The sequence below is a fragment of the Streptomyces sp. NBC_00425 genome (assembly GCF_036030735.1).
Taxonomy (GTDB): domain Bacteria; phylum Actinomycetota; class Actinomycetes; order Streptomycetales; family Streptomycetaceae; genus Streptomyces.
In genome coordinates this window covers 6,173,451-6,404,136 of record NZ_CP107928.1, presented here as the reverse complement: position 1 = coordinate 6,404,136, position 230,686 = coordinate 6,173,451, and the positions used below count along the sequence as shown (strand labels likewise).

Sequence of the window (230,686 nt, the reverse complement as noted above, 5' to 3'; positions counted from 1 at the left end):
GCGATGAGGTCGAGCCCGAACTCGCGCTCCAGCCGCTCACGGATCACGTCGAGGTGCAGCAGGCCGAGGAAGCCGACGCGGAAGCCGAAGCCGAGGGCTGCGGACGTCTCCGGCTCGTAGACCAGGGCGGCGTCGTTGAGCTGGAGCTTGTCGAGCGCGTCGCGCAGCTCCGGGTAGTCCGAGCCGTCGAGGGGGTACAGGCCCGAGAACACCATCGGCTTGGGGTCCTTGTACCCGCCGAGAGCCTCGGTCGCGCCCTTGTGCAGGGTGGTGATGGTGTCACCGACCTTGGACTGACGGACGTCCTTCACACCGGTGATCAGATAGCCGACCTCACCGACGCCGAGGCCGTCGGCCGACTTCATCTCCGGCGCCGAGACGCCGATCTCGAGCAGCTCGTGCGTGGCGCCGGTGGACATCATCCGGATCCGCTCGCGCTTGTTGAGCTGGCCGTCGATGACACGCACGTACGTCACGACACCGCGGTAGGAGTCGTAGACCGAGTCGAAGATCATCGCGCGGGCGGGGGCGTCCTGGACGCCGACCGGAGCCGGGACGTCGGCGACGACCCGGTCGAGCAGCGCCTCGACGCCCAGACCGGTCTTGGCGGAGACCTTGAGCACGTCCTCGGGGTCGCAGCCGATGAGGTTGGCGAGCTCCTCGGAGAACTTCTCGGGCTGGGCGGCCGGCAGGTCGATCTTGTTCAGCACCGGGATGATCTTGAGGTCGTTCTCCATCGCCAGGTAGAGGTTGGCGAGAGTCTGGGCCTCGATGCCCTGGGCGGCGTCGACGAGGAGGACGGTGCCCTCGCACGCGGCCAGCGACCGGGACACCTCGTACGTGAAGTCCACGTGCCCGGGGGTGTCGATCATGTTCAGGATGTGGGTGTTGCCCGGATCCTGTGTCGGGGCCCAGGGCAGGCGCACGGCCTGGGACTTGATCGTGATGCCGCGCTCGCGCTCGATGTCCATGCGGTCGAGGTACTGAGCACGCATCTGCCGCTGATCGACGACTCCGGTCAGCTGGAGCATGCGGTCGGCGAGCGTGGACTTGCCGTGGTCGATGTGCGCGATGATGCAGAAGTTGCGGATCAGAGCCGGGTCGGTACGGCTCGGCTCGGGCACATTGTTAGGGGTCGCGGGCACGCAGGGTCCTGTCTCTTGAGGCGCCTTGTGCCTCGGGTCGGATCGATACGTAGGCTCCATGGTCCCACGGGCGGCGACCGGAGACCGGTTTGGGCCACTCGGGCAGCCGCTGGTAGTCTGGGCAGCTGTGTCTCATGCCCTCTCAGCGCGAGACACGCCCAAGAAATCACCTGGCACGAGCCCGTGCGGCTCCGTGCCTGAACCTGAAAAGGCTCATTCGTGGCGAACATCAAGTCCCAGATCAAGCGGAACAAGACCAACGAGAAGGCTCGGCTGCGCAACAAGGCCGTCAAGTCCTCCCTGAAGACCGCGATCCGCAAGGCCCGCGAGGCCGCTGCCGCGGGTGACGCCGAGAAGGCCACCGAGTACCAGCGCGCTGCCGCGCGTCAGCTCGACAAGGCCGTCTCCAAGGGCGTCATCCACAAGAACCAGGCCGCCAACAAGAAGTCGGCGCTTGCTTCCAAGGTCGAGTCCCTCAAGGGCTGAACCGCTTCACTGATCTGATCGCCGGAAGGGACCACAGCGGGCCCTCTCATCCGCTCCCGTCCGGCACCCCCGAGCCTGTACGCGGCCTGCGTTCGCCACGCGGGTACGGGCTCACCAGCTTGATCAGCTTTTCCGGAGGCCTCGGTGCTCCGCCCTTCCCCAGGGCGGGAGCCGGGGCCTTCGGCTTGGCCCTCACGACCAGAAGTCGTTGCTCGTGTCGATGTCCGAGACGCACTCGTCGAGGTCTGTGATCTTGTCGCCGACGATCCGGAAGACGATGCACCCGTCGTCCTCGATGTGCTTGCCGTTGCGGTCGGCGATGAAACGGTGCACGGAGACGGCGTGCCCACGACCGTCGACCATCACGTTGCGCAACTCGACGCGCATCGATCCGGCCGTCTCCGAGAACAGCCTGCCGTACATGTCCGTGATCGCGTCGAGGCCCTTGAAGTCCCCGGAGAGCGGGTGGGAACCGGGCACGTGATGCGTGCAGTCCCCCGTCATCAACCCGCGCAGGGTGTCCATGTCTCCGCGACTGAAGGCCCCGTATCCCTGACGGACGAGTGTCGCGTGCGGGTGTTCGGCCATGTCGATCGCCACCTTTCGCATGCGTCGGCGATGTGCGGCTGGTACGTCCGATTCTCCTCCCCGGCAGGGGAACGGCGACTGGATCACACCGAGGACGACCACACCCGGGACGACCACCCCCGGGGGACGATCACCCCGGGCGCCCGACCGGCCTGAGGCACGCGCAAGGGACGGTCATCCGCGGCCCCCGGACCGCGCCGCACGCGCGATGGCCACGACGGCCTTCTCCAGGGCGTACTCGGGATCGTCGCCGCCGCCCTTCACTCCCGCATCCGCCTCGGCCACCGCTCGCAGGGCGACGGCCACCCCGTCCGGCGTCCAGCCGCGCATCTGCTGCCGTACCCGGTCGATCTTCCAGGGCGGCATCCCGAGCTCCCGCGCGAGGTCCGCCGGACGGCCGCCGCGCGCCGAGGACAGCTTGCCGATGGCCCGCACACCCTGGGCCAGCGCGCTGGTGATCAGGACGGGCGCCACGCCGGTGGCCAGCGACCAGCGCAGCGCCTCCAGCGCCTCGGCGGCCCGCCCCTCCACCGCCCGGTCGGCGACGGTGAAGCTCGACGCCTCGGCCCGCCCGGTGTAGTACCGGCCGACGACGGCCTCGTCGATGGTGCCCTCGACATCGGCGACCAGCTGGGACACGGCCGACGCCAGTTCCCGCAGATCGCTGCCGATGGCGTCCACCAGCGCCTGGCAGGCCTCGGACGTGGCCGATCTGCCGGTCGCGCGGAACTCCTGTCTGACGAAGGTCAGCCGGTCCGCCGGCTTGGTCATCTTCGGACAGGCCACCTCGCGGGCGCCCGCCTTGCGCGCGGCGTCCAGCAGCGCCTTGCCCTTGGCGCCGCCGGCGTGCAGCAGGACGAGCGTGATCTCCTCGGCGGGCGAACCGAGGTACCCCTTGACGTCCTTCACCGTGTCCGCGGACAGGTCCTGCGCATTGCGGACGACCACCACCTTGCGCTCCGCGAAGAGCGACGGGCTGGTCAGCTCGGCGAGCGTGCCGGGCTGCAGCTGGTCCGGGTTCAGGTCGCGTACGTCCGTGTCGGCGTCGGCGGCCCGGGCGGCGGCCACCACCTCCTGCACGGCGCGGTCGAGCAGGAGGTCCTCCTGGCCCACGGCGAGCGTCAGCGGGGCGAGAGGGTCGTCATTCGCAGTCTTCCTGGCCATCACCGACAGCATCCCACGAGCCGCTGACAACGCGGCCGACGCACCTAGGGCTCCTCCCGCCAGCCCTCCCACTCCGCCGCGAACCCGTCCAGCTCCGCCGCGTCGAGCCGTCCGTCCTCGTCGTGCAGCAGGACGAGCCACTGCGCGTCCTCCGCGTCGTCCTCCCCGGCCAGGGCGTCGCGGACGATCCTCGGCTCCTCGCCGACGCCGAACCGCTCCCCGAGCGCCTGAGCCACCTCCTCCGCCGCGTCGCGGTCCGGCAGTACCAGCACATGTCTCACATCGCTCACGGCGCCATTTTCCGGCACGCGCACACGCCCGTGCACCCTGTCCCCCCTCCCCCCGCCCAAGGTCGGCACTCAACGTCCGTCCGCGATGTCCGCCCGGCGCGGACTACCCGTACGCGCGAACCGTCGGCACCCGCTCCAGCTCGATCCCGAACCGCTCCCGGTACACCCCCAACACCTCGTCGTCGGACTCCAGTTCGTGTTCCCCGCTCGCTCCGTCCACGGACGTCGTCTTCAGCCGGCGTCCGCTGAGCGTGATCCGCCCGCCGTCCTGCGTGAGCCGCGAGCAGATCAGCGACCGCGTGAAGTGCGACCGCGGTGAGGTGCTGTGCCACCAGGCTCCCGCCGCGAAGTCCCCCAGGACCCGGGGCCGTACCTCCAGCCGGTACACCGGCGCTCCGTCCCGCACGACGTCCACGTCCCGCGCCGGCGCCGCCCCATCGGCTCCCGCCTCCGCTCCGGCCGGGTCCGGACCCGCCTCGGCGATCCTGAACGTCCCGCCGGGGTCGGCCTGTTCACCCTCGTGCCCCCATCGGAGCGGGTGGTGACTGTGCGCCCCGAACCCGACGTCGGCCAGCCGATGCCCGCCGTCCACCGTCCCGACCAGCAGCGCGAGATGGTCGTACGGGATACCGAGCCGGCCCTCCTCGCCGTACACCCGTGCCGCCAGCAGGGCGACCTCGAAGCCCAGCGCCGTCAACAGCGCCCCGAACGCCCCGTTCAGCTCGTAACAGAACCCTCCCCTCCGCGCCTCGACGACCTTCTCGACCAGCCGCTTCTCCTCCAGCACGATCTCCTCCCCGAGATGCACCGACAGGTTCTCGAAGGGCACGGCCCGCAGATGCCTCAGATGCAGCTCCCGAAGAAGGCCGACGGTCGGGGCCGGAAGCGGCAGCTCGAGCCCGAGACCGAGACGGCGGAGATAGGCCTCGACCAGCGGAACGTCGAGGAAGCGGACGTCCTGGTGCCGAGCCTCGGAGAGCCGTGCGGCGGCCTGGCCGTCGGAGTGCTGGGCGGCGCCCTGGGGAACGGCAGGCCGGGCGGCGTCGCGGGCGTCGGAGGGACGGGCGGATTTTTGGGGGGCGGCGGGCCGGGGCGGTTCGTCCTTCGCCGGTGCGGGATTCATGTCCTCAGTCTCGCGCCACCCGCAACCCCCCGCCCCCGCCGTCGCCTCCGCCTCCGACGACCGCCAGGGCCCCGTCCCGGTCCGTCCGCAGTACCACCGCCCCTCCCTTGCGCAGTGCCGCGACCGTGCTGGGCGCGGGGTGTCCGTACGGGTTGTCCGCGCCGCAGCTGATCAGCGCCAGCCGGGGCGCCACGGCCCGTATGAGGTCCGGGTCCTGATAGGCCGAGCCGTGGTGCGCCACCTTCAGCACGTCCACTCCGCGTACCAGCGCGGCCGCCGGCGATCTCGACAGCGCCCGCTGCGCCGGGGGTTCGAGGTCGCCCAGCAGCAGCATGCGCAACCCGGCCGATCGCACGAGCAGCGTCACACTCGCGTCGTTCGGACCTTCCGGTTCGGGCGCCGGCGGCGGCGGAGGCCACAGCACCTCCCATTCCAGGGCGCCGACCCGCCGCCGCTCCCCGGCCACGGCCCGCACGACGGGAACGTTCCGCGCCCTCGCCTCCTTCCGTACGAACTCCACCTGCTCCACGGGTTCCTCGAAGCCCGTGGTCTCCACAGCTCCCACCTCCCGGCCCCGCAGCACCCCCGGCAGCCCTGCCACATGGTCCGCGTGGAAGTGGGTGAGCACGACGAGCGGCACCCTGGTGATGCCGAGCGTGCGCAGACACCGGTCCACCAGCGCCGGATCGGGACCGGCGTCCACGACCACGCCGACGCCGCCGCCCGCCGCGAGGACGGTCGCGTCGCCCTGCCCCACGTCGCACATCGCCAGCCGCCAGCCCGGCGGCGGCCAGCCCGTGAGCACCCTCGTCAGGGGCGGCGGCCGCACCACCACGAGCAACAGCAGCGCCCCGCAGACCACGCACAGCCACGGATGCCTCGACAACCGCCGCCCGGACACCACCACCACCGCCGTGACGACCGCCAGCAACAGAGCCCCGACCCAGCTGCCCGGCCAGTCGATTCCCGCGCCCGGCAGCGCGGCGCCCGTTCGGGCCACGCCCGCGATCCACCCGGCGGGCCAACCGGCGCACCAGGCCAGCGCCTCCGCCACCGGCATCGCCGCCGGCGCGGTCGCCAGCACCGCGAAGCCCAGTACCGTCGCGGGCGCGACCGCGAACTCCACGAGGAGGTTGCAGGGCACCGCCACCAGACTCACCCGCGCCGACAGCACCGCGACGACCGGCGCGCACAGGGCCTGCGCGGCTCCGGCCGCCGCCAGGGCCTCCGCGAGCCTCGGCGGCACCCGCCGCCTGCGCAGGGCGGCACTCCACCGCGGCGCCAGCGTCAACAGGGCCCCGGTGGCGAGGACGGACAGCAGGAAGCCGTAGCTCCGGGCCAGCCACGGGTCGTACAGCACGAGAAGCAGCACGGCTGTCGCCAGGGCCGGGACGAGGGACCGGCGGCGGCCGGTCGCCAGGGCCAGCAGCACGATCGCTCCACAGGCCGCGGCGCGCAGCACGCTGGGGTCGGGCCGGCACACCACCACGAATCCGAGCGTGAGCGCCCCGCCGAGCACCGCGCTCGCCCGCAGGGAAACTCCCAGCCGGGGTGCCAGCCCGCGCCGTTCGACCTGTTGGGCGAGACCGGGCGGACCGAGGAGCAGCGCGAGGATGATCGTGAGGTTGCTCCCGGAGACGGCCAGAGTGTGGGCCAGGTCCGTCTCCTTGAAGGCCTCGTCCAGTTCGGGCGTGATCCTCGACGTGTCTCCGACCACCAGCCCCGGCAGCAGCGCCCTGGCGTCCGCCGGCAAGCCGTCGGTGGCCGCCCGCAGACCCGCCCGCAGCCGCCCCGCCGTCCGCTGGGCGCCAGAGGGGCGTCCCACGACCGCCGGCGCCGCCCTGCCCCGCACCCGCAGCACCGCCGCGAACCGGTCCCCTCGGGCCATGGCGGGCACGAGCCGCCCGGCCACCCGCAGCCGGGTGGACGGCAGCAACGCGAGCCACGGGGCCTCGGGCCGCCCTTCTGGACCTCGCGCGCCGCCGTACTCCCGCCGGCCGTCGTGCCCCGGGCGTCGGCCGGCGTCTCCCCTGCGCGATCGTGCGTCCACGATCAGCAGGACCGGCGTCCGCGTCGCCACCACCGTCCGGTGCACGGTCTCGACCCTGCGCACTTCCGCCTCGATCATCACCGAGTCCGGCATCACGTGGTCCCCTCTGACGCGAGGGCGCGTGAGCCGTGGGTCGGAGGTGAGCTCGACCTCGGCGGTGACACTCGCATACCTGCCCGCCAGCGCGGGCACCGGCCCACGGCGCAGATCGGCGCCGTGCAGCCCGGCCGACGCGGCGGCCGCGGCCACACAGAGCAGAGACGCGGCGACGGTCACACGCCGCCAGACCGTCCGACGCCCCACCGTGCCCGCACCATCCAACTCCGCGACGGTCCCGCCCGGCGCAGCCCCACAACGCCCCGCCGAGCCCGCACCATCCGCCCTCGCGACGGTCCCGCCCGACGAACCCTTCCCACGCGTCGACGACACCGCACCACCATCCACCACTTCGGGGTTCACGCGCGGCCCGGTCCTCCAGGGGCCTGGCGTGACCGGGGCGTTCCTCGCGCTGCCCCGCCTCACGACGAGCAGGATCACTGCGGCCGCCAGACAGCCGATCACCAGGCCGCCCACCAGCCCTGGGGACGCGTCCAACGTGAACGCGGCCGTGGCCCAGGCCGCCAGGGCGGGCGGTACGAGCCGGAGATCCACCGGCCCCTCCTGACGGGGGTGGGCGTCGCCCAGCCGCTTTCCGGAGTCGGCGTGCACGGCCTGCCGACCGCGCCCGCCGCGCACCGGCGAGGCACCGTTCAGAGTGCCTCCGTCCTCCTCCCTGACGTTGCCGCCGAGCCCAGGAAGCCTCCGCGCCATGTTCGCCCGCCTCATGGCCGCACGAGATTCCGCAGGTCGGCGAAGCGCCGCTCACCGATTCCGTTGACGTCCCGCAGCTCGTCCACCGACCGGAAACCGCCGTGCTGCGCCCGGTGGTCGATGATGTGCTGCGCCAACACAGGTCCCACGCCGGGCAGGGCCTCGAGTTGGTCGACCGTCGCCGTGTTGAGGGACACGGGCATCGCAGGTCCGCCGCCCGGACCAGCCGCGCCGGCGGACCCCGCCGATCCCGTACCCGCCCCCGTACCCCCTCCGGCCCCGGCCCCGGCAGTCAGCGAGCCGCCGACGACGACCTGCTCGCCGTCCACGAGAAACCGTGCGCGGTTGAGACCGTCGGTGTCGGTGCCCGGTCGCACCCCACCGGCCGCGTCCAACGCGTCGACGACCCGTGAACCGGCCGGGAGGCGGTGGATTCCGGGCTTGCGCACCTTCCCGCTGACGTCCACCACGATCTCGCCGCCGGCCGTGCTCACGGCGCTCCCCGCGATTCCCGGACCCGGCGGACCGGCGGACGCCGTGGGCCCGGCAGCCGACTCCCGCTCGCCTGCCACCGCGCCGAAGGGAGCCGCGGCTCGCACCACTTCCGGCGCCTTCACCGGCTGGACCCTTCCGGTCCAGAAGTGCTGCACGGCGAAACCCGCGGCGGCGACCAGCAGCACGGTCAGTGCCAGTACGCTCCTGCGCTCCAGTCCGCACCGCGCCTGCAACCAGACCGGCATCCGCTCCCACAGCGCAAGCCCCGCCCGCTCCCACCAGGCCGCCCGGGCCGCCCACGGCACCCGGCCCGCACCCTCGAACGCACCGCCCTGCACGGTGACGACGGCACCCTCGAACGCACCGTCCTCCGCGGCGCCGGCACCGACCTCAGCGCCCCCGCCCTCGGCGCCGGCCCGTGCCCCACCCCCGAGACCGGGTTCCTCCGCACCGTCCGCCGGGCACACGCCTCCCGTGCCGTCCGCAGACCCCGTGCCGTCGGCAGCTCCGCCCCCACGGGACTCCGGCCGGTCACTGCGCTCACCGAGCCCACGGGACTCCGGCCGGCTGCTCTGTCCGGCCGGCCCACGGGACTCCGGCCGGCCGCTGCCTCCACCGCCCCTGTCGCCCGCGCCTCCTCCGCCCGGGGGTCCGACACCCGGCTTCTCCGGCGCGCCTGCCTCCCGGGCCCGTGCGGTGAACAACGCCTGTGCCCGACGGCGGTTCTCCTCCGCCGAGGCATGACGGTGCCCCGTCCGGCCGCCGCCGGGGGGACGCAGGCGGCGGGAGCGTGCGTCGGAGCCGCGGGCCCGGCCGGGTCCGCTGGTCGCGTGCGTGCTGCGTGAGCGTGATCGAAGTGCCATGTGACGAGGATCGGACACTCCGCCACATCGCGATGATCTTGCTCAATTTCCGTGGACCGCCGCCCCGTTGTGGATAACTTCGCCACTCGCAGGAGTGGGGGAAGCCCTCATCGCGGCGAGACCACGACTCCCAGCAGTCCTGGTCCGGTGTGGGCCCCGATCACCGCTCCGACCTCGCTGACATGCAGATCGACGAGTCCGGGCACGCGGGAACGCAGTCGGTCCGCGAGAGCCGACGCCCGGTCGGGAGCCGCGAGATGATGCACGGCGATGTCCACCGGCGCGCTGCCCGCCCGGTCGGCGCCGAGCTCTTCCAGACGTGCGATCGCCCTCGAGGCCGTCCGGACCTTCTCGAGGAGGTCGATGCGCCCCGCGTCCAGCTGAAGGAGCGGCTTCACGGCGAGCGCCGAGCCCAACAGGGCCTGGGCGGTGCCGATCCGGCCGCCCCGACGCAGGTATTCCAGGGTGTCGACGTAGAAGTAGGCGGACGTGCCGTCGGCTCGCTTCTCCGCCGCGATGACCGCCTCGTCGACCGTCCCGCCCGCCTCCGCGACCTCGGCCGCCGCGAGCGCGCAGAAGCCGAGTGCCATGGCCACCATGCCGGTGTCCACCACCCGCACCGGAACCGGCGCCTCGCGCGCCGCGACCACCGCCGCGTCATATGTGCCGGACAGTTCGGCGGAGAGGTGGAGGGAGACGATGCCGGCGGCGCCCGACTCGGCGACCCTGCGGTAGGTCTCGGCGAAGTACTGAGGGCTGGGGCGCGAGGTGGTGACGGGGCGTCGCTTCTGCAGCGCCTGAGCCAGCGAGCGGGTGGAGATCTCGCTGCCCTCTTCGAGTGCCTGGTCGCCGAGGACGACGGTCAGGGGCACCGCGGTGATGCCATGACGCTCCATCGTCCGCTGCGGCAGGTAGGCCGTTGAATCCGTGACGATCGCGACATGGCGGGACATGACCTGGAGGTTACCTGGCGTAGCCGCTGTCCGGCAGCCCGGCCCCTGGCAGCTGGGCTCCCCTTGACCGAATCAAATACCACGCCGCACAGGGCCCGCGCCGGGATCCGGTGCGGCGCCGAACGCACGTCCCGCGCCGCCGTCAGCGCGCGACGACCGCGGCATCACCGTGCCACCCGGCCGCTCTGCCGACGGACTGCCCGAACCCCGGACTCCGCTCAGGTGGTGCTCTCGGGTCGCGGCTTCTTCTGCCAGGGGTAGACCGGGCGCGGTCCGGGCGGGGTGATGGCGGGCGGGGCCTGCTCGTCCGCGGTGCGTGCTGCGGGCGTCTCCGGCCAGGTCTGGCCCGCCGTCGGGCTGTCGGCGGCCGGCGCCTCGGGCCACGGGGGCGGCGTCTGGTCGGCTTCCGGCGTGGTCCAGTGCCGCAGGGCGCCGGCCTCGACGCCGATCTGGGCGCTGAGGGAGTCGAGGTCGTCCTCCGCGAAGCGGCGGGCACGGTCACGGGCGGCCCAGCGCAACGAGTCGGCCGATCCCGTGATCCGCTCCGTGCGCTCCCGCAGTGCCGGCAGACGCTCGACGAGCGTCGCACGGTCCGGCTCCGACTCCAGGCGCTTGAGCTCGGCGTCCAGTTCGTGACCGTGCGCGCTGAGCCTCTGGAAAAGGCCGAGGGACTCCTTCAGTGACTCGTCCTCCACGACGCCCGCGTGCAGTGCGTCCTGAGTGGCCCGCATCGATGTGCGCAGGGCGAGCCGCAGCTGGGCGATCTCGCCGGCCGGTCCGAGCTGGGCGAAGGACTTGGCCCGCAGGGTGTGGTCCTCGACCGTGCGGCGGGCCTGGGTGATGGTGCGGTCGACGCCCCGCTTCGCGGCCCCGACCACCTTCACCGTGGCGTAGGCGCCGAGCGCCAGGCAGAGCACGAAGAGCAGGACGATGACGGCGATCACGGCTTCCACGAGCTCCTCCTTCGACCTGCACGACGCGTCCGGCCCCGCAGACGGCACACCGCAGCCGGCGCCCCGCCCTTCAAACGGTAAACGAGACGGGCAGGCCCGGAGTTCCAGAAGAACCCCGAACCTGCCCGCACGGAACCCCTAAGGGGCGACCGGCATCACGCGGCCCACCGCCCGGCCGGACGAGCGGGAGCCCGGTGCTGCACCCCCACCCGGCCGGCGCACCCGGCCACCGCCCGGCGGAACGACCCGCCCGCGTGCGCCGAGCAGGCGCTTACGCGGGAACGATGTTCACCAGCTTCGGCGCCCGCACGATCACCTTGCGGATACCGGCCCCGCCCAGCGCCTTGACGACCGCCTCGTCGGCCAGCGCGACCTTCTCCAGCTCGTCGTCGGAGATGGCCGGGGAGACCTCCAGGCGCGCCTTGACCTTGCCCTTGATCTGCACGACGCAGGTCACGCTCTCGTCCACGACGTACGCCGGGTCGGCGACGGGCAGGTCCTGGTGGACGACCGAGTCGGTGTGGCCCAGCTTGCGCCACAGCTCCTCGGCGATGTGCGGGGCCAGCGGGGCGGCCAGCAGCACCAGGTCCTCGGCGACCGTGCGCGGCAGCGCGCCGCCCGCCTTGGTCAGGTGGTTGTTCAGCTCGGTGATCTTGGCGATGGCGGTGTTGAAGCGCAGGCCCTCCAGGTCCTGGCGCACCCCGTCGATCGCCTTGTGCAGGGCGCGCAGGGTCGGCTCGTCGGCCTCGGCGTCGACGACGGTCACCTCGCCGGTGGCCTCGTCGACGATGTTGCGCCACAGCCGCTGCAGCAGGCGGTACTGGCCGACCACCGCGCGGGTGTCCCACGGGCGCGAGACGTCCAGCGGGCCCATCGCCATCTCGTACAGGCGGAGCGTGTCGGCGCCGTACTCGGCGCAGATCTCGTCCGGAGTGACGGCGTTCTTCAGGGACTTGCCCATCTTCCCGTACTCACGCTTCACGGGCGCGCCCTGGTACAGGAACGTGCCGTCCCGCTCCTCGACCTCGGCGGCCGGGACGTACACGCCGCGGGAGTCGGTGTACGCGTAGGCCTGGATCATGCCCTGGTTGAACAGCTTGTGGAACGGCTCCGCGGAGGAGACGTGCCCCAGGTCGAACAGGACCTTGGACCAGAAGCGCGCGTACAGCAGGTGCAGCACGGCGTGCTCGGCCCCGCCGACGTACAGGTCGACGCCGCCGTGCGGCTGCCCCTCGCGGGGACCCATCCAGTACTGCTCGACGGCCTGGTCGACCAGTTGCTCGCTGTTGTGCGGGTCCAGGTAACGCAGCTCGTACCAGCAGGAACCGGCCCAGTTGGGCATGGTGTTGGTCTCGCGGCGGTAGCGTCGCGGACCGGCCCCGTCGCCCAGGTCCAGCGTGACGTTCACCCAGTCCGCGTTGCGGGACAGCGGCGTCTCCGGGGACGTGTTCGCGTCGTCCGGGTCGAAGGTGCGGGGCGAGTAGTCCTCGACCTCCGGCAGCTCCAGGGGCAGCATCGACTCCGGCAGCGGGTGGGCGATGCCGTCCTCGTCGTAGACGATCGGGAAGGGCTCGCCCCAGTAGCGCTGGCGGCTGAACAGCCAGTCGCGCAGGCGGAAGTTGACGGTGCCCTCGCCGATCCCCCTGCCCTCGAGCCACTCGGTGACGCGCGCCTTGGCGTCGACGACACCCAGGCCGTTCAGGCTGATCTCGTCGTTCGCCGAGTTGATGATCTTCGCGTCGTACGACGCGAAGGCGTTCTCCCAGGTCGACGTGTCGGTGCCGCGGCCGTCGGTCGGCTCGACGATGCAGTGGATCGGCAGCTCGAAGGCGCGCGCGAACTCGAAGTCGCGCTGGTCGCCCGCCGGGACGGCCATGATCGCGCCGGTGCCGTAGCCCATCAGGACGTAGTCGGCGATGAAGACGGGAACCTGCTCGCCGTTGACCGGGTTGGTCGCGTACACGCCGGTGAAGACGCCCGTCTTGTCCTTGGCCTCGGCCTGACGCTCGACGTCGGACTTCGAGGCCGCCTGCGCACGGTACGCGGCGACGGCGTCGACCGGGGTGGCGTGGCCGCCCGTCCAGACGTCGTGCGTGCCCTCGGGCCAGGATGCCGGGGTGAACTTGTCGACCAGCGGGTGCTCGGGCGCCAGGACCATGTAGGTCGCGCCGAACAGGGTGTCCGGGCGCGTGGTGAAGACCGAGATCCGCTCGCCGTCCACGGGGAAGTCGACGCGGGCGCCCTCGGAGCGGCCGATCCAGTTGCGCTGCTGCAGCTTGATGGCCTCGGGCCAGTCCAGCGCGTCCAGGTCGTCCAGCAGACGGTCCGCGTAGGCGGTGATGCGCATGTTCCACTGGCGCAGCTTGGCCTTGAAGACGGGGAAGTTGCCGCGCTCGGAGCGGCCGTCGGCGGTGACCTCCTCGTTGGCCAGCACGGTGCCCAGGCCGGGGCACCAGTTGACCGGCGCGTCGGAGGCGTAGGCCAGACGGAACTCCCCCAGCACGTCGGCGCGCTCGGCGGCGGTCAGCTCGTGCCACGCGCGCGTGTGCCCCGGTACGGGGCGCTCACCGGACTCGAACTGGGCGACCAGCGAGGCGATCGGGCGGGCCTTGTCCGCGTCCGCGTCGTACCAGGAGTTGAAGATCTGCAGGAAGATCCACTGGGTCCACTTGTAGTACTCGGGGTCGATCGTGGCGAACGACCGGCGCTTGTCGTGGCCCAGGCCCAGCCGGCGCAGCTGGGACTTCATGTTCTCGATGTTGGCCTCGGTGGACACGCGCGGGTGCGTGCCGGTCTGCACGGCGTACTGCTCGGCGGGCAGGCCGAAGGCGTCGAAGCCCAGGGTGTGCAGGACGTTGTGGCCGGTCATGCGCTGGAAGCGCGCGAAGACGTCGGTCGCGATGTAACCCAGCGGGTGGCCGACGTGCAGTCCCGCTCCGGAGGGGTACGGGAACATGTCCATGATGAACTTCTTGGGCCGGGCCACCATCTCGGGGTCACCCGCCAGGTCGCCCTGCGGGTTCGGCGCGGCGTAGGTGCCCTCGGCGTCCCAGAAGTCCTGCCAGCGTGCCTCGATCTCGGCGGCCATGGCTGCCGTGTAGCGGTGCGGCGCGGCCTCTGCCGGGACAGCGGCGGCAGCGGGGTTCGTCTCGCTCATGGTCCTCAAAGCTCCATCGATCGTCTCTGCCAGCGGGTTGTCGTCCAGGAAACGAAAAATCCCCTCGCACAGGAGGGGACGCCGCGCCGATTCCGAACCGTCCGTTCACCGGCGGTCGGGACTGATCAGCGCGGCTCGCTAAGCAGAAGGCGTACAGCACGCATGGCGTTAGGGTACCGCAGGCCTTGAGCACGAGGCCACGCGCTTACGTATGCATGGTCGAGACACCGCAGGTGTGCCGAGAACGGGGGGTCAGAGCTGCATCCAGGGTCTTGGTTACTTCGCGTAACAGCCGCTAAAGGACATCACAACAGCCACATCGTCGTTTCATAACAACGCAATAACTCAAACCTCGTACCCATCGGTATGGAGCCACTTAGAGTTCGGCAGCGGGACCGCTTTCCCGAAACTGCTCGGAGTTGCCCCCATGAACCCTCGTTCCAGTAACAGCACGCTCCCCAAGCCCGGCCGGTCGGTCTACGGGTTGGCGACGGCTGTCGTCCTGGTCCTCATACCTGTGGTCGTGCTGGTCGGCGGCGACCAGTTGCAGGCATTCCTCAACTTCGGTGCGGGTGTCCTGTCGCTGGTGTGCCTCACCTGCTCGGTCATCTGGGGCCTCGTCGCCCAGGACCGGCTCATCCTCAACACCCGTCAGCGGATCCTCGCGCAGGGCGTCCACCGCGTGACCGCCGTCGGTTCCATCGCGTTCCTCGTGGTGCACATCACCGTGAAGCTGGCGCTGGAGCACACCGTCCTGATCGCCGCGCTGATCCCCTTCAGCCTGGGCATCAAGGGCAGCGCCGGGCTCATCGGCCTCGGCTCCCTCGCCGCCCTGCTCATGATCTTCGTGGGCATCACCGGTGCGCTGCGCAACCAGTTCGCCGCACCGGCCGAGGTCGCCGCCCGCTGGCGCGCGATGCACATGCTGGCCTACCCGGCGCTGTGCGCGGCCCTCATCCACGGCCTGTTCGCAGGGCGCGCGGCGAAGCCGTTCTTCATGGTCTCGTACGAGATCTGCCTGGCCGGCGTCATGGCCGCCCTCGCGCTGCGCGCCGCTCCGCGCCCGTTCAAACGCAGGGTCGCCGACCGGATCACCGCGCTCATGGGGGCGCCGGACCGCTCCGCGATGGACGGCCTCGAGGCGTCACGCGCGCGCGTGTCGGAGACCGGCTCGTCGGCGTCACGCGCGCGCGTCTCGGAGACCGGCTCGTCGGCGCTGCCCGGGTACGAGGGCCGCTCCGGCCGCTCGCCGCTGACGGACACGATGAGCTCCACCCGGATGACCCCGCCGTCGGCGTCGCCGCTGTACGACACTCCCGCCACCCCGGAGCCGGCGAACGGCTTCGCGGCCGCCTACCGTGCCGTCAACACCCCGCCGCGCGGCCAGCAGCCGCCCTACATCGCCGATCAGACGGCCCGCATGAGCATGCCGTTCGACCTGCAGCAGGCCACCGAGGCGATCCCGCGGGTCGACAACGGCGGCAGCACCTCGGGCAACTGGCCGATCCCGTCGCCGCCGCCGGTCGGCGAGGCGCCCCAGTCCGTCTACGACCCGCTCCAGGACACGGGATTCACCATCCCGGTCTATGGCAATCCGGGCACTCCCGGAGCCGGCGGACGTGACGTGTACGACACAGGTGAGACGAACCCCGGGTACGGCACGTACAACCAGAACGACACGTACAACAGCGGTCCCGCCAACGAACCATCGCCCGGTGCGTCGTACGACGCACCGGGTTCGGGCGAACCTTGGAACACGCCTTCCGGAGGCTATAGGTGAACGAGGCCCTGCCCGACGTCCCAGAAGTCCGCGTGGTCGGTCTTCCGCAACTCACGTCGGGTTTCGACCTTGTCGAGAGACTTGACCTGCCCATGCACCTGAAGGTGCACGGGCCGCTGGAGCCCCTGGGCGGAGAGGCCCTCGCGAAGCTCTCCGAGAACATCAACCTGAAGGGCCGCGGCGGCGCGGGCTTCCCCTTCCACAAGAAGCTGCGCTCGGTCGCCGAGGCCGCGATCAAACGGGGCGTCCGCCCGGTCGTCGTCGTCAACGGCAGCGAGGACGAACCGGCCTGCCGCAAGGACACGGTGCTCATCAACCGCGCCCCGCACCTCATCCTGGACGGCGCGCTGCTCGTCGCGGAGGCGCTGGGTGCCCGCACGCTCGTGGTGGGGGTCACCCGCGAATCCACTCAGCGCTCCATGGAGGCCGCGCTCTCCGAACGCGGGCTCAGCAACGGGCGTCGGTCGGCTCTGAAGGCGTTCGTCCAGCGCAACCCGATCCGCATGGTCACGGGCGCCGCCGCGTCGCTGATCCGCTCCATCGACGGCGGCCCGCCGATCCCGCCCGGCCGCAAGGTCAGCGCCTCGCAGAACGGCGTCGGCGGCGCGCCCACCCTCCTCTCCAACGCCGAGACGTTCGCCCAGCTGGCCATCGCCGCCCGCATCGGCCCGGAGCGGTACGGCAACACCGGCCTGTACGACGAGCCGGGCACCGTCATGCTGACGGTCTCCGGCGCGGTCGCCCGTCCGATGGTGATCGAGGTCCCCACCGGCGTACCGCTGCGTTACGTCCTCCAGCTCGCGGGCGCCCCGCCGGTGCCCCAGGGCGTGCTGACCGGCGGCTACCACGGCAAGTGGATCGACGCGGCGACGGTCAACGAGGCGGTCGTCTCCCGCAACTCGCTCGACGCGGTGGGCGGCGCGCTCGGCGCCGGCGCGATCCTGCCGATCAGCCAGGAGACCTGCCCGCTGGGCGAGTCCCTGCGCGTGGCCCAATGGCTGGCCGACGAGAGCGCGGGTCAGTGCGGCCCCTGCTACCTCGGCCTGCCGGCCGCCGCGCGCGGCATGGAGGACATCATCAACGGGGGCGGTCCGGCCGCCCTGGAGGCGCTCAAGCAGGTCGCCAAGAACGTCAAGCGGCGCGGCGCGTGCTCGCACCCGGACGGCTCCGCGATGTTCCTGGAGTCGACCATCAAGGCGTTCACCGACGACCTCGCCGCCCACGTCCTCGGCAACGGCTGCGGACGGCCCGTGGAGGGCGTTCTGCCGCTCTTCGAGGCGGGCATGGCCCCCGCGGCCATCACGAGCGGCCAAGCCCCGGAGGAGAGCGGCACGAGCCGTCAGAAGATCTTCGTCGACTGGACGCTCTGCCGCGGCCACGGCCTCTGCGCCGACATCCTGCCCGAGGTCTTCCAGCTCGGCGCCGACGGCTTCCCGACGGTGGCGCAGGCGAAGGTACCGGAGTACGCCGAGGCGAAAGCTCTACGCGCGGTGCGTCGCTGTCCGGCGCTGGCCCTGCGCATCGAGGAGGACACGCGCGCGCAGGCGCCCGCCCGCAACCTCCCGGTCCTCTCCCAGGGTCGCGGCCGCCGCGCGCTCGGCCGCTGAGGAACACGCCGACGACAGGCCGACGAACGACGGACAGGGGCCGCCCGAGAAAAGGCGGCCCCTGTCCGTCGTTCGTGACGGCACACACGGGAACGAGGCGCCGGAACACAAAAAAGATCCCGCCGAATCGCATCCGATCCGGCGGGATCTGTTGTGGAGCTAAGGAGAATTGAACTCCTGACCTCCTGCATGCCATGCAGGCGCTCTACCAACTGAGCTATAGCCCCTCGTGGCCAAGCGGCAGAGCCGCGATCTTGACCGTGCCGCCCGGTTTCCCCGGCGGCGACGCCAACTTTACCGGTCCGGCGGCGGACCGCCAAATCCTTTCCGCCCCGTCCGATTTAGCCCTTTATGTGGCGTCAAGCGGTGACGAACGAATAGAACCGCTTGAGCGTGCAGTGCTCCTCGAGGAGCCGGCCGTAGATCGGCTCCCCCTCGAGTTCGCGGTACGTCTCGATCGGGTCGCCCTTTATGATCAGCGCCCGCGCGCATTCCTCGCACCAGTACTGATAGTCGGGGTTGACCGGCTCCATGTCACGGACGATCGGGGTGCCGCTGCCGCACCAGTCGCACTTCCGCCTGTGTGCACCCATCGATCAGCTCCAGCTGTGGCCGCAGGCCGTGCACACGTAGGAAACCCCTCCGTTGTCGCCGAGAACCTGAGCCACATGGGCCGAACCGCAGGAGGGGCAACCGAGACGGGTGGCCTTGTCCCGCCCCACCGCTGCTCCGGAGAGACGACCGACCTCTCCGCGGATGCTCGCAGGCATCGCTACTCCCTCCCGTCGGGCCGCGCCCCCTCCGGTCGTTTGATTCTGCCACGGCCGGACCAATACGGTCAGCGACGCCTCAGTACCAGTCCGGACACGGCACCCAGGGCAGCTGTCGTAGCGAGCGCGAACATGCATGTGAGAAGCGCTTCCGCAGAGGTATACGCCTGCGGGGCACCAAGTGACTCAAGGCGGTTGAAGAACAGTGTGCCGAAGGCGGCGACACCGATCAGCTGCCCGAGCTGGGTGACCGTGGCCAGCAGCCCGCCGGCGTCCGCCGCGTCCTCGGGCAGCACGGCGGCCAGCGCCCCGGTCAGCGCCGGGCTGAAGGCGAGCGCGAGTCCGACGCCCACTCCGGCGTACGCCGTGTAGAGCCACGCGCCCCCGTCGTCACCGCCCCGGAAGACCAGCCCCACCGCGACCACGGACAGCGCGAGTATCGCGAACCCGGAAGGAATCAGGGCCCGTTGCCAGGAGGCCGGCCACCTGCGCCAGGTCAGCCCGACCGCGCCGAAGACGACCGCCGTGGGCGCGAAGGTGAGACCGGCGCGCAGCGCGCTGAACCCCAGGCCGCCCTGGACGTGCAAGGTCAGCACGAACAGGAAGCCCCCGTTGACCGCCATGACGGCCGTCACCCGCAGGACGGCGAGCGCCATCCCGGGGTGACGCAGTACCCGGGGCGCGATCAGCGGGTCGCCGCCACGCCGGGCGAGCCGGGACTCGGCACCCCAGAACAGCAGGAACACCAGGGCTCCGGCCGCCAGTGACAACCAGGACCACAGCGGCCAGTCCTCCTCCCGCCCGAGCACGAGCGGGACCGTGACCAGGGACACGGCAGCGCCCAGAAGCACGAGACCGGGCCAGTCCATCCTGCGCGCCCTGCTCCGCGCCGCTGCGCCCGCCTCCCGCTCCCCCACCGCTCCCGTAACCGCCGCCGAGTGCCCCGGCAGTCCGCCGCCCCGCGGCAGGACGCGCCCGCCCACCGCCAGCAGGACGAGGCCCACCGGCACGTTCACGAGGAACACCGGACGCCACCCGGCGCCCAGCAGATCGGCGTCCACCAGCACGCCTCCCGCCACCTGTCCGGCGGCCGCCCCGACCGCGAGGACCGCGGAGTAGACGCCGAGCGCCCTCACCCGCGCCTCCCCGCTGAACGTGCGCTGGATCAGGCTCAGCACCTGCGGGATCATCACCGCCGACCCCGCGCCCTGCACCAGCCGGAACACGATCAGCTCGGTGCTGCCCTGCGCCAGACCGCAGGCCAGCGAGGCGGCCGTGAAGAGGGCGAGCCCGACCAGATGGACGCGGCCTGGTCCGAACCGGTCGCCGAGCCGCGCACCGGTGATCAGCAGCACGGAGTACGTGATGGCGTAGCCGGCGACGACCAGTTGGAGGTCGGCTCCGGAGGCGTCGAGGTCGGAACCGATCGTGGGGGCCGCGACGTTCACGATGAAGACGTCGAGCAGTGCCATGAACTGGGCTGCGAGCACCACCGCCAGCAGCCGCCGGGACTGATTGTCAGTGCCGGGGTCTTTACTGGCAGCAGGACGTGAAGCGGTCGGGACAGCCGGGGGAACCGGGCTCGTCCGGGGTGTCGTCGTCATGCCGTCGAGCGTGACGAGGATCCGATACGGGTGCCGAGAGCCCGCTGATGCTGGTACTGACAGCACCTGGCAGGCGACGGGCGGAAACCCGACCATGGGGGCGTGACGATGGGGGGCGGCGTGACGATGGGGACGCGGACAGGGACACAGACGCACGCACGGGCGGACCAGCGGGCGGAGCGCGGGGCACGGGCCGCGGCGGGACCCGGACCGGCAAGCGGACCGGAGGCGGGACCGCGGACGGTTCTGCGGCCGGGGGTGGAGCCAGGGCGCCCGAAGCCCGGGGTGGCAGCACGGCGCCGGCCCGAACTGTCCGCCTTCCTGCGCAGCAGGCGCGCCAGGGTGACACCGGGCGACGTCGGAATACCGCCCGGGCTGCGGCGCCGCACACCGGGGCTGCGGCGCGAGGAGGTGGCCCAGCTCTCGGGTGTGGGCGTCACCTGGTACACCTGGCTGGAGCAGGGGCGGCCGATCAACGCCTCCGCACAGGTCCTCGACGCCGTCGCGCGCACGCTGCGGCTGGACCCGCCGGAGCGGGAGCACCTCTACCACCTTGCGGAGGTGCCGTTCACGGCGACCCCGGAGGCTCTGGTGCAGAGCGTGGGTCCCGAGATCCAGGGCATCATCGACGCGCTGGCGCCCCGGCCGGCCGTGGTCTACAACTCGCGCTACGACATCCTCGCCGCCAACCCGGTCTACCGTGACCTGTTCATCACCCCGGTCGAAGCCTGCGCACCGGGTCCGGACAACGCCCTGTGGCGGCTGTTCACGGTGCGGGAGGAGGACTGCCCGCTGATGTTCCGCGACAAGGAACTGCCGGTGATCGTGGCGACTCTGCGGGCGGCCTACGGGCTGCATGCCGGCGAGCCCGCCTGGGAGGACTTCATACGCGCGATGTCCGAGGCGAGTCCGCTGTTCGCACGGTTGTGGGAGACCGGTGACGTGGCGGAGCCCGGCCGTCGCGTGAAGGTCTTCCGGCATGCGGCCGTGGGCGAGCTGCGGATGACCTCCACCTCGCTGACGATCAACGGGATGCCGGAGTGCAGGATCGTCGTCTACACACCCGACGACGAGGAGACGGAACGGCGCGCGGCTCTGCTGCGGAGCGGGACGACAAAAAATCCCGCCCCCTGAGGGGCGGGACTTCCTGAAGCGATATCGACCGGTCTCTTTCGATCTTTGACAACTCAACAGAGTGTCGACCGACTGGCCGACCGGCCAATCCGTGGAGCTAAGGAGAATTGAACTCCTGACCTCCTGCATGCCATGCAGGCGCTCTACCAACTGAGCTATAGCCCCTCGTGCCACGCGGTGGAACCGCACGGTGTTTCGCTCCGCTCGGCGGTGCGAACAAGAAGAACTCTAGCCTGCGACCTGCCGGAAAGTGAAATCCGAGGCTCGCCGGCCCGACCGGTCGCTCAGTCGTCGTCGCCGAGCACCGGCTCGGGCAGTGTGCCGGCGTTGTGCTCGAGCAGACGCCAGCCCCTGGCGCCCTCGCCGAGGACGGACCAGCAGCAGTTGGAGAGCCCGCCGAGGCTCTCCCAGCTGTGCGCCTCCAGACCGAGAAGACGGCCGATGGTCGTGCGGATGGTGCCGCCGTGGCTGACGACGACGAGCGTCCCGTCATCGGGCAGCTTCTCGGCGTGCCGTACGACGACGGGGGCGGCGCGGTCGGCCACCTCGGTCTCCAGCTCGCCGCCGCCGCGGCGCACCGGCTCGCCGCGCTTCCATGCGGTGTACTCCGCACCGTGCCGGGCGATGATCTCCTCGTGCGTCAGCCCCTGCCACGCGCCCGCGTAGGTCTCGCGCAGGGACTCGTCGTGGGTGACCTCGAGGCCGGTGAGCGTGGCGAGCTCGGCGGCCGTGTCGGCGGCCCGCGACAGGTCCGAGGCGACGATGGCGTCGGGTTTGAGGGAGGCGAGCAGCCGGGCGGCGCGGCGGGCCTGAGCCACACCGGTCTCGGTCAGCTCGACGTCCGTCGTGCCCTGGAAGCGGCGCTCCACGTTCCAGGCGGTCTGGCCGTGCCGCCAGAGGATGACCCGGCGGCCACGGCGTGGCTGACGGGTCGTCGTCTGCTCCGGAGCTGTCACCGCAGCTCCTCGTATCCGGCGGTCTCGTCCTCCTCGGCCTGCAGTTCGGCGTGCTCCTGGGCCTTGCCGCGGGTCGCGAGGGCGTCGGCGGGCAGCGCCAGCTCGGGGCAGTCCTTCCACAGGCGCTCGAGGGCGTAGAAGACGCGCTCCTCGCTGTGCTGGACGTGGACGACGATGTCGACGTAGTCGAGCAGGATCCAGCGGGCGTCGCGGTCGCCCTCACGGCGCACCGGCTTGACGCCGAGCTCCTTCTGAAGACGCTCCTCGATCTCGTCGACGATCGACTTGACCTGGCGGTCGTTGGGTGCGGAGGCCAGCAGGAAGGCGTCCGTGATCGACAGCACGTCGCTGACGTCGTAGGCGATGATGTCGTGCGCGAGCTTGTCGGCTGCCGCCTGGGCAGCGATGTTGATGAGATCGATGGAGCGGTCGGTGGCGGTCACTACGTGGCTTTCCGTCGGCGGACACTTGTCCTCAAGGGTCTCACGGACCGCCGACGCCACCCCACGTGATTACGGCACCCCGCGTGACGAGGGGATCACGCGCGGGGGCCGCCTGTGTCGGGCCTCCCGCGCGTGCTCGCCGGCGGGTCATCCGGTGGAGGAGCGTTTGTAGTCCTTGCCCAGGACGACCGCCACGTCGGCGTTGCCGGAGACGGCGCCCTTCTTCACGGCGTCGGTGTCCAGCCCCAGGGTCTTGGCGACCTCGACGGCGTTCTGCTTGTTCGCGGCGTCCCCGTACAGGACCTGGGAGTCGGCCTTCGTGCCGGACGGGGCGCCGCCCTCCACGAAGGTGAAGCCGCCGTTGAGGAGCACCACGCGCGCGTCCTCGGTGTTGGCCTTGGCACCGCTGGCGTTCTGGACGAAGACACTGACCGCCGCGTCCTTGTCGGGGCTCTTCGCGCTCCCGCCGAGGACGTCCTTGACGACGCTCGCACTGGCCTCGGCGCTGAGCGTGCCGTCGGCCTGGACCGGCAGCAGGGCGGTCTTGTAGTCGCCGCCCTTGGCGAGGTCGGCGAGCTTGGCCAGGAAGGCGCCGAGATCCTTGTCGGTCAGGGACGGGTCGAGAATCTGCGCGAGGGTCTGCACGGTGACGGTGGCGCCCTGCGGGTCGGAGGACACCTTGCGCAGCACGCCCTGCATGACCTGCCCGAACCGCTCCAGCTGGGCGTTCTGGGCCTCGCCCTCGGCGCGGTGGGTGGCGTAGGCGACCGCCATCTTGCCGCTGAGGGTCTGGTTCTCGCCCTTCGCTACGAGAGGGCTCTCGCCCTTCTTGGCGTTCGGACCGGGCACGGCCGTGTCGGTGTCGACCTCGATGCCGCCGACGAGGTCGACGAGGTTCTGCAGGTACGGGGTGTCGAGACGCCAGGTCCCCTGGATCCGGGTGCCGAGCACGGTGTCCAGCGCGCCGCGCGTCCCGTCGGAGCCGTCGTCGTCGACGGATTTGGCGAGGGTCGTCGTGGTGCCGTCGTCCTGCGTGAGGACGAGGGAGTTGGGCAACAGGACGGTCGTGGCCTGCTTGGTGGTGGTGTTGTCGACGAGCAGGGCCGTGGAGGTGCCGCCCCCCGCGGTGTCGTGCAGGTGGACCACGACCACGTCACGCTTCTGGGCGGCGGCCGAGGTCCTGGTGCCCGTGCCGGAGTCCGAGGACGACGACAGACCGGGCAGCTTCCCGGCGTACCAGAGGTAGCCCACCCCGCCGACGGCGACCAGCGCCAAGACCACGACCAGGGCGACGAGCCGGCTGCGGGCGCGCCGTTTGGCCTCCTCGCGGCGCTCGGTGCGGTTCTCGGTGAAGTTCAGCCAGTCGATGACGTCCTCGGAGTCGCCGTCGGGCTCCTCCACGAACGCGAACTGCTCGGTGTGGTACTCCTGTTGGCCCTGACCGGCGGCTCCGGCGGCGTCCTGGCCGCGCTGGGCGTCCGTCGCATCGTCACCCGTGCCGGCGCCGAGCCCGGACCCGTGCCCCGTGTCGCCGTCCGCGCCGGCCCCGGCCCGTGGCTCGGCCGGGCCGGCCTGCTGCGGGATGTAGGCGGTCTGCTCGGCGGTCCGTGCCTGTTCGGCCCGGGGCTGCTGCCCGGCGGCGGTCTGCCCGTAGGGGTCGTAGGGGGCCTGCGTAGCGGTGCCGTACGGGTCGTAGGCGGCGGGCGGCTGGGGAGCGGTGTCGTACGGGTCGTAGGCGGGCGTCTGCCGGCCGCCCGTGCCGTACGGGTCGTAGCCGTACCCCTGCTGCCCGTGGTCCTGGTTCTGGCCCTGGCCGTGGCTCTGGCCCTGCTGCCCCGGGTACTGCTGCTGCCCGTAAGGGTCGTAGGACTGCTGGGGGGTCTGCTGGGGCGGGACCTGCCGGTAGACGGGCTGGCCGTACTCGTCGTAGCCGACGAGTTCGTACTGGTCGCCCCCGTACCCCGCGTCGTGTCGGTCGTTCACCGGTACCCCTCTCGGCTCACTCGCCGCGGTACAGCTCGCGCTTGTCGATGTAGCGCACGACGCCGTCCGGCACCAGGTACCAGACGGGGTCGCCCTTGGCGACTCTCGCGCGGCAGTCGGTGGAGGAGATGGCGAGCGCGGGCACCTCGACGAGCGAGACGCCGCCTTCGGGCAGGCCGGGGTCCATGAGGTTGTGCCCCGGCCGGGTGACGCCGATGAAATGCGCGAGAGAGAACAGTTCGGCGCTGTCCCGCCAGGTCAGGATCTGGCCCAGGGCGTCGGCGCCGGTGATGAAGAAGAGGTCGCTCTCGGGGTTGAGAGCCCGCAGGTCGCGCAGCGTGTCCACGGTGTAGGTGGGGCCGCCTCGGTCGATGTCGATGCGACTGACCGAGAACTGCGGGTTCTCGGCGGTCGCGATGACCGTCATCAGGTAGCGGTCCTCCGCCGGGGAGACGCTGCGGTGGCTCTTCTGCCAGGGCTGGCCGGTCGGGACGAACACGACCTCGTCTAGGTGGAACTGCGCGGCGACCTCACTGGCCGCCACGAGGTGTCCGTGGTGGATCGGATCGAACGTTCCACCCATGACGCCGAGGCGGCGCCTGCCGTTGTCCGACGGGCCGGTGGCCATGTCCTGCTCTCCCATGCGTGCAGACCCTACCGGCCCGGTCGCGGGGCCCCGGCCGGCGAATGCCCGGAGCGCCCCGCTATGCCGGACTGCCCGTCGTCGAACACCGAAGGCTCAGCGGTCGCGGTTGAAGCGGGTGGTGATCCACAGGAGGAGCAGCAGGATGATGAAGGCGCCGCCACCCGTGACCAGCGGGTCGAGGCTCTGGTGGTTGCCGCCGTGCTCCTCGCCCTCGGCGGCGAGGGTGACCAACTGGGCAGCGGCGCTGTGAAGGCTCATCTTCGGCAGGACCTATCCGATGGAGGTCCCCCCGCTCGAGCGAGGTCGAGAGTGGGGGAGGGCGGGATAAAGACGTCGGCCCATCGTAAACGGGCGGCTCCGCGGCGATCACGCCGACTCCGCCATTGGGAACCTTCCCGTCGGCTCAGTCGTCTTTCCGCTTGTAGCCCCGCAACAGGAACCACGCGGTGAGCGCACAGCCCAGGATCATCACGATCAGTACGACGCGGAGCAGATTCCCCGGCCCCTGCTGCTGGGCGGCGCCGACGGCCTCGGAGAGCCAGGCGGCTGCGGGACGGTGCTCCATGGGACGGGACTCCTTAGGTGTAGTGCCCGTCCACGGTAACTCCGCCTAGGCTGGCCTCTGCTTCGGGGGCGCAAAGGACCGCACAAGGGTCCGTAAAGGGTCAGGTAACGGGCCACACAGACGCACATGGGGGAAGACATGTCCGACGACGGCCACGAGCACAACGGCGCCGGCCACGAGCGCGTGCCGAGCAGGCAGCGCAGGCGTTTCCCGGGAATCTCCTCGCGTGCGTACGAGCACCCGGCCGACCGTTCCGCCCTGGTGGCGCTGCGCAAGCTGAGCGGTTTCGACACGGTGTTCAAGGCGCTCAGCGGGCTGCTGCCGGAGCGCAGCCTCAGGCTGCTGTTCCTGTCCGACTCCGTGCGGGTCTCCGACCAGCAGTTCTCGCACCTCAACGACATGCTGCGGGACGCCTGTTACATCCTGGACCTGGAGAAGGTCCCGCCGATGTACGTCAACCAGGACCCGCAGCCCAACGCCATGTGCATCGGTCTGGACGAGCCGGTCATCGTGGTCACCACCGGCCTCGTCGAGCTGCTCGACGAGGAGGAGATGCGGGCGGTGGTCGGGCACGAGGTGGGCCACGCGCTGTCCGGGCACGCCGTGTACCGCACGATCCTGCTGTTCCTGACGAACCTGGCCGTCCGGGTCGCCTGGATCCCGCTGGGCAACCTCGCGATCATGGCGATCGTGACGGCGCTGCGCGAGTGGTTCCGCAAGTCGGAGCTGTCCGCCGACCGCGCGGGTCTCCTCGTCGGCCAGGACGTGAAGGCCTCGATGCGGGGGCTGATGAAGATCGCCGGCGGAAACCACCTGCACGAGATGAACGTGGACGCGTTCCTGCAGCAGGCCGAGGAGTACGAGTCGGGCGGCGACCTGCGCGACTCCGTGCTGAAGATCCTCAACGTGCTGCCCCGCACCCATCCCTTCACCACGGTTCGTGCGGCCGAGCTGAAGAAGTGGGCGGAGTCCCGCGACCACCAGCGGATCATGGACGGCCACTACCCGCGGCGCAACGAGGACAAGGACACCTCGGTCACCGACTCCTTCCGGGAGTCCGCCGCTCACTACGCGACGAGCGTCAAGAGCTCCAAGGACCCGCTGATGAAGCTGGTCAGCGACATAGCCGGCGGTGCGGGCGGCCTGGGCGGCCGCGTCCGGCGCGGTTTCGACGGCTTCACCGGCCCGACTCCGCCGGAGGACCGGCCGCGCAACGGCTCGGACGGGGCCGCCGGCGCGGACGGGACGGACGGAGAGGGCGGGGCACAGGGCCCGGACGACACCCCTGCGCACGGCGGGAAGTGAAGCTCCGCTCCCCCGCCCCGGCCGCACGCCGCTGGGGCGCATGCCCCTGGGCCTCATGCCCCGGGTCTCACACCCTCGGCTGCGCGCTCGTCGCCAGGGCCCCGCACAGGGCCGTCACGCCGCCGGTCGCGTAGGGGTCCGTGCCGGCCGGGCCGCCTGTCTTCGCGGTCTGGCCGGCCAGCAGCGGCCGCAGATGGTTCGCGGAGTCCTCGGCGCAGGAGAGCGGCCCTGCCTGGACGTAGGACACGATCAGCTGGAGCTGGTGGGTGCGCAGGTCCTCGCGGTCGAAGCGGAACTGCAGCTCACGGCGGACGGTGAACAGGGAGGCCGGGGCGTCGGCGGCGGCGCCGGCGGGTCGCAGCGCGTACACGAGGGTGTGGTCCGCGGTGACCTCGAGGGTCGAGGAGTCGGCCTCGGCGGCCTGCAAGGTGCCCTGGACTCGGACCTCTCGGTCGGCCAGCTGAGCCAGGGCGGGATCGAAGCGGACCAGCCAGCCGGTCGGCCCGTGCCGGCCGTCGGAGGCAGGATGGCTGAAGCTCTCGTCGAACTGGTCGAGCTGGTCGGCGTCGATCAGCGCCCGCACGGGCCGCACCTGCTGCCCGGTGAGCACCTCCGGATAGAGGGAGGAGTGCACGATGTACTCCTTGGCCGTGGTCAGCGCCGCCACGACCTGGCTGTCGGAGAAGTGCGCGGTGCGCCGCGAGGCGGGCAGCGGGACGCCCTCCGCGCCGATGCGGAACTGTGCGGCGGGGCTGTGCGCGAAGAGCGATTCGGCGGCCGCCGCCCCGGGCACGGCGCCCTGCGGGGAGAGCGGGATGACGGTCATCCGCAGCGGTTCGGCGGTGCGGCGGGCCGCCTGGGTCTGGTAGGGGCTGCGCAGTCCCATATAGACGGCGGTGCCGAAGGCGATGGCCATGAGGAGTACCAGGGCCAGGGCCTGCCGGGACAGGCCGCCTCGCCGCCGCGCGGGGCGGCGGCGGACGGCGGGGGCATGGTCGGCCAGGCGTTCGTGCGCGGAGTACTCCTGAATGCGGGCAGCGCGGATGAACGATTCGTCGAAGACGACGGATCGGTACTCGTCCTCACCTCCGGAAGTGCCCTCGGGTGTCCCCTCCGGTGGGTCTCCAGGGCCGGCCATACTTTCAGAGTAGGTCGCGCGGACCTCGGGTAAACGCCTCGCTGTACGCCAAGTTCTGACAGGGGCTCACCGGTTTCGCGCCCACGCGCGTACGGCTCGTACGGCTTTGCGTCGCACTGACGTTCAGGGTGTGCGTGGGACCGCCGAGACGGGTGGCCGGGACTGGTCGGCGGAGGCGGAGGGCGGGGGCACGCTCCCCTGTTCGAGTCCGGTCGTGGCGGGCGCCGGCACCTGGTCACGGCCGCCCGAGGAGGTGCCCCGATAGACCGCGGCGAACGCCAGCGCGACCATGCCGACGCCCATGACCAGGGCGAGCATCCAGGCCACGGGGCGGTGCCAGCGGCTCTGTCTGCCGTACGGCCCGTGGGCGCCGTAGCCACGCTCCCAGCCTTCGGCGAGCTCGGCGTCGTCCGGGTCGTCGATGTCCGGATCATGGCCGAAATCGTCCGCGCCGTAGACGTCCTCGTAGCGGTCGCCTCTGGCGCGGGCTCTGCGGGCCTCTGCCTCCGAGGCCTCGGCTCTCGCCTCGGCTGCGGCGAGGAGGCGTTCGACGGCGGTCGGCTCGTGCACCACGGCCGCCTGCACGAAGGCCTCGTCGAAGACCACGGAGGCGAACTCTTCGTCCGACACCCCGCGGTCGTGGTCGTCGTCGGGCTCCCAGCCGTCAGGGAACGGCGTACCCCCCACGTCCTCCGGCACATGTCCAGAGTAGACCTGGAGGGTCGTTTTGGGCAGGCGGAAGGGAAATTCATGAGCCGGATGAGACGCCTCTCACGGCGGCCTGCGCGCGATGGCGCACTCGGCCGTTCGTGCGTTCCCCGGCGGCCGGGTCAGCGCCGTACGTGTCCGTCGCCCGTGACGATGTACTTCGTGCTGGTCAGCTCCGGCAGGCCCATGGGACCGCGGGCGTGCAGCTTCTGGGTGGAGATGCCGATCTCGGCGCCGAAGCCGAACTGGCCCCCGTCGGTGAAGCGGGTCGAGGCGTTGACGGCCACCGTGGTGGAGTCGACCAGCTGGGTGAATCGGCGGGCCGCCTGCTGCGACGTGGTGACGATGGCCTCGGTGTGACCGGAGGTCCACAGCCGGATGTGCTCGACGGCCCGGTCCAGCGAGTCGACCACGGCGGCGGCGATGTCGTAGGAGAGGTACTCGGTCTCCCAGTCCTCCGGGGTCGCCTCGACGACGGTCGCCTTGGAGTCCTCGGCGTAGGCCAGCACGCGCTCGTCGGCGTGCACGGTCACGCCCGCCTCCGCGAGGGCGTCGAGGGCGCGGGGCAGGAACTCGGGGGCGATGTCCTGGTGGACGAGGAGGGTCTCGGCGGCGTTGCAGACGCTGACCCGGTGGGCCTTGGAGTTGATCAGGATGTCGATCGCCATGTCGAGGTCGGCGTGGGCGTCGACGTAGACGTGGCAGTTGCCGGTGCCGGTCTCGATGACCGGGACGGTGGACTCCGTGACCACGGTCTGGATGAGCGAGGCGCCGCCGCGCGGGATGAGGACGTCGACCAGTCCACGGGCGCGCATCAGCTCGCGGACGCTGTCGCGGCCCTCACCGGGCACCAGCTGCACGGCGTCGGCGGGCAGCCCGGCCCCGCCCACCGCGTCACGGATCACCCGGACGAGGGCGTTGTTCGACTCGTAGGCGGAGGAGGATCCGCGCAGCAGGACCGCGTTGCCCGACTTCAGGCAGAGCGCGGCGGCGTCCACGGTGACGTTCGGACGGGCTTCGTAGATGATGCCGACGACGCCGAGCGGGACCCGCACCTGGCGCAGGTCGATGCCGTTGGGCAGGGTCGACCCGCGGACGACCTCGCCGACCGGGTCGGGCAGCGCGACGACGTCCCGCACGTCGGAGGCGATGGCACGGACCCGCTCCGGGGTGAGGGTCAGCCGGTCGACGATGGCTTCGCTGGTGCCGGCCTCGCGGGCCTTGGCGATGTCCACGGCGTTGGCCTCGACGATCTCGCTCGTACGGACCTCCAGTGCGTCCGCGATGGCGAGCAGCGCGTCGTCCTTGGCGGCCCGGGGCAGCGGCGCGAGGTCGGCGGCGGCGGCCTTGGCACGGTAGGCGGCCCGGGTGACCGGGGACATGGAGTCGTACGGCGAGAGCGTGGTCATAAGGGAAGGGTAGTGCGCCGCACCGGCCCGTTCACCGCGCGTTCCACACCCCGAGATTCCCCGGGGAGACCGAGAATCCCCGCGGGACTTCCCGGGGCGCGGCGGCGAGGGACGTCAGTAGGGGTGGACCCCCACCGGCGTCGCCGGGGCCGGGCCATAGCCCTCGGCGATGCGCTGGTGGTAGGTCTGGCGGTCGATGACCTCGAGGCCGACGATCTCCCAGGGCGGCAGGCCGGCCGTCTGGCGGTGCTCGCCCCACAGGCGCAGGGCGACGGCGGCCGCGTCATGCAGGTCGCGGGCCTCCTCCCAGTACCGGATCTCGGCGTGATCGCCCGCGTATCTGCTGGTCAGGAGAAACGGATGATCGTGGGCGAGCTGTTCCAGAGCCCGCCGGACCTCCTGCACCGGGGCCTCCTCGCCGGAGACGCTGAGGGTGACGTGCCACAGCCGGGCGACCTCCACGGGCTGCCCGCCCTTCGACTCGGCGACCTCCTGCGCCCGGTAGCGCTCACCGGCGGCCACGCTGGTCAGGGCGCGCTCCTCGCCGGGTGTGCGCGGCGCCGCCGAACCGACCCCGCCGGTACTCCCACGAGCCGCTGCCACCCCAGGGCGCACTCGTCTCACGACGGCCTCCTTTACGCAGCGCTCGTGCGGATGTCCCGCGTTTCACCGCGGTCGCCCGCGGCCGTGTCCCTGAGACAAAGTTGAGCAGGCCGCACGCCTTCGTGGGGCGGTTTCACGGAACGTCCCCCACCGGTACGGATCGTTCGAGCGTGTTTACGGGTGGAGAATCACCAGGTCGTCGCGGTGGACGACCTCGCGCTCGTACTCCGCTCCCAGTTCGCGTGCCAGGTCCCGGGTCGACCGCCCGATCAGCTGGGGGATCTCCTTGGCGTCGAAGTTGACGAGACCGCGGGCCACCGCACGCCCCCGGGTGTCCCGCAGCTCGACGGGGTCGCCCGCGCTGAACTCGCCCTCGACGGACGCGATCCCGGCCGGCAGCAACGACGTGCGCCGCTCGACGACCGCGCGCACCGCGCCGTCGTCCAGGGTCAGGGAGCCCTGCGGGGTGGAGGCGTGCTGAAGCCACAGCAGCCGGTCGGCAGAGCGCTTGCCGGTCGGACGGAAGTAGGTGCCGGTGTCCCCGCCGACCAGGGCGTCCGCCGCGTGAACGGCGCTGGTGAGCACCACGGGGATGCCGGCGGCGGCCGCGATCCGGGCGGCCTCGACCTTGGTGACCATGCCGCCGGTGCCGACGCCCGCCTTGCCGGCGCTGCCGATCTCGACGTGCGCGAGGTCGCCGGGCCCGCGCACCTCGGCGATCCGCGAGGTGCCCGGTGTGCTGGGGTCGCCGTCGTAGACCCCGTCGACGTCCGACAGCAGGACCAGCAGGTCGGCGTGGACGAGGTGGGCGACGAGGGCGGCGAGCCGGTCGTTGTCGCCGAAGCGGATCTCGTCGGTGGCGATGGTGTCGTTCTCGTTGACGATCGGGAAGGCGCCCATCGCGAGCAGCTTGTCGAGGGTGCGGGAGGCGTTGCGGTGGTGGGCGCGGCGGCTCATGTCGTCGCTGGTCAGCAGCACTTGGCCGACACGGACGCCGTAGCGGGCGAACGAGGCGGTGTAGCGGGCGACGAGCAGGCCCTGGCCGACGCTGGCGGCGGCCTGCTGCCGGGCGAGGTCCTTGGGGCGGCGGCGCAGTCCCAGTGGGGCGAGCCCGGCGGCGATGGCCCCGGACGAGACGAGGACGACTTCCCTCTCTCCCCCGCTGCGGCTCTTGGCGAGGACGTCGACGAGCGCGTCGACCCGGTCGGCGTCGAGGCCGCCCGAGGCGGTGGTCAGCGACGACGAGCCGACCTTGACGACGATCCTGCGGGCCTCGCCCACGGCCTGCCTTGCCCCTGCCACCTTGTTCTTCGCCCCTTGCGTAGGTCCACGGCTGCGCTGCCCGGCAATCTACGCGAACGGGGCCCGGGACCGCTCCGGGGTTTCATCTCGCGGACAGCGCGGCGAAGCAGCGGCGAGCACACAACGTCACCGTTTGCTCACCATTTGCATACGGCAAAAAGGTTGTGTCGGTTCCTCGTCGAATTTGAAGAGAACACAAATTTATTTTCAAGTTTGGGTCACCTACAGTTCGCGGTGTGAAGCGCATACTCCTCCGGTCGGGGAAGAGCCCCTTCGACGTCGTCCCCGTCGAGGAAGCCCTCCACCGCGACGTCATGGCCACCAACTCCGGCAACCTGATCTTCAGTGACGCAGCGCACAAGATCCTCATGGCCCCGGACACCGAGGTCGTCTCGAACGGCATGCGGTCCGACGCGAACGCGGCGGCGCGGATCAACGAGGAGTACGACGCCTTCGTCGTCCCCCTGGCCAACGCCTTCCGGCCGACCTTCGAGCAGCCTCTGCAGCGGCTGACCCGGCTCATCGGGAAGCTGAGGATCCCGGTCGTGGTGCTGGGCGTCGGCGCGCAGACCGGGGTGACCTACGAGGCCGAGCGGCTGAAGCCCATCGAGGCCTCGGTGCGTGCCTTCTGCGCGGCGGTCCTGGACCGCAGCGCCACGATCGGCGTGCGGGGCGAGTTCACCGAGCGGTACCTCGACGACATGGGCTTCCGGGACGTCGAGGTCATCGGCTGCCCGTCGATGTTCCTGCACGGCGACCGGCTGCCGGTGGAGAAGCGGACGGCGGCGCTCACCGCGGAGTCGCGGATCGCCGTCAACGGCTCGCACGCCGCGGTGCGCGGGGGCGGTCTGCACCGGATCATCACCCGGGCGAACGAGCGTTATCCGAACCTGCTCTACATAGGCCAGAACCTCACCGACGCCCGTCAGCTGTACTGGCGGGACACGGACTCCGTGGGCGGCAGGGTCACCGAGATGCCCACCCACCCGGACCACCCGATGTACCGGGAGGGCAAGGCGCGGGTCTACATCGACCCGGTCACCTGGCTGGACGACCTGCGCACGTTCGACTACTCGTTCGGCTCACGCATCCACGGCAACATCGCGGCGCTGCTGGCCGGCACGCCCGCGACCGTGCTCGCCTTCGACTCGCGGACGCTGGAGCTGTGCCGCTACTTCGAGATACCGCACCGGCTGCTCAGCGAGACGCCCGCGGACCTCGACCCGGCCGACCTCTACGAGGAGGCCGACTTCAGCGGGCTCACCGGGAACCACAAGGAGCGGTTCGACCGGTTCACGGCGTTCCTGGACAAGAACGGGCTGCAGAACACCTTCACCCACGGCGACGGCGGCCGGGCCTTCGACAAGAGGCTGCGCTCGCTGTCCTTCCCGGCGGGCGTGCGTCCCTGGAACGACGCCGACCTCGCCTCGCTGACCACCCGGTTCGGCTGGCTCCAGCAGCGGATCAGCGAACTGGACTCCACCAACGCCCAGTTGAAGCGAGACCTGGCCAAGAGCCGGTCCGGCGCGCGGGGCGCGGCCAGGGCCGCCGCGGTCATCCCGGCCCCCTCGATCTACCGGCGGGCGAGACGCGTGGTGGGCGGTCCCCTGCGTCGCGCCCTCAAGCCGGGCAAGTAGCCCGGCCCCCGCTCCCCCGGCGGACGACGCTCCGGCTCAGGCCGCCGCGGTGCCGCCCGGCCTCATCGGGGGCCGGCGGAGTCTGCTCAGCCGCCTGCGGACCTTGCGGGCGAAGCCGCGCAGGAACGTCTCGGTGGCGTCCTTGCGCCAGCCCGGGTAGTCCGCGGCCTCGCGGGGCTCTGCGAGGTAGATCCGGTCGGGCAGACCGGTCTCGCGCGAGCCGTAGTGCGGATAGGCCAGGTAGAGCTGCGTGTTGCGCTTCTTCAGGACCGGCGTCGGCGCGCTCTTGGCCTTGATGAACTCGAGGACGTCCACGAGCAGGTCGGGGCGCTGCCGGGCCACCAGTTCCAGGCGCAGCCGCTCGTGGACCTTGAGCCGCTGGGCGACGCCCTCGTTCCAGTAGGCGTCCATCAGGGGCTGGGCCAGCTCCATCTTGGTGCGCCGGATCTCCTCGTCGTTCCTGAGGAAGACGGGCCCGAACTGCGGCAGCACGGTGACGAGGAACGGGCGGACCATGAGCACGTCCCGCTTGGCCCCCGGCGGGAGCAGCCGCGCCAGCAGGCCCATCAGGGCGCGCGCGGAGTCGAAGCGCAGGGTGTAACTCCCGCTCTTCGTCACATGCTTGCCGTCGCTGCGGCCCACCAGGTAGTAGCAGGTGTAGTCGGCGACCACGGAGACGCCGTCGGCCCGCAGATAGGCCTCCATGGTGAACAGCGCGTCCTCGCCGGTCCACAGGGACTCGTCGAACCGTATGTCGTGGCGCTGCAGGAACTCCCGGCGGAAGAGCTTCTGCGCGCTGAGGGTGAACTTGATGTTGGAGGAGAAGACGTCCGTGCGCTCGAGCGTCTTGGCCCACATCGACTTCGGGGGGTTGCGGTTGATGCCCTCGACGCGCCCGAGGACCACGTCCGTGCCGTTGCGGTCGGCCATGGCGACCATGCGCTCCAGGGCCTCGGCGCCGAGCCGGTCGTCCGCGTCGAGGAAGAAGACGTAACGCCCGGTCGCCTTGGCGAGGCCGACGTTGCGCGGGCCGCTGGGGCCACCGGAGTTCTCCTGCCGGATCACGGTGACGGCCATGGGAGCGCGGGCGGCGAACTCCTCCAGGCACTCCCCCGTGCCGTCGCGCGAGCCGTCGTCTATGGCTATGACCTCGATGCGGCCGGGCGCCAGGGTCTGCGCCTCGACCGAGGCAAGGCACTCGACCAGGTACGGCATCGCCTCGTACGCCCCGATGACCACCGTGACGTCAGGCTGCGCAACGGTCACTTTTCCCTCTCACCACCACTACGTTCCGACAAGACTGCTTTGGATACCCGATAGACGACGAACGACCGGGGCGGGTTGCTCGGACTTCGACACGTGTTCCACATCACAGGATGCACGACGAGCCGGACCCCCGGAGAGAAGTCTCCGGGGGTCCGGCTCGTCGTGCATCGCGGCGGCACCGCGGTCGGGCGCCCTCAGGCGGTCGCGACTCCGTCGGGCAGCGCCGCTCCGTTGTCCGGCGCGGCCCCCACCGAGGCCTCCGCCGCCGCTGCCCCGAGGGCCTGCTGGCTGACGTTGCGCGCCTCGGCCTTCAGGGCCAGACGGGTGACGGCGGCGTCGAACTGCTGCAGTGAGGTCGGCTCGTCCGGACCGAGCAGGTACTCCTTGAGCTCCTTGCGGTCCTTGGCCAGCGGATCGGCGGCCGGGTCGCGCACCGCGTCGAGCAGCTGGTCCAGCTCGGCCGCGTCGTTGCCGAGGATGACGGCCGCGCGCACCGCGGTGTTCTGCCGCCGGAACTCCTCCGCCCCCAGCTCCGCGGAGTCCGTGACCGCGTACGGCTTGCCGCTCGCGAGGAAGTCGGAGACCACGCTGGAGATGTCGGAGACCATCGCCGCGGAGGCGTTGAAGCAGTCGAACAGCTGGGGCGCCGCGCCCGTGATCACCCGGTGCTCGAAGGACGGGAAGGAACGCCAGTAGGCGGCGTCCCAGTCGGCGCGCAGCCGCGCGGCCTCCTCGTGCTTACGGACGTCGACGATGCCGTCGCGACTCGTCACGGCCTCGTCCGCACGCGCGTCGAAGGCGAGCGCGAGACCGTCCAGCCGGGCCTTGAGGCGGGAGAGCTCGGTCTTGGCCCTGGCCTGCGCCGCGGGGTCCGCGGTGAAGCGGGGGTCGGCGGCGCGCTCTGCCGCGCCCTTCTTGATCAGGGCCGTGATCCTCCGGTGCGCGGCCGCCGCCTTGGCGCTGCGGGTGCCGGTGAAGGGGTGCGGCTTGTACAGGACGCGGACCGGGGGCTCGGCCGCGATCAGCTTCTTCACGATGTTCTCGCCGGCCAGCAGCAGCGAGGTGTTGCCCGGGTTGTCGTCCCAGCCCTCCCAGGTGGGCGCGTACAGCACGGTGGGAACGTCGCCCTCGGGGGCGACCGCCCGGATCGGGGCCAGTTGCGGACGGCCGACCTCGACGATGTCCTCGTCGCGGATGCCGACGTCGGCGATGGCGTAACGGTCGCGGCCCGCGCGGCCGGCGGTCCACACCTCGTCGTAGACCTTGCTGAACGGGTTGACGCTGGCCGCCTTGTCGCTGTCGCCGTGGCCGATGAAGACGTGCTTCATCGTCGGCACGCGCAGCAGGTGGATGTTCTTGCCGACGTTCGCGCAGTACAACGCGACCCGCACCATGGACAGGTCCATGTTCATCAGGTGCACCCCCCCGGGCACGCAGACGACAGGGACCGACGTGGGCGCCATCTTCTCCAGGATGACGCGTTCACGCAGGATGACCAGGGGCCGGGACTCCATCTGCTCCATGGTCTCCAGCCACATGTTGACCTGGTAGGCGGAGTCGTCGGAGCCGGAGAAGTACAGCACCGTCTCGGGGCGGTACTCGCGCAGCCAGGCGCTCAGCGTGCCCAGGACCTTGTCGGCCTTCGGCGGGAGCCGCCTCGCCCGCAGGTGCGGCACCAGCAACAGGACGTACAGCGTGCCCAGGACCAGGGTGACGCCGATGCCGACGAAGCCCGCGCGCTGCGAGTCGGTGACCGCGCTGACGAGCAGGCCCACGACGGCGGCGAGGTCGAGGTGGAGCATCTTCACCGTGGCGTTGCCGAGCAGCAGACGCGGCGGGGCGTCCGGGATGCGCAGCCGGGAGGCCAGGTCGACGTTCCTGGTCGCGACCGGCATCTGACGGCGCTTGTCGATCAGGGCGACCAGCGCACTGTGCGGAGCCTGGAGCCCGAAGAACACCGTGAAGCACGCGATCGCCGCGTAGAACACCTGGTCCTCGGAGAGGCCGAGCCTCGCCAGAAGCAGGATCAGCAGCAGCTCACGGACCAGGAAGCGGGTGGCCATACCGGCCCGCACCTTGACCAGCAGGCTGATGAGGCGACTGTTCTTGTGGTGGAGATAGAGGTCCGCCAGGTACGTCACGGCGGCCGCGGCGGCGAAGGCGGGGGCGCTCGGGACGAGCGCGGCCGCCATGAGACCGGGATAGCCCAGCATCATGAGGACCGCCGCGGCCAGCTCGGCCGCGCTGCCCACCCGGGCGACGCGAATAGCAGTGGATATCACGGAGAAACCTGCTCTGGGAGGGGGCCGGTCAGAAGTGCCAAAAAGTCCGGAAAATCCTTTGTGAAGATTTCGGAAGCCTTACGGATACAGGCCTCTGTGAATTCTCCGTAAACAGGGATCCACAGAGGCCTGAAAAATCAATGACTAATTGTGCTTGATTATGCCACGCCGTTCTGCCGATCGAGCACCTCGGCAAGCGCCTGCTCGAAGTCGGAAGCCTTGCCCGCGGCTGCCGTCGGGTCCTGCTGACGGACGTCGACGACATGCCCGGTGAGCTCGGAAAGCAGCACGTCGAGGGAGGTACGGGCGACGGCTTCGGAGGAGAGCAGGGAGCCCGTCGGTTCCTGTCCGAAGGCCTTCGTGCGCATGGGCGTGGCGGTTCGTTCCGGGTTCACGCAGTTCACTCGAATGCCGTCACCGGCCCACTCGTCGGACAGCGCCTGGGTGAGGTTCACCATGGCGGCCTTGGTCGAGGAGTAGAGGCTGTACTCGGCCCGCCCGCGGGTGTAGCTGCTGGAGGTGTAGAGCAGCAACTGCCCCTTGGTCTCGGCGAGGTACTTGTAAGCCGATCGGGCGATCTGCACAGGTGCCAGGTAGTTGACCTTCAGCGCTTCCTCGATGGTCGCGTTGTCGGTCTCGGCGAGCTTTCCGATGCGCAGCACACCGGCCGTGTTGACGACGTAGTCGATGCGCCCGGTCTCGCTGTAGGCCTTGGACAGCGCGTCGTCGACCTCCTCCGGGTTCTCCACGTGGGTGCCGGTGGTGGAGCGGCCGAGGGCGTAGACCTTGGCGCCGTACGACTCGGCGAGTTCGGCGATGTCCTTGCCGATGCCGTACGAGCCGCCGAAGACGACCAGGGTCCGGCCGGTGAGCAGCTCGCGGTAGACCTCTTCGCCGTTCTGCTCCGGGGTGGCCGAGGAGGCCAGCTGGAAGAGCTTGTCGGCGATGAAGACGTCGACGGGCTGGGTCACCTTCATGTTGTACTCGTCGCCCGCGACGACGTGGATCGGCACGTCCGGCAGGTAGCGCAGCACGACGGTGCAGTCGTCCGTGGCCTGGAAGTTGGGGTCGCCCGCCGCCACTTCGTAGGCGCGGCGGATGGTGGACAGCTTGAACGCCTGCGGGGTCTGCCCGCGACGCAGCCGGGAGCGGTCCGGGATCTCGGTGATGAACTCGCCGTCCTCGCCGTGCGTGCGCGTGACGATGATGGTGTCCGCGGACGGGATCGCGACGTCGACGGCCTGGTAGCGCTCCAGCGCGGTGACGCAGTCGTCGATGACGCGCCGCGAGAGCAGGGGGCGGACGGCGTCGTGGAAGAGGACGTTGACGTCCTCGTCGTCGGCCAGCCCCTCGCCCAGGGCGGCGATGGCGCGTTCGGTCGTCTCGTTGCGCGTGGAGCCGCCCTCGATGATCGCCCGGACCTTCTTGAACCCGGCCTTGGAGACGATCTTCTCGACGTCGGGCACATAGCCCGGCGCCATCAGCACGATGATCTCGTCGATCGAGTCCGCCTTCTCGAAGGTGGCCAGCGTGTGCTCGATGACTGCCTTGCCGGCGATCTTCAGCAGCTGCTTGGGAATCGACAGACCCACGCGCTGACCGGTGCCACCGGCCAGGATCACTGCGGTGGTACGGGGCTTGGCTATGTGCTGAGACACAGAGGACCTACCTTGGGGCGACAGGGACGGGAAAATGGTCCCACTTGCGGTTACCTCGATGCAAGGTGAGCGCCGTTCGCTGCAAATGTGCACGCAACCTGGCATTCACCTTCCGTCACTGACGATTGGCGATACGGCGACGCTCCTTCCCGGGATGCTCCCAGGAAATCCTGTGAGTAACTCCACAACGAGTGAGCATTGCCCTGAGTGACGAGAGCGGCGCTGACGGCAGTGTGACTCTAACGGTTCCCGGCGGGTGTCCGCGCCGCCGTGATCGCCGTCCGCCCGCACGCCCTCCCGGTGCGGGCTCGGGCCGAAGGACAGCACGACGACCGGAACGCCGGTCGACCGCACACCCGTGCCCGTGATCCACCCGGCGGGTCCGCGCCCTCGCGGCAGACGACTCCACCGCCCTGCCGGGCGCGCCGACATCTTCACGTTCCGTGAGGCGGGACTGCACGGCTTCTTCATATGCCGACCGTGCCGTTGCGCAAACGCCTGGAATAGAGATCGTCGGGAGAACATTTCCCGGAATTCACCGGCGCGGCTGCGCGGCATTTCATCTCGCGAGAGCAGGAGCGCGGGCGAGGGTGTGAGCGGGAGAACCATTCACCGTGCCGGAACGGTAAGAGAGTTCTCCGAGGGGACGATGGGAGCGGCCTGGGGCGTGCCGGGTCGGGCATCAGGCCCGGGCCGGGGCCGCGGTGACGGCACAAGAGGGCCCCGGAGGCGGGAAACCGCCTCCGGGGCCCTCTTGCGTCAGGCTCGAAGCCCTGGAACGGCTCGGGAAGCCCCGAGGAGGGCTCGAGGCTGCAGAGCGGGCCGAAGCCCTAGAACGGCTCGAAGCCCTCGAACTCCTGGGCCGCCTCGTCGCGTTCGGCCTGCTTGTCCCGGCGGCGCTGGGTCGCGGGACGCGGCTCCTCGAAGCGGTGGTCCTCACCCCGGCGGCCGAGCATCTCGGCGCCGGCCGTGACGGACGGCTCCCAGTCGAAGACGACCGCGTTGTCCTCGGGGCCGATGGCGACGCCGTCGCCGCCGCGGGCGCCCGCCTTCATCAACGCGGCCTCCACACCGAGGCGGTTGAGCCGGTCGGCGAGGTAGCCGACGGCCTCGTCGTTGTTGAAGTCGGTCTGCCGCACCCAGCGTTCGGGCTTCTCGCCCCGGACGCGGAACAGGCCGTCCTCCTCCAGCGAGACGGTGAAACCGGCGTCGTCCACGGCCTTGGGCCGGATGACGATGCGCGTGGCCTCTTCCTTGGGCTTGGCGGCGCGCGCCGCGCCCACCATCTCGGCGAGGGCGAACGACAGTTCCTTCAGGCCCATGTGGGCGACCGCGGACACCTCGAAGACGCGGTAGCCGCGCGCCTCGAGATCCGGGCGGACCATCTCGGCGAGGTCCTTGCCGTCCGGTACGTCGATCTTGTTCAGCACCACGAGGCGCGGCCGGTTGCCGAGTCCGCCGTACTGCTCGAGCTCCTCCTCGATGATGTCGAGGTCGGAGACCGGGTCGCGCTCGGACTCCAGGGTCGCGGTGTCCAGCACGTGCACGAGGACGCTGCAGCGCTCGACGTGGCGCAGGAACTCCAGGCCCAGCCCCTTGCCCTGGCTGGCGCCCGGGATGAGACCCGGCACGTCGGCGATGGTGTAGACGGTGGACCCGGCGGTCACCACGCCGAGGTTCGGGACGAGCGTGGTGAACGGGTAGTCGGCGATCTTCGGCTTGGCCGCGGACAACACGGAGATCAGCGACGACTTGCCGGCGCTCGGGTAGCCGACGAGGGCCACGTCCGCGACCGTCTTCAGCTCCAGGACGATGTCCTGGAAGTCGCCGGGCTCGCCGAGCAGCGCGAAGCCGGGCGCCTTGCGGCGCGCCGAGGCCAGTGCCGCGTTGCCGAGGCCGCCGCGGCCGCCCTGGGCGGCGATGTACGAGGTGCCGTGGCCGACCAGGTCCGCCAGCACGTTGCCGGCCTTGTCCTGGATCACCGTGCCGTCCGGGACCGGCAGGATCAGGTCCTGGCCGTCCTTGCCGGAGCGGTTGCCGCCCTCGCCGGGCTTGCCGTTGGTGGCGCTGCGGTGCGGCTTGTGGTGGTAGTCGAGGAGCGTGGTGACCGACTGGTCGACGACCAGGATCACATCGCCGCCGCGGCCGCCGTTGCCCCCGTCGGGGCCGCCGAGCGGCTTGAACTTCTCACGGTGGACGGAGGCACAGCCGTGGCCTCCGTTACCCGCGGCGACATGCAGTTCGACGCGGTCCACGAAGGTGGTCATGGTGGGTGCCTCCAGCACTGGCTACAAAACGAAACGTACGTATCTGTCTACTGCGTAACACGCGAAAGGCGGACCCGCCTTCCCGCACGGGAAGTGAGGTCCGCCTCGCGAAAGCTTCCGATCAGGCGACCGGAACGATGTTCACGACCTTGCGGCCACGGTGGGTGCCGAACTGCACCGAACCGGCCTCCAGGGCGAACAGCGTGTCGTCGCCGCCACGGCCGACGCCCGCACCGGGGTGGAAGTGCGTGCCGCGCTGGCGGACCAGGATCTCACCCGCGTTGACGACCTGACCGCCGAAGCGCTTCACGCCGAGCCGCTGGGCATTGGAGTCGCGACCGTTCCGGGTGGACGATGCGCCCTTCTTGTGTGCCATGTCTCCTCAGTCCCTTACTTCGCAGCCGCGGGGATCTCAGTGACCTTGATCGCCGTGTACTGCTGGCGGTGGCCCTGACGACGGCGGTAGCCGGTCTTGTTCTTGTAGCGAAGGATATCGATCTTCACACCCTTGTGGTGGTCCACGACCTCGGCCTGGACCTTGATGCCGGCCAGCACCCACGGGTCGCTGGTCACAGCGTCGCCGTCGACAACGAGCAGGGTCGAGAGCTCGACCGTGTCGCCAACCTTGGCAGTGGAAATCTTGTCAACCTCAACGATGTCGCCGACAGCAACCTTGTGCTGGCGACCACCGCTGCGCACGATGGCGTACACGCGGATCTCACTCTCTCGCTCTGGGACGGCATCCCCGCAGTCCAGCCGTCCGGGAACGAACACGGACGGCCTCTCCCGACCACCGAGGCAACCGGTACCCGGGAGGAAGAGGTTTACGGAGATGTGGCGCGTCAGTCGACACGCCGAGGGTCAAGGCTACGGGGCGCCCGTTCGGGGGTCAAACCGGGCCGGTCTTCCCGGAACGTCACCTCTGCTCGTCCTCGGCGCTCTGCTCCTCCGGGACACCGAACCCGGACGTGTCGAGCTCGAAGTCGAACGGAGCAGGGATCCGCACGGGCCGCCCGAAGGGAACGTTGGTCCGGGACCGGTACCCCTTGGGAGACGGGTCCCACATGACATTGATCTCGCCGACACGCATGTCGAGAAGCAGGTACACGGGCACGATCTGCCCGTACGTCGCCATCTTGTCGAGCCAGTCGACGTCCTTGGTGGAGTCAGAGGTCAGCTCGGCCGCGAGCGAAAGAGCGGCGCCGTCGGCATGCCGGCCTTCGACTTCGAAGGCGGTTTCGTCGGCGACGTGCAGGTCAGGCCCGTATCCCCGCTCGGACCCCGGAAAGGTGAAGAGAAAGGGGGCCACATCCACGTCATGCCCCTCCGGAGCATGCTGTTCCAGCTGAAGCCTGAGCGCCTTCATGACCTTCTTGTAACGCAGCTTCGACCACGGTGACACGACGATCTTCCCCCGGATGAGCTCGGCCTTGTAGCCGGCAGGCGTGTCCAGCCCCTCGACGATCCCGAGCATGTCCTCGAAGGACCCGCTCGGAGGGGTGTCTATGGCCCGGGGACGCTCGCTCATGACGGTCACCACGATCCTCCACTGATTACAGAGCGTGTCACCCGCACCACGATAGCCCCGGGCAGTGACAGCCGCTCTCGCCTCGAGCGTTCCCGGCGGGCCTCACCCCACGGGGCTTCCCACGCCCATTTGAGGGCACAGCACCCGAGGGAACACCGTCTCGTTCCCCTGAGCTGATCTACGGGTCTGTGGAAGTCCGCTGACGGGCTGGGTCGCCGTCAGCGTTGCTGTCAGTCGCCGTCAGCGTTGCTGTCAGATGGCATCTACTGCCGCGTGAGTCCTGCCGGGTCGATCGCGATGGGGAACGGGGCGTCCAGGTGTGTGGTCGCGCCGGAGAGTGCAGTCGTCCGCTCCACGTACCGGCCGCCCTGCAGCTCGTAGACGGCGAGCATGGAGGCGGGGTCGAAGTCGAGTCGCCAGAAGTGCGGGATGGCTGCCTCGGCGTACAACATCGGCGTGACCTTACGGTCCATGGTGCTGTTGCCCGGGGAGACGAGTTCGACGACAAGCCGGACCGCTTCGATGTCGACGGTGACGGGGTCGTCGGCGGTCGCGCCGGCATCGGCCACAACCAAATCAGGAACGACCAGGCCCGACGGCAGGACGACATTGACGCCCTCCAAGATCTCCACTGGTGCGCCGACGGCCCGGGCGGCCGCGTCCAAGGCGACGTGGAGGCGGAAGGAGGCCCGCTGATGGCGCACTCCAGGAGCGGGGGACATTACGAGGGACTCCCCCAGCAGCTCGTAGCGGGTGGTGCGGTCTTCGGGCAGGGCGAGGACGTCGGCGACGGTCCAGGGCCCTGTGTGGTCGATGCCAACGCTCATTCCCTTTCACCTCCTCGTCCGCCCGGCAGCCGCGGTGTGACTCCGACAGGCGGCACACGGCCAGCATACGGACGCTCCCACCTGCCGACACCAGGTCTCGCTGGCACGAGCCAGACCCCGAACGTGCGTGCCATGAAGCCCTCTGCCGGAACGGCGTCGGCAAGGCTCACTCATGGCTGACCTAGACAGCCGAGTGCTGGCGTGTCCGGAGATCCTGCGGTCGACCGGCCGGGCCCTAGCCGCCTACGTCCGACAGCACCGTCAGTACGTACCTGACGCACTGACTGAACGGCGTTGCCGTGCACCAGGTGCGGGAGAACACCCACACCCGCTACGCCGCCTACGTCCGCCTTCATCTCAACCCCGGCCTCGGGGCCAAGAAGCTCTCCCGACACCGACCGGCGCTCCTGCTGCGCCATCGGCCAGTGCTGCAACAAGCAGCTCTCCCCGCTGACCGTGACCTACGTCCACTCGGTCCTCAAGTCCGCCCTGGAACACGCCGTCCGCGAAGACGACCTTCCTCGTAACGTCGCCCGAAATGTCAAGATACCGGCACCCCTCCCCCGGCGCTTCAAGCCGTTCACCGCGAGCGAGGCCCGGCAGTTCCTCCACGCAGCCAGCAGCGAACGGCTCCACGCCCTATACGAACTCGCCCTGAGCACCGGACTCCGCAAGGGCGAACTCCTCGGGCTGCACTGGGACGACCTCGACCTCAGCACAGGAACCGCCACCATCCACCGTTCCCTCCAGCGCACCCGCACCGGCGGCCTGACCGTCCTGCACACCAAGACCCGCGCATCCGAACGTCGCATCGTCCTCCCCATCGAATGCGTCAACTCGCTGAAGACTCACCGGGAACAGCAGGAGGAAGTACGCCGGGCCGCGGGGACGGGCTGGTCGGACAACGGCCTCGTGTTCACCACCCCCACCGGCGGTCCTCTCGAACCTGCCAACCTCACCCGCAGCTTCAGCCGACTCCTCAACCGCGCAGAACTGCGTCGCATCCGGTTTCACGACCTCCGCCACTCGACCGCCACCCTGCTTCTGGAACAGGGCGCCGACCTCGTGGTGATCAAGGAACTCCTCGGCCACGCCCACATCGGCGTTACCGCCGGCGTCTAAGCTCATGTCCGACTCCGCCTCCAGCGCCACGCCATCGGCATCCTCGGCAACGCACTCAGCCCCACCGGCAACGACCCCGGCGACCCACCCGCCGCAGCCCTCGTCCGCTGACGTTGCCGTCAGTGTTGCCGTCAAATAGCCGGGGGCCTCACCAGAATCGATCCGGTGAGGCCCCTCTGTGGTCGCTGAAGCGCTGACAGGCAGGAACTCGCCCATCCGTCTCAGCTATTCGATCCTGGCACGTATGAGAGCGTCAGTGGCCCTGCGTAGAGCTGCCTTCAGTTTCTCTCGCTCGTCGCGCACCTGGTCGACCTTCTTGCCGGACGCCTGGTAGGCGGTCTCAAACGCGACCCACGCCTCGTAGGTCTCAAGCAATGCCTCAGAAGAGGCCCGGCCTCGCTCAAACTGTTGACGAAATCCCAGGGGTGGCTCGTGATTTCCAATCCACAGTTCGAGCCGGGCATGTTCGGCCATATACTGCGCGGCGAGTTCGACCACGTCATTACCGACGATGTTACTGCCGATCACCTGCACACCAAGGTTGAGTTCAGGCGATGCCGTCGGGGTGCAAAGCTGCTCAGGCACTTCGCTGGACGGCTGCGGACCTCTCAGCCAATCCCAGTCGCCTGCCATCACAACCTCCTTCGTTCAAAGCTCGTTTCCAGGAGCCAGCTTGCGATTTCCATCGATCTCGAGACCGGCATTTCATACCCCCCAACCTTGAGGATCTTTGCACAGAACGTCACGCAATTATTTGCGTCGCGGTTATGCGGTCCCAGATTGTTGTCATCCAGGAAATAGTCCTGCGCCTGCTGCGCTCGCCTTGCATTCGACAGAGGCACTCGAATGACGTCAGTGCCGGGAGAATGAGAAGTACTCCGCAGGCCAACGATGGAGTCCTCTCCCACTTGCGAACCCGCCTCAGTGTGAATCGTTCTGCCGTTATGCGTCACCGCGATCGATGCGTGACCCTGTTCCATGTCCAGGTAAACATCCGCGTAGCCCGCGTCTCCACAGTTATGAACCAGGACCGGTGTCGCCCCCGCCAGCACATAGTACGTATGCACGTCGCTGACAGTGAGGTCATGCGTCCGCTGGCGTTTGTCGAAGGCGCGGACGTCCGTGAGGTCGACCGACTCGCCCTGCACCGTGTGCAGGCGCATGCCCGGCTTGAGGTCGCCGGCCTCGATCCACGCCTTCTCGGAGTCCACCCAGAAGGGGTGGGTTGTGGTGGAGACCAGGGCTTCCGGCTTACCGGACTTGCCCTTGATCGTCAGGTCGACGAAGTGCTTGTCGTCCTCGGTGACGATCGTGCCGACGACCTCGCGAACGGTCGTCGCGCCCGACTTCGGGTCGGTTGCCTTGATCTTGTCGCCGAGCTTGACCTTTTCGATCGGCTTCGTCTTGCCATTGGCCAGCAGGACTTTGGTGCCGGGCAGGAAGCTGTGGGGTACCTCGCAGGAGCCCTTGTTCCTCCTGAGGGCCGCTGCCGCCTTCTTCCTCGCCTCTGCCAGTTTCTCCGTCGCCTTGGCCAGGCCCAGCCTCGCATTGCCCAGCGCCTTGTTGGCCTTGAAAAGGCCCTTCACGCCGCCGATCAGGTCCTCGACGAGGCCTGCCACGCGTTTGACGAGTCTGAGGCCCTTGGCCCATTTCCACGGGGCTCCGTACTTCGCGAGGATCTTGCCCGCGAGGCCTCCCGCGAAGCTGCCCGCAATGTTGAGCAGGGTTTCCCCGCATGCTCCGACGTCGCCGCTGGAGACGCAGTCCAGGGCCGCGTCCACACCCAGGATGTCCCGGGCGATCTTGACCAGCGCCTTGCCGGCGGACTGGATGCGCTTCTTGGCCGCGGACTGCTCGTTCTGCGCGGCCGACAGGTTCCTGTCAGCCTGATCCTGCTCCTGCGTCGCTTGGTTGACGGCGTTATCCGCGACAGGTCGGCCGCCACTGCACCTGACCACGCCGTCCAGGCACTCCTGGAGGATCAGCCCGCTGGGGTCGGCGTTCGTGACCGGCGAGTTGTTGGCGTAGGCGTAACCGTTGATCTGCTGGGGCTGGGTGTAGTCGATGATCGGGTCGACCGATATGAACTTGCCGATCTCGGCGTCGTACTCGCGCGCGCCGAGGTGGGTCAGGCCGGTCGAGGCATCGATCGTGCCGCCGACGTAGCCTCGCTCTCCCGGCCAGGGGCCGAACTTCTCGCCCCGCTCGACGCCGTAGGGGTCGAAGCGCCGCTGGGAGATCGCCCCGGTGGCAGAGTCGATCGCCAACTCGCCCGTTCCGTGGTGGTCGGCGGCCACGAAGGACAGCTTCGCGGCTGTGCGGACCGCGACGGTCTGGCCCGCGAACTCGTAGTAGCGGGTGGCCGACTTCTTGGTGCCGTCGGCCGACAGCTTCAGCTCGGTGCCCGGCAGGTAGAGGGTCGTGCCGGAGGGGTCCTTGCGTGCGAGACGGTTGCCGCCCGCGTCGTACACGTAGCTGGTCTTCGAACCGTTGGCCTCGGTGACCTCGTTGACCTTGCCGGAGTCGGTCCAGGTCAAGGACTGGGGGTTGCCGCCGATGGTGCGCTTGGTGGTGTTGCCGGAGTCGTCGTACTCGTACGCCGACTGCTTGTCCCCGGTGGGGGTCTTCTCCGTGATTTTGGTGACCTGGTGCGGACCGTCGCCCACGGTGCCCGCGCCGCCGTACTCGTAGGTGCGGGTGATGTCGTTCGCCGCGTTCCGACCGGTGTCGTGGTTGGTCTCCGAGACGCGGTTGCCGATGGCGTCCGTCTCGTAGGACTTCCAGTACGGGGCCGGGCCACCGAGCGCGCCCGAGCCGGCTGCGGTGTCACAGGCGGTGGGGCCGGTGCCGTCCAACGGTGTGGTGGAGCCCCGGGTCCCGGAGCCCGCCGCGGTCGTCGCGACGGCCGAGGGGGTCCAGGCGTTCTGCAGGCGCCGGCGGCCGTCGTAGGCGAAGCACTGCACGTCCGGGGAGGCGGCGTTCGCCGTGTCCGCGATGGACAGGATGTTGCCCGCCTGGTCGTAGGAGTACCGCGCGTCCCTTGCCGGAGCGGCCACGCCCAGGACGTCGACCACCGAACGGGTCAACCGGTCGGTGCCCTTCTCGTAGAAGAAGGTCTGCTGGACCTTCTTGCCCCCTGAGGACAGTTCCAGTTGCTGGAGCCGGCTTTCCTTGGAGTAGACGGTGTTGGTGACGTACGGGTTGGCGCTGCCCGTCATCGCGACCGGGCGCTGCAGGGCGTCGTACGTGTAGGCCAGGCTCTCCGCAGGCAGGTCACCGACGGCCGGCATGCCCGTGGTCCGAACGGTTCCGTCCGCGTTGTACGTGGTCGTGAAGGCGTACAGGCCGGCCAGTGAGCCCTGCGAGGCAGGCACCTGGTAGGCGGTCTTGAGCGGACGGTAGAACGCGTCCATCGACTGGATGATCGTCGCGAAGTACTCGGTGGGCGAGACGTAGCTGAGGAAGCCGTAGGCCTGGCCCAACCAGCCCGCTTTGTCGTACCGGGTCTCGCTCAGCTGGGTGCCGGTTCCGGCGTCGCCCTGCCATGTCGTCAGTACGCGCCCGAGCTTGTCGTAGACCGTGGAGGTCTTCTTGCCACGGCCGTCGTAGGCCGCGATCGGGCGATCCAGTTCGTCGTACTCGGTGCGCGAGATCCCCGCGTCGGGGTCGACCGACTTCGTCTTGCGGCCCAGCTGGTCGTACTCGTAGCGCCATACGTTGTTCTTGGCGTCGGTGACCGTCTCCAGCAGACCGGCCGTGTTGTACGTGTACCTCGTCGAGTCGTAGGGCACTCCGACACCCGGCGAGGCGCCCTGGTAGTGGCGGATCTCGGAGACGTTGCCCTGGCCGTCCGTGACGGTCGTCGTGGGGACCCCGCCGACCGGCGGGTCGACGTGCGTCAGCTCACCGTCGTACGCGGATGTGGTCCGCCACTGCTCGGCGCCCGAAACGGCGAGGATCTCGGCGGTCGTCCGTCCCAGGCCGTCGTACTCCATCAGGCTCTGCGAGCCGACCTGGCCGTCGCTCACGAGGAGCAACTCGTCGGAGGCCGCGCCGTCCGCGTTGTACGTCGCGTTGGTCTTCCGGAGGTTGCCGGTGGGACCGTACCAGGTGTCGGCGACCATGCGGGTGCCGTCCGGGCCCTCGGTCTGGATCTGCCGGGCCCTGAGCAAGCTGTCGTACAGCTGGTACTCGGCGCCGTAGGAACCGTCGTTCTCGATCTTCTCCGTCTTGATCGCGGTGACCTTGTCCTTGCGGACGTTGTACGAACGGCTGGGTTCCCCCCTGAACGAACTCCCTGCTTTTGAACTCGGACGAACCCCGCCCCGTCACCCCGCCGCAGGCCCCGTATGCTCGCCGGACCAAGCCGCACACCGGAAGGCAGCAGAAGTGAACTACAGGGTCCAGCCGAGCGCGCAGGTCGACGAGCGTGCCGAGATCGGCGCCGGCAGCAGTGTCTGGGACCTCGCGCAGATCCGCGAGGGCGCGCGCCTCGGTGAGGGTTGCGTGGTCGGCCGCGGCGCTTACGTCGGCTCGGGTGTGCGGATGGGCGACAACTGCAAGCTGCAGAACTACGCGCTCGTCTACGAGCCCGCGGAGCTCGGCGACGGTGTCTTCATCGGCCCGGCCGTGGTCCTCACCAACGACCACAACCCCCGCTCCGTGGACCCCGACGGCAAGCAGAAGCGCGGCGGCGACTGGGAGGCCGTCGGTGTGAAGATCGCCGACGGCGCGTCGATCGGGGCCCGCGCCGTGTGCGTGGCGCCGATCACCATCGGCCGCTGGGCGATGATCGCCGCCGGCGCGGTCGTCACCAAGGACGTCCCGGACTTCGGCCTGGTCGTCGGCGTTCCCGCGCGGCAGGTCGGCTGGGTCGGCCGGGCCGGCGTCAAGCTGGTCGAGCGCGCGGGCGAGGCGGACGTCTGGGAGTGCCCGCAGACCGGCGAGCTGTACGACGAGCAGGACGGCGTCCTCTCCGAGCGCGTCTGAGGTTCCACGCCTTACAGAGCCCGAGGGCGGCCGGTGCGCAGCCGGCCGCCCTTCCTGTTCCCGTCCGGGCCCTGACCGGCGTCGGGTCAGGCCTCGGACGCCGCGGCGCGCTTGCGGGACTCCTTGTCCAGGCGCTCGCGCAGCCAGCGCTGGGCCGGCTTCTCGACGAACCGGTGGACCAGCCACGCCAGCACGATCAGCGACACCGTGGTGATGGCCAGCGTGGCCCACGCCCCGACGTGCCCGTACAGGGTGCGGATCATCGCCCAGCCCAGCTCCTCGTGGAGCAGGTACAGCGGGTAGACCAGGGCGCCCGCCGTGGACAGCCACTTCCAGCCGATCCGGTCGAGCTTGTGCAGGGCGACCGCGAGAACCAGCAGGTAGAAGACGGTGACCAGGGCGAGGGCGACGTACGGGGAACGGTCCATGCCCTTGTCGTGCCGCAGATGGTCCGCGTGCTGGACGAGGTCGCTCTGCATCACCAGCCAGCTCGCGCCCAGCAGCCCCCACAGCTTCAGGTCCGGACCGAACCGGTACATCAGGTACATCGCGATGCCGGACACGAACAGCGCGGTGTTGAGCGGCTGCGCGAAGATCCCGAGCAGCGGGAACTTCTCCTCCTGCACCAGGACGCTCGCGAGCAGCCACAGCCAGCAGAAGACCGAGACGCGGACGTAGTCGAGCCCCTTCCAGAGCACGACCAGGAAGATCAGGTAGAAGGTCAGCTCCACCCACAGCGTCCAGTAGGCGCCGACGAGGTGCCGGGCCGAGAGCGGCACCTGGAACATCGTGAGGTTGGTGAGCGAGTCGCTGACGCTCGGGGCCTTGCGGGCGCCGTCGGGCAGCGCCCGCCAGACGACGACGGCGACGACGACCGAGAACCAGTACGCGGGGAACAGCCGCAGGAACCGGGCCTGCACGAACTGGCCGGGAGTGCGGTTCCAGGCGGACAGGCAGATGACGAATCCGCTGATGATGAAGAACAGCTGCACACCGTAGGAGCCGTACGAGGTGTACGGGAAGATCGACGGGAACAGCGCCTTGGGGTTGACGCCCCAGTTCGCCTTGGTCGCCGCGTCCACGCCGGTGAAGTGGAATATCAGCACCGAGAGCGCCGCTATGACCCGCAGCGCGTCCAGTGCGTAGAGCCGATTGCCCCGGGATTGCCGTGGCGGCACGGTTCCGGCTGCGTCGGGCGCGTCCGGCAGGGCCGAGACCTTGACGTCGGTCTGGGACATTCGTCGTCCTCGCTGTGTGTCCGTACGGAGGGGGGACGGACCGCTCGGTTCTCCGCGTCTGCCCCCTTGCGGAGCCCCGCTGCCTCGCCTTCGGCGCGCCCGGCTCCCGCCCGGCGAGCATACGGGAGACACAGAGCCGGCACAGGGGCAACCCCGGGGAGACGGCCGCCCGAAACCGGCCACGGGAACGCCCCCGCGCACGTCCACGGCCCCGGCCACAGGGACCGGGGCCGTGGACGACGGCGGGCTGTGTCAGCCTCCGATGACGACCCTGCGCACGCCCTCCCAGGCCTGCGGGTCGGTGGTGCGACGCCCGTCCACCAGGACCGTGACGTCCGGCAGGTCCGCCGGGGTCAGGCTGCGGTACTCGGCGTGGTCGGCCTGCAGGATCGCCGCGGTGACCTTCTCGCCCGCGTGCGGGGTGAGGCCGTGCGCGACGAGCTCCTCGCTCGTGTACATCGGGTCCGAGACGAACGGGACCGCGCCGCGCGCCTTCAGGGCCGCGACGGTCGGGAAGACGCCCGAGAAGGCCGTCTCCTTCACGCCGCCGCGGTAGGCGGCGCCCAGCACCAGCACGTTCACGCCGTTCAGGTCACCGTAGGCGGCCGCCAGCAGGTCCACCGCGTAGTCCGGCATCGCCGCGTTCGCCTCACGGGCGGAGCGCACGACGGTGGCGGCCGGGTCGTTCCACAGGTACATCCGCGGGTAGATCGGGATGCAGTGGCCGCCGACCGCGATGCCCGGCTGGTGGATGTGACTGTAGGGCTGCGAGTTGCAGGCCTCGATGACCTTCTTGACGTCGATGCCGTTGCTGTCGGCGAAGCGCGCGAACTGGTTCGCGAGGCCGATGTTGACGTCCCGGTAGGTCGTCTCGGCGAGCTTGGCCAGCTCGGAGGCCTCGGCGGTGCCCAGGTCCCACACGCCGTTCGGCTGCGGCAGGTCGGTGCGCTCGTCGAAGTCGAGGACCTGCTCGTAGAACTCCACGCCGCGGGCGCCGGACGCCTCGTCGATGCCGCCGACCAGCTTGGGGTAGCGGCGCAGGTCGGCGAAGACCCGGCCGGTCAGGACGCGCTCCGGGGAGAACACCAGGTGGAAGTCCTCGCCCGCGGTGAGGCCCGAGCCCTCCGCCAGCATCGGCGCCCAGCGGGTACGGGTGGTGCCGACCGGGAGGGTCGTCTCGTAGGAGACGAGCGTGCCGGGCTTGAGGCCTTGGGCTATCGCCTTGGTCGCCGCGTCCATCCAGCCGAAGTCCGGGACGCCCTCGGCGTCGACGAACAGCGGGACGACCACGACGACGGCCTCGGACTCGGCCACCGCGGAGGCGGTGTCCGTGGTCGCGCTCAGCAGACCGGCGTCGACCGCCTGCTTCAGCTTGACGTCCAGGTCGTGCTCACCGGGGAACGGCTCGACGCCGGCGTTGACCAGCTCGACGACCTTCTCGTTGACGTCCGCGCCGATGACCCGGTGGCCCTTGGCGGCGAACTGAACCGCCAGCGGGAGCCCGATCTTGCCGAGCGCTACTACACAGATGTTCATGGAGGGTCGCTACTTCCTTCTCAAACGGGACTTCAGTTTCCTGACGGCGCCCCCCAGCGCCCGCCGGATGACCGTCCTCTTCGGGGGGTGGAGCTGGGCCGTGTCGACGACGACGCGTCCCTTGGGGTTGACGAGCGCCGACGCCCGGTACGGGTCCGCCTCCGGACCCCACAGCCGGGCCAGCGGCATGGGCAGCCCCTCGCCGCGCACGGGTATCTCGTACGTGAACCCTGCCACGTCCAGGTATACCCGCACACCCCGCCCGGCGGTGACGAGCTCCAGCGGGAACCGGGCGTGCAGCGTCGTGCCGGCGCCGTCCTCGGTGGGCTCCACCGTAGTCCCGCCCGTCGCGGCGGGCACGGCGTGGTCGGGCTTCAGCCGACGGGCGCCCGCCTTGTCGGCCGACTTCGGCATGGCCCCCTTGACGAGCCTCAGCACGGCGCCGTCGACGTCGCCGACGACCGGAACCCGCACCGACGCCGTGTACGTGAGCGCGTCGCCCTGCTGCTCCCAGGCGGAGGCCAGCAGCTCGGTGCCCTCGGCGAGCGGAGCCGGGACGGACTCCCCGAGCACCTCGTACACCCGGTCGGCGAGGCCGATGCGCGGGTCGCGGAAGCCGGGGTAGCGGGCGAAGGCGCGTGTGCCCTCGAGGACGAACGGGGTCGCTCCGCGCTTCTTCTCCGACGAGATCGCCTCGGCCAGCTCGTCGATCGCTCCGGCGTGCGCGAGGGCGATCCGCACCCGGCGCTTGACGTCCATCGCGTCGCGGATGCCGTCGGTGAAGTAGGTGTCGGCCAGCCGCGCTATGCCCGCGCAGATCTGCCGCTGCAGCTCGCGGTCGAGGGAGGGGAAGTCGTCCTGGACGAGCTTGGCCAGCTCCCACGTGAAGTGCCGCCGCAGGACCGCGTCGCGCTGCGGGCCGGCCTCGATGAGGCCGGCCGTGAAGTCCATGATCTCCGCGGTGGCCCGCAGCCGGGCCAGATGGTCGGCGCGGTAGGTGATGTTGCTGGCGTCGCCCCGCTTGACCGCGTAGTAGCAGACGTAGTCGGCCACCACCGAGATCTTCGCCGCGCGCACGCACGCCTCGATGGTGAACGGCTGGTCGCTGCCCACCGGCAGGTGCTCGGGGAAGCGCAGCTTGTACTTCTCGACCAGCTCCCGCCGGAACAGCTTGGTGTTGGCGAGGGTGAACGGCAGCGCCGAGTCGTACAGGCTGACGTTCGAGTCGTTCTTCTTGTACAGCGCCTGGTGCACGTACCGGCCGTTGGTCCCGACCATCTTGCCGACGACGACGTCGGAGCCGTGCTTGTCGCCGTACTTCACCATGCGCTCCAGGGCTTCCTCGCCCAGGTAGTCGTCGGAGCCGATGAAGTACACGTAGCGGCCGGTGGCCACCTCGAGCGCGCGGTTGCTGGGCGCGGCCGGGCCGCCGGAGTTGGGCTGGTGGAGCACCTTCACGGTGTCCGGGTACCGCGCCGCGAACCGGTCCAGCTCGGGCCCGCTGTCGTCGGTGGAGCCGTCGTCGACCGCGACGATCTCGAGACGTTCGCGGCCTATGCTCTGCCCGAGGAGCGAGTTCAGGCACTCCGTCAGGTAGGGCATGGTGTTGTACACGGCGATGACGACGGTGACGTCCGGAGCCGGAGCCGCCCTCATGATCCCGCCTTCGGGTTTCCGGGGACGAGACGGGTGTACAGCGCGTCGAGGACCTCGGCCTGTGCCTCCCAGGTCCAGGTGTCCAGCAGACCGGGCTTGTCGTACGCCGCCCGGTACTTCTCGGGGTCGGCCAGCACGGCCTTGATCGCGCGCGCCAGGTCGTCGATGTCCTCGGCCCGGCAGACCTCGCCCTGGCCGGTGGCACGGGTGACCTCGGACATGGTCTTCACGTCGCTCACGACCAGCGGCAGCCGGGCGTGCGAGTACTCGAAGAACTTCGTGATCAGGGCGATCTCGTGGTTCGGCCAGTGGTGGATGGGGATGCAGCCGACGTTCGCCGCGGACAGGAAGCGGACCACCTGCCAGTGCTTGACGTACGGCACGGCGTGCAGCCGGTCGCCGACGCCGAGCTCCCGGGCGCGGGCGAGCAGACCCTGGATGTAGCCGGCCGCCGGTGCGGGCACGACGAACGCCATGTGGACGCCGTCCAGCTTCGGCAGCGCCTCGACCATGTCGCCGAGGCCCCGCTGCGCGCCGGGTGAGCCGCTGTAGACGACCAGCGGGACGTCCGGTCCGATCCCGCACAGCTCGCGCAGGTCCGGCTCCGGCTCGGTGTCCTCGATCGCCGGGTCCCGCTCGACGGGGCGGTCTGGGGCGTTGAGGACGACGGTCGGCTGCTCGTCGAGGCCGTGGCGCTCGCGCAGCAGGTCGGCCAGGCCCTCGGAGACCGTGACGACGGCGTCGGCGAACGGGGCGTACTCGCTCTCGTGCGCGGTGTTGCCGGGGATCCAGTGGGCGTTGTCCTCCCACGGGCGTACGCCGGGCAGGAACTCGTGGGCGTCCCACACCAGCTTGACCTTGCGGCCCTTGGCGCGGGCGCGGACTGCGGCGCGGGCGCCGACGCCCAGCATGCGGAAGTCGTTGGCGTGGATGAGGTCGGGCTCCAGCGCGTCGATCTCCGCGCCGTACGTCAACTCGTAGTCCCACAGCACCGGTTCGAGGCGGCGCCAGGCGCGCTTGCCCTTGACGGCCTTCCAGGTCGCGGTGAAGGCGCGGTCGACCGGGCCGTGCAGGCCACGGCCGGCCTTCTGGGCCTGGCTGCTCTGACGGGCGCGGAACCCGACCCACTTCTGCATGAACTTCGACACCGGTCCGGCCACTGTGAGGCGGGCCTTCTCGGCCTTGCGGAACAGCGGGGAGCCGACCGCCTTCGGCGCGACCTTCAGCGCGGCGCGGCGGGTGGCCACGTCCACGCGCCAGGCCTTGATCCACTGACGGCGGTAGGCGGCCATCGGGCCCGGCGGGTAGGCGAGCGGACGACGCAGCGGTGAGCGGTGACGTTCGGCGTGCCGCTTGGCCAGCGGGGTCTTCAGCGGCAGCAGCCGGACCTCGGCGTCACCGAGCTTCCAGCTGCGGCCGTTGCCGGAGCGGACGAGACCGAGCAGCACCACGTCCCAGCCGGCGGCCGCGGCGGACTCGGCTGCCTTCTGCACCCGCGAGTCGCCGTCGACCTTGTTGTCGACCAGCATGACGACGCGACCCTTGACGGGGCGGGGTGCGCCGGCACTCTGCGCTTCCATTAACAGCCTCTCTAACCGGTCACTTGAGGAAATCGCTGAGGACCTGCACGGTCCAGGTCCCGTCGTGGTACATACGGGCGAACGCGGCGGACTCCCGGCCGATCCTGGCCGTGCCCTCGCGGTCGTCGACGAGGGCCTTCACCACTTCGCCGAGGGTGTCGGGGGTGGCGGAGACGATGGGCAGGGCGCCGTCCGTCGCGGCCTTCACACCATCGCTGATGTAGGCGACGACAGGCTTACCGGCAGCCATCGCCTCGACGGCGAACGTGCCATAACTGCCGGTGGTGAACTGGTCGAGCACCAGGTCGCAGCTCTGCACCAGCTCGCGCATCTCGGCCCACGGGATGCCCTCGGCGAGCCTGAACTCGATGAGTCCCTTGTCGTGGAGCTCGGTCATCACGGGGATGATCCGGTCGGTGCCCTTGGTCCACCGCTTCGAGGGGGCGTGCAGCACCAGCGGCCGCTCGCGCTCCATCACCGGCCGGTCCGTGGCCCAGGCGAGGACGTCCACGACCAGCGGCGCCCACTTCGCGGTCGGCAGGTCCTCCAGCAGGTCCGGCGTGGTGACGTACAGCGGCAGACCGGCCTCGGTGGCGATCCGCTTGTTGCGCTCGGCCTTGGCCTGGAGCTTCTTCGCGATGCCCTTGGGGGCGTCGTGGAAGAGCGAGAACGGGTGGCGGGCCATGTGGTTGCCGGGGTGCCGGATCTCGCTGCCGTGGGCGAGCAGCGCCACCTTGATACGGGCCTGCTTCAGCGCGTCGAGGTCACCGGCGATGGAGGAGCCGTTGAGATTGCCGAAGACCGGCATGAACGCGTCGACCAGCAGATGCGTATAACGTCCGACGATCCGTTCCACCTGCTGGAACTGGACGGGCAGCTCACCGAGCGCGGTCGCGTCGACGTAGACGTCGGCCGGGTAGTCGAAGGACTCCGGCTGCTTGTTCATGACGACCTCGACCGACACGTCGGGGTTGACGCGCGTGATCGCCTGGGCGTACGCGGCGCCCTGGCCCGCGTAGTTGGCCGGGCCGAGGCCCAGCCGGACACGGGTCTCGCCGAGCTTCTTCCAGGTCGGCTGGCCGTCGCCGTCCGTGATCTCCACGGTCCGTACGGCGTCCGGGGTCTCCTGCACCGTCCAGGACAGCTCGGGCCGCGGACCGGGCGGGGTCTTCTTCGACAGCTCGCGGTACAGCTTCAGCAGCTTGGCGCTCTGCGTCTCCCAGGACAGGTCCGTGCGGACCTCCTCGGTGATCGCCGCGGCGAGCTCGGCACGGTGCTCCATGGCCCGCGCCGCGGCCGGGGCGAACGTCTTCGGGTCGTCCCAGGTCCACACCTCGCCCAGACCGCGCTCCTCGACGTACGCCTTGATGACCTTCACGTCGCTGGTGACCAGCGGCAGTCCGGCCTGCAGGTACTCGGAGACCTTCGTCGGCAGCGACACCTCGCAGTTGGGGACCCGCCGGAAGGGGGTGAGGCCGAGGTCGGCGGAGGAGAGGTAGTCGGCGACCTCGTGCTGCGGCACGTACGGCACCAGGTGCACGCGGTCGCGCACGCCGAGGGCCTCGGCCCGGGCGAACAGCTGCTCGAGCAGGGGCGTCATCCGGCCGTGGACCAGGGCGAGGTGGAACCCCGGGAGGTCCGGCATGCCGTCGATGACGGCGTCCACACCGCGCTCCGGGCCGATCCAGCCCGCGTAGACCATCAACGGCGTCTCGGGGCCGAGACCGCAGGCCTCGCGCACCGACGAGGTGGACTTGCCGCCGCCGATCACCTCACGGACCGGCGAGTTGCCCACCACCAGCGGCGACTTGGCCAGCTTGTGGTCGTTCTTCAGCAGTTCCGCCATCTGCGGGGACACGGTGACGACCGCGTCGGCGCGGCCGATGAACTCGGCCTCCACCGCGGGCAGCGCGGACGCCTGGCGGCGGTTGGGCCACTCCACGCCCTTGATGTACTCGTGCGCGTCGTACAGCCAGACGCAGGTGCGGCCCCGGGCGCGCAGCCGGGCCGCGCTGAGCGCCGCCGTGGCGATCATCGTCACGTCGTTGGCGTGGATGACGTCCGGCTCGACCTCTTCGATCACCGGTCCGAAGGCGAGGTCGAGGTCGACCACCTGCGGCCAGTCACGGCGCCAGTCGCCGACCGGCGCCGGGTCCTTGGACTTGCGCCGCTGCTCCCACTTGAACGCCTTGACCCGCAGTCGGTGCACCGACCGGCGGGCTCGCAGCGCGGCCTTGATCGACGCCCGGCGCGGGGAGCCCGCGTACGCGGTCTCGGCGGACTTCTGCCGGACCCACGCCCGGTAGGCCGCGGTGTAGCGGTTGAGGGCCGCCTGGTCCTGCAGGTTGAACTGGGTGGCGGCCGCCCGCAGGGGGCGCGCCTTGCGGGTGTTCACCTCACGCAGGTAGTCCACGCCCACCGGGACGCGGATGACCTCGATCGGACCCATCTTCGACCGCTGGACGCGCTTGCTGTCGCTCCGGCCGATGAGGGTCACGTCCCAGCCGTCCCGGGCCGCGGCGACAGCGGTCTTCTGTACGCGAGAGTCGCCTGTGATGCCGTTGGCGACAATCACGGCAAGGCGCGGCCGGCGGGCAGGGGATTCCATGTGTGAGTTCCTCCGAGTGGAAGACAGAAGTTCGGCGTCCCCGGTTCCACGATCTGGTGGGAACCGGGGACGGGCGTTGTCGGCGACCCGCCACGCGGGTGTGTCAGGCCGCTCCGCTGCGGCTGTCGTCGAACCGCAGGGTCTTGCCTTCGGCAGCCGATTCCAGCACCGCGGCCGCCACCTCGACGGTGCGCATGCCCTGGCGCAGGGTGCAGATGTCGGCGGGCTTGCCGAGCACCGCGTCCCGGAAGAGCTCGTGCTCCACCAGCAGCGGCTCACGCTTGGCGATGGCGTACCTGATCATGTCGCCCTCGGAGACACCGCGGAAGGCCCGCAGGGCCTCCCACTCGGTGGTCACCGCGGCGTTGGAGTGGAACGTCAGATCGGCGGTGAGGGTGTCGGCTATGAAGCAGCCACGCTCGCCGGTGACCGAGGTGAACCGCTCCTTGAGCGGGCTCAGCCAGTTCACCAGGTGGTTGACCATGGTGCCGTCGTCGAGACGACCCACCGCGGAGACCATGTCCTCGTGCTCACGACCGCTCTTGGACACGGTGTGCGCGGCGATGGACACGTACTGCCGCCCCGTCACCCAGCCGGTGAGGTCGATGTCGTGGGTGGCGAGGTCCTTGACGACGCCGACGTCCGCGATGCGGTGCGGGAAGGGGCCCTGACGGCGGGTGACGACCTGGTAGACGTCGCCCAGCTCACCGGCCTCCAGCCGCGTCCGCAGCGACATCAGCGCGGGGTTGCACCGCTCGATGTGCCCGACGCCGGCCACCAGACCGCGCGACTCGAACGCGTCGACGAGACGACGGGCGCCCTCGACGGTGTCGGCGACCGGCTTCTCGACCAGCGCGCAGACCCCGGCCTCGGCCAGCGCCAGACCGACCGGCTCGTGCAGGGCGGTGGGGCAGGCCACGACCGCGTAGTCCACACCGAGGGCGATGAGCTCCTCGACGGTGTTCAGGATCGGCGCCCCCTGGGCGGCGCCGAACTTGTCACCCATCGGGTCGACGACGCCGACGAGTTCGACGCCGTCCAGACCGGACAGGACGCGGGCGTGGTGACGCCCCATGGAACCGAGGCCGACGAGTCCCGCTCGCAGCGACTTCCCGGTACTCACAGTTGCTCCCCCAGAGCATTGACAGCGGTGACGATGCGCTCCAGGTCCTGCGCGGACAGGGCCGGGTGCACGGGCAGCGACACGACCTCGGCGGCCGCGCGGTCCGTCTCGGGCAGGTCCCAGTCACGACCCGCCTTCTGGTCCGGCTCCCAGTACGGCTTCAGCCGGTGGATGGGAGTCGGGTAGTACACGGCGTTGCCGATGCCGGCCTCGGTCAGCTTGGCCATGGCGGCGTCGCGGTCACCCTGGATGCGCACCGTGTACTGGTGGTAGATGTGCCGCGCGCCCTCGGCCACCTTCGGCGTGAGGACGTTCGGCGCGGTGATGTGCTCGGTGAGGTACGCGGCGTTGGCGATGCGCTGCTCGGTCCAGCCGTCCAGCTTGCGGCGCTGGACGCGGCCGATGGCGGCGGACACGTCCGTCATGCGCACGTTGGCGCCGACGATCTCGTTCGCGTAGCGCTTCTCCATGCCCTGGTTGCGCAGCAGGCGCAGGGTCCGCGCGGTCTCCGCGTCACCGGTGGAGATCATGCCGCCCTCGAGGCTGTGCATGTTCTTCGTCGGGTAGAAGCTGAACGTGCCCGCGGCGCCGAAGGCGCCGACCGGCGTGCCGTTCAGCGCGGCCGCGTGCGCCTGGCAGGCGTCCTCGACCACGGCGAGACCGTGCTGCGCCGCGATCGCCATGATCTGGTCCATGGCCGCGGGGTGACCGTACAGGTGCACCGGCATGATCGCGGCGGTGCGCGGCGACAGGGCCGCCTCGACCGCCGCCGGGGACAGACAGAACGTCTCCGGGTCGATGTCGGCGAACACCACGTCGGCGCCGACCAGCCGGACCGCGTTGGCGGAGGCCGCGAACGAGAACGACGGCACGATGACCTCGTCGCCCGGGCCGAGGCCGAGGGCGAGGAGCGACAGGTGAAGAGCCGAGGTGCCGGAGTTGACCGCGACACAGTGGCGCCCGTCGACCAGCTCCGAGAACTCCTCCTCGAAGGCGGCCACCTCGGGTCCTTGGACGACCATGCCGCTGCGCAGTACGCGTACCGCGGCCTCGATCTCCTCCTCGCCGATCACAGGCTTGGCGGCCGGTATGAACACATGGGCGTCGGTCATCGACATCCCCTCCTCTACGGCGACCTCGAAGGCGCACCACGTCTTGCCTGGTCGGGAAGGAGCCGTGTCGATGCTCAGCACGGCCGCATCCCTGGTTGTCCGCCGATGCCTGTGGGCGGGCGAACGGCTTGTACACAGGACCCGCCTCAATGGGTTCCTGGCGGGAAGTCAGCCGTGTCCGGCTGGAAGACCGGATGTGCTCCATCGGCTGTGGTCACGGTGTGCATGTCATCGGCCACCGGGACCACAGTGCACGTTACCAGCCCGCGGACGGCGATTTTCTCCAGGGTTATCGCAGTGAAACCCAGCGCACGGGTGCGCTCTGTCACAAGCAGAACACAGAGTAACCCGCGAGTGAACGCACGGCGACGCGGACACCCGGGGTGCCGGGCGGCCGCGTCGCCGTGTGTTCACGAAGGCTCCCTCACGGGGCGTCAGTCCTCCGTCGGGGCGGAGACCGACGGCGCGCTCTGCTGCGCGGCGACCGTCTTCTTGGACACCGTCTTCGCCGCCTTCTTGGCCGTCGTCTTCTTGGCGACGGTCTTCTTCGCGGCCGTCTTCTTGGCCACCGCCGTCTTCGTGGCGGCCTTCTTGGCCGTGGCCTTCTTCGCCGTCTTGCGGGCGGCCGTCTTCTTCGCCGGAGCGGCCTGCGCCTCCTCGGCGGCGGGCGCCCCGGTCTCGGCGACGGCCGGCTCGCCTGCGCCCTCCGCGACAGCGGCCTCCGGCGCGGTCGACGGGACGACCACGACGGCCGTCTCCTCGGACGCGGTCGGTGCGGTGGCCTTGCGCACGGCCCGGCGGCGCGGGCGGGCCGGAGCCGCGCTCTCGACGGCGGGCTCGGCGACGGGCGTGTCGCCCGGTCCGGCCTCCGGCTGTGCGGCCTCGGCGACCGGGGCCGGCGCGACGGCCGGCTCGGCGACCGTGACCACGGCGGCCTCGGCGCCCGCCGGCGAACCGGCCGGCGCGGACACCTTGCGGGTGGCGCGACGACGCGTCCGGCCCTTGGGCGCGGCCTCGTCGACGGCCGGCGTGTCCGCCGCCGCCTCGACGACCGGGTCCTCGACGGCGACCGGCTCGGCGTGCGCCTCGGCCGCCTCGGCGGGCCGCACCGGGCGCTCGGCCTCCGCCTCGGCGGTGACCTCCTGCGCGGTGGGCGCGTCGACGAGCGCCTCGGGAGCCGCGGGCGACGCGGGGGCCGCCTCGACGGTCTCCGCCTCGCCGAACGCGTCGGAGCCGCCCGCCCTGCGCGACGCGCCGCCTCGCGGCGTGCCCGCCGGGGCGGACGCCCTGCGGCTCGCCCTGCGCCGGCCCCGGCCACGGGTGGCGGAGGCCTCCGCCTCGGCGATGCTGCTGTACAGCTCCTCGTCCGGCGCGAACTCCGGAGCGGCGAGCGCGACCGGCTCGGCCACCTCGGCGGCGACCTCGGCCTCGCTCTCCGCCTCCGGCTCGGCGCCCAGCGGCTCGACGACGTCGAGCGCCGCCTCGTGCTCGTGGGTGTGTCCGTCGCCGCCACGGCCGCGCTTCTTGCGCTTCCCGCCGCCGCCGGCCGCGGTCGGCTGCTCCATGTGGACGATGACGCCGCGCCCGTTGCAGTGCACGCAGGTCTCGGAGAACGACTCCAGCAGACCCTGCCCGACCCGCTTGCGGGTCATCTGGACGAGGCCCAGCGAGGTCACCTCGGCCACCTGGTGCTTGGTGCGGTCGCGGCCCAGGCACTCCAGCAGCCGGCGCAGCACCAGGTCCCGGTTGGACTCCAGCACCATGTCGATGAAGTCGATGACGATGATGCCGCCGAGGTCGCGCAGCCGCAGCTGGCGCACGATCTCCTCGGCCGCCTCCAGGTTGTTCCTGGTGACCGTCTCCTCGAGGTTGCCGCCCTGCCCGGTGAACTTGCCGGTGTTGACGTCGACCACGACCATCGCCTCGGTCCGGTCGATCACCAGCGAACCGCCGCTGGGCAGCCAGACCTTGCGGTCCAGCGCCTTGGCGAGCTGCTCGTCGATCCGGTACGTGGCGAAGACGTCGACCTCGGAGGTCCACCTCGACAGCCGCTCGGCGAGGTCCGGCGCGACGTGCGACACGTACCCGTGGATCGTCGACCAGGCCTCGTCACCGCTGACGATGACCTTGGTGAAGTCCTCGTTGAAGATGTCGCGCACGACCCGGACGGTCATGTCCGGCTCGCCGTACAGCAGCGTCGGGGCGTTGCCGCCGTTCTTCGCCTTCTTCTGGATGTCCTCCCACTGGCCCTGCAGCCGCTCGACGTCACGGCGCAGCTCGTCCTCGCTGGCGCCCTCGGCGGCGGTGCGCACGATGACGCCCGCGTCCTCGGGGACGATCTTCTTGAGGATCGTCTTCAGCCGGGCCCGCTCGGTGTCGGGCAGCTTGCGGCTGATGCCGGTCATCGAGCCCTCGGGCACGTACACCAGGTAGCGACCCGGGAGGGAGACCTGGCTGGTCAGACGCGCGCCCTTGTGCCCGATCGGGTCCTTGGTGACCTGCACGAGGACCGACTGGCCCGACTTCAGGGCGGCCTCGATACGGCGCGGCCCGTTGGCCATGCCGAGCGCCTCGAAGTTCACCTCGCCGGCGTAGAGGACGGCGTTGCGCCCCTTGCCGATGTCGATGAAGGCGGCCTCCATCGACGGCAGCACGTTCTGGACCTTGCCCAGGTACACGTTGCCGACGTACGAGGTGGCCTGCTCCTTGTTGACGTAGTGCTCGACGAGCACGTTGTCCTCGAGGACGCCGATCTGGGTGCGCTCGCCGCTCTGGCGGACGACCATCACCCGCTCGACGGCCTCGCGGCGGGCCAGGAACTCGGCCTCGGTGATGATCGGCACACGACGGCGGCCCTGCTCACGGCCTTCCCGGCGGCGCTGCTTCTTGGCCTCCAGACGGGTCGAGCCCTTGATGGACTGCACCTCGTCGGACGGCTCGGAGGGCTTGCGCGGCTCGCGGACCTTGACGACGGTGCGCTCCGGGTCCCCGTCGCCGGGCTCGGCCTCGGTGGACGAGTCGCCGGCGCGACGACGACGCCGACGGCGGCGACGGCTTCCGGCGGTGGAACCGCCCGCCTCGTCGTCCTCCGCGTCCTCGTCCTCCTGCTCGGCGGTGTCCTCGGCGTCCTGCGCGGACTGCTCGGCGGCGAACTCGTCGGAGTCGGCGTCCCCGGAGTCCCCCTCGCCGTCGGCGGCGTCGCCACGGCGACGGCGGCGGCCGCCCCGGCGGCGACGGCGGCGCGAACCGGTCTCCTCGGTCTCGTCGTCGCCGTCGGCGACGTCGTCGGCGGACTCGTCGGCGTCCTCCGGCTCGGTCTCCGGCTCGTCCTCGACGGCGGGGGCGGCGGCCCGGGCGGCGGGCGCGGCGGGGCGGTCGGTCTCGGTCTCGTCGTCGGATCCGGCGGCCCGGCGACGACGGCGGCGGCGCGAACCGGTCGGCTCCTCCACCGGCTCCTGGATGTCTTCGCGCTCCTCCGCCTCGGCCTCCGCCTCACCGGCATCGGCCTCTGCGGCGGCGGCCTCGGCGGCGGCCCGCTGCGGGGTCTGGAACTGCGGCTCGGCGAACACGGGCGCCTGGAACACGGCGACCGCGGGCCGCGCGGGACGGCTCGGCGCGTCGGACTCGGCGCGCTCCTGGGCGGGCGCGGTGAAGCCGCCCGCGGCCCGACGGACCACACGGCGGCGGCCACGCCGGGAACCGGCGTCCTCGTCTGGGGCGGGCGCCTCGTCGGCGGCAGCGGCCTCGAGGGCCGTCGCCTTCGTCACGGCGGCGGGGGCCGGCTCGGCCGGCGCGGCGACCGGCTCGGAGACCTTCACGGCCTCGGACACCTCGGCGGTCTCGGCCTCGGCGGGCGCGGCGGCGCGACGGGTCGCCCGGCGACGGGAGCGGGGCGCGGGCTCTGCGGGCGCCTCGTCGGCGACCGCGGGCGTCTCGGTCTGCGCGGGGGCGGGCGTCTCGGCCTCGGCGGCGACGGCGGGCGTCTCGGCTTCCGGGGCTCCGGCGGGGGCGGTCGCCCGGCGGGTGGCCCGGCGGCGGGTACGGGGGGCGGCCTCGACGGGCGCCTCGGGCTCCGGCTCGGGCTCCGCGAGGGCCTTCTCTGAGGCCGGCTCGACGGCGGGCTCGACGACCTCGGCCGCGGCCTCCTCGGCCGGCGCGGACACGCGGCGCGTGGCCCGGCGACGGGCACGGCGAGGAGCGGCGTCCTCGGCAGGGGTCTCCTCGGCCTCGGCCACGGCCTGCTCGGCGGGGGCTTCCTCCGCCGCGGCCACGGGCACGACGGTCTCGGCGGCCTCGACGGCAGCCGGTGCACCGGCGGGCGCGGACGCACGGCGGGTGGCCCGGCGGCGCGTCCGGGGCGCGACCTCGGGCTCCTGCGCCTCGGCGTCCTCGGAGACCTTCTCCTCCGGGACGGTCACGTCCTGGAGGTCCTCCTCCGCCAGCTGCTCGGCTGACTCCACTGCCGGTATGGCCGGCGTGGTGATCTCGGCCGAGGCTTCGGCGGCGGCGACCGGCGGACCCGCCGGCCGGGAAGCGGCACGGCGCCGACGACGCGGCGGCAGGGTGTCGCTGGGGGTGTTGGCATCGGAGTCCGGAACGGACTCTGTGGATTCGGTTGGCTCGAGCATGCGGGCGTTTCTCCCGTCAGGCTCCCGGGCGCCGCGCCTGGTCCGGCGGCGATCACGAAGGATCGACCGCCGTTGACGTCCGCGGCTCGCGCGATGCGCGGTGCCGCCGTCCGGGGCGCGGGCGCCGCACGGGAGCTCTCTGTGTCCTGTCTCGCCGGTTCCGTACGCCCACTGCGCACGGCCTGGCGAAAGTCTTCTGGTCGGTTCGCCGCCCGACCCAGGTGGCTCCCGAGTACGAGGGCGGCGCTACGGCGTACGTTCCTTCGCGGAACCTTCCCTACGCGGGCGCCTTCGCGGCGGCAGGTTCGGCCGTTGTAGGGGCCTGAACTGCCTCGCGGTCGGGCGCGAGCGGGTCGGTCACCGTGCCGGTCTCTGCATCGAACAGCCCCTGCGCCAGCCTGGTCACCGCTGCGGGGACCGGCGGCGCCAGGTCGGCCACGGCGCGGAGACCGGACAGGACGTCGTCGGGTCGTACGGCAGGCGTCACGTGCCGAACAACCAGCCGCAGTATCGCACAGGGCTGGTCGGTCGGCCTATCAGCGGGTTCACTGTGCGTTTCCAGCCGGGCGACCGCGGCACGGGCGTCGAAGGTCCGCAGGCCGTTCTTGGTCATGCGCTGGACCTCGACGGCGTCAGCCTCGTTGAAGGCGTTCACCGCCCGGTCGGCGTCGGCCGGGTCCACGCCGTCCAGCCGCAGCTCCCACACGGAGGCCGTCAGCCGGTCGGCGAGCCCCGAGGTCCGGGCCTCGACCGCGTCGACGATGTCGAGGCCGGTGGGCAGCGACTCGTCGAGGAGGAGTCTCAGTTTCTCCGGGTCACGCGCCGCGGTGAGCGCGATCTCCAGATACTCCGCCTCACTGCCCGTGCCGGTGGGTGCGGCATTGGCGTACGACACCTTCGGATGCGGCGTGAACCCCGCCGAGTACGCCATCGGCACCTCGGCACGGCGCAACGCACGCTCGAAGGCGCGCTGGAAGTCACGGTGGCTGGTGAACCGGAGGCGGCCGCGCTTGGTGTAGCGCAGTCGGATGCGCTGCACCGCGGGTGCGGGCGGCGGGCCTTCGGGCTGTCGCTTGCCCAGTGTCGTTCAGTCCTTCGTGAGAGCGGTCGTACTGCTACCAAGAGTACGTGCCTCGCCCGTCGATGGTTCCCGCCGGCCGACAGCCTCCGGTTGCAGCGGCTTCCCGAAGAGCAGCTGCCGCACGTCGGCGCGGGCCTGCCGTGCCGTCTCCCGGGCGGCGTCCAGCGCCTGCCGGGTGGCCCGGCCCACGCTGCGCGCGGCACGGGCGGCGGGCCGCAGCACGGCGTCGCGGACGGCGTGCCCGACCGGGGTGAGGACGGTTCGGTACACCCAGCGCACCGGCTCGACGAAGATCCACCGCAGGAGGGTCCCGAGGAACCTCCCGACCGTCAGCGAGAGGTGTCCGGCGACCCGCCAGGCGTGCCCGAGCGCGTCCCCCACCTCCCGGGCGACGACCGCGAGGACGCGGCCGGCGGGGGCGAGCACCCAGCGCCACAGGGCGGCCGCGGGCAGCGCGACCAGGATCCTGGCGGTCCAGTACAGGACGGTCCCGATCCCGCTGAACAGCAGCGCCAGGAGGCGCCCCACCCCGAGCGCGCACCAGGCGACGGCCCGGCCGACCGGCGCGAGGATCCACGTGTGCAGCCACCGGGCGGGGACGACGACGAGGTGGCGAAGCAGCCAGGTGACGGCCGTGTACGAGCCGACCCCGACGGCGGCGAGGACGGCTCCGATCCCCTTGGCCAGCCACGCGAGCGCGTGCCCCACCGGCGTCAGCACGCGCGCGTACAGCCACCCGAACCCGGCCCCGGCCGTCCGCGCCAGCCAGGCGACGCCCTGCCCGAGCGGTGTCAGGACGTACCGGTACAGCCAGAGCGCCGGTACGACCAGCAGCACGTGTCCGAGCCAGGCGAGCGCCTTGCCCGCGGGGGTCAGGACGTACCGCCACAGGCCGATCAGCGGCAGGACGAACAGCGCCTTCCCGAGCCAGAGCAGGGCCCGCACGAACGGCCGCAGCACGGTGTCCCGGAGGAACCGTCCCGCGACGACGAGAAGGTCCCACGCCATCCGCACGGGCACGACCAGCACGAGCACGACGATCCGCACGGGCAGCCGGATCGCGACGACCAGGCACCCCTCGGGTGCCCGGTCGCCTGACGCGGGCGGCAGCTCGGGCGGTTCGGCGGTCGGTTTCTGCAGGTCCATGTGGACGTAGACGCCACAACGGGCTCGGCGGATGCGCCGATGCGAGGGCGCTGACCCGAACGGCCCCACACGGACGGGCGCCGACAGGTACGGACGGATACGGATGTGCGCGGACGGGTCATGAGGGAGCGTCAGGGCTGACTACCGCTTGCGGACCCGCGCCGCCTTCCCCGCCCGGGACGCCTTCGGACGGCGTACCGGGGTGATCGTGGAGGCCTGGGCCTTGACGTGGGGGACGGAGAACTCCCGGTTGGTCTCCGTCTGGCGGCGGATGGCGTCGGGCAGGTCCGGCATGGCCGACAGCACGTCGCAGGCCCGGACGGCGGCCGCGTGGTCGCCGACCCAGTAGGCGCAGATGGAGAACTCGAAGAGGAGCCCCCACTGGTACACCCAGGACCTGGTGAAGAGAAGATCGTCCGGCTCGGGGCGGCCGACGACCGCGCCGAGCAGGGAGTACGCCGTGTGGTAGCGGCCTCGCAGGCGCAGTCGCGAGGCCAGTTCGTAGACGGCCTCGAGCCGGGCGGGCCGGGACTCCCAGGCACGGGAGAACGTGTCCATGGCCCCCGACCAGTCGTCAGCCCCCTCCGCCCGGAGGATCCCGGCCTCGAGGAGCGAGCAGTACACCTCCTCGCCCCAGCCGCCCAGTTCGGCCCGCCGCTCGTACAGCGCGATCGCCTCGTCCGCGTGCCCCAGGTCGCGTTCGGTGTTGGCGAGGTAGAAGACCGTGCGCGGGTTGGCCGGATCGCGCTCGAACTCGGCGCGCAGCAACCGCGCGTCGCGCTCGAACTTGTCCCCGCGGCAGCCGCCGTCCGCGTGGTCCTCGATGACGAGCGCGTCGAGGTTCTCCTGCCGGTCGGGACCGTCGGTGCAGGGGTACTCGTGGGTGACGCCCTCGTACCGCCACGCGCGGTCGCCGCGCATGAGGTGCTTGAAGCGGTGCTGGGAGCCGGGGGTGTCGTAGCGCAGCATGTACGAGTCCGCCGTCAGCCGGGGCAGCGGGGCGTCCTGCCGCACGACGTGGTCGGCGTCGAGCGTGAGCAGGTAGTCGGCCTTGCCGAGGGCATGCCGGATGTTCCGTGTCCGGTTGTGCCCGAAGTCGACCCAGGGCTCGTCGTGGAGCTCCCCCGGAATGCCGTCGAGCACCTCCCGGATCACTTCCCGCGTCGCGTCCGTCGACCCGGTGTCGGAGATCACCCAGTAGTCGATGAGAGGGCGCACGGACTCCAGGCAGCGGCCGATCACCTGCGATTCGTCCTTGACGATCATGCACAGGCAGAGGGTCTGGTGTTTCACGGGCGTCAACGTGACACAGGCCCGCTCACCGGTCGCCCGTCCCACGCGCGGAATGCCCCCATCAGTGCGCGTCGATTAGTCCGATACGTCGATAAAAGTGATGATGCGGGCCTCGTGTCTCGATCGAGCCGCTTCACGTCGTCCAAGCTCGCCCACACGGCCGGGATGCGCCCGGACCGGTCGATCGCGAGGAGCACGCACATGCGGCATGAGTTCGGACCAGACTCCCCCCTCGGGCCGGTGGCCCGGCACAGGTGCAAGCAGGCCGGCATGCTGGCCTCGCTCGCCGTGATCCTGGCGGCCGGCCTGATCAGCCCGGCGGCCGCGGCGGCGGGCAGCGCCACCGAGGGAACACGGACGGCGGCCGTCGCCGGGGGCGACAAGTGCAAGCCGAAACCGCACCGTGCAAGTCAGGCCGGCGGCAAGGACAGGTGCCGCGGCCCGAGGGGTCCCCGGGGCGCCACCGGTCCGACGGGCCCGACCGGCGCCCCGGGCGAACCGGGTCAGCCGGGTCAGCCGGGCAGTACCGGCCCGACGGGACCGTGCGTCGACATCGACGCCTACCAGGACCAGCAGGTGTACGAGGTCCGCGGTGCGGTGACCGGCGGTTTCACCTACGCGGGCATCCGCGACGTCCGCCCCAACGCCGACCACCTCCTGCGGTGGACCGACCTCAGCACCAGGACCGGGTATCCGAACGGAGGCGCGGCGGGTTTCGCCTGCGGGGTGTCGATCAACGAGCACAGTCAGGGCGCGCAGGACCTGGCGGGGATCAAGATCGACGTCCTGACCACCACGGGCCAGGTCTTCGAGATCATCTGCAGGGCGAGCCAGGTCGCCGGCCGGGCAACCCTGACCTGTCCCGACCCCGCGTTCCCGACCCTGGCCTGGCAGCCGTTGAACTCCCCGGAACCGGGAAGCAACGACAGCCTCCGCCGCGCCACCTGACGTCGAAGGCCCCCCTTTCCGCCGGGAGAGGGGGGCCGTTCGCCGGACTCAGTGCGCGTGCCCGCTGCCCGCCGGCTGCTTCACGGTCAGCGGCAGCAGCTTCTGGCCGGTCGGGCCGATCTGGATGTGGGTGTCCATCGCCGGGCAGACGCCGCAGTCGAAGCAGGGGGTCCAGCGGCAGTCCTCGACCTCGGTCTCGTCGAGGGCGTCCTGCCAGTCCTCCCAGAGCCAGTCCTTGTCGAGGCCCGAGTCCAGGTGGTCCCAGGGCAGGACCTCCTCGTACGTCTTCTCCCGGGTCGTGTACCAGTCGACGTCCACGCCGAAGGCGGGCAGCGTCTTGTCGGCGCAGCTCATCCAGCGGTCGTAGGAGAAGTGCTCGCGCCAGCCGTCGAAACGGCCGCCGTCCTCGTAGACGGCCCGGATGACCGCGCCGATGCGGCGGTCGCCGCGCGAGAGCAGGCCCTCGACGATGCCGGGCTTGCCGTCGTGGTAGCGGAAGCCGATGGAGCGGCCGTACTTCTTGTCGCCGCGGATCTTGTCCCGGAGCTTCTGCAGGCGCGCGTCCGTCTCCTCGGCGGAGAGCTGCGGGGCCCACTGGAAGGGGGTGTGCGGCTTGGGCACGAACCCGCCGATGGAGACCGTGCAGCGGATGTCGTTCTGGCCGGAGACCTTACGGCCCTCGGCGATCACGTTCATCGCCATGTCGGCGATCTGCAGGACGTCCTCGTCCGTCTCCGTGGGAAGGCCGCACATGAAGTACAGCTTCACCTGACGCCAGCCGTTTCCGTACGCGGTGGAGACGGTGCGGATCAGGTCCTCCTCGGAGACCATCTTGTTGATGACCTTGCGCATGCGCTCCGAGCCGCCCTCGGGCGCGAACGTCAGGCCCGAGCGGCGGCCGTTGCGCGTCAGCTCGTTCGCCAGGTCGACGTTGAAGGCGTCCACGCGGGTGGAGGGGAGGGACAGACCGATCTTGTCCTCCTCGTAGCGGTCCGCGAGTCCCTTGGCGACCTCGCCGATCTCGCTGTGGTCGGCGCTCGACAGCGAGAGCAGGCCGACCTCCTCGAAGCCGGTGGCCTTCAGACCCCTCTCGACCATCTCGCCGATGCCCGTGATGGACCGCTCGCGCACCGGGCGGGTGATCATGCCGGCCTGGCAGAAACGGCAGCCCCGGGTGCAGCCGCGGAAGATCTCCACCGACATGCGCTCGTGGACCGTCTCGGCGAGCGGGACCAGCGGCTGCTTGGGGTAGGGCCACTCGTCGAGGTCCATGACGGTGTGCTTGGACACACGCCACGGCACGCCCGACCTGTTCGGCACCACACGCGCGATCCGGCCGTCCGGCAGGTACTCGACGTCGTAGAACCGCGGGATGTACACCGCGCCCGTCTTCGCGAGGCGCAGGAGGACCTCCTCGCGGCCACCGGGCCGGCCCTCGGCCTTCCACTCGCGGATGATCTTCGTCATGTCGAGGACGGCCTGTTCGCCGTCGCCGATGACCGCCGCGTCGATGAAGTCGGCGATCGGCTCGGGGTTGAAGGCCGCGTGGCCGCCCGCGAGGACGATCGGGTCGTCGATCGTGCGGTCCGCGGCCTCCAGCGGGATGCCGGCCAGGTCCAGGGCGGTCAGCATGTTCGTGTAGCCCAGCTCCGTGGAGAAGGACAGACCGAAGACGTCGAAGGCCTTCACCGGACGGTGGCTGTCCACGGTGAACTGCGGGACGGCGTGCTCCCGCATCAGCGCCTCCAGGTCCGGCCACACGCTGTAGGTGCGCTCGGCGAGGACGCCCTCCTGCTCGTTCAGCACCTCGTAGAGGATCATGACGCCCTGGTTGGGCAGGCCGACCTCGTACGCGTCCGGGTACATCAGCGCCCAGCGGACGTCCGAGGACTCCCAGGGCTTGACCGTGGAGTTGAGCTCGCCGCCCACGTACTGGATCGGCTTCTGCACATGCGGGAGCAGTGCTTCGAGCTGCGGGAAGACCGACTCGACAGACATCGCGGGGGCACCTTCGTGAGCGGACTGGGGGGTCCCCCCGGGCGGAGGCTGGGGGGTGACCATCTAGCCTAACCCGGCCGCAGGACTCCCCCACCCTCGTAAGGACCGCCGCGGTCCGCCGTCAAACCTCCGTCGCCCCGCGGATCCGCTCCCAGGCCGCCGGCAGCTCCTGCTCCACCAGCTCGGCCCGCCGTTCCTCCCGTCCGTACAGGAGCCCGTACGTGAACGCGCTCTCGCCCGCCGCGTGCGCCACGGCGGACAGCTCGCGCAGGGTCTGCCGGGCCATGACGCTGTCCTGGTGCTCACCGAGCAGGCTCTGCAGCGACTTCATGGACTTGGCCAGCGCCTTGGCCGGCCGGCCGATCGCCGGGGTCGCCGTCTCCGCCGCGTACCGGGTCCGCTTGGCCTTCTTGCGCGCCTCGTGCAGGCCCTCGTCGCGGTCGCGGCCCGGCGGTGCCTGAAGGGCCTGTTCGACGAGGTCGGACACCTTCCCGAAATCCCGTCGCACGGCCTTGGCGAGCACCTTGGCGGGCTTGCCCTCGGCGGCGGTCCGCAGCGGCGGTTCGGCGACGAAGGCGTCGAGGGCGTCCAGCAGGGCCAGGTAGCGCGCGGAGTCGAGGACGCCCAGCAGCCGGCGGCGGGAGCCGTGGTGCTGGGCCTTGGCCCAGGTCTGCAGCCGTTCGCCGACCGGGCCGGAGACGAGGGCGCCCGGCAGGCCGTCGAGGCCTTCGCCGAGGCGTTCGGCCAGCACCTCCTGGTCGCGGCCCACGCCCAGTTCGCCGGCCAGCCACTTCAGCTCGACGCCGATCGGGTCGGTGACGCCCCGGTCGAGGACCTTGCGGAAGGAGCGGAAGGTGCTGCGCAGCCGGCGGGTGGCCACACGCATGTCGTGCACGGCGTCCTCGGTGTCCTGGCGGACGGCCGGATCCAGCGCGAGGATCGCGTCCCGCTGCGCACGGAGGTACGCCAGTACATGATCACCGGCGGTCACGGGCTCCCGGTCCGGGGCCGTGCGCCCCGCCCCTTCCGCCTCGACCGCCGGCTTCCCCTTGGCGTGGCCCTTCGCCTTGCCGTCGCCCTTTCCGCTGGCCTCGCCCTTCCCCTTCGCCGCCGCCTTCATCTCGTCGCCCTCGGCAGCCGCCTTCGCCCTGGCCCGCTTCTTCCTGGGCGCCGTCTCCGCCAGAGCCCGCGCGAGCTTCGAAGCCGACTTCGAGGGCCGCACGCCCGCCTTGCGCAGCTTCTTGTCCAGCTTGTCGAGCAGGGCCGGATCGCCGCCGTCGGCGAGCTCCACCTCGATCTCGGTCCACTGGGCCCTGCCCTCGCCGCCGAACAGCCGGTCCGCCCGGACGGCGTCCACGCTGGCCTCGGCGAGCAGCCGGCCCTCGGCGTCGAGGAGTAGGCGGACGTCGCGCTCCGAGCGGAGCCGCACCACGGGCACGAGCTGCCCCTCGCGGACGCGGGAGCGCACCAGCCCGGCGAGCTCGTCGGGCACGCCGTCGGAGAGCGGGGCCCGGATCTCGTCCCGGACGCCGGCGGCGACGGGGAGTTTCAGGTGCCAGCCGGCGTCGGACCCGCCGGTGCGACGGCGCAGGGTGATGGACGCCGCTGCCAGGCGCAGGTCGGACGTGTCGTAGTAGATCGCGTCCAGCTCGGCGACGCCCTGGTCGAGGACGGACGCGACTCCGGCCACGCCGGTGAGGTCGGGCAGCCCGCTGTCATCGGATTCGTACTTGCGCTCGATCTCGCGTTTCGTCTCCGCCATGAACTGAATCTAGTCGGAGTCGGGCCCGCACGGCAGGGCGTACGGGCCCGGATACCGGCCGAACTCGGGGAAAACCGCAAGGTCTCCGCGCGTTTACGCGGACATCGGCCGCTGCACCCGGATGGACTGCAGCAGTCCCACCGCCACCCAGACGGCGAACATCGACGTGCCTCCGTAGGAGACGAAGGGCAGCGGCAGACCCGTCACGGGCATGATCCCCAGAGTCATCCCGATGTTCTCGAAGGACTGGAAGGCGAACCAGGCCACGATCCCCGCGGCGACGATCGTGCCGTACAGCTCCGTGGTCTCACGCGCTATGCGGCACGCGCGCCACAGGACCACACCGAGCAGGACGATGATCAGACCCGCGCCCAGGAACCCCAGTTCCTCGCCCGCGACGGTGAAGACGAAGTCCGTCTGCTGTTCCGGGACGAACTGGCCCGTCGTCTGCGAGCCGTGGAACAGACCGGCGCCGGAGAGACCGCCGGAGCCGATCGCGATGCGGGCCTGGTTGGTGTTGTAGCCGACGCCCGCGGGGTCGAGGCTGGGGTTGGCGAAGGCGGCGAAGCGGGCGATCTGGTAGTCGTCCAGGATGTGCAGCTGCCATACGGCGACGGCACCGGCCGCGCCCGCGCCGAGCAGTCCGAAGACCCAGCGGTTGGAGGCTCCGGAGGCCAGCAGCACCCCCAGCACGATCATCACCATGACCATGACGGACCCGAGGTCGGGCATCAGCATCACGATCAGCATGGGGACGGCCGCGAGGCCGAGGGCCTGGAGCACCGTGCGGTGGTCGGGGTAGAGCTTGTCGCCCGCGTCGACCCGGGCCGCGAGCAGCATCGCCATCCCCAGGATGATCGTGATCTTCACGAACTCGGAGGGCTGGAGCGAGAAGCCGCCGCCGATCACGATCCAGGAGTGCGCGCCGTTGACCGTCGAGCCGAGCGGGGTCAGCACCGCGAGGATCCCCATGAGCGAGAGGCCGTAGAGGACCGGTACCGCGTTGCGCAGGGAGCGGTGGCCGAGCCAGACCGTGCCGATCATCAGGCAGATCCCGATGCCGGTGTTCATGAGGTGGCGGATGAGGAAGTAGTACGGGTCGCCCTGGTTGATCTCGGTGCGGTTGCGGGTCGCCGAGAAGACCAGGAGCGAGCCGATCAGGGACAGGGCGATCGCCGACGTCAGAATCGGCCAGTCCAGCCGCCGGGCCAGCGAGTCTCGGGCGAAGACCCGGGTCCAGCCGGCCCGCTCGGGCCCGTATCCGGAGACGGAGAAACCGTTCGCGCCGCTCATGTGCACATCCTCCGGCTTCCCCTCTTGCGCCGTCGCCTGCGGGTGTCGCGGTTGGGATCGGTGTTCTGCTGGACGGTGGCCGCGGTCTGCGTCTCATCCGGCTTCGGAGCGGTCTGCTGGCTGGCGCGCTGCTCCTTGGCCGGGTCCTTCGAGACCTTCGGGGACTTGATCGTGCCGTCCGCCTGGACCTTCGGCAGACCGACCTGCGGGGCGGGCAGCAGGGCGTTCTTCTTGTCGATCTTGCCGTCGTCCGAGACGCCGTACATCGCGTTGTAGATGTGCCGCACGGCCTCACCGGAGGCGCCCGAACCGGTACCGGCCTGAGCGATCGTCATGACGACCGTGTAGTCCTTGCTGTACGTCGCCAGCCAGGACGTCGTCTGCTTGCCGTAGACCTCCGCGGTACCGGTCTTGGCGTGCAGCGGGATCTCCTTCTGCGGCCAGCCGCCGAACTTCCAGGCGGCGGTACCGCGGGTGACCACGCCCTCCAGGGCGGCGTCCATGCCCTTGATCGTGGCCTTGTCGACCGGCAGCCGGCCCTTGGGCTTGGGCTTGATCTCCTGGACGGTCTTGCCGTCGGCGCTGACGATGGCCTTGCCGATGGTCGGGGTGTACATCGTGCCGCCGTTGGCGAGCGCCCCGTAGATCACGGCCTCCTGGACCGGGGTGACGAGGGTGTCGCCCTGACCGATGGAGTAGTTGATCGAGTCGCCCTCGCGCATCTTGTTGCCCTCGAGGCAGTTCTCGTACGCGATCATCTCGACGTAGGTGCCGCCCTTTTTGCCGTACTTGCACCAGGAGTCCTTGTTGGCCTTCCAGTAGGACTCCTTCCACTGACGGTCCGGGACACGGCCGGTGACCTCGTTGGGCAGGTCGACGCCGGTCTCCTTGCCGAGGCCGAACTGGTGGGCCGCCTTGTAGAAGTAGTCCTTGGGCTCACCCTTCTTCGGGTTGATGCCGCCGTCCTTCTTCCACTCCCGGTCCGCGAGGCCGTAGAAGACGGTGTCGCAGGAGACCTCGAGGGCCCGGCCGAGCGAGATGGGGCCGAAACTCTCCCCCTCGAAGTTCTTGAAGACCTGGCCGCCCACCGAGTACGAGCTGGTGCACGGGTAGCCGCCGTCCCACTCGTAGCCCGCCTCGACCGCGGCGGCCGTGGAGACCACCTTGAACGTCGAACCGGGCGCCGACTGACCCTGTATGGCCCGGTTGAGCAGCGGGTAGTCGGAGTTCTTGCCGGTGAGCTTCCGGTAGTCCTTGGCGGAGATCCCGCCGACCCAGACGTTGGGGTCGTAGGCCGGGGCGGACGCCATGGCGACGACCCGGCCGGTCTTGGCCTCCATCACCACGACCGCCCCGGAGTCGGCCTTGTAGTTCTCGCCGGTGATCTTGTCGAAGGACTGGCGGGCCACCTTCATCGCGTTGCTCAGCTCGTACTCGGCGACCCGCTGGACGCGGGCGTCGATGCTGGTGACGAGGTTGGCGCCGGGCTGCGCCTCGTCCGCCTCGGCCTCGCCGATGACACGGCCGAGGTTGTCGACCTCGTAGCGGGTGACGCCGGCCTTGCCGCGCAGCTCCTTGTCGTACTGGCGCTCCAGGCCGGAGCGGCCGACCTGGTCGGAACGCAGGTAGGGCGAGTCGCTGTCCTGGGCCTTGGTGATCTCGTCGTCGGTGACCGGCGAGAGATAGCCGAGGACCTGGGCGGTGTTGGCGTTGCCGGGGGCCGCGTAACGACGCACGGCCTCGGGCTCGGCCGTGATGCCCGGGAAGTCCTCGGCGCGTTCGCGGATCTGGAGGGCCTGCTTGGCCGTCGCCTCGTCGGTGATGGGGATCGGCTGGTACGGCGAGCCGTTCCAGCAGGGCTGGGGGGTCTTCGCGTCGCACAGCCGGACCTTCTGCGCGACCTCGTCCGGCTTCATGCCGAGGACCCCCGCGAGCTTGGCCAGGACCGCCGCGCCGTCGTCCTTCTGCTTCAGCAGGTCGGTGCGGGAGGCGGAGACCACGAGCCGTGTCTCGTTGTCGGCGAGGGGCACCCCGCGCGCGTCCAGGATCGAGCCGCGCACGGCGGGCTCGACGACCTGCTGGACGTGGTTGCCGGAGGCCTCCTTGGCGTACGCCGCGCCCTCCCGGATCTGGAGGTACCACAGGCGGCCGCCGAGGGTGCCGAGCAGGGAGAGGACGAGGATCTGGATCACGACGAGCCGGATCTGGACCCGTGGGGTCCGACCGGTCTCGGGGATGTTGGTCACTGCGGCTGCTCCCCCTCTCGGTGCGCGAACGTGTGTGCGCGGACGAATGATGAACGACCGGCCTGTGAGGCCTCGTTCCGCCTGACCTTGCCCCGTTCGGGTGATTCCTGCACGGACGCGCTCAGCGCGCGGGCACCGGCGCTCACAGCCGCTTGACCCCCTTGATGCGGCCCGCCCGGGTCGCCCGTGACTTGGCCGCCTTCAGCTTGAGGCCGCCTCGCTGCCCGCCGATCCGCAGACCCGTCCCGGAGGAGAGCCAGCCGGAGGAGATGTCGGGGCTGTTGGCCGCGGAGTTGGTCTCCGCGAGGGGGTCGTTGTCGGCGCGCCGCGCCAGGAACATGATCGCGGGGACCACGAACGGCGCGAGCAGCAGGTCGTACAGCGCGGCCGTGAACAGCAGCCCGGTGAGGCCGACATGGCGGGCGGCGGTGTCGCCGACGAGGGCGCCCACCCCGGCGTACAGCAGGGTGGAGCCGATGGCGGCGCCGACCACCACGACCATCGGACCGGTGGCCGACTTGATCTGCCCGGTCTCGGGCTTGGCGAGCCCTGCGAGGTAACCGATCACGCACAGCACGAGGGCGTAGCGGCCGGCGGCGTGGTCGGCGGGGGGCGCCAGGTCGGCGAGCAGGCCGGCGCCGAAGCCGACGAGGGCGCCGCCGACATGGCCGTACACCATGGCGAGGCCCAGGACGGTGAGCAGGAGCAGGTCGGGGACGGCCCCCGGGAGGTGGAGGCGGGCGAGGACGCTCACCTGGATCACCAGGGCGACCACGACCAGCGGAACGGAGAGCAGGATCCGGTTGACGCGCATGGGGGTTGTCAGCTCCTACTGCTGCTGGCCGTCTTCGGGTGCGTTCGCGCTCGGCGTGACCGTGACGGTCACCGTCGGCGTGGGGACCGGTTTGGGCTTCGAGGGGAGCACGGTGTCGCGCGGATCCTTCTTCGGGGCCTCGACGACGACGCCCACGATGTCGAGCTTGGTGTAGCTGACGTACGGCGTGACATAGAGGGTGCGGGTGAGGTCGCCGCCGGACGGGTCGACGCGGGAGACGATGCCGACGGGGACGCCGGGCACGAAGGGCTTGTCGGCCTGCGAGCCGAAGGTGACCAGCCGGTCGCCCTTCTTCACGTCGGCCTTGCCGTTGAGGAGTTCGACGCGCAGCGGCCGGTCGCCCTGCCCTGAGGCGAAGCCGAGCTCGTCGGACGCCTCCATCCGGGTGCCGACGGTGAAGTCGGGGTCGCTGGCCAGCAGGACGGTCGCGGTGTTCGGGCCGACGGTGGTGACCCGCCCGACCAGCCCGTCCCCGTTGAGGACCGTCATGTCGCGCTTGACGCCGTCCCGCGCGCCGATGTCGATGGTGATGGTCCAGGAGAAGCCCTGGGCCGCTCCTATCGCGATGACCTCCGCGCCCTTGATGCCGTACTGGCCGGCGCCGGCGATCTTCAGCGTCTTGTCGAGCTGCGCCAGTCGGCTGCGGTTGCGGTCGTCGCTGCCGAGCTTCGCCTTGAGAGCCGCGTTCTCCTGCTCCAGATCGGTGAGCCGGTCGTGCCGTTCACCGGAGTCGCGGACGGCGGAGACGGCGTTGCCGACGGGGTCCACCGCCGACGCCACGCCGTCCTCGATCGGGCCGAAGGCCGCGGCCGCGGCCTGCCGGGCACCGTCGACCGGGGAGTCCTCCCCGCCGCGGATGTCCACCGTGATCAGCGCGAACGCGACGGCGATCAGCAGCACCAGGAGCAGCCGGCTCTCTCGTGTGTCCCTCACGTGCGGCGGCCGTGCCCTTCCTCGAGAAAAAACCAAGAACAGGAATCAGGAAGCAGGTGTCGGGTTCCGGGAATCGGAATGGTTAAGTCGGGCAGCCCCGGGCCAGGATGGCCAAGGGCGCTTTTGTCGGAGCTTATGCCTCTGGATCAACGATCCGCCGCACGAGAGGAGATCATCCCGTACGGCGGAATCGAAGCGTTACGTCATCTGCGCGGCGCGGCGTCCAGGACCTGCTGGAGCGCCTCGAACTCCTCGACGCACTTGCCGGAGCCGAGCGCCACGCTGTCCAGCGGGTCCTCCGCGATGTGGATGGGCATGCCGGTCTCCCGGCGCAGCCGCTCGTCCAGCCCGCGCAGCAGGGCTCCGCCGCCGGTCAGAACGATTCCGCGGTCCATGATGTCGCCGGACAGCTCCGGCGGACACTTGTCGAGGGTGGTCTTCACGGCGTCGACGATCGCGTTGACCGGTTCCTCGATCGCCTTGCGCACCTCGGCGGCCGAGATGACGACGGTCTTGGGCAGCCCGGACACGAGGTCACGGCCGCGGATTTCGGTGTGCTGGTCGTCGTCGAGGTCGTAGGCGGAACCGATCGTGATCTTGATCTGCTCAGCCGTCCGCTCACCGAGGAGGAGCGAGTACTCCTTCTTGATGTGCTGGATGATCGAGCTGTCCAGCTCGTCACCCGCGACGCGGATGGACTGGGCGGTGACGATGCCGCCGAGCGAGATGACCGCGACCTCCGTCGTGCCGCCGCCGATGTCCACCACCATGTTGCCCGTGGCCTCGTGGACCGGCAGGCCGGAACCGATGGCCGCGGCCATGGGCTCCTCGATGATGTGCACCTGGCGGGCGCCGGCCTGGGTCGACGCCTCGATGACGGCACGGCGCTCGACGCCCGTGATGCCCGAGGGCACGCAGACGACGACCCGCGGCCGAGCCAGATACCGCCGCTTGTGGATCTTCAGGATGAAGTAACGGAGCATCCGCTCGGTGATCTCGAAGTCGGCGATCACGCCGTCCTTCAGCGGACGCACGGCGACGATGTTGCCCGGCGTGCGCCCGATCATCTTCTTCGCTTCGGCGCCGACCGCGAGGATGCCACCGGTGTTGGTGTTGATCGCGACGACGGACGGCTCGTTGAGTACGATCCCGCGACCCCTGACGTACACCAGCGTGTTGGCGGTCCCGAGGTCGACAGCCATGTCACGGCCGATGAACGACATTGAGTTCCCCATCAGGATTCGACTGGCCTTCCATGAGCTTTGAGGGCTTTTCAGGTCGGCGAGGTGGGTGCTGTGACGTGAAGGCTTCCATCGTAAACGCGCCTGCACGAACACTGCGGAGCGGTCTCCGCCATTGTTTGCAGATGCTGTGTGGGTTCGCTTCCGGAGACGGGCGTTCGGGGGCTCACGTTCCCTCGATCGCCCGTTCAATCGCTGCGAAAGCCCTCCGGATCAGGCGCGACCGGGGAAGAAGATCTTCACCTCGCGCTCGGCCGACTCCTCGGAGTCGGACGCGTGGATCAGGTTCTCGCGGACGATCACACCGTAGTCGCCGCGGATGGAGCCGGGCGCGGCGGCGATCGGGTCGGTCGGGCCGGCCAGCGCGCGCACGCCCTCGATGACCCGATCGCCCTCGACGATCAGCGCGACGACCGGGCCGGAGGCCATGAACTGCACCAGCGGCTCGTAGAAGGGCTTGCCCTTGTGCTCGCCGTAGTGCTGCTCCAGCGTGTCCTGGTCCAGGGTGCGCAGCTCCAGCGCCGTGATCCGCCAGCCGGCCTTGCGCTCGATACGGCTGATGATCTCGCCGGTCAGGCCACGACGGACGGCGTCGGGCTTGAGCAGGACGAGGGTGCGCTGGCTCACGAGGGAACTCCTTCTACTACCGGTGTGCTGTGCCGATGCTCCGGCGCCGGGTGGCGGCGCCGGCGGGTGCGGTGGGATGAGGTTACAGGGCGTGTCCCGGCGTTTGTCACACAGCGTCAGCAGGGTCCGGGGAGGGGCCTGCGGCCTGCGCGGCGAAGCGCGCCTTCGCCTCGTCGACCTTCCTGCCGTAGTGCACCGAAGCCCACCACAGCGCGCCGAAGAGCACTCCCATGAAGAACATGATCGGGACGAAGAACCCGGAGGCGACGAGAGCGATCTGCAGCGCCCAGCCGAGGGCGACGCCCCCGGGCCGGGTGACCACGCCGCACAGCAGCACGCTGAGGAGCATGGCGACGCCGCAGACCGTCCACACCGTGGACGTGGACAGGTCGGCGTCCTTCATGGCGACCAGGCCGGCGAAGCCGATGACGAAGAACTCGCCGATCAGGGTCGAGGAACAGAGAGTGCGCATGGTGTCCTCAGCCCTTCCCGAGGAGCAGTCGGGCCTCGCCGACAGTGATGACGGAACCGGTGACGAGCACGCCCCCGCCGGCGAACTCGCCCTCTTCCTCGGCGAGCGTGATGGCCGCCTCGAGGGCGTCCGGCAGCCGGGGCTCGACCTGGACGCGGTCGTCGCCGAACACCTCGACGGCGATCGCGGCGAGCTCGTCGGCGTCCATCGCGCGATGGCTCGTGTTCTGGGTGACCACGACCTCGGCGAAGATCGGCTCGAAGGCCTCGAGGAGTCCCCGGACGTTCTTGTCCGCGCTGGCCCCGACCACGCCGATCAGTCGGGAGAAGTCGAAGGCCTCGCCGACGGCCTCGGCGGTGGCGCGGGCGCCGGCCGGGTTGTGCGCGGCCTCCAGCACGACGGTCGGGGAGCGCCGGACGACCTCGAGGCGGCCCGGCGAGGACACCGCCGCGAACGCCTTGCGCACGGTGTCGATGTCGAGCGGTTCGGGCCGCTGGGAGCCGACGCCGAAGAACGCCTCGACGGCGGCGAGCGCGACGGCCGCGTTGTGCGCCTGGTAGGGGCCGTGCAGCGGCAGGTACACCTCGGGGTACTCGCCGCCGAGGCCGCGCAGGGTGACGAGCTGTCCGCCGACGGCGACCTGGCGGGCGACGACCCCGAACTCCAGCCCTTCCCGGGCGACCGTGGCGTCGACCTCGACGGCCTTCCTCAGCAGCACCTGCGCCGCGTCGACGGGCTGCTGGGCGAGGATGACCGTGGCGTCCTGCTTGATGATCCCGCCCTTCTCGGCGGCGATCGCCCCGGGCGTCTCGCCGAGTCGGTCGGTGTGGTCGAGATCGATGGGCGTGACGACGGCCACGTCGCCGTCGATCACGTTCGTGGCGTCCCACGAGCCGCCCATGCCGACCTCCACCACGGCGACGTCGACGGGCGCGTCGGCGAAGGCCGCGTAGGCCATGCCGGTCAGCACCTCGAAGAACGACAGCCGGTACTCCTGCATGCCGTCGACCATCTCGACGTACGCCTTGACGTCGTCGTACGTCTCGATGAACCGCTCGGCGGAGAGGGGGGCGCCGTCCAGGCTGATCCGCTCGGTGATCGACTGGACGTGGGGGCTCGTGTAACGGCCGGTGCGCAGTTCGAAGGCGCCGAGCAGCGCCTCGATCATGCGTGCGGTCGACGTCTTGCCGTTGGTGCCGGTGATGTGGATCGAGGGGTACGAGCGCTGCGGCTCCCCCAGCACGTCCATCAGCGCGGCGATGCGGTCGACGGAGGGCTCCAGCTTGGTCTCGCCCCAGCGGGTGGCCAGCTCGGCCTCGACCTCGCGCAGGGCCTTGTCGACCTCCGGGTCCGTGGGGCGCGCGGGCGTGTCGGACTGCGGCGCGCCGCCCTGGGTGCGCAGGGTGCGGCTGCCGGCTTCGATCACCGCGAGGTCGGGGTCACGGTCGGTCTCCTCGGCGATGATCTCGTCGAAGGGATCGAGGGGCTCGAAGGGGGCGGGCAGGTCGTCTGGGTTGCCGTTCGGGGGGAGCTCGCTCACGGGCCCAGTCTACGGACGGGCGGTGACAGAGGTGGGCGGAGGTGGGCGAAGGCCCCCGGAACCGTGCCGGTCCCGGGGGCCTTCGCCCGATGCGGTGTCCTACGCCTGCGGCAGACGCTCCAGCTGGGCCTGGATACGGGCGATGTCCTCGTCCGCCTTGGCGAGGCGGGTGCGGATCTTGTCGACCACGTTGTCCGGGGCCTTCGCCAGGAACGCCTCGTTGCCGAGCTTGGCGCCCGCCTGGGCCTTCTCCTTCTCGGCGGCGGCCAGGTCCTTGGCGAGCCGCTTGCGCTCCGCGGCCACGTCGATCGTGCCGGACAGGTCCAGCGCGACCGTGGCGCCCGCGACCGGCAGGGTAGCCGTGGCGGAGAAGCTCTCGCCCTCGGGCTGCAGGCGCAGCAGCTGCCGGATGGCGGCCTCGTGGGACGCCAGCGCCGTGCCGTCGAGCGTCAGGCGGGCGGGGACCCGCTGGCCCGGCTGGAGACCCTGGTCGGCGCGGAAACGGCGGACCTCGGTGATGACCGACTGAAGGCTCTCGATCTCACGCTCAGCGGCGGCGTCCCGGAAGCCCCCCGGGGCGTCGGCCCCAGGAACGAACACAGCGGTCGGCCACTCGGCGATGACGACGGACTCGCCGCCGGTCAGCGTCGTCCAGAGGGTCTCCGTGACGAACGGGACGATCGGGTGCAGCAGCTTCAGCGTGACGTCGAGGACCTCGCCGAGGACGCGGCCGGAGACCTTCGCGGGCTCCCCGCCGGCCATGAACGTCGTCTTGGACAGCTCGACGTACCAGTCGAAGACCTCGTCCCAGGCGAAGTGGAACAGCGCGTCGGAGAGCTTCGCGAACTGGTAGTCCTCGTAGAGCGCGTCGACTTCCGCGACGACGGAGTTGAGACGGGAGAGGATCCAGCGGTCGGCCGCCGACATCTGCGAGGCGTCCGGCAGCGGGCCGTCGACCGTGGCGCCGTTCATCAGCGCGAAGCGCGTCGCGTTCCAGATCTTGTTGGCGAAGTTGCGCGAGCCCTGGACCCAGTCCTCGCCGATCGGGACGTCGACGCCGGGGTTGGCGCCGCGCGCGAGGGTGAAGCGGAGCGCGTCGGAGCCGTACTTGTCCATCCAGTCCAGCGGATTGACCGCGTTGCCGAAGGACTTCGACATCTTCTTGCCGAACTGGTCGCGGACCATCCCGTGCAGGGCGATGGTGTGGAACGGCGGGGTGCCGTCCATCGCGTACAGGCCGAACATCATCATCCGGGCGACCCAGAAGAAGAGGATGTCGTAGCCGGTGACCAGGACGGAGTTCGGGTAGAACTTCGCGAGCGACTCGGTCTGTTCGGGCCAGCCGAGCGTCGAGAAGGGCCACAGGCCGGAGGAGAACCAGGTGTCGAGGACGTCGGTGTCCTGCCGCCATCCCTCGCCGGTCGGCGCCTCGTCGTCCGGACCGACGCAGACGACCTCGCCGTTCGGCCCGTACCAGACGGGGATGCGGTGACCCCACCACAACTGCCGTGAGATGCACCAGTCGTGGAGGTTGTCGACCCAGTCGAAGTACCGCTTCTCCATCTCCTGCGGGTGGATCTTGACGCGGCCGTCGCGGACGGCGTCACCGGCGGCCTTCGCCAGCGGGCCGACCTTGACCCACCACTGCATGGACAGGCGCGGCTCGATGGTGGTCTTGCAGCGCGAGCAGTGGCCGACGGAGTGGACGTACGGGCGCTTCTCGGCGACGATCCGGCCCTCGGCGCGCAGCGCGGCGACGATGGCGGAGCGGGCCTCGAGCCGGTCCAGGCCCTGGAAGGGGCCGTGGGCGGTGATGACCGCGTGCTCGTCCATGACGGTGAGCGACGGCAGGTCGTGGCGCCGGCCGATCTCGAAGTCGTTCGGGTCGTGCGCCGGGGTCACCTTGACCGCGCCGGTGCCGAACTCGGGGTCGACGTGGGTGTCGGCGACGACCGGGATGGAACGGTCCGTCAGCGGCAGCCGGATCAGCTTGCCGATCAGGTGCTTGTAGCGCTCGTCGTCGGGGTGGACGGCGACGGCCGTGTCGCCGAGCATCGTCTCCGCGCGCGTGGTGGCGACGACGATCGTGTCGTCGCCCTCGCCGTACTTCATGGAGACGAGCTCGCCGTCGTCGTCCTGGTACTCGACCTCGATGTCCGAGATCGCCGTCAGACAGCGCGGACACCAGTTGATGATGCGCTCGGCGCGGTAGATCAGCTCGTCGTCGTAGAGCCGCTTGAAGATGGTCTGGACGGCCTGGGACAGGCCCTCGTCCATGGTGAAGCGCTCACGGGACCACGCGACGCCGTCGCCGAGGCGGCGCATCTGGCCGCTGATCTGGCCGCCGGACTCGCCCTTCCACTGCCAGACGCGCTCGACGAACGCCTCCCGGCCGAGGTCGTGACGGGACTTGCCCTCCTTGCCCAGTTCACGCTCGACGACGTTCTGGGTGGCGATGCCGGCGTGGTCCATGCCGGGCTGCCAGAGCGTCTCGAAGCCCTGCATGCGCTTGCGGCGGGTGAGGGCGTCGATGAGCGTGTGCTCGAAGGCGTGTCCGAGGTGCAGGCTGCCCGTGACGTTCGGCGGGGGGATGACGATCGTGTACGGGGGCTTCTCGCTCTTGGCGTCCGCCTCGAAGTAGCCCCGCTCTACCCAGCGCTCGTACAGCGGCCCCTCTACATCGGCCGGCGCGTACTGGGTCGGCAGTTCGGTGTGGGGCGCTGATGGCTGCTGCTGAGCGTTCTCGGTCACGGGCCCAGTTTAGGGGTGTCACGGGGCCGTTCCGAAACGTGTTTGCCGTGTAACGGTGGGGCCCCCGCCGCCTTGCAGGCATCTACTTTGAGCCAGGATGTGAAAATCACATAAGTATCTGGAGGGGAACCCAGGAATGAGTCACAACCAGCCGGGCCCGTACGGCGGGCAGCCCCAGCAGCCCGGACCGTACGGACAGCCCGGTCCGTACGGCCAACCGCCGCAGGCGCCCCAGCCCGGCTACGGCCACCCTCAGCAGCCCCCCGCTCCGCAGCCCGGCTACGGCTATCCCGCCCAGCCCCCACAGGGCGTCCCCCCGCAGACCCCGCCCTACGGCCAGCAGCCGGCGTACGGCCAGCCGCCGACCCCTCCCTACGGCCAGCAGCCGCCCTACGGCCAGCCTCCCTACGGCGTCCCGCAGCCCCCGCCGCCGGGCGGCGGCGGCAAGAAGACGGGCCTGATCATCGGCGCGGTCGCGGTCGTGGCGGCGATCGGCGTCGGCGCCTACTTCGTGATCGGCGGAGGCGGCGGCGCCGGCGGCCTGAAGGACGACGGCCCACACAAACTGGACACCCCGGCGACCGCGCTCACCGACTACAAGCGGGTCGGCAAGGGCGGCGAGAGCACCGGCGCGGACACCGCCAAGTACCTGACGGCCAGCGGCGTCAAGGACGGCAAGGCCGTCATCGGGCAGTGGTCGACGGCCGACTTCGGCGACTACGACCCGCAGAACCCCGACCCCGCCGACCTGCCGAGCCAGGCCGAGCTCCTGACGGCCAGGGGGTTCTCGATGCTGGGCGGCTACGGCAAGATCGCGAACCCCCAGTCGTCGCTCGACACCTACTTCGCCGTCATCCAGAAGGAACTGCAGAGCAGCAACTCCTCCGGTTCGTCGAGCAGCACCCAGGGCAAGACCGAGCTGATCGGTCAGCCCGAGGAGGCCGACATCGACGGCGCGGTCATGAAGTGCCAGTCGCTGAAGAGCACCAACTCGCTGACCAAGAAGGAGTCGACCGACTGGTTCTGCGTCTGGGCCGACTACAGCACGATCGCCATGGTGTCCCCGGGCGACAACACCAAGAGCATCACCAAGGACGTGGCGATCGACATCACCACGAAGCTGCGCGACCAGGTCCGCGTCAAGGCCTGACAACCCGGAGCACCGCTCCGACAGACGGAACAGACGGAGGGGCCCCGGTCGGTCGACCGGGGCCCCTCCGTCGTGCAGGTGCGGATCAGGCGGTCTTCTGCTCGCCCGGGCCGCGGCCGCCGCGGGCGTCCCGCGGGATCAGGGTCGGGTTGACGTTGGAGAGGACGACGTCCGCCGTGATGACCACGCGGGCCACGTCCTTGCGGGACGGCACCTCGTACATGACCGCCTGGAGGACTTCCTCCATGATGGCGCGCAGGCCGCGGGCGCCCGTCTGGCGCAGGATGGCCTGGTCGGCGATGGCCTCCAGCGCCTCGCGCTCGAAGTCCAGCTCCACGCCGTCCAGTTCGAAGAGCCGCTGGTACTGCTTCACCAGGGCGTTGCGCGGCTCGATCAGGATCTGCAGGAGCGCCTCACGGTCCAGGTTGTGGACCGAGGTGATCACGGGCAGACGGCCGATGAACTCCGGGATCATGCCGAACTTGACCAGGTCCTCGGGCATGACGGCCTCGAACTGGTCCTTGGACTCCAGCTCGCGCTTGGAGCGGATCGTCGCGCCGAAGCCGATGCCCTTGGCGCCGGCCCGGGTCTCGATGATCTTCTCCAGGCCCGAGAACGCGCCGCCCACGATGAACAGCACGTTCGTGGTGTCGATCTGGATGAACTCCTGGTGCGGGTGCTTGCGGCCGCCCTGCGGCGGCACCGAGGCGGTGGTGCCCTCCAGGATCTTCAGCAGCGCCTGCTGCACGCCCTCGCCTGACACGTCGCGCGTGATGGAGGGGTTTTCACTCTTGCGCGCGACCTTGTCGATCTCGTCGATGTAGATGATCCCGGTCTCGGCCTTCTTGACGTCGTAGTCGGCCGCCTGGATCAGCTTGAGCAGGATGTTCTCGACGTCCTCGCCGACGTATCCCGCCTCGGTCAGCGCCGTCGCGTCGGCGATGGCGAACGGGACGTTCAGCATGCGGGCGAGGGTCTGCGCGAGGAGCGTCTTGCCCGAGCCGGTGGGGCCGAGCAGGAGGATGTTGGACTTCGCCAACTCGATGGCGTCCTCACGGCCTTGGCCGCCGCCGTTCTCGCCGGCCTGGACGCGCTTGTAGTGGTTGTACACCGCGACCGACAGGGCCTTCTTCGCGGGCTCCTGGCCCACCACGTAGCCCTCGAGGAACTCGTAGATCTCGCGAGGCTTGGGGAGTTCCTCCCAGCGGACCTCGCTCGTCTCGGCGAGCTCCTCCTCGATGATCTCGTTGCAGAGATCGATGCACTCGTCGCAGATGTACACACCGGGCCCTGCGATGAGCTTCTTGACCTGCTTCTGGCTCTTGCCGCAGAACGAGCACTTGAGCAGATCGCCGCCGTCACCGATGCGTGCCACGGTGTGCTTCCCCTTCGCCTGGGAGACGACTGGACGCTTACGAATCCAGCGGCTCCTGGTGCTGCCTTATTCCGACGGTACCTTGCCTGGCCCCCCGTTCGGGCCCCCCTTGGCACGGTTCACTGCGACGTGGACCGTGTCACACCGTACCGAGGGGGGTCCGAACCGGACGACCCCGTGCGTCAACGCAGGTTGTCGTTGTTCATCTTCCGGGTGGAGATGATCTGGTCGATCAGGCCGTACGACAGCGCGTCCTCGGCCGTGAGGATCTTGTCGCGCTCGATGTCCTCGCGGATCTTCTCGATCGGCGTGGTCGAGTGCTTGGCCAGCATGTCCTCCAGCTGACCGCGCATCCGGAGGATCTCGTTGGCCGCGATCTCCAGGTCGGAGACCTGACCGCGGCCGGTCTCGCTGTACGGCTGGTGGATCAGCACGCGCGCGTTCGGCAGCGCCATGCGCTTGCCCGGCGTGCCGGCGGCCAGCAGGATCGCGGCGGCGGAGGCCGCCTGGCCCATGCAGACCGTCTGGATGTCGGGCTTCACGAACTGCATGGTGTCGTAGATCGCGGTCAGCGCCGTGAAGGAGCCGCCGGGGCTGTTGATGTAGACGGAGATGTCGCGGTCCGGGTCCATCGACTCCAGGCACAGCAGCTGCGCCATGACGTCGTTGGCGGAGGCGTCGTCGATCTGCACGCCGAGGAAGATCACACGCTCCTCGAAGAGCTTCGCGTACGGGTCGTACTCGCGGATGCCCTGGGAGGTGCGCTCGACGAAGCGGGGGATGACGTAGCGGGACTCGGCGCGGGGGCCGGTGTATTCGGCCTCGGTGCGGGCGTAGATGCCGCTGCCGGGGAAGTCGTTCACGGTGTCTCCTGGAGAGAGGGCTGGGGCGGTGGGCTGAAGGGGCTGGAGAGGGGCGCCGACGGCTTCCGAGGGGCCCCGGGCCCCGCTGGGAGGCTCCGGGTGGCCCGGGGGCCCCGTGGGGCTTCCCGGGCCTCCGGGAGGCCTCAGCGGGCTCCTGGAGCCTCGGAGGGGTCAGGGACTCAGGGGGCTCCGGGGAGCACCCTGGACGACCCTGCCGCCGTCAGCGGCGACGCTCAGGCCGCCCCGGTACCGCCGCCGCCCGGCATGCCGGCGGCCGTGGGGATGACGTCGTCGATGAGGCCGTACTCCTTGGCCTCGAAGGCGTCGAACCAGCGGTCGCGGTCCGAGTCGCGGGTGACCTGCTCGACCGTCTGGCCGGTGTGCTGCGAGGTCAGCTCGGCCATGCGCTTCTTGGTGTGCAGCAGCCGCTCGGCGTGGATCTTGATGTCCGAGGCCGACCCGGCCAGGCCCGCGGAGGGCTGGTGGATCAGGATCTCGGCGTTCGGCAGCGCGAAGCGCTTGCCGGGGGTGCCCGCGCTGAGCAGGAACTGGCCCATGGAGGCGGCCAGGCCCATGGCGATGGTCACCACGTCGTTCTTGATGAACTGCATGGTGTCGTAGATCGCCATACCGGCCGTGATGGAGCCGCCGGGGCTGTTGATGTAGAGGTAGATGTCCTTGTCCGGGTCGGCGGCAAGGAGCAGCAACTGTGCGGTGATCTTGTTGGCGATGTCGTCGTCGACCGGCTGGCCGAGGAAGATGATCCGCTCGCCGAGCAGCCGGTTGTATACCTGGTCGCCGAGGCCACCACCGATGGAAGGCTCGCCGGCGGCGGAGGGCATCAGATTCGTCACGTATCCACCTGCTCGTCTTACGACGGCGCCGGGCCGTCTCACGTGTACTGCCGGGGGCAACGGGGACTCCCCTGCCCTCGTATTCATGGACCCTAACGCGCGGGTCCCTTCGGGGAATCCCGGAGAGCTGGGTGTTCGCCGGGGGCGTAGCCCGGGGGCTCGGGCTACGGGGCGGGGCACCGGTCGTGTTCCGGCCGCGGGCGGGCGTAGGCCGCCCGCGCGCCGCCCGCCTCCCCGGGGAGCACGACGGGCCCCGGGACAGAAGTCCCGGGGCCCGTCGCACCTGCTTCAGGAACTGCTCGAGGCTCAGGCCTCGGGCTTCTCCTCGGTCTCGGCAGCGGCCTCGACGGCCTCCGCGCTCTCCGGGGCGTCCTCGGCCTCGTCCTCGTCGTCCAGGTCGATGACCTCGCCGTTGGTGTCCTTCACCGTGGCGGACTCGACGACCGTGGCCAGCGCCTTGCCGCGGGCGACCTCGCCGACGAGGAGCGGAACCTGGCCGCCCTCGACGACCGCCTGGGCGAACTGGTCGGGGGACATGCCGGAGGAGGCGGCACGGCGCATGAGGTGCTCGGTGAGCTCCTCCTGGTTGACGTTCAGCTTCTCGCGCTTGACGAGCTCGTCGAGCACGAACTGGGTCTTGATGCCCTTGACCGCGGCCTCGCGGGTCTCGGTCTCGAACTCCTCGGCGGTCTTGCCCTGGATCTCCAGGTACTTGTCGAGGTCGAGGCCCATCTGGCCGAGCTGGTGGTGCTCCAGGTTGTGCTTGCGGGTGTTGACCTCGTCCTCGAGCAGCTTCTCGGGGACGGGCACCTCGACGAGCTCCAGCAGCTTCTCGAGGACGCGCTCCTGGGCCTGCGTGGCCTGGTCGTACTGCTTCATGTTCTCGAGGCGCTTGCGGCTGTCCGCCTTGAGCTCGTCCAGGGTGTCGAACTCGGAGGCGAGCTGCGCGAACTCGTCGTCCAGCTCGGGCAGCTCGCGGGCGGCGACCTGGGTGACCTTGACGGTGACCTCGGCCTCCTTGCCGGCCGCCGAGCCGCCCTTCAGCTCGGAGGTGAAGGTGGTCTCGCCGCCGGCCTCCAGGCCCTTGACGGCCTCGTCGATGCCTTCCAGCAGCTCGCCCGAGCCGATGGTGTAGGAGACGCCGCTGGCGACGCCGTCCTCGAGGACCTCGCCGTCGACCTTGGCCTCGAGGTCGACGGTCACGACGTCGCCGTCCTCGGCGGCACGCTCGACCGGGGAGGTCGAGGCGAAGCGCTCGCGGAGCTGCTCGACCGACTTGTCGATGTCCTCGTCCGTCACCTCGACGGCGTCGACCTCGACCTCGATGGAGGAGAAGTCCTCGGGGAGCTCGAGGGCGGGACGGACGTCGACCTCGGCGGTGAAGTTCAGCGTCTCGCCGTCCTTCAGCTCCGTGATGTCGACCTCGGGCTGGCCGAGGACGTCGATCTCGGCCTCGTTGACCGCCTCGGTGTAGAACTTCGGAAGCGCGTCGTTGACGGCCTCCTCCAGCACGGCGCCACGGCCGAAGCGCTGGTCGATGACCCGGGCGGGAATCTTGCCCTTGCGGAAGCCCTTCACCGTGACCTGCTGGTTGATCTTCTTGTACGCCGCGTCGAGGCTGTCCTTGAGCTCCTCGAAGGGCACCTCGATGCTGAGCCGAACCCGAGTCGGGTTCAGGGTCTCCACGGCGCTCTTCACGGTTCGGTCTCCTTGGGGGCTGACATCTTGGTTTCCGCCGGAGCCAGACCGGCTCCCGCAAATTCGCCGCCCGGAGGACTTCAGGAAGAGACACACGGGCGTGCAGCTTGCATAGTAACGGCAGCAGGGACACGCCCCAAAGGCGATCAAGCGAGGTGACCGCGGAGACGGCCTGCGAGGGCGGACGAGAACCGCGGTACTGGTCGGGGTGGCGGGATTTGAACCCACGGCCTTCCGCTCCCAAAGCGGACGCGCTACCAAGCTGCGCCACACCCCGTCTGGTGCGACACGTAGGGTACATGCCCGCAGGCCGTCCGACCGCCGCATTTGCCGGGCGTCGGGGCGGTCCGCGACGCGGCGCGGAAAGACGGTGTGCGACAGGGGGTGCGGACCCGCTACGATGCCTGCAGTGCCGCGGTCGGCTGACCTGCGGCGCGTCGTGTGCGGGCGTAGCTCAATGGTAGAGCACTAGTCTTCCAAACTAGCTACGCGGGTTCGATTCCCGTCGCCCGCTCTGTACGACGAAGGCCCGGGTGAGAGGTCGGTTTCCTCTCCCCGGGCCTTCGGCGTTCCCCGGGGCTTCTCCCGCCCCTCGCACCCGGTCGCCGGGCTCAGAAGCTGATCGAGTTGATCGTGTCGGCGAGCGAGTCGAGGAAGCGGCTGATCGACGGGGCCATGCCGGTCGAGGCGAGGAAGAAGCCGAACAGGATGGCGACGATCGCCGGGCCCGCCTTGATCGAGCCGCCCCGGATCAGAACCACCAGGATGATCGCCAACAGCAGCACCACTGACAGTGAGATGGCCACAACTGATCACACACCCTCGGTCGGTCCGCACTCCCGAGACCATCGTGCCACCAACCCGGCCCACCTATGCGGCCCGTGACGCATCATCGCGCGGCGGGTCGGCCGGCGACGCGTCGCGGGTCGTTCGGATCACATGTCGACACAGGTGTCCGCAGCGGGAATTGGGGAACTCCGTTTCCGTGTCCACACAATGCCTGCGCAGTTATTTCGAATTGCGGCCGCAACTCCGACACCTTGCGTCAACTGCGGGTCCACCACCGGCGTTATGCACCTTTTAGTCGGGATGAAGTGTGACATCACGGACGGCCCTGTGCCCTATCCCGTTCTGCCGGCAGCGCCGCCGAGCGCAATAACGAGGAATGACCAGGGGCGTTTTACGAATAGCCGCGCACGACGCTAGGGTGCCTCAAATGTTCCACGCCGCCTCGTCTCTCGTTCCGAGCACGCGCTCGTCCCCGAACCAGAACGACCAGCACGACCAGGAGGGTCGGCGCGGTCGGCACGACCGGTCCCGGGACAGATCCGCCGAGCGGCCGGCCCCACGGCCCCCCGCGCGGCGCGACGCGTTCTTCGACAACGCCAAGTACCTGGCGATCGTGCTGGTGGCCGTGGGACACGCCTGGGAGCCGCTCAAGGGCGACAGCCGGGTGCTGCAGGCGGCGTACATGTTCGTGTACACGTTCCACATGCCGGCGTTCATCGTCATCTCCGGCTTCTTCTCCCGGAGCTTCGACGGCAGCCCCGCCCGGCTCAAGCGCCTGATCACGGGCGTCGCCGTGCCGTACGTCGTCTTCGAGACCGCATATCCGGTCTTCCGGCGCTACGTCGACCACAACCCCGCCCAGGAGATCAGCCTTCTCGACCCCTGGTACCTCACCTGGTTCCTGGTGGCGCTGTTCGTCTGGCGGCTCACCACGCCGGTGTGGAAGCTCGTCCGGCATCCGCTGCCGCTGGCGCTGGGCCTCGCCATGCTGGCGACCGTCACCCCCGCCATCGGCGACGACCTGGACCTCCAGCGCGTCCTGCAGTTCCTGCCGTTCTTCGTGCTGGGCCTGTGCCTCAAGCCCGAGCACTTCCGCCTGGTGCGCCGGCGCCGGGTGCGCATCGCTGCCGTGCCGGTGTTCGCGTTCGCGCTGGCCTTCGCCTACTGGGCGGTGCCGCGGATGAACGTCTCCTGGCTGTACCACCGCGACTCCGCCCAGGAGCTGGGCGCCCCCTGGTGGGCCGGGCCCCTCATGCAGCTCGCCCTGTTCGGCTGCTCGCTGCTGCTGACGGCCTGTTTCTTCTCCTGGGTCCCGGGCCGCACGATGTGGTTCACGGTCCTCGGCGCGGGCACGCTGTACGGCTATCTGCTGCACGGCTTCCTCATCAAGACCGCCGACTACCGCGGCTGGTTCGAGCGCCCCGCGCTGCACCGGCCGCTCGGGGAGATCGCCGTCACCGTGGCCGTGGCCGTGGCCGTCACCCTGTTGTGCACCCCGCCGGTACGACGGGTCTTCCGGTTCGTGATGGAGCCGAGGATGGAGTGGGCCTTCAGGCGGGACGCCGCCCAGCTCGCCCGCGAGCGCGAGAACGGCGAGAAGGGCGTGAAGGGCGAGAGGCTCGAGGAGGGCCGAAGGCGCGAGGACGACCGGAAGGTCGCGGGCGGCGTCGGGAGCTGAACAGCCACAGGGCCGGGGGCTCGTTCCCGAAGGCCCGTCCCCGGGGGCTCATCCCGGGGTGATGTTCCGGTGAGGTCGTTCCGCGGGCGTGGCGAGGCCGAGGAGTGCGCGCATGCGCGCGTACTTCCGCGTCAGCCGTGCGCGGGTGGGCGCGTCCAGGACCGCCAGCCGGGCGGGGTCCGCGTTGTGGGCCAGGTCCGCCTCCTTCACCAGCAGGGCGCCCGGCGTGGCCAGGACGCGGGCCGCGTACGCCTCGGGCGTCTCCCCCGCCCGCTTGGTCAGGGCGAGGACGACGGCCTTCGTGCGGTCGCTCAGCGCGGCCGCCGCCAGCCAGGCCTCGGTCAGGGCGTCGTCCTCGACGGCGTCGTGCAGCCAGGCGGCCGCGATCTGCTCGGCGTCGCCGCCACGCGCGCGTACTCCCTCGGCGACCGCCTGGAGGTGTTCGGCGTAGGGGCGGCCCGCCTTGTCGGTCTGCCCCTCGTGGGCGGCGCGGGCGAGGGCCTCGACCTCGGACTCGGTCAGCACGGCGTTCCCCTCTCGCTCTCGGGAGAGCTCACCGGTCCAGGGGAGCTCGCGGGTTCAGGACAGCGCCGCGGACTGGGCCGTCGGGCCCTCGTGGCAGATCAGCAGCAGGGCGCGGTCGTCGTTGACGTCCTTCGCGACGGCCTCGATCAGATGCCAGGCGGCGCCCTGGAAACCGCCGGCGACATACCGGTCGGCCGCGCCGGTGAGGCGGTCGATGCCCTCGACGATGTCCCGGTCGGAGGTCTCCACCAGGCCGTCGGTGAAGAGCATCAGCACGTCTCCGGGGCGCAGCGAGCCCTTCACCGGGTCGAACTGGGCGCCGTCGTAAACCCCGAGCAGGGGCCCCTCGGCGGCCTTCTCCTCCCAGCGGCCGCTGCCCGCGCTGAGCTGGAGGCCCGGCGGGTGACCGGCCGAGTACAGCTCGTAGTCGCCGGAGTCGAGGTCGAGGACGAGATGGATGGAGGTCGCGAAGCCCTCGTCCCAGTCCTGGCGCAGCAGATAGCCGTTGGCGGCCGGGAGGAAGGCGTGCGGGGGCAGGGAGCCGAGCAGGCCGCCGAAGGCACCCGACAGCAGCAGCGCGCGCGAACCGGCGTCCATGCCCTTGCCGGAGACGTCGGTGAGGACGACCTCGAGAGTGCGGCCGCCGTTGGTGCGCGCCGCGACGACGAAGTCCCCGGAGAACGACTGGCCGCCCGCGGGCCGCAGCGCCATCTCGTGGTGCCAGCCCGGCGGCAGGCCCGGCAGCTTGCTCTGCACGCGGATGCGTTCACGCAGGTCGAACAGCATGGTTCCGCCGCGCCGCCAGGGCACGCCGACCCGGCTGCGGAACTGGGCGATGAGCAGCCCGAAGAAACCGCATGCGGCGACCACGAGCACCACGCCGGGCGTGACCCGGGAGGGGCCCTGCGTGTACGGGCCCAGCCGCACCGACTCCACGATGAGGGCCGTCGCGGCAGCCGCGTACAGCCCGAGCAGACTCGACGGGCGCAGCAGCAGGCCGCCGGTGACGATCGGCAGGACGAGGGCGGCCGGGGAGCACCACACCGAGTTGGCGAGCGTGGTGGCCGCGATCAGCGGGACGGTGAGCAGCAGGAAGGCGAGCGCGATCCAGTCCGAGCCGTCACCGCGGAAGTAGTCGACGGCGCTTCTGCGCACGCCGGTGCGGACCCGGTGCATCAAGTGCTTCAACCGGGCCGTCAACGTCTCGGCTTCCGCGCGCCGCTGTCGTCCTGCTGCCATTAGTTCGGGACCCTATCCATCCAACCCGCCGCTTGGCACGGGAGGTCCCACTTGTCCCCCGTCCGAGGTTCAACTTCACAGTGAACGTCACGGAAAGCGCTCCCGCCGCAAAGAGGGCGAAATTCCCTGGCCCGACCCCTATCGGAATGCTACGCATGAGCCCATGACGAGTGAGGCGGGTCACGGCTCAGCGGCGCGGGCGACGACGACCGACATGCGGGTTCTGCGGCAGAACGAATGGGACACGTGGTACGACGCTCTGGTGCGCGCCTTCGGCGGGGTCCCCGAGTCGGTCGAGGAGCGGGAGCTTTACCGGGCGCTCACCCCGTACGACCGCTGTCTCGGCGTGTGGGACGGCGACACGTGCGTGGCGACGGCGGGAGCGTACGACTTCCGGCTGACCGTGCCCGGCGGGGCGTCTACGCCGGCGGCGGGCGTGACGATGGTCGGGGTGAGCGCGACGCACCGGCGGCGCGGGATCCTGACGTCGATGATGCGGCGGCTGCTGGACGACACGCGCGCGGAGGGGCGGCCGCTCGCCGTGCTCACCGCCTCCGAGCCGGACATCTACGGACGGTTCGGGTATGCCGCGGCGACCTTCGGGCTGCATGCGGAGATCGACACCAGCCGGGTGCGGCTGGCGGTCCCCGACGGCACGGACGAGGTTCTGCTGCGGTACGCCGATCCCGGAGCGGAACTCACGGTGTGCGAGGCGGTGTACGCGCGGACGGTGCCCGGCCGGGCCGGGATGCTCGCGCGGCGGCCCGGCTGGGAACGGCTGGGCCTCCTCGATCCGGAGAGCGAGCGGGGCGGGGCGTCGCCGCTGCAGTGCGTGCTCGCCGAACGGGACGGCGAGGTCACCGGTTACGCCCGGTTCCGGGTGCGCCCGGAGTGGCGGCACACCGGGCAGAACGGGCGGGTGCTGCTCCAGGATCTGACCGCGGTCGACGCGCCGTCGCAGGCCGCGTTGTGGCGGTTCCTGTTCGGGATCGACCTCACCACCTCGCTCGAGGTGCGGGGGCGGCCGGTGGACGAGGGGTGGCGGCATCTCGTGTCCGACGTGCGGCGGTGCGAACTGCGGGTGCGCGACGCGTTGTACGTGCGGCTCGTGGAGGTCGGCGCGGCGCTGGAGGCGCGGACGTACCAGGCGCCGGTGGACGTGGTGCTGGACGTCGAGGACGCGTTCTGCCCCTGGAACTCGGGGCGTTGGCGGCTCTCCGGGGACGCCAAGGGCGCGGTCTGCTCGCGGACGTCCGATGCGGCGGAGCTCGCGCTTTCCGTACGGGAGTTGGGGGCGGGCTACCTCGGCGGGGTGAGCCTGGCGGCGCTGGGCGCGGCCGGACGGGTGCGGGAGATCAGGCGGGGGGCGCTGGCGGAGGCGGCGCTGGGGTTCGGGACGGTCACGGCGCCCTGGCTGCCGCACGGATTCTAGTCCTGACGCTGCCCGGCAGTGCGGCTTGCCGTAGCGCGGCTTGCCGTAGCGCGACGGTGCTCGGGGGGCGGCGGGCGCGCGGGTTCCGGCGGGATTCGGGTGTCCGGCGCCGCACGGAGGACGGTCAGTTCTTCTGGCAGGTCGGGCACCAGAAGAGGTTGCGGGCGGCGAGGTCGGCGGTGCGGACGGCGTCGCCGCACAGGTGGCAGGGCTGGTGTGCACGGCGGTAGACGTACACCTCGCCGCCGTGGTCGTCGACGCGCGGCGCGCGGCCCATCGCCTCCGGGGTGTGCTCCGGGCGGACGGTGTCGATGCGGTTGTCGCGGACGCCCTGCCGCATGAGGGCGACCAGGTCGGACCAGATCGCGTCCCATTCTGCGGGGGTGATCGTCCGGCCCGCACGGTAGGGGTCGACGCGGTGCCGGAAGAGGACCTCGGCGCGATAGACGTTGCCCACGCCGGCGATGACCTTCTGGTCCATGAGGAGTGCGGCGATCGTCGTACGGCTGCGGGAGACGCGGGCGTACGCGGCCTGCGGGTCGGCGTCGGCGCGCAGCGGGTCGGGGCCGAGCCGGGCGTGCACGGCCTGCTTCTCCTCGTCCCCGATGAGGGCGCAGGTCGTGGGGCCGCGCAGGTCGACGTAGGAGGCCGGGGCGGCGAGGCGGAGCCGGACGGTGTCCGTGGGCGGCGGCGCGGGGGCCGGACCGAAGGTGACCTTGCCGAAGAGGCCCAGGTGTATGTGGATCCACCGCTCGGCGGTGAAGCCGAGGAAGAGGTGCTTGCCGTGCGCCTCGGTGCGGGTCAGCGCGGCGTCGGCGAGGAGGGTCGCCGCCGCGGCGAACTTGCCCTGGGGGCTGCTCACTTGCAGGGGCCGCCCGGTGAAGCGGGCGTAGTCCTGCGCCAGTCGGTGGATCGTGTGGCCTTCCGGCACCGGTGTGTTCCTTCCCCGCCCCGGGACCCCGGGGATCGCTCGCGCCCACCCGCCGGGTCCGGTCGGGTGGGCGGCGCCTTCCGCCTGTGGCCGGAGGGTTACTGCTGGGGGTGGTGGGGCGGGACGGGGGGCAGGTCGCCCGTCGTCTCGTAGGCCGCCAGCATGTCGATGCGGCGGATGTGCCGCTCGTCCTCGGAGAACGGGGTGGCCAGGAAGGTCTCGACGAACTTCGCCACCTCGTCCTGGGTGTGCATGCGGGCGCCGACCGCGACGACGTTGGCGTTGTTGTGCTGGCGGCCGAGGGACGCGGTCTCCTCGCTCCAGGCCAGCGCCGCGCGGACGCCCTTCACCTTGTTCGCGGCGATCTGCTCGCCGTTGCCGGAGCCGCCGATCACGATGCCGAGGGAGTCGGGGTCCGCGGCCGTCTTCTCCGCCGCGCGGAGGCAGAAGGGCGGGTAGTCGTCCTGGGCGTCGTAGATGTGGGGCCCGCAGTCGACCGGGTCGTGACCCGCCGCCTTGAGCCATTCGACGAGGTGGTTCTTGAGTTCGAAGCCGGCATGGTCCGAGCCGAGATACACGCGCATGGGACGAGTGTGACATGGGGGCCGCGGGGTAGCAGCCCCGGGTGCCGCGTCTGGAATCGCTCACCAACGCCGTGGAAGCTCAGGAAAACCTCAAGTAACAATCTGGAATCAAAGGTTCCTGAATTCATTTACCTCGGATTCACTGGACCGGCTCGTAAGCCCCCCACCGCACGATCCCCCTGATTCCCCTCACGCGGCGCAAAGGAAAGACATCCCCATGACTTCGCAGCCGACCCTCACCAAGGCCGGACCAGGCCCCGGAGGCACCGGAGAACCCGGTTCCGGACTTCAGGCAGGTCTCAAGAACCGGCACCTGTCGATGATCGCCATCGGCGGCGTCATCGGCGCCGGACTGTTCGTCGGTTCCAGCTCCGGCATCGCCACCGCCGGGCCGGGCATCCTGCTCTCCTACGCGCTCGTCGGCACGCTCGTGGTGCTGGTGATGCGCATGCTGGGTGAGATGTCCGCGGCCAATCCGACCTCCGGTTCCTTCTCCGCGCACGCCGACCGCGCGCTCGGACGCTGGGCCGGGTTCTCCATCGGCTGGCTGTACTGGTTCTTCTGGGTCGTCGTGCTGGCCGTGGAAGCGACCGCCGGGGCCAAGATCCTCGAAGGGTGGATGCCCGCCGTTCCCCAGTGGGGGTGGGCGCTCATCGTGATGGTCGTGCTGACCGCCACCAACCTCGTCTCCGTCGGCTCCTACGGCGAGTTCGAGTTCTGGTTCGCCGGCATCAAGGTCGTCGCCATCGGCGCGTTCATCGTGGTGGGCGGGCTCGCCGTGTTCGGCGTGCTCCCCGGCGCCGACAGCGACAAGGCCGGGCTGGGCAACCTCACCGGGCACGGCGGCTTCCTGCCCAACGGACCCGGCGCGATCCTCACCGGTGTCCTGCTCGTCGTCTTCTCCTTCATGGGCAGCGAGATCGCGACCCTCGCGGCCGGCGAGTCCGAGAACCCGCAGCGGGCCGTCACAAAGTCCACCAACAGCATCATCTGGCGGATCGGCGTCTTCTACCTCGGCTCGATCTTCGTCGTCGTCACGCTCCTGCCCTGGGACGACCCGTCCATCAAGGAGCAGGGCTCCTACGTCGCCGCCCTCGACTCGCTCGGCATCGCGCACGCCGGCCAGATCATGAACTTCATCGTGCTGACGTCCGTGCTGTCCTGCCTCAACTCCGGTCTCTACACGGCTTCCCGCATGGCCTACTCGCTCGGTGAGCGGGGCGACGCGCCGAAGGCCTTCGCCCGGACGACGCGCCGTGGCGTCCCCCTGGCGGCGATCGTCTCCTCCGTGGTCTTCGGATTCGTCGCCGTCTTCTTCAACTACCGGTTCCCGGACTCCGTCTTCCTCTTCCTGGTGAACTCCAGCGGCGCCGTGGCGCTGTTCGTCTGGCTGGTGATCTGCTTCTCGCAGCTGCGCATGCGGAAGATCATCCAGGCCGAGGCGCCCGAGAAGCTGGTCGTGAAGATGTGGCTCTACCCGTATCTGACCTGGGCGACCGCCGCACTCATCGTCTTCGTGCTCGGCTACATGCTGACCGACACCGAAGGGGAGAGCAGCGGGCGGACGACGGTGCTGCTGTCGCTGCTCGTCGCCGCGGTCGTGGTCGCCGTCGCCGTGGTGAAGCAGCGGGGCGCGGGGGCGCGGACCGGCCACACCCCCGTCGGTCCCGCCGGCCCCGCGGCCGACTCCTCCGCCTCTGCCGGCTCGCGGGCCGACAAGGTCTAGCGGGCCGAGCGGCCGGTGACACAGGGGGTTCCGCTCCGGCGGCCCCCTGTTCATCGCGTCCGGGCCGCGTCCGGGCCGCGTGCGGCGCCGTCCCGCCCCCTCCGATCCGCCCGCTCCGCGCTGCTCCGTCCCGCCCGCTCCCCTCTGCGCCGCTCTCACAGCACCGTGAAGCTGTCCTTCACGGCCTCGTACGTCTGCAGGGCCTCCGCCTCCGCCCCGGGCCGGTACCAGGTGTTGACCTGGTAGGACTTCCCGCTCTCGTCGAAGCCCAGCAGCCGGGCGCGCCAGGGGTCTCCCCGGAGGGTGAAGGCGTACTCCCAGACCACCGCCGGCCGGCCGCGGAACGTCGTCTCCTCCAGACGGATCTTGCGGTAGTCCCGGCCCTGGCGGGCGTTCTCCTCCGAGGTGCGCCAGGCGTCCATCAGGTCGCCGTGGGCCAGGGAGGACTTCGCGACGAGTTCCTGGGCTCCGTCGGGTGAGGTGTAGTGCACCTCCGAGCCCGTCTTCACGTCCCGCCGCCAGCCCTTGGGCGTCGCCCATGCGTAGCCGCCCGCCTCCGCGTGCGTGCCCGGCGGCAGACTCGGCGGCCGGAACGTCCCCTGCACCGTGGGGGACGCCGCCCCCGGGCCGGACGGTGAGTGGGCCGCGGGACCGGTGGCGGTGACGGCGGGCGGGCCGGACGTCTTGCCGCCGGCCCGGTCCGCGCCGCCTCGCGCGCCGGGGACCATCGCCAGCACGACCGCGACGACCGCACCGACGGCGGCGACGCCGAGGGCGGCGAACAGGCCGGCACGCCGACGGCCCGCCCGTCCGTGCGGCCCCTGTCGGTGCTCCTGCACGTGCCCCCGCGCCGGTGCCCGTGCCGGCGCCTGTGCGGGTTCGCGTGTCCGCCGTCGGGTCCGTCCCCGTTCCCGCCCCGCCGCGCGTGCCGCGTGCGGCGCCTCGGGCGTCGGGGAGACGTTCCCGTCAGGGACGGACCTGCGTTCCGTGACCGCCTGGGAACGGGCGAGGGAGATCCCGGAACGCGGCGGCGGAGCGCCGGCCGCCATCGTCGGCGTGGGACGGGGGAAGGCGATGGGGACGAGGAGGGATTCCAGGGCGGCGAGGGTGGGACGGGCCGCCGGGTCCTTCTCCAGCAACGCGGCGAGCACGGCTCGCAACGGCCCTGCTCCGGCGGGGAGTTCGGGCTCCTCGTAGAGCACCGCGTGCAGTGTGGCCAGTGTGGTGTCGCGGGCGAAGGGGGAGTGGCCGGCCAGCGCCGCACAGAGCGTCGCGCCCAGGGACCACACGTCGGACGGCGGGCCCTGGGGGCGGCCGGAGATGCGCTCGGGGGCCATGTAGTCGGGGGAGCCGACCAGCATGCCGACCATGGTCAGCGCCTTCGTGTCCTGGATGGCGGCGATGCCGAAGTCCGTGAGGACGACCCGCCCGCCGCCGGGGTCGCTCCGCTCCCGCGCCTGCCCGCCCCCGCCGGTCGCCCCGCTCTCCACCAGGACGTTGCCCGGTTTGATGTCGCGGTGCAGGACACCCCTGCCGTGCACCTGGCGCAGGGCGGTGACCAGCCCCAGGCCGATGCGGGCGGCGGCGAGCGGGCTCAGCGGGCCCTCCTCGGCCATGATCCCTTCGAGGGAGCGCCCCGCGACCAGCTCCATGACGATCCACAGCCGGTCGCCCTCGTCGACGACGTCGTAGACGCGGACCACGTTGGGGTGGTCGATGCGCGCGGTGGCCCGGGCCTCGCGCAGGGTGCGTTCGCGGCGGGTGCGGGTGTCCTCGGAGCCGAGGCCGTCGATGCGCATCTCCTTCACCGCGACCTGGCGGTCGAGCACTTCGTCGACGGCCCGCCACACCCGTCCCATTCCCCCCTGGCCGATACTCCCGGCCAGCCGGTAACGCCCGGCCACGAGCAGCCCCGGGAAACCACCGCTCCCCGCGCTCCCGGCGTCACCCCCACCCCCCGGAATCCCTGACTCCCCCGAATTCCCCCAATTCCCCGGACCTCCCGCACTTCCCGAATCACCCGCACTTCCCGAATTCCCCGGCAATCCGCTGCACCCCCTCCATGACCCGGCCCCTGAAACGCAATAGTCACACTTAGTGCCGTACCAGCATAGTGCGGAGAAATCTTGTGGTACCTCTTCAAGTACTGCGAATTCAGGCGCAGCCAAGGGGGCGAACATGAGTTCTCGTCGTGCGACGACCGCCGTCGGATCGCTGGTCGTGGCATCCGTCTCGGTCGTTCTGACCCTGTCCTACCCCGCCGGGGCGGACGACCCGGGGCCCGGGAGCAGCAAGGGGGGAAAGGTCGTCGACGCGGCGCCGGCGGGCGTGCGGACGACGACTTCACTGCCGGAGCGGATCTCGGTCGACAACAGTTCCGGGAAAACGTCCATCACCGCCACGGTGAAGAACGAGGGGATCCAGGACGGCGAACAGATAAGGCTTTTGGTCGTCGGCTTCGACGGCCTTACGATCAAAAGCGTTCAGGGCTGTGAGGCGATCTCAAGGAAAGACCTGCCGGAAGGATCCAACAGCGGTTTCTCCTGCCCCATAGGCCATCTCGCGGCCGGTGCGTCGAAGTCCTATGCCGTCGACGCGACCTTCGACCTCGAGAAGACCGGAAAGATCTGTCTTCCCGTCCAGACGGGCGACGGCAGGAAGACGTACTGGCAGCAGGGCCCGGTGCCGTTCGGCACGACGAACCCGTCACCGAACGCGCCCGCCACCCCGCTGCTCCTCGGCACCGACAACGCACCCGTGGGCCCGGGCGGCGACGAACTGCCCAAGACCGGTGTCGGACGGGACCTGCTGCCGCTCGGCGTGGCCGGGGCGTCGCTGCTCATGGCGGGCGCGGCCGGGCTGTGGTGGTCCCGGCGGCCGGCCGGGTCGGCGGCGGGCTGAACGCCGAAGGGCCGCAGAAAGCGGAAGAGGTCCGTCGGGGGCGTCGTCGGACGACCCGGGCGGACCTCTTGCGCAGGGGCCGGACACGCCGGCCGGAATCGCTTGCAGGCCCCTACCGCTTGACGAGCTTCCACGCCGTCGGCAGCAGGCCCATCGCCAGGGCTGCCTTGACCGCGTCCCCGATCAGGAAGGGGGTGAGCCCGGCAGCGATCGCCTGGGACGCGGAGAGGTCGGCCGCATAGGCGAGGTACGGGACGCCGACGGCGTAGATGACGGCCTCGCCCAGCAGCATCGCGCCCGCCGTGCGCGGCACGGAGCGGTCGGCGCCGCGGCGGGCGAGGGCGCCCACGACGGCCGTCGCGAGGATCATGCCGAGGATGTAGCCGAAGGAGACGCCGATGCCGGAGGCGCCGTCGGCGAACCACGGCACGCCGGCCAGGCCGGCCAGCGCGTAGACGGCGAGCGAGGAGACTCCGCGACGGGCGCCGAGGGTCGTGCCGACGAGCAGCGCGGCGAAGGTCTGGCCGGTCACCGGAACGGGGCTGCCGGGGACCGGGACCGCGATCTGGGCGGCGAGTCCGGTCAGCGCGGCGCCGCCGAGTACGAGCGCGATGTCCCGGACGCGGGAGGCCGGGAGCAGGTCGGCGAGGACCTGTCCGGGGCGTGCGGGGGTGGCGGCGGCGGTGCTCATGGGGACTCCGCGGGGATCGGGGGCGGATCGGGACACGGCGACGCTATCCCAGCCCTGTTGAGCCGCTCACCGTCAACGCTCGACAAAGCGGGCGACCGCGGCTTGGTGGGCTCCACACAAAGGATGCCGGTTACACCGGGTACGGGGTGACGCCGATCACGGAGGTGGGGATGTTTCGCTCACCTTTCCCTCTGCGACGGGATTGTGAACTCCCGCCAACGAAATCCTAGTGGTCTGGTGGGATTCAAGGTCCCTGCCCTACGATTTCAGCCATGCTCGCCCTCGCCCAGTCCAGGAACCTCACGTCGCGTCGCCATGTCGACCTGCGACGCCAGGGCACGGCCACCTGTCGCCGGGCGGTCTGAGGCACGGTCGCTGCGCGCCTCGGCTCCCGAGACGTGTCAGCCTCGTTCCCGAGGACGGCCCACCATGCCCGCTTCCCCCGCCCTTCTTCCTCCGCCAGGACGGGAAAAACATTCCATGAGCTGTCGCACTCTCTGTTGCTGACGCCCCCGGCGCGCCGGGCGCGCCCTTCTTCACCGCTCTTTCCGGCGTTCCACGCGCCGTTTCGCGCGCTGTCCGCGCATCGCCCGTCCACGCGGCGTCCCCTCGACCGGGACGACCTTTCGGTGACGGCCTTTCCGTGACGGCGCCCTGAATTCCTCCTGCGTTTCCGCTGCTTTCCCCTTGGGGGTCCTGCTGTGCCTGCCACCTATGACCGACGCGTCTTCCTCACTTCTCTGCTCGGCGCCGCCGCCGGTGTCGCAGGTCTCAGCGGCTGCGCCGAGAGCAGCGCCGCGGCGAGCGCGAAGGGCGCCTCCACGGCCCCGCTCGCGGCCAAGGTGCCCGCCGGCACGAGCCTGAAAATCTCCTCTTTCCAGAACGTCCAGCAGTTGCAGTTCAAGCTGGCGAAGCTGCCGGCGCTGCCGTTCGAGGTGTCGGACTGGCTCAACATCGGGGCCGGCCCCGATGTCATCAACGCATTTCGCGCCAAGTCCCTGGACCTCGCCAACAACGCGGGAATCCCGCCGATCCAGGCGCATTTCCAGGGTTTCGACGCCAAGATCGTCGCGATCAACATCACGCGCAAGCCGAACTATCTCTTCGCCACCAAGCCCGGCAGCGACATCCGCACGGTGGCGGACTTCCGCGGCAAGAAGCTGGCGTTCTCCCAGGGACAGGCACAGGGCGTGGTCCTGCTGCGGGCGCTGAAGGGCGCCGGCCTGAAGTACGACGACGTGAAACTCGTCCCGCTGACCAGCAACCAGTTCCTCACCGCGCTGCAGTCCGGCCAGGTCGACGTCGCCCCGCTCGGCAACACCCAGGCGCCCGCCTACCTCCAGCAGTACGCGTCCAAGGGCGCCCGCACCGTCACCACCGACGTCGTCGACCTGCTCAACCTGCTGTGGGCGCCGGCGTCCGTGTTGAACGACCGGGCGAAGGCGGCGGCGGTCGCCGCGTACATCCCGCAGTGGGCGCAGGGCCAGGTGTGGCAGTACGAGCACCCGGACGTGTGGAACGAGGAGTTCTACGTCAAGACGCAGAACCTGAACCTCGCCCAGGCCCAGTCGATCACGGCGCTCGCCAACAAGCCACTCTTCCCGCCCAGTTGGGCCGAGGCCATCCGGTGGGAGCAGGAGACCGCCGATCTGCTCGCGGAGGGCGGCTTCGTGAAGAAGTTCGACGTCTCCTCGCTCTTCGACCACCGCTTCGAGGGCATCGCCGCGAAGTCCGTAGCCGCCGAGTACCGGAAGTGACCGCCATGACCACCACCACGCTGGGCACGGCCCACGTCGCCGCCGCCGAACCGGCGCCCCGCCGACGGCGCCGCCGCAGCCTCTCCCCCGGCAAACGCCTGCCCGCCGCCCGCATGGTCGGACCGCTCGTCGTCCTCGCCCTGTGGGCCGCCGCCTCCGCCGCCGGACGGCTCGACCCCGCGGCGATCCCCGCGCCCTGGACGGTGCTGGAGACCGGCGCCCGGCTGTGGAGCGACGGCACGCTCACCACCGACGTCCTCACCTCGCTGGAGCGCGCCGGATACGGCTTCGCGATCGGACTGACCGCCGGCGTGGCGCTCGCCCTGGCCTCCGGGCTGTCCCGGACCGGGGAGGCGCTGATCGACGGGACCGTGCAGCTCAACCGGGCGATCCCGACCCTCGGCCTGATCCCGCTGTTCATCCTCTGGCTGGGCATCGGCGAGACCTTCAAGATCGCGATCATCGCGATCGTCGTCTACATCCCGATCTACCTCAACACGCATGCCGCGCTGTCCGGCATCGACCACCGGTTCGTCGAACTCGCCGAGGTGCAGGGGCTGTCGAGGGTGCGGTTCATCCGGGAGATCGTGATCCCCGGCGCACTGCCCGGATTCTTCGTGGGACTCCGGCTCGGCGTCACCGGCTCCTGGCTCGGTCTGGTCGTCCTGGAGCAGATCAACGCCACCAGCGGCCTCGGCTACATGATGTTCCAGGCGCAGAACTACGGCCAGTCGGACGTCATCCTGGTCGGCCTCCTCATCTACGGCGTCTTCGGTCTGATCTCCGACAGCGCGGTCCGTCTCGTCGAACGGAGGGTGCTGTCATGGCGCCGCACACTGAGCAGCTGACCCGTACCGCCGCCGTCCGGCTGCGCGGTCTGACCCGGTCGTTCGACGGACGCACGGTCCTCGACGCCGTCGATCTGGACATCCCCGCCGGACAGTTCGTGGCCCTGCTCGGGCACAGCGGCTCCGGCAAGAGCACCCTGCTGCGGGCGGTCGCGGGCCTGGACCACTCGGTCGCCGGGAGCGGAGAACTGACGGCTCCGGAGCGGGTCTCCGTCGTGTTCCAGGACTCGCGGCTGCTGCCCTGGCGGCGGGTGCTGGAGAACGTGCTGCTGGGCCTCGACGGCAGGGAGGCCCAGCGCAAGGGGCGGGAGGCTCTCACCGAGGTCGGGCTGAAGGGTCGCGAGCGGGCCTGGCCCAACGAGCTGTCCGGCGGCGAGGCGCAACGTGCCGCGCTGGCTCGCTCCCTGGTCCGCGAGCCCGAACTCCTCCTGGCGGACGAGCCGTTCGGGGCACTGGACGCGCTCACCCGGATCAAGATGCACACCCTGCTGCGCGAACTCTGGGAGCGCCACCGGCCCTCCGTGCTGCTCGTCACGCACGACGTGGACGAGGCGATCGTGCTCGCCGACCGTGTCCTGGTCCTCGAGCACGGCCGGATCGGGCTCGACCTCACCATCGAGCGGCCGCATCCACGCTCGTACCGGGATCCGCTGCTCGGCGAGTACCGCGAGCGGTTGCTGGCGGCGCTGGGTGTGACGGCCGACGTCGGGTGAGTCCGGCCGGCGCCCCGCCGCCGCCCGGCCGGCCGGTCCGCCTCCCGGGGGCGGCTGCCCCCGGACCCCCGCTTGGGCCCTGAACGGGCCTCTCCTCGAACGCCGGACCAGCTGAGCCCTCCCGGCGTTCACCCCTCTCCGACCGTCCGAAGGACACGCCATGCCCCGCCAGCTTCATCTCAACGCGTTTCTCATGAACACCGGTCACCACGAGGCCTCGTGGCGGCTGCCCGAGAGCGATCCGCACGCCCACGTCGAACTGAGCCACTACGTCCATCTGGCCCGGACCGCCGAACGCGGCGCCTTCGACTCGCTGTTCCTCGCCGACGGACCGCAGCTCTGGGGCGACCTGGCACAGCGGCCGGCCGGCTCGCTGGAACCGCTCACCCTGCTCACCGCGCTCGCGACGGCGACCGAGCACATCGGTCTGATCGCCACCGCGTCGACCTCCTACAACTCCCCCTACAACCTGGCCCGCAAGTTCGCCTCGCTGGACATCATCAGCGGCGGCCGGGCCGGCTGGAACATCGTCACCACGGCCGGCGCGGAGGCCGCACGCAACTTCGGCCTCGACGCCGAGCCCGCGCACGCCGAGCGGTACGCCCGGGCCGCCGAGTTCCTCGATGTGGCGCTGAAGCTCTGGGACAGCTGGGAGGACGACGCGATCGTCGCCGACAAGGCGTCCGGCGTCTGGGGCGACGACCGCAAGATCCACCCGCCCCGGCACCGGGGGACGTACTTCAGCGTCGAGGGCGCGCTCAACGTGCCGCGTTCCCCGCAGGGTTACCCGCTGCTGGTGCAGGCGGGCTCGAGCGAGGACGGCAAGGTGTTCGCCGCCCGGTACGCGGAGGCGGTGTTCACGGCCCAGCAGACCCTCGCCGACGCGCAGGCCTTCTACGCCGACCTGAAGGCCCGTACGGCGGCGGCCGGACGCGATCCGGACCACATCAAGGTGCTGCCCGGGATCGTGCCGGTGATCGGCTCCACGGAGGCCGAGGCACGTGCGCACGAACGTGTCCTCGAGGACCACATCGTGTACGCGCACGGCGTCGGGCGGCTGGAGTCACTGCTGCAACTGGAACCCGGCACGCTGGAGTTGGACGCCGAGCTGCCCGCCGTCCTGCCGCCCGAGGAGGCCATCGAGGGCGCGAAGAGCCGCTACACGCTCGTGGTGGAGCTGGCCCGGCGCGAACGCCTCACCGTGCGGCAGCTGATCGGGCGGCTCGGCGGCGGCCGCGGGCATCTCACCTTCGCGGGGACGCCCGAACAGGTCGCCGACAAGATCGAGACCTGGTTCCGGCAGGGCGCCGCCGACGGTTTCAACATCATGCCCGCCGTCCTCCCCTCGGGCCTCGACGCCTTCGTCGACCACGTCGTCCCGCTCCTGCGCGCCCGGGGGCTGCTGCGCACCGGGTACGGCCCGCGCACGACCCTGCGCGAGCGGTACGGCCTGCCGCGTCCCGCCAACCAGTACATCGGCCCCGCACTCGCCACCGTCTGACTCGTCACGTCCGACTCCTCGCCGTCCGACTCCTCGCCGTCCGACTCCTCGCCGTCTGAAAGGACCCCTCCCATGTCCCTCCACCTGCGCAAGCTCTCCGCGAACATCGGCGCCCACGTCAGCGGCGTCGACGTCGCCGGGCCCCTCGACGAGGACACCCGTGCCGCCCTGCGCGAGGCGCTCAACGTCCACAAGGCACTGGTCTTCGACGACGTGAACCTCGACGACGAGAGCCAGCAGGCCTTCGTCCGTCACTTCGGCGACGTCACCACCGCCCACCCGACCGTGCCCGCCGTCGACGGCGCTCCGAACGTGCTGCCCGTCGACAGCGAGCGGGGCGTCGCGAACCACTGGCACACCGACGTCACGTTCGTCCTCAACCCGCCGCAGGCCAGCACGCTGCGCAGCATCACGGTCCCGCCGTACGGCGGCGAGACCCTGATCGCCAGCTCGGCCGCCGCCTATCGTCAGCTGCCCGAACCGCTGCGCGCGCTCGCCGACACGCTGTGGGCCGAGCACACCAACGACTACGACTACGCGGTTCCCGCGGAGGACATCGACGAGGAACGGGACGCCCAGCGCGCCCAGTTCACCTCCATCAAGTACCGCACCGCCCACCCCGTGGTCCGGGTCCACCCGCTGACCGGTGAACGCGGCCTGTTCATCGGCGGGTTCGCGCAGCGGATCGTGGGGCTGTCGGTGGGCGAGTCGCGCCGGATCCTCGACCTGCTCCAGTCGTACGTCGTGCGCCCGGAGAACGTCCTGCGCCACCGCTGGTCGGAGAACCAGCTGGTGCTGTTCGACAACCGCATCACCCAGCACTACGCCGTCGACAACTACGACAAGCAGCCGCGCCGGCTGCACCGGGTGACCGCCGCCGGCGACATCCCGGTCGGCGTCGAGGGCAAGGAGAGCTACGCGATCGAGGGGGACGCGGCGCACTACACGTCCGTCGCGGCGTAGCCGCGCCGCGCGACCGGCGGCCGCGTCCCCGCCGGAATCCGACCGGCTCCCGCCCCGAAGGCCCTCACGGTGTACCCGTGAGGGCCTTTTTGTTGTTAGCGTGCAGTTGCAAGTTACTTGCAACAAGAGGTTCGAGGGGACCACGCATGCCCGTCTACACGCTGCCCGAGCTGCCCTACGACTACGCCGCACTCGCCCCCGTGATCAGCCCCGAGATCATCGAGCTGCACCACGACAAGCACCACGCGGCGTACGTGAAGGGCGCGAACGACGCCCTGGAGCAGCTCGCGGAGGCCCGGGACAAGGAGTCGTGGGGCTCGATCAACGGCCTGGAGAAGAACCTGGCCTTCCACCTGTCCGGGCACATCCTCCACTCGATCTACTGGCACAACATGAGCGGCGAGGGCGGCGGCGAGCCGCTGGAGACCGACGGTGTGGGCGAGCTGGCGAGCGCTCTCGCCGAGTCGTTCGGCTCGTTCGCGAACTTCAGGGCGCAGCTCACCAAGGCCGCCGCGACGACCCAGGGATCCGGCTGGGGCGTCCTCGCGTACGAGCCGCTCAGCGGCCGGCTGATCGTCGAACAGGTCTACGACCACCAGGGCAACGTGGGCCAGGGCGCCACGCCGATCCTGGTCTTCGACGCCTGGGAGCACGCCTTCTACCTCCAGTACCGGAACCAGAAGGTCGACTTCATCGACGCCATGTGGGCCGTCGTCGACTGGCACGACGTGGCCCGGCGCTACGAGGCGGCGAAGTCCCGCCCGGACGTGCTGCTGCTCGCCCCCTGACGCAGCGGTGAAGCGTCCTGCCTCGTGATCGTCTTCTCACCCTTCACGACGGCGGGCGGAAGGAAACGGCGGCCCCGCGAGGACAGGACTCGCGGGGCCGCCGCGCTGTGCGGTGCAGTGCGGGCGTGGGGGCTTCCCAACAGCGGCGCCGCGGGCGAGAGTGACCCGCATGGGTCTTCCGAAGCGGCGTTGCCCCAACTGCGGGGACACCCAGCAGCACTTCCGGCACCTGCGGGGCGACGAACGCGCCTTCGCCCTGACTCAGGCTCAGGTGCACCTGGCGGATCTCGGCAAGTACCGGCGCTGCACCCGCGAAGGCTGTGTGCGGGTGCAGTCCTATTTCAGCTGGAAGTCCGGCTTCGACCTCCCTGAGGAGTTCCGCACGCCTGCCCGCACGCCGTAGGGCGTGTCGTTCCGTGGCGCCCCGCGAGCACCGCCCGCGGGGCGTCTCGGGCTCACAGGTTGCTGAAGTCGGGGCCCTTGGTGCGGGTGCGCTTGATCTCGTAGAAACCGGGGACCGAGGCCACCGCGAGGGTGCCGTCCCACAGGCGGGCTGCCTCCTCGCCCTGAGGGGCGGGGGTGACGACGGGGCCGAAGAAGGCGATCTGCTCGCCGTCGGGTCCGGGCACGGCGATGACGGGGGTGCCGACGTCCTGGCCGACCTTCTCGATGCCCTCCTTGTGGGAGGCGCGCAACTGGGCGTCGAACTCGAAGTCCGACTGCTCGGCGTAGTCGATCAGGGAGGCGGGCAGGCCGACGTCCTTCAGCGCACCGGCGATGGCCTCCACGGTCGGACCCTCGCCGTTGTTGTGTATGCGGGTGCCGAGAGCGGTGTACAGCGGGCCGAGGACGTCCTCGCCGTGCAGCTGCCAGGCGGCGGTGACCACGCGCACCGGCTGCCAGGCCTTGACCGCCAGCATCTCGCGGTACTCCTCGGGCAGCTCGTCGAGCTTGTTCTCGTTGAGGACGGCGAGGCTCATCACATGCCAGCGGACCTCGATGTCACGGACCTTCTCCACTTCCAGCACCCACCGGGAGGTCATCCAGGCCCACGGGCACAGCGGGTCGAACCAGAAGTCGACGGGGGTCTTCTCCGACATGTCTCTCCCTAGAGATCCTCAGCAGACACAGCTTTCCCGCTCAACGCCGCGACCCGTGCCGCACATTCCCTGCTGCCCGGCGTCAGGGGCGCATGACAGGATCGCTCCTGTCCGCCAGACCCATGCGTCACGCAGTGAGGGAGTACCGCCCGTGCCCGGTGAGAACCTGTCCCGCGACGAGGCCCGGGAGCGGGCAGCCCTGCTGTCCGTCGACGGGTACGACGTGTCCCTCGACGTCCGTTCGGCGGTCGGCGACCGGTCCGGGGACGGGCCGCGCACCTTCAGGTCGGTCACCACGATCCGGTTCCGCTGCAACGAGCCCGGCGCGTCGAGCTTCGCCGACCTGATCGCGCCGAGTGTGACGTCCGTCTCCCTCAACGGCCGCGACCTCGACCCCGGCGAGGTCTTCGACGGCGCCCGGATCCTGCTGGAGGACCTGGCGGCGGAGAACGAGCTGGTGGTGGACGCCCTGTGCGCCTACTCCCGCACCGGCGAGGGCATGCACCGCTTCGTCGACCCGGAGGACGGCGAGGTCTACCTCTACACGCAGTACGAGCCCGCCGACGCGCGCCGGGTGTTCGTCACCTTCGAGCAGCCCGACCTCAAGGCCCCCTTCCGCTTCGAGGTGCGCGCGCCCGAGGAGTGGACGGTGTGGAGCAACGGCGCAGGCGAGCGCTCGGACGGGGTCTGGCGGTTCGCGGAGACGAAGCCGATCTCGACGTACATCACCTGTGTCGTGGCGGGTCCGTACCACTACGTGACGGACACGTACACGCGCGACCTGGGCGACGGCACGACGCTGGAGATCCCGCTCGGCGCGATGTGCCGCAAGGGGCTGGCCCCCTACTTCGAGGCCGACGACGTCTTCCTGATCACGCGGCAGGGCCTGGACTTCTTCCACGACCACTTCGACTACCCGTACCCCTTCGGCAAGTACGACCAGGCGTTCGTGCCCGAGTACAACCTCGGCGCGATGGAGAACCCGGGCCTGGTGACCTTCCGCGAGGAGTACATCTTCCGCGGGAAGGTGACGCAGGCCTCCTACGAGGCGCGGGCGAACGTCATCCTGCACGAGATGGCGCACATGTGGTTCGGCGACCTCGTCACCATGGTGTGGTGGGACGACCTGTGGCTGAAGGAGTCCTTCGCCGACTTCATGGGCACCTTCGCCAATGTCGGCGCGACGCGCTTCACCGACGCATGGATCACCTTCGCCAACCGCCGCAAGGCCTGGGCCTACCGCGCGGACCAGCTGCCCTCCACGCACCCGATCACCGCCGACATCCGCGACCTGCAGGACGCCAAGCTCAACTTCGACGGCATCACCTACGCCAAGGGCGCCAGCGTGCTCAAGCAGCTGGTGGCCTACGTCGGTCAGGACGCGTTCCTGGAGGGCGCCCGCCGCTACTTCAAGCGGCACGCGTACGGCAACACCGGCCTCGCCGACCTGCTGTCGGTGCTCGGCGAGACCAGTGGCCGGGACATGGGCGCGTGGGCGCGGTCCTGGCTGCAGACGGCGGGCGTGAACTCGCTGACCCCGCAGGTGCTGCTGGACACGGCGGGCCGGGTCGCCGAGCTGGCGGTGCTCCAGGAGGCCCCGGAGTCCCACCCGCAGCTGCGGCCGCACCGGGTGGCCGTCGGTCTGTACCGCCGGGAGGACGGCCGTCTGGTGCGGTACGCGCGCGCCGAGGCGGACGTCGACGGTCCGCGCACGATCGTGGCGGACCTGGCCGGCCAGGAGGCCCCGGAGCTGGTCCTGGTCAACGACGACGACCTGACGTACTGCAAGACCCGCTTCGACGAGACCTCGCTGGACACCCTGCGCTCCTCCCTGGGCGACATCAGCGACCCGTTGGCCCGTGCGCTGTGCTGGTCGGCGCTGTGGAACATGACGCGGGACGCGCTGCTGCCCGCGCGGGACTTCATCGGGCTGGTGCTGCGCTTCGCGGGGCGCGAGTCGGACATCGGCGTGCTGCAGATGCTGCACGCGTGGGCGGAGTCGGCACTGGTGCACTACGTGGCGCCGCCGCTGCGGGAGACCGGCGCGCGACTGCTGGCCGAGGGCGCCGAGCGCGAGCTGTACGCCGCCGGGCCGGGCAGCGAGCACCAGCTGGCCTGGGCGCGGTTCTTCGCCGGCACGGCCGAGAGCCCGGCGGGCTTCGAGCTGCTGCAGGGCCTGCTGGACGGCACGACGACGATCGAGGGGCTGGAGGTCGACCAGGAACTGCGCTGGGTGTTCCTGGAGCCGCTGGCCGCGCACGGGTACGCGGACGAGAAGGCGCTGGAGGCCGAACTGGCCCGCGACGACACCGCGTCCGGCCGACGCCACCAGGTCCGCTGCCTCGCCGCCCGCCCCTCGGCGGCGGTCAAGGCGCAGGCGTGGGCGCAGGTGGTGGAGTCCGACGGTCTGTCCAACGCCCTGGTGGAGGCGACGATCGCCGGGTTCGGCCAGCCCTCGCAGCGGGAGCTGCTGGCGCCCTACCGGGACAAGTACTTCGCGGCGATCGAGCGGGTCTGGTCCGAGCGTTCCATCCAGATCGCGATGACCATCGTCAAGGGCCTCTTCCCGTCCTTGCAGGACTCCCCGCAGACGCTGGTGGAGACGGACGTCTGGCTGGCCGCGCACGACTCGGCGCCCCCGGCGCTGCGCCGGCTGGTCCTCGAGGCGTGGGACGACCATGCGCGGGGCCTGCGCGGACAGGCGTGCGACGCGCGGGCCGAAGCGGGGACCGCGGCCGACTAGGACTGCGCCGGGCGCTCCCCCAGGCCCTGGCTTTGGCCATGAATTCTGCCGACGGTCACCGTTACGGAATTCAGCCAATCCGACCCGTAACCCCTGGCCCCCTTATTCGGGACCAGGGGTTTTCGGTGCCTACTCGGCATCCGAACATCCGTCCTTTAGTGCTGACTTGTCCGGGTTTGTCGACAGGCGTGTAACAGCGGTTAATCGGCCCGCAGAGTGCGGAATCCCGGCTGCATGACCCACAACACCCCGCTCCCCCGCGTCCCCTCGGCATCCCCCCGCCGCGTCCGCCACCTCTCCGACGTCCACCGCCGGGTCGCCACCGCGACCCGCCTGCGCTCGCAGGGCGTGACCTCGGCCGAGGCCGACGAGCAGTGCCGTCCCGGCGGGCCCTGGCAGCAGGTGCTGCCCGGCGTGTACCTGCTCCACCCGGGTCCGCCCACCAGCGAGGAGCGGCTGCACGCGGTGCTGATGTACGCGGCCCGCGAGACGTCGGCGCCCGGCGTGCCGTCCCAGCCCGCCTCGGGGGGCCCGCACCGGCCGGTGTACCGGGACGCGATGATCACCGGTCTGGCGGCCCTGAACCTGCACGGGCTGGCGTCCGCCCCGCCGCTGATGTCGCTGGAGCACGTCGACGTCCTCGTGCCGCGGCTGCGCCGGCTGCGCTCGACGGGCTGCGCGCACGTCGTCCGCACGGCCTCGCTGCCGGCCCCGGAGCAGGTGACCGGGGTCCCGGTGGCGCCGGTGCCGCGCGCCCTGGCCGACGCGGTGGCCGGGCTCACGGACGCGAGCGTGGTGCGGCGGCTGCTGTCGGATGCGGTGCGCGGGGGGCACTGCGAACCGGCGTCCGTGGTGCGGGAGTTGACGGACGCCAAGCTGCTGAGCCGGCCGCACGTGGTGGACGCCGTGGACGCGTTGCTCGCGGAGGGACGCGCGATCGCGGAGGACCGCCTGTACGCGATGGTGCGCGAGCACGGTCTCCCCGACCCGGTCTGGAACGTGGACCTGCGCCTGCCGGGCGGCCCGCACCTCGGCGGTCTGGACGCCTACTGGCCGGGACAGGCGGTGGCGGTGGAGCTGGACACCAGGGCCCCGCGCCAGGACGAGGACGCGCTGTGGTCCGAGTACGCGCGCAAGCGGGAACACCTGGAGCGTCTGGGCATCACCGTCGTGTACGTCACGCCGAGGAAGCTGCGGGACGCGAGCGAGCAGCAGGCGGCGGTGGTCCGCACGGCCCTGATGGCGTCGGGCGACCGCGACCCGGCCGCGTACGTCGTGGTGCTTCCCCGGTAACAGATCCTCCCCTTCGCGAACGAGGGGGTTCCCGGTTCGGGCAGCCCGGCGGAACAGGGTTCCGCCGGGCCCTGCGCCGTCGGCCCCCGGCCGGCACGCTCTGTCTCCAGCACGCCCGGGGGTGATCGCCGCTCGCACCGGGCGGCGGCTTCATCGCGGCCGGCGGTCGGGCTCGACCGGCGGACGAGCGTGCTGCTGCTCCTCGCGGCCTGTCTCTTCATCGGGATCGGGTTCGGCTCCGCCGGCGGACGGCGAGGAGAGGCGCCCCACGGCCGAGCGTCCGCGGCGGACGGCGACGGGCCTTCGGCCGCCCTCTCACCCCGCGGGCGGCACGACTTCCTCAGGCGGCACGGCCTCCCCGGATGCCACGGCCTTCCCGGGCGGCAGGTCCTCTCCAGGCGGGACGGCCTGCCCGGATGCCACGGCCTCGCCGGGCGGCACGGACTGCCGGCCGTTCGGCGGGCGTTCCCGCCACAGCGCGAGCGCGGTGTCGACCAGGCGGACCCGGGTGAGGGAGGCGACCGCGTCCAGGTCGTGCCAGGCGGCCATGTCGGTGGAGCCGTTCACCTCGTGGCGCAGCTCTCCGCCGACGATCCGTCCCTCGTAGACGACGCGGACGCCGTGATGGTCCACGGGGCCGCGCAGGCCCTCTCGGCGGAAGGTGTGGCGGGCGGAGTCGATGCCGAGCAGTCCGGTCACCTCGACGCGGTAGCCGGTCTCCTCGTGGAGTTCGCGCACCACGGTGTCGAGGGGGTCCTCGCCGTGCTCCATGCCGCCGCCCGGGAGCACCCACTCGTGGGTGCCGTCCGGCACCGGCGAGCGGGCGAGCAGCAGCCGTCCGTCGCGGACACAGACGGCGTAGGCCGCCACCCTCAGCTTCTCGCGCATACGGGGACGGTAGCCGGACCCGTCCGCCCGGGCAGGGATTTTCCGGCCCCACAGCAGTCGGACAGCACGCGCACAGTCGGCTCGTAGAGGGTTTTCCCCATGCATCCATATCGATTCGGTCAACTCTCCCCAAACAACTGACTCTTAGGCAAAGCTTTGCGGTCATCCGGGAGCGCATTCCGGAGGACCGTGATCAGGCAGGAACGGCCTGATCACGCGTCGCTCGTTCCTTTACCTACAAGGGATGCCGATGACCCTCACCCCCGAGCGTGAACCGATATCGGGCGCAAGACGCGTGGCCCGGACAGTCGTGGCGGCGGGCCTCGTGGCCGCCCTGTCCGCGGCCGGCCCGATACCCATGGCCTTCTCCGCCGACGCCGGCCAGACCCCGGCCGCGGCCGACCCGGGCGTGAAGTCCGCCCACGACAAGCTCGGCTCCGACGACGCCGACCTCCTCGCCGAGGCCAAGGCCGCCGGCGACAAGAACGTCACCCTCATGGTCGCGACCGCCCCCGGCCAGACCGAGCAGGTCGCCGAGGAGCTGGACGCGGTCAAGGGCGGCTCCGTCGGCCAGTCCTACGACAAGCTCGGCTACGTCCGCGCCACCGTCCCGACCGGCAAGGCCGACTCCGCGATCGCCGCGGCCGCCAAGCTGTCCTCGGTGCACGCCATCGACCTGCGCCAGAACATCGTCCTCGACGACCCGGCGCCCAGCGCGGACACCGCCAAGGCCGGCAGGTCCGCCGCGAAGACGAAGACCTACCCGGCGCCGAGCCGGAAGACGCCCGCCGAGAACCCGTACAACCCGTCCTTCGAGACGGGCGCCGTCGACTTCGTGAAGAAGAACCCGAAGGCGGACGGCCGCGGCGTCACCATCGGCATCCTCGACTCCGGCGTGGACCTCGGCCACCCCGCGCTGCAGAAGACCACCACCGGCGAGCGCAAGATCGTCGACTGGGTGACGTCCACCGACCCGATCCTCGACAGCGACGCCTCCTGGCGCCCGATGACGACGTCCGTGTCCGGGCCCAGCTTCACCTTCGGCGGCCGCACCTGGACCGCGAAGCCCGGCTCGTACCAGGTCAACCTGTTCCGCGAGTCCGCCACCGCCGGCGGCGACGCCAAGGGCGACGTCAACCGCGACGGCGACACCACCGACGTGTGGGGCGTGCTGTACGACGCGGCGGCCGGCACGGTCACCGTCGACGTGAACGCCAACGGCGACTTCACCGACGACACCGCGATGAAGCCGTACAAGGACGGATACCAGGTCGGCTACTTCGGCACCGACAACCCGGCGACGGACGTCGTCGAGCGCCAGCCGTTCGTCGTGCAGATCCGCAAGGACGTGCCGATGGACCCGTTCGGCGGCGACTGGGTCGGCAAGAAGGCAGACTTCGCCAACATCGGTCTCATCGCCAGCGAGCACGGCACCCACGTCGCCGGCATCACCGCCGCGAACGGCCTGTTCGGCGGTGCCATGAACGGCGCCGCGCCCGGCGCGAAGCTCGTCTCCGCCCGCGCCTGCGTCTTCGGCCCGGGCTGCACCAACGTGGCCCTCACCGAGGGCATGATCGACCTGGTCGTCAACCGCGGCGTCGACATCGTCAACATGTCGATCGGCGGGCTGCCGGGTCTGAACGACGGCAACAACGCGCGCGCCGAGCTGTACACGCGCCTCATCGACACCTACGGCGTCCAGCTCGTGATCTCCGCGGGCAACGAGGGCCCCGGCGCGAACACCATCGGCGACCCCGGTCTGGCCGACAAGGTGATCTCGGTCGGCGCGGCCATCTCCAAGGAGACCTGGGCCTCCAACTACGGCTCGCAGGTGACGAAGAAGTACGCGCTGCTGCCGTTCTCCTCGCGCGGCCCGCGTGAGGACGGCGGCTTCACGCCGACGCTCGTCGCGCCCGGCGCCTCGATCAACACCACCCAGACCTGGCTGCCGGGCTCCCCGGTCGCCGACGCGGGCTACCCGCTGCCGGCCGGCTACTCCATGCTGCAGGGCACCTCGATGGCCTCCCCGCAGGCCGCGGGCGCCTCGGCGCTGCTGATCTCGGCCGCCAAGCAGCACAAGGTCGCGCTCACCCCGGCGATCCTGCGCACGGCGCTGACCTCGACCGCCCACCACATCAAGGGTGTGCAGGCGTACGAGGAGGGTGCGGGCGCCATCGACATCGTGGACGCCTGGAAGTCCATCAGGAAGGGCGCCACCGCCCACGACTACACCGTCAAGGCCCCCGTCGACACCGCGCTCGACCAGGCCCTGAAGACCCCGGGCTTCGGCACCGGCGTCTACGACCGCGAGAGCGGTCTGAAGGCCGGGCAGAAGAAGACGTACGACGTCACCATCACCCGTACGTCCGGCCCCGACAAGGCGGTCCGCCACGAGCTGGAGCTCGAGAACAACGCGGCCGGCACCTTCCGGATCGTCGGCGACGACGAGGTGAAGCTGCCGCTGAACAAGCCGGTGACCGTCAGGATCCAGGCCCAGCCGAAGGCCGCGGGCATCGCCAGCGCCATCCTGGAGGTGGACGACCCGAAGACCGAGGGCGTCGACAAGCAGATCCTCAACACGGTCGTCGTCTCGACGCCGGTGAAGCACACGTTCTCCGTGTCGAACTCCGTGCAGCGCAACAGCTTCCAGTCGTACTTCCTGACCGTGCCCGAGGGCGCCAAGTCGTTCGAGGTCGCGATCGGCGGGCTGAAGGACAAGAGCCAGACCCGGTTCATCTCGATCCACCCGTACGGCGTCGGGGTCGAGGACAGCTCCACGATCTACTGCTACAGCAACTACCCCGACACCAACGGCTGCCGGCCGGACGCCCGTTCGTACCCGAACCCGCAGGCCGGCGTCTGGGAGATCGAGGTCGAGTCGCGTCGTACCTCGCCGCTGCTGGACAACCCCTACAAGCTGGACGCGACCGTCTACGGCGCGGTCTTCGACCCGGCGACCGTGACCGTGCCCGAGGCGAAGGTCGGCACCCCGGCCCCCGTCTCCTGGAAGGTCAAGAACAACTTCGCCGCGATCGACGGCAAGCTGGTCGGCGGCCCGCTCGGTTCGTCCAAGGCGACCCGTCCGACCATCGCCAACGGCGCGACCCAGACCACCACGGTCGAGGTCCCGGCCGGCGCCAAGTCGCTCGACGTCTCCATCGGCAACGTCTCGGACGCCTCCGCCGACCTGGACCTCACGGTCTTCGACGCGTCCGGCAAGCAGGTCGCGCAGCAGGCCGACGGTGACGCGGAGGAGGCGGTCTCCATCCCGTCGCCGGCCGCGGGCACGTACACCATCGAGGTCGCGGGCTACTCCGTCCCGGCCGGCACCACGGCGTACGACTACCTGGACGTGTTCTTCTCGTCCGCCCTCGGCACCGTCGGCGTCGACGAGTCGACGCCGGTGAAGCTCGGCACGGGCGCCTCGGCGTCGGTCAGCGCGACCGTCACCGCCGCGGCCGCCGCTCCCGAGGGCCGGGCCTTCTTCGGCCAGGTCCAGCTGGTGAACGCGCGGGGCACCGTCGCGGGCTCCGGCAGCGTGGCGATCGAGAAGGTCACTCCGTAACACCGTGCACGGCAGCAGGGGCGGGCGTCCGAAAGGGCGCCCGCCCCTCGCCGTTCCCGCCCGGCAGTCGGTCAGCCGGGCGGGGTTTCGTTGCAGGTGAGGGCGTCCGTCCCGGGCAGCGCGCGGGCGAGCGCGGTCCGCTCGGGCGCGATGTCGGCCTCGCCGACCGCCCAGACGTCGGGAGTGGCCGACGCCCGCCCCAGCGCGACCAGCACGTGGTCGCCCGTCGCCAGCAGCGGGTCCATGTCGTGCTCCATCTCGAAGGCGGCCTGCGGCGTGCTCGCGGCCGGCCGGTAGGCGTGCGTGACGCGCAGCGTGACGCGCTCGCGGGTCGTGCCGGGCAGCGGGCGGACGTCCGTCACCTCGCCCTCCACCACGAGCCGGGTGCAGACGAGGTACCGGGGGTCGCCGAGGGGACTGCCGGAGTTCTCGGTGCCCTTGGCCCCCGACCCGTCGGCGCCCGCGCCCGCGTCGCTCGCGGCGCTCGCCTTCGAGTCGGCGTCGTCGGACGCCCCGTGCCCCACCTGGACGACCGCCCACCCGGCCCCGAAGACCATCGCGCCGACGGCGGCGACGCCCGCTGCCCGCAGCACGAGAGGCCGCAGCCGGGCCGCCGGCGTGGGCCGGGACGGCCCGGGGAAACGGGACCGGTGATGCGGGCGGGGCCGCCGGAACCGCCCGGGCCGGTGCGCCGGGGCGGCCCGCTCCGTCCGGGCCGCCGGTTGCGCCGTGAGGGCGTCCGCGAGGACGCCGAGCTGTTCGCGCAGCAGCGCCAGGTCGGCCGTCGCCGAGCGGTGCTCCGCCATGAAGGCGTCGTCCGCCTGGCTCCCGTCCGGCAGCGGCTCGTCGACGATCGCCGCCATCAGCGCGTCCAGACCGGCGCGGCCGTCGTGTTCCGCGGTCACGTCACACCACCTCGTCCTCGTGCAGGCGGGCGCGCAGAGCCCGGACCGCCGTGTGCAGGCGGCTCTTGACGGTCCCCTCCGGAACACCCAGCTCCCGGGCTATCGAGCGCACCGGCAGATCGGCGTAGAAACGCAGGACGAGGACCTGACGCTGGGCGTCGGGCAGCTCGTCCAGGCCCTGGGCGACGGCGAGGGAGAGCACGCTGGTGTCCTCGCCCGAGGCCGGCTCGTGCTCGCGCAGCGAGGCCAGCCGCTCTCCCAGCCGCTCCTGACGGCGCTTGGCGCGATGCCAGTCCATGGCCAGGTTGGAGGCCACGACCGCGGCCCACGCGGAGACGTCGCGCGGCGCCTCGTAGCCTTTCGCCGCGCGTTCCAGCAGCCGCAGGCGGACCTGCTGCACCCCGTCCGGCAGGTCCGCCTGCGGCACCCCGCCCAGCGCGAGCACCGCCCGCACCCGGCGTTCCTGCCCCGCGTCCAGAGGGTCGTCGCCGGACACGGTCCCGTCCCCCTGGACGCGGTGGGCCCTTCTGCGCAGCACAGCCACCCCTCCCTACCGCGTTTCCTCTACGACGCCGTAGGCCGCGGAAACGTTCGGCCGAGTCGTGGGGGATCTCGCAGAGGCGTACGTCACACCGGCGCGCGCGGCAGCACAGCTTGCGGTGCGGGGCGGCCGCAGGGCGAATTCCTCCAGCTCAGCGGGGTGCGGGAGGGAGTTCCGTAACCGGCGGGCCCGGCGGGGCGTCCCAGCCCTCGGGCATGGGGGGCAAAGAATTGGACAGGCGGGCCGGGGTCGGCCGCATCATGGAACGGCCTCGGCCAGGCAACACGCACGTAAATGGGACGGACAGAGGGAGTCGCCGTGAGGGTCGGAATCGTCGGAGCCACCGGTCAGGTCGGCACGGTCATGCGCAGGATCCTCAAGGAGCGGGACTTCCCGGTCACGCAGCTGCGCCTGTTCGCGTCGGCCCGCTCGGCGGGGACGGTCCTGGACGGCGTGACGGTGGAGGACGCGGCGACGGCCGACTACGCGGATCTGGACATCGTCCTGTTCTCGGCGGGCGGCGCGACGTCGAAGGCGCTCGCGGAGAAGGTCGCCGCGCAGGGCGCGGTCGTGATCGACAACTCCTCCGCCTGGCGCAAGGACCCCGAGGTCCCGCTGGTCGTCTCCGAGGTGAACCCGCACGCGATCGCGAACCGCCCCAAGGGCATCATCGCCAACCCGAACTGCACCACGATGGCCGCGATGCCGGTCCTGAAGCCGTTGCACGCGGAAGCCGGTCTGGAGGCCCTGGTGGTCGCCACGTACCAGGCGGTGTCCGGATCGGGCGTGGCCGGCGTGGCGGAGCTGCACGGGCAGGCGCAGAAGGTGGTGCCGGACGCGGACAGGCTGACCCACGACGGCGGGTCGGTCGACTTCCCCGAGCCGCAGGTCTACAAGCGCCCCATCGCCTTCAACGTCGTCCCGCTCGCCGGCTCGATCGTCGAGGACGGCCTGGGCGAGACGGACGAGGAGCAGAAGCTCCGCAACGAGTCCCGCAAGATCCTGGAGATCCCGGACCTCAGGGTCTCCGGCACCTGCGTCCGGGTCCCGGTGTTCTCCGGGCACTCCCTGCAGGTCAACGCCCGCTTCGCCCGCCCGCTGTCCGCGGAGCGCGCGACGGAGCTGCTGTCCGAGGCCGCCGGCGTGGTCCTCACCGACATCCCGACGCCGCTCGAGGCGGCCGGCCAGGACCCGTCCTTCGTGGGCCGCATCCGCCGGGACGAGACCGTGGAGCACGGCCTCGCCCTGTTCATCTCCAACGACAACCTGCGCAAGGGCGCCGCGCTGAACGCGGTGCAGATCGCGGAGCTGGTGGCGGACGAGCTCAAGGGCTGACGCCCTCGCGCGCGTGCGAAGGGGTGGCCGCCGGTGTTCGGCGGCCACCCCTTCGGTGCGCTCAGAGTGCGAGGTGCCGCCGGAGTGCGCCGTCGATCTCCGCCATGCGCGGTCGTGGTACCGCACCGATCCGCGCGAGGATCCGCTCCAAAGCCACGGCTCGCACCTGCTCGCACTGGGCCTTCGAGTCCTTGGGCAGGTGGCACTCGTCCGCACCGAGGAACACCTGGAACGTCAGGACGCGCGTCGTGTTCGACGTGAGGGGCACCACGGTGATCACCCCTCGGCCGTGGCGCTCGACCGACCGGTTGGCGGCGTCGTTGGACACGATCACCGAGGGGCGCGCCGTGTTCACCTCGCCGCCCCGCGTCGGCTCGTAGTCGACCAGGTAGATGTCACCTCGCCTCATCGACCAGCCCGCCGCCCGCGAACCTGTCCCAGAACCCGGCGTCCTCGCTCCCGTCACACTCCTGGAAGGCCTCCGTGTACTCGGCCTCCAGTTGGCCGGAACGCAGCAGTTCGATGGCAGCGTGGATCACGGCGGACCGCGAATCGGCCTCGGTTCTGGCCGCGTACTCATCGACGAAGGCGACGTCCTCCTCCGGCAGGCTCACACTGATCTTCATACCCTGGTTACTACCCGTGGTAGGCAACCGGTAGCCACTCCAGCGTGGGCGGACTTCGTGGAAGGATGACGCAACCGACATATCGAGGAGATGACCGCGTGCCTGGCACAAACCTGACTCGCGAAGAGGCGCAGCAGCGGGCGAAGCTGCTCACCGTTGACTCGTACGAGGTCGATCTCGACCTCTCCGGCGCGCGGGAGGGCGGCACCTACCGGTCCGTGACCACGGTGCGCTTCGACGTGGCCGAAAACCGCGCCACGTCCTTCATCGACCTGGTGGCCCCGACCGTCCACGAGGTGACGCTCAACGGGGAGGAGCTGGCCCCGGAAGAGGTGTTCCAGGACTCCCGGATCGCGCTGCCGGGCCTGCTGGAGGGCCGTAACGTCCTGCGGGTCGTGGCGGACTGCGCGTACACCAACACCGGTGAGGGTCTGCACCGGTTCGTCGACCCGGTCGACGAACAGACCTATCTCTACACCCAGTTCGAGGTGCCGGACGCCCGTCGTGTGTTCGCGTCCTTCGAGCAGCCCGACCTCAAGGCGACCTTCCAGTTCACCGTGAAGGCGCCGACCGGCTGGACCGTCGTCTCCAACTCCCCGACGCCGGAGCCCAAGGACGACGTCTGGGTGTTCGAGCCGACCCCGCGGATCTCCAGCTACATCACCGCGCTCGTCGTCGGCCCGTACCACAGCGTCCACAGCGTGTACGAGAAGGACGGGCAGTCGGTGCCGCTCGGCATCTACTGCCGGCCCTCCCTGGCCGAGTTCCTCGACTCTGACGCGATCTTCGAGGTCACCCGGCAGGGCTTCGACTGGTTCCAGGAGAAGTTCGACTACGCGTACCCGTTCAAGAAGTACGACCAGCTGTTCGTGCCGGAGTTCAACGCGGGTGCGATGGAGAACGCGGGCGCGGTCACCATCCGCGACCAGTACGTGTTCCGGTCCAAGGTGACCGACGCCGCGTACGAGCTGCGCGCGGAGACCATCCTGCACGAGCTGGCCCACATGTGGTTCGGCGACCTGGTCACCATGGAGTGGTGGAACGACCTGTGGCTGAACGAGTCGTTCGCCACCTACACCTCGATCGCCTGCCAGGCGTACGCGCCGGGCTCGCGCTGGCCGCACTCGTGGACCACGTTCGCCAACTCCATGAAGACCTGGGCCTACCGGCAGGACCAGCTGCCCTCGACGCATCCGATCATGGCCGAGATCGGCGACCTGGACGATGTCCTGGTCAACTTCGACGGCATCACCTACGCCAAGGGCGCGTCCGTCCTGAAGCAGCTCGTGGCGTACGTGGGCATGGACGAGTTCTTCGCGGGCGTGCAGGCGTACTTCAAGCGGCACGCCTTCGGCAACACGCGGCTGTCGGACCTGCTCGGCGCGCTGGAGGAGACCTCCGGCCGCGACCTCGCCACCTGGTCCCGGAAGTGGCTGCAGACGGCCGGCATCAACGTCCTGCGCCCCGAGATCGAGACGGACGCCGAGGGCGTCATCACCTCGTTCGCCGTCCGCCAGGAGGCCCCGGCGCTCCCGGCCGGCGCGAAGGGCGAGCCGACCCTGCGTCCGCACCGGATCGCCGTCGGCCTGTACGGCCTCGACGGAGACAGCGGCAAGCTGCTGCGCGACGAGCGCGTGGAGCTGGACATCGACGGTGAGCTGACGGCCGTCCCGCAGCTGGTCGGCAAGCGCCGTCCGGACGTCGTCCTGCTCAACGACGACGACCTGTCGTACGCCAAGGTCCGCCTGGACGAGCAGTCGCTCGCCTTCGTCACCGAGCACCTGGGCGACTTCGAGGCGTCGCTGCCGCGCGCACTGTGCTGGGCGTCGGCCTGGGACATGACCCGGGACGCCGAACTGCCCGCCCGCGACTACCTGTCCCTGGTGCTGTCCGGCATCGGCAAGGAGTCGGACATCGGCGTGGTCCAGTCGCTGCACCGTCAGGTCAAGCTCGCCGTCGACCTGTACGCCGACCCGACGGCCCGCGAGGCCCTGCTGACCCGCTGGACGGACGCGACGCTCGCCCATCTGCGGTCCGCCGCCGCGGGCAGCGACCACCAGCTGGCCTGGGCGCGCGCGTTCGCCGCCACCGCCCGCACGCCCGAGCAGCTGGACCTCCTGGACTCCCTGCTGGAAGGTTCGCAGACGATCGAGGGCCTGGCCGTCGACACCGAGCTGCGCTGGGCCTTCGTGCAGCGACTCGCGGCGGTCGGCAGGTTCGACGAGGCGGAGATCGCCGCCGAGTACGAGCGCGACCGCACCGCTGCCGGCGAGCGGCACGCGGCGAGCGCGCGGGCCGCGCGTCCGACGCCGGAGGCCAAGGCGGAGGCGTGGGCGCAGGTCGTCGAGGACGACAAGCTGCCCAACGCCCTGCAGGAGGCGGTCATCGGCGGCTTCGTCCAGACGGACCAGCGTGAGCTGCTCGCGCCGTACACCGGCCGTTACTTCGAGGTCGTCAAGGACATCTGGGAGTCCCGTTCGCACGAGATCGCCCAGCAGATCGCGGTCGGCCTCTACCCGGCGGTCCAGGTCTCCCGGGAGACCCTGGACAGCACGGACGCCTGGCTGGCCTCGGCCGAGCCGAACGCGGCCCTGCGCCGTCTCGTCTCCGAGTCCCGCTCGGGCGTGGAGCGCGCGCTGAAGGCCCAGGCGGCCGACGCGCGGTAGCCGGCAGCGGTACGGCGCAACGCCGCGCGTATCGGACACGGCATGCACACAACGCGGCGCGTGCGTCCGCGTGAGGACGACGGCGAGGGCGCCCGGTGATCACACCGGGCGCCCTCGCCGCATGCTCACCTCCCCGCGGCCGTCCGCGCGGGCGGGCGGTCGGCCGCGGCCCCGAGGTCCTCGCCGCAGTCGAGCTCCTCGCGGGTCTCGCTGGTCTCGCTGGTCTCGCTGGTCTCGCTGGGGCGGGACGCGGTCCGCACGGCCGGTCGCTCCGGCCTCAGCTGCCCCGCGACCGTCGCGGCGAACGCCAGCGTCATGCCCGTCAGCTGCACGGGGGTCAGCGCCTGGCCGAGCGCCGCCCAGCCGACGACGGCCGCGGTCAGCGGCGAGAGCGGCGCGAGGAAGGTGACCTGGGTGGCGCTGAGGCGGCCGATGCCGCGGAACCAGAGCCAGTACGAGACGGCCGTGTTCGCCAGGGCGAGGTAGAGGTAGCCGCCCAGGGCGCGGCCGTCCAGGGCGGGCGGGGCGCCCTCGACGAGCAGGGCGAGCGGGGCGATGAGCAGACCGCCCGCGGTCAGCTGCCAGCCGGTCAGGGCGAGCGGGCCGACGCCTTCCGGGCGGCCCCACTTCTTCGTCAGGACCGTCCCGGCCGACATCGACGCCGTGGAGGCGAGGGCGGCGACCACCCCGAGCGCGTCCGGCGCCCCGGCCGCCTTCAGCACGACGAGGCTGACGCCGAACACGGCCGCCACCCCGGTGAGCAGGGTCCGTGCGGTGGGCCGCTGCCTCAGCAGGACGGCCGAGAGACCGACGACGAACAGGGGGCCGACCGAGCTGACGATGGCCGCCATGCCGCCGGGCAGCCGGTAGGCGGCGAGGAAGAGGAGGGGGAAGAAGGCGCCGATGTTCAGCGCGCCGAGCGCCGCGGCCTTGCCCCACCACATGCCGCGCGGCAGCACCCGGCCGAGCGCGAGCAGCAGCAGCCCGGCGGGCAGCGCCCGCATCAGGCCGGTGAACAGGGGCCGGTCGGGCGGGAGGAACTCGGAGGTGACGGCGTAGGTGGTGCCCCAGGAGACCGGGGCGAGGGCGGTGAGCAGGACGGTCGCTGACCTCTTCATAGAAGTAGCTTAGCGCTAAGCTACTTACTTGCAAGTGGCTTGTCGGTCATCCGCTAGTTCGCGAGCCACTTTCTTGCGGGTCACCGAAGGCGGGCGGATACTCACCCCATGAGCAGCCAGCGCCCCACGCCCGCGGCCCCCTCGCGCAAGGACCCCGTCGACGCGATCATCGAGCAGTGGGCGACGGTGCGGCCGGACCTCGACACCGCCGCCATGGAGGTGTTCGGCCGCATCGGCCGGCTCGCCCGCGCGATGGGCGACCGTATGGAGCAGGCGTACGCGGCACTCGGCATCGCCCGCGGCGAGTTCGACGTCCTCGCCACCCTGCGCCGCTCCGGCGAGCCCTACACCCTCTCGCCGCGTCAGCTGTCGGCGACCCTGATGCTGACCACCGGCGGCATGACCGGCCGCCTCGACAAGCTGGAACGGGCCGGGCTGCTGCGCCGCTCCCCCGACCCGCACGACCGCCGGGGCCTCCAGGTGACGCTGACCGAGCGCGGGCTGGAACTGGTCGACCGCGCCGTCGGCGCGGGCCTCGCCGTCCAGACGGACGCCCTCGCCGCAGCCCTGAACGCCGAACAGGCCGGCCGACTGGCCGACCTGCTGAGGGAGTTGCTGCTGTCCACGGAGACCCCCCGAGGCTGACGGCGTCCGATCCGGTCAGGTGCCGAAGGGCCAGGCGAAGCCCAGTTCCGCAGCCCGCTCGCGGGTGCCGCCGCTGACCCGGCCGTAGTGCTTCGGGTCCTCCTCGGCCAGCCGGCGCAGGGCTGCCGCGGCCTGCTCCTCCGGTGGCGCGCCGTCGTCCGGGACGGCCCACTGGAACACCAGGGGGTCCCCTTCCGGGTGCCCGGCGGCGAGGCCCGGCTGGTACCAGAAGTTCACCTTGACGGTGTCCGGGTCGTCGAAGCCCGTGCCGACCCGGCCCCGGCGCGCGTCCCACCGGGCCAGCAGGTCCGGACGCGCCGTCAGCCCGGCCTTGACCAGACGGGCCGTCCTGCGAGCCCGCCAGGACCAGTCGCCGTCGGTCTCCGCCCGGACGATCTCGGCGTCGTAGGCGGCCGCGTCGAAGCGGAGGGCGGGGACCGCGGGCGCGGGCCCACGGCTGCCGGGAAGGGTCGGACGCCGCCAGTCCTCCCACACCACCTCGTTCCCGTCACGGCGGACGGTGACGTGCAGGGCACCGCAGCACCCCTCCGTGCACCAGGCCTCCGCGAGCCGCACCCGGCGAGGCTCGGAGCCCGCCCGCAGCAGCCCCTCGTCCAGCAGGATCTCCGGACTGTGCGCCGGACCGAACGGGAACAGCGCCGGAACGAGCGGCCGTCCGTCCACGAGGATGCGGGTCTCCAAGGACGCCCGGTCGCCCTCCGGGTCGCCGGCCACGATCTCGATGCGCAGCCCGCCGCCGGCCGTGGCCGCACCGGTGAACGGCCGCCGTCCGGTGCGCCGGATCCAGCCTGCCCGCCTCCGCCAGGCAGCAGCGGTGTCCGGATCCACGTCCGCAGCGCCGGCCGTGGCGGCCGCACCGGCCGTGGCGGCCTCAGGAGACCCGCCGGCCGGACCGGACGTGCTGCCGGGGTCCGTCACGGCGGTCCACGCCGGCCGGGCCAGCAGCCGGCCGAGGGCCGCCAGCAGGGTCTCGCGGAGGCCGGGCGGCCAGTCCAGCAGCACTCCGGTCCCGCTGCTCAGGCTCAGCGCGAGCGACAGCAGCATGGCGTGGTGTTCCAGGGTCGGGGTCAGCAGACCGGCCCGGCCGACGACGGTCTCGTACACGCCGGGCGCGTCCCGGTAGCGGAGGAGTTCGCCCGGCTCGTCGCCCGCGCACGCGATCCGGACGAGCAGCAGCCCCGCCCGGGCGAGCAACTCCGGGTCGGCGGGACGCGCGGCGAGCAGGTCGTGCAGCCGGGCGGCCTCCGCGATGCGCCGGGCGGTCCTGGCGCCGACGAGGCGCGGACCGGCGGGGAACGCCGTCAACTCCCGGCGGACGGCCACCTCGTCCGCCGTCGCCAACGCCCGCACCAGCGGCCGCAGCTCGCCGCGGCAGACTGACGACACCAGACAGACGACGGCGCCGGCCCGGCGGTCGAGGACGTCCAGAGCCTGCAGAGCCGCGCCGGTGAGGGAGCGCACCAGACCGAGCACGAAGACGTGCGGGACGTCCTCGGGTTCGCCCACGCGGGCGAGCAGGGCGAGCCCGACGGTGACGGCGGGGACGGTGGTGCCGGTCATGGTCAGCTGCCGGGCCAGCGAGCGGGCCGCCGGGCGCTGTCCGGCCGGCAGCGGCAGCGCCGCGACGGCGTACAGGACCGCCCTGCGGTGGCGGGCCAGGACGCCGAGTTCGGCGAACCGGCGGTGCAGGGTGGCCGCGTCCGCGGGCAGCGGCTCCAGTGCCCTCGGGACGACGACCGCCGCCTCCTTGTGGGACAGCGTGGACTCCCCTGCACGGGCTTCGCCCGGAGAGCCGGGAAGATCGAAACCACGGCCCGGCGGCAGGCCCTCCGGGGACTGTCGCCGCAGGGTCAGCGCCTGTTCGTACAGCGCGGGCGGGAGAGCGTCCGGGGCGCTCACCGGGCGGTGGGAGACTCGATTCCGTAGGTCATGCGCAGCAGCCTGCCCGCCGGGTCCCGGGCCTGTCGACGGATTTTCCCGGACTGTCACCCGCCCCCGACCACCCCGGGCGAGCGCGGTCCGACACGGCGAAGGCGCCGGTCCCGTCGTGTACGGCCTGTGCGTACATGCGGCGGGACCGGCGCCCTCGATGAGCGTGCCGAGAACGGGAGACTAGGCCTGGCCGGCCTTGGCCTTCCCCCGGACGGAGATGTTGGAGCTGGTGTCGTCGCCCCGGTCCTTCGACTTGTCCAGGACCCACACCAGTCCGGCGATCAGCGCGAACAGTGCGAGAGGGGCCACGACGTAAAGACCCAGCGTCTCGACGACGCTGAGACCCGGGCCGGGGTCGTCGCCGTCGTCGCGGGTCACCGCGAGCGCGGGGGACGACATGAGCAGCATCATCAGCGTCGTACCGGCAGCCAGGGCGCCGGCGCGCAGGGCGTTCTTCTTGTCCACGGTGCCCAAGTTAGCGAACGGCGTCGGGGCCCGCGCGTCCGGGGTGCCGTCCGAGGCGCGGGACGGCCCTCACGCGCCCTCCCGGGCGTCACCGGACGGTTCGCCCCGCACGCCGCCGGACGGCCGGCCCACCGTGCCGGGCGGCTCGCCGCCCGTGTCCACGGCCGCGGCTTCCTGGCCCCGCTCCCGCAGGACGTCCATCAGCGCGTGCAGCCTCGGGGAGGCCGCCAGTTGCTCCAGGGTGACCGGGCGCCCCTCGGCGTCCGCGATCGGCAGTCGCCAGTTCGGGTACTGGTCCCAGGTGCCGGGAAGGTTCTGCGGGCGGCGGTCGCCGACGCCGTCCGGCAGCCAGACGCCGATCATGCGGGCCGGGCTGCGCACCAGGAAGCGGTGGACGGCCTGCACCTCGGCCTCCTCCGAGGAAACGTCACCGCCGCCGGTGCCGGCCAGGAGCCCGAGACGGCTCAGCTCGGCCAGCCATTCGGCGGTGTCGTTGGCGGCCGCGGTGCGCTCCTCCTCCAGCGGGCGGGTCAGCAGGCCCAGCCGGTCGCGGAGTCCGACGTGCTCGCCGGTGAGCCGGGCGGCCGTGGACGGCAGGTCGTGGGTGGTCGCGGTGGCCAGGCAGTCGGCCCGCCAGCGGTCGGGGGACAGCGGACGTCCGTCGCCCTCCCAGTCCCGCTCGAACCACAGGACGGACGTGCCGAGCACCCCGCGCTCGCGCAGCGTCTCCCGCACCCCCGGCTCGACCGTGCCGAGATCCTCGCCGATCACCATCGCGCCGGCCCGTGAGGCCTCCAGCACGAGGACGGCGAGCATGGCCTCGGCGTCGTAGCGGACGTAGGCGCCCTCGGTCGGCAGCTCGCCCTGCGGGACCCACCACAGGCGGAACAGACCCATGACGTGGTCGATGCGCAGCGCGCCGGCGTACCGGAACAGCGCCCGCAGCAGCAGCCGGTAGGGGGCGTAGCCGGAGGCGGCCAGCCGGTCGGGGCGCCAGGGCGGCAGGCCCCAGTCCTGGCCGCGGGCGTTGAAGGCGTCCGGCGGGGCGCCCACCGACATGCCGGCGGCGAAGTACTCCTGCTGCGCCCACGCGTCGGCGCCCTCGGGATGCACGCCGACCGCCAGGTCGTGCACGATCCCGACGGGCATGCCGGCCTCGCGCGCGGTGCGCTGCGCGGCGGTGAGCTGCTCGTCGGTGAGCCAGGCGAGCCGCGAGTGGAAGTCGACGCGGTCCATCAGCTCGCCCCGCGCGCGGGCGGTCTCGGCCGAGCGGGGGTCGCGCAGTGCGGACGGCCACTGCCGCCACTGCGAGCCGTGCACCTCGGCGAGGGCGCACCAGGTGGCGTGGTCCTCCAGCGCCCGGCCCTGCTCGGCGAGGAAGTCGCAGTAGGCAGCGCGCCGGCCGGGGCCGAGCGGCACGCGGGCGACGAGTTCCAGGGCCTCCCGCTTGAGCCGCCACACCGCGTCCCGGTCGATCAGCTCGCCCTTGTCCAGGACGGCCTCGCGCAGTCGGCCGGCCCGCTCGAGCAGTGCGGCGCGCAGGGCGTCGTCCGGGACGTACGCGTATTCGGGGACGTCCTCGACGCGCAGATGCACCGGATCGGGGAAGCGGCGGGAGGAGGGCCGGTAGGGCGAGGGATCGGTCGGGGAGCCGGGCACGGCCGCGTGCAGGGGGTTGACCTGCACGAATCCGGCGCCGAGCGTCCGCCCGGCCCAGCCGGTGAGTTCCCCGAGGTCGCCCAGGTCGCCCATGCCCCAGGAGCGGCGCGAGAGCAGCGAGTACAGCTGGACGAGGAGCCCGTACGACCGTCCCGCGGGCGTGGGCAGGCGGGCCGGGGCGACGACGAGGTGGGACGCGCCGGTCCGCCCGTCGGGTGCGGTGACCGTCAACCGGTGCACCCCGGGCGGAAGTTCTCCGACACCCTCCCGGCTCTCGCCGTGCTCGGTCTCGACGTGCAGCCGACTGCCCTCGGGGAGGGCCGCGAGCGCCTCGGGCGGGCTGCCGCTCCAGCACACCACGGTCGGCGGCAGAAGTCGCTCGCGCAGTTCCGCCTCCCGGGCCGCGAGCGCGGCGCGCACGGCCTGCGGCGCGCTCACGTCGACGCCGAGGGCGGCCAGGACGCGGGTGACGGCGGCGGCGGACGCCGTGACCGTGCGGTCCGCGGAGGGCTGGTAGGAGGTGGCCACGCCGTGCAGCGCTGCGAGCCGGGCGAGCTCTTCCCCGGGGGGTGCGGTCATCTACGGCCTCGTGGAGTCGGAGTCCGCGGCGGCGAGCGGCGGCTCGCTGGTCAGGGGCTCGGCGTCGGGCAGCGGGGGTTCGCTGGTCAGCGGGGGTTCGGCGCAGGTTCCTTCGGCGCTGAAGGCACACAGACGGACGTCTTCGGTGGCGGCGGAGAGCTCCGCCGGGCGTTTGGACCGGGGCGGCGCGATCACGGTGGCCTCCTCAACGGATACGACATCGGTTACCGCAGCCCTACCCAGCGAACGCCGGGCCAGACGTCCCGCTGTCGCGCGCACTGCGTCACACGCTGCCACGGAGCGCGGCGTCCCGCCCTCCGGTCGTGCGTGTCTTCCCGTGTCGTGTCTTCCCGCGTCGTGTCGTGCTCCGAAGGGCTCGCCCGGAGCGACAGACGGGGTGTGAAACTGTTCCGCCCCGTGAGGGGGCACCGGGAGAACGACTCGGACGCGGCGCCGCTGCGGGCCGTGGCGGGCGGGGACTCGGCGGCGCCGGCCACGCTGTACGACCGGCATGCGGGTGGCTGCACGTGCGGCCGACCCGGCGCTGTGCCGACGCCGAGGTGGTGCGGGAGGTGCTGCAGGACACCTTCGTGACCGTGTGGCGGTCGGCGGCCGGGCACCGCGGCGGGGAGGCCGGGGGGTGGCTGTGGACGATCGCCGCCCGGCGGGCTCGTCGACGCGCGGCGGGCGCAGGAGCGGGCCTCGCGGCTCGAAACGACGCCCCTGGAGGCGGGTCGGGTCGCCTACCGGGGCACCCGGGCGTCCCTGGCCGGCCTGGGCGAGGAGTCCGGCGGCACCGGCGACAACCCGATCGAACGCGGTTACACGGCCGCCCTGCGCGGCCACCGCGCCGAGTCCGCGCCCGGTTCGGGGACCGGGACGGCAGCCGGGGTCACGGGCCGGGCCCCGACCCGTGAGGAGCAGACGCGATGACGGTCCTGGCAGAGATGACGGTCCTGGCAGAACGGGCGGACGCCCGGCGGTCCGGGCGGGCGGCCTCACGGCTGCCGGGGCCGCGCTGTGCGGAGCCCGGCTGAGCCGGCTGCCCGCCTCCTGTCACGTCGGCGTGGTGTTCCTCGCCGCGGACCCGGCGCACGGACCGGCGGTCACGGCGTGGGCCTGGCCGATGCAGCCGGGGCAGTCGGCGGCGGCATGGTGGGCGGCCGGCACGGCGTTCGTCCTGGGCACGGCGCTGTACGCGGTGCGGGGGCCCGGCCACAGGGCCCGGGTGCCTGAACGTCCGCCCCCCGGCCTCCAGAGATCGCCCCGGACCACGGCGACGTCGCGCATCCAGCAACCCCGTCCCGAGCCGACGGCGTCCGTGCGGACGCCGTCCCGCGCGGCCTCGTCCCGGCCCGGAGCCACCGCGGGGAGGGTGCCCCGGAACGTCGGCGCGCCCCCCTTCGCACCGCTTCGTCCGCCGCACGCCCGGCGCCTCTCGGCCATTGCGCCTCGCCCGGCGCCCTGCGCAACCGCCGACGTCCCGCCCGGGCGGTGCCGTACGGACCGGACGGCCGGGGACGGACCTAGGCGGAGATGCCGTCGATCCTGGCCAGGGCGTCGTCCGCGCCGTACGGCTGCAGGTACGGCAGCCAGCGCGGGTCCCGGTGGCCGGTGCCGATGATGCGCCAGGCGAGGCCGGAGGGCGGGGCGGGCTTGTGGCGCAGTCGCCAGCCGATCTCGACGAGGTGCCGGTCGGCCTTGGTGTGGTTGCAGCGGCGGCAGGACGCCACGACGTTGTCCCACACGTGCTTGCCCCCGCGGCTGCGCGGGACGACGTGGTCGACGCTGGTTGCGACGCCACCGCAGTACATGCACCGGCCCCCGTCCCGGGCGAACAGCGCCCGACGGGTCAGCGGAACGGGCCCACGGTAGGGAACCCGGACGAATCGCTTGAGCCGGACCACGCTGGGTGCGGGGACTGTGACGGTCGCGCTGTGCAGGAAGGCGCCGGATTCCTCGAGGGAGACCGCTTTGTTCTCCAGGACGAGGACGAGCGCGCGGCGGAGCGGTACGACGCCGAGTGGTTCGTACGACGCGTTGAGGACCAGGACGTGCGGCACGGATGCCTCCTTGGGCGTCGGCGGCGCGTGGCTCGCGCCGGGACGATCTGTGGTCAGTGTCCCCTCTCGCCCGCTGACCGCGCCACCATGTCCCGGTAACGGGCTGGGAGTGTTTTCGACCACACCCTGCTGTCTCCCCGGGATCATGGCCTGTTCAAGCGCAGGTGAGGACCGTCTCTCCTTCACCGACCGCGCAGGACCACTCACAATGCCCCGTTAGTGTGGTGGTTCTGTCTGTCCGGTGACCTTTCCGTGACCTCGCCGAGCGCGTCACCCTCGACCGCCGTACCGGATGGAGCAGTGCAGCACCTGGAGGTACCTGCCGTGTCCTTGCCCGCCGTCCTACTGGCCGCCGACGCGTCGCCGACGCCGACTCCCTCGGAGTCGCCGTCCGCCGTGACGGTCCCGTCGCTCCAGGACGCCCAGGAGAGCGCGACGAACGCGGCCAGCTGGGTCGAGCAGAACTGGTCGACGTGGCTGGCGATCGGTCTGCGGGTGCTGCTGATCCTGGTGATCGCGGTGGTGCTGAGAGTGGTGGTGCAGCGGGCGATCACCAAGCTGATCGACCGGATGAACCGCACCGTCGCCTCGGTCGACGGCACGGCGCTGGGCGGGTTGCTGGTCAACAACGAGCGGCGGCGCCAGCGCTCGCAGGCGATCGGCTCGGTGCTGCGCTCGGTGGCGAGTTTCCTGATCCTCGGCACGGCCGCGCTGATGGTGCTGGGCACCTTCGAGATCAACCTGGCCCCGCTGCTGGCCTCGGCCGGTGTCGCGGGTGTCGCCATCGGCTTCGGCGCGCGCAACCTGGTCACCGACTTCCTCTCCGGCGTGTTCATGATCCTCGAGGACCAGTACGGCGTCGGCGACCAGATCGACGCGGGCGTGGCCTCGGGCGAGGTCATCGAGGTGGGGCTGCGGGTGACCAAGCTGCGCGGCGACAACGGGGAGATCTGGTACGTCCGCAACGGCGAGGTCAAGCGGATCGGCAACCTCTCCCAGGGCTGGGCGACGGCCGGCGTCGACGTGACCGTCAAGGCCTCCGAGGAGCTCGACCGGGTGAAGGCCACCCTGGACGAGGTCGCCGAGAAGATGAGCAAGGAAGAGCCCTGGAACGAGCTTCTGTGGAGCCCGATCGAGGTCCTCGGCCTGGACAGCGTCCTGCTCGACTCGATGGTGGTCCGCGTCTCCGCGAAGACGATGCCGGGCAAGTCCCTGGCGGTCGAGCGGGAGCTGCGCTGGCGGGTCAAGCGCGCCTTCGACGCGGCCGACATCCGCATCGTGGGCGGCGCGACCGCCCCCGCGACGGAGGACCCGGCGGACCCCTCGGCGGCGGTCGCGGCGCCCTCCGCGTTCTCCAACGCGGACTCCCCGCAGTCGGCGGCGGCGACGCCGATCACCCAGCCCCGCGCGGGGACGAGCACCCCCTCGCCGCGCTAGGGAACGGTTCAGCACACGCGTTCGCGGTACGGCGCTCCCGGGTAACGACTCAGTCGACCCGGGAGCGTTTGCCGTTTCGGTCCTTGACGTCCCCTTCTCGGCGGGTCTAGGTTCCTGCCAGTCGATAGGAAACTTTCCTAACAGTGACCGCATATGGACGTGCGTCCGGCGGACTTGAGAAGCTGGGCAGTTCAGAGAGGCAGGTGTCGATCCCATGGCAGGAACCGCCGGCACGCCGGGCACCCCGCGCGTCCTGCGCGCCATGAACGACCGCGCCGCGCTCGACCTCCTGTTGGCGCACGGCCCGCTGTCGCGCACCCGCATCGGCAAGCTCACCGGCCTGTCGAAGCCCACCGCCTCACAGCTCCTGGCCCGCCTGGAGGCGGCGGGGCTGGTCCTCGCGACCGGCACCACCGCCGGGCGGCCGGGCCCCAACGCCCAGCTCTACGCGGTCAACCCGGCCGCCGCGTACGCCGCGGGGCTCGACGTCACCCCCGAACGCGTCCTCGCCTCGGTCGCCGACGTCACCGGCCGGACCGTGGGCGCGCACGAGGTGCCCACACCCGGCAGGAACACCGCCCAAGCCGTCGTACGGCAGGTCACCGACGCCCTCGACGGCGCCGTCAAGGCCGCCGGTCTCACCCGGGACGACGTGCGCCGGCTCGTCGTCGCCACCCCCGGCGCCTTCGACCCCACCACCGGTCGGCTGCGCTACGCCTCCCACCTGCCCGGCTGGCACTCCCCCGCGCTGCTCGACGACCTCGCCGCAGCCCTGCCGATGCCGGTCGAGTACGAGAACGACGTCAACCTCGCCGCCGTCGCCGAACAGCGGCTCGGCGCAGCCCGCGGCCACGAGGACTTCGTCCTGCTGTGGAACGAGGGCGGACTCGGCGCCGCCCTGGTCCTCGGCGGCAGGCTGCACCGCGGCTGGACCGGCGGCGCGGGCGAGGTCGGCTTCCTGCCGGTCCCGGGCGCCCCCCTGGTCCGTCAGGTGACCAAGGCCAACAGCGGCGGCTACCAGGAGCTCGCGGGTTCGCAGGCCGTACCCCGGCTGGCCCGGGAGCTCGGCATCGACGACGTCCCCGAGGGGCCGTACGCCGAGGTCGCCGCCGCGCTCGTGCGGCGGGCCGCCGCCGAGGACACCGCCCTGCACCGGCTGCTGCTGCAGACCTACGCGACCCGGCTCGCGACCGGTCTCGCCTCGCTGGTCTCCGTGCTCGACCCCGAACTCGTCGTCCTCAGCGGCGCCTCCCTCACGGCCGGCGGCGAGGTGCTGCGCGGCCTCGTCCAGGACGAACTGGAGGAGCTGGCGGCGTCCCGGCCGAAGCTGGTCATGGGCGACGTCACCGAACAGCCCGTACTGCGCGGGGCACTGGAAAGCGCGCTGGCCGCCACCCGCGACGAGGTCTTCGACACCTCACGCTGAGCCGCCCCCGCACCTCTCGGCCCTGCCCCCCCCCTCAGCCCCACCCCCTGAAACCCCGCGGAAGGTCCCTCCTCCGCCCCGTCACCTCACTCCGTCCTGCCCCGCCCTGTCCCTGGAAGGCTCCGCCATGCCCACACGCATACCCGCGGTCGTCCGAAAAGCGGCTTTCGCCCTCACCGCTTCCACCGCCCTGCTGCTCAGCACGACCGCCTGCACCGGCCAGTCCGCCTCCGACGCCGGCGACGACGCGTCGAAGGAGACGACCCTCACCTTCTGGCACGCCTGGAGCGCGCCGAACGAGGTGAAGGCCGTGCAGGCGCTGGTCGCCGGCTTCGAGAAGCAGCACCCCAACATCCATGTGAAGGTCGTCGGCAACATGACCGACGACAAGATCAACCAGGCGCTGCGGGCCGGCGGCAGCACGGCGCCCGACGTGATCTCGTCCTTCACCACCAACAACGTCGGCAAGTTCTGCTCGTCGGGCGCCCTGGTCGACCTCAACCCCTTCTTCGAGAAGGCGAACATCGACCCGCAGACGACGTTCCCGAAGGCGATGAACGAGTACACCCAGTTCGAGGGCGACCGTTGCGCCGTCCCGCTGCTGGGCGACGCCTACGGCCTCTACTACAACCGGACGGCTTTCGAGAAGGCCGGCATCACCGCTCCCCCGAAGACCTGGTCCGAGTTCGAGGCCGACGCCGAGAAGCTGACGATCCCCCAGGGCGCCACGTACAAGCAGCTCGGCTTCATGCCGAACTACCACGGCTGGGAGACCACCACCGAGCACTACATGGGGCAGTTCGGTCCGACGTACTTCGACGCGTCCGGCAAGTCGACCATCGCCACCGACCCGGCCGTCGCGGCGGCCTTCACCACCCAGAAGAAACTGGTCGACGAGCTCGGCGGGTTCAAGAAGCTGGAGACCTTCCGCGCCGGCCTCGGCGACGAGTGGGGCCCCAAGCACCCCTTCCACACCGGCCAGGTGGCCATGCAGCTGGACGGCGAGTGGCGTCTGGGCATGGCCCTGGAGGCCAAGCCGTCCTTCGAGATCGGCGTCGCCCCGCTGCCCGTCCCGGACGACCAGGCGGACCGGTACGGCAAGGGCTACATCACCGGAACCATCGCGGGCATCGCCGCCACCAGCAAGAAGCAGAACGCGGCCTGGGAACTGGTGAAGTACATGACCACCGACACGGACGCGGTCGTCGCCTTCTCCAACGCCATCCACAACGTGCCCTCCACCCTGGCCGCCCTGAAGTCCCCGGCTCTGAAGTACGACCCGCGGTTCAAGACGTTCCTGGACATCGCGGCGAACCCGAACTCCACCACCTCCCCGGCCTCCGTCAACGGCGGCGTCTACCTGACGACCGTCCAGCAGCTCGGCTACGACTACGAGAGCGGCAAGGTCACCGACCTGACGGCCGGGCTGAAGAAGGCCGCCGCGCAGATCGACACGGACATCGCGCAGGCGAAGTGACGATGGCGACGACCCACACGTTGAGGGCGAAGCACCGGCGCTCGGCCCTGCGCACCCTCGCCTTCCTCTCGCCCTGGCTGATCGGCTTCGCGGTCTTCTTCGCGTACCCGATGATCTCGACGGTCTACTTCTCGTTCATGCACTACGACGGCTTCCGGCCGCCGACCTGGAGCGGCACGAAGAACTGGACGTACGTCTTCGAGCACTACCCCTTCTTCTGGCCGGCGCTGCGCAACACCCTGTGGCTGGTCGTGATCATGGTGACCCTGCGGGTCCTGTTCGGGCTCGGGATCGGCATGCTGATCACGAAGATCAAGACCGGTACCGGGGTCTTCCGCACCCTGTTCTACCTGCCCTACCTCGCCCCGCCGGTGGCGGCGACCATGGCCTTCGCGTTCCTGCTCAACCCCGGCACCGGACCCGTCAACTCGCTGCTGGAGAACGTCGGCATCCCGGCGCCGGGCTGGTTCAACGACCCGGACTGGTCCAAGCCCGCCCTCACCCTGATGTTCCTGTGGGGGGTCGGCGACCTGATGGTCATCTTCATGGCCGCACTGCTCGACGTGCCGAAGGAGCAGTACGAGGCGGCGGAACTGGACGGCGCCTCGGCATGGCAGCGCTTCCGGTTCGTCACCCTCCCCAACATCTCGCCGATCATCATGTTCGCGGTCGTCACCGGCGTGATCGCGGCGATGCAGTGCTACACCCAGCCCCTGGTCGCCGGAAAGGTCGCCTCGGGCGTGATCCAGGGCGCGGGCACCATGTTCGAGCCCGGCTACCCGGAGCACTCCACCCTCACCCTCCCCCAGCTCGTCTACAACCTCGGCTTCCAGCGCTTCGACTACGGCTCGGCGTGCGTCGTGGCCCTGGTCCTGTTCGCCCTGTCGATGGCGTTCACCGCGCTGCTGATGCGGCGCCGGGGCGGGCTCATCCAGGCAGGTGACTGACCCCCATGACGCAAGTACTGGACCGGCCGGCGGAGTTGACGACCCCGTCCACGCCCGCCGAGCGCACCGCCCGCCGCAGGGCGCTGCTGGAATGGATCGCGGTGCACTCCCTCGGCGTCGCCGCCGCCCTCTTCTTCACCCTCCCCTTCGTGTTCGTGTTCCTGACCTCCCTGATGAGCGACTCGCAGGCGCTCAGCCGGGACCTGATCCCGCACACCTGGGAATGGGCCAACTACCGGAAGGTCTTCGACACCCCGGGCTTCCTCACCTGGTGGCGGAACACGCTGGTCTACGCCGGCCTCGGGACCGTCCTCACCGTGGTGTCGTCGATCCCGGTCGCGTACGCGCTCGCCAAGTTCCGCTTCCGGGGCCGCAACCTGACGCTCATGCTGGTGATCTCGATGATGATGCTGCCCCCGCAGGTGGTCGTCATCCCGATGTACCTGTTCTGGGCCAAGCAGCTGGACCTGTCCGGCACCCTGTGGCCGTTGATCATCCCGCTGGCGTTCGGCGACGCCTTCTCGATCTTCCTGCTGCGCCAGTTCCTGCTGACCATCCCGGGCGAGTACCTGGACGCGGCGAAGGTGGACGGCTGCGGCGACCTGCGCACCCTGCTGAAGGTCGTCCTGCCGATGGCGAAGCCCGGCATCGCCGCCGTGGCCCTCTTCCAGTTCTTCGCCGCCTGGAACGACTACTTCGGCCCGCAGATCTACGCCTCCGAGAACCCGGACGCGTGGACCCTCTCCTACGCCCTGGAGTCCTTCAAGGGAGCGCACCACACCGACTGGAACCTCACCATGGCGGCCACCGTGCTCGTCATGGCCCCTGTGATCCTCGTGTTCTTCTTCGCGCAGAAGGCGTTCGTCGAAGGTGTCACCCTCACCGGAGTGAAGGGTTAACAAGGCATGAAACTCACCGTGGTCGGCGGCGGCTCGACCTACACCCCCGAACTGATCGACGGCTTCGCCCGGTTGCGCGACACACTGCCCGTCGAGGAACTGGTCCTCGTCGACCCGTCGGCCGAACGCCTGGCACTGGTGGGCGGGTTGGCGCGGCGCATCCTCGCCCGCCAGGGCCACCCCGGCACGATCGTGACGACGAACGACCTCGACCGGGCCGTCGAGGGCGCCGACGCCGTGCTGCTCCAGCTCCGCGTCGGCGGCCAGGCGGCCCGAGAGCAGGACGAGACCTGGCCCCTGGAGTGCGGCTGCGTCGGCCAGGAGACGACCGGAGCGGGCGGCCTGGCGAAGGCGCTGCGCACCGTCCCGGTGGTCCTGGACATCGCCGAGCGGGTCCGCCGGACCAACCCGGACGCCTGGATCATCGACTTCACCAACCCGGTCGGCATCGTCACCCGCGCGCTGCTCCAGGCCGGCCACAAGGCCGTCGGCCTGTGCAACGTGGCGATCGGCCTCCAGCGCAAGTTCGCGGCGCTGCTCGACGTCGCCCCCGCGGACGTCCACCTGGACCACGTGGGCCTCAACCACCTCACCTGGGAGACCGGGGTGCGGCTGCACGGGCCCGAGGGCGAGGACGTCCTGCCCCGCCTGCTGGCCGGCCACGGCGACACGATCGCCGCCGACCTGCGGCTGCCCCGCCCGCTCCTGGACCGTCTCGGTCTGGTCCCGTCCTACTACCTGCGCTACTTCTACGCGCACGACGAGGTCGTCCGCGAACTGCGCACCAAGCCCTCGCGGGCGTCCGAAGTAGCCGAGATGGAACGCCGGCTGCTGTCGCTGTACGCCGATCCCGCGCTGGACGAGAAGCCCGAGCTGCTCGCGAAACGCGGCGGCGCCTACTACTCGGAGGCCGCGGTGGACCTGGCCGCGGCGCTGCTGACCGGGACGGGCAGCCCCTACCAGGTGGTGAACACGCGCAACGACGGCACACTGCCCTTCCTCCCCGACGACGCGGTGATCGAGGTGCAGGCAGCCGTGAGCCAGAAGGGCCCGACCCCGCTTCCGGTGCCGCCGCTCGACCCGCTCTGCGCAGGTCTGACGGCCCAGGTGACGGCCTACGAGGACCTGGCCCTGCGGGCGGCCCTGCACGGCGGCCGCGACCGCGTGTTCAAGGCGCTCCTGGCACACCCCCTGATCGGCCAGTTCGCGTACGCCGAGCAGCTGACCGACCGGCTGATCGCACACAACCGGGAGCACCTCGCGTGGGCCTGACGGCAAGCGTCCTCGCGATCGACGCGGGCAACAGCAAGACGGACGTCGCGGTGGTCGCGGCCGACGGGGAGGTCCTCGCCACGGCCCGCGGCGAAGGCTTCCGTCCTCCCGCGGTGGGCGTGACGGCGGCGATGGACGCCCTCGCCGAGACCGTCACGCGCGCGTACGGGGCGGCCGGGGTGACGGCGGCGGCGCACGTATCGGCCTGTCTGGCCAACGCGGACCTGCCCGTGGAGGAGGAGCAGCTGGCGGCGGCGCTGCACGCGCGCGCGTGGGGCGCGTCGGTCGACGTCCGCAACGACACGTTCGCCATCCTGCGGGCGGGCGTGGCCGAGCCCCGGGGCGTGGCCGTGGTCTGCGGCGCCGGCATCAACTGCGTGGGCATGCGCCCCGACGGCCGCACCGCCCGCTTCCCGGCCCTCGGCCGGGTGTCCGGCGACTGGGGCGGCGGCTGGGGCCTGGCCGAGGAGGCCCTGTGGCACGCGGCGCGGGCGGCGGACGGCAGGGGCGGACCGACGGACCTGGCGCGTGCGCTCCCGGCCCACTTCGGGCTCCCGTCCATGTACGCGCTGATCGAGGCCCTGCACCTGGAGCGCGTCGCGCCGGCCCGCCGTCACGAGCTGACCCCCGTCCTCTTCGCGACGGCCGCGGCAGGGGACCCGGTGGCGCGCACGATCGTCGACCGGCTGGCCCAGGAGGTGGTGACGATGGCCGCGGTGGCCCTGTCCCGTCTGGACCTGCTGGAGGAGGAGACGCCGGTGCTGCTGGGCGGCGGCGTCCTGACCGCGGGACACGGGCAGTTGGACGACCGGGTCCGGGAGCTCCTCGCGGCGCGGGCCCCCAAGGCGGTCGCGCACGTGGTGCGGGCACGGCCCGTGCTGGGGGCGGCGCTGCTGGGCCTGGACCGGACGGGAGCGGAGGTGGCGGCGCAGGACAGGACGCGCGCCTTCTTCGAAGGCTGAGCCTCCCCGTCCTCGACGGACCGAGCCGCCCGCGCGCGCCCCCGCGCACCGAAACCGGCGTACACCCCCATGAAGGAACCGAACACCCGCCCCAGGCGTATTCATGGACAGGGGTGGCTGCGATCTGATCAAGATCCAGCGAAGGCCGGTGCGCAGTACCGCTCCCGCCAGGGATACTGACCGGCGGGAGATGACCATGGGGGAGGTCGAACAGTGGCAGATCCGGCAACCAGCACGGCACCACCGCCGGTCAAGGCGCCGGCGCCGGCGCCGTCCGGCCCGCGCCGGACGGCGTTCGCCGAGGGCGTCGACAGGGCCCGTGCCGCGGCGACCACCGAACCGGGGCGGCTGCGTGTCATCGGCGCCGTCCTCGCCCTGCTCGTCCTCGCCTTCGGCGCGGTGACGGCGTGGCAGACCACCGACCGCGCCACCGCCGCCGACGACGTACTGAACAAGAGCCAGCCGCTGAGCTCGGACGCGGCCGACATCTACCGTTCGCTGGCCGGCGCCAACACGGCAGCCTCCGACGGCTTCCTGGCGGGCGGCCAGGAGACGGCGACGTCCCGGAACGACTACGAGAAGAACATCGACAACGCGGCCGAAAAGCTCGTCCACGCCGCCAACAGCGCCGACGCCGACTCCGCCTCCACCGAGTACATCGTGAAGCTGAACACGATGCTGCCCGAGTACAAGGGCCTGGTGGAGCGGGCGCGGACGTACAACCGTCAGGGCTTCCCGGTGGGCGGCGCCTATCTGCGCTACGCCAACCAGAAGATGCAGGACGAGATGCTCCCGGCGGCCCAGGAGCTCTACGACAGCGAGAACCGGCGACTGCAGGACGACTACGGCGACGCCACCCCCTACCCGTGGGCGGCGATCGCACTCGGCGTGGTCGCGCTGGCCGGTCTGGCCTGGGCGCAGCACCGCAACTACCGCCGTACGAACCGGGTGCTCAACCACGGACTGGTCGCCGCGACGGCCACGACGACGGTCGTGCTGCTCTGGCTGGTGGTCGGTCACAGCGTGGCCCGCGCCGGGCTCGACGACTCCTACGAACACGGCGTCCGCTCGCTGAACGTGCTGCACGACGCGCGGATCGCCTCCCTCAAGGCCCGCGGCAACGAGAACCTGACCCTGGTGGCGCGCGGCGCCGAGACGGTGAAGGTGACGGCCGACGGCAAGGAGGTGACGCTCGACAAGTACGACCACGACTTCAACACCGACATGAACGACCTCGGCAAGGGTCTCGCCCAGGCGGCGAAGCTCGCCGACGACGAGTCCGGCGAGAAGCCGGTCACGTCGGCCGAGAGCAACATGGCGGAGTGGAAGGAGCGCCACCTCGCGGCCCGCGCGCAGGACGACAACGGCAACTACGAGCAGGCACTGGCCCTCGTGATCGGCGGGAAGAACGCGACCGGCGCCTGCTTCGACAGCGTCGACGACAATCTCGCCACGGCGCTGGGGCACGAGCGGAACGAGTTCCGGAAGGCGGCGAGCGGCGGTCTGAACGCGATGACGGGGCTGCCGATCGGCGCCGCCGTACTCGCCGTGCTGGGCGCGGCGGGCGCGGTCCTCGGCATCGGCCGCAGGCTGTCGGAGTACCGGTGATGGGGGGCGTGACGATGCGTGTGCGACGTGTGCGGGCGGGCCTGCGGGGCTGGGGCGGAGTCGGCGCGATGGCAGGCCTGTGCGCCCTCGCGCTGGCCTTCGTGCTGCTGCTGCCGTGGACCGGCTCGGGACCGGCCGCCGGCGCGGGAGCCGGCCGGGGCGGCCGGGGCGTCGCCTCGGGCACCCCGGCGGCCGACGCCGCCTGCAAGGACCCGGAGAAGCAGACGCTGGCTCCGTCGAGCGCGGACGGTGAGACGATCGCCGCGATCAAGGCCCGGCAGGGTGAGAAGCGCAAGCTGATCGTCGGCGTCGACCAGAACAGCTACCGCTGGGGCTACCGCGATCCGAACAACTCCGTCGCGGAGCTCGAGGGCTTCGACATCGACCTGGTCCACCGGATCGCGCAGGACATCCTCGGCGACCCGAAAGCGGTCCAGTTCAAGGCCATCCCGACCAACCAGCGCATCCCGGCCATCCAGGAGGGCCGGGTCGACATGGTGGTCCGCACGATGACGATCTCCTGCAGCCGGCTCGGCGACGTCGCGTTCTCCGCGCCGTACTTCAAGACCGGTCAGCAGGTCCTCGCCCCCAAGTCCTCGTCCGTGGACGGCTACGACGCCACGCTGGCGAAGAAGAAGATCTGCGCGGCGGCCGGCTCGACGGCTTACACCAAGCTGGCGGACGACCGGAAGGCCGGCAAGCTCGCCGCCGGCGCCACGATCACCACCGTCCCCAACCAGCTCGACTGTCTGGTGCGGTTGCAGCTCGGCGAGGTCGACGCGGTCGTCACCGACGGTGCGCTCGCGGCCAGTCAGGCCGCGCAGGACCCGACGGTGGAGCTCAAGGGCGCCCCGTTCACGACCGAGTACTACGGGGTGGCGATGAAGAGCAGCGCGAGCGATCTGGTTCGCCGGGTCAACCAGATCCTGGTGGCGTACAGCGCGAACGGCTGGCAGGCGTCGTACGACAGGTGGCTGTCGGCCACACTGGGCGGTGACGCGGCCACGTCGAGGCCGCCCACACCGCCGCAGTACCTGCGCACGGGCTGACGGACGCCGTCGGGCGGCACACCGGAGCGAGGGCCGGCGGACGGGCCGGGCAGAACGGGCAGTCCGGGCGGGGCAGGGCAGAGCAGGCAGCGGACAGAGCAGCGAACCGACACAGCAGCGAGAGGTGATCGATGGGCGTCACGGGACCCCCCGGGCCGGTCATGGACCGGGACGAGGTCGACCGTGCGCTGGCGCGGCTCGGCGCGGAACACGAGGCGATCGAGACCTCGCTCCTCGCCCTGCAGGACCACGCGGGCCGCAGGCTCCTCGAAGGCGCCCAGCTCACCGGCGTCACCAAGGAGCGCTGGGCGTCCGCGGAGACGTCGATCACCCTGCTGTGGGCGTACTTCGACGCGTACACGGCCGCCCTGCGCGGGGCCCGCGAGATCCGCTCGCGCCGCCGCTGGTCCAGCCGCGAGGACCTCGCGGAGCTGACGGAACTGCTGCGCGGCGAGTCCGTCACCGTCGCCGGTTCGCTCGCGGGTCCGACGGCCGCGACGGCCAACGCCCCGACGCTGCACGGCACGGGCAAGCTCAGCCAGAGCTTCTCCCTGACGACGCTCGTCGACCGGATGAACGAGCTGTACGCGTCGTCGCTGGACATGGTCGTGGCCGCCGACGCGGTGTGGTCGGCGCTTCCCGCCCGGATAGATCTACTGGCCGCTGAGCTCCAGCGCACCCGCCGGCTGGCGCACTCCGTCGGCGTCCGCCCGGGCGAACACCCGGCGGGCGACGACCTGGAGCGGATCACCCACACCCTGACCGCCCTGCGCGAGCAGGTGATCTCGGACCCGCTCGCCCACTGGACGCCGGCGCAGGGCAGTTCGGCGCCGGGCGGCGGCCGTCCCGACACCACGGTGTACGACCGCGAGGCCCGCGCCCTGGACGACGTGCGCCGGGAGATCGACGCCGTCCTGACCGTCCGGCAGGACGCCGAGCAGCGACTGGTGCGGCTGCGGGACGTCCTCAGCCGCGCCGACCGCACCCTCGCCGAGGCGCGCGCCGCACGCGGCGAGGTGCTGGCGAAGATCGCCGCCACCGAGGTGCCGGTGGTCAGCGGCCCGCCGACCGTGCTGCAGGAGCAGCTCGCGACGGCCGCCGAGTACCGCCGCCACGCCCAGTGGCACCGCCTGTCCCCGCTCCTGGAGTCACTGGAGCAGAAGGCGGAGGACGAACTGCTGCGCGCCCGCGAGTCGTTGGGCGCGGTCACCCAGCCGCTGGCGGTCCGCGCGGAGCTGCGCGGCCGCCTCGACGCGTACAAGGCGAAGGTCGCCCGTCACGGGCTCGCCGAGGACCCGTTCCTCATCGAGCGCTACGACGCGGCGCGCCGCATGCTGTGGAGCGCACCCTGCGATCTGCGCGTCGCCGAACAGGCCGTCCTGCGCTTCCAGCAGGCGGCCGCCGAACTGCTCGGCGCGCCACGCGTGGCGGAGCAGGGCGGACCTCAGGACCACAGGGGGGAGCAGTAGCCATGAGTCAGGCAGGGCAGGCGTGTCAGCGGCCGGGCTGCGAGGGGTCGTACGAGGACGTGGGCGGCGGCGAGCTGTACTGCGACACCTGCGGTCTGGCCCCCGTCGTGTCGTCGGAGGCTCCCGCCTCCGGGGGCGGCCTGGTGGGCTCGCCGCCGACCGGGGTGACCGGCGGCGGCAAGGGCTCGTCGGGCAGCACCAGTAGTTCACGTTCCAGCGCGCGCAGCGCCCGTACGACGTCGCAGTCGGCGAAGTCCCGCCGCTCGGTGTCCGGGCGGCTGTCGCGTTCGCTCTCGGGCACGTCGACGGGGCGGTCGGTGTCGGTGCGCAGCTCCGGCTCGACGTCGAGCTCCTCCGGGCGGGCCCGGCTGGGCGCGGGACTGGTCATGGTGCCGCAGGTGCCGAAGCCGGACCCGCGCTCGATGGTGCTGGACAACCCCGAGGTGCCCGAGCGCAAGCGGTTCTGCTCGCGCTCCGACTGCGGGGCCCCGGTGGGCCGTTCCCGCGGCGAGCGGGAGGGGCGCACGGAGGGCTTCTGCACCAAGTGCGGCCACCCGTACTCCTTCGCACCGAAGCTGAAGGCCGGCGACGTCGTGCACGGCCAGTACGAGGTCGTGGGCTGCCTCGCACACGGCGGGCTCGGCTGGATCTACCTGGCCATCGACCGCCCGGTGGGCGACCGTTGGGTCGTCCTGAAGGGCCTTCTGGACACCGGCGACCAGGACGCGATGGCCGCGGCCATCTCCGAGCGGCGCTTCCTCGCCGAGATCGAGCACGCCAGCATCGTGCGGATCTACAGCTTCGTCGAACACCTCGACCAGCGCACCGGCTCCCTCGACGGCTACATCGTCATGGAATACATCGGCGGCAAGTCCCTCAAGGAGATCGCCAACGACCGCCGCACGGCGCAGGGCAAGCGGGATCCGCTCCCCGTCGAGCAGGCCTGCGCGTACGGCATCGAGGCGCTCGAAGCGCTCGGCCATCTGCACAGCCGCAACCTGCTGTACTGCGACTTCAAGGTCGACAACGCGATCCAGAGCCAGGACGAGCTCAAGCTGATCGACATGGGCGCGGTCAGACGCATGGACGACGACGAGTCGGCCATCTACGGCACCATCGGCTACCAGGCGCCTGAGGTCGCCGAGGTGGGCCCGTCCGTCGCCTCCGACCTGTACACGGTGGGCCGCACGCTCGCCGTCCTGACCTTCGACTTCCAGGGCTACACGACCGTCTTCGTGGACTCGCTGCCCGACCCCGACAACATCGAGGTCTTCCGGCAGTACGAGTCCTTCTACCGGTTCCTGGTCCGCGCCACCGACCCGGACCCGGACCGCAGGTTCGCCTCCGCCCAGGAGATGGCGGAGCAGCTGACCGGCGTGCTGCGCGAGGTCGTCTCGCTGCAGAGCGGTCGGGCGCGGCCCGCGCTGTCGACGCTGTTCGGCCCGGAGGTCAAGGTCACGGACACCGAGCTGTTCCCGAAACTGGACGGGGAGGTGTCGCGGCTGGGCACGCGCGTCGCCGTCACGTCCCGTGGGCTGTTCGGGGGCGCGCGGTCCACGACGCAGCCGGCCGGCGTCGCCGGTCACGCTCCCGCCCTCGCCGCCGCTCCCGCCACGACGGCAGGTTCGCCGTCCGCGCTGCCGGGGGGCGCCGCTCCCGCTCTCGCTCTCGCGGGCCCGGCGTCCCCCGTCGCGGCCGGCGCCGCACTGCCGGGCGCCGGCGGTGCTACCGCGCCCGGCGTTCCCGCCGCGCCGGTCGCCCCCGGTCTCGTCAGGGCCGTTCCCGCGCCCACCGCGGCCCTCGCGCTGCCCGCCCCCCATGTCGACCCCACCGACCCCAACGCGGGCTTCCTCGCGGGCCTGCTGGCGTCCGCGCCGGCCGAGCTGATCACGGCCCTCGCGGCCGCGCCGGCGCCGTCGGTCGAGACCCGGCTGCGGCAGATCCGCGCCTGGCTGGAGAACGGCGACCACCAGGCGGCCCTCATGTCGCTGGCGAAACTGGAGGGCGAACGGCCGGACGACTGGCGGGTGGTCTGGTACCGGGGCGTGGCCTCGCTGGTCACCGGCGACCACGAGGGCGCCGCGCTGGCCTTCGACGCGATCTACGACGCCTTCCCCGGCGAGACCACGCCGAAGCTGGCGCTCGGCCTGTGCGCCGAGGTGCTGGGGCAGCTGGACAACGCCGCCGAGTACTACCGGCTGGTGTGGTCGACCGACCCGAGCTATGTGAGCTCCGCGTTCGGTCTCGCCCGCGTCCAGCTCGCGGCCGGTGACCGCGGCGGCGCCGTACGGACGCTGGAGTCGGTGCCCGAGTCCTCCATCCACTACACCGCGGCCCGGGTGGCGGCCGTGCGCGCGAGGCTCCGGCAGCGGACCGCCGCCGCCTCCGACGTACCCTTCCTGGAGGATCTCACCGCCGCCGCGGCCCAGGTCGAGGCGCTGGACGCGTACGGTCTGGACCCGAAGCGGCGCGAGCAACTGTCCGCCGAAGTCCTCGGCTGCGCCCTGGACTGGATACTCTCCGGTGGCCAGGGCGCGGGACCGGCCGCCCGGGTGCTGCTCGGCAGCCAACTGGACGAACGGGGGCTGCGCTTCGGGCTGGAGCGCTCGTACCGCACGCTGGCCCGGCTGGCGACCGGCGGTGAGGAGAGAGTCGACCTGGTGGAACGTGCCAATCGTTACCGCCCCCGGACGTGGGTGTAGTTGATGTCGCAGATGCCCCGGCAGGCCGCCCTGCCGACGTGTCCGAGCTGCGCGGAGCCGCTCGACGCGGGTGACCGTTTCTGCGGTGCGTGCGGGTACGACCTGTCCGTCGTACCGCCGAGCCCGGACGACCACCCGACCCTGACGATGAACGGCTCGGCCCTGCCGGCTCCTGCCGAGGCCGGCGGCGCCGTCCGCGAGGTCCGGGACGACCGGCGAGCCCAGGAGGCGCCTCCCGGGGCGCCCACGGCCCCCGGCGTTTCCGGTGTTTCCGGCGGCCCGGGTGCGGCCGGCGTTTCCGGCAGCCCGGGTACGGCTGACGTTTCCGGTGTTTCCGGTGTTTCCGGTGTTGCTGCCGGATCCGGGGTGTCCGACGTCTCCGGCGTCCGGTTCGACCGGCCCGCGGAGCCGGACGAGTACGCCCTGCAGGCGCCGGACCCGCGGGTCGCCGCCGAGGCCGCCGTCGTGGCGGAGAGCGCGAAGGTGTGCGTGGCCTGCCGTGCGGGCCGGGTCGACGACGACGGGTACTGCGAGAACTGCGGCCACGCCCAGCCGCGCGAACGCGACCACATGGAACTGGAGTCGGGCCCGATCGCCGCCGTCAGCGACCGCGGTCTGCGCCACCACCGCAACGAGGACGCCTTCGGCCTCGGCTGCACCGCCCTGCCCGACGGCACGCCGGCGCTCGTGGCGATCGTCTGCGACGGCGTGTCCTCCGCGACCCGCCCGGACGACGCCTCCCTCGCCGCGTCGAAGGCGGCGAGCGAGACGCTGCTGGCCGCTCTGCCACAGGGCACGCACCCCCAACAGGCCATGCACGAGGCGATCGTCGCCGCCTCGCACGCGGTCAACGCGCTGGCCGGGGAACCCGCCACGGCCCGTGAGCACGCGCCGCACCAGAACGCCCCCGCCTGCACCCTGGTGGGCTCGGTGGTCACCGCCGGGCTGCTGGTCGTCGGGTGGGTCGGCGACAGCCGGGCCTACTGGGTCCCGGCGGACCGCAGCTCACCCCCGGCCCGCCTCACCGAGGACGACTCGTGGGCCGCGCAGATGGTCGCCGCGGGCCTGATGAACGAGGCGGAGGCCTACGCCGACGAGCGCGCCCACGCGATCACCGGCTGGCTCGGCGCCGACGCCTACGAACTCGAGCCGCACACCGCTTCCTTCAAGCCGGACCGCCCTGGTGTGGTGGTGGTGTGCACGGACGGCCTGTGGAACTACGCGGAGGCCGCGGAGGAGATGGCGGGCGTCGTCCCGCCGGACGCCTCGGCCCGGCCCCTGCACAGCGCACGCGTACTGGTCGGCCACGCCCTCGACGGCGGGGGCCACGACAACGTAACAGTGGCCGTCGTGCCGTTCCCCGCCCCCGCGCAGGGGGCAGGATCGGCCTGAGGCCGCAGAACGAACTACGGGAAACCCGGGAATCACGGGCAGCACACGAACCCCGGGATTCACGGCGATCACGGCAATCACGGGGAAGCACGCGTGCGGACCGGAGGGGACCGGTCCGTGCCCAGACATCGCCTCACCGACGTGGGGTTTCCGAGGGGGATTTGAGTAGGCATGGCCAATTTCTCGAAGTCGAACGTGCCGCAGTTCTCGGTGGACGTCTATCAGAACGAGTACCTGCCGGAAGGCGGCCGCGAGGTCAGCGCCATCGTCACGGTCACCGCCACCGGCGGCGGCACGGTGGGCAGCGCGGCAGCCGCGCCGCACCTCTACTCGCCGAGCCAGGGCCCGTCCGCCGCCGTGGCGATCATGGTGGACTGCTCCGGCTCGATGGACTACCCGCCGACCAAGATGCGCAACGCCCGCGACGCCACCGCCGCCGCCGTCGACACCCTGCGCGACGGGGTGCACTTCTCGGTGATCGGCGGCACGCACGTCGCCAAGGAGGTCTACCCCGGCGGGGGCCGGCTCGCGGTCGCCGACGCGACCACCCGCGAACAGGCCAAGCAGGCGCTGCGCCGGCTGAGCGCGGGCGGCGGCACCGCGATCGGCACCTGGCTGCGGCTGGCCGACCGGCTGCTGTCCACGGCGGACGTCGCCATCCGGCACGGCATCCTGCTGACCGACGGCCGCAACGAGCACGAGTCGCCGCAGGACCTCAAGGCGGCCCTCGACGACTGCGCCGGCCGATTCACCTGTGACGCACGCGGCGTGGGCACCGACTGGGAAGTGAAAGAAGTCACAGGGATCGCGTCCGCCCTGCTCGGCACCGCCGACATCGTCGCCGACCCGGCCGGCCTCGCCGCCGACTTCACGCAGATGATGGAGACGGCGATGGGCAAGGAGGTCGCGGACGTCGCGCTGCGGCTGTGGACCCCGGTCGGCACCGCCATCAAGTTCGTCAAGCAGGTCGCCCCGACGGTCGAGGAGCTGACCGGACGCCGTACGGAGGCAGGCCCGCGGGCGGGCGACTACCCCACCGGTTCCTGGGGCGACGAGTCCCGTGACTACCACGTGTGCGTCGAGGTCCCGGCGGCGAACGTCGGCCAGGAGATGCTCGCCGCACGGGTCTCGCTGGTGGTCCCGGAGGCCGGGGGCAGCGTCCGGAACCTGGGCGCACAGGGGCTCGTGAGGGCCGTCTGGACCGATGACATGGCCGCCTCCACGTCGATCAACCCTCAGGTCGCCCACTACACCGGCCAGGCCGAACTGGCACAGGTCATCCAACAGGGGCTCGATCTCCGCAAAGTGGGAGATATGGATGGAGCGACGGCCAAACTGGGCCGCGCGGTCCAGCTCGCGAGCGTCTCGGGGAACGCGGATACTGCGAAACTGCTTGCGAAGGTGGTGGACGTGGTCGATGCCACGACAGGTACTGTGCGACTGAAGGCCAAGGTCGCGGACGCCGACGAGATGACGCTCGAGACCCGGTCCACAAAGACTGTTCGTGTAAAGAAGTGACCTGAACCAGCTCCCGGGCCGCCGAAGGCTTCCCGGGACACCGAAGAAGAGAGGGGGACGCGCCGACATGCCGACCTGCCCGAACGGACACCAGTCGGGTTCCGACGACTGGTGCGAGGTCTGCGGTCACCGCATGGCCGGTGCCGTACCTCCGCCCCCGCCCCCGCCGCCCCCCACCGCCGGCGGCGGCTACGGCTTCCCGCCGCCCCCGCCCGGCCAGGGCGGCGGCCGGCCCGGCGGACGCCCCATGTCCTCGGTGCCCGGCCACGAACCCGAGCTCTGCCCGCAGTGCCGCACACCCCGAGAGGGCGGCGCGCCCTTCTGCGAGGAGTGCCGGTGGAACTTCCTCACCAACACGGCGACCTCGTACACCCCGGCCGCCCCGCGCACACCGTCCCCCGGCCCGGGCGGACCCGGTGGCCCCGGCGGCCCCGGCCACATGGGTCCCGGCGGACCGGGTGGTCCGGGTGGTCCGGGTGGTCCGGGTGGTCCGGGTGGTCCGGGTCAGGGCGGTCCGGGTCCCGGCGGGCGCTTCCAGCCACCGCCGCCGTCCTACGGGGGCGGTGATTCCTTCGAGTACCAGGGTTCCCGTCCGTCGCAGGTGAACCGTCCCGCGGAACCGATTCCGTCGGGCCCGCCGTTCGGCGGCGAACCGTCGGGGCGCCAGGGCGGTCCCGGCGGCGTGGGCGGCCCCGCGGGGCAGGCCGGCGGACCCTTCGGCCGCGAGCCGGGTGCTTCCGGCGGCCCCGGCGGCCCCGGTGCTCCGGGCAGACCCGGTGGCGCCTCCGGTCCGCTCGGCGGTCCCCCGGCGGGCGCCTTCGGAGGCCCCCCGACCGCTCCGGGCGGCGACCCCTTCGGCCGTGAGCCGTCCGGACCCGGCGGCCGTCCGCCCGGCCCGGCCGGCGATCCCTTCGGGCAGCCTTCGGGTCCGCCCTCGGACCCCTACCGGCGTGAGCAGGGCGGGCAGTCCGCCGATCCTTTCGGACGCGAGCCGTCCGGCCCGTCCGGCGACCCGTTCGGTCGCGAGCCGTCCGGACCCGGCGGCCGTCCGCCCGGCCCGGCCCGCCCCGGTGACGGCGGCCCCTCGGGCTTCGGCGGCGAGCCCCCGCGGCCCGGCTCTCCCGGGCCCGCGCCCACGGCAGGTCCCGGCTTCCCGGGCCAGGGCGGCCCCGGAGGTCACGGCGGCCAGGGCGGTCCCGGAGGCCCCGGAGTTCCGCAGGCCTATCAGCCGTCCGGCCCGCCGTCCCCGCCCGGCTACCCGCAGGAGACCGGCCGGCAGCAGCCCGGCGGCCGGCCCTTCGGCGGCGGTGACGACGACTGGGTGATCTCCCCGCCGTCGCACACGGGCCCCGGCCAGGCAGACCCCCGGAGCCAGGGAGCGCCCCAGGGCGGCGGTGGCTACGGCTACCCGCAGACGGGCGCCACCCAGGCCCCGCCCCCGCCCAACCCCGCGTACTCGCAGCAGCCGGCGACCTGGACCGCGACCATCGGCCCGGACCGCTCGTACTTCATGGCGATGATGCACCGCTCCGGTCCGGAGGCCGCGGGCCTGAACCTGCCCGCGTACTCGCCCGAGCAGCAGCGCACGCTCACCGGCAACCAGATCACCATCGGCCGCCGCCGCCACTCCACCGGCGAGACCCCCGACATAGACCTGTCGGTGCCGCCGGAGGACCCGGGCGTCTCGCACCAGCACGCGGTGCTGGTCCAGCAGCCCGACGGCAGCTGGGCCGTCGTCGACCAGAACTCGACGAACGGCACGACGGTCAACGGCTCGGAGGAGCCGATCCAGCCGTTCGTCCCGGTGCCGCTGCAGGACGGCGACCAAGTCCACGTCGGCGCCTGGACGACGATCACCGTCCGTCGCGGCTGACAGTCGCCGACCGGGCCGGGCGAGCACAGACCGCCCGCCCCCGGTCGGCTCGGCCGTCCTGGAATTCCTGGACACCCACGACGTCCACGACGTCCACGACGCCCTCGCCGTCACGGCCGTCTCGGGCGCGTGGAAGGTCCCGGACGTCCTTGGCGGTCATCGGCGTCCAGGCGGGTCCGTCGTCCGACCGTTCCGCCGTTCCTGAGGCCGGGCCCCCGACCCGGTCGGACTGGCGCTCCACCGGGTCGGGCCGGCGCGCCACCGGGTCGGGCCCGGCTAACCCGGCAGGGGCCATGCGTACGGGCCCTCCGGATCGTCGAGCCACGCCCACGCGTGTCCGCCGCCGACCGTGACGCCGTAGCGCTCCCGTCCCGGCATGCCCTCGCGCTCCCACAGGGAGCACGCCTCCTGCGGGTCGAGGGCATCCCGGGTGAGGGTCAGCAGGAAGCGGAACCGGTCGCTCTCCCTGGCCCGGCCGGGCACCCCCGAGAGGGTCACCGGCTCCGGGTCGGGCCGGTCCGACCCGCGCAGCGGCACGAAGTACGCCGGGGTGTGCAGGAACCGTCCCTCCGCGTGTCCGGCGTCCCGGACCGTCAGCGCGATCAGCCCGGTGGCGAGCGGCGCGAGGATCAGGGCCCCGGGGGCGCACTGGGCGAGCCAGGCTCGCGGGACGGACGCCAGCGTGCAGGTCGCGATGATCCGGTCGAAAGGGGCGCGTTCGGGGACCCCTCGCGCCCCGTCCCCGGTGACGACGGCGGGCCGGTATCCGGCGTCCGAGAGATGCCGGCGGGCGGACTCGGTGATCTCCGGATCCAGGTCGACGGTGGTGACGTTCTCCTCGCCGAGCCGGTACGACAGCAGCGCCGCGTTGTACCCCGTGCCCGCGCCGATCTCCAGGACCCGGTCGCCGTCCTCGACCCGCAGCTCGGCCAGCATCAGCGCCATCAGCGAGGGCTGGCTGCTGGACGTGAGCAGCACGCCGTCGCGCAGCCGGGTGGCCAGCGGGGTGTCCTCGTAGACGCCCCGCATCCAGCGCTCCCTGGCACGCCGGTCGGGACTCTCGCCCCAGCGCCGCTCGTAGCCTCCGGCGCCGGCGACGTAGTAGTACGGCACGAAGAGATGGCGCGGCACCGTCGCGAAGGCCTCCCGCCATCGAGGGTCGGCCGCGAACGCTCCGCTCGCCTCGATCTCCCGCACCAGCAGGGCCCGGGCGGAGGCGGCGAGGCCGGCCGCATCGGCGGGTTCGGGATCGTGGGCGCCCATGAGTCCACTGTGCGGTGCGCGGCCCCGGGAAGCGAGCATCGGGGGGGTGGTCCTAAGCCTCGAGTCCTCCGTCGCGCCGTCTGAGACCATGGGAGGCGTGACAGAGATTCGGCGCGGCACGCTTCAGGAGCAGACCTTCTACGAGCAGGTCGGCGGGGAGGAGACCTTCCGTCGGCTGGTCCACCGTTTCTACCAGGGGGTCGCCGAGGACCCACTGCTGCGCCCCATGTACCCGGAGGAGGACCTGGGTCCGGCCGAGGAGCGCTTCGCGCTGTTCCTCATGCAGTACTGGGGCGGCCCGACGACGTACAGCGAGCAGCGGGGTCACCCGCGGCTGCGCATGCGGCACGCCCCCTTCGCCGTGGACCGGGCGGCGCACGACGCCTGGCTGAAGCACATGCGGGACGCGGTGGACGAGCTCGGCCTGTCGGAGGAGCACGAGTACACGCTGTGGAAGTACCTGACGTACGCGGCGGCGTCGATGGTGAACACCGCGGAGTAGACGTCGGCGTTCCGCACGGCACGACTGCGGCACCGCGCACGACGGCGTGAGAACCCATGCCGCAGGCAGCGCACGACGGCGGCTGAAGACGACGACGTCAGAACACGACGCCGTCAGCGCACAGCCACGTCGGAGGGCGGCGTCGGAAGAAGGCGGCGTCGGAAGAAGGCGGCAGCAGAACCCGCGGCCTCGGACGGGGTCAGCGCACGGTGACGTCCAGCATTCCCAGCTGTCCCGCGCGCCGTACGGCGACCGACCCGTACGGGGTGCGCAGCCGCAGCCATGCGCCGAGCGAGAGCAGCGCCAGGTCCCCCGGGCCGGCCGTGGGCCGGAGGAAGCCGAGCGACTGGGCCGCGTGCACGGCCCGCACGGGAAGCCCGGTGTCCCCGATCGTCCGGGACCAGATCTCCCGTCCGATCCGGTCGACTTCCGCCCGGGTGCGCAGTTCGGCCGCCAGCCCCTCGGTGCGGGACCGGAACTCGGCGACGGCCGCGCCGACCGCCGCACGCAGCGCGTCCGGCGCGGGCAGGCCCGTCTCGGGCCGCCACCCGCCGCGCGGCGGCAGCACGCCGGCCCACGGAGGGCCGGTGACCGCGGTGGGGACGCCGGCCGTGGCGGCGCTCTCGGCCACGGACTCCAGCAGCTCGCCCGCCGACACCGTCACGTCCAGCGTGACGTCCAGGCCGTCCTCGTACGGCTTGGCGAGCCGGACCGCGCGGATCGCGAGGACCTCGAAGGACGGTGGCCGTCCGAAGACGGCGAGCGCGGTGCGGGCCGCCTGCAGCCGCACCGCGGCTGCGCGGTCGTAGTGGAGCAGCCGGGAGAGGAAGGCCGCGAGGTCCGCGGCCTCCCCCTCGTCGGCGAGGTGGAGCACCGTCATGCTGCGACGGCCTTCTCGGCGTCGTCGTCCTGGTACTCCTCGAGGAAGAGGCGCTCCTCGGCGGTGATCCGGCGCGGCCGTTGCGTCGCGAAGTCGAACGGCACGATGACGGTGGAGGCCCGCACGTAGACCACGTCGTCGTCCTTCACCTCGTAGGAGATGGTGAAGGACGCCGCCCTTATGTTCGTGACCCACAGCTCGATGTCCACGGGCGTGTGCCGGTGGACGAGCTGCCGCTTGTAGTCGATCTCGTGGCGCGCCACCACGGACCCCTGCTGGAAGTCCTTCTCCGGACGGAACAGGAAGTCGATACGGGCTTCCTCCAGGTAGCGGAGGAAGACCACGTTGTTGACGTGGCCGTACGCGTCCATGTCCGCCCAGCGCAGCGGGCAGCGGTAGAGGTGCCGCAAGATCGATCAGCCCCGGGTCAGCTTCTTGTAGGTGGCACGGTGCGGACGTGCGGCGTCCGCACCCAGCCGCTCGATCTTGTTCTTCTCGTACGACTCGAAGTTGCCCTCGAACCAGAACCACTTGGAGTCACCCTCGTAGGCGAGGATGTGGGTGGCGACCCGGTCCAGGAACCAGCGGTCGTGGGAGACGACCACGGCCGCACCCGGGAACTCCAGCAGCGCGTTCTCGAGGGAGGACAGCGTCTCCACGTCGAGGTCGTTGGTCGGCTCGTCGAGGAGGAGCAGGTTGCCGCCCTGCTTGAGGGTGAGCGCGAGGTTCAGGCGGTTGCGCTCGCCGCCGGAGAGCACACCGGCCGGCTTCTGCTGGTCGGGGCCCTTGAAGCCGAACGCGGAGACGTACGCGCGGGACGGCATCTCCACCTGCCCGACGTTGATGTAGTCGAGCTCGTCGGAGACCACGGCCCACAGCGACTTCTTCGGGTCGATGTTCGCGCGGCTCTGGTCGACGTACGAGATCTTGACGGTCTCGCCGACCTTGATGGACCCGGAGTCGGGCTCTTCGAACCCCTGGATCATCTTGAAGAGGGTCGTCTTGCCGGCGCCGTTCGGGCCGATGACGCCGACGATGCCGTTGCGCGGCAGCGTGAAGCTCAGGTCGTCGATGAGGACCTTGTCCCCGAAGGCCTTGGTGAGGTTGTTGACCTCGACGACGATGGAGCCCAGGCGCGGGCCCGGCGGGATCTGGATCTCCTCGAAGTCCAGCTTCCGCATCTTGTCGGCCTCGGCTGCCATCTCCTCGTAGCGGGCGAGACGCGCCTTGGACTTGGCCTGACGCCCCTTGGCGTTGGACCGCACCCACTCGAGCTCTTCCTTCAGACGCTTGGCACGCTTGGCGTCCTTCTGCCCCTCGACCTTGAGACGGCTGGCCTTGGTGTCGAGGTAGGTGGAGTAGTTGCCCTCGTAGGGGTGCGCGCGACCGCGGTCGAGCTCGAGGATCCACTCGGCGACGTTGTCGAGGAAGTACCGGTCGTGGGTGACGGCGACGACGGTGCCGGGGTACTTGGCGAGGTGCTGCTCCAGCCACTGCACGGACTCGGCGTCCAGGTGGTTGGTGGGCTCGTCGAGAAGCAGCAGGTCGGGGGCCTCGAGCAGCAGCTTGCACAGCGCGACGCGGCGACGCTCACCACCGGAGAGGTTGGTGACGGGCCAGTCGCCGGGCGGGCAGCCCAGGGCGTCCATGGCCTGCTCGAGCTGGGTGTCCAGGTCCCACGCGTTGGCGTGGTCGAGGTCCTCCTGCAGCTTGCCCATCTCGTCCAGCAGCGCGTCGGAGTAGTCCGTCGCCATCAGCTCGGCGACCTCGTTGAAGCGCTTGAGCTTGCCCATGATCTCAGCCGCGCCGTCCTGCACGTTCTCCAGAACGGTCTTGGACTCGTCGAGCGGCGGCTCCTGCAGCAGCATCCCGACGCTGTAGCCGGGCGACAGGAACGCGTCACCGTTGGAGGGCTGCTCCAGTCCCGCCATGATCTTCAGAACGGTGGACTTACCGGCGCCGTTCGGCCCGACCACACCGATCTTCGCGCCGGGCAGGAAGCTCAGCGTTACGTCGTCAAGGATGACCTTGTCGCCGTGTGCCTTGCGCGTCTTGCGCATGGTGTAGATGTACTCAGCCAAGAGAAACCGTCCGGCAGCTTGAAATCTGGCAGTGGGCAGATACACCCCATCTTGCCGGACGGCTACCCCTCGGGGGAAACCCGTCCGGGCAGGGGGCTTTGATCTGGGGTTTTCGCCGGGAGGTCCCGGGGCGGGGCGCCGGCGGTGCCGTCGACCGGCAAGCGGTGCCAGTGGTCGGCGGGCGGCCGCGGCAGTGTTCTGTCGCGGCACGCCGCCCGTGGTGCCGTGTGGTGCGGTGCTAGAGCTTGGTCATCTTGGCGTAGGGGCTCAGGATCCGCTCTTGTGCCGAGCCGAAATCCACGAGCGCGGCGATTCCGTCCTCGATGCCGATCACTCGGCCGAGGCCGTACATGTCGTGTGTCACCTGGTCGCCCACGGCAAAGTGCTTGGGCACGAGTGTTGCCGGCGCCTTGAAGGGGCTGGTGGGCAAGTGACGCTTCGGTGCAGAAGGTTTTGTCATTGCCTTCAGTATGCGCCTGGATCGGGGTGGAAATCGGCTGGAGTCCGCGGTCGGGGCTCTTCCGGGGTCTCGCGGGTGGACCGGAACAGGTTGCACGACCGGTACGACGCCCCGGATTCGCCGCCTGCCCGACGGCCGTCGACGCTGCGGAACCGAGTACGGCCGGCGCTGGACGATCCTCCGCCCGGCCCGCTCCGGGTGCCGAGCCTCCGTGCGGGGCAGGGACACGATCCGCTGGGTGTTCTGCCTGGTCATCCACGCCGCGAGGACGGGCGGGCGCGGGTGGTGGAGCTTGACCGGCGCACCGTCGACGCGGCCCTCGATGCCGTCCGGCCGGTCGGCCTCACGCGGATCGAGGCCCTCGCCGCCGACGCCCCGCTCCTCGATCACCGTGCCGGGATCACGCCCGCCGACATCGTGCTGCTCTGCGGAGTGTTCGGAAACATCACGGATTCGGACATCGAACGGACCGGCGACGCGTGCACCCGGCTGTGCGCGACCGGAGGCCGGGTGATCCGGACCGGGAAGCGCAAGGCTCCGGACCGGATGCCGCTGATCTGCGGGAGTTCGGGGCGCGCGGCTTCGGGCGCGAGTGGCTCACCGGCGAGGAGCAGTCCCCGTCCGTGGGCGTGCACCGCCTCCGCGGGCGGTCCCGGCCCCCTCGGCCGGGCGAGCACGCCTTCACTTTCCCTGGCCGGCGCTCCTTGGCCGGCTGCTCCTTGGCCGGCGCTGTCCGTGCCGTCAGCTCTGTGAGCCGTTCTCCTTCCGGCCGACGAGCACGAGCGCGGCTCCGCCGATGACCACCAGGCCGATGGCCGTGCCCGCGATGAGCGGGGTGGCACTGCTGCCGCCCGTCGCGGCGAGGTCGGTGTCGTCCACGGTCGAGACGCCGCCCACCGTGGCCGGGCTCGGTTCGCTCAGGGTCTGGGTGGTCAGGCCTGCGATCTCGTCGGTCTGGGTCCGGCAGTCCAGGACACCGGTGAACCTGTTCTGGTCCCCCTGGGGGCCGACGATCGAGAAGTCGTACGCCTGGTCCTCCTGCAGCGGGATCGTCACCGTCAGGGACCCGCCGGCGGGGATGGTGTGCTGCAGACCCATCAGCTCGAACGTGAAGGCCTCGTCACCGCGGTTGGCGGCGGCGATGTCGACGCCGGTCTTCGTGCAGTTCTTCGCGGCGGACAGTGCCGGTATGGCGCCCTTCTGGGCCCAGGTCGCGCTCGCCGTCGCCGACACCGTGGACTCGCTGGAGCCGGCCAGGATCTGCGTCTGGCTGCGGCTGTCTGAGGTGAAGGCGCGGCCGACCGGGACGGTGGTGGAGGCCTGCACGGTCAGCTCGGCCGAGCCGGCGGCCGTGTCGGCGGGCACGTCGAAGAACAGCTGGCTGCCGTCCGACACCGCCGTGAGCGGCTTGCCGTCCTCGCCGACGATGCGCACCCCGCTGGTGGCGGCGTCCACCGGCGGCGTCACCGTGGCGCTCGTCGCGTTGGTGTGGACCGTCACCGGGCCGAGCAGCCCGCCCGGGCGGCCGGACACGGCGGGCGCGTCGAGGGTGAGGGACGCCGTGGGCTCAGGGACCACCCGGGCGGCCTTCTGCAGGTAGTCCGCGAGCCGCTCGGCCTGCGGGTCGACAGCGTCGACCGCCGCGCCGTCCGAGTAGCGCCAGATGGCCACCTGGGTGCCGGCGGCCGCGTCCTGCTCGGTGAGGCCGGCACCGATGCCGGCCTTGTCGGCGAGCGAGGCGAGATCGTTCACCTGGGGGTAGGAGTTCTGCAGGATCCAACGGATGCGGCCCGCGTTCCGGTTGGCGGCCAGCAGCGTGCCGCTCCAGGGCGTCTCGTGGTACTTGGCGTCTCTCTGCGTGGGGTTGTAGAGGTCGACGCAGTACGTCTGCAGGGTGCCGCCGCCGTCGACGGACATCTCGAACAGGCCGGCCGACACCTCCTGGTCCCCGCCCTCGGCGTGGACCAGGGCGGCGCCGTAGGTCTTGAGACCGCCGATCGTCGCGGTGGCCCCGCCCTGACTCTGCGTCACCTCTGCCGCGGCGGCCGTGCCCGCAGTGGCCAGCACGCCGACGGCGACGAGGCCGGACGCCACGGCCGCCGCCGCGAGACGGACCGGGCCCCGCCCGCGAGCGAACAACGCGGAGATCGAAGAAATCACACAATTCCCCTTCGAGCAGGACCGGTTGATGTGGGGGTACGGTCCCACCAGCAGAATCAGAAGCCCCAGTGAGCTACGTCCGGCATCCTAGAGACGCCGCGCACCACGCCTGCCGGTCATCTCGTCGGATCACCGATCCGACTCGGAATCGTTATCCCCAAGATCGACCACTGGTGAGGCATGTCGACTTGTCCACTTGGCGGCTCCACGCAGATACGCCGAAATGCCGCAGCCCACTGTTGACTGACCGTCACCATCGCACTCCGCTGCGGATCGTGAGGCCGCTCAGGTCACCGCCGCGGGCTCGCGACGCCGTGCGTCGTCGGACTTCGCCTCCGCCGCATCGGCGACCGGAGTCTCCCAGTCCGGCTCGGGCTGTGCCGGCGGTCCCGCCCCCGCGGGCTCGGCACGGCCCTGCCGCCGGAAGGCCGACGTCCCCCGTGCGATGTCGTGACCGATCGCCACGGCGTCGATGTCCGCCGAGGTCCAGCTCTGCTGCCCCTCGCGCGACTCCGTGCGCACCTTCAGCCTGCCCTGGACGATCACCGGATCCCCGACGTTCAGCGAGGCCATCGCGTTCTGGGCCAGTTGCCGGTTGGCCCAGACCGTGAAGAAGTTGGTGTGGCCGTCGGTCCAGGCGCTCTTCTCCCGGTCCCAGTAGCGCGAGGTCACCGCCAGCCGGAACCTCGCCGACGCGCCCGCCGCCAGGTCCCGGTAGACCGGCTGCGTCGCCACGTTGCCCACCGCGCAGACCAACGTCTCGTTCATGCGAACCCCTCCCTCACGCGGACGGTCGCGCCGCCCGGTCACCCGCACGGGCCCCTCCCGTACGGCTGCGTCCGCCGCGACGGCCGCGGTGGCCTTCACCGCGTGCCGTCAGCGCCGTTCGCGGCGACCGCGTCCGTCGCGACCGCCGCGAAGCCAGACTGCCTCCGTCGGGCCGGACCCCGCCGAGCCCTGTGGACCACCGCCCGCCTGTGGAAAACTCCGCCACCCGGACGAGTGATCAGCGCCCGTGCTCCCGGTGATCACCCCGGCGGAACTGCTACGCCGTCGTCCGACGTCCGGTCCCAGGGGCTCCACCCCCCTTGTGGACCACCGCCGTTTCACCGTGAGCCGGTTCGCTGGGCGCGCCGCGCCCGTGCGCCGTCTCCCCTTCGCCGCGGGCTCCCTTCGCCGCGGGCCCGGTCACCGCGCGACCGATCGCCGCGGGCCGGGTCGCCGCGGCCCCCTTCACCGCGGGACCGATCATCACGGGCCCGTGCATCGAGACGGGCCCGTGCATCGAGCGTCCCTCACCGCGCTCCGGCCACCGCCCCCGTGACCCTGGCGTACTGCTCCCGCACCTCCCGGTAGCGCAGCAGCTCCGCGGCCACCGGGTCCAGCACCCGGGCCCGTCCACAACCGGCCGCAGCCTCCCGCAGCCGGCGTTCCGCGTCGTGCCCGTACCGCCGGGCCGGTCCCCGGGCCGCCATGCGGCAGCTCCACTCGACCAGCGGGCCGCCGATGATGCCGGACACCATCAGCAGCACCGGAACGCCGAGGTTCGGGGCCATGACTCCGACGATCTGGCCGACCAGCCACAGTCCGCCGACGACCTGCAGGAGCGTCATGCACGCCTGCGCCAGGACGGCGACCGGCCACCAGCCCGGCCGGGGCGGTCGTCCCGGCGGCAGACCGGCCCGCGCCGTCAGGTCGTCCAGCGCCTCGGGCAGCCCCTGCGCGCCGCGTACCGCCGCCTCCCGGACGGCCTGCGCCCAGGGCGTCGGCAGCCCCGCCGAGGCCCGTTCGGACACGGTGCGCACCGCCTGCTCGACGCGCTGCCGTGCCGTGGCCTCCTCGTCGGCCTGGGCGCGGAGCGGCAGCCGCCCGGTGGGAGGGTCGCGCCGGTCCTGCTGCCAACGCCACAGCCGCAGCCAGGGCGTCCCGCACGCGCGGTTGGCGTTGCGCAGCCAGGCGCGCTCGGCGGCCTCGCCCGCCGCGGTGGCGCCCACCGCGTCCGCCAGCAGGTCGGCGAACTCGTCCCGCGCCTGCTCGCTCAACCCGATGCGGCGTCCGGTGGCGTAGACGGACCGCAGTCGCCAGGCCGCGGCGTCCACGTCGGCCGAGATACGCCGGGCGGCGGCGCCGCGCTCCGCGACGAACTGGCCCAGCGCCTCCCGCAGTTCACCGACTCCGTCACCGGTCAGCGCGGACAGCGCGAGCACCGTGGCGCCCGGTTCGCCGTACTCGCCGAGGGCGACGCCGTCCTCGTCGAGCAGCCGCCGCAGGTCGTCGAGGACCAGCTCGGCGGCCTCGCCGGGCAGCCGGTCGACCTGGTTGAGGACGACGAACATGACCTCCGCGTGTCCGGCCATGGGCCGCAGATACCGTTCGTGCAGGACGGCGTCGGCGTACTTCTCCGGGTCGACGACCCAGATGACGGCGTCCACGAGCGCCAGCACCCGGTCGACCTGCTCGCGGTGCTGCACGGCCGCCGAGTCGTGGTCAGGCAGGTCGATCAGGACGAGCCCGCGCAACTGCGCCTCCGCCTCGGCGGTCTGCACCGGCCGTCTGCGCAGCCGGCCCGGGATGCCGAGCCGGTCGATGAGGGACGACGCGCCGTCGCTCCAGGTGCACACGATGGGCGACGACGTGGTCGGCCGGCGGACGCCCGTCTCCGAGATCGTGACGCCGGCGAGGGCGTTGAACAGCTGTGACTTGCCGCTGCCGGTGGCGCCCGCGAGGGCGACCACGGTGTGTTGCCCGGAGTGCCGGCGCCGGGCGGCCGCCTCGTCCAGGACCCGGCCGGCCTGGGCGAGTGTCCTGCTGTCGAGGCGCGTGCGGGAGAGCCCCACGAGTTCGCGCAGCGCCTCCAGCCGTGAGCGCAGCGGTCCGTCGTAGACGAGCGGGGTCGAAGGCAGGGCGCCTCCGCCTCCGCCGGACCGGGCCGCCCTGTCGGCCGCTGCCGCCTGCTCGGCGGCGGCGGCCTCGTTCACGCGGCGGGCGATGAGACCGTCGTCCCAGGCGTCGGCCGAGTCCTCGTCGGCGTCCGCGTGGGACGTGCCCGCGGACGAGGGCCTGGACGGGTCAGGGGCCGGGGCGGGGGCGGGGGCGGGGGCGGGGCCGGCGCTCGGACGAGGCAGGGCGTCCTCGGTGCGGTCGGCCACGCGCGCGTGCCCGGTCGGCTCCTTCGCCGAGGCGTCCGCCTCTTCGGGCAGGTCGCCCCCGTTCTCCGGCTTCCTCCCCTCCGGCAGCTCGCTCTCGGCGCGCTCCTGGACTTCGCGATCATCCTGGTGACGCAGCCGGTCCTCGCACTCCTGGTGCTCCTGGTGCTCCCGGTGCTCCCGGTGCTCCCGGTGCTCCTGATGTCTTTCCGGGTCTCGTCGGCCTCCGTGGGACGTGTTCTCGTGCTTCTCCTGGTCCGTGTGGCCTGTCTGGTCCGTGTGGCCTGTCTGGTCCCTATGGCCTGTCTGGTCCCTATGGCCTGTCTGGTCCCTATGGCCTGTCTGGTCCGTGTGATCCTGGTCAGTGACGGCGGTCACCGGTCACCTCTCCTTCTGCAGTACGGACAGCGCGGCGATGAGTTCGGCCTGGGGTTCGGGGTGGACTTCTAGTCCGTCGAGGGGAGCGAGTCGGCGTTCGCGTTCGGCGTGCATGACCCGGTCGAGGTGTTCGGCGAGCAGCCGCCCGCCCCGGTCGCGCAGCCGCAGCGCCCCGTGCGCGCCGAGCCGCTCGGCGAGCCCTTCGCCGGCGGAACGCGCCCTGCGGCCGCCCAGCAGCGCCGTGGCGACGAGAGCGGCGACCGACTCCGGATCGGGCGTGGCACCCCGCTCCAGGCCGCGCACCTCGTCCTCGGCGTACTCCTCCAGCTCGCGCCGCCACCGTCGGACGGCGAGGCCGATGCGGTGCTCGGCGCTCTCCGCGGAGGCGTCATGGTTCGTCAGCGCCGCGGCTTGCGAGGCCGGTTCGCGCCGCCAGGCCTCGTCGACGCGTTCGTCGGCGGCGGTGACCGCGCACAGCAGCAGTGCGGCGAGGCTCTCCACCAGGGCGTCGAGGAGTTCACCGGCGGTGCAGTCCAGCGGGAAGGCCCGCCAGCGTTTGAGCGCGTCGCCGGCGACGACCGCGCCGCTCTGCAGACGACCCCGCACGCGCGTGTACTCGCTGTCGTACGCGCCTTCGACGGCCGAGGTGAGCCGCAGCGCGGCCGCGTACTGCGCGGCGGCGGCGCCGGCCAGTTCGGGCATCCGTGCCTTGAGGGACTCGAGGACGCCGTGGGCCGTGCGGGCGAGGGCGTGGTTGCGGGCGGCCGGGTCCTGGGCGTGGTGGACGAGCCAGGAGCGCAGCTGCGCCACCGCGGTGGCCGGAAGCAGCCCACCGCCCCAGGCCGACTCGGGCAGTTCGGGGACCGTGAAGCGCGGCACATCGCCCAGCCCGGCCTTGGTGAGCAGGGCGCCGTACTGCCTGGACACCTCGGAGACGACCTGGTGGGGCACCCGGTCGAGGACGGACACGAGCGTGACGTCGTACTCCTTGGCGGTGCGCAGCAGGTGCCAGGGCACGGCGTCGGCGTAGCGGGATGCCGTCGTGACCATCACCCAGATGTCGGCGGCGCAGATCAGTTCGGCGGCGAGTACCCGGTTGTCGGCGACGAGTGAGTCGATGTCGGGCGCGTCGAGAAGGGCGAGACCGGGCGGGAGCGTGTCGGCGGTCTCGATCCGCAGCACGGGTCTGCCGTCCTCGCCGGTGAGCAGCAGATCGTCCGCCGACTCGTGATGAGGGGCCCACGCGCGGGCGAGGCCGGGCAGCACCCGCATGCCGCTGAACCAGTGATGGTCCTCCGGGTGGCATACGAGCACCGGGGTCCGTGTCGTCGGCCGCAACACGCCCGCCTCGCTGACGCGTCGCCCCACCAGGGAGTTGACGAGCGTCGACTTGCCGGCGCCGGTGGAACCGCCCACCACCGCCAGCAACGGCGCGTCGGGTTGCCGGAGCCGCGGCACCAGGTAGTCGTCGAGCTGGGCTAGCAGTTCGTCGCGGTTGGCACGCGCGCGCGGGGCCCCTGTCAGGGGCAGCGGGAAGCGTGCGGCGGCGACACGGTCGCGCAGGGCGGAGAGTGCGTCGAGCAGCTGAGGCCTTACGTCCAAGGTCACCACACGCGAAGAATGCCCAATTTTAGGGGATTTATGAAGCATATAGGCATGTCTGCGCGCCGATAGGACACAAGGGACGGAAGGCGCGAGTGGGACAGAGGCACTGCGCAGGCATAACGAGTGCACAACACCCGTGGCCAGGGACGCCAAAAGCGGTGCACGATTCGTACCTGCCTGCGATTATCAGGACCGCTTCACCGAACCTCCACATTGAGCCACGGAGGCGAAGCAACCAGGACAAGGAACCGGGAGCCCTATCCTTGTCCCCGGCAACGTCACGGATCAGCCCACACCCGGGCAGCACGTACGAGGCCACCACACCGGCCCCCGTAGCTCAGTGGATAGAGCAGGCGCCTTCTAAGCGCTTGGCCGCAGGTTCGAGTCCTGCCGGGGGCGCAAGTCTCCGCCCTCCCTCCGGGAGGGCATTTTTGCTGCTCAGAGCAGTTTCACTCCACACGCCGAAGCCCCGGCCCCTCCCCGATGACCAAGGGGAAGGTCCGGGGCTGCCCGGCTGTAACCGGGTTTTCGCGGGTGGCTGTGTCGACTACGTGCCGAAGTTTGGGGGAGAGGCGACAGCCAAGTCGCCGGTCGCAGTGCTGACCGATTACATGGCCACAGGTCAGGGACCCGGCCCGTCACTTCTTCGGCCACTACGACCTGGCGGCCCCTGCTGGAGCAGGTGGCGAGGGTGGCCACGGCCCGGATTCGAACCGGGGTTTCCGCGTCGAGGCGAACCCGAGCGCGACGTCTTGGGCCGCTAAACGACTCGTGAACAGGCAGATCGTACCGACTCAGAGACTGGCGAGCCCATCTCTTTGCCAGGGGTGACACCTCAAGGCACGGGCTCAAGTCGAGCCCATCACTGGGCACGGTTGGCCACCTACGTCCTGGATCGCCGGATACGGCCAAATCGCGACCTACTGGGATCCGGTCAGGTCCGCTCACACTCAAACACATGGGGGCGATTCAGGATCGTGACCAGTCGGCATGCCATCGCTGCGGGGAGACCGGCCACGCCGTGCGTGAGCGCGGACGGTTCGGCCTCATGGCGAGCTACTGCCAGGGGTGCTGGAACACCCTCGCCAACGAGATGGCCGAAGCCGATGGGGCCACGGCCACACCCAGACCGGATCCCGACCCCGACGACGTGACATGGATCGAGCCCCCTCTTTGCGCAGAATGCGGAGCATTGGTCCGCATATATCCCACCAACTACGATCGATGGGTCAGTCTCGCCATGGTGGAGTTGCCCGCCAAAGACGTCCCAGAGGCATTCAGGTGGCGTGTGACGAGACTTCCGGGGCGATCCCTCATCCCCACGGATATTGTGGCCGTACGTGTCCGTGGAATCGATCCGCTACCGAGCGAACCCGTCGTGCCGGCTCACCGCATGATGTGCATCCCCGAGTGGGGAGAGCCGTAGATCACACGGCCGCGAGCAGGCGGCCCGGCCCGGCCCCGTGCCCTCTGCGTGCCCGATCGAGCAGCGACCGGCGGGGAGTGGCGGCGAACACCGGAGAGGGATCCGAGAACCCGCCCGTCAGCGACTTGCCGGCTCAGCCCGCGGTCCGCATACGCGATCTTCCAAACTGGCTGCGCGATCGGCCGACCGCGCTCCCGGCCGCGTTGTACCCTCCGGCTTCAGAGAGGGGGATCTCCATGGTGCACCTGGCACGGCCGGACGCCCGCCTGCGGACCCGCCTTCGGGGCTATCTCCTGCTGAGCGCATGGTTCGGCCTCGTGGCAGTCGCGGCACACAAGTGGGTCCCGGAGACTTGGGGGCAGGCGATCGAAACGGCGATCACCTTGTCCGTAGGTTGCGTCACCTGGCTTGAGCTTCGCGCGTGGAAGTACCGGCGCCGAACTGGGCCAGGGCTCGAACCGTAGGTGCTGAGCAGTACAGCGAAATACAGCATCGAGGATTCGTGGCCCGGTCTCCGGGCCGTGCCACTCTCGTGCCAGAACGAGCGGGGAGCAGCGGGGAGCAGCGGGGAATCAGGGTACGCAAGGCACACACGCCCAGCATCCGCGCAAGGCAGGGAATCCGCAGGTCAGAGCCATGATTACCCAGCCTCGCTCCTAAAGCGGTGCTTCACATCTGGCGGGTGAGACCATCCGTGGATGGCAGACGCACAGCTCCCCCCTGGATGGTCTCTCCAGCAGATCCGTGACGTATCCGGGGACGAAGAGGCTGTCGCCCTGGATGCAAACCGGGCGGTGAAGTGGGTAGCCCGCCCCGGAGCCCCTGACGAGGTCCTGCCCCCGGAGATCGTTCTCGGGTTCCACAGCCTGTGCCTCGTGAAGCCTGTTGACGATGACGACTGGTACATGGGCAGCCTGTACGACGACGGCAGCATCGACTGTTGGGCAGCCTACGCCGATCTGTATGAGGCGCTGCGCGGTCTGTAGGGGGCCCGGGCTGCAGACTTCCGACATCTACGGCTGACATCAACAGCGCGGACGGAGGCGTACACCAGCGTCCCTGTCCGGCCGTGGCGCCAGCCGTTGGCAGCAACGAGTGCGGACTCGGATCGCACTACTGAAAGCGGACGTCACACGTTCGAATGCTGCCGGAGCGCGGGGTGGCGCGAGGTCAACAGGCGTCGTACTTCCATGCGTCGCCCTCAACCGTCCACGGCTGTCCCTGCTGGTCGAACTTCGGCAGGCCTTTTACCTTGTACGAGACGCGGCCCTTGTCTCCTGAGACCGTCGCGTGCACGTCCGTCGGCGGGTGGTCGGGCCCGTGGTCCTTCGCGGCCTGCTCCACGGTGGCCGCGTACGTGGCCGGGTCTGCCTTGGCGCGACAGCGCTTCGACAGGAAGGCGTACGCCCCCTCCCCGACCCCTCCGAAGTAGAGGTTCACGTACGTGCCCGCGACGCGCTCCAACTCGACGGCGCCGGGCGGAGTCGGGGTGGCGGTCGGCGTCTCGGCGGCCGTCGCGGGGCTGCTGTTCGGGGCGTCCGCTTTGTCGTCGCTGGACGATGAACAGGCGGCGAGGGTGACGAGCAGGGCGGTGGTGAGTGTGATGGTGGCGCGGGTACGCATGTGTCCCCCATGAAACGGTGTGCTGGAGGGGCATGGTGCCACGCCGGACATGGTTGGGGCCCCGCCCGGGGAATTCGGCGGGGCCATGGGACCAGTCTGCTCTCGTCGGACGTGTGGCGGGTGGTGAAGACTGCGCCGGCTCGATCCCCTGGGAAGACCAGGAAGGCCGCCTCAACCACTCGGCCGACGAGGTCGGTCGAGACGCGTGATCGCCAGAACTGGCGCGACGGAGTTGGTTCGAAGAGTCGATGACTCGTCCGGTGCCGGCAGACGGGCGCAGACCGATTCCTGGACCGCGGCCGGCGGAGGGCCGAGTACGGCGAATCCGGGAGCGCCCCTGAGCAGCAGCTCCGGCCCAGAGCCGCTCCCTCAGGCTTCGTTGCCGACAGCAGGCAGTCTGGCCGTGTCCAATATGCCGGATCAATACGTGATACCGACTCGGCGGACTTCGTACGCTGTTCAGCGACACGGACTTGAGGTGCAGTCCCCGTCAGACGCGGCCCACCGCCTCGGCACGAACTGAAACGGATGGTGAGAGCTCTGATGCAGCGATGAGGGACGGGGGCACGGGGGCCACGGGGGGGCGCACTTACCTTTGGCGTCGGATGTACCAACCCGCCACCAGCACGATGAGAGTGGCAACCACGAAGGCCCACACGGTTGTTGCGCCGTGGTAGGAGCGGTAGGCGATCAGAGCGAGCATGTTCAGGCGGATACCCCGGGCGGACGGCTTCAGCCGATACGCGTCGCCCGCTTCTCCGCCGAATGCCGTCGAAGGCGGCGCGCACGTCCGCGACGCAGCGAGCATGGGCGGCCCAGCCCGACCTGAGCCTGCCGTTGGCGGCGGACTGCCGGAACTTTGAGGAACACGGGGGCGCGATGCGCAAGAAGCATGTGCGGAAGATGCTGCGGAACATGGCAAGCGGGGAGCCCGTGCGGCTGACCGTCTCCATGTCGTCATGGGAGGGACTCGCCCGACTCGCCTTCTTCGCCGAGCAGTTCGGGTACGCGTACGCGGACGTGCAGCTGACCGACGACAACAAGTTCGCGCTGTTCATCGTGCCCGACCCCGGTCCGCAGGCCCGACAGCGCGCTGCGCGCAATTGGGAGCGGTACCCGGGCGCGGGCGACGGGGTCTCGCTGCCGCCCGTCGTACCCGACGCGATCGAGATCCTCAAGGCCCGCATGGTGGTCGACAGCGGAAGTCAGTACAGCGACAAGGTGCGCATGGGGCTCGCGGTGTTCACCCTGACCGCGTTCGCGGCGGCCATCGGCTTCAGGCTCCGCGCGGACTCCGTCGCACTCGTCGTCGTCGGCGTCGTGTGGGCCGCGCTCATGGCTCTGCTGCCCGTCCTGCTCGTCCACGGCCGCCGATACCGAACCCGTCACGCGGCCCGCCTCCAGGCCGCCGGGTTCACACCGGTGACCGACCGGGGCGGTCGGCTGCGGTACGTGCCGCCGGGCGGGCAGCTTCCCGGACACGGCAATCCGTTCGCCGGAGGGTCGTGACGGCCGAAGCGACCGCGCCACCGCCGTTCAGCGGCTGTGCGCGGCGAGTATCGCCGAGCCGTCGCGCGGGACGACCCGCACCTCTCCCGGGCCGCTCACCGCGCCGCGCGCCGCGAGCCCCGTCGCCGCCTTCACCTGTGTCACCGCTGTCGCCTCTGTCACCGCCATCGCCACCGTCGCAGGGTGCACGCCGTCGACGAGCAGGTCCGCCATGCGCAGGTCGGCCGGGCGCAGGTTGGAAACGCGCAGGTCAGGAGGGGCGGCCGACGGGGGCGGCCAGACGAGCACGGCCGGAGGCGCTGCCGGCGGCGACACCTTCAGTGCGCGCAACGGCATCCGCAGGCCCACGCCGAGGGCCTTCAGGACGGCTTCCTTCCTGGTCCAGACGCGCAGGAAGGCGAGGCGGCGCTCGGCGGGAGGAAGGGCGTACAGGGCGGCGAGCTCGGTCCCGGACAGTGCGGTCCGTGCGGCGCCGTCCACATCGACGGGCGCCTCGCCGTCCTCGACGTCGAGGCCCACGGATCCGTCCGAGGACACCGCCACGCCGACGACCGCGCCGCTGTGGGTCACGGAGAAGTCGTACGGCACAGGGGCGTCCGGCAGGTCCAGCCGGACCTTTCCGTGCGGTCCGCCGCAGCGGGGACACACCCGGCGCAGCGGCACGTCGGCCGGGGGCAGGTGGAGCAGCTCGCCCAGGAGCAGACGGCTCAGGGCGCAGCCGGCGAGAAAGCGGGCCCGGTCGGCGGGGGCCACGGTCTCGTCGTGACGGCCTCGCTCCACGGGATCGAGGAGCGTCAGCAGATCGGCGTGGGCGTCACCGAGGCGCGCCCACGCGACCTGCACGGAGATCACGGGCCCGGTTCCGGAAGGAAAGGAACGGGTCAGTGCACGGCGCGCAGCATGCGCGTCACGTTGATCCGTGTCGGCGAGAGGCCGAGTTCCACGCTCTGCATCATCCGCTCGCCGTTCAGCCGGCCGTAGGCGAGGAGATCCACGTTGGCCAGGCTGAATTCGGGCCAGGTGTGAATGCTCAGGTGCGATGCGGAAAGGAGCAGAATAGCGGTGACGGCACCGTTCGGAAAAACGTGCGACGCCTCACCGAGAACCGTGGCGTTTCCCTTTTCGGCGGCCGTGCGCAGCACCTGGAGGAGGCGCTCCTCGTCGGTCAGGATGCTGTGATCGCTCACCCATACGTCGACCGCATAAGAGCACAGATCGTCGACGTTTATACCCTCGGTGGCGAGGTCGGTGGAGTTGGTCATGGGGAACCGGGGGTGACGAACAGCTTCCCCCGTCTCCTTTCACATAGGCGCTCGGTGGCCCCCAGCGTAGCATCCGGGATGCCCTACGGCTCGCGCGCGCCCTCGGTCAAGGGCGGCCGGGGGCGCTCAGGGCATTTCTGCAGCAATTCTCCCGGACCGTTTCGCAAGCCGTTACGGATACGGTTACAGAATTCTTTCCGTGAACCGTGAAGCAGCAATCCGAAATCACCGCAGCACCGCTTGCCGAACACACCGGAAACCATTCTTCGAATTCCCCTTTCGCACCGCGATCCCGCACTGTTTCCGCAGTGTGGGAGTGGGTCCGGTCGGCTGCCTACCAGCCCGTATACTGGATGGTCCCGCAATCGATCGAACAGCTTGCCTGGAGCAGCATTGTGACCAACGCGCGTCGGCACCCTGGGAGCAGCACCGCCGAATCCGTGCTCACGGAAGTCGCGGAAGCCGTCCGGCTCCAGGAGGGTCCGCCGGGAGTGCGGTCCGTCCTGCGCGCCCTGCGCCGGCTGGCCCCCGCCTCCACCAAGGACCTCAGCCGGGCCACCGGCCTGCCCGTCCCGATCGTCGCCGCGCTGGGGAACGAGCTGCGCCGACGCGGCCTCGTCACCACGCAGCGCCCGTCGCGGCTGACCGAGGCCGGTCAGGAGCTCGTCGCCCGGCTCGGCATGGACCTCGTCCTCGACGCCACCTGCCGCGCCTGCGACGGACGCGAGCTGGTCATCCCCGACGTGCTGGACGAGGCCGTGCGGCGGCTGCGCGCGCTGATGGAGTCGGGTCCCGCCGCCGACATGGCGATCGACCAGTCGCACTGCACGGCCGAGACCAAGGTCCGCCGGGTGCTCGCGCTCCTCACGGCCGGCGCGCTGCCGGGCGGCTCGCTCCTGCTGATCGGGGACGACGACCTGATCTCGCTCGCCGTCGCCGTGGTGGGAGACGTGCTCGGCGGCCCGATCGTCGAGCAGGTCACCGTCGTGGACATCTCGCAGGAGATCCTCGACCACATCCAGAAGACGGCGGCCGGTCTCGGCACGCGCGTGGAGACGGTCCAGCACGATCTGCGGCTGCCGCTGCCCGCCGCGCTGCACGGGCAGCACGACGTGGCCATGACCGACCCGCCGTACACCCCGGAAGGCGCCCGGCTCTTCCTCTCCCGCGCCGTGGAGGGCCTGCGGCCCGGTCCGGCGCACAGCGTCTTCTTCTCCTTCGGCGGCAAGAGCCCGGACGAGATGCTCGAGGTGCAGCGGGAGATCATGGCGCTCGGCCTGGTCACCAACGGCTACATCCGCAACTTCAACGAGTACGAGGGCAGCGGCATCCTCGGCGGCGTCGGCTTCTTCCAGCATCTCCTGACGACCACCTCGACGGCCCCCTCCCACCTGGGCGAGTTCAGCGGACCCCTCTACACGGGCGACAAGCGGACCCGGCAGCGCGAGTACACCTGCGCGGCGTGCGACGCCCGGATCCGCGTCGGCCCCGGCGCCCGCTGGACGTCGGTGGCCGCCCTGCGCGCCGACGGCTGCCCGACCTGCGGCAAGGGCCCCTTCCGTCCCGGCCGCCTGGTCCCCGCGGAGGAACCGGCGCCCCCGGCGCCCCAGGACACGGCCCCCGCCCCGGCGCCCGTGACGGCCCCGACGTCCGTAGCGGCCCAGGCCCCCGTGACGGCCCCCACTCCCACACCTGCCGCCACCGCCCCTGCTCCGACGCCCACCCCCGCCGCAGCGACCACCGCCGGACGCGTCCACGGCTGGCGCGCCCCGGGCGACGACGAGCGGGCCGCCCTCGCCGAGCGGGCGCAGCCGTACGTCACCCGCCAGGCCGACGAGCGCGACCTGCCGGCGATCGGGCGGTTCGAGGCCGAGATCGCCCGGGTCTCCTTCGGCGAGGACGCCATCGACGACCCCGAGCGATGGGCGGCCCGGCTCGGCCGCGCCATGGAGAAGTCGAAGGAGGGCATGATCGTCGCCCACGGGCCGGGCGGGGAACCCGTCGGCTGGTGCTGGGTGAGCATCAACCAGAACGCGATGACCGGCGACCGCTACGCCAACTTCCGCTCCCTCGCGGTGTCCCCCGTCGACAACCGCAGCGACGTCGCGGAACTCCTGCTCACGGCGGGCCTGGAGTTCTGCCTGGCGAACGGCATCACCGAGGTCGTCGGTCGGGTGCACGTGGGCAACGTCCCGATGCGCACGGTCTACCGCAAGTTCGGCTTCGACCCCACCAGCCTGGCGATGAAGCTGTTCCTGCCGGAGCAGGACGGCGTGCGGTGAGCGGCACGGAGGGCCTCGACCCCGACCGGGTCAAGTGCGTCGTCTGGGACCTCGACGGCACGCTGTGGGACGAGATCGCCGTCGAGTCGGCCACCGACGCACTGCCCGTGCCCCGACCCCGGATGCTCGCCGCGATCGACGCGCTGGCGGCCCGCGGTGTGCTGAGCAGCATCGCCAGCCGCAGCGCCCCCTCGGTGCTCGGCCGGCTGGAGGGCGTGCCCGACCTGCGGGCGCGCTTCCTCGCCCCGCAGGTCTCCTGGCAGGACAAGAGCGAGTCGCTGCGCGCGATCGCGAAGGACCTCGGCATCGCCGTGGAGGCCCTGCTCCTGGTCGACGACTCGCCCTACGAGCGTGCCGAGGTCGAGGCCCTGCTGCCGGGTGTGCGCACCCTCGACCCCGCGGAGGTCCCCGCCCTGCTGGCCGCCTTCGAGGGCCGGGAGGAGACGCCGGAGTCCCGCGCGCGCGTGCACCGCTACCGCACCGAGGAGACCCGCCGGGCCGAGGCCGAACGCTTCCAGGGCACCCGCGAGGAGTTCCTGCGCTGGTGCGGTATGCGCCTGACCGTCGGCGCCGCCACACCCGAGGAGATCCCGCGCGCGCTGGAACTCGCCGCGCGCACGCACCGGCTGAACTCCTCCGGCCTCACCCCCGACCGGCTGCGCGAGCTGGCCGGCTCGGCGGGACACCACCTGTTCACGGCCGCCATGACGGACCGTTTCGGCGACTACGGCGTCATCGGCGCCGCCCTCGTCGACGGCACCGCTCCCGCCGTCCGTTCCGTGCCGCTGCTGGCCCTCTCCTGCCGGGTGGCCGGACGAGGCGCGGCGGCGGCCTTCCTGTTCCGGCTGATGGAGCGCTCGCGCGCGGCCGGCGCCGAGGAGTTCCGGGTGACGCTGCGCCCGACGGACGCCAACCTCGAGATGCGCATCCTGCTCCGCCAGGCGGGCCTGCGCCGCACGGACGACACCACCGACGCAGCCGTGGGTGCGGCCGCCGGCGCCGCGGGTGCGGTTCTCGGCAGGTCCCTGCACGGCGACCTGCCCGAGCCGCCCGCATGGCTGCACGTATCCGACCGAGAGGACACAGAGGCGTGAGCGACACCCCGGACCGGGCCGCGGTGGAACGGGAGATCCGTTCGATGATCGCCGAGGCCGCCCGACTCGACGAGACCTTCGTCGCGGAACTCCCCGCCGACGCCGACCTGTTCGGTCCGCGCATCGGCCTCACCTCGTTGGCCGGCGTCGCCCTGCTGGGCGCGATCGACCGGCGTTACGGCGTCGACGTGGCCGCACTGGACCTCAGCCTGGACAGTCTGCAGTCCATCGCGACCCTGGCCGACTTCGTGGCGGCGTGTCTGCGGTCGTAGTGGCCGGCCACCCGTCTGCACTACTCCCGGTTCAAAAAGGGTGATCCGTACGGACGCCCCGTGACCGGTCGGCGGCGGCGGCGTTGAACGGGGCGTGCGGCGGCGCCCCCTGCTGCCGCACGTACCGAATCACTTAAGGAGAACGTGATGTCTCGCATCGCGAAGGTCGCCGCTGTTGCCCTCGGCACCAGCGCCGTGGTGGTCAGCGGAGCCGGCCTGGCCATGGCGGACGCGGGTGCGCAGGGCGCGGCCGTGGGCTCGCCGGGTGTCGTGTCGGGCAACGTCGTCCAGGTTCCGGTCAACATCCCGGTCAACGTCTGCGGCAACACCATCAGCGTCATCGGCCTGCTGAACCCGGCCTTCGGCAACACCTGCGCCAACGTCGGCGGCGACCACGGCAAGGACGGCGGCGACAAGCACGGCCACGACCACGGCCACGGCCACGGCGGCAGCGGTTACGGCGGCTGAGCAGTCGTCCGTACGCTCCGCGCGTACACCCCGGTCGTACGCACCGGATGCACCACCAGGAGAGCCCCGGCACCTCGAGCGCCGGGGCTCTCCCCCTGTCCTGACCGCCGTGCCCCGACTCCCCCTCCGCGGGCGCCCGTGCCGGGGTCAGGCGTACCGGTAGGTCCGGGACACGTCCTCCAGCTGATCCGGCGTCACGTCCCACGGCGGCAGCTTCTCCCGGCGGGCGACGACCCGTCGGTACTGGCCGCTGGTCGGCCCCGGCGGTTCGGCCGGCAGATAGCGGTGGTCGCGGTGGCGGCTCTGCCAGCGGGTCCACAGCAGGTCGACGAAGGCGTGGTGCAGCCAGAAGACGGGGTCGTTGACGGAGGCGCCGCCCAGCATGACCCCGCCGACCCAGCGGTGCACCCGGTTGTGGTTTCGCCAGGCGGCGCTGCCCGAGCCGGTCCCCCATCCCTCCAGCTTGTTGCGGAAGCCCCGGGTGAGGGTCGAGTCGTAGGGCGAGACGTCGTAGACCGGGTCCTTCAGCGCCCACTCCACGTCGGCGGCGGTGGGCAGGTCGATCGGGGCGGCGGCCCGGCCCAGGTCCCGGGTGAGGAACTTTCCGTCGGTGACGTTCTCCTTGAGCGTCCAGTCACCGGTGGCGTAGGCGAACGGTCCGGTGGTCACCCGGTGGTCGGAGCGCCGCCCGTTGCCGCCCAGCAGGTCCGCCGTCCAGGGCGCGGCGGTCGCGGTGCGCCGGCGCGTCCAGTCCCAGTAGGGCACCGTCACCGAGGAGTCGACCCGGCGCAGCGCCTCCTCCAGGTCGAGCAGGAACCGGCGGTGCCAGGGCAGGAAGGAGGGCGCCATATGGGCGCTGCGCAGGCCGCCTTCGCCGTCCGCGACGTAGTGGTCGATGTGCATGCGCACGAACTCGTCGTACTCCCCCTTCCGTTTGATCTCGAGCAGCGCGTTCACGAAGCGCCGCCGTTCGGCGGCGGTGAGCGTGCTGACGTCCTTACGGATGTAGGCCATGGTGTCCCCCCATGTGCGTGTCGTCGTGGTGTGCCGGGCCCGCCTCGCGCAGCCGCTGTCCGGGGCCGAGTTCGTCGACGGCGGCCCGGGCCGCCTCCAGCGGGGTGGCGTACGAGCGGTAGTGGTCGACCATGCTCAGCCAGGTGCCGTCGGCGCGGCGCATGAGGTGCAGCGGACGGCCGTCGACCGTGACCGTCCACTGGGCGTGGCCCGCGCCCGCGGTCCCCGCCGTGGTGAGGAGCCCCCGGATGTGCCGTCCCCGGTAGGTCTCGTCGAACGAGGTGTCCGCGGGGCCGCCGTCCGCCGGGCCGCGCGGCCGGGTGGCGGTGACGACGGGGACGATCGCGAGGGCGGCGGACGCGCCGAGCAGAGCGCGCAGCAGGTCGCGTCGTCGTGTGCCGCGCGCCGTGGCGGGTCTCGCCGGGCCCGCCGGCGGCGCGGTCAGGGGTACTGCGTCGGCGCTGACGGCCATGGTGTGCTCCTCGTCCGGGTCCGCTCGTCCCCGTGGTCCGGTGGCTTCCTTCGTGGGGGTAACCGTCCGGTGGCCCGACTGGTCACCGCCCAGCGCTCGATCGGCCCGCCGCGGTGTGGCGACGGGCACGGCGACGGGCACGGGACGAGGTGTCCGGGCCCGTGGTCGTGGCGGTTCGTCGGTGGTCTCTCAGCGGTCTCGTCGGTGGTCGGTCGTCAGTGGTCTCTCAGCGGTTCGTCCGCGGTCCGTCAGCGATCCGCCGGTGGTCCGTCAGCGGTTCGTCGGCGGTTCGTGGGAACGGCCCGTCTACAGCCCCTCGCCCAGGCCGAGGTCCGCGCCGGGCACCGCCTGCAGCACGGGGGTGATCACGCCGACCTGGGGCACCTGGAGGTCCGGCAGACCGAAGCGGTCGGGGTTGGGCGCGGTGAGCGGGGCGTCCAGCGCCAGGCCCGGGCCCTGCGTGCGGAGGTCGGAGGCGGGGGCGGCGAGGCCGACGTGGTTGAAGTCGGCTCCGAGGACCTCCGGCAGGGGCGCGCGCAGGCCGAGGCCCGGCAGTCCGGCGGCGACGGGCAGCTGCGGAACGACCCGGTCCGGGATGAGCCGGCCCTCGACGAAGCGCGGTCCCTCGGGCGCACCCGGCGTCGGCAGGGGGATCTCGCCGCCGACCGTGGGCAGTTCCACGTTGAGGGACTTCTCGACGCCGTCCAGCGGTACCGGGACGGGGACCGTGCCGATCGCGGCGGCAGGGGTCACGGAGACGGCGGCGCCTGCGGCGGCGGCCACGCAGGTGATCACTGCGGCGAGGGTTCCTCGGGTGGTCGACTTCATCTCGGGTACGGTCCCTTTCGACAGGAGAGCGGGGAGGCCTTGTGTCCGTACCGGGTAACGAGCCGGAAAACGGCATCAGTTCACAAATCCCCCGACTGCCGTAGTAGTGCTACCGCCATACCGGTCAGCCGGTCCAGAAACTCCACCACCGGGTCAGGATCAGCATCCCGACCGCTCCGATGTGCAGCAGCGGCAGCACCCAGGTGAACTCGGCGAAGAACGTCCGCACCCCGGCCGGGGCGGGCAGGAATCCGTGCCGCACGTCGAACGAGACGGCGTACCAGAACGCGAGGATCGTGGCGACCCACGCCAGACAGCACCACAGACACAGCGCGTTGATCCGGTACAGCGACTCGAACTGCAGCCAGGACACGAATCCCACGCCGAACAGGCAGCCGGCGGTGAAGGTCAGCCAGTACCAGCGCGGGAAGGCGGCCCGGGCGAGCAGGCTCATGCCGACGCACACGACCACGCCGTAGGCCACCAGGCCGAGCATCGGGTTGGGGAACCCGAACACCGAGGCCTGCTCGCTCCGCATGACGCTGCCGCAGGAGACGACGGGGTTCAGGCTGCACCCCGGAGTGAATCCGGGGTCCTCCAGCAGTGTGAACTCGTCGAGGGTGATGACCCAGGACGCCAGCAGCCCGGCCGCGCCGGTCAGGACGAGCAGCAGGGCGAACGCGCGTCCGCCGCCCACGGCCGTCGGCTGCGGCGGCCTCATCAGCCGCGCAGGCGGCGGGCGGGCAGGACGATGTGCGCCGCCGCCGTCAGGGTCTCCTCGGCGCCCGCGAACGCGGCCAGCGCCTCGGGCGTGACGGCCTGTCCCGGGGTGGCCTCCGGCCAGGCGCGGCAGGTGAGGACGAGGTAGGCGTAGCCGCGCTGTTCGACGGCCGCGAGCCACTCCCGCGGCGGCATGCACTGGGCGTTGAGGCCCGGCATGTTCAGGACGGCCGCGCCGGACTCGACCAGCAGGCTGAACGGCAGGCTCGGCCGCTCGGTGCCGTCGACGACGCCGCCGCCGACGGGCATGCCGTGGTCGCCGAGCAGTCGCGCGACGGCGAGGGCCGTCCCCTCGGGGCCCTCCGCGGTGTCGCCGAGGGAGTACGCGAGGAGGTAGGGCATGTCGCTGCCGTCGGGAGCCTCGCCGCTCCACGGCATCACGACGAGGGTGCCCAGGTCGGTCACGCGGAAGGGCCGGGTTGCGCTGGGGGTTGAGGTCACCGCGCGACCTTATCGGCGTGCCGCGGGGCCGCAGGACGCGTTCTCACCCGACCGGGGGACGCCGGTGCGTTGCTCCACACGAACGAGGGACGCGCCGCTATACAGGCCTCGAACAGCGCGCGGGGCCGGTCCCGTCGGTGACGGGGACCGGCCCTGCGGCGGCGGGCGTCTCAGCCCTGCAGCGGCAGTCCGCCGAGGAGCGGGTTGTGGGTGTTGAGGGCCTCGGCGGCGCCGTTCACGGTGTGGAGGACGGAGCCCTTGTTCTCGGTGTCGAGCGCGTCGGACTGGTGCTGCAGCGGCAGCGCGTCCTTCAGGTCGATCGGCCCCCTGGCGAGAGTGTCCACGGCGCCGTTGAGGCTCGTGGGCGTGAGGTCGGCGGGGGTCGCGAACGCGGGCGCGGCGACACCGGCGAGAACCACGGATCCGGCGACGACGACGGCGGCCTTCAGGGACTTCATCGGATTCCTTTCGTCGGCGACTCTGCGACTCGGCACGGCAGGTCACCAGGGGAAATTCTGACGCCGTGCCTAACGAGCCCCGTCCGGTGCGGAAACCGTGTGCGCAGAATTTCCGCACCCCGGCGGCCTTTCGGAGCCGGGGTGCGGATCTGCGGAGAACCGCCGGGCCGGGAACCGCCCGTGCGGACAACGGCCGTGCGGCGGCCGTCAGCCGACAGGCAGCACGGGCGCCGCCGGAGCCGCGGGCTCCACGGACAGAGCCGGAGCGGGCGGCAGAACCGGAGCGGGCGGCAGAACCGGGGCCGCGGGCAGCGGGGCGGCCGGCGCGGCGGGCGCCTCCGCCGGGAGCGCGGGCGTCTCCACCGGCGCGGCGGGCGCCTCCGCCGGGAGGGCGGGCAGGGTCAGGCCGAGCCCGGCCAGCGTCCCGGCCAGCAGGTCGAGCAGGCCGTCCACGACACCGGTGACCGCCGACACGACGTTGCCGACGTCGAGCGAGGTCGCCGCCGTGAGCAGGTTGTCGACGGCCTTCTGCAGGGCGGCGAGGGCGTCGGACACCGGGTCGGCGGCCGCCTTCGGCTTTGCGGCGGCGACGACCGCGGCCGGCGCGGAGACCGCGGCCCCCGAAGCGGCCGGGACCGCGGGAGCGGCCGGGACCGCGGGAGCGGCCGGGACCGCGGGAGCGGCCGGGACCGCGTGAGCGGCCGGGACCGCGGGAGCGGCCGGGACCGCGTGAGCGGCCGGGACCGCGGGAGCGGCCGGGACCGCGGGAGCGGCTGGGACCGCGGCCGCCGGGTCGGCGGGCAGGGCCGGCGCGGTCGTCCCCGCCGTCGCGGTGATCTTCGCTACGCCCGACTTGACGGCTTCGGCGAGCTGGGTCGCCTGATCGGCGGTGAGTTGACCGTCCTCGGCCTTGAGGACGGTTCTGAGCAGGTCGGTGACAGGGGTGACCACGGAGCCGAGACGGCCGAGGCCCTCGACCTGGGCGAGCAGCGCGGCGGCGCCGGGGACGGGCGCATCCGACGCCGCGGCGACGCGCTCACGGGTCGCGGCTCGGTCGGCCGCCATGGCGGCGGGGGCGGCGACGCCGAGGACGAGGGAGGCGCACAGAGCGGTGGAAGCGATACGCCGTACGGGCAGACCACGCATGGGAAATCCTTTCGATTGCGTCGGGTGTCGTCCCCACCGTGCGAACAGGTGTCGCACTCCGCAACAGAACGAATGCGCACCGTGACCGTCGACGGCCCGGCTCGCCCGCTTCGCCGCAGGTGGAAGGCCTGTCAAGGCCTGCCGAGCGTGTCGCGGCCCTTCCGCCCGTTCGGGGCATCACCTTTCGCAAACGCGAACGGCCGCCCTCCTGGCGGGAGGGCGGCCGTTCGACGGATGACGTGTCGTGACCTCGGGACGAGGTGACGTCAGTCGTTGATGCAGGTGTTGCCGAACGCCGGGTTCAGCAGACCGACCACGTTGATCGTGTTGCCGCAGATGTTGACCGGGATGTGGACGGGAACCTGGACGACGTTGCCCGACAGCACGCCCGGGGAGTGCGCGGCGACGGCGTTCGCGCCACTGTCGGCTGCGGCGATGCCGGAGGCGCCGACGACGGCCGCGGCGGCAACGGAGGTCAGGGCCAGGCCCTTCGCGATACGCGACATGGAGAGGTGCTCCTTGGGGTTTTGACACAAACACCTGGGCGGGGATGCCCGGCGCTGAGGTCAACGCGCGGGAGCGGCGGGGGATGTGCCGCCAAAAGAGTGATGTCACCGGAGGCTGCGCTTCACCATTCCGACACACTTGTCCTGTTTCTACGGATTAATCCGGACAGAAGTTAGAGTTGCGCCCCATCTGCCGCACGCCTATAGCAAGCAAATCGCACGAAAGGCCACTGCCGGTCATGCGCAATTCCCTGGGTCCGCTGTTGCGCCGCGCGACGGTCGGCGTCCTCGCCCTCGCCTCGCTCTGGGCTCCGTCCGGCGCCCTTGCGGCCGGCGCGCCGCCCGCCACGGAGGCGAAGAGCCTCGCCTTCCAGCAGCGCTACCACGCCACGCAGCACGGCGGGATCGTCCGTGCGGCCAACGCGGCCATCAGCTGCCGGGCCGCTCCGGCGGTCCGCGCGGTCCCCTCCTGCCCCGCCGTCCGCCAGGGCGGGGCAGGCGTCAACAACGGCTTCGACATGTTCTACGTCGACGTCGACGACGACCCGAACACCTACAACTCCTCCCGGGCAGAGGTCCGTCTGCCGAAGGGCGCACAGGTGACGTACGCGCGCCTGTACTGGGGCGGCAACCTGCGCGTGGGTGAGCAGAAGCCGCCCAAGGACAACGGGAGGGTGCTCGTCGCCGAGCCCGGCGGGGCCTACAAGGCGGTGCTCGCGGACACGGTCGTCGGCCACCGGGTGGCCCAGGGCGCCGACGCCTTCCAGGCCTCCGCGGACGTCACCCGGCTGGTGCGTCAGAGCGGCCAGGGCCTCTACACGGTCGCCCAGGTGAACGTGGCCATGGGTCGTTCGACGACCGGGGCGTGGGGCGGCTGGACGCTGGTGGTGGCGTACCGGAACCCTGCCGAGCCGCTGCGCGACCTGTCGGTGTGGGACGGCTTCGACACCCTCGGCTCCCCGGCGGGCAAGGAGATCCGGCTGCGCGGGCTGGACATCGCGCCCGGTGCGGGCGGCCGGGCCGGGCTCGTGGCCTACGACGGCGACCGCGGCCGTTCGGGTGATTCGCTCATGTTCTCGACCGGTGGTCGGCCGGCCGTCGCGCTCACCGACCCGGTCAATCCATCTGACGATGTGTTGAACTCCACGATCAGCGAGCCGGGGGAGGCTCCGGCGGCGCGTGTACCGGCGTACGTCAACACGCTCGGCTACGACTCCGACGTGTTCGATCTCCGCAGGGGTTTGCGGCACGGCGGTGACCAGCTGGCCGTTCGGCTCGTTTCTCACCGGGACGCGGCGTGGGCCGGGGCGCTCTTCGTAGCCGTCGACACACGGAAGAAGTAATCAGGCGCGTTCCCGCAGTCCCGAGCGCCACCGTGAGCGAGGAATCCGCGCAATGCACCAGCCAGAACCCGACGCCGGGCCCCGGGTCCTGCACCTCACCCAGCCCGTGGACGGCGGGGTCGCCCGGGTCGTGACCGACCTGGCGCGGGCCCAGCTCGCGGCGGGTCTGCACGTCACCGTAGCCTGCCCGGCCGGCGGGCTCGCCGGGGAACTGCGGTCCCTGGGCGCACGGACCCGGCACTGGGCGGCGACACGCTCGCCGGGGCCCTCGCTCCCCGGCGAGGTGCGGCGGCTCGCACGCCTGATCGCCGAGGTACGCCCCGACCTGGTGCACGCGCACAGCGCGAAGGCGGGGCTCGCCGGACGGCTCGCGGTGCGCGGCCGGATCCCGACCGTGTTCCAGCCGCACGCCTGGTCCTTCGAGGCCGTAGGAGGTGCCACCGCGGCGCTCGCCCTCAGGTGGGAACGCCTCGGGGCGCGCTGGGCCGACCGGCTGGTGTGCGTGAGCGAGGCGGAACGCGCCGCCGGTCTGCGGGCGGGTATCGCCGGACGGTGGAGCGTCGTCCCCAACGGCATCGACTCCGGACGTTTCCACCCCGCCCCCGTCGACACCGTGCGGGCCTCGCTCCTGCCCGGCCTCGACCCGGCCGCCCCGCTGGTGGTGTGCGTGGGGCGGCTGTGCCGGCAGAAGGGGCAGGACGTGCTGCTGCGGGCCTGGGACACGATCGCGGCCCGGACGCCCGCCGCCCGGCTGGTGTTGGTCGGCGACGGACCGGACGCGGCGCGTCTGCGCTCCGGCGCGCCGCAGTCGGTGCTGTTCGCCGGGGCCGTCGCCGACGCCGTGCCCTGGTACCAGGCGGCCGACCTGGTGGTGCTGCCCTCGCGCTGGGAGGGCATGGCGCTGGCCCCGCTGGAGGCGATGGCCTGCGGAAGACCCGTGGTGGTGACCGACGTGAACGGCGCCCGGGAGAGCCTGCCGGCCGGACTCGCGGAGCGCTGCCTCGCCCCCGCCGACGACCCCGCGGCGCTCGCCGACGCGGTCTGCGCGCTGCTGCCCGACCCGCTGCTGCGTGAGTCGCTCGGCCACCAGGGGCGCCGGCACGTCCTGGCCGTGCACGACGTGCGGCGCACGGCCGAGGCGGTCGAGGGCGTGTACCGCGAGCTGCTCACGACCACCAACGGGGCGCGGGTCGCGCCCACCGAGTGCAGGGAGTCCATCCACTCGTGACTGCGGAAAGCACCGTCCCCTCTCCCGGCGCGCAGGCCGGATTCTCGCCCGTCTCGGTCATCCCGCGGCGAGGGAGCGCAACGGGATTCCGGTTCCCCGCCCGCCGGCCCCCGGCGCGGCCCGCGTCGCCGCTGCCGCTGCTGCTCGCCGACGGCCTCGCCGCGTTCGCGGGCGCGCTGGCCCTGACCGGGGCGCAGCGCCGCCCGTTACTGGTGGCCCTGCTGGTGGCGGCGACGATACTGCTGTGCCCGCAGCGCCCGCGTCCGGTGGCGGGGGTGCTGGACGAACTGCCCGCCGTGTGCGGCCGGATCACGGTGGCCTGGCTCGCGCTCGGCGCCCTCGCCGCGGCGTGGAACCCGGCGCACGCGCTCTCTGCCCGCACCCTGGTCCTCGGCTGCGCGGTGCAGGCCGCGGCCGGCTGCACGGCCCGCGCGGTCGTGCATCTGCGCCGGCGGCGGGCGCTGCTGCGCCGGCCTCGCGCCGCACTCGTCATCGGCCCCGCCACGACCGCGCAGCGGGTGGCCGCCGCGGTGCTGCGGCATCCCCGGTGCGGGGTCCAGCCGGTGGGGGTCGTGGCCGAGAGCCCCGGCGGCGACGAGGGGCTGCCGGTGCTGACCTCCGGTCAGGAGGTGCAGCGGGCCCTCATCCAGAACGGCGTGCGGGACGTGCTGTGCGTCCACCCCGCCGTGCGCAGCGTGCAGGGCCCGCTGCTGCGGGCGCTCGCCGAGTCGGGCTGCACGGTGTGGGAGGTCGACGCCGACTCCCCTTCGTACGCGAGCCGCGAGCAGCTGGCCGGGTTCTCCTGCCGGCGCCTCGACATGGGCGCCCGGCGGCGCGGCAGCCTCGGCAAGCGGCTGCTGGACGTCATGGTCTCCGGGGCGCTGCTGCTGCTGGTGAGCCCGCTGCTGCTGCTGTGCGCGGCCGTGCTGCGGGTGACCGACGGACCCGGGGTGGTCTTCCGGCAGGAGCGCATCGGCAAGGACGGCCGGCCCTTCACCCTGCTGAAGTTCCGCACCCACCGCCCGGTCGACGAGCACGAGTCGGCGACCCGCTGGAGCGTGGCCGGCGAACGCGAGATGAGCCGCTTCTGCCGTTTTCTGCGCCAGACCTCGCTGGACGAGCTGCTCCAGTTGTGGAACGTGCTGTGCGGCGACATGAGCCTCGTCGGACCGCGTCCCGAACGCCCCTTCTTCGTGGGCCAGTTCAGCCAGACCTATCCCGGTTACGCGGCACGTCACCGGATGCGGACCGGCATCACCGGCCTCGCCCAGGTGCAGGGGCTGCGCGGGGACACCTCGATCGAGGACCGGGCCCGCTTCGACAACGCGTACATCGACAACTGGTCGCTGTGGCAGGACGTGTGCATCCTGCTGCGCACCGCGGCCGCCCTCGTGCGACCGACCGGGAGCTGAACCGCCGATGACCCTCGCCCCGCCCCTTCCGCTGACGCTGCCCCGGGCCCGGACGCTGTCGCCGGTCCTGCCGGTGGTCGCCGTGATCGCCCTGCTCGGTCTTCCCCTCTCCCCGGGCGGCGAGGGCGGCGCCGGGCCGGCCGACGCGCTGTCCGCGCTGGTCGTGCTGTTCTGTGTGGTGCGGCTGCTGCGGCAGCGGCGGCGCCCGCTGTCCCGCACGGCGGCCGTGGTCCTCGCGATGCCGGTCGCGGGGCTCGCGCTCGCGGCGATGGGCGCGTCCTCGCCGGGCGCGGGTCTGACCGGCCTCGGCCGCTATCTGCAGATCTTCGTACTGGTCCCCGCGGCCGTCGTGCTGCTGGTCCGGGACCGGGCCGACCTGCGGGTGCTGGCCTGGTCGTTCGTGGGGCTCGCGGGCTGGCAGGGGGCCGTCGGCGTCCACCAGTTCGTCACCGGGACCGGCGCCTCCTACCAGGGCGAGACGATCCGGGCGGTCGGCACCTTCGGACCGCAGGACGTGATGGGCATGGCGACCGTCGTGTCCTTCGGGCTGGTCTGCGCGGTCGGCCTGGCGCTCGGCGGCTCCCGCGTGCGGCAGCGGGCCGTCGCCGCCGCCGCCGCGCTCGCCCTGCTGGCGCCGCTGGCGCTCTCCTTCAGCCGGGGCGCGTGGATCGCTACCGCGCTGACCTGCACGGTCCAGCTGGCCCTCGCCGGGCTGCGCCGGGCGCTCAAGGTCGGCGCGGCGGCGGTCGCCGCCGGGGTGGTCCTGGTGGGCGGCTTCGGCGTCGGCTCGGCGATGCTCCAGGAACGCGTCAGCAGCATCACGCAGGTCGCGGACGCCCCCGACCAGTCGGTCACCGACCGGTACACCCTGTGGGCGTCCGCGGTCGGCATGTGGGCCGAACAGCCCCTCACCGGTGTCGGGTTGAAGGGCTTCCCCGAACACCGGGACGCGCACGCCTCCCTCGCGCTGTCCTCCGGCAGCGACACCGACGGCGCGGGTTCCGGCTTCGTCCGGCAGCCGCTGCTGTCCCCGCACAACATGTATCTGCTGGTCCTCGGCGAACAGGGTCTGGTCGGGCTGCTCGCCCTCGCGGGCGGCTGGCTGGCGATGCTGGCGTGCGGGCTGCGGGGGTGGCTGCGCGCCCGGCGCTCCGGCCGCGGCCTCGACTGCGCGCTGTTCGCCTGCGGCCTGCTGGTCTGGCAGCTGATCGACTTCGTGTACGCCGACATCGGCGGACCGTCGACGGTGCTGACCGCCGTCGTCTTCGGGATCGTCGCCTGGTGGGCGCTGGTCGGCGGCAGCGCCCTCGAGGAGGCGCAGGCCCGATGACCGTGACGCCTCCTCGGACACCCCGCACGGACGGGCCCGTGTCCGTGCCGCCCGCGCGGTCCGCCGCCCGGTCCGGGGAGACGGCCCCCGAGACCGTCGGGGAGGCCGGCGAACTCCCCGCCGCCTCCAGCGGTTTCCTCGCCAAGGCCGCGCTCGTCACCGCCGCCCTGTCGGTGGCCGGGGCCCTGCTCGGGCTGGTCCGTGACCAGGCGCTGGCCCGGCTCTTCGGGGCGGGCAGCGACACCGACGCCTTCCTCGTCGCGTGGACCGTGCCCGAGTTCGCGGCCACGCTGCTGATCGAGGACGGACTGGCGTTCGCCCTCATCCCGGCGTTCAGCATGGCGCTGGCCCGCCGCTCCCAGGGCGCCCCCGGCGACCCGGTGCGGGCGCTGGTCGCCGGCACGCTGCCCCGGCTGTCGCTGGCGTTCGTCGCGGTCGGCGCCCTGCTCGTCGGCGGGGCCCCGCAGGTGGTCGACGTCCTCGCGCCCGGTCTGCCCGACCCGGCGCTCGCCGTCGACTGCACCCGGCTCACCGCGACCTGCGCGGTGAGCTTCGGACTCGCCGGGTACTGCAGCGCGGCCCTGCGCGCCCACCGGCGGTATGTGGCGCCCGCGGCGATCTACGTGGCCTACAACGTGGGCATCGTCACCGGGATGTTCGTGCTGGGCGGGCGCTGGGGCGTGCGGTCGGCGGCGGCCGGGGTGGCGGTGGGCGGGCTGCTGATGGTCCTCGTGCAGCTGCCCTCGCTGATCGGTCAGCTCCGCAGGGGCCGGACGGCCGGGGAGGCGCCCGTCGGGCACGAGGAGCCCCGGCCCCTGGACACCGCGCTGCTGACGACCGTCCTGCTCTTCGCGCTGTGCCGGCAGTCCCAGACGCTCATCGAGCGTTTCCTCGCCTCACAGCTTCCGGCGGGGGCCATCTCGCACCTCAACTACGCGCAGAAGGTCGCGCAGATGCCGATGATCCTGTCGGTGATGGTGTGCACGGTGACCTTCCCGGTGGTCGCGCGGGCGCTGGCCGAGGGGGACGCCGAGCGGGCCCGCAGCCGGGTGGAGCGGGATCTGGCGCTGGCGTCGTGCATCGTGCTGCTGGGCACGGCCGCGGTCGTGGCGTGCGCCCCGCAGATCGTCGAACTGCTCTTCCAGCGCGGTGCGTTCACCGCCCAGGACACGGCGGCGACGGCGGGCGTCATGCGGGTGTACGCGCTCGGGCTGCTCGGTCAGACCCTGGTGGGCGTGCTGGTCCGCTCGTACTTCTCGGGGGGCCGCGGCTCCTGGTACCCGGTCGGCGCGATGGCCGGCGGCATCGTCGTGACGTCCTGGATCGGCGCGCTGGGCGTCGGCCCCTGGGGCGTGTACGGCATCGCCGTCGCCAACGCGACCGGCATCACCGTCACCGCCCTGGTGCTGCTGGCCGGCACGGGTCCGCGCAGCGTGCCGATCCGGGTCCGGGGCGTGCTGCGCGAGCTGAGCCGACCGGTGCGGGCGGCGCTGGTGGCCACCCTCGCCGGGGCCTTCGCCGCCGCGCGGTTCGCCGACCCGGTGCGGGGGCTCGCCGCCGGGGGCCTCACCGTGACCGTCGTCTTCCTGCTGCTGGGCCGGGCCCTGGGCGCCCAGGGCATCGTCTCCGCATTCCGTTCCGTACGTTCCGCGACCCGAAAGCTCTCCCATGGCCGCTCCTGACCGCAAGCTCCGCGCTCCCGTCCCGTGGGTGGCGATGTACCACTCCGTGAGCGACTGCTCCGACGACCCCTACCGCATCACGGTGACCCCCGAGCGGTTGGAGAAACAGCTGAGGTGGCTGCGCCGGCGCGGGCTGCGCGGCGTCTCCATGGCCGAGCTGCTGGCGGCCCGCGCCCGGGGCGAGGGCCGCGACCTGGTGGGCCTCACCTTCGACGACGGCTATGCCGACTTCCTCACCGGGGCGCTGCCGGTGCTGCGCCGGCAGGGCTGCAACGCGACCCTGTTCGTGCTGCCCGGACGGTTCGGCGGCGACAACGCCTGGGATCCGCTGGGCCCGCGCAAACCCCTGCTGACCGCCGACGGCATCCGCCGGGCGGCCGGGGAGGGCGTCGAGATCGGCTCGCACGGCCTCACCCACGTCGATCTGACCCGGGCCGACGACGGCACCCTGAAGGCGGAGACGGTCGAGAGCCGCGCCGCCCTCGCCGAGCTCCTCGGGACCGAGGTCGACGGCTTCTGCTACCCGTACGGGACGGTAGACCGGCGCGCGGTGGACGCCGTGGGCGAGGCCGGCTACGCCTACGCCTGCGCGATCGACCCCGGGCCGCTGAACGGCCTGCACGCCCTCCCGCGGGTCCATGTCGGGCAGGACGACGACGCCGTCCGGCTGTTCCTGAAGTACCGGCTGCACCGGTTGCGCCGGCGTCCCGTCGAGGGGCTGCGGTGAAGGCGCTGCACATCATCACGGGGCTGGGCGTGGGCGGCGCCGAGCAGCAGTTGCGGCTGCTGCTGCGGCACCTGCCGGTCGACTGCGAGGTGGTGACGCTCACCAACCCGGGCTCGGTGGCCGACGGGCTCGCCGAGGACGGCGTCAAGGTCGTCCATCTGGGCATGGCCGGCAACCGCGACCTGGGCGCGCTGCCGCGGCTGGTCCGGGTCGTCCGCTCCGGGGGCTACGACCTCGTGCACACGCATCTGTACCGGGCCTGCGTCTACGGCCGGCTGGCCGCGCGGCTCGCCGGGGTCCGCGCGGTGGTGGCCACCGAACACTCCCTGGGCGACTCACAGATGGAGGGGCGGCCGCTGACCTCCGGGGTGCGCGCGCTGTATCTGGCCAGCGAGCGGCTGGGCCGCACCACGGTCGCCGTCTCGCCCGCGGTCGCCGACCGGCTGCGCGGCTGGGGAGTACCGCAACCGCGGATCGAGGTCGTCCCCAACGGCATCGACCTGGCCCGCTTCCGCTTCGATCCGGCGGCCCGCCTGCGCACCCGCAGACGGCTCGGACTGCCCGACGACGCCTGTGTCGTGGGCGGCGTCGGACGCCTGACGGCCGCCAAGCGCTTCGACGTCGTCATCCGCGCGCTCGCCCGCCTCACGCCGGACCACTGGCTGCTGCTGGTCGGCGGCGGGCCGGAGGAGAACGTGCTGCGGCGCGTCGCGCAGGAGGCCGGGGTCGCCGACCGGGTCCTGTTCACCGGCGAGCGCCCCTACGTCGCGGACGGCTCGCCCGGCCCCGACCTGCCCTCCCTCGCCTGTGCCATGGACGTGTTCGTCTCGCCGTCCGCCGAGGAGACCTTCGGGCTGGCCGCCGTGGAGGCGCTGGCGTCGGGACTGCCCGTGCTCTACGCCTCCTGTCCCGCGATCGAGCAGCTGCCCGCGCGGGCGGCGCCGGGCGCGCGCCTGGTGACCGGCGGCGCCGACGCGTTCGTCCGCGCGCTGTCCGAGTCCCGCGCGCGGCCGCCCGGACCGCGCACCGCCCCCGAGGCGGCGCTCCACTACGACATCGCCCGCAGCGCCGCCCAGCTCATGGACGTGTACGCGACCACCGTTTCCGGACCAGCCCTGTCGTCCTCCGCTTCCCCGACACCCCAGGGAGTCAGTTCCCCATGACCGAGAACCCTCGCCGTCCCGCCGCCCTGCGCCGCGCCAAGGCGCTCCCGCCCTGGGCCCTGCTCGCGGCCGGCGCCGTCGCCGGCGGCCTGCTCGGCGGCGCCTACGGGGCCGTCAAGCCGCCCGTGTACACGGCCACCGCGTATGTCGTCGCCGTCCCCACGGCGAAGTCCGACCCGGCCTCGGCGCTCGGCTTCGCGCAGGCCTACGGCCGGGTCGCCACCCAGCTCGCGGTGCTCGGGGACGCTCAGGTGTGGGCCGGTGTGCCGGTGCGGACTCTCCAGCAGAGTGTGCAGACGGCGACCTCGCCGGACGCCCCGATGGTCTCGATCACGGCGACCTCCCCGCGCGCCGACCTGGCCGCCGACATGGCCAACGCGGTCTCCCGCTCGCTGACCCAGCACGCGAAGAGCTCCCAGGCCACCACCAACGTCGAACTCCAGCAGTTCGCCCGCGCGGTGAAGCCGACCGGACCCTCCTCGCCGTCCCCCACGCTGACGGGCGCCGTGGGGGCGAGCGCGGGCGGGCTGCTCGGCGGACTGCTGCTGCTGGTGCGGCCGAAGCGGGGCCGGGAGGAGGAGGGCGCGCGCTCCGCCGCGGTCCCCGGCCCGGCTCTCGCCGCCGACGCCCACGGGGCGCTGTGAAACCGACGTTCACCACCGAGGTCGTCACCGACGAACAGGCCTTCGCCGCTCTCGCCCCGGCCTGGGACCGGCTGTACCAGCGGTGCGCGACGGCCACCCCGTTCCAGAGCCACGCCTGGCTGCACTCGTGGTGGCTGTCGTACGGCCGCCCCGGCCGGCTGCGCCTGCAGCTGGTCCGGGACGGCGCCGAACTCGTGGCCGTCGCCCCGCTGACCGCCGTGCGCCGGCCGGTGCCCGCGCTCGTGCCGCTCGGCGGGGCGATCTCCGACTACGGGGACGTCCTGGTCGACGACGAGCACGGCGAGGCAGCCGTCGGCGCGCTCACCGGGGCCCTCGCGGCCGCCGCCCGCACCGCGCTGATCGACTTCCGCGAGGTGCGGCCGGGCGGTGCGGTGGAGCGCGTCTACGAGCACTGGCGCGGGCCTCGGCGGCGGGTCGGCGACTCGGTGTGCCTGGAGCTGCCCGCCGTGCCGATGGACGAGCTGGTGGCCCGGCTGCCGTCGGCGAAGGCCCAGCGGGTGCGCGCGAAGCTGCGCAAGCTGACCGCGCTCGGCGTGCAGCGCCAGGCGGTGCGCCCGGAGGAGGTGGACTCGGCGCTGCGGCGGCTGCTGGAACTGCACCGGCTGCAGTGGCAGGGGCGGAAGGTGACGGGCGAGCACCTGCGCGACCGGTTCTGCGAGCACCTGGTGCGTTCGGTCGGTCCGATGGTGCGTTCCGGGGACGCTGTGGTCACCGAGTTCCGGCTCGACGACGACGTGGTGGCCGTGGATCTGACGCTGCTGTCGCGGCGGCTGGCCGGGGGCTACCTCTACGGCGCCCATCCGCGGCTGCGGGAGCGCAAGGCGGACGTGGCCGTGATGCTGCTGGAGGCGTGCGCCGAGCACACCCGGGACGGTGGGCGCGCCGCGCTGAGCCTGCTGCGCGGCGACGAGCCGTACAAGCACCACTGGCGGCCCGAACCGGTCGTCAACCAGCGGCTGCTGCTGGCCCGTCGGCGCACCGCCCCGCTGCTGTCGGCGGTCGTGTGCGACGTGGCCGCGCGGCAGCGGGGCAAGGAGCTGCTGCTCCGGCTGGAGCAGCGGAGGGAGCGTGCCGGTGGCGGCGGGCCCTGACGCGGACCTGCCGCCACAGCACATCGGTTCACCCGTTGCGCGACCACCAGTCCAGGCGGATGCACAGCTTGCCGCCGAGCCAGTACTCGACCCAGTCGCCGAGGTCCATCGGCGTGCAGTTCACCGGGGGTTCGCCGGTGGGGTCGGTGGTGGGCGGTTCCGTGGCGGGCGGTGTCGTGGGCTCGGTGACGGGCGGGGTCGTCGGGTCCGTGGACGGGTCCGTGGTGGGCGCCGGGGTCGTCGGCTCGGTGACCGGCTCGTCGGTGCGGCCGGACAGCAGCGAACGGTAGACCTCGGACGACCGCGGGTTCTGCCCGCACTGCCACACGCCGTGCGGGCAGTAGTCGGTCAGCGTGTTGTACAGCGGCCGGTGCTCGTCCATCCAGGCGATCATGCGGCGCATGTATTCGGAGTTGTCGCCGTTGCGGAAGAGTCCCCATTCGGGATAGGAGATGGGCTTGCCGTGCGATTTGGCGAAGTCCACGTGTGCCTGCAGCCCGTAGGGTTCACTCACCTGCTCGTCGAAGGACAGACCGGTCGGCTGGTCGTAGGAGTCCATTCCGATGATGTCGACCGTGTCGTCCCCCGGATAACACTCGGTCCACGGAACGGCGTCCTTGCCGCGCGTCGGCGTGAAATCGAACCTGAATTCCTGGCCCGGCACCGCACGCATGGCGGTGACGATTCTGTTCCAGTACTTCTTCCAGGCCTCCGGGTCCGGCCCGCAGCGATGGGTGTACGTGATGCCGTTCATCTCCCAGCCGAGCACGATCACCGTGTCCGGCGCCTTCAGCGCGACCAGCCGCTCGGCGAGAGCCGTGAAGTGGTGATCGAACTCCCCGTCCGCGCCCTGCTTCAGCAGCCGGCGCACCTCGGCGTCGGAGACGCCCTCCTCGTTGCGTTCCATCATGGGCACGTTGAGGACGAGCATCCGGTCGTCCTTCTCCCGCCGCCAGTTCGCCCACACGTCGAGGAAGCCGGCCGGGCCCTCGATGTTGTGCCACCGGTCGCCCGGCAGGTAGGTGTGGCCGACGCGCAGGTCGGAGCCGCCCAGCCAGGCGCTGAGCTCGGCGATGCGGGTCACGCCGCGGGCTCCGTAGTCGAGGTAGGCGCCGAAGGCGGGGGCGGCGGCCTTCGTCGGCGAGGCCGAGGCCGAGGGCGCGGGCGTCTGCGCCGGGGACGCGCCCGGGGGCTCGGTCGGGGTCCCCGGGGTCCCGGTCGGGGTCGGGGTCGGCGTCGGGGACTCGGCCGGGGTGGGTGTGGGGCTCGCCTCTGCCGCCGCGGTCGTGGCCGGGGCGGGGACGGCCGGTTCGGCCGCGGCGGGAGCCGGTTCGGACGCGGCGGGCACCGGGACGGTCGGGGTGGGAGCCGGAGGATCGCCGACCCGCACCACCCCCGCGCCCGCGGCGAATCCAGGCCCGGACGCCAGGGCGGCCGAGGCCGCGACGGCTGCCGCGACGACGGCAAGCCGCCGCGACCGTGCGCGTCGCTGTTGTGGAGTCATGCCTGCTCCTTTCTCCACTCGCGCGTAACGCGCACTGCCCGCGCATTACTGACACTCAGTCATATGAAAGTCACACCAAAAGGATCCACGCCACCGCCGATACGGCTTTCGAGTGCCTTGATCGCCCATATCGGTGAACCGAGCCGAAGGACCCGCTGAAAAATGCCCCAGTCGCTGCTCGACACCCGCGTCCCCGCCGTTCTCCTGCGGATCGACCGGAATCCCTTTCACCACGGCACGCTGGGTGCCGTGCGCTCGCTCGGACGCGCCGGAGTCGACGTGCACGTGGTCGCCGAGTCGACGGGAAGTCCCGTGCGCACCTCCCGTTTCGTACGGGAGTTGCACCCCCCGCCGCCGCCCGGCGCCACCCCCTGCGACATCGCCGCCACCCTGCTGCGGGTGGCCGCCCGCGTCGAACGGCCCGCCGTGCTCATCCCGATGGACGACGCGGGGGCGATCGCGGTGAGCAGGCTGCGCGACGAACTGGCGCCGGCCTATCTGCTGCCGCAGCAGCCCGGCGCGGTGCCCGAACGGGTCGCCGACAAATCGGAACTGGTCGCCCTGTGCGCGACGGCGGACGTGCCGCACCCGCTCACCGTGATCCCGGACAGCGCCGCACAGGCCGCCTCCGAGGCCTGGCGGCTCGGCCTGCCGGTGGTGGCGAAGTGGAGCCGGCCCTGGCTGCTGCCCGCCGGATCGGGGCTGCGCAGCACGGCTCTGGTGCGCTCTCCCCAGGAGGCGCGCGAACTGTATCTGCGCACCGACGAAGCGGGCAGCCGGCTGCTCCTCCAGGCCTTCCTGCCGCCGGGTCAGGACCGCGACTGGTTCTTCCACGGATACGCCGACCGCTCCGGCTCGCTCCGCGCCGGCGGCTCCGGCCGCAAACTGTGCGCCTGGCCGCGCGGGGCCGGACTCACCGCGGTCGGCGAGTGGACGGAGAACCCCGAGGTGCGCGGGCACGCCGAGCGGCTCGTCGACGCCCTCGGCCACCGGGGCATCCTCGACCTCGACTTCCGCCGCTGCGGCGGCACCGGCGAGTACCACCTGCTCGACTTCAACCCGCGCCCCGGCGCCCAGTTCCGGCTCTTCACCGACGCCGCCGGGGTGGACGTCGTCCGCGCGCAGCACCTGGACCTGACGCACCGTCCGCTGCCCGTGTGGGAGCCCCGGCCCGGGCGGACGTTCGTCGTGGAGAACTACGCGCCGCTGGCCGCGCTGCGACCGACCCGCCGGGGCCGCGAACTGGCCTGGCACGCGGGCGACGACACCGCTCCCGGCCGGGCCATGTGGGGCCTGTGGGGCGCGCACGTCACCCGCCGGCTGCTGCACCGGCTGCGCGGGCTGGGCCCGGCGCCAGCCGCCGGGGACGGACCCCGCGTGGTCCGCCAGTCCCCGCCGCCCCCGTCCTCCCTGACCCGCCTGCGCACCCAGGCCGGACCCGCCGAACAGAGCGGACGCACCGCACCGGCCGTGGCCGGACCGACCGACGACGAGAAAGCGAGCAGCTGCTGATGTACGACCTGCTGGTGGTGGGAGCCGGCCCGTACGGCCTGTCCATCGCGTCGCACGCCGCGGACGCCGGGCTGAGCCTGCGCGTCTTCGGCCGGCCGATGGCCTCCTGGCGCGACAACATGCCGGGCGGGATGTTCCTCAAGTCCGAGCCGTGGGCGTCCAACCTGTCCGATCCGGCCGCCCGCTGGCGGCTCGACGCGTACTGCGCGACCCAGGGCGTGACGGCCGGGCACGGACAGCCGATCCCCGTGGAGACGTTCGCCGAGTACGGCCTGTGGTTCGCCCGCAACGCCGTCCCCGAGGTGGACGAGCGCACGGTGGTCCGCATCGCGTCCCTGCCCGGCGGCTTCGAGGCGGTCACCGAGGACGGCGAGACCGTGCAGGCCCGCACGGTCGCCCTCGCGGTCGGCGTGATGCCGTTCGTGGAGATCCCCGCGGCCCTGCGCGGCCTGCCCTCCTCACTCGTCTCGCACAGCAGCCACCACGGCGACCTCGACCGCTTCCGTGGCCGGGACGTCACCGTGATCGGCGGCGGGCAGGCCGCCCTCGAGACGGCCGCCCTGCTCGCCGAACAGGGCACCCGGGTGCGCGTGCTGGCCCGTGCCGACCGGCTGCAGTGGAACGACGTGCCGCCGCCCTGGGAGCGCCCGTGGTGGCGGTCGGCCCGCTCCCCGCACAGCGGCCTCGGCTGCGGCTGGCGCAACTGGTTCTACGCCGAACGCCCGGGCCTCTACCGGCGGCTCCCGGAGCCGACCCGGGCGCGGATCGCGGCGACGGCGCTGGGACCGGCCGGCGCCTGGTGGGTGCGCGACCGGGTGGAGGGCGCCGTGGAGGTGTGCCTCGACCACGAGGTGACGGCGGCACGCGCGGCGGACGGCGGGGTGCGGCTGGAGGTGACGGGGGCGGACCCCTTCGAGACCGAGCACGTGATCGCGGCCACCGGTTTCCGGGCGACCCGCGAGCGGCTCGGGCTCCTCTCCGGCCCGCTGCGCGACGCACTGGCCACGGTGGCCGACGGCTCCCCCGAGGTGGGCCGGGACTTCGAGTCGTCCTGCCCCGGACTGTTCATGGCCGGCCTGGTGACGGCCGCCGGGTTCGGGCCGGCGATGCGCTTCGTGCACGGCGCGACCTACACGGCGGGGACCCTGGTCCGGGGCGTCCGGCGCCGGCTGCACACCGGGCTGCCGGGCGGGGCGATCCCGGCGCCCGGACGGCGCGGGGCCACGGAGACCGTACGGCGCTGAGCACACCGAGGGCCCGCCGCCCGGATCGACCCGCACGCAGTGCGACACGACCGGGCGACAGGCCCAAGGCATGACACCGGGCCCCACACGGGGCTGCCGGGCCGGGCCACCCCGGCGCCCGGACGGCGCGGGGCCACGGAGACCGTACGGCGCTGAGCACACCGAGGGCCCGCCGCCCGGATCGACCCGCACGCAGTGCGACACGATCCGGCGACAGGCCCGAGGCGTGGCACCCGCCGTGCGGGCGGCCGGCGCCGGGTGCGTTCAGCGCCGGGAGGCGGCCCTGCCTCGCCGGTACAGAACGGCGCCGCCCGCGATCAGCGCCGCGCTGACGCCGGAGGCGGCCAGCAACGCCGCGTTGTCACTGCCGGTGTGCGGCAGCTCGGGCGGGGTGTGCCCGCCGCCACCGCCGTTGTGCGGGGGCGCGGTGTGCTCGCCACCGGGCGGCGTGCTGTGCCCGCCTCCGGGCGGAGGCGTGCTGTGACCCCCGTGCGGAGGCGGTGTCGAGTGGCCGCCGTGCGGAGGCGGGGTGCTGTGACCTCCGCCGGGCGGCGTCGAGTGACCGCCGCCCGGAGGCGTGGAGTGGCCCCCGCCGGGAGGAGAGCTGTGACCTCCACCGGGCGGCGTGGAGTGACCGCCGCCGGGAGGCGTCGAGTGACCTCCGCCGGGCGGCGTGGAGTGGCCCCCGCCGGGAGGAGAGCTGTGACCTCCACCGGGCGGCGTGGAGTGACCGCCGCCGGGAGGCGTCGAGTGACCTCCGCCGGGCGGCGTGGAGTGGCCCCCGCCGGGAGGAGAGCTATGGCCTCCACCGGGCGGCGTGGAGTGACCGCCGCCGGGAGGCGTCGAGTGACCTCCGCCGGGCGGCGTGGAGTGGCCCCCGCCGGGAGGAGAGCTGTGACCTCCGCCGGGCGGGGTGGAGTGACCGCCGCCGGGAGGCGTCGAGTGGCCCCCGCCGGGCGGCGTGCCGTGGCCGTGACCGCCGCCCGGAGGCGTGTGGCCTCCGCCGCCGCAGGTGTCGCCGTAGCCGCAGTCGTCTCCGTGCCCATGGCCGGCCTGACCGGAGTCGCCGTAGCCCGAGTCGCCGTAGCCCGAGTCGCCGTAGCCGGAGTCGCCGTAGCCGGACTCCTCGTCGTCGGAGTCGCCGTAGCCCGAGTCTCCGTAGCCCGAGTCGCCGTAGCCGGGCTCCTCGTCGTCGGAGTCGCCGTAGCCGGAGTCCCCGTAGCCGGGTTCCTCGTCGTCGGACCGGCCGTAGCCGGAATCCCCGCCGTGCGGGTCGTCGTGGCCCTTCGGTGTCCCGTGTGCACGCTTGTCGCGGGCGACGGCCTGCTCGGCGCAGGCGTTGCCGAACGCGGGGTTGAGCGCGGCGACGACGTCGGCCGAGTTGCCGCAGACGGTCAGCGGGACGTGCAGCGGGGCCTCGACGTGGTTGCCCGAGAGGGCTCCTGGTGAACCGTTGGCCGCTCCCTCGGCGTTCGCGTCGGCGAGGGCGTAGCCGCCCCCGCACAGGGACAGAATGCTCGTCGCGGCGGCGGCCGCGACCACTCCCCTGCTCAGGGTCTGTCGCAATCTCGTGGTCTTCCTGCTCGAAGAAGTGGGAAAGGCCGGCCTCGGACCACACGGAAGTCGTCCAAGGCCGGCCCGGGTCCGGCCCGACGGCCGGGAATGACGTGTCGTCAGTCGTTGATGCAGACGTTGCCGCCGGTCGGGTTCAGCGCGGCGATGACGTTGATGGAGTTTCCGCACACGTTGATCGGAATGTGGATCGGAATCTGGACGACATTGCCGGACAGGACGCCCGGGGAGCCGATGGCCGCGCCGTTGGCACCGGCGTCGGCGAAGGCGGGGGCGGCCCCGCCCAGGGCCAGGATCAGACCCGCAACAACAGCAGCGCTCTTCTTCATGGGATTCCCTTCTCTGCGGTCATGCCTAGATGACGGTCGAAACCGAGCGAGCGCAACTGGAACGGCTCGCACCATGACTCGCAGGCTGCAAACGAGAGATAGACATCCGAAGAAACTGACGAACGCGCGTCGTCCGGGAATTCACTCGAACGCCTTCATACAATTGACCCGCCAGGATCAATCGGGAGAAACGATTCGCCTGAGCAGTGGAACAAAAATTGACAGAACATCAGGAAGATTCGCCGCGTGAATACCGAAGCCGGACGGTCCGCCGAAAGAGGCGCGGACCGTCCGGCGAGCGGCGCCGTGGGCGTCAGTGGTTGGCCACGCCGTTGCCCGACAGGGCGGAGATGTCGTCCAGGATGTGCGACAGCGGCTCGTCGCCCTTGGCCTGGGTGCTGTTCTCGGCGCACTGCTGGTCCTGCGGCGAGGACAGGACGTTGACGTCCTGAACGTCGATCGGGACGGCGCCCAGGACACTCTGCACGCCCACCTTGAGCGGCAGGCCGACGCACAGCTTGTTCAGCGAGCTCTGGACCAGAGTGGCCTGCGGGCTCATGTCGCCCTTGGTCACCGAGTTGCCGAACGCCTCGCGCGCGCCGTTGCCGCTGGCGGAGGTCGTGCCCGCGTCGTCCCCGATGGCGAACGCCTGGGGGGCGACAGCCGCCGACGCTCCGATGACGGAAGCGGCGACCGCAGCCGCGGCCATTGCCTTCTTCAGCATTTCGATTGTTCCTTTCCCTGCCCTGACTCCGTGCCAGGACCATGTGCCTGCCACCGATCAACCGGATGCACCGGGTTTGGTTGCGGCCCTTCACCCGATCGGTTTTTCCGACCCGACGACCGGATTTCCCGCCAATAGGCCATCGGAGTGAAGAGCGGCAACGAAGCAGCCCAGAAAGCGTTGTTCAGAGGGCTCCGGTGGACGGGGTTCTCACGAAGGGACTTACAAGTGATCAAGAAGGTACTGGCCGCCGCTGCGGTCGCCGCCTCCGTCGCCGGCGTCTCCGCCGCCGCGGCAGCCCCGGCGCTCGCCATCGGCAACGACAGCGGCACCACCTCCGCCAGCGGCAACGGTGCGAGCCAGTCGTTCGGCAACTCGGCCACCTTCGGCAACATGAGCCCCCAGATGGCGCTCATCCAGGGCTCGTTCAACAAGCCGTGCATCGGCCTGCCCGCCAAGATCGGGGCGCAGGGCCTCCTCGGCGCCGTCCCGATCAACGTTCAGGACGTCAACGTCCTGTCCTCCCCGCAGAACCAGCAGTGTGTGGAGAACAGCACCCAGGCCAAGGGCGACGAGCCGCTGTCGCACATCCTGGACGACATCTCCGTGCTCGCCGGCAACGGCGCGGCCAACCACTGAGCCCGACGTGGTGAACGGGTTCATTTCCTGAGCCCCGGAGTGGTTTCTCCGCCCCCCGCAGCGGGCCGCCGGATCATCGGCGGCCCGCTGTTCTAGCGTGCGGCGCGTGACGACGAAGAGAAACTCTCTGCCACGTCGGCTGGCGATTCCCTCAATCGTCCTGGCCGCCACCGGCGCGCTGCTCGGCAGTTCCGCGCTCCCCTCCCGGGAGCACGCCCCGCGCGCGATGAACGTTCTGCTGATGGGCACCGACGAACGGGACACCATCTCCGCCGACGAGAAGCACGAGTTCCACGCCGGTGGCCAGGCCTGCGGCTGCACGGACGTCCTGATGCTCGTTCATCTCTCGGCGCGGCGGGACCGCGTCAGCGTGATCGGTCTGCCGCGTGACTCCTGGGCGCACATCCCGCAGTACCGCGGCCCGGACGGCAAGCAGCGCAAGGCGCATCCGGCGAAGCTCAACGCGGCGTACCAGGAGGGCGGCGCGGAGCTCACCGTCAAGACGGTCGAGTCCATGACCGGGCTGAGCGTCGACCGGTTCGTCCAGGTGGACTTCCGGCGCTTCATGGACTCCGTGGACGAGGTCGGCGGTGTCGAGGTGTGCACGCCGCGACGGCTGAAGGACTTCGCGACCGGCATGGACCTCAAGCCGGGCAAGCACCGGCTCGGCGGCGGGCAGTCACTGCAGTACGTGCGCTCGCGGCACGTCGACACCAGCGCCGATCTCGGCCGCATCCAGCGTCAGCAGCGCTTCCTCTTCCAGTCGTTGCTCGAGGTGCAGGCGCGCAGACTGCTGGACGACCCGCGGCGCACCCTGCACCTGATGGGCACCCTCCTCGGCGGCGGTCAGCAGGGATTCTCGCTGAACGAGCTCGCCCAGGAGGCGGCCGCGCTGCGCAGGCTGCCGGACGCGGCGACGGAGTTCACGACCGTGCCGATCGGCGGGTCGGCGCCGGCCTCGCTGGGCATCGGTTCGGCGCTGGCCTGGGACGACCGTAAGGCGGACGCACTCTTCACGAAGGTGCACAGGGACCAGCCGCTGGTCGCCGAGGGCAGGAACCCCCGGCCGAAGGATCCGCCGACCGTTCTCGGCAGCACGGTGGCGGTGCGCGGGAGCGCGTACGCGTGCAGGTGAGGGGCGCACGGCAGGGGCGGCGGGTGCGCTGGGCCGATCGGGGCACACCACGCAACCCCGGCCGGGGGCGGGGCGTTGTTGATCACGCGGCTCCTCCCCCGGTGTCCGCGCCTTTCGAAAGGGAACGAACATGAAGAAGCTGTGGGCATCCGCGGCCCTCGCCGCCTCGGTCGCCGGTCTCGCGGCCGTGAGCGCCCCGCAGGCCCTGGCCATCGGTGACGACAGCGGCACCACTTCCGCCAGCGGCAACGGCGCCTCGTCGGAGTTCGGCAACTCGGCCACCTTCGGCGACATGAGCCCGCAGCTCTCGCTGGTGCAGGGCTCGCTGAACAAGCCCTGCATCGGCCTGCCCGCCAAGCTCGGGCTGCAGGGCCTCGTCGGCGCCGTCCCGATCAACGTCCAGGACATCAACGTCCTGTCCTCCCCGCAGAACCAGCAGTGCGTGGAGAACAGCACCCAGGCCAAGGGCGACGAGCCGCTGTCGCACATCCTGGACGACATCTCCGTGCTCGCCGGCAACGGCGCGGCCAACGGCTGAGCCGCAGCCTGACGTACCGCGACGGCGGGTCACCGGTTCTCCGGTGACCCGCCGTTTCGTGTGCCGCCCGCGGTGCGCGGGGCACAGACGGACGTCCGGGCGTCCGGACGGGACCTCCTACAGGTCCAGGCGGTTCGCGTCGGCGATCGCGTCGGCCAGGGCGGTGACGTCCGCGTCCTCGGTCTTCTTCGCCAACGTGCGGGCTGTTTCCTGCAGTTCGGTCAGGTCGGGGGCGTCCGGGAGCGGGGTCTCCGGGCGGCGCAGGGCGTCGGCGAAGTAGGCGGCCGTCGCCGTGACCCGGAAGCGGTCGGAGGCGCGGGCGAGGTCGTCGTGCAGGGCGCCGGTCTCCAGCCGGCCGGAGGTCTCGTGCGGGGTGCGGGTCTCGGGGTCGAGCCAGCGGACGGTGGCCGTGGCGAGGCGTCCGGAGGCGCCGGGCTTGACGCGCACGGCGTAGAGGGCGGTGACGGTGTGGCCGGGGCCGACCTCTCCGCCGTCGACGCGGTCGTCGCGGAAGTCGTCGTCGGCGACCCGGCGGTCGTCGTAGCCGACGAGGCGGAACCCGGCGACGGTGTCGGGGTCGAAGGCGACCTGCGCCTTGGCGTCGCGGGCGGTCAGGTCGACGTTGCGCGGGAGGTCGTCGCAGAAGACCTTGCGGGCGTCGGTCTCGTCCGAGACGTAGACGGTGTGGCCGTCGCCCTTGTCGGCGAGGCGTTCCATCAGGGCGTCGCCGTAGTCGCTGCCGACGCCGACGCCGAAGAGGGTGACGCCGTGTTCGCGGCGGGCGGTGTCGATGCGCTCGAGGATCGCGTCGGCGTCGGTGTCGCCGGTGTTGGCGAGGGCGTCCGAGATCAGGACGACCCGGTTGGTGGCGCCCTTGCGCAGTCCCTCCACGGCGGTGGCGTAACCGGTCTCGACGCCGGCGCCGAGGTTGGTGGAGTCGGTGGGTTCCAGGCCGTCGACGGCGTCGTGGACACGGCCGCGGTGGCCGCCGAGGCGGGTCATCGGCAGGACGGTCTCGGCCTCGCCGCTGAAGGTGACGAGGGCGACGGAGTCGTCGTCGCGCAGGCGGTCGGTCATCGTGCCGAGGGAGGACTTGGCGAGGTCCAGACGGCCGGGTTCGCCCATCGAGCCTGAGACGTCGATGACGAAGGTGAGGGCGGCGGGCGGACGCTCGCCCTGTTGCGCGGCCGTGCGGGTGGCGAGGCCCACGCGGACCAGGGACCAGTCGTCGTCGCCGGTGCGGGCGCCGTCGACGGTGACCGAGAAGCCGTTGCCGTCCGGGCGTTCGTAGTCCTGGCGGAAGCTGTTGACGAACTCCTCGGGGCGGACGGTGGCGGGCTCCGGGCGGCGGCCCTCGGCGAGGGTGCGGCGGGCGTAGCCGTAGGAGGCGGTGTCCACGTCGAGGGCGAAGGTGGAGAGGCGGTCGGAGCGCCCCTCGTCACCCTCGTCGCGCTCCTCGCCGGCGCGCGGTGCGCTCGGCGCGGGGAAGGCGTCGCTGTTGCGGGCCGCTCCGTCAGCGGCCTTGCCGCCGGTGGAGTCCTGGCCCCCGCCGCAGCCGGTCAGCAGCAGTGCGGCTGCCGCCATGAAGGCGAACAGCGCCGGTGCCCGATGGTTGTTCATGTCTGTGCCCCCTGTGTCCGTCGACGTCTGTGACTGTGACGGGACAGGGGGCCGGAACGTGCGACACGGGGAGTTGCGGATACGTCTCGAACCGGGCACGACGGGGGGCCGCCGAGACCGGCCGGTGACCCTGCGGTGACCTAGGAGACGACGTCCTTGCGGGCGAAACCGCGGAAGGCCAGGGCGAACAGCACCAGGGCGTAGGTCACGGAGACGGCGGTGCCCTGGATCATGCCGGACCACTCGGGGGTGGGCTGGACGGCGTCGGCCCAGGCGAACTGCCAGTGCGCCGGCAGGAAGTCGCGCCAGTCGCCGAGGGCGGTGACGGCGTCCAGGACGTTGCCGACGATGGTCAGGCCGACCGCGCCGCCGACCGCGCCGAGGGGGGCGTCCGTCTTCGTGGAGAGCCAGAACGCAAGCCCCGCGGTGACCAGTTGGGAGACGAAGACGTACCCGACGACGACCACCAGCCGCTGGGCGGCGGTGCCCGGGTCGAGCGCGCCGCCGGTGGGCAGCTCCAGCGGGCCCCAGCCGTAGGCCGCGCTGCCGACCGCGAGGGCGACGACCGGCAGCAGGACCATCGCGGCCAGGCTGAGGCCGAGGCCGACGACGAGCTTGGACCACAGCAGCCGGGCGCGGGGCACGGGGGCGGCGAGGAGGTAGCGCAGGGAGGACCAGCCGGCCTCCGAGGCGACGGTGTCCCCGCAGAACAGGGCGACCGGGATGACGAGCAGGAAGCCCGCCGACACGAACAGGTTGACCGCGGCGAAGTTGGCGCCCGAGGCGGTCGCCGTGTCCATCAGGGTCACCTGGTCGTTGCGGCCGCCGGGCTCGCCGCCGATGGCGAAGGCGATGAGCAGGACGAACGGCAGGGCGGCGAGGATGCCGCCCATGATCAGCGTGCGGCGGCGCTTGAGCTGGCGGACCAGCTCGACGCGCAGCGGCAGGGTCCGGCCGGGCTGGTAGCCGGAGGCGACCTCGGTGAGCGTGCTCATGCGGAACCTCCGATCAGGGTGAGGAAGGCGTCCTCCAGGCGGCGGTGCGGGCCGACCGAGGTCACCGGCACGTCGAGCCGGACGAGCTCGGCGATCAGGCGCCGGGCGGTGCCGTCGGCGTCCAGCCGGATCAGCAGGCCGTCGTCGGCGGGGAGCGCGGAGGCCACGCCGGGCAGCGCGGCGATCTTCTCGACGACCGGCTCGTCAACGGGGACGGCGGTGCCGACGAGGATTGTGTCGCCGGAGCCGACGATCTCGGCGACCGGGCCTGCCTGCACGAGCCGGCCGCGGTCCATGACCACGAGGTGGGTGCAGGACTGCTCGACCTCCGCCAGGAGGTGGCTGGAGACGATCACCGTGCGGCCGGCCGCCGCGTAGCGGATCATCACCTCGCGCATCTCGCGGATCTGCGGCGGGTCGAGGCCGTTGGTCGGCTCGTCGAGGATGAGCAGGTCCGGCAGGCCCAGCATGGCCTGGGCGATGGCGAGGCGCTGGCGCATGCCCTGGGAGTAGGTGCGCACCGCGCGGGCGAGCGCGTCGCCGAGGCCGGCGATCTCCAGGGCCTCGTCGAGGTGGGAGTCCTCGGCCGGGCGGCCGGTGGCCCGCCAGTACAGCTCGAGGTTCTCCCGGCCGGTGAGGTGCGGCAGGAAGCCGGCGCCCTCGACGAAGGAGCCGACGCGGGAGAGCACGGGGGCGCCCGGGCGGATGGCGTGGCCGAAGACGCGGATCTCGCCGCCGTCGGGCGTGATCAGGCCCATCAGCATGCGCAGGGTCGTCGTCTTGCCGGCGCCGTTTGGGCCGAGCAGTCCGAGGACCTGGCCCTTCTCGACCTGGAAGGACAGTTCACGGACGCTGTAGCGGTCGCCGTTCGCGTACTTCTTGCTCAGGTCGGTGATCCGCAGCGGGACCTCGGCGAGCGCCGGGTCGGGGGCGGGTGCGGCGGTGCGGCGGCGGGCCGTCAGCAGCAGGGCGAGCGCGAGCGCCGCGCCGGTGAGGGGGAGCCACCAGACCCAGGACGGGAGCGGTGCGGCGGCGGTCGTCACGGCCGGGGCGGTGGGGACCGACAGGTCGCCCTTCATCGACACGGTGTACGTCGCCGGGGTCGTCGGGGAGGCGTAGCCGAGGTCGGTGGAGGCGAGGACCAGGCGCAGCCGGTGCCCTTCCTCGACCTTGTGGTCGATCGCCGGGAGGGTGATCGTGACGTCCTTGCCGGCCGCGGCGCCGTCGACGCGGACCGGGGCGACGAGTTGGGAGGGCAGCACCTGGCTGCCGCTGCCGCCGACGTCGTAGACCTTGGCGAAGAGGACGGCGGTGCCGGTCGTCGACTTCACATGGACGGTGACCGTCGGCGAGCCGGTGACCCGCAGGTCGTCGGCGAGCGGCGCGGAGTCGAAGGCGGCGTACTGGCCGGGGAAGTCGAGGGAGACGCCGACGCCGAGGGCGGAGAGCTGGGAGAGGCCGCCGCCGCCGAGGCCGGGCAGGGCGGACACGGCGGGTGGGGTGGCGCCGGGCGGGTTGACGAAGGTCTGCTCCTCGCGGCGGCCGGTGAGCGCGAACGCGCGGTCGTCGTGGCTCAGACCGGGGTAGGCGTCCGCGCCGGCGCCCCGGAGCTGGGCTGCGCCGTCGGTGGAGTCGATGCCTCCGGTGCGGGTGACGCGGAAGGCCGGGCCGGTGTCGGCGGACCTGTCGTCCTTGAGGTAGCGGTCGAACCAGGAGGCGACGCGGGCCTGGACGCGCGAGGCTTCCATGTCGCCGCCGTCGTGGCCGCCGGAGATCCAGTCGACGTCGACGGGCGCGCCGTTCTTGCGGATCGCCTTCTCGGCGGCGTCGGACTGGGCGAGGGTGAAGAGGGAGTCGGTCTGGCCCTGGAGGAGGAGGGTGGGGACCTTGATGCGGTCGGCGACGGCGGACGGCGAGCGCTCCTCGAGCAGGGCGCGGGCGGCGGCGTCCGGGACGCCGGACTCGGCGACGCGCTCGTACATCGCGGCCAGCGCGGGTTCGAAGCGGGCGGAGCCGCCGCCGGTGTTGAAGAAGACGCCGGCCCACAGCTTCTTGAACACGCCGTCGGGGAACAGGGCGTCCGCGAGGTTCCAGTAGGTGATCGCGGGGGCGATGGCGTCGACCCGGTCGTCGTGTCCGGCGGCGAGCAGGGAGATCGCACCGCCGTAGGAGGCGCCGGCCACGCCCACGCGCGGGTCGCCGGGCTTGTCGAGCTGGACCTCGGGCTGCTTCGCGAGCCAGTCGATCAGCCGGGAGACGTCGGCGACCTCGCCCTTCGGGTCGTTGAGCCCGATCCGGCCGGTGGACTCGCCGAAGCCGCGTGCGGACCAGGTGAGCACGGCGTAGCCGTCGCGGGCGAGCTGCTCGGCCTGCTGCCGGACGTCGTCCTTGCTGCCGCCGAAGCCGTGCGCGAGGAGGACGGCGGGGCGGCGGCCGGAGCCGCCGGCGGTGAAGTAGGAGGTGTCCAGGCGTACGCCGTCCACCGCCATGACCCGGTCGGCGTGGCGCACCGCGGGCGTGTCGTCGTCGGAGGCGACGGCCGTCCAGGTACCGGCACCGGCGAGTACGACCACGGCGGCCGCGGCGGCGAGGAGCCGTCGCGGCCGCCGTGGTCCTCGCAGACCGGGCAGTCGAAGATCCATGCTTCAACCGTACGGGGTCAACCTGTCGTGGAGTTGTCGACCGCAGACCGAACTCGGCGACCTCCCGGAGGCGTACGCGGCCGTGGTGGCATACCGCGGACGCGGTACACGCGGGCCGGTCCTGCCCGTCCTCCGGGTCGGTTCCCGTGCGGCCGATCGGGTGGCTCGGCGGGCGCCGGAACCGCGGGGCTCCCGGCGCGAAAGTGGGGCGACGTCCGGCATCCGGACGTGTCAGTGTGACCCCTTAGGGTTCGGGGATCACAGACGACGCACAGGGGTGGGGACTCATGAAGGCGAAGTACGCGGGGGCCTGGACGGCGGTCACTCTGGCGGCCCTGGTCACGACGGCCGGGTGCGGCAGCGAGACCGCCAAGGACGCGGCCAAGGCCGTGGACGGCACGGACGCGATCATGGCGGCGCTCGGCCGGGCGACCGACCGCACCGAGCAGCTCGGTTCGGCCGAGGTGAAGATGACCACCTCCATGGGCGCCGGCGCTCCGGTCGCCATGGAGGGCACCTACTCCTGGGGCGACGGGTACGCGTTCGACGTCCTGATGGACACCGCGGCCGCGCAGCTGCAGCAGCTGCAGGACGCTCCGAAGACGCGCATGCTCTTCGTGGACGGCGCGTACTACTACGACGTCGACCCGCAGGCCGCCGGCCCTCTCAAGGGCAAGGAGTGGATGAAGATCGACAGCTCGGCCGTCTTCGGCAAGCAGGGCGCGCAGGCGCTCAGCGGCAGCAACGGCAGCCCGTCGGCGTCCATGAAGGGCCTGAAGTACGCGGACGACGTCGAGAACCTCGGCTCGGAGAAGATCAACGGCAAGACCACCACGCACTACCGGGCCGTCATCGACCAGGCCGGGATGGGCAAGTTCAAGAAGGCCTACGGCGACAAGGACAACCTCTTCGGCTCGCTCACCGGCGGCGCCACCTCGATCACCATGGAGGTGTGGGTCGGCCCCAAGGACCTGCCGGTCCGCATGATCCAGGAGATCGGCGCCATGAAGGTCACCATGGACTTCGAGAAGTTCGGCCAGACGGCCCCGGTCAAGGCGCCGCCGGCCGCGCAGACCGGCGACCTCACCGAGGCGATCAAGGCGGCGGGCGGGGGCACCGGCGCCGGCTCCACCACCGGCTGACGTCCACGCCACGGCCGGGGTCCACGCCCGGCGGCCGACGCACGGCGACGCCCTGCCCCCCGGACGGGGCAGGGCGTCGCCGTGTGCGGTATCAGTGGTTGCGGGGGAAGCCCAGGTCCACGCCCGCCGGGGCGTCGGCCGGGTCGGGCCAGCGGGTGGTGACGACCTTGCCGCGGGTGTAGAAGTGCGTGCCGTCGTTGCCGTAGATGTGGTGGTCGCCGAAGAGCGAGTCCTTCCAGCCGCCGAAGCTGTGGTAGCCGACGGGGACCGGGATCGGGACGTTCACGCCGACCATGCCCGCCTCGACCTCCAGCTGGAAGCGACGGGCCGCGCCGCCGTCCCGGGTGAAGATCGCGGTGCCGTTGCCGAACGGCGAGGCGTTGATGAGGGCGATGCCCTCGTCGTAGGTGTCGACGCGCAGCACGGTCAGCACCGGTCCGAAGATCTCGTCCTGGTAGGCCTTCGCGGTGGTCGGCACCCGGTCCAGCAACGAGATGCCGATCCAGTGGCCGTCCTCGTAGCCCTCGACGGTGTACCCGGTGCCGTCGAGGATCACCTCGGCGCCCTCGGCCGCCGCGCCCGTCACGTAGGACGCCACCTTGTCGCGGTGGACGGCCGTGATGAGCGGGCCCATCTCGCTCGTCGGGTCGTTGCCGGGACCGATCTTGATCTTCTCGGCGCGCTCGCGGATCTTCTCCACCAGCTCGTCGCCGATCGCGCCGACGGCGACGACCGCGGAGATGGCCATGCAGCGCTCGCCCGCCGAGCCGTACGCGGCGGAGACGGCGGCGTCGGCGGCCGCGTCCAGGTCCGCGTCGGGCAGGACCAGCATGTGGTTCTTCGCGCCGCCCAGCGCCTGGACGCGCTTGCCGTTCGCGGAGGCGGTGGTGTGGATGTAGCGGGCGATCGGCGTGGAGCCGACGAAGGACACGGCCTTGACGTCAGGGTGCTCCAGGAGACGGTCCACGGCCACCTTGTCGCCCTGCACGACGTTGAACACGCCGTCCGGGAGACCGGCCTCGGACAGCAGCTCGGCGATCTTCAGCGAGGCCGACGGGTCCTTCTCGGACGGCTTCAGCACGAACGTGTTGCCGCAGGCGATCGCGATCGGGAACATCCACATCGGGACCATCGCCGGGAAGTTGAACGGCGTGATGCCCGCGACGACGCCGAGGGGCTGGCGGATGGACGCGACGTCGACCCGGCTGGCGACCTCGGTCGACAGCTCGCCCTTCAGCTGCACGGTGATCCCGCAGGCCAGGTCCACGATCTCCAGGCCGCGCGCGACCTCGCCGAGCGCGTCGCTGTGCACCTTGCCGTGCTCGGCGGTGATCAGTTCGGCGATCGCGTCCCGGTTCGCGTCGAGCAGCGCCCGGAACGCGAACAGGACGGTGCTCCGCCTGGCCAGCGAGGAGGTGCCCCAGGTGGCGTAGGCGTCCTTCGCGGCCGCGACCGCGGAGTCGACCTCGTCCACCGAGGCGAACGCGACCTTCGTGGTGACGGCGCCGGTCGCGGGGTCGGTGACCGGCCCGTACGAACCCGACGCGCCCTCGACGGTCTTGCCGCCGATCCAGTGGTTGACGATCTTCGTCATGACCGAGTGCTCCTTCACAGATGGCGGCGTCGGGTAGAGACGTGCCGTTCGTACAGCTCACGTGCCTTCACCGCGGACGGTCGCGTCGCGGTCTCGGCCACAGGTACATCCCACCAGGCCTGCGCGGGCGGCGGGCCCGACACAGTGTCGGCCGTTTCGGTCTCGACGTAGACACATGTGGGAGTGTCGGCGCGGCGCGCCTCGGCGAGGGCTTCGCGCAGTTCGCGGACGGTCTTCGCGCGCAGCACGCGCATGCCGAGGCTGGCCACGTTGGCGGCCAGGTCGACGGGCAGCGGGGCGCCGGTGAAGGTGCCGTCGTCGGCGGTGTAGCGGTAGGCCGTGCCGAAGCGCTCGCCGCCCACCGACTCCGACAGACCGCCGATCGAGGCGTAGCCGTGGTTCTGCACGAGCAGGATCTTGATCGCGATCCCCTCCTGCACGGCCGTCACGATCTCCGTCGGCATCATCAGGTACGTGCCGTCGCCGACCAGCGCCCAGACGTTGCGCTCCGGTGCGGCCAGTTTCACACCGATCGCGGCCGGGATCTCGTACCCCATGCAGGAGTAGCCGTACTCCAGGTGGTACTGGTCCCGGGAGCGCGTCCGCCACAGTTTGTGCAGGTCGCCGGGGAGCGAACCGGCCGCGTTGATGATCACGTCCGACTCGTCGACGAGGGCGTCCAGCGCGCCGAGCACCTGCGGCTGGGTCGGGCGGACGTCGGGCTCGTCGGCCTCGTAACAGGCGTCGACGCGCTGCTCCCAGCGTTCCTTGTCCTCGGAGTACGCGGTGACGTGGACGTCCGCGACCCGGTGTCCGTGCAGACGCAGGGCCTCGGTCAGCTCGCCGAGGCCGCTGCGGGCGTCCGCCACGAGGGGCAGGCCGGCGAGCTTGTGGCCGTCGAAGGAGGCGATGTTGAGGTTGACGAAGCGGACGCCGTCACCCGCGAACAGGGTGTTGGAGGCGGTCGTGAAGTCGGTGTAGCGGGTGCCCACGCCGATGATCAGGTCCGCCGTGCGGGCCAGCTCGTCGGCGGTCGCGGTGCCCGTGTGGCCGACGCCGCCCACATCCTGCGGGTGGTCGTGGCGCAGCGAGCCCTTGCCGGCCTGGGTGGAGGCGACCGGGATGCCGGTGGCCTCGGCGAACTCGGCGAGGGCCTCCTCGGCGCGGCTGTGGTGGACGCCGCCGCCCGCGATGACCAGGGGGCGTTCGGCCGACAGGATCGCCCGTACGGCCTCGGCGAGTTCGACGGGGTCGGCGCCCGGGCGGCGGACCGCCCAGACGCGCTCGGCGAAGAACTCCTCGGGCCAGTCGTAGGCCTCGGCCTGGACGTCCTGCGGCAGGGCGAGGGTGACCGCGCCGGTCTCCACCGGGTCGGTGAGAACGCGCATCGCCTGCAGCGCCGCCGGGATCAGCGCCTCCGGGCGGGTGATCCGGTCGAAGTACTTCGACACCGGGCGCAGGCAGTCGTTGACCGACACATCGCCCGCGTAGGGGACTTCGAGCTGCTGGAGCACCGGGTCGGCGACCCGGGTGGCGAAGACGTCGCCGGGCAGCAGCAGGACCGGCAGCCGGTTGACGGTGGCGAGGGCCGCGCCGGTGACCAGGTTGGTCGCGCCGGGGCCGATCGACGTCGTCACCGCGTGGGTGGACAGCCGGTTCGACTGGCGGGCGTAGCCGACGGCCGCGTGGACCATCGACTGCTCGTTGCGGCCCTGGTGGAACGGCATCTCGTCGCCGTACTCGACCAGCGCCTGGCCGAGGCCGGCGACGTTGCCGTGGCCGAAGATGCCCCAGGTCGCGCCGATCAGCCGCTGCCGTACGCCGTCGCGCTCGGTGTGCTGGGCGGCGAGGAAGCGCACCAGCGCCTGGGCGACCGTCAGCCGCGTCGTCGAGGTCTGCGCCGTCATCGGTAGCCCCCTGTGCTCTCTACGTGGTCGGGGTGGAAGCAGATCCGCCACTCCCGGGTCTGCCCCGGTCCCGCCATGACGTTCAGGTAGTACATGGCGTGCCCGGGCTGGGCCACGGCCGGTCCGTGCCAGCCGTCGGGGACGAGCACGGCGTCGCCGGAGCGCACCTCGGCGAGGACGTCGGCGCCGCCCTCCCGCGAGGGGGACACCCGCTGGTAGCCGAAGCCGTTCGGGCCGTCGATCTCGAAGTAGTAGATCTCCTCGAGCTCGGCCTCCTCGCCCGGCCGGTGCTCGTCGTGCTTGTGCGGCGGGTACGAGGACCAGTTGCCGCCGGGGGTGACGACCTCGACGGCGATCAGCTTGTCGCAGTCGAAGGCGTCGGCTGCGGCGAAGCCCCGCACCAGACGGGCGCACGTGCCGCTGCCGCGCTCTTCGACGGGGACCTCCGGCGCGGGGCCGTAGCGGGCGGGGAGTCGTCGCTCGCACTTCGCTCCTGCCAGGGCGAAGCGGCCTCCCGCGCCGGAGGCGATCTGGACCCGGGCGTCCCGGGGAACGTACGCGAAGTCGGATACCGACGCGAACACCGTTTCCCGGCCCAGGAGTTGGAACTCTTGTTGATCTGTGCGCACGGTACATCCGCCTTCGAGGGGCAGCACGATCCATTCGCTGTCACCCGTGTCGAAGACGTGCCCGCCGCCCGGCTCCAGCTCGACGACCCGCAGGCTGCAGTAGTCCCAGCCCGCTCGTGCGGGATCGATGTCGAGCGCGTAGCCGGAGTGCGCGGTGGTCCCGCGCGCGAGGTACAGGTCGTTGCTCATGCGGCCCTCACAGCAGTCCGACGGCGGTGTCCACGGCGGCGGCGACGTCCCCGTCCGCCGGGTACAGCAGCGAACGTCCGACCACCAGGCCCTGCACGGTGGGAAGTTGCAGCGCCCCGCGCCACTTCTCGTACGCGCCGTCCTGGTCGTCGCCGACCTCGCCGCCCAGCAGGACGGCAGGGAGCGTGGACGTCTGCATGACCTCGGCCATGTCGTCGGGATTGTCGGTGACGGGCACCTTCAGCCAGGTGTAGGCCGATGTGCCGCCCAGCCCGGAGGCGATGGCGATCGACCTGGTGACGGCCTCCGCGGAGAGGTCGTTGCCGAGTCTGCCGTCGGGTGTGCGCCGGCTGATGAACGGCTCGACGAAGAGGGGGAGTCCGCGGGCGGCCATGTCGTCGACGGCGCGGGCGGTGGTCTCGAGGGTGGTGAGGGAGCCCGGGTCGTCGTAGTCGATGCGCAGCAGCAGTTTGCCCGCGTCGAAGTTGAGCCGCTCGATGTCCTCGGCGCGGTGGCCGGTGAAGCGGTCGTCGAGCTCGAAGGCGGCGCCCTGGAGGCCGCCGCGGTTCATGGAGCCCATGACGACCTTGCCGTCGAGGGCGCCGAGCAGGAGCAGGTCGTCCAGGATGTCGGCGGTCGCGAGGACGCCGTCCACGCCGGGGCGCGACAGGGCTAGGCAGAGGCGTTCGAGCAGGTCGGCACGGTTGGCCATGGCCAGCTTGCGCCCGCCGACGCCGAGCGCGCCGCGGGCCGGGTGGTCGGCGGCGACGATCATCAGCCGGCCGGAGTCGCCCAGCAGCGGCCTGCGTGTGCGGCGGGCGGCGGCCTCGGCGATCGCCTCGGGGCGATGGCTGCGCAGACGGACGAGTTCCAGGACGTCGACGGTGGTCACAGGACGGCTCCCGCCTCGATCGCCGCGGCCACTTCGTCCGGCGTCGGCATCGCCGAGGAGCACTCCAGCCGGGAGGCCACGATGGCGCCGGCGGCGTTGGCGTGCCGCATGGTCTTCTCCAGGTCCCAGCCCGCGAGCAGGCCGTGGCAGAGGGAGCCGCCGAAGGCGTCGCCGGCCCCGAGGCCGTTGAGGACGTTCACCGGCAGCGGCGGGACCTCGGCGGACCCGCCCTTGTTGTCGACGGCGAGGACGCCCTTGGGTCCCTGCTTGACGACGGCGAGCTCGACCCCGGCGTCCAGCAGCGCCTGCGCGGCGGCCCGCGGCTCGCGCACGCCGGTCGCCACCTCCACCTCGTCGAGATTGCCGACGGCGACGGTGGTGTGCTTCAGGGCCTCGGCGTAGAACGGGCGGGCCGCCTCCGGGTCGCTCCAGAACATCGGGCGCCAGTCGAGGTCGAAGACCGTGATCCCGGCCTTGTCGCGGTGGGCGAGGGCGGCGAGGGTGGCGGTCCGGCTGGGCTCCTCGCTCAGACCGGTGCCGGTGACCCAGAAGACGCGGGCCTCGCGGACGGCGTCGAGGTCGAGCTCGTGGGCGTCGATCTCCAGGTCCGGCGCCTTGGGCTGCCGGTAGAAGTACAGCGGGAAGTCGTCCGGCGGGAAGACCTCGCAGAAGGTGACGGGCGTCGGCAGGCCGGGCACCGGCGTCACCCAGCGGTCGTCGACGCCGAAGCCGCGCAGGGCCTCGTGCAGATAGGTGCCGAAGGGGTCGTCGCCGGTGCGCGAGATCACCGCCGTGGACCGGCCGAGACGGGCCGCGGCGACCGCGACGTTGGTCGCCGATCCGCCCAGGAACTTCCCGAAGGACGTGACCTGCGGGAGCGGGACGCCCGTCTGCAGCGGATAGAGGTCCACCCCTATCCGCCCCATGGTGATCAGGTCGTACGCCATCGACTTCCCTTCGTGTCGGTCGTCCCCGTGACGCCGCTCGCGGCATGTCCTCGGCACACGTCCCGTATCGGCTCTCAGGCTTTGTAGCCCCGCACGGCGGGCCCTGTCAATGTTTTGTCCAGACATTCGGACCAGGCCTTGACACCCCTTCGGTGAGACCGCACTCTGACGGCCATGACGTCGTTGTCACCTCAGTCCTCACTTTCCCGCATCCGGATCGGATCGGCCCCCGACAGCTGGGGCGTCTGGTTCCCGGACGATCCCGCCCAGGTCCCGTGGCAGCGCTTCCTCGACGAGGTGGCGCAGTCCGGCTACGAGTGGATCGAGCTCGGCCCCTACGGGTACCTGCCGACCGACCCCGCCGTCCTCACCGAGGAGACGTCCAGGCGTGGCCTGAAGGTCTCGGCCGGCACGGTCTTCACCGGCCTGCACCACGGCGAGGCCGTGTGGGAGAAGACCTGGGCGCACGTCGCCGACAACGCGGTGCTCGCGCAGGCGATGGGCGCGAGGCACCTGGTCGTCATCCCGTCCTTCTGGCGGGACGACAAGACCGGCGAGGTGCTGGAGTCCGACACGCTCACGCCCGAGCAGTGGCGCAACCTGACCACGCTGACCGAGCGGCTCGGGCGGGAGGTGCGGGAGCGCTACGGCCTGCAGATCGTCGTCCACCCGCACGCCGACACCCACGTCGACAGCGAGGAGAACGTCGCCCGGTTCCTGGACGGCACCGACTCCGACCTGGTGTCGCTGTGCCTGGACACCGGCCACTACGCCTACTGCGGCGGGGACAGCGTCAAGCTGATCGAGACGTACGGGGAGCGCATCGGCTACCTGCACCTCAAGCAGGTCGACCCGGAGATCCTGGCGGACGTGCGCGCCAAGGGGACCCCGTTCGGGCCGGCCGTGGCCCAGGGCGTCATGTGCGAGCCGCCCGCGGGCGTGCCGGCGCTGGGGCCCGTGCTGGAGGCCGCGCAGAAGCTGGACGTGGACCTGTTCGCGATCGTCGAGCAGGACATGTACCCGTGCGCCCCGGACACCCCGCTGCCGATCGCGCAGCGTACGCGGGCGTTCCTGCGGAGCTGCGGGGCCTGAGGCCGGGTCCGCGCGACCCGCCGGGGTCAGGGCGGATCAGAGCGGATCAGGGCGGGCCTGCGGCACCCCTGGCGGTGCCGCGCGCCCTGGAGCAACATAAGCGCCCATGGCTGTACGGGCGGTACACACCCGGTCCGGGCAAGGGCCGGGCGGGTCCTGGGAGTTCGTCACCGCGGTTCCTCATCCACGGCTGCGGCCGGGGGTGATGAGCTATCGCGGGATCCGGCTCGCGATGCCCCGGCCCCGGCGGCGCCTCGAGGCGCCCATCGGGGCCTCCACCCTGCTGCTGGGGTTCGACGAGCCGGTGCGCATCTGGCGGGCGGGGCAGGAGCCGGAGACCCGCGCCTGCGTGTACTGCGGTCCCACCACCACCCCCGCCGTCGGGGAGCACTGCGGACGGTTCTCGGGCGTCGAGGTGCTGCTGACGCCGTGGGCCGCGTTCGCCCTGTTCGGCACACCGCAGCACGAGCTCGTCAACCGCACGGTCGATCCGGACGAGCTGCCGCACAGTCTCGGCTCGCCCCTCGGCGAACTCACCGCCGCCCTGGCCGCGCTGCCGTGCTGGGAGCGGCGGTTCGCGCTGCTCGACGACACGTTCGACCGCTGGCGGCAGGCGGCCATGCCGGGTTCGGAGCGGGTGGCGCGGGCCTGGTCGCTGCTGGTGCGCACGGACGGCGCGCTGCCGGTCCCCCGGCTGGCCGAGGAGGTCGGCTGGAGCGTACGGCAGCTGGAGAGCCGCTTCCGCGAGCAGATCGGGCTGGGCCCGAAGGCGGCGGCCCGCGTGCTGCGGCTGCAACGGGCCCGGCGGCTGCTCGCCGAGGGACGGAGCGCGGCGGAGACGGCGGCGCTGTGCGGTTTCTACGACCAGGCCCATCTCAGCGGCGAGTTCAAGGCGATGACAGGGTGCACGCCGAGGCAGTTCGCGCAGGCCAGGAGGCTGCCGGAACCGGCGTCACCGGGCGCGGACCGGATCAGCGGCGAGGCGACCAGCCTGCTGCTGCCGACGTCGGCCGGCAATTGGTCCGGACCGGATGCGCATTTTTCCAAGACCGGACGCATTGGCTGAATACAGGCTGGGGTCCTGCCAGTTGAATCCGGTCGTTCCGGTCGAACCGGCCGATCAGACCCATGCGGTTGCTCCGGCCCATGCGGTGGATCCGGCCGGTCCGGCCGACGGGGACGTGCCGGGGGGACGGCGGGGAACGGGGCCGGGCCGGGCCTGTCGCAGCGGGCCCGGCCCGTCTCCTGTCGCCCACGCGGGCCGCCCCGGCGACTGACCCGCCGGCCGGCCCGGCGAGCAGCCGTGCGGCCGGCCCGGCGAGCGGCGGGCGCCCCCTCGCAGGCCCCAAGCGCGGCATTGCGTCACTCGTGTCACAAACACCCCCTTCCTGTCACACATGTCGCGTATACGCGGGTCTTGTGTCACACACGGTCAACAGCAGCCTCCGCTCGGCAACAGCACCTCGTTCACGGGGCACAGGCTCGTTGATCGCCAGCGCAGCGCCGGGCTCCCCCGGGCGGCCTCCCGGCCGCCGCCCCGCGCGCGCAGGGAAGGTGCGGCTCATGACCGACCGAAGGCTCTGGTCCTACAAGGAGATCGCGGCGCACATCAGGGTGCAGCCGGACACCGTGCGGTCCTACCGCAAACACGGACTGCTGCCCCCGCCCGACCAGGTCGAGCGCGGCAAGCCCTACTGGTACGCCGACACCGTCCGCGCCTGGGTCGCCTCCCGCCCGGGCAACCGCGGCCGCAGGCGGGACTGACGCCCGGGGGAAACCCGACGTCGCCCCGTGCCCCGCCCGTCCCGTGGGGCACGGCGCCTTCCGGACGCCGCCGGACGTCCGCTCAGGTCCACGCTCAGGTCCACGGCTCGACGACGGTCATTCCCGCGCCCGGGCTCGCCCCCAACGCCGCCAGCGCCGCCGGAGCGGCGTCGAGCGTGATGATGGACGTCACCAGCAGGTCGGGACGCAGCACGCCCGACCGGACCAGCTCCAGCAGCTCCGGGTAGGCGTGCGCCGCCATGCCGTGGCTGCCCAGGATCTCCAGCTCCAGGGCGACGGCACGGGCCAGCGGCACCGACGTCATGCCGTCCGCGGAGGGCAGCAGGCCGACCTGGACGTGACGGCCGCGGCGGCGCAGGCCGTTGACGGAGGCGGCGCAGACCGCCGGGGAGCCGAGGGCGTCGAGGGAGAGGTGCGCGCCGCCGCCGGTCAGCTCACGGACCGCCTCGGCCGTGTCCGGCACGCCGGTCGCGTCCACGCACTCCGCCGCGCCGAACGTCCGCGCCAGCTCCAGGGCCTGCGGGGACACGTCCACCGCCACCACCCGCGCGCCGCTCGCCGCCGCGATCATCACCGCCGACAGGCCCACCCCTCCGCAGCCGTGCACCGCCACCCACTCCCCGGCCGCGACCCGCCCCTGCTGCACGACCGCACGGAACGCGGTGGCGAACCGGCAGCCGAGGGAGGCGGCCGTCGCGAACGACAGGTCGTCGGGGATCACGACCAGGTTCACGTCGGCGTGGTCCAGGGCCACGTACTGGGCGTAGGAGCCCCAGTGCGTGAAGCCGGGCTGGGTCTGGCGCTCGCACACCTGGTGGTGGCCGGCCGCGCAGGACGGGCAGCTGCCGCAGCCGCACACGAAGGGGACGGTGACCCGGTCGCCGGGCCGTCGGAGGGTGACCAGCTCGCCGACCTGCTCGACGACGCCGGCGAGTTCGTGACCCGGCACGTGCGGCAGGACGATGTCCGGGTCGTGGCCCATCCAGCCGTGCCAGTCGCTGCGGCACAGGCCGGTGGCCTCCACCCGGACGACCACTCCGTGAGGGGCGGGCCGGGGGTCGGGCACCTCACGCACCTCGGCCGGTTCGCCGTACCGCTCGAAGACCACCGCTCGCATCCGCGCTCCCGTCGCCGTTCCCGTTCCCGTCGCCGTCTCGCCGGCGGGTACATCGTCGCCGGACGGCCGGCGCGGCGCGCACTCGGGTGGCGTCCGTGCCGCCGGGAGCCTCCGACCGGCGGCACGCCGGACCGCGCAAGTGCGTGGGCGGCACCGGCGGCGCGGCGGCGGGCTTCCTTTGGTAAATACCCCCTAGGGGTATACTCTCGACAACGGCGGGCCCTGGCGACGCCGCCCGCCCCAGCCGCCTCTGCGAGGAGAACGACATGACCGCTGCAACCGATACCCCGGGCTCCGTCACCACCGTCTACAAGGTGAGCGGCATGAGCTGCGGCCACTGCGAGGGCGCCGTCTCCGGCGAGCTCTCGGAGCTCACCGGAGTCACCTCGGTGAAGGCCGTCGCCTCGACCGGCGAGGTCACGGTCGTCTCCGCCGCCCCGCTCGACGAGGAGGCCGTGCGCGCCGCGGTCGACGAGGCCGGCTTCGAGCTGGCCGGCCGGGCCTGAGCACCGATTCCCCATCCCGAGGCATCCACCGGGCCGTGCCGACCAGCTGATACTGGTTCCGTACGGCCCGGTCCGTTTCCTGGAGTACGGACATGACCAGCACCGCCACCTCCGCCGAGTCCGCGATAGCCGCTCCCCCTTCCGAGGTCGAGCTGCTCATCGGCGGCATGACCTGCGCCTCCTGCGCGGCACGCGTGGAGAAGAAGCTCAACCGCATGGACGGCGTCACCGCCACGGTCAACTACGCGACCGAGAAGGCGCGGGTCAGCTATCCGGCCGGCGTCGAGGTCGCCGACCTGATCGCGACCGTGGTGAAGACCGGGTACACGGCCGAGGAACCCGCGCCCGAGCCGCCCCCGCAGGACGCCGGCGACGCGCCGCGGGACCCCGAGCTGACGGCCCTGCGTCACCGCCTCCTCGTCAGCGCCCTGCTCGCCGCCCCCGTCGTCCTGCTCGCGATGGTCCCGTCCTTCCAGTTCGACAACTGGCAATGGCTCTCGCTGACGCTCGCCGCCCCGGCGGTGGTCTGGGGCGGCGCACCGCTGCACAAGGCGGCCTGGACGAACCTGCGGCACGGTGCGGCCACCATGGACACCCTGGTCTCCGTCGGCACGCTGGCCGCCCTCGGCTGGTCGTTGTGGGCGCTGTTCTTCGGCGACGCGGGGATGCCCGGCATGCGGCACCCCTTCGAGCTCACCGTCTCGCGCTCCGAGGGCGCCTCGACGATCTACCTCGAGGTCGCCGCCGGCGTCACCGCCTTCATCCTGCTCGGCCGCTATCTCGAGGCCCGCTCCAAGCGGCGTGCGGGAGCCGCTCTGCGGGCGCTGATGGAGCTGGGCGCGAAGGAGGTCGCCGTGCTGCGCGACGGGCGCGAGGTGCGGATCCCCGTCGACCGGCTGGCGGTAGGGGACCTGTTCGTCGTGCGGCCCGGGGAGAAGGTCGCCACCGACGGCACCGTCGTGCAGGGCACGTCCGCCGTGGACGCCTCGATGCTGACCGGTGAGTCCGTGCCGGTGGACGTCGCGCCGGGGGACGCCGTGACCGGGGCCACCGTGAACGCCGGCGGCCGGCTGGTCGTCGAGGCGACCCGGATCGGCGCGGACACCCGGCTCGCCCGCATGGCGCAGCTGGTGGAGGAGGCCCAGACCGGCAAGGCCGAGGTGCAGCGGCTGGCCGACCGGATCTCCGGCGTCTTCGTGCCGGCGGTGCTGCTGATCGCGCTCGCCTGCTTCGGGGGCTGGCTCCTGGCGACGGGCGACACGGTCGCCGCGTTCACGGCGGCCGTCGCCGTGCTGATCATCGCCTGCCCGTGTGCGCTGGGGCTCGCCACGCCCACCGCGCTCATGGTGGGCACCGGGCGCGGCGCGCAGCTCGGCATCCTCATCAAGGGCCCGGAGGTGCTGGAGTCCACGCGCCGTGTCGACACCGTCGTCCTCGACAAGACCGGCACCGTCACCACCGGGCGGATGACCCTCCAGGACGTGCGGGTCGCCGACGGCGTGGACGAGCGGCTGCTGCTGCGGCTCGCGGGCGCCCTCGAGCACGCCTCGGAGCACCCGGTCGCCCGGGCGGTGGCCGCGGGCGCCGAGGAACGCGTCGGCGAGCTGCCGGCGGCCGAACGGTTCGAGAACGTGCCCGGCCGGGGTGTGCGCGGGCTGGTGGAGGGCCGCGAGGTGGCCGTGGGGCGCCTCTTCGCGTCCCTGCCCGAGGAGTTGGCCCGCGCCAGGGACGAGGCCGAGCGGGACGGCATGACGGCCGTCGTCGCCGGATGGGACGGCGTGGCGCGCGGGGTGCTCGCGGTCGCCGACGCGGTCAGGGAGACCAGCGCCGAGGCGGTGCGGGAGCTGCGGGCCCTGGGTCTCACGCCCGTGCTGCTGACCGGGGACAACCGGACGGTCGCGGAGGCGGTCGCCGCGGCCGTCGGGATCGACCGGGTCGTCGCCGAGGTGCTGCCGGAGGACAAGGTCGACGTCGTGCGGCGACTGCAGGACGAGGGGCGGGTCGTCGCCATGGTCGGGGACGGGGTCAACGACGCGGCCGCGCTCGCCACCGCCGACCTGGGACTGGCCATGGGGACGGGCACCGACGCGGCGATCGAGGCGAGCGACCTGACGCTGGTGCGCGGCGACCTGCGGGTGGCCGCGGACGCGATCCGGCTGTCCCGGCGGACGCTCGCCACGATCAAGGGGAACCTGGTGTGGGCCTTCGGCTACAACGTGGCGGCGCTGCCGCTGGCCGCGGCGGGCCTGCTGAACCCGATGATCGCGGGGGCGGCGATGGCGTTCTCGTCGGTGTTCGTCGTCACCAACAGCCTGCGGCTGCGCGCCTTCAGGTGAGGACCGGACCGTACCGCCGAGTAGGCCCAGGCCTTTCGACAAGACCCCTGGAGTCCTGCCCGTACCTCACATAAGCTCTTCACAAGGCTCGCGCATCATCCTTACGCTTGGGCCTCGATCGCCGTATCCGTTCTCTTGCGCATCTAACGGACATATGCAAGAGACACAGATCACAGTGATGCGAACGAAACCATCGAAGGGCTTCGAAGGTCTAAGTTGACGATGTCAGGAAGCGTCTTGGGGGGCGTGCCCTGACGTCTGGGGATGTCTTGGGGGACTTCCTCAGAGATGCGTTGCCGGGGCACGCACACCGGGAAGCTTTGAGCGGCCCTCCCAGCGTGCGCTGTCCCGGCAGACCGCACACTGCGGTAGTACGAGCAGTTCTGCTCGTTCTGCTCAACCGCAGGCACAACAACCGCACATCGTAACGAAAACAGCGAATTCAGGCGCTGTCCTCACAACGCCCGGCCGGATCCCGTGGGGGGAATCCGCACCGGGACATGGGAAGGCGCCCTGGTCGTCGGCCCGTGGGGGGACTGGCGCCGGGGCGCCTTCCGTATGCCCGCACGCAAGAACTCCGGCCGCGGGCAAGGACAGCCCTCCGACCGCGGCCCACCATCCCCACCCAAGGCGCGCGCGAGCACCTCTCGATCGCGGTCGACCGTCCCCGCCCGAGGCGCGCGGGGAACTGCGCGACCAGCCCCCAGCCACCCGCACCGGACAACGCGCCCACGTAGCGCCCGGAGTCCCGGCCCCGGACACACGACTGCCCGGGACAAGGCCCCGGGCAGTCGACGTTCAGGACATCACAAGCGACGAGGGGCACCCGGTAGAGACCCGGCCCCCCGCCGGAGGCGCTAGCGCTGCTCGACGGGAACGAAGTCGCGCTCGACCACGCCGGTGTAGATCTGGCGCGGGCGGCCGATGCGGGAACCCGGCTCCTTGATCATCTCGTGCCACTGGGCGATCCAGCCCGGGAGGCGGCCGAGGGCGAAGAGGACCGTGAACATCTCGGTCGGGAAGCCCATGGCCCGGTAGATCAGGCCGGTGTAGAAGTCGACGTTGGGGTAGAGGTTGCGCGAGACGAAGTAGTCGTCGGAGAGCGCGTGCTCCTCCAGCTTCAGGGCGATGTCCAGCAGCTCGTCGGACTTGCCGAGGGCGGAGAGGACGTCGTGCGCGGCCGCCTTGATGATCTTGGCGCGCGGGTCGAAGGACTTGTACACCCGGTGGCCGAAGCCCATCAGGCGGACGCCGTCCTCCTTGTTCTTCACCTTGCGGATGAAGGAGTCGACGTCGCCGCCGTTGGCCTGGATGCCTTCGAGCATCTCCAGCACGGACTGGTTGGCGCCGCCGTGCAGCGGGCCCCACAGGGCGGAGATGCCGGCCGAGATCGACGCGAACATGTTGGCCTGCGACGAACCGACCAGGCGGACCGTGGACGTGGAGCAGTTCTGCTCGTGGTCCGCGTGCAGGATCAGCAGCTTGTCGAGCGCGGAGACGACGACCGGGTCGAGCTCGTACTCCTGGGCGGGCACGGAGAACGTCATGCGCAGGAAGTTCTCGACGTAGCCGAGGTCGTTGCGCGGGTAGACGAACGGGTGACCGATCGACTTCTTGTAGGCGTACGCGGCGATCGTCGGAAGCTTGGCGAGCAGCCGGATGGTGGAGAGGTTGCGCTGCTTCTCGTCGAACGGGTTGTGGCTGTCCTGGTAGAACGTCGACAGCGCGGAGACCACGGACGACAGCATGGCCATCGGGTGCGCGTCGCGCGGGAAGCCGCGGTAGAAGTTCTTGACGTCCTCGTGCAGCAGGGTGTGCTGCGTGATGTCGCTCTTGAAGACGGAGAGCTCGTCGACGGTCGGCAGCTCACCGTTGATCAGGAGGTACGCGACCTCGAGGAAGGTCGACCGCTCGGCCAGCTGCTCGATCGGGTAGCCGCGGTACCGGAGGATGCCCTGCTCGCCGTCGAGGTAGGTGATGGCGGATTTATAGGCGGCGGTGTTGCCGTAGCCGCTGTCCAGGGTCACCAGACCGGTCTGGGCGCGGAGCTTCCCGATGTCGAAGCCCATGTCGCCGACGGTGCTGTCGATCACCGGGTAGGTGTACTCGCCGTCGCCGTACCGCAGTACTACAGAGTTGTCGCTCACGTCATCCCTCACCGACGTTGTGCCTCTTCTTCGAGGTTGCCCTGACTGTCTCTACCATCCCCCATTTGGCGCACGAGAGTGCACTCGGGGTCGACCATTGGGCTTATCGACGGCACTCAGTGCCGCCAACTAGCTCATCCTGCCGCCTTGGTCACGGTTGGGGAAGTGCTCTGTGACCTTCGTGACTCATTTGATCGATCATTTTTCCCCTGCCTCCGCGCCGCCCCCGGAGCGCTCAGGTCACCGGCCCGCGAGCCGGAAGTCCAGAGCCGTGCAGCGCCGGCCCGCCGAGACCGTGCGCACCGCCTGGCCGATCGCCTTGCGGGAGCCGACGAGGACGACCAGCTTTTTCGCGCGGGTGACGGCCGTATACAGAAGATTCCGTTGCAGCATCATCCATGCTCCGGTGGTGACGGGGATCACCACCGCGGGATATTCACTTCCCTGGGAACGGTGGATGGTCACCGCGTACGCATGAGCCAGCTCGTCCAGCTCGTCGAACTCGTACGGAACCTCCTCGTCCTCGTCGGTCAGCACCGTGAGCCGCTGGTCGACCAGGTCGAGCGAGGTCACCACGCCCACGGTGCCGTTGAAGACACCGTTCTCCCCCTTGTCGTAATTGTTGCGGATCTGGGTGACCTTGTCGCCGACGCGGAAGACCCGGCCGCCGAAGCGCTTCTCGGGCACGTCGGGGCGGCCTGGCGTGACGGCCTGCTGGAGAAGACCGTTGAGGGCGCCGGCGCCGGCCGGACCGCGGTGCATGGGCGCCAGCACCTGCACGTCCCGGCGCGGGTCCAGGCCGAACTTGGCCGGGATGCGCCGGGCCGCCACGTCCACCGTGAGGCGGCCGGTCTCCTCGGTGTCGTCCTCGACGAAGAGGAAGAAGTCCTTCATGCCGTCGGTGACCGGGTGCTGCCCGGCGTTGATCCGGTGCGCGTTGGTCACCACGCCCGACTGCTGCGCCTGGCGGAACACGCGCGTGAGCCGCACCGCCGGGACCGGGCTGTCGTCGGCCAGCAGATCGCGCAGCACCTCTCCCGCGCCGACGCTTGGCAGCTGGTCGACGTCCCCGACGAAGAGCAGGTGCGCGCCCGGCGGCACGGCTTTGACCAGCTTGTTGGCGAGGAGCAGATCCAGCATCGACGCCTCGTCGACGACCACCAGGTCGGCGTCCAGCGGACGGTCGCGGTCGTAGGCCGCGTCACCGCCGGGCTTGAGCTCCAGCAGGCGGTGGACGGTGGACGCCTCCGCGCCGGTCAGCTCGGCGAGCCGCTTGGCGGCCCGGCCGGTGGGCGCCGCCAGCACGACCTTCGCCTTCCTCGCGCGGGCCAGCTCCACGATCGAGCGGACGGTGAAGGACTTGCCGCAGCCCGGGCCGCCGGTCAGCACGGCCACCCTCTCGGTCAACGCCAGCTTGACGGCCGCCTCCTGCTCGGGCGCGAGCTCCACGCGCGTACGGGACTTCAGCCACGCCAGCGCCTTGTCCCAGGACACGTCACGGAAGGCCGGCATCCGGTCCTCGTCGGTGCGCAGCAGCCGCAACAGCTGGGCGGAGAGGGAGAGTTCGGCCCGGTGGAAGGGGACGAGCCAGACGGCCGTGACGGGTTCCGCCACGCCGTCCGGGCCTGGGACCCGCTCCCGGACGACGCCCGGGTCCTCGCCTTCCTCCGTGGGTTCCGCGAGGGCGGCGAGGCATTCGATGACGAGGCCGGTGTCGACCTGGAGCAGCTTGACCGCGTCGGCGATCAGCCGTTCCTCGGGGAGGTAGCAGTGACCCTGGTCGGTGGCCTGGGACAGCGCGTACTGGAGGCCCGCCTTGACCCGCTCGGGGCTGTCGTGCGGGATGCCCACGGACTGGGCGATCTTGTCGGCGGTGAGGAAGCCGATGCCCCAGACGTCGGCGGCGAGCCGGTAGGGCTGGTTCTTCACCACGGAGATCGAGGCGTCGCCGTACTTCTTGTAGATGCGGACCGCGATGGACGTGGACACCTCGACGGTCTGCAGGAAGAGCATGACCTCCTTGATCGCCTTCTGTTCCTCCCAGGCGTCGGCGATCTTCCTGGTGCGCTTGGGGCCGAGGCCGGGGACCTCGACGAGCCGCTTCGGCTCCTCCTCGATGATCTTCAGGGTGTCTACGCCGAAGTGCCGGGTGATGCGGTCGGCGAATACCGGACCGATGCCCTTGACCAGGCCCGACCCCAGATAGCGGCGGATGCCCTGGACGGTGGCGGGCAGCACGGTCGTGTAGTTCTCGACGGTGAACTGCTTGCCGTACTGCGGGTGGGAGCCCCAACGGCCCTCCATGCGCAGGGACTCGCCGACCTGGGCGCCGAGGAGCGCGCCCACGACCGTGAGGAGGTCGCCCGCGCCCCGGCCGGTGTCGACGCGGGCGACCGTGTAGCCGTTCTCCTCGTTGGCGTACGTGATGCGCTCGAGCACGCCTTCGAGCGTGGCCGTCCGCCGCTCGCCCGCCGCCTGGGCGGCCCCCGTCTGTTGGGACATGAACCGACCGTACCGCCCGGCACCGACAGGCCGGTCCGGGTCGTCCGGGGCGGTTCAGTTCTGCGTGATCGTCACACAGGTGCCGACGACGTAACCGGTCACGCCGCTCCTGGTGACCTTCACCCAACGCTTGCTGACGATGCCGCACTTCTCGTACGAGGAGTTCGCGTAGTACATCGTGCAGTCCGCCGGCGCGCTCTGACCCTTGTTGAGCTGGGCGAGGGCCGTGCCGCCGGTGCTTTTCGTGGCCCGGATGACGACCGTCTCGTCGGCCTTGGCCGTGCAGCCCGCCGCGGCCGCGGGGGCCGCGACGACGACGGTGGTGCCGAGTCCCAGGGCCGCGGCCCCGATCGTCGCTGCGAGTATCCGACCTGCGCGCATGTCCACTACTCCCCTGTCGGCTGGCGCGGGCATGTCACCCGCGACGGACAGGGGGCAGCCTAGGACAGGCCCCGGACGCGGCAGGCGTCCCCCGAGGGGGCGCACATCACGATCCGGTTGCGGGATGGGGCGGAGGGGTTGATTCCGGCTCGTGTAATCGATTTCATTCCTCCGTACGCGTCGATGTAATCGATTCCATGCAGGGATCACACGCACCGATTCCCCGACGCGTCCCGTACCCGAACCGAGTCCACGAGGAGGTGGCACGGCGATGGCGAGCATCAAGGACGTCGCTGCCGAGGCGGGGGTCTCCGTCGCCACGGTGTCCCGCGTCCTGAACGACCATCCGTCGGTCAGCGCGGACGCACGCACGCGCGTGCTGGCCGCCGTGCAGACGCTGGGCTACCGCCCGAACGCCGTGGCCCGGTCGCTGCGCACCGACCAGACCCACACCCTCGGCCTGGTCATCAGCGACGTGATGAACCCCTACTTCACCGAACTGGCCCGCTCCGTCGAGGAGGCGGCCCGCGCGCTCGGCTACAGCGTCATCATCGGCAACGCCGACGAGCGGCCCGACCTCCAGGACCACCATGTGCGCAACCTGCTGGACCGCCGCATCGACGGGCTCCTCGTCTCCCCCACCGACGGCGGCTCGCCGCTGATGCTGGACGCCGCGCGCGGGGGCACCCCGATGGTGTTCGTCGACCGGTGGATCCCGGGCGTCGACGTGCCCGTGGTGCGGGCGGACGGACGGGCCGCCGTGCGCGACCTCGTGGCGCATCTGCACGGGCTCGGACACCGGCGGCTCGCCATCATCGCGGGCCCGGCGGCCACCACCACCGGCAGCGAGCGCGTCGACGCGTTCCGGGCCGCCCTGGCCGAGTACGGCCTTCCCCTCCCCGACGCCTACATCGGTCAGGGCGACTTCCAGGCGGAGAGCGGGCGGCGGGTCACCGAGGGCTTCCTCGACCTGCCCGAGCCGCCCGAGGTCGTGTTCGCCGCCGACAACCTGATGGCGCTGGGCGCGCTGGACGCCGTACGCGCGCGGGGGCTGCGCGTTCCGGACGACCTGGCGCTCGCCGCGTTCGACGACATCCCGTGGTTCGTGCACACCGACCCGCCCGTCACCGCCATCGCCCAGCCGACCGGAGAGCTCGGTCGGGCCGCCGTGCGAGCGCTCGTCGACCGCATCGAGGGGCGGCCGCCCCGGTCCGTCACCTTCGCCGCCCGTCTCGTCGTACGCCGGTCGTGCGGCGAGTCCCCCGCAACGAACAGGAGCCAGACGTGAGCAACGCGGACGAGTTGCTGCGCATTGAGGGCATACGCAAGTCCTTCCCCGGGGTGGTCGCGCTCGACGGCGTCGACTTCGACCTGCGCCGGGGCGAGGTGCACGTGCTGCTCGGTGAGAACGGCGCGGGCAAGAGCACCCTCATCAAGATGCTCTCCGGCGCCTACACGCCCGACGCCGGGCGGATCCTGGCGGGCGGCGAGGAGGTGCGCATCCAGGGCGCGCAGGACTCCGAGCGCCTCGGGATCGCGACCATCTACCAGGAGTTCACTCTCGTACCCGATCTGACGGTCGCCGAGAACATCTTCCTGGGACGGCAGCCGCGCCGCTTCGGGATGATCGACCGGAAGAGGATGGAGGCGGACGCCGCCGTCCTGCTGGAGCGGGTCGGGGTGAACGTGTCGCCCCGCGCGCGGGTGCGCGAACTCGGCATCGCATGGCTGCAGATGGTGGAGATCGCCAAGGCGCTGAGCCTGGACGCCCGCGTGCTGATCATGGACGAGCCGACCGCCGTGCTGACCTCCGAGGAGGTCGAGAAGCTCTTCGGCATCGTGCGCAGGCTGCGCGAGGACGGCGTCGGCATCGTCTTCATCACGCATCACCTGGAGGAGATCGCCGCCCTCGGCGACCGGGTCACGGTCATCCGGGACGGGAGGTCGGTCGGCCAGGTGCCCGCCTCGACGCCCGAGGACGAGCTCGTCCGGCTCATGGTGGGCCGTTCCATCGAGCAGCAGTACCCGAGGCAGCGCGCCGGGACGGGGGCCGCGCTGCTGTCCGTCGAGGGCCTGACGCGGGACGGCGTCTTCCACGACGTCAGCTTCGAGGTGCACGCCGGTGAGGTCGTCGGCATCGCCGGGCTGGTCGGCGCGGGTCGTACCGAAGTGGTACGGGCCGTCTTCGGGGCGGACCCGTACGACCGGGGCGCCGTGCGGGTCGGGGGCGACCGGGTGCCCGGGCACGACGTGCCGGCCGCGATGGCCGCCGGGATCGGGCTCGTGCCCGAGGACCGCAAGGGCCAGGGGCTGGTGCTCGACCAGTCGGTCGAGGAGAACCTCGGGCTCGTGACCATGCGGGCCGCGACCCGTGGCGGGCTGGTGGACCTCAAGGGCCGGCACGAGGCGGCGGCGCGGATCGCCGAGCAGCTCGGCGTGCGGATGGCCGGGCTCGGCCAGCAGGTGCGCACCCTGTCCGGCGGCAACCAGCAGAAGGTCGTCATCGGCAAGTGGCTGCTGGCCGACACCAGGGTGCTGATCCTCGACGAGCCGACGCGCGGCATCGACGTCGGCGCGAAGGTCGAGATCTACCAGCTGATCAACGAGCTGACGGCGGCCGGCGCCGCCGTCCTGATGATCTCCAGCGATCTGCCCGAGGTGCTCGGCATGAGCGACCGGGTGCTGGTGATGGCCCAGGGCCGGATCGCCGGCGAGCTGTCGGCGCAGGACGCGAGCCAGGACACCGTGATGGCCCTGGCCGTGAGCAATCCCGGTAGCGCCCCCGGTGCCCCTGACACCCCTGACACCCCTGACACCCGTAGTACCCCTGACACCCCTGACACCCCTCCGACCACTGAAGTGGAGGCCGGCCGTGGCCGCTGACACGCATCTGAGCTCGACGGGCGCCGGCGGCGGCGCCGCGGCGGTCCGCCGTCTGCTGCTCGACAACGGCGCGCTCACCGCGCTGATCGTCCTCGTCATCGCCATGTCGGCGCTGTCGGGCGACTTCCTGACCACGGACAACCTGCTCAACGTGGGCGTCCAGGCGGCCGTGACCGCCATCCTCGCCTTCGGCGTGACCTTCGTGATCGTCGCGGCGGGCATCGACCTGTCGGTCGGCTCGGTGGCGGCGCTGTCGGCCACCGTGCTCGCCTGGAGTGCGACCCAGCACGGCGTGCCGGTGGTCCTGGCGGTGGTGCTGGCCGTCGCCACCGGCGTCGCGGCCGGTCTGGTGAACGGTTTCCTCATCGCGTACGGCAAGCTGCCGCCGTTCATCGCGACGCTCGCGATGCTCTCCGTGGCGCGCGGTCTGTCGCTGGTGATCTCCGAGGGCTCCCCGATCGCCTTCCCCGACTCGGTCTCGCACCTCGGCGACACGCTCGGCGGCTGGCTGCCGGCGCCGGTGCTCGTCATGATCGTGATGGGTCTGCTCGCGGCGTTCGTGCTCGGCCGCACGTACATCGGGCGTTCGATGTACGCGATCGGCGGCAACGAGGAGGCGGCCCGGCTGTCGGGTCTGCGGGTGAAGAAGCAGAAGCTCGCGATCTACGCGCTGTCCGGGGTGTTCGCGGCCGTGGCGGGCGTCGTGCTCGCCGCCCGGCTGTCCTCGGCGCAGCCGCAGGCCGCCGACGGCTACGAGCTGGACGCGATCGCCGCGGTCGTCATCGGCGGCGCCTCCCTCGCGGGCGGCACGGGCAAGGCCTCCGGCACCCTGATCGGCGCGCTGATCCTCGCGGTGCTGCGCAACGGCCTGAACCTGCTGTCGGTCTCCGCCTTCTGGCAGCAGGTCGTCATCGGCGTCGTCATCGCGCTGGCGGTGCTGCTGGACACCGTGCGCCGCAAGGCGGGGGCGACTCCGGTGGCGGCCGGGACCGGCTCGGGCGGGAGCAAGGGCCGGCAGGCGGCGACGTACGGACTCGCGGCGGTCGTCACCG

186 protein-coding genes, 6 tRNA genes and 3 pseudogenes (2 of these 195 only partly in view) are annotated in these 230,686 nt (G+C 71.6%); 76 read left to right on the top strand and 119 right to left on the bottom strand.

Features of this window, described 5'->3' with window-relative positions:
• Nucleotides 1-1,145 carry the 5' portion of a translation elongation factor 4 gene (lepA, locus tag OHS82_RS27955; RefSeq protein ID WP_057574705.1) on the bottom strand. 724 nt of this gene lie to the left of the window's left edge, so only the first 1,145 of its 1,869 coding nucleotides appear in the window; the start codon lies at nucleotides 1,143-1,145; its stop codon lies off the left edge, out of view.
• Nucleotides 1,146-1,364: 219 nt separating this feature from the next.
• Between lepA and rpsT the strand changes: the two genes are divergently transcribed.
• Nucleotides 1,365-1,631 (top strand): 30S ribosomal protein S20, encoded by a 267-nt coding sequence (rpsT, locus tag OHS82_RS27950; protein WP_057574704.1) that lies wholly within the window; start codon nucleotides 1,365-1,367, stop codon nucleotides 1,629-1,631.
• A 192-nt stretch (nucleotides 1,632-1,823) separates the two neighbouring features.
• Here the strand turns inward: rpsT and OHS82_RS27945 are convergent, their stop codons facing one another.
• The 9 genes from OHS82_RS27945 to leuS form a co-directional block, all read right to left on the bottom strand.
• Entirely contained in the window at nucleotides 1,824-2,219 is a 396-nt protein-coding gene (locus OHS82_RS27945) for a nuclear transport factor 2 family protein (RefSeq protein ID WP_328436114.1), read from the bottom strand.
• A gap of 174 nt (nucleotides 2,220-2,393) precedes the next feature.
• Entirely contained in the window at nucleotides 2,394-3,383 is a 990-nt protein-coding gene (gene holA / locus OHS82_RS27940) for a DNA polymerase III subunit delta (RefSeq protein WP_199863663.1), read from the bottom strand.
• 44 nt (nucleotides 3,384-3,427) lie between these two features.
• Nucleotides 3,428-3,673 carry a hypothetical protein gene (locus OHS82_RS27935; protein ID WP_079040909.1) on the bottom strand — a complete coding sequence of 82 codons (246 nt, stop codon included), beginning with the start codon at nucleotides 3,671-3,673 and terminating at the stop codon, nucleotides 3,428-3,430.
• Nucleotides 3,674-3,776: 103 nt separating this feature from the next.
• On the bottom strand, nucleotides 3,777-4,796 hold the full coding sequence (locus tag OHS82_RS27930; RefSeq protein ID WP_328434758.1) for an arylamine N-acetyltransferase family protein: 1,020 nt from the start codon (nucleotides 4,794-4,796) through the stop codon (nucleotides 3,777-3,779).
• Nucleotides 4,797-4,800: 4 nt separating this feature from the next.
• Nucleotides 4,801-7,554 (bottom strand): ComEC/Rec2 family competence protein, encoded by a 2,754-nt coding sequence (locus OHS82_RS27925; protein ID WP_443061835.1) that lies wholly within the window; start codon nucleotides 7,552-7,554, stop codon nucleotides 4,801-4,803.
• 113 nt (nucleotides 7,555-7,667) lie between these two features.
• Complete coding sequence (locus OHS82_RS27920; protein ID WP_443061802.1) at nucleotides 7,668-8,489, bottom strand: helix-hairpin-helix domain-containing protein; 822 nt, start codon at nucleotides 8,487-8,489, stop codon at nucleotides 7,668-7,670.
• 632 nt (nucleotides 8,490-9,121) lie between these two features.
• A complete protein-coding gene (locus OHS82_RS27915) occupies nucleotides 9,122-9,967 on the bottom strand; it encodes a DegV family protein (protein ID WP_057574700.1) in 846 nt (281 codons plus the stop codon).
• A gap of 218 nt (nucleotides 9,968-10,185) precedes the next feature.
• Nucleotides 10,186-10,920 (bottom strand): hypothetical protein, encoded by a 735-nt coding sequence (locus OHS82_RS27910; RefSeq protein WP_057574699.1) that lies wholly within the window; start codon nucleotides 10,918-10,920, stop codon nucleotides 10,186-10,188.
• A gap of 271 nt (nucleotides 10,921-11,191) precedes the next feature.
• Nucleotides 11,192-14,077 carry a leucine--tRNA ligase gene (gene leuS, locus OHS82_RS27905; protein WP_328434755.1) on the bottom strand — a complete coding sequence of 962 codons (2,886 nt, stop codon included), beginning with the start codon at nucleotides 14,075-14,077 and terminating at the stop codon, nucleotides 11,192-11,194.
• 427 nt (nucleotides 14,078-14,504) lie between these two features.
• Here leuS and OHS82_RS27900 point away from each other — a divergent pair, with 427 nt between their 5' ends.
• On the top strand, nucleotides 14,505-15,857 hold the full coding sequence (locus OHS82_RS27900) for a ferric reductase-like transmembrane domain-containing protein (RefSeq protein WP_328434754.1): 1,353 nt from the start codon (nucleotides 14,505-14,507) through the stop codon (nucleotides 15,855-15,857).
• Nucleotides 15,854-17,464: an NADH-quinone oxidoreductase subunit NuoF family protein gene (locus OHS82_RS27895; protein WP_057574697.1), complete on the top strand. Its 1,611-nt coding sequence runs from the start codon at nucleotides 15,854-15,856 to the stop codon at nucleotides 17,462-17,464. Before OHS82_RS27900 ends, OHS82_RS27895 begins: the two co-directional genes overlap by 4 nt.
• 154 nt (nucleotides 17,465-17,618) lie before the next feature.
• Here OHS82_RS27895 and OHS82_RS27890 read toward each other — a convergent pair.
• The 3 genes from OHS82_RS27890 to OHS82_RS27880 form a co-directional block, all read right to left on the bottom strand.
• A tRNA-Ala gene (locus tag OHS82_RS27890) sits at nucleotides 17,619-17,691 on the bottom strand.
• A gap of 132 nt (nucleotides 17,692-17,823) precedes the next feature.
• Complete coding sequence (locus OHS82_RS27885; RefSeq protein WP_003976229.1) at nucleotides 17,824-18,057, bottom strand: hypothetical protein; 234 nt, start codon at nucleotides 18,055-18,057, stop codon at nucleotides 17,824-17,826.
• 245 nt (nucleotides 18,058-18,302) lie between these two features.
• The gene (locus OHS82_RS27880; protein WP_328434753.1) at nucleotides 18,303-19,727 is read right to left on the bottom strand and encodes an MFS transporter; all 1,425 of its coding nucleotides are present in this window, start codon (nucleotides 19,725-19,727) and stop codon (nucleotides 18,303-18,305) included.
• A 396-nt stretch (nucleotides 19,728-20,123) separates the two neighbouring features.
• Between OHS82_RS27880 and OHS82_RS27875 the strand changes: the two genes are divergently transcribed.
• On the top strand, nucleotides 20,124-20,972 hold the full coding sequence (locus tag OHS82_RS27875; RefSeq protein ID WP_328434752.1) for a helix-turn-helix transcriptional regulator: 849 nt from the start codon (nucleotides 20,124-20,126) through the stop codon (nucleotides 20,970-20,972).
• Between the two features lie 92 nt (nucleotides 20,973-21,064).
• Here OHS82_RS27875 and OHS82_RS27870 read toward each other — a convergent pair.
• The 7 genes from OHS82_RS27870 to OHS82_RS27840 all read right to left on the bottom strand — a co-directional run bounded on the left by OHS82_RS27870 (nucleotide 21,065) and on the right by OHS82_RS27840 (nucleotide 25,565).
• A tRNA-Ala gene (locus OHS82_RS27870) sits at nucleotides 21,065-21,137 on the bottom strand.
• Between the two features lie 119 nt (nucleotides 21,138-21,256).
• Entirely contained in the window at nucleotides 21,257-21,928 is a 672-nt protein-coding gene (locus OHS82_RS27865) for a histidine phosphatase family protein (protein ID WP_057574696.1), read from the bottom strand.
• Nucleotides 21,925-22,371, bottom strand: coding sequence for a ribosome silencing factor (gene rsfS, locus OHS82_RS27860; protein ID WP_057574695.1), 447 nt, complete (start codon nucleotides 22,369-22,371; stop codon nucleotides 21,925-21,927). Before rsfS ends, OHS82_RS27865 begins: the two co-directional genes overlap by 4 nt.
• 147 nt (nucleotides 22,372-22,518) lie before the next feature.
• On the bottom strand, nucleotides 22,519-24,354 hold the full coding sequence (locus tag OHS82_RS27855; protein ID WP_057574694.1) for a LytR C-terminal domain-containing protein: 1,836 nt from the start codon (nucleotides 24,352-24,354) through the stop codon (nucleotides 22,519-22,521).
• A 16-nt stretch (nucleotides 24,355-24,370) separates the two neighbouring features.
• Nucleotides 24,371-24,997, bottom strand: a complete 627-nt coding sequence (nadD, locus tag OHS82_RS27850; protein ID WP_057574693.1) for a nicotinate-nucleotide adenylyltransferase — start codon at nucleotides 24,995-24,997, stop codon at nucleotides 24,371-24,373.
• Between the two features lie 96 nt (nucleotides 24,998-25,093).
• Nucleotides 25,094-25,258: a hypothetical protein gene (locus OHS82_RS27845; RefSeq protein WP_199863660.1), complete on the bottom strand. Its 165-nt coding sequence runs from the start codon at nucleotides 25,256-25,258 to the stop codon at nucleotides 25,094-25,096.
• Between the two features lie 145 nt (nucleotides 25,259-25,403).
• Entirely contained in the window at nucleotides 25,404-25,565 is a 162-nt protein-coding gene (locus OHS82_RS27840) for a hypothetical protein (protein WP_199863659.1), read from the bottom strand.
• 138 nt (nucleotides 25,566-25,703) lie between these two features.
• Here OHS82_RS27840 and OHS82_RS27835 point away from each other — a divergent pair, with 138 nt between their 5' ends.
• Complete coding sequence (locus OHS82_RS27835; protein WP_328436113.1) at nucleotides 25,704-26,870, top strand: M48 family metallopeptidase; 1,167 nt, start codon at nucleotides 25,704-25,706, stop codon at nucleotides 26,868-26,870.
• 67 nt (nucleotides 26,871-26,937) lie between these two features.
• Here the strand turns inward: OHS82_RS27835 and OHS82_RS27830 are convergent, their stop codons facing one another.
• The 5 genes from OHS82_RS27830 to proB form a co-directional block, all read right to left on the bottom strand.
• Nucleotides 26,938-28,008 carry an SCO2583 family membrane protein gene (locus OHS82_RS27830; RefSeq protein WP_057574691.1) on the bottom strand — a complete coding sequence of 357 codons (1,071 nt, stop codon included), beginning with the start codon at nucleotides 28,006-28,008 and terminating at the stop codon, nucleotides 26,938-26,940.
• Between the two features lie 123 nt (nucleotides 28,009-28,131).
• The gene (locus tag OHS82_RS27825; RefSeq protein WP_057574690.1) at nucleotides 28,132-28,707 is read right to left on the bottom strand and encodes an SCO2584 family spore wall biosynthesis protein; all 576 of its coding nucleotides are present in this window, start codon (nucleotides 28,705-28,707) and stop codon (nucleotides 28,132-28,134) included.
• A 131-nt stretch (nucleotides 28,708-28,838) separates the two neighbouring features.
• Nucleotides 28,839-30,125, bottom strand: coding sequence for a glutamate-5-semialdehyde dehydrogenase (locus OHS82_RS27820; protein WP_057574689.1), 1,287 nt, complete (start codon nucleotides 30,123-30,125; stop codon nucleotides 28,839-28,841).
• Between the two features lie 114 nt (nucleotides 30,126-30,239).
• On the bottom strand, nucleotides 30,240-30,749 hold the full coding sequence (locus OHS82_RS27815) for a hypothetical protein (RefSeq protein ID WP_328434751.1): 510 nt from the start codon (nucleotides 30,747-30,749) through the stop codon (nucleotides 30,240-30,242).
• 153 nt (nucleotides 30,750-30,902) lie between these two features.
• A complete protein-coding gene (gene proB / locus OHS82_RS27810; protein ID WP_328434750.1) occupies nucleotides 30,903-32,030 on the bottom strand; it encodes a glutamate 5-kinase in 1,128 nt (375 codons plus the stop codon).
• 236 nt (nucleotides 32,031-32,266) lie between these two features.
• On the opposite strand from proB, the gene OHS82_RS27805 reads away from it, so the two are divergent.
• Nucleotides 32,267-33,667: a polysaccharide pyruvyl transferase family protein gene (locus OHS82_RS27805; protein ID WP_328434749.1), complete on the top strand. Its 1,401-nt coding sequence runs from the start codon at nucleotides 32,267-32,269 to the stop codon at nucleotides 33,665-33,667.
• A gap of 36 nt (nucleotides 33,668-33,703) precedes the next feature.
• Here OHS82_RS27805 and OHS82_RS27800 read toward each other — a convergent pair whose 3' ends face one another.
• The 8 genes from OHS82_RS27800 to OHS82_RS27765 all read right to left on the bottom strand — a co-directional run bounded on the left by OHS82_RS27800 (nucleotide 33,704) and on the right by OHS82_RS27765 (nucleotide 43,495).
• Nucleotides 33,704-34,933, bottom strand: coding sequence for a glycosyltransferase family 2 protein (locus tag OHS82_RS27800; RefSeq protein WP_057574685.1), 1,230 nt, complete (start codon nucleotides 34,931-34,933; stop codon nucleotides 33,704-33,706).
• 194 nt (nucleotides 34,934-35,127) lie between these two features.
• Entirely contained in the window at nucleotides 35,128-37,215 is a 2,088-nt protein-coding gene (locus tag OHS82_RS27795; RefSeq protein ID WP_328434748.1) for a hypothetical protein, read from the bottom strand.
• Between the two features lie 158 nt (nucleotides 37,216-37,373).
• Nucleotides 37,374-38,873 carry a bifunctional cytidylyltransferase/SDR family oxidoreductase gene (locus OHS82_RS27790; RefSeq protein ID WP_057574683.1) on the bottom strand — a complete coding sequence of 500 codons (1,500 nt, stop codon included), beginning with the start codon at nucleotides 38,871-38,873 and terminating at the stop codon, nucleotides 37,374-37,376.
• A gap of 830 nt (nucleotides 38,874-39,703) precedes the next feature.
• Nucleotides 39,704-41,140, bottom strand: a complete 1,437-nt coding sequence (gene obgE / locus OHS82_RS27785; protein WP_057574682.1) for a GTPase ObgE — start codon at nucleotides 41,138-41,140, stop codon at nucleotides 39,704-39,706.
• A 121-nt stretch (nucleotides 41,141-41,261) separates the two neighbouring features.
• Entirely contained in the window at nucleotides 41,262-41,516 is a 255-nt protein-coding gene (rpmA, locus tag OHS82_RS27780) for a 50S ribosomal protein L27 (RefSeq protein WP_003990207.1), read from the bottom strand.
• Between the two features lie 14 nt (nucleotides 41,517-41,530).
• Nucleotides 41,531-41,851 carry a 50S ribosomal protein L21 gene (gene rplU / locus OHS82_RS27775; RefSeq protein WP_007381993.1) on the bottom strand — a complete coding sequence of 107 codons (321 nt, stop codon included), beginning with the start codon at nucleotides 41,849-41,851 and terminating at the stop codon, nucleotides 41,531-41,533.
• Nucleotides 41,852-42,056: 205 nt separating this feature from the next.
• A complete protein-coding gene (locus OHS82_RS27770; protein ID WP_328434747.1) occupies nucleotides 42,057-42,614 on the bottom strand; it encodes a Uma2 family endonuclease in 558 nt (185 codons plus the stop codon).
• Nucleotides 42,615-42,931: 317 nt separating this feature from the next.
• Complete coding sequence (locus OHS82_RS27765; protein ID WP_328434746.1) at nucleotides 42,932-43,495, bottom strand: Uma2 family endonuclease; 564 nt, start codon at nucleotides 43,493-43,495, stop codon at nucleotides 42,932-42,934.
• A 245-nt stretch (nucleotides 43,496-43,740) separates the two neighbouring features.
• On the opposite strand from OHS82_RS27765, the pseudogene OHS82_RS27760 reads away from it, so the two are divergent.
• Nucleotides 43,741-44,728, top strand: a pseudogene (locus OHS82_RS27760) (tyrosine-type recombinase/integrase); the annotation flags it as partial.
• Between the two features lie 114 nt (nucleotides 44,729-44,842).
• Here OHS82_RS27760 and OHS82_RS27755 read toward each other — a convergent pair.
• Nucleotides 44,843-45,250: a hypothetical protein gene (locus tag OHS82_RS27755; protein WP_328434745.1), complete on the bottom strand. Its 408-nt coding sequence runs from the start codon at nucleotides 45,248-45,250 to the stop codon at nucleotides 44,843-44,845.
• Nucleotides 45,250-48,789, bottom strand: a complete 3,540-nt coding sequence (locus tag OHS82_RS27750; RefSeq protein ID WP_328434744.1) for a polymorphic toxin-type HINT domain-containing protein — start codon at nucleotides 48,787-48,789, stop codon at nucleotides 45,250-45,252. Before OHS82_RS27750 ends, OHS82_RS27755 begins: the two co-directional genes overlap by 1 nt.
• Nucleotides 48,790-49,006: 217 nt before the next feature.
• On the opposite strand from OHS82_RS27750, the gene OHS82_RS27745 reads away from it, so the two are divergent.
• Entirely contained in the window at nucleotides 49,007-49,606 is a 600-nt protein-coding gene (locus OHS82_RS27745; RefSeq protein WP_328434743.1) for an acyltransferase, read from the top strand.
• An 86-nt stretch (nucleotides 49,607-49,692) separates the two neighbouring features.
• Here the strand turns inward: OHS82_RS27745 and OHS82_RS27740 are convergent, their stop codons facing one another.
• From OHS82_RS27740 to OHS82_RS27690, 11 genes are all read right to left on the bottom strand, one after another.
• Nucleotides 49,693-50,844, bottom strand: a complete 1,152-nt coding sequence (locus tag OHS82_RS27740; RefSeq protein ID WP_057574680.1) for an acyltransferase family protein — start codon at nucleotides 50,842-50,844, stop codon at nucleotides 49,693-49,695.
• 252 nt (nucleotides 50,845-51,096) lie between these two features.
• On the bottom strand, nucleotides 51,097-52,380 hold the full coding sequence (locus OHS82_RS27735; RefSeq protein ID WP_057574679.1) for a nucleotide sugar dehydrogenase: 1,284 nt from the start codon (nucleotides 52,378-52,380) through the stop codon (nucleotides 51,097-51,099).
• Nucleotides 52,381-52,389: 9 nt separating this feature from the next.
• Nucleotides 52,390-54,036 carry a glycosyltransferase family 2 protein gene (locus OHS82_RS27730; RefSeq protein ID WP_328434742.1) on the bottom strand — a complete coding sequence of 549 codons (1,647 nt, stop codon included), beginning with the start codon at nucleotides 54,034-54,036 and terminating at the stop codon, nucleotides 52,390-52,392.
• On the bottom strand, nucleotides 54,033-55,616 hold the full coding sequence (locus tag OHS82_RS27725; RefSeq protein ID WP_242432918.1) for a glycosyltransferase family 4 protein: 1,584 nt from the start codon (nucleotides 55,614-55,616) through the stop codon (nucleotides 54,033-54,035). The genes OHS82_RS27730 and OHS82_RS27725 overlap by 4 nt, the downstream gene beginning before the upstream one ends.
• A 19-nt stretch (nucleotides 55,617-55,635) precedes the next feature.
• The gene (locus OHS82_RS27720) at nucleotides 55,636-58,224 is read right to left on the bottom strand and encodes a glycosyltransferase family 4 protein (RefSeq protein WP_057574678.1); all 2,589 of its coding nucleotides are present in this window, start codon (nucleotides 58,222-58,224) and stop codon (nucleotides 55,636-55,638) included.
• A gap of 103 nt (nucleotides 58,225-58,327) precedes the next feature.
• Nucleotides 58,328-59,299 carry a Gfo/Idh/MocA family protein gene (locus tag OHS82_RS27715; protein WP_057574852.1) on the bottom strand — a complete coding sequence of 324 codons (972 nt, stop codon included), beginning with the start codon at nucleotides 59,297-59,299 and terminating at the stop codon, nucleotides 58,328-58,330.
• Nucleotides 59,300-59,343: 44 nt separating this feature from the next.
• A complete protein-coding gene (locus OHS82_RS27710; protein ID WP_107105089.1) occupies nucleotides 59,344-60,459 on the bottom strand; it encodes a DegT/DnrJ/EryC1/StrS family aminotransferase in 1,116 nt (371 codons plus the stop codon).
• Between the two features lie 434 nt (nucleotides 60,460-60,893).
• Nucleotides 60,894-65,087 carry an Rne/Rng family ribonuclease gene (locus OHS82_RS27705; protein WP_328434741.1) on the bottom strand — a complete coding sequence of 1,398 codons (4,194 nt, stop codon included), beginning with the start codon at nucleotides 65,085-65,087 and terminating at the stop codon, nucleotides 60,894-60,896.
• A 277-nt stretch (nucleotides 65,088-65,364) separates the two neighbouring features.
• Entirely contained in the window at nucleotides 65,365-66,126 is a 762-nt protein-coding gene (locus OHS82_RS27700) for a TIGR03936 family radical SAM-associated protein (protein WP_057574676.1), read from the bottom strand.
• Between the two features lie 48 nt (nucleotides 66,127-66,174).
• Nucleotides 66,175-67,314 carry a hypothetical protein gene (locus OHS82_RS27695; protein ID WP_328434740.1) on the bottom strand — a complete coding sequence of 380 codons (1,140 nt, stop codon included), beginning with the start codon at nucleotides 67,312-67,314 and terminating at the stop codon, nucleotides 66,175-66,177.
• A 141-nt stretch (nucleotides 67,315-67,455) separates the two neighbouring features.
• The gene (locus OHS82_RS27690) at nucleotides 67,456-68,607 is read right to left on the bottom strand and encodes a glycosyltransferase (protein WP_242432915.1); all 1,152 of its coding nucleotides are present in this window, start codon (nucleotides 68,605-68,607) and stop codon (nucleotides 67,456-67,458) included.
• A 201-nt stretch (nucleotides 68,608-68,808) separates the two neighbouring features.
• On the opposite strand from OHS82_RS27690, the gene OHS82_RS27685 reads away from it, so the two are divergent.
• Nucleotides 68,809-69,555, top strand: a complete 747-nt coding sequence (locus OHS82_RS27685) for a collagen-like triple helix repeat-containing protein (protein ID WP_328434739.1) — start codon at nucleotides 68,809-68,811, stop codon at nucleotides 69,553-69,555.
• A gap of 48 nt (nucleotides 69,556-69,603) precedes the next feature.
• Here the strand turns inward: OHS82_RS27685 and OHS82_RS27680 are convergent, their stop codons facing one another.
• From OHS82_RS27680 to OHS82_RS27630, 11 genes are all read right to left on the bottom strand, one after another.
• Entirely contained in the window at nucleotides 69,604-71,553 is a 1,950-nt protein-coding gene (locus OHS82_RS27680; protein WP_057574672.1) for a TIGR03960 family B12-binding radical SAM protein, read from the bottom strand.
• Nucleotides 71,554-71,674: 121 nt separating this feature from the next.
• Nucleotides 71,675-73,315, bottom strand: coding sequence for a CYTH and CHAD domain-containing protein (locus tag OHS82_RS27675; RefSeq protein WP_057574671.1), 1,641 nt, complete (start codon nucleotides 73,313-73,315; stop codon nucleotides 71,675-71,677).
• A gap of 93 nt (nucleotides 73,316-73,408) precedes the next feature.
• The gene (gene rodA / locus OHS82_RS27670) at nucleotides 73,409-74,608 is read right to left on the bottom strand and encodes a rod shape-determining protein RodA (RefSeq protein WP_057574670.1); all 1,200 of its coding nucleotides are present in this window, start codon (nucleotides 74,606-74,608) and stop codon (nucleotides 73,409-73,411) included.
• On the bottom strand, nucleotides 74,605-76,854 hold the full coding sequence (mrdA, locus tag OHS82_RS27665; RefSeq protein ID WP_328434738.1) for a penicillin-binding protein 2: 2,250 nt from the start codon (nucleotides 76,852-76,854) through the stop codon (nucleotides 74,605-74,607). Before mrdA ends, rodA begins: the two co-directional genes overlap by 4 nt.
• 142 nt (nucleotides 76,855-76,996) lie before the next feature.
• A complete protein-coding gene (gene mreD / locus OHS82_RS27660) occupies nucleotides 76,997-77,668 on the bottom strand; it encodes a rod shape-determining protein MreD (protein ID WP_057574668.1) in 672 nt (223 codons plus the stop codon).
• Between the two features lie 15 nt (nucleotides 77,669-77,683).
• Entirely contained in the window at nucleotides 77,684-78,622 is a 939-nt protein-coding gene (mreC, locus tag OHS82_RS27655) for a rod shape-determining protein MreC (RefSeq protein ID WP_057574667.1), read from the bottom strand.
• A gap of 203 nt (nucleotides 78,623-78,825) precedes the next feature.
• Complete coding sequence (locus tag OHS82_RS27650) at nucleotides 78,826-79,845, bottom strand: rod shape-determining protein (protein WP_054244925.1); 1,020 nt, start codon at nucleotides 79,843-79,845, stop codon at nucleotides 78,826-78,828.
• Between the two features lie 231 nt (nucleotides 79,846-80,076).
• Complete coding sequence (gene ndk / locus OHS82_RS27645) at nucleotides 80,077-80,490, bottom strand: nucleoside-diphosphate kinase (protein WP_057574666.1); 414 nt, start codon at nucleotides 80,488-80,490, stop codon at nucleotides 80,077-80,079.
• 106 nt (nucleotides 80,491-80,596) lie between these two features.
• Nucleotides 80,597-80,962 (bottom strand): DUF4233 domain-containing protein, encoded by a 366-nt coding sequence (locus tag OHS82_RS27640; protein WP_057574665.1) that lies wholly within the window; start codon nucleotides 80,960-80,962, stop codon nucleotides 80,597-80,599.
• Between the two features lie 7 nt (nucleotides 80,963-80,969).
• Complete coding sequence (folC, locus tag OHS82_RS27635; RefSeq protein ID WP_328434737.1) at nucleotides 80,970-82,502, bottom strand: bifunctional tetrahydrofolate synthase/dihydrofolate synthase; 1,533 nt, start codon at nucleotides 82,500-82,502, stop codon at nucleotides 80,970-80,972.
• 99 nt (nucleotides 82,503-82,601) lie between these two features.
• Nucleotides 82,602-85,253, bottom strand: coding sequence for a valine--tRNA ligase (locus OHS82_RS27630; protein WP_057574663.1), 2,652 nt, complete (start codon nucleotides 85,251-85,253; stop codon nucleotides 82,602-82,604).
• Between the two features lie 136 nt (nucleotides 85,254-85,389).
• Here OHS82_RS27630 and OHS82_RS27625 point away from each other — a divergent pair, with 136 nt between their 5' ends.
• Nucleotides 85,390-86,403 carry a hypothetical protein gene (locus OHS82_RS27625; RefSeq protein ID WP_057574662.1) on the top strand — a complete coding sequence of 338 codons (1,014 nt, stop codon included), beginning with the start codon at nucleotides 85,390-85,392 and terminating at the stop codon, nucleotides 86,401-86,403.
• Nucleotides 86,404-86,488: 85 nt separating this feature from the next.
• Here the strand turns inward: OHS82_RS27625 and clpX are convergent, their stop codons facing one another.
• The 5 genes from clpX to OHS82_RS27600 form a co-directional block, all read right to left on the bottom strand.
• The gene (gene clpX / locus OHS82_RS27620) at nucleotides 86,489-87,778 is read right to left on the bottom strand and encodes an ATP-dependent Clp protease ATP-binding subunit ClpX (protein WP_057574661.1); all 1,290 of its coding nucleotides are present in this window, start codon (nucleotides 87,776-87,778) and stop codon (nucleotides 86,489-86,491) included.
• 182 nt (nucleotides 87,779-87,960) lie between these two features.
• Nucleotides 87,961-88,641: an ATP-dependent Clp protease proteolytic subunit gene (locus OHS82_RS27615; RefSeq protein ID WP_057574660.1), complete on the bottom strand. Its 681-nt coding sequence runs from the start codon at nucleotides 88,639-88,641 to the stop codon at nucleotides 87,961-87,963.
• Nucleotides 88,642-88,874: 233 nt separating this feature from the next.
• On the bottom strand, nucleotides 88,875-89,483 hold the full coding sequence (locus OHS82_RS27610) for an ATP-dependent Clp protease proteolytic subunit (RefSeq protein ID WP_057574659.1): 609 nt from the start codon (nucleotides 89,481-89,483) through the stop codon (nucleotides 88,875-88,877).
• Nucleotides 89,484-89,801: 318 nt separating this feature from the next.
• Complete coding sequence (gene tig / locus OHS82_RS27605) at nucleotides 89,802-91,193, bottom strand: trigger factor (RefSeq protein WP_057574658.1); 1,392 nt, start codon at nucleotides 91,191-91,193, stop codon at nucleotides 89,802-89,804.
• A gap of 200 nt (nucleotides 91,194-91,393) precedes the next feature.
• A tRNA-Pro gene (locus OHS82_RS27600) sits at nucleotides 91,394-91,470 on the bottom strand.
• A 166-nt stretch (nucleotides 91,471-91,636) separates the two neighbouring features.
• On the opposite strand from OHS82_RS27600, the gene OHS82_RS27595 reads away from it, so the two are divergent.
• Nucleotides 91,637-91,707 (top strand) — tRNA-Gly (locus tag OHS82_RS27595).
• Nucleotides 91,708-91,804: 97 nt separating this feature from the next.
• Here the strand turns inward: OHS82_RS27595 and OHS82_RS27590 are convergent.
• Nucleotides 91,805-91,999 carry a hypothetical protein gene (locus OHS82_RS27590; protein ID WP_057574657.1) on the bottom strand — a complete coding sequence of 65 codons (195 nt, stop codon included), beginning with the start codon at nucleotides 91,997-91,999 and terminating at the stop codon, nucleotides 91,805-91,807.
• A gap of 410 nt (nucleotides 92,000-92,409) precedes the next feature.
• On the opposite strand from OHS82_RS27590, the gene OHS82_RS27585 reads away from it, so the two are divergent.
• Complete coding sequence (locus tag OHS82_RS27585; RefSeq protein WP_328434736.1) at nucleotides 92,410-93,660, top strand: acyltransferase family protein; 1,251 nt, start codon at nucleotides 92,410-92,412, stop codon at nucleotides 93,658-93,660.
• A 48-nt stretch (nucleotides 93,661-93,708) separates the two neighbouring features.
• Here OHS82_RS27585 and OHS82_RS27580 read toward each other — a convergent pair whose 3' ends face one another.
• Complete coding sequence (locus tag OHS82_RS27580) at nucleotides 93,709-94,185, bottom strand: HD domain-containing protein (protein ID WP_057574655.1); 477 nt, start codon at nucleotides 94,183-94,185, stop codon at nucleotides 93,709-93,711.
• A 54-nt stretch (nucleotides 94,186-94,239) separates the two neighbouring features.
• Nucleotides 94,240-95,424 (bottom strand): PP2C family protein-serine/threonine phosphatase, encoded by a 1,185-nt coding sequence (locus OHS82_RS27575; protein WP_057574654.1) that lies wholly within the window; start codon nucleotides 95,422-95,424, stop codon nucleotides 94,240-94,242.
• A 163-nt stretch (nucleotides 95,425-95,587) separates the two neighbouring features.
• Here OHS82_RS27575 and OHS82_RS27570 point away from each other — a divergent pair, with 163 nt between their 5' ends.
• Nucleotides 95,588-96,856, top strand: coding sequence for a GNAT family N-acetyltransferase (locus OHS82_RS27570; protein ID WP_057574653.1), 1,269 nt, complete (start codon nucleotides 95,588-95,590; stop codon nucleotides 96,854-96,856).
• A 124-nt stretch (nucleotides 96,857-96,980) separates the two neighbouring features.
• Here OHS82_RS27570 and OHS82_RS27565 read toward each other — a convergent pair whose 3' ends face one another.
• Together OHS82_RS27565 and OHS82_RS27560 are read right to left on the bottom strand one after the other, a co-directional pair.
• Nucleotides 96,981-97,787: an Fpg/Nei family DNA glycosylase gene (locus OHS82_RS27565; RefSeq protein WP_328434735.1), complete on the bottom strand. Its 807-nt coding sequence runs from the start codon at nucleotides 97,785-97,787 to the stop codon at nucleotides 96,981-96,983.
• Nucleotides 97,788-97,885: 98 nt separating this feature from the next.
• Nucleotides 97,886-98,371 (bottom strand): ribose-5-phosphate isomerase, encoded by a 486-nt coding sequence (locus OHS82_RS27560; RefSeq protein WP_057574651.1) that lies wholly within the window; start codon nucleotides 98,369-98,371, stop codon nucleotides 97,886-97,888.
• A 217-nt stretch (nucleotides 98,372-98,588) separates the two neighbouring features.
• Here OHS82_RS27560 and OHS82_RS27555 point away from each other — a divergent pair, with 217 nt between their 5' ends.
• The gene (locus OHS82_RS27555) at nucleotides 98,589-100,097 is read left to right on the top strand and encodes an amino acid permease (protein WP_328434734.1); all 1,509 of its coding nucleotides are present in this window, start codon (nucleotides 98,589-98,591) and stop codon (nucleotides 100,095-100,097) included.
• 155 nt (nucleotides 100,098-100,252) lie between these two features.
• On the opposite strand, the gene OHS82_RS27550 is transcribed toward OHS82_RS27555, so the two are convergent.
• Nucleotides 100,253-102,001, bottom strand: coding sequence for a serine/threonine-protein kinase (locus tag OHS82_RS27550; RefSeq protein WP_079040903.1), 1,749 nt, complete (start codon nucleotides 101,999-102,001; stop codon nucleotides 100,253-100,255).
• A gap of 274 nt (nucleotides 102,002-102,275) precedes the next feature.
• Between OHS82_RS27550 and OHS82_RS27545 the strand changes: the two genes are divergently transcribed.
• Nucleotides 102,276-102,998, top strand: coding sequence for an LPXTG cell wall anchor domain-containing protein (locus OHS82_RS27545; RefSeq protein WP_328434733.1), 723 nt, complete (start codon nucleotides 102,276-102,278; stop codon nucleotides 102,996-102,998).
• Between the two features lie 112 nt (nucleotides 102,999-103,110).
• On the opposite strand, the gene OHS82_RS27540 is transcribed toward OHS82_RS27545, so the two are convergent.
• Nucleotides 103,111-103,689, bottom strand: a complete 579-nt coding sequence (locus OHS82_RS27540) for a biotin transporter BioY (protein ID WP_057574647.1) — start codon at nucleotides 103,687-103,689, stop codon at nucleotides 103,111-103,113.
• Nucleotides 103,690-104,390: 701 nt separating this feature from the next.
• Between OHS82_RS27540 and OHS82_RS27535 the strand changes: the two genes are divergently transcribed.
• The 7 genes from OHS82_RS27535 to OHS82_RS27505 all read left to right on the top strand — a co-directional run bounded on the left by OHS82_RS27535 (nucleotide 104,391) and on the right by OHS82_RS27505 (nucleotide 110,662).
• Nucleotides 104,391-105,446: an ABC transporter substrate-binding protein gene (locus tag OHS82_RS27535; protein WP_057574646.1), complete on the top strand. Its 1,056-nt coding sequence runs from the start codon at nucleotides 104,391-104,393 to the stop codon at nucleotides 105,444-105,446.
• A 5-nt stretch (nucleotides 105,447-105,451) separates the two neighbouring features.
• Nucleotides 105,452-106,294 carry an ABC transporter permease gene (locus tag OHS82_RS27530; protein ID WP_057574645.1) on the top strand — a complete coding sequence of 281 codons (843 nt, stop codon included), beginning with the start codon at nucleotides 105,452-105,454 and terminating at the stop codon, nucleotides 106,292-106,294.
• The gene (locus OHS82_RS27525) at nucleotides 106,270-107,007 is read left to right on the top strand and encodes an ABC transporter ATP-binding protein (protein WP_328434732.1); all 738 of its coding nucleotides are present in this window, start codon (nucleotides 106,270-106,272) and stop codon (nucleotides 107,005-107,007) included. Before OHS82_RS27530 ends, OHS82_RS27525 begins: the two co-directional genes overlap by 25 nt.
• A 160-nt stretch (nucleotides 107,008-107,167) precedes the next feature.
• The gene (locus OHS82_RS27520) at nucleotides 107,168-108,508 is read left to right on the top strand and encodes an LLM class flavin-dependent oxidoreductase (protein WP_057574643.1); all 1,341 of its coding nucleotides are present in this window, start codon (nucleotides 107,168-107,170) and stop codon (nucleotides 108,506-108,508) included.
• 72 nt (nucleotides 108,509-108,580) lie between these two features.
• Nucleotides 108,581-109,471 carry a TauD/TfdA dioxygenase family protein gene (locus OHS82_RS27515; protein WP_057574642.1) on the top strand — a complete coding sequence of 297 codons (891 nt, stop codon included), beginning with the start codon at nucleotides 108,581-108,583 and terminating at the stop codon, nucleotides 109,469-109,471.
• A gap of 146 nt (nucleotides 109,472-109,617) precedes the next feature.
• A complete protein-coding gene (locus OHS82_RS27510) occupies nucleotides 109,618-110,259 on the top strand; it encodes a superoxide dismutase (RefSeq protein ID WP_328434731.1) in 642 nt (213 codons plus the stop codon).
• Nucleotides 110,260-110,428: 169 nt separating this feature from the next.
• On the top strand, nucleotides 110,429-110,662 hold the full coding sequence (locus OHS82_RS27505; protein WP_328434730.1) for a hypothetical protein: 234 nt from the start codon (nucleotides 110,429-110,431) through the stop codon (nucleotides 110,660-110,662).
• Nucleotides 110,663-110,714: 52 nt separating this feature from the next.
• Here the strand turns inward: OHS82_RS27505 and OHS82_RS27500 are convergent, their stop codons facing one another.
• Nucleotides 110,715-111,359, bottom strand: coding sequence for a DsbA family protein (locus OHS82_RS27500; protein WP_057574639.1), 645 nt, complete (start codon nucleotides 111,357-111,359; stop codon nucleotides 110,715-110,717).
• 151 nt (nucleotides 111,360-111,510) lie between these two features.
• Here OHS82_RS27500 and pepN (OHS82_RS27495) point away from each other — a divergent pair, with 151 nt between their 5' ends.
• Nucleotides 111,511-114,102, top strand: coding sequence for an aminopeptidase N (gene pepN, locus OHS82_RS27495; RefSeq protein ID WP_057574638.1), 2,592 nt, complete (start codon nucleotides 111,511-111,513; stop codon nucleotides 114,100-114,102).
• A gap of 234 nt (nucleotides 114,103-114,336) precedes the next feature.
• Nucleotides 114,337-115,395, top strand: coding sequence for a hypothetical protein (locus OHS82_RS27490; RefSeq protein ID WP_328434729.1), 1,059 nt, complete (start codon nucleotides 114,337-114,339; stop codon nucleotides 115,393-115,395).
• A gap of 447 nt (nucleotides 115,396-115,842) precedes the next feature.
• Here the strand turns inward: OHS82_RS27490 and OHS82_RS27485 are convergent.
• Nucleotides 115,843-116,283, bottom strand: a pseudogene (locus OHS82_RS27485) (NUDIX hydrolase); the annotation flags it as partial.
• A gap of 250 nt (nucleotides 116,284-116,533) precedes the next feature.
• On the opposite strand from OHS82_RS27485, the gene OHS82_RS27480 reads away from it, so the two are divergent.
• Entirely contained in the window at nucleotides 116,534-119,848 is a 3,315-nt protein-coding gene (locus OHS82_RS27480; protein WP_057574636.1) for a S8 family serine peptidase, read from the top strand.
• A gap of 71 nt (nucleotides 119,849-119,919) precedes the next feature.
• Here OHS82_RS27480 and OHS82_RS27475 read toward each other — a convergent pair whose 3' ends face one another.
• The gene (locus OHS82_RS27475) at nucleotides 119,920-120,753 is read right to left on the bottom strand and encodes a hypothetical protein (protein WP_057574635.1); all 834 of its coding nucleotides are present in this window, start codon (nucleotides 120,751-120,753) and stop codon (nucleotides 119,920-119,922) included.
• A gap of 1 nt (nucleotide 120,754) precedes the next feature.
• On the bottom strand, nucleotides 120,755-121,297 hold the full coding sequence (locus OHS82_RS27470; protein ID WP_328434728.1) for a sigma-70 family RNA polymerase sigma factor: 543 nt from the start codon (nucleotides 121,295-121,297) through the stop codon (nucleotides 120,755-120,757).
• A gap of 315 nt (nucleotides 121,298-121,612) precedes the next feature.
• Between OHS82_RS27470 and OHS82_RS27465 the strand changes: the two genes are divergently transcribed.
• Nucleotides 121,613-122,629, top strand: a complete 1,017-nt coding sequence (locus tag OHS82_RS27465; RefSeq protein WP_057574633.1) for an aspartate-semialdehyde dehydrogenase — start codon at nucleotides 121,613-121,615, stop codon at nucleotides 122,627-122,629.
• A 61-nt stretch (nucleotides 122,630-122,690) separates the two neighbouring features.
• Here the strand turns inward: OHS82_RS27465 and OHS82_RS27460 are convergent, their stop codons facing one another.
• Together OHS82_RS27460 and OHS82_RS27455 are read right to left on the bottom strand one after the other, a co-directional pair.
• Complete coding sequence (locus OHS82_RS27460; RefSeq protein ID WP_057574632.1) at nucleotides 122,691-123,038, bottom strand: type II toxin-antitoxin system PemK/MazF family toxin; 348 nt, start codon at nucleotides 123,036-123,038, stop codon at nucleotides 122,691-122,693.
• Complete coding sequence (locus tag OHS82_RS27455; RefSeq protein WP_057574631.1) at nucleotides 123,025-123,255, bottom strand: ribbon-helix-helix domain-containing protein; 231 nt, start codon at nucleotides 123,253-123,255, stop codon at nucleotides 123,025-123,027. The genes OHS82_RS27460 and OHS82_RS27455 overlap by 14 nt, the downstream gene beginning before the upstream one ends.
• A 98-nt stretch (nucleotides 123,256-123,353) precedes the next feature.
• Between OHS82_RS27455 and pepN (OHS82_RS27450) the strand changes: the two genes are divergently transcribed.
• Nucleotides 123,354-125,921: an aminopeptidase N gene (gene pepN / locus OHS82_RS27450; protein ID WP_057574630.1), complete on the top strand. Its 2,568-nt coding sequence runs from the start codon at nucleotides 123,354-123,356 to the stop codon at nucleotides 125,919-125,921.
• Nucleotides 125,922-126,046: 125 nt separating this feature from the next.
• On the opposite strand, the gene OHS82_RS27445 is transcribed toward pepN (OHS82_RS27450), so the two are convergent.
• Complete coding sequence (locus OHS82_RS27445; protein ID WP_328434727.1) at nucleotides 126,047-127,039, bottom strand: EamA family transporter; 993 nt, start codon at nucleotides 127,037-127,039, stop codon at nucleotides 126,047-126,049.
• A gap of 108 nt (nucleotides 127,040-127,147) precedes the next feature.
• Between OHS82_RS27445 and OHS82_RS27440 the strand changes: the two genes are divergently transcribed.
• On the top strand, nucleotides 127,148-127,684 hold the full coding sequence (locus OHS82_RS27440; protein ID WP_057574629.1) for a MarR family winged helix-turn-helix transcriptional regulator: 537 nt from the start codon (nucleotides 127,148-127,150) through the stop codon (nucleotides 127,682-127,684).
• Between the two features lie 15 nt (nucleotides 127,685-127,699).
• Here the strand turns inward: OHS82_RS27440 and OHS82_RS27435 are convergent, their stop codons facing one another.
• The 4 genes from OHS82_RS27435 to OHS82_RS27420 all read right to left on the bottom strand — a co-directional run bounded on the left by OHS82_RS27435 (nucleotide 127,700) and on the right by OHS82_RS27420 (nucleotide 132,532).
• Nucleotides 127,700-129,604 carry a hypothetical protein gene (locus OHS82_RS27435; protein ID WP_328434726.1) on the bottom strand — a complete coding sequence of 635 codons (1,905 nt, stop codon included), beginning with the start codon at nucleotides 129,602-129,604 and terminating at the stop codon, nucleotides 127,700-127,702.
• Between the two features lie 213 nt (nucleotides 129,605-129,817).
• Nucleotides 129,818-130,102 (bottom strand): hypothetical protein, encoded by a 285-nt coding sequence (locus OHS82_RS27430; RefSeq protein ID WP_057574851.1) that lies wholly within the window; start codon nucleotides 130,100-130,102, stop codon nucleotides 129,818-129,820.
• Nucleotides 130,103-130,171: 69 nt separating this feature from the next.
• Nucleotides 130,172-132,340, bottom strand: coding sequence for a 4-alpha-glucanotransferase (malQ, locus tag OHS82_RS27425; RefSeq protein WP_328434725.1), 2,169 nt, complete (start codon nucleotides 132,338-132,340; stop codon nucleotides 130,172-130,174).
• Nucleotides 132,341-132,532, bottom strand: a complete 192-nt coding sequence (locus OHS82_RS27420; protein ID WP_057574850.1) for a hypothetical protein — start codon at nucleotides 132,530-132,532, stop codon at nucleotides 132,341-132,343.
• Nucleotides 132,533-132,757: 225 nt separating this feature from the next.
• Here OHS82_RS27420 and OHS82_RS27415 point away from each other — a divergent pair.
• Nucleotides 132,758-133,063, top strand: a pseudogene (locus OHS82_RS27415) (RNA polymerase sigma factor); the annotation flags it as partial.
• Between the two features lie 333 nt (nucleotides 133,064-133,396).
• On the opposite strand, the gene OHS82_RS27410 reads toward OHS82_RS27415, so the two are convergent.
• Entirely contained in the window at nucleotides 133,397-133,705 is a 309-nt protein-coding gene (locus tag OHS82_RS27410; protein WP_328434724.1) for a hypothetical protein, read from the bottom strand.
• Between the two features lie 161 nt (nucleotides 133,706-133,866).
• A complete protein-coding gene (locus OHS82_RS27405; protein ID WP_057574627.1) occupies nucleotides 133,867-134,403 on the bottom strand; it encodes an HNH endonuclease in 537 nt (178 codons plus the stop codon).
• A 324-nt stretch (nucleotides 134,404-134,727) separates the two neighbouring features.
• Between OHS82_RS27405 and OHS82_RS27400 the strand changes: the two genes are divergently transcribed.
• The 14 genes from OHS82_RS27400 to OHS82_RS27335 all read left to right on the top strand — a co-directional run bounded on the left by OHS82_RS27400 (nucleotide 134,728) and on the right by OHS82_RS27335 (nucleotide 154,434).
• Nucleotides 134,728-135,840 carry a mechanosensitive ion channel family protein gene (locus OHS82_RS27400; RefSeq protein ID WP_057574849.1) on the top strand — a complete coding sequence of 371 codons (1,113 nt, stop codon included), beginning with the start codon at nucleotides 134,728-134,730 and terminating at the stop codon, nucleotides 135,838-135,840.
• Nucleotides 135,841-136,054: 214 nt separating this feature from the next.
• Nucleotides 136,055-137,266: an ROK family transcriptional regulator gene (locus tag OHS82_RS27395; protein WP_057574626.1), complete on the top strand. Its 1,212-nt coding sequence runs from the start codon at nucleotides 136,055-136,057 to the stop codon at nucleotides 137,264-137,266.
• Between the two features lie 127 nt (nucleotides 137,267-137,393).
• Nucleotides 137,394-138,743 carry an ABC transporter substrate-binding protein gene (locus OHS82_RS27390; RefSeq protein WP_199863656.1) on the top strand — a complete coding sequence of 450 codons (1,350 nt, stop codon included), beginning with the start codon at nucleotides 137,394-137,396 and terminating at the stop codon, nucleotides 138,741-138,743.
• 2 nt (nucleotides 138,744-138,745) lie between these two features.
• A complete protein-coding gene (locus OHS82_RS27385) occupies nucleotides 138,746-139,690 on the top strand; it encodes a carbohydrate ABC transporter permease (RefSeq protein WP_057574625.1) in 945 nt (314 codons plus the stop codon).
• A 5-nt stretch (nucleotides 139,691-139,695) separates the two neighbouring features.
• Nucleotides 139,696-140,589: a carbohydrate ABC transporter permease gene (locus OHS82_RS27380; protein WP_057574624.1), complete on the top strand. Its 894-nt coding sequence runs from the start codon at nucleotides 139,696-139,698 to the stop codon at nucleotides 140,587-140,589.
• Between the two features lie 6 nt (nucleotides 140,590-140,595).
• The gene (locus OHS82_RS27375; protein ID WP_328434723.1) at nucleotides 140,596-141,861 is read left to right on the top strand and encodes a 6-phospho-beta-glucosidase; all 1,266 of its coding nucleotides are present in this window, start codon (nucleotides 140,596-140,598) and stop codon (nucleotides 141,859-141,861) included.
• Nucleotides 141,852-142,823 (top strand): N-acetylglucosamine kinase, encoded by a 972-nt coding sequence (locus OHS82_RS27370; protein ID WP_057574622.1) that lies wholly within the window; start codon nucleotides 141,852-141,854, stop codon nucleotides 142,821-142,823. Before OHS82_RS27375 ends, OHS82_RS27370 begins: the two co-directional genes overlap by 10 nt.
• A 213-nt stretch (nucleotides 142,824-143,036) precedes the next feature.
• Nucleotides 143,037-144,431 (top strand): hypothetical protein, encoded by a 1,395-nt coding sequence (locus OHS82_RS27365; RefSeq protein ID WP_328434722.1) that lies wholly within the window; start codon nucleotides 143,037-143,039, stop codon nucleotides 144,429-144,431.
• Nucleotides 144,432-144,445: 14 nt separating this feature from the next.
• Complete coding sequence (locus tag OHS82_RS27360; protein ID WP_328434721.1) at nucleotides 144,446-145,480, top strand: glutamate ABC transporter substrate-binding protein; 1,035 nt, start codon at nucleotides 144,446-144,448, stop codon at nucleotides 145,478-145,480.
• 131 nt (nucleotides 145,481-145,611) lie between these two features.
• Nucleotides 145,612-146,949: a hypothetical protein gene (locus OHS82_RS27355; RefSeq protein ID WP_057574620.1), complete on the top strand. Its 1,338-nt coding sequence runs from the start codon at nucleotides 145,612-145,614 to the stop codon at nucleotides 146,947-146,949.
• A gap of 2 nt (nucleotides 146,950-146,951) precedes the next feature.
• Nucleotides 146,952-149,651 carry a serine/threonine-protein kinase gene (locus OHS82_RS27350; RefSeq protein ID WP_079040899.1) on the top strand — a complete coding sequence of 900 codons (2,700 nt, stop codon included), beginning with the start codon at nucleotides 146,952-146,954 and terminating at the stop codon, nucleotides 149,649-149,651.
• 3 nt (nucleotides 149,652-149,654) lie between these two features.
• Complete coding sequence (locus tag OHS82_RS27345) at nucleotides 149,655-151,043, top strand: PP2C family serine/threonine-protein phosphatase (RefSeq protein ID WP_328434720.1); 1,389 nt, start codon at nucleotides 149,655-149,657, stop codon at nucleotides 151,041-151,043.
• Between the two features lie 171 nt (nucleotides 151,044-151,214).
• Nucleotides 151,215-152,561 carry a vWA domain-containing protein gene (locus OHS82_RS27340; protein ID WP_057574618.1) on the top strand — a complete coding sequence of 449 codons (1,347 nt, stop codon included), beginning with the start codon at nucleotides 151,215-151,217 and terminating at the stop codon, nucleotides 152,559-152,561.
• Between the two features lie 67 nt (nucleotides 152,562-152,628).
• Nucleotides 152,629-154,434, top strand: coding sequence for an FHA domain-containing protein (locus tag OHS82_RS27335; RefSeq protein WP_057574617.1), 1,806 nt, complete (start codon nucleotides 152,629-152,631; stop codon nucleotides 154,432-154,434).
• Nucleotides 154,435-154,710: 276 nt separating this feature from the next.
• Here OHS82_RS27335 and OHS82_RS27330 read toward each other — a convergent pair whose 3' ends face one another.
• Nucleotides 154,711-155,697: a methyltransferase domain-containing protein gene (locus OHS82_RS27330; protein WP_328434719.1), complete on the bottom strand. Its 987-nt coding sequence runs from the start codon at nucleotides 155,695-155,697 to the stop codon at nucleotides 154,711-154,713.
• A gap of 88 nt (nucleotides 155,698-155,785) precedes the next feature.
• Here OHS82_RS27330 and OHS82_RS27325 point away from each other — a divergent pair, with 88 nt between their 5' ends.
• A complete protein-coding gene (locus OHS82_RS27325; RefSeq protein WP_057574616.1) occupies nucleotides 155,786-156,199 on the top strand; it encodes a globin in 414 nt (137 codons plus the stop codon).
• 199 nt (nucleotides 156,200-156,398) lie between these two features.
• Here the strand turns inward: OHS82_RS27325 and OHS82_RS27320 are convergent, their stop codons facing one another.
• The 4 genes from OHS82_RS27320 to OHS82_RS27305 all read right to left on the bottom strand — a co-directional run bounded on the left by OHS82_RS27320 (nucleotide 156,399) and on the right by OHS82_RS27305 (nucleotide 159,620).
• Nucleotides 156,399-157,079 (bottom strand): hypothetical protein, encoded by a 681-nt coding sequence (locus OHS82_RS27320; RefSeq protein WP_328434718.1) that lies wholly within the window; start codon nucleotides 157,077-157,079, stop codon nucleotides 156,399-156,401.
• Nucleotides 157,076-157,489, bottom strand: a complete 414-nt coding sequence (locus tag OHS82_RS27315) for an acyl-CoA thioesterase (protein ID WP_057574614.1) — start codon at nucleotides 157,487-157,489, stop codon at nucleotides 157,076-157,078. The genes OHS82_RS27320 and OHS82_RS27315 overlap by 4 nt, the downstream gene beginning before the upstream one ends.
• Nucleotides 157,490-157,495: 6 nt before the next feature.
• Entirely contained in the window at nucleotides 157,496-159,160 is a 1,665-nt protein-coding gene (gene ettA, locus OHS82_RS27310) for an energy-dependent translational throttle protein EttA (protein ID WP_057574613.1), read from the bottom strand.
• A 238-nt stretch (nucleotides 159,161-159,398) separates the two neighbouring features.
• Nucleotides 159,399-159,620: a hypothetical protein gene (locus OHS82_RS27305; RefSeq protein ID WP_057574844.1), complete on the bottom strand. Its 222-nt coding sequence runs from the start codon at nucleotides 159,618-159,620 to the stop codon at nucleotides 159,399-159,401.
• 282 nt (nucleotides 159,621-159,902) lie between these two features.
• Between OHS82_RS27305 and OHS82_RS27300 the strand changes: the two genes are divergently transcribed.
• A complete protein-coding gene (locus tag OHS82_RS27300) occupies nucleotides 159,903-160,373 on the top strand; it encodes a hypothetical protein (protein ID WP_328434717.1) in 471 nt (156 codons plus the stop codon).
• Here OHS82_RS27300 and OHS82_RS27295 read toward each other — a convergent pair.
• The 4 genes from OHS82_RS27295 to OHS82_RS27280 form a co-directional block, all read right to left on the bottom strand.
• Entirely contained in the window at nucleotides 160,362-161,780 is a 1,419-nt protein-coding gene (locus OHS82_RS27295) for a TQXA domain-containing protein (protein WP_328434716.1), read from the bottom strand. The genes OHS82_RS27300 and OHS82_RS27295 overlap by 12 nt on opposite strands.
• 285 nt (nucleotides 161,781-162,065) lie before the next feature.
• Nucleotides 162,066-162,548, bottom strand: a complete 483-nt coding sequence (locus OHS82_RS27290) for a single-stranded DNA-binding protein (protein WP_057574610.1) — start codon at nucleotides 162,546-162,548, stop codon at nucleotides 162,066-162,068.
• A gap of 527 nt (nucleotides 162,549-163,075) precedes the next feature.
• Nucleotides 163,076-165,304 (bottom strand): YfjP family GTPase, encoded by a 2,229-nt coding sequence (locus OHS82_RS27285; RefSeq protein ID WP_328434715.1) that lies wholly within the window; start codon nucleotides 165,302-165,304, stop codon nucleotides 163,076-163,078.
• 3 nt (nucleotides 165,305-165,307) lie between these two features.
• Nucleotides 165,308-166,915 (bottom strand): dynamin family protein, encoded by a 1,608-nt coding sequence (locus tag OHS82_RS27280; RefSeq protein ID WP_057574608.1) that lies wholly within the window; start codon nucleotides 166,913-166,915, stop codon nucleotides 165,308-165,310.
• Between the two features lie 320 nt (nucleotides 166,916-167,235).
• Here OHS82_RS27280 and OHS82_RS27275 point away from each other — a divergent pair.
• Nucleotides 167,236-167,308: transfer RNA gene (locus OHS82_RS27275), tRNA-Arg, on the top strand.
• Nucleotides 167,309-167,601: 293 nt separating this feature from the next.
• On the opposite strand, the gene OHS82_RS27270 is transcribed toward OHS82_RS27275, so the two are convergent.
• Nucleotides 167,602-167,686 (bottom strand) — tRNA-OTHER (locus tag OHS82_RS27270).
• Nucleotides 167,687-167,867: 181 nt separating this feature from the next.
• On the opposite strand from OHS82_RS27270, the gene OHS82_RS27265 reads away from it, so the two are divergent.
• Complete coding sequence (locus OHS82_RS27265; RefSeq protein ID WP_328434714.1) at nucleotides 167,868-168,335, top strand: DUF6083 domain-containing protein; 468 nt, start codon at nucleotides 167,868-167,870, stop codon at nucleotides 168,333-168,335.
• A gap of 698 nt (nucleotides 168,336-169,033) precedes the next feature.
• Nucleotides 169,034-169,321, top strand: a complete 288-nt coding sequence (locus OHS82_RS27260) for a hypothetical protein (protein WP_057574607.1) — start codon at nucleotides 169,034-169,036, stop codon at nucleotides 169,319-169,321.
• A gap of 184 nt (nucleotides 169,322-169,505) precedes the next feature.
• Here OHS82_RS27260 and OHS82_RS27255 read toward each other — a convergent pair whose 3' ends face one another.
• Complete coding sequence (locus OHS82_RS27255) at nucleotides 169,506-169,958, bottom strand: hypothetical protein (protein ID WP_328434713.1); 453 nt, start codon at nucleotides 169,956-169,958, stop codon at nucleotides 169,506-169,508.
• Between the two features lie 879 nt (nucleotides 169,959-170,837).
• Between OHS82_RS27255 and OHS82_RS27245 the strand changes: the two genes are divergently transcribed.
• Nucleotides 170,838-171,467, top strand: a complete 630-nt coding sequence (locus OHS82_RS27245; protein ID WP_328434712.1) for a hypothetical protein — start codon at nucleotides 170,838-170,840, stop codon at nucleotides 171,465-171,467.
• Between the two features lie 27 nt (nucleotides 171,468-171,494).
• Here OHS82_RS27245 and OHS82_RS27240 read toward each other — a convergent pair whose 3' ends face one another.
• Both OHS82_RS27240 and OHS82_RS27235 read right to left on the bottom strand, forming a co-directional pair.
• Nucleotides 171,495-172,319: a 4'-phosphopantetheinyl transferase family protein gene (locus tag OHS82_RS27240; protein WP_328434711.1), complete on the bottom strand. Its 825-nt coding sequence runs from the start codon at nucleotides 172,317-172,319 to the stop codon at nucleotides 171,495-171,497.
• Between the two features lie 29 nt (nucleotides 172,320-172,348).
• Entirely contained in the window at nucleotides 172,349-172,729 is a 381-nt protein-coding gene (locus OHS82_RS27235; RefSeq protein WP_057574603.1) for an S-adenosylmethionine decarboxylase family protein, read from the bottom strand.
• 440 nt (nucleotides 172,730-173,169) lie between these two features.
• Here OHS82_RS27235 and OHS82_RS27230 point away from each other — a divergent pair, with 440 nt between their 5' ends.
• The 4 genes from OHS82_RS27230 to OHS82_RS27215 all read left to right on the top strand — a co-directional run bounded on the left by OHS82_RS27230 (nucleotide 173,170) and on the right by OHS82_RS27215 (nucleotide 176,845).
• Complete coding sequence (locus OHS82_RS27230; protein ID WP_328434710.1) at nucleotides 173,170-175,011, top strand: GNAT family N-acetyltransferase; 1,842 nt, start codon at nucleotides 173,170-173,172, stop codon at nucleotides 175,009-175,011.
• On the top strand, nucleotides 175,008-176,105 hold the full coding sequence (locus OHS82_RS27225) for an HAD-IIIC family phosphatase (protein ID WP_328434709.1): 1,098 nt from the start codon (nucleotides 175,008-175,010) through the stop codon (nucleotides 176,103-176,105). Before OHS82_RS27230 ends, OHS82_RS27225 begins: the two co-directional genes overlap by 4 nt.
• Nucleotides 176,102-176,377: an acyl carrier protein gene (locus tag OHS82_RS27220; protein WP_057574600.1), complete on the top strand. Its 276-nt coding sequence runs from the start codon at nucleotides 176,102-176,104 to the stop codon at nucleotides 176,375-176,377. Before OHS82_RS27225 ends, OHS82_RS27220 begins: the two co-directional genes overlap by 4 nt.
• A 147-nt stretch (nucleotides 176,378-176,524) precedes the next feature.
• On the top strand, nucleotides 176,525-176,845 hold the full coding sequence (locus OHS82_RS27215; protein WP_057574599.1) for a chaplin: 321 nt from the start codon (nucleotides 176,525-176,527) through the stop codon (nucleotides 176,843-176,845).
• Between the two features lie 147 nt (nucleotides 176,846-176,992).
• Here OHS82_RS27215 and OHS82_RS27210 read toward each other — a convergent pair whose 3' ends face one another.
• The 8 genes from OHS82_RS27210 to chpG form a co-directional block, all read right to left on the bottom strand.
• The gene (locus OHS82_RS27210) at nucleotides 176,993-177,859 is read right to left on the bottom strand and encodes a tyrosinase family protein (protein ID WP_057574598.1); all 867 of its coding nucleotides are present in this window, start codon (nucleotides 177,857-177,859) and stop codon (nucleotides 176,993-176,995) included.
• The gene (locus OHS82_RS27205; protein ID WP_057574597.1) at nucleotides 177,843-178,331 is read right to left on the bottom strand and encodes a tyrosinase family oxidase copper chaperone; all 489 of its coding nucleotides are present in this window, start codon (nucleotides 178,329-178,331) and stop codon (nucleotides 177,843-177,845) included. The genes OHS82_RS27210 and OHS82_RS27205 overlap by 17 nt, the downstream gene beginning before the upstream one ends.
• Nucleotides 178,332-178,637: 306 nt before the next feature.
• Nucleotides 178,638-179,159 (bottom strand): hypothetical protein, encoded by a 522-nt coding sequence (locus OHS82_RS27200; protein ID WP_057574596.1) that lies wholly within the window; start codon nucleotides 179,157-179,159, stop codon nucleotides 178,638-178,640.
• A 124-nt stretch (nucleotides 179,160-179,283) separates the two neighbouring features.
• Nucleotides 179,284-179,880 (bottom strand): vitamin K epoxide reductase family protein, encoded by a 597-nt coding sequence (locus OHS82_RS27195; RefSeq protein WP_057574595.1) that lies wholly within the window; start codon nucleotides 179,878-179,880, stop codon nucleotides 179,284-179,286.
• On the bottom strand, nucleotides 179,880-180,380 hold the full coding sequence (locus tag OHS82_RS27190; RefSeq protein ID WP_057574594.1) for a DUF5949 family protein: 501 nt from the start codon (nucleotides 180,378-180,380) through the stop codon (nucleotides 179,880-179,882). The genes OHS82_RS27195 and OHS82_RS27190 overlap by 1 nt, the downstream gene beginning before the upstream one ends.
• Nucleotides 180,381-180,550: 170 nt before the next feature.
• Complete coding sequence (locus tag OHS82_RS27185) at nucleotides 180,551-180,838, bottom strand: hypothetical protein (protein ID WP_057574593.1); 288 nt, start codon at nucleotides 180,836-180,838, stop codon at nucleotides 180,551-180,553.
• Nucleotides 180,839-181,045: 207 nt separating this feature from the next.
• Nucleotides 181,046-181,984, bottom strand: coding sequence for a hypothetical protein (locus OHS82_RS27180; RefSeq protein ID WP_328434708.1), 939 nt, complete (start codon nucleotides 181,982-181,984; stop codon nucleotides 181,046-181,048).
• Nucleotides 181,985-182,250: 266 nt separating this feature from the next.
• The gene (gene chpG, locus OHS82_RS27175; protein ID WP_057574592.1) at nucleotides 182,251-182,490 is read right to left on the bottom strand and encodes a chaplin ChpG; all 240 of its coding nucleotides are present in this window, start codon (nucleotides 182,488-182,490) and stop codon (nucleotides 182,251-182,253) included.
• A 239-nt stretch (nucleotides 182,491-182,729) separates the two neighbouring features.
• Between chpG and OHS82_RS27170 the strand changes: the two genes are divergently transcribed.
• The 9 genes from OHS82_RS27170 to OHS82_RS27130 are packed head-to-tail and all read left to right on the top strand — an operon-like array spanning nucleotide 182,730 to nucleotide 193,131.
• Nucleotides 182,730-183,833 carry a hypothetical protein gene (locus OHS82_RS27170; protein WP_057574591.1) on the top strand — a complete coding sequence of 368 codons (1,104 nt, stop codon included), beginning with the start codon at nucleotides 182,730-182,732 and terminating at the stop codon, nucleotides 183,831-183,833.
• A 52-nt stretch (nucleotides 183,834-183,885) separates the two neighbouring features.
• Nucleotides 183,886-185,061, top strand: a complete 1,176-nt coding sequence (locus OHS82_RS27165; RefSeq protein WP_057574590.1) for a glycosyltransferase — start codon at nucleotides 183,886-183,888, stop codon at nucleotides 185,059-185,061.
• Nucleotides 185,058-186,473, top strand: coding sequence for an exopolysaccharide biosynthesis polyprenyl glycosylphosphotransferase (locus OHS82_RS27160; RefSeq protein WP_328434707.1), 1,416 nt, complete (start codon nucleotides 185,058-185,060; stop codon nucleotides 186,471-186,473). The genes OHS82_RS27165 and OHS82_RS27160 overlap by 4 nt, the downstream gene beginning before the upstream one ends.
• A gap of 7 nt (nucleotides 186,474-186,480) precedes the next feature.
• A complete protein-coding gene (locus tag OHS82_RS27155) occupies nucleotides 186,481-187,803 on the top strand; it encodes an O-antigen ligase family protein (RefSeq protein ID WP_057574588.1) in 1,323 nt (440 codons plus the stop codon).
• Nucleotides 187,800-189,485, top strand: coding sequence for a murein biosynthesis integral membrane protein MurJ (gene murJ / locus OHS82_RS27150; RefSeq protein WP_328434706.1), 1,686 nt, complete (start codon nucleotides 187,800-187,802; stop codon nucleotides 189,483-189,485). The genes OHS82_RS27155 and murJ overlap by 4 nt, the downstream gene beginning before the upstream one ends.
• Nucleotides 189,472-190,212: a polysaccharide deacetylase family protein gene (locus tag OHS82_RS27145; protein ID WP_057574586.1), complete on the top strand. Its 741-nt coding sequence runs from the start codon at nucleotides 189,472-189,474 to the stop codon at nucleotides 190,210-190,212. Before murJ ends, OHS82_RS27145 begins: the two co-directional genes overlap by 14 nt.
• The gene (locus OHS82_RS27140) at nucleotides 190,209-191,375 is read left to right on the top strand and encodes a glycosyltransferase (RefSeq protein ID WP_057574585.1); all 1,167 of its coding nucleotides are present in this window, start codon (nucleotides 190,209-190,211) and stop codon (nucleotides 191,373-191,375) included. The genes OHS82_RS27145 and OHS82_RS27140 overlap by 4 nt, the downstream gene beginning before the upstream one ends.
• Entirely contained in the window at nucleotides 191,372-192,019 is a 648-nt protein-coding gene (locus tag OHS82_RS27135; RefSeq protein ID WP_057574584.1) for a hypothetical protein, read from the top strand. Before OHS82_RS27140 ends, OHS82_RS27135 begins: the two co-directional genes overlap by 4 nt.
• Nucleotides 192,016-193,131 carry a GNAT family N-acetyltransferase gene (locus OHS82_RS27130; protein WP_057574583.1) on the top strand — a complete coding sequence of 372 codons (1,116 nt, stop codon included), beginning with the start codon at nucleotides 192,016-192,018 and terminating at the stop codon, nucleotides 193,129-193,131. The genes OHS82_RS27135 and OHS82_RS27130 overlap by 4 nt, the downstream gene beginning before the upstream one ends.
• A gap of 28 nt (nucleotides 193,132-193,159) precedes the next feature.
• Here OHS82_RS27130 and OHS82_RS27125 read toward each other — a convergent pair whose 3' ends face one another.
• The gene (locus OHS82_RS27125; protein WP_328434705.1) at nucleotides 193,160-194,635 is read right to left on the bottom strand and encodes a glycoside hydrolase family 26 protein; all 1,476 of its coding nucleotides are present in this window, start codon (nucleotides 194,633-194,635) and stop codon (nucleotides 193,160-193,162) included.
• A gap of 162 nt (nucleotides 194,636-194,797) precedes the next feature.
• On the opposite strand from OHS82_RS27125, the gene OHS82_RS27120 reads away from it, so the two are divergent.
• On the top strand, nucleotides 194,798-196,147 hold the full coding sequence (locus tag OHS82_RS27120; RefSeq protein ID WP_057574581.1) for a carboxylate--amine ligase: 1,350 nt from the start codon (nucleotides 194,798-194,800) through the stop codon (nucleotides 196,145-196,147).
• Nucleotides 196,147-197,391 (top strand): FAD-dependent oxidoreductase, encoded by a 1,245-nt coding sequence (locus tag OHS82_RS27115; RefSeq protein ID WP_328434704.1) that lies wholly within the window; start codon nucleotides 196,147-196,149, stop codon nucleotides 197,389-197,391. The genes OHS82_RS27120 and OHS82_RS27115 overlap by 1 nt, the downstream gene beginning before the upstream one ends.
• A gap of 264 nt (nucleotides 197,392-197,655) precedes the next feature.
• Here the strand turns inward: OHS82_RS27115 and OHS82_RS27110 are convergent, their stop codons facing one another.
• The 3 genes from OHS82_RS27110 to OHS82_RS27100 form a co-directional block, all read right to left on the bottom strand.
• Complete coding sequence (locus OHS82_RS27110; RefSeq protein ID WP_328434703.1) at nucleotides 197,656-198,957, bottom strand: chaplin family protein; 1,302 nt, start codon at nucleotides 198,955-198,957, stop codon at nucleotides 197,656-197,658.
• A 107-nt stretch (nucleotides 198,958-199,064) separates the two neighbouring features.
• Nucleotides 199,065-199,292, bottom strand: a complete 228-nt coding sequence (locus tag OHS82_RS27105; protein WP_054240076.1) for a chaplin — start codon at nucleotides 199,290-199,292, stop codon at nucleotides 199,065-199,067.
• 313 nt (nucleotides 199,293-199,605) lie between these two features.
• On the bottom strand, nucleotides 199,606-200,016 hold the full coding sequence (locus OHS82_RS27100; RefSeq protein ID WP_057574579.1) for a rodlin: 411 nt from the start codon (nucleotides 200,014-200,016) through the stop codon (nucleotides 199,606-199,608).
• Between the two features lie 228 nt (nucleotides 200,017-200,244).
• Between OHS82_RS27100 and OHS82_RS27095 the strand changes: the two genes are divergently transcribed.
• From OHS82_RS27095 to OHS82_RS27085, 3 genes are all read left to right on the top strand, one after another.
• Complete coding sequence (locus OHS82_RS27095) at nucleotides 200,245-200,655, top strand: rodlin (RefSeq protein WP_328434702.1); 411 nt, start codon at nucleotides 200,245-200,247, stop codon at nucleotides 200,653-200,655.
• 106 nt (nucleotides 200,656-200,761) lie between these two features.
• Entirely contained in the window at nucleotides 200,762-201,790 is a 1,029-nt protein-coding gene (locus OHS82_RS27090; protein WP_057574842.1) for an LCP family protein, read from the top strand.
• A 130-nt stretch (nucleotides 201,791-201,920) separates the two neighbouring features.
• A complete protein-coding gene (locus OHS82_RS27085; protein WP_328434701.1) occupies nucleotides 201,921-202,328 on the top strand; it encodes a rodlin in 408 nt (135 codons plus the stop codon).
• A 117-nt stretch (nucleotides 202,329-202,445) separates the two neighbouring features.
• Here OHS82_RS27085 and OHS82_RS27080 read toward each other — a convergent pair whose 3' ends face one another.
• From OHS82_RS27080 to OHS82_RS27070, 3 genes are all read right to left on the bottom strand, one after another.
• On the bottom strand, nucleotides 202,446-203,948 hold the full coding sequence (locus tag OHS82_RS27080) for a vWA domain-containing protein (protein WP_057574578.1): 1,503 nt from the start codon (nucleotides 203,946-203,948) through the stop codon (nucleotides 202,446-202,448).
• Nucleotides 203,949-204,088: 140 nt separating this feature from the next.
• Nucleotides 204,089-204,943, bottom strand: a complete 855-nt coding sequence (locus tag OHS82_RS27075) for an ABC transporter permease (RefSeq protein ID WP_057574577.1) — start codon at nucleotides 204,941-204,943, stop codon at nucleotides 204,089-204,091.
• Nucleotides 204,940-207,585 carry a CocE/NonD family hydrolase gene (locus OHS82_RS27070; protein WP_328434700.1) on the bottom strand — a complete coding sequence of 882 codons (2,646 nt, stop codon included), beginning with the start codon at nucleotides 207,583-207,585 and terminating at the stop codon, nucleotides 204,940-204,942. Before OHS82_RS27070 ends, OHS82_RS27075 begins: the two co-directional genes overlap by 4 nt.
• A 287-nt stretch (nucleotides 207,586-207,872) precedes the next feature.
• On the opposite strand from OHS82_RS27070, the gene OHS82_RS27065 reads away from it, so the two are divergent.
• Nucleotides 207,873-208,727: a hypothetical protein gene (locus tag OHS82_RS27065; protein WP_328434699.1), complete on the top strand. Its 855-nt coding sequence runs from the start codon at nucleotides 207,873-207,875 to the stop codon at nucleotides 208,725-208,727.
• A gap of 91 nt (nucleotides 208,728-208,818) precedes the next feature.
• On the opposite strand, the gene mmsA is transcribed toward OHS82_RS27065, so the two are convergent.
• The 5 genes from mmsA to iolC are packed head-to-tail and all read right to left on the bottom strand — an operon-like array spanning nucleotide 208,819 to nucleotide 214,885.
• A complete protein-coding gene (gene mmsA, locus OHS82_RS27060; protein ID WP_057574574.1) occupies nucleotides 208,819-210,321 on the bottom strand; it encodes a CoA-acylating methylmalonate-semialdehyde dehydrogenase in 1,503 nt (500 codons plus the stop codon).
• Nucleotides 210,322-210,335: 14 nt separating this feature from the next.
• Entirely contained in the window at nucleotides 210,336-212,228 is a 1,893-nt protein-coding gene (gene iolD, locus OHS82_RS27055; RefSeq protein ID WP_057574573.1) for a 3D-(3,5/4)-trihydroxycyclohexane-1,2-dione acylhydrolase (decyclizing), read from the bottom strand.
• Nucleotides 212,225-213,046, bottom strand: coding sequence for a 5-deoxy-glucuronate isomerase (gene iolB, locus OHS82_RS27050; protein ID WP_057574572.1), 822 nt, complete (start codon nucleotides 213,044-213,046; stop codon nucleotides 212,225-212,227). The genes iolD and iolB overlap by 4 nt, the downstream gene beginning before the upstream one ends.
• A 7-nt stretch (nucleotides 213,047-213,053) precedes the next feature.
• Entirely contained in the window at nucleotides 213,054-213,938 is an 885-nt protein-coding gene (locus OHS82_RS27045; RefSeq protein WP_057574571.1) for a Cgl0159 family (beta/alpha)8-fold protein, read from the bottom strand.
• A complete protein-coding gene (gene iolC / locus OHS82_RS27040) occupies nucleotides 213,935-214,885 on the bottom strand; it encodes a 5-dehydro-2-deoxygluconokinase (RefSeq protein WP_057574570.1) in 951 nt (316 codons plus the stop codon). Before iolC ends, OHS82_RS27045 begins: the two co-directional genes overlap by 4 nt.
• A 174-nt stretch (nucleotides 214,886-215,059) precedes the next feature.
• On the opposite strand from iolC, the gene OHS82_RS27035 reads away from it, so the two are divergent.
• The 3 genes from OHS82_RS27035 (at nucleotide 215,060) to OHS82_RS27025 (ending at nucleotide 217,741) form a co-directional block, all read left to right on the top strand.
• Nucleotides 215,060-215,977 (top strand): sugar phosphate isomerase/epimerase family protein, encoded by a 918-nt coding sequence (locus OHS82_RS27035; RefSeq protein ID WP_057574569.1) that lies wholly within the window; start codon nucleotides 215,060-215,062, stop codon nucleotides 215,975-215,977.
• 232 nt (nucleotides 215,978-216,209) lie between these two features.
• The gene (locus OHS82_RS27030) at nucleotides 216,210-217,043 is read left to right on the top strand and encodes a helix-turn-helix domain-containing protein (RefSeq protein WP_328436112.1); all 834 of its coding nucleotides are present in this window, start codon (nucleotides 216,210-216,212) and stop codon (nucleotides 217,041-217,043) included.
• Between the two features lie 497 nt (nucleotides 217,044-217,540).
• A complete protein-coding gene (locus OHS82_RS27025; RefSeq protein WP_057574567.1) occupies nucleotides 217,541-217,741 on the top strand; it encodes a helix-turn-helix transcriptional regulator in 201 nt (66 codons plus the stop codon).
• A gap of 94 nt (nucleotides 217,742-217,835) precedes the next feature.
• Here OHS82_RS27025 and OHS82_RS27020 read toward each other — a convergent pair whose 3' ends face one another.
• Nucleotides 217,836-218,879 carry a zinc-dependent alcohol dehydrogenase family protein gene (locus OHS82_RS27020; RefSeq protein ID WP_328434698.1) on the bottom strand — a complete coding sequence of 348 codons (1,044 nt, stop codon included), beginning with the start codon at nucleotides 218,877-218,879 and terminating at the stop codon, nucleotides 217,836-217,838.
• A 266-nt stretch (nucleotides 218,880-219,145) separates the two neighbouring features.
• Here OHS82_RS27020 and OHS82_RS27015 point away from each other — a divergent pair, with 266 nt between their 5' ends.
• The gene (locus tag OHS82_RS27015; protein ID WP_057574565.1) at nucleotides 219,146-219,385 is read left to right on the top strand and encodes a heavy-metal-associated domain-containing protein; all 240 of its coding nucleotides are present in this window, start codon (nucleotides 219,146-219,148) and stop codon (nucleotides 219,383-219,385) included.
• Nucleotides 219,386-219,477: 92 nt separating this feature from the next.
• Nucleotides 219,478-221,721: a heavy metal translocating P-type ATPase gene (locus tag OHS82_RS27010; RefSeq protein ID WP_057574564.1), complete on the top strand. Its 2,244-nt coding sequence runs from the start codon at nucleotides 219,478-219,480 to the stop codon at nucleotides 221,719-221,721.
• Nucleotides 221,722-222,578: 857 nt separating this feature from the next.
• Here the strand turns inward: OHS82_RS27010 and OHS82_RS27005 are convergent.
• The 3 genes from OHS82_RS27005 to OHS82_RS26995 form a co-directional block, all read right to left on the bottom strand.
• A complete protein-coding gene (locus tag OHS82_RS27005; protein WP_057574563.1) occupies nucleotides 222,579-223,868 on the bottom strand; it encodes a citrate synthase in 1,290 nt (429 codons plus the stop codon).
• Nucleotides 223,869-224,108: 240 nt separating this feature from the next.
• Nucleotides 224,109-226,370, bottom strand: coding sequence for an SF1B family DNA helicase RecD2 (gene recD2 / locus OHS82_RS27000; RefSeq protein WP_328434697.1), 2,262 nt, complete (start codon nucleotides 226,368-226,370; stop codon nucleotides 224,109-224,111).
• Nucleotides 226,371-226,424: 54 nt separating this feature from the next.
• On the bottom strand, nucleotides 226,425-226,751 hold the full coding sequence (locus OHS82_RS26995; protein WP_057574561.1) for a hypothetical protein: 327 nt from the start codon (nucleotides 226,749-226,751) through the stop codon (nucleotides 226,425-226,427).
• A gap of 271 nt (nucleotides 226,752-227,022) precedes the next feature.
• Here OHS82_RS26995 and OHS82_RS26990 point away from each other — a divergent pair, with 271 nt between their 5' ends.
• The 3 genes in view from OHS82_RS26990 to OHS82_RS26980 are tightly spaced (each overlapping or abutting the next) and all read left to right on the top strand, a layout consistent with a single transcriptional unit that may run on beyond the window.
• Nucleotides 227,023-228,039 carry a LacI family DNA-binding transcriptional regulator gene (locus tag OHS82_RS26990; RefSeq protein ID WP_057574560.1) on the top strand — a complete coding sequence of 339 codons (1,017 nt, stop codon included), beginning with the start codon at nucleotides 227,023-227,025 and terminating at the stop codon, nucleotides 228,037-228,039.
• Nucleotides 228,036-229,634 carry a sugar ABC transporter ATP-binding protein gene (locus OHS82_RS26985; RefSeq protein ID WP_328434696.1) on the top strand — a complete coding sequence of 533 codons (1,599 nt, stop codon included), beginning with the start codon at nucleotides 228,036-228,038 and terminating at the stop codon, nucleotides 229,632-229,634. Before OHS82_RS26990 ends, OHS82_RS26985 begins: the two co-directional genes overlap by 4 nt.
• Nucleotides 229,624-230,686: the 5' portion of an ABC transporter permease/substrate-binding protein gene (locus OHS82_RS26980; RefSeq protein ID WP_057574558.1), read on the top strand. 893 nt of this gene lie beyond the right edge of the window; only the first 1,063 of its 1,956 coding nucleotides appear in the window; the start codon lies at nucleotides 229,624-229,626; its stop codon lies off the right edge, out of view. Before OHS82_RS26985 ends, OHS82_RS26980 begins: the two co-directional genes overlap by 11 nt.

Excerpts from the sequence above, each read along its gene's own strand:
- OHS82_RS27945 (WP_328436114.1), bottom strand. The coding sequence starts at position 2,219 with ATGGCCGAACACCCGCACGCGACACTCGTCCGTCAGGGATACGGGGCC.
- holA (WP_199863663.1), bottom strand. The coding sequence starts at position 3,383 with ATGGCCAGGAAGACTGCGAATGACGACCCTCTCGCCCCGCTGACGCTC.
- OHS82_RS27930 (WP_328434758.1), bottom strand. The coding sequence starts at position 4,796 with ATGAATCCCGCACCGGCGAAGGACGAACCGCCCCGGCCCGCCGCCCCC.
- OHS82_RS27915 (WP_057574700.1), bottom strand. The coding sequence starts at position 9,967 with ATGTCCCGCCATGTCGCGATCGTCACGGATTCAACGGCCTACCTGCCG.
- leuS (WP_328434755.1), bottom strand. The coding sequence starts at position 14,077 with ATGAGCGAGACGAACCCCGCTGCCGCCGCTGTCCCGGCAGAGGCCGCG.
- OHS82_RS27900 (WP_328434754.1), top strand. The coding sequence starts at position 14,505 with ATGAACCCTCGTTCCAGTAACAGCACGCTCCCCAAGCCCGGCCGGTCG.
- OHS82_RS27885 (WP_003976229.1), bottom strand. The coding sequence starts at position 18,057 with ATGGGTGCACACAGGCGGAAGTGCGACTGGTGCGGCAGCGGCACCCCG.
- nadD (WP_057574693.1), bottom strand. The coding sequence starts at position 24,997 with ATGGGAGAGCAGGACATGGCCACCGGCCCGTCGGACAACGGCAGGCGC.
- OHS82_RS27845 (WP_199863660.1), bottom strand. The coding sequence starts at position 25,258 with ATGAGCCTTCACAGCGCCGCTGCCCAGTTGGTCACCCTCGCCGCCGAG.
- OHS82_RS27840 (WP_199863659.1), bottom strand. The coding sequence starts at position 25,565 with ATGGAGCACCGTCCCGCAGCCGCCTGGCTCTCCGAGGCCGTCGGCGCC.
- OHS82_RS27835 (WP_328436113.1), top strand. The coding sequence starts at position 25,704 with ATGTCCGACGACGGCCACGAGCACAACGGCGCCGGCCACGAGCGCGTG.
- OHS82_RS27830 (WP_057574691.1), bottom strand. The coding sequence starts at position 28,008 with ATGGCCGGCCCTGGAGACCCACCGGAGGGGACACCCGAGGGCACTTCC.
- OHS82_RS27820 (WP_057574689.1), bottom strand. The coding sequence starts at position 30,125 with ATGACCACGCTCTCGCCGTACGACTCCATGTCCCCGGTCACCCGGGCC.
- obgE (WP_057574682.1), bottom strand. The coding sequence starts at position 41,140 with ATGACCACCTTCGTGGACCGCGTCGAACTGCATGTCGCCGCGGGTAAC.
- rpmA (WP_003990207.1), bottom strand. The coding sequence starts at position 41,516 with ATGGCACACAAGAAGGGCGCATCGTCCACCCGGAACGGTCGCGACTCC.
- OHS82_RS27770 (WP_328434747.1), bottom strand. The coding sequence starts at position 42,614 with ATGCTCGGGATCGTCGAGGGGCTGGACACGCCTGCCGGCTACAAGGCC.
- OHS82_RS27765 (WP_328434746.1), bottom strand. The coding sequence starts at position 43,495 with ATGAGCGTTGGCATCGACCACACAGGGCCCTGGACCGTCGCCGACGTC.
- OHS82_RS27755 (WP_328434745.1), bottom strand. The coding sequence starts at position 45,250 with ATGGCAGGCGACTGGGATTGGCTGAGAGGTCCGCAGCCGTCCAGCGAA.
- OHS82_RS27740 (WP_057574680.1), bottom strand. The coding sequence starts at position 50,844 with ATGTCCCAGACCGACGTCAAGGTCTCGGCCCTGCCGGACGCGCCCGAC.
- OHS82_RS27735 (WP_057574679.1), bottom strand. The coding sequence starts at position 52,380 with ATGAACATCTGTGTAGTAGCGCTCGGCAAGATCGGGCTCCCGCTGGCG.
- OHS82_RS27730 (WP_328434742.1), bottom strand. The coding sequence starts at position 54,036 with ATGAGGGCGGCTCCGGCTCCGGACGTCACCGTCGTCATCGCCGTGTAC.
- OHS82_RS27725 (WP_242432918.1), bottom strand. The coding sequence starts at position 55,616 with ATGGAAGCGCAGAGTGCCGGCGCACCCCGCCCCGTCAAGGGTCGCGTC.
- OHS82_RS27720 (WP_057574678.1), bottom strand. The coding sequence starts at position 58,224 with ATGGAATCCCCTGCCCGCCGGCCGCGCCTTGCCGTGATTGTCGCCAAC.
- OHS82_RS27715 (WP_057574852.1), bottom strand. The coding sequence starts at position 59,299 with ATGGGGCGTCACCACGCCCGCGTCCTGTCCGGTCTGGACGGCGTCGAA.
- OHS82_RS27710 (WP_107105089.1), bottom strand. The coding sequence starts at position 60,459 with ATGACCGACGCCCATGTGTTCATACCGGCCGCCAAGCCTGTGATCGGC.
- OHS82_RS27705 (WP_328434741.1), bottom strand. The coding sequence starts at position 65,087 with ATGCTCGAGCCAACCGAATCCACAGAGTCCGTTCCGGACTCCGATGCC.
- OHS82_RS27695 (WP_328434740.1), bottom strand. The coding sequence starts at position 67,314 with ATGGACCTGCAGAAACCGACCGCCGAACCGCCCGAGCTGCCGCCCGCG.
- OHS82_RS27685 (WP_328434739.1), top strand. The coding sequence starts at position 68,809 with ATGCGGCATGAGTTCGGACCAGACTCCCCCCTCGGGCCGGTGGCCCGG.
- OHS82_RS27680 (WP_057574672.1), bottom strand. The coding sequence starts at position 71,553 with ATGTCTGTCGAGTCGGTCTTCCCGCAGCTCGAAGCACTGCTCCCGCAT.
- OHS82_RS27675 (WP_057574671.1), bottom strand. The coding sequence starts at position 73,315 with ATGGCGGAGACGAAACGCGAGATCGAGCGCAAGTACGAATCCGATGAC.
- rodA (WP_057574670.1), bottom strand. The coding sequence starts at position 74,608 with ATGAGCGGCGCGAACGGTTTCTCCGTCTCCGGATACGGGCCCGAGCGG.
- mreD (WP_057574668.1), bottom strand. The coding sequence starts at position 77,668 with ATGCGCGTCAACCGGATCCTGCTCTCCGTTCCGCTGGTCGTGGTCGCC.
- OHS82_RS27650 (WP_054244925.1), bottom strand. The coding sequence starts at position 79,845 with ATGTCGTTCATCGGCCGTGACATGGCTGTCGACCTCGGGACCGCCAAC.
- OHS82_RS27640 (WP_057574665.1), bottom strand. The coding sequence starts at position 80,962 with ATGCGCACTCTCTGTTCCTCGACCCTGATCGGCGAGTTCTTCGTCATC.
- OHS82_RS27625 (WP_057574662.1), top strand. The coding sequence starts at position 85,390 with ATGAGTCACAACCAGCCGGGCCCGTACGGCGGGCAGCCCCAGCAGCCC.
- OHS82_RS27610 (WP_057574659.1), bottom strand. The coding sequence starts at position 89,483 with ATGCCCTCCGCCGCCGGCGAGCCTTCCATCGGTGGTGGCCTCGGCGAC.
- OHS82_RS27585 (WP_328434736.1), top strand. The coding sequence starts at position 92,410 with ATGTTCCACGCCGCCTCGTCTCTCGTTCCGAGCACGCGCTCGTCCCCG.
- OHS82_RS27575 (WP_057574654.1), bottom strand. The coding sequence starts at position 95,424 with ATGGCAGCAGGACGACAGCGGCGCGCGGAAGCCGAGACGTTGACGGCC.
- OHS82_RS27570 (WP_057574653.1), top strand. The coding sequence starts at position 95,588 with ATGACGAGTGAGGCGGGTCACGGCTCAGCGGCGCGGGCGACGACGACC.
- OHS82_RS27560 (WP_057574651.1), bottom strand. The coding sequence starts at position 98,371 with ATGCGCGTGTATCTCGGCTCGGACCATGCCGGCTTCGAACTCAAGAAC.
- OHS82_RS27555 (WP_328434734.1), top strand. The coding sequence starts at position 98,589 with ATGACTTCGCAGCCGACCCTCACCAAGGCCGGACCAGGCCCCGGAGGC.
- OHS82_RS27545 (WP_328434733.1), top strand. The coding sequence starts at position 102,276 with ATGAGTTCTCGTCGTGCGACGACCGCCGTCGGATCGCTGGTCGTGGCA.
- OHS82_RS27540 (WP_057574647.1), bottom strand. The coding sequence starts at position 103,689 with ATGAGCACCGCCGCCGCCACCCCCGCACGCCCCGGACAGGTCCTCGCC.
- OHS82_RS27530 (WP_057574645.1), top strand. The coding sequence starts at position 105,452 with ATGACCACCACCACGCTGGGCACGGCCCACGTCGCCGCCGCCGAACCG.
- OHS82_RS27525 (WP_328434732.1), top strand. The coding sequence starts at position 106,270 with ATGGCGCCGCACACTGAGCAGCTGACCCGTACCGCCGCCGTCCGGCTG.
- OHS82_RS27520 (WP_057574643.1), top strand. The coding sequence starts at position 107,168 with ATGCCCCGCCAGCTTCATCTCAACGCGTTTCTCATGAACACCGGTCAC.
- OHS82_RS27515 (WP_057574642.1), top strand. The coding sequence starts at position 108,581 with ATGTCCCTCCACCTGCGCAAGCTCTCCGCGAACATCGGCGCCCACGTC.
- OHS82_RS27510 (WP_328434731.1), top strand. The coding sequence starts at position 109,618 with ATGCCCGTCTACACGCTGCCCGAGCTGCCCTACGACTACGCCGCACTC.
- OHS82_RS27505 (WP_328434730.1), top strand. The coding sequence starts at position 110,429 with ATGGGTCTTCCGAAGCGGCGTTGCCCCAACTGCGGGGACACCCAGCAG.
- OHS82_RS27500 (WP_057574639.1), bottom strand. The coding sequence starts at position 111,359 with ATGTCGGAGAAGACCCCCGTCGACTTCTGGTTCGACCCGCTGTGCCCG.
- OHS82_RS27490 (WP_328434729.1), top strand. The coding sequence starts at position 114,337 with ATGACCCACAACACCCCGCTCCCCCGCGTCCCCTCGGCATCCCCCCGC.
- OHS82_RS27480 (WP_057574636.1), top strand. The coding sequence starts at position 116,534 with ATGACCCTCACCCCCGAGCGTGAACCGATATCGGGCGCAAGACGCGTG.
- OHS82_RS27460 (WP_057574632.1), bottom strand. The coding sequence starts at position 123,038 with ATGAGGCGAGGTGACATCTACCTGGTCGACTACGAGCCGACGCGGGGC.
- OHS82_RS27455 (WP_057574631.1), bottom strand. The coding sequence starts at position 123,255 with ATGAAGATCAGTGTGAGCCTGCCGGAGGAGGACGTCGCCTTCGTCGAT.
- OHS82_RS27445 (WP_328434727.1), bottom strand. The coding sequence starts at position 127,039 with ATGAAGAGGTCAGCGACCGTCCTGCTCACCGCCCTCGCCCCGGTCTCC.
- OHS82_RS27440 (WP_057574629.1), top strand. The coding sequence starts at position 127,148 with ATGAGCAGCCAGCGCCCCACGCCCGCGGCCCCCTCGCGCAAGGACCCC.
- malQ (WP_328434725.1), bottom strand. The coding sequence starts at position 132,340 with ATGACCGCACCCCCCGGGGAAGAGCTCGCCCGGCTCGCAGCGCTGCAC.
- OHS82_RS27395 (WP_057574626.1), top strand. The coding sequence starts at position 136,055 with ATGGCAGGAACCGCCGGCACGCCGGGCACCCCGCGCGTCCTGCGCGCC.
- OHS82_RS27390 (WP_199863656.1), top strand. The coding sequence starts at position 137,394 with ATGCCCACACGCATACCCGCGGTCGTCCGAAAAGCGGCTTTCGCCCTC.
- OHS82_RS27385 (WP_057574625.1), top strand. The coding sequence starts at position 138,746 with ATGGCGACGACCCACACGTTGAGGGCGAAGCACCGGCGCTCGGCCCTG.
- OHS82_RS27380 (WP_057574624.1), top strand. The coding sequence starts at position 139,696 with ATGACGCAAGTACTGGACCGGCCGGCGGAGTTGACGACCCCGTCCACG.
- OHS82_RS27375 (WP_328434723.1), top strand. The coding sequence starts at position 140,596 with ATGAAACTCACCGTGGTCGGCGGCGGCTCGACCTACACCCCCGAACTG.
- OHS82_RS27360 (WP_328434721.1), top strand. The coding sequence starts at position 144,446 with ATGCGTGTGCGACGTGTGCGGGCGGGCCTGCGGGGCTGGGGCGGAGTC.
- OHS82_RS27355 (WP_057574620.1), top strand. The coding sequence starts at position 145,612 with ATGGGCGTCACGGGACCCCCCGGGCCGGTCATGGACCGGGACGAGGTC.
- OHS82_RS27350 (WP_079040899.1), top strand. The coding sequence starts at position 146,952 with ATGAGTCAGGCAGGGCAGGCGTGTCAGCGGCCGGGCTGCGAGGGGTCG.
- OHS82_RS27345 (WP_328434720.1), top strand. The coding sequence starts at position 149,655 with ATGTCGCAGATGCCCCGGCAGGCCGCCCTGCCGACGTGTCCGAGCTGC.
- OHS82_RS27340 (WP_057574618.1), top strand. The coding sequence starts at position 151,215 with ATGGCCAATTTCTCGAAGTCGAACGTGCCGCAGTTCTCGGTGGACGTC.
- OHS82_RS27335 (WP_057574617.1), top strand. The coding sequence starts at position 152,629 with ATGCCGACCTGCCCGAACGGACACCAGTCGGGTTCCGACGACTGGTGC.
- OHS82_RS27330 (WP_328434719.1), bottom strand. The coding sequence starts at position 155,697 with ATGGGCGCCCACGATCCCGAACCCGCCGATGCGGCCGGCCTCGCCGCC.
- OHS82_RS27325 (WP_057574616.1), top strand. The coding sequence starts at position 155,786 with ATGGGAGGCGTGACAGAGATTCGGCGCGGCACGCTTCAGGAGCAGACC.
- OHS82_RS27320 (WP_328434718.1), bottom strand. The coding sequence starts at position 157,079 with ATGACGGTGCTCCACCTCGCCGACGAGGGGGAGGCCGCGGACCTCGCG.
- OHS82_RS27305 (WP_057574844.1), bottom strand. The coding sequence starts at position 159,620 with ATGACAAAACCTTCTGCACCGAAGCGTCACTTGCCCACCAGCCCCTTC.
- OHS82_RS27290 (WP_057574610.1), bottom strand. The coding sequence starts at position 162,548 with ATGAACGAGACGTTGGTCTGCGCGGTGGGCAACGTGGCGACGCAGCCG.
- OHS82_RS27265 (WP_328434714.1), top strand. The coding sequence starts at position 167,868 with ATGGGGGCGATTCAGGATCGTGACCAGTCGGCATGCCATCGCTGCGGG.
- OHS82_RS27260 (WP_057574607.1), top strand. The coding sequence starts at position 169,034 with ATGGCAGACGCACAGCTCCCCCCTGGATGGTCTCTCCAGCAGATCCGT.
- OHS82_RS27255 (WP_328434713.1), bottom strand. The coding sequence starts at position 169,958 with ATGCGTACCCGCGCCACCATCACACTCACCACCGCCCTGCTCGTCACC.
- OHS82_RS27245 (WP_328434712.1), top strand. The coding sequence starts at position 170,838 with ATGCGCAAGAAGCATGTGCGGAAGATGCTGCGGAACATGGCAAGCGGG.
- OHS82_RS27235 (WP_057574603.1), bottom strand. The coding sequence starts at position 172,729 with ATGACCAACTCCACCGACCTCGCCACCGAGGGTATAAACGTCGACGAT.
- OHS82_RS27215 (WP_057574599.1), top strand. The coding sequence starts at position 176,525 with ATGTCTCGCATCGCGAAGGTCGCCGCTGTTGCCCTCGGCACCAGCGCC.
- OHS82_RS27210 (WP_057574598.1), bottom strand. The coding sequence starts at position 177,859 with ATGGCCTACATCCGTAAGGACGTCAGCACGCTCACCGCCGCCGAACGG.
- OHS82_RS27205 (WP_057574597.1), bottom strand. The coding sequence starts at position 178,331 with ATGGCCGTCAGCGCCGACGCAGTACCCCTGACCGCGCCGCCGGCGGGC.
- OHS82_RS27200 (WP_057574596.1), bottom strand. The coding sequence starts at position 179,159 with ATGAAGTCGACCACCCGAGGAACCCTCGCCGCAGTGATCACCTGCGTG.
- OHS82_RS27195 (WP_057574595.1), bottom strand. The coding sequence starts at position 179,880 with ATGAGGCCGCCGCAGCCGACGGCCGTGGGCGGCGGACGCGCGTTCGCC.
- OHS82_RS27185 (WP_057574593.1), bottom strand. The coding sequence starts at position 180,838 with ATGAAGTCCCTGAAGGCCGCCGTCGTCGTCGCCGGATCCGTGGTTCTC.
- OHS82_RS27180 (WP_328434708.1), bottom strand. The coding sequence starts at position 181,984 with ATGCGTGGTCTGCCCGTACGGCGTATCGCTTCCACCGCTCTGTGCGCC.
- chpG (WP_057574592.1), bottom strand. The coding sequence starts at position 182,490 with ATGTCGCGTATCGCGAAGGGCCTGGCCCTGACCTCCGTTGCCGCCGCG.
- OHS82_RS27170 (WP_057574591.1), top strand. The coding sequence starts at position 182,730 with ATGCGCAATTCCCTGGGTCCGCTGTTGCGCCGCGCGACGGTCGGCGTC.
- OHS82_RS27165 (WP_057574590.1), top strand. The coding sequence starts at position 183,886 with ATGCACCAGCCAGAACCCGACGCCGGGCCCCGGGTCCTGCACCTCACC.
- OHS82_RS27155 (WP_057574588.1), top strand. The coding sequence starts at position 186,481 with ATGACCCTCGCCCCGCCCCTTCCGCTGACGCTGCCCCGGGCCCGGACG.
- murJ (WP_328434706.1), top strand. The coding sequence starts at position 187,800 with ATGACCGTGACGCCTCCTCGGACACCCCGCACGGACGGGCCCGTGTCC.
- OHS82_RS27145 (WP_057574586.1), top strand. The coding sequence starts at position 189,472 with ATGGCCGCTCCTGACCGCAAGCTCCGCGCTCCCGTCCCGTGGGTGGCG.
- OHS82_RS27135 (WP_057574584.1), top strand. The coding sequence starts at position 191,372 with ATGACCGAGAACCCTCGCCGTCCCGCCGCCCTGCGCCGCGCCAAGGCG.
- OHS82_RS27125 (WP_328434705.1), bottom strand. The coding sequence starts at position 194,635 with ATGACTCCACAACAGCGACGCGCACGGTCGCGGCGGCTTGCCGTCGTC.
- OHS82_RS27120 (WP_057574581.1), top strand. The coding sequence starts at position 194,798 with ATGCCCCAGTCGCTGCTCGACACCCGCGTCCCCGCCGTTCTCCTGCGG.
- OHS82_RS27115 (WP_328434704.1), top strand. The coding sequence starts at position 196,147 with ATGTACGACCTGCTGGTGGTGGGAGCCGGCCCGTACGGCCTGTCCATC.
- OHS82_RS27105 (WP_054240076.1), bottom strand. The coding sequence starts at position 199,292 with ATGAAGAAGAGCGCTGCTGTTGTTGCGGGTCTGATCCTGGCCCTGGGC.
- OHS82_RS27100 (WP_057574579.1), bottom strand. The coding sequence starts at position 200,016 with ATGCTGAAGAAGGCAATGGCCGCGGCTGCGGTCGCCGCTTCCGTCATC.
- OHS82_RS27085 (WP_328434701.1), top strand. The coding sequence starts at position 201,921 with ATGAAGAAGCTGTGGGCATCCGCGGCCCTCGCCGCCTCGGTCGCCGGT.
- OHS82_RS27080 (WP_057574578.1), bottom strand. The coding sequence starts at position 203,948 with ATGAACAACCATCGGGCACCGGCGCTGTTCGCCTTCATGGCGGCAGCC.
- OHS82_RS27075 (WP_057574577.1), bottom strand. The coding sequence starts at position 204,943 with ATGAGCACGCTCACCGAGGTCGCCTCCGGCTACCAGCCCGGCCGGACC.
- OHS82_RS27070 (WP_328434700.1), bottom strand. The coding sequence starts at position 207,585 with ATGGATCTTCGACTGCCCGGTCTGCGAGGACCACGGCGGCCGCGACGG.
- OHS82_RS27065 (WP_328434699.1), top strand. The coding sequence starts at position 207,873 with ATGAAGGCGAAGTACGCGGGGGCCTGGACGGCGGTCACTCTGGCGGCC.
- mmsA (WP_057574574.1), bottom strand. The coding sequence starts at position 210,321 with ATGACGAAGATCGTCAACCACTGGATCGGCGGCAAGACCGTCGAGGGC.
- iolD (WP_057574573.1), bottom strand. The coding sequence starts at position 212,228 with ATGACGGCGCAGACCTCGACGACGCGGCTGACGGTCGCCCAGGCGCTG.
- iolB (WP_057574572.1), bottom strand. The coding sequence starts at position 213,046 with ATGAGCAACGACCTGTACCTCGCGCGCGGGACCACCGCGCACTCCGGC.
- iolC (WP_057574570.1), bottom strand. The coding sequence starts at position 214,885 with ATGGCGTACGACCTGATCACCATGGGGCGGATAGGGGTGGACCTCTAT.
- OHS82_RS27035 (WP_057574569.1), top strand. The coding sequence starts at position 215,060 with ATGACGTCGTTGTCACCTCAGTCCTCACTTTCCCGCATCCGGATCGGA.
- OHS82_RS27030 (WP_328436112.1), top strand. The coding sequence starts at position 216,210 with ATGCCCCGGCCCCGGCGGCGCCTCGAGGCGCCCATCGGGGCCTCCACC.
- OHS82_RS27025 (WP_057574567.1), top strand. The coding sequence starts at position 217,541 with ATGACCGACCGAAGGCTCTGGTCCTACAAGGAGATCGCGGCGCACATC.
- OHS82_RS27020 (WP_328434698.1), bottom strand. The coding sequence starts at position 218,879 with ATGCGAGCGGTGGTCTTCGAGCGGTACGGCGAACCGGCCGAGGTGCGT.
- OHS82_RS27015 (WP_057574565.1), top strand. The coding sequence starts at position 219,146 with ATGACCGCTGCAACCGATACCCCGGGCTCCGTCACCACCGTCTACAAG.
- OHS82_RS27010 (WP_057574564.1), top strand. The coding sequence starts at position 219,478 with ATGACCAGCACCGCCACCTCCGCCGAGTCCGCGATAGCCGCTCCCCCT.
- recD2 (WP_328434697.1), bottom strand. The coding sequence starts at position 226,370 with ATGTCCCAACAGACGGGGGCCGCCCAGGCGGCGGGCGAGCGGCGGACG.
- OHS82_RS26995 (WP_057574561.1), bottom strand. The coding sequence starts at position 226,751 with ATGCGCGCAGGTCGGATACTCGCAGCGACGATCGGGGCCGCGGCCCTG.
- OHS82_RS26990 (WP_057574560.1), top strand. The coding sequence starts at position 227,023 with ATGGCGAGCATCAAGGACGTCGCTGCCGAGGCGGGGGTCTCCGTCGCC.